Source organism: Prevotella sp. Rep29 (assembly GCF_019551475.1).
GTDB lineage: Bacteria > Bacteroidota > Bacteroidia > Bacteroidales > Bacteroidaceae > Prevotella.
In genome coordinates this window covers 1,383,623-1,614,308 of record NZ_CP047159.1, presented here as the reverse complement: position 1 = coordinate 1,614,308, position 230,686 = coordinate 1,383,623, and the positions used below count along the sequence as shown (strand labels likewise).

The window sequence follows — 230,686 nt, the reverse complement described above, 5'->3', positions numbered from 1 at the left end:
CCAAGGATTCTCTTCGAGCTGCTTGTGACCGAGTGAGAGGCGACGGTTCTCTTTGTCTATCTCAAGAACAACGACGTCGATGTCGGCACCAACCTGAGTGAACTCTGACGGGTGTTTCACCTTCTTTGTCCAAGAGAGGTCGCTGATGTGAATGAGTCCGTCCACGCCTTCTTCCAGTTCAACGAAGATACCGAAGTTGGTGAAGTTGCGCACCTTGGCAGTGTGCTTGGAGTCAACAGGATATTTCACCTCGATAGTCTCCCATGGGTCTTCCTTGAGCTGCTTGATGCCGAGAGACATCTTGCGCTCGTCGCGGTCGAGTGTCAGGATGACAGCTTCAACCTCGTCGCCCACCTTGAGGAAGTCTTGTGCTGAGCGCAGGTGCTGGCTCCAAGACATTTCAGAAACGTGGATGAGGCCTTCAACGCCCGGTGCAATCTCAACAAATGCTCCGTAGTCGGCAATGACAACAACCTTACCCTTCACGTGGTCGCCCACCTTGAGTTCAGCATCGAGTGCATCCCATGGGTGCGGAGTGAGTTGCTTGAGTCCAAGTGCAATGCGGCGCTTCTCATCGTCGAAGTCGAGAATAACGACATTGATTTTGTCATCGAGCTTAACCACCTCATGCGGATCGCTTACGCGGCCCCAAGACAGGTCTGTGATGTGGATGAGTCCGTCCACGCCTCCGAGATCGACGAATACGCCGTAAGAGGTAATATTCTTAACCGTACCTTCAAGGATTTGTCCTTTTTCGAGACGGCTGATAATTTCTTTCTTCTGTGCTTCCAGTTCAGCTTCGATAAGTGCTTTGTGGGAAACGACCACGTTGCGGAATTCCTGGTTGATTTTAACGATTTTGAATTCCATGGTCTTGTCAACGAATACGTCGTAGTCGCGAATAGGATGAACGTCGATCTGGCTGCCAGGCAAGAATGCCTCGATACCGAATACATCGACAATCATACCGCCCTTCGTGCGGCACTTGATGTAACCCTGAATGATTTCGTCGTTTTCAAGCGCAGCGTTGACACGGTCCCAGCTCTTGCTGAGGCGTGCTTTCTTGTGTGACAGGAGCAACTGACCTTTCTTGTCTTCGGGATTCTCTACATACACTTCCACAACGTCACCAACCTTCAGGTCGGGATTGTAGCGGAACTCGCTTGCAGAGATGACACCGTCGCTCTTGTAACCGATGTTGACAACAACTTCTTTCTTGTCAACAGAAATAACTTTACCTTCAACTACCTGGTGCTCATTCACCTTGTTGAGGGTCTCATCGTAGGCCTTGGTCAGCTCTTCTTTGCTGCTGCCTACGGCTGTGCCATTCTCAAATTCTTCCCAATTGAAGTCTTCCAATGGCTGGATGTTTTTTAAATTTGACATAAAAATTAATTAAAAAATTTGTACTAATAAAGTTAGACTTTATGTGAACTGAATGGCATGTCACGAAGACAAGTGCCGAAAACGGGTGCAAAGATACATTATTTATATGAGAAAACGTCTTTTTGTGATGAGTTTTTTTCTTCTTTTATTAAAAAAGTATGGAAAAATGCGGAAAAGTACACGGCAGAGTGCTTGCCAGACAGGGGAAGGAAGTGTGATGCAGACCGTGTTTTTTAGATGTGGATAGCGCATGGCGAAACGAGGCATGATGAAAAATATTTGTATGGTTGATATATTATTGCTAACTTTGTGGCGTTAATTAGGCATTATGAAATATATCAAGTGGGGAGTGTTAGGCTGTTCTGCAGACGTCATGCCGGTTGTCCGTTTGTTGAATGAGATGGAAGGTTCTCAAGTCGTGGCAGTGATGGACGATGATGCTGCGGTGGCGAAGTCGTGTGGCGCAGAGCTCGGAATCAGCAGCTATTCGGGAGTGCAAGACCTGATAGATGATTCGGAGGTGAATGCTGTCTATATAGCAACCGCCCCTTCCACCCATGCCACCTATGCCATTCTTTCCATGCGAAGCGGTAAGCCCGTGTTGGTGGAAACGCCTTTGGCAGACACCTATTGGGACTGTGTGCGCATGAATCGTGTGAGTGAGGAAACGGGAGTGCCTTGTTTCGTGAATTTCTATTATCGCTATTTACCTTATTTTGATGCGATAAAAAAATATTTAGCCAGTGGTGCTTTTGGGGAGATTGTCAGCGTGGAATTGCATTCCGTCGGCGTCGCTTCGGAAACCGCTTCAGTCGGTAGTGAGCTGTGGAAGGCGTGTGCCTATCAGTTGGATTTGTTACAACATCTGTTTGGCGTGATAGTCGAAGCATGGGGAGTGTTGGACGAAAAGCGGGAAAGAAGTGCCTTGAGTTCTTGTTTCAGATTTGAAACGGGAATACCGGGCAGCGCTTTGTGGGTTAATTGTCAGCATGACGGTGCCCCATCTCCGGAGAATGCTCAAAAAAACGAAGCGGGTGCGGAAGGATACGACGGCTGTTGGGTGCAGATTACCGGTCGGGAGAAGCAGATGCACTTTTCACTGTCGGGTGAGTATCCACCAGAAATTTCTCCCGCAGATGACGTGTTTTCAGCCTCAGAAATAGCACCGATGTCGGACGGCCATTCCTGTCAGCCGCTACTGCGAGAAGTGTTGAGCGACCTGCAAGGCTTTAATGTGTGTGGGTGTACGAGTGTTTCAGCCACGGCAGTCTATTGGACCCTTGAACGTTTGAAAGGAGAGTGATTGGCGTAAGATGGGGATAAGGAGAATTTTTAGTTTGGTTTGTCTGTCGGCGTTCGTGTTGAGTGCATGGGCATTGGAGGTGGACTCGTTTCAAACAAAGAGTTCGCAGCTGGTCCTGTCAGAAAAGAATGCGCAGCTGACTTTGCCGGAAAAAAAGCCCTCTTTCATGAAAAAGGTGGGAAAAACGTTGGGGGCATTGGTCGCTGAATTCAACAATATAGATACGAACTATATAGAACCCCAGCACTATAACTTCACGGTGATGGCGCAATCGACGCTGACGCTGGAAGTCTATCGCCTGAAAAGCAAGTCGAATCAGTCAATCGTTTTTGGTCCGGAGTCCTCCATCAAAGTCGGTCCCTATTTCGGGTATCGTTGGATGTTCCTGGGTTATACGTTTGACTTGTCGCACATGAATTCCAATTCGAAGAAAGAGTTCAATCTGAGTCTGTATAGTTCGATGTTGGGAATAGATTTGTTTTATCGCCGTACGGGCAATGATTACCGCATCCGCTCGGCAGACTTTGGGGATGGCGTGAATACGAAGCCGCTTGAGGGAGTGGCGTTTTCGGGATTGAATGTGGGCATCACGGGCTTTAACCTGTATTACATCTTCAATCATCGCAAGTTTTCTTACCCCGCAGCGTTCAGTCAAAGCACCTGTCAGAAGCGCAGTGCCGGCTCCGCGATTTTTGGTATCGGCTATACGCATCATTCGCTGGACTTGAATTATAACGAGCTTCAGGCTTCGGTCGAGAGATATTTGCCCGACTATAGTGAGAAATTAGACAGTGGCTTGATGTTCAATAAAGTCAAATACGACGACTTCTCGGTGTATGGCGGCTACGGCTATAATTATGTGGTGGCAAAGAATTGCCTGTTGGCAGCATCGCTGTCGTTAGGTATCGGCTATAAACGTTCGACGGGCGATTTGCAGAGGTCGTCATTCTCGTTCCGTGACTTCTCTTTCCGCAATTTCAATATTGATGGTGTGGGGCGCTTCGGATTTGTATGGAACAATACGAAATGGTATGTGGGTGCGAGTGCAATACTGCATGCGTACAACTACCATAAATCCCAATTCTCGACCAACAATTTCTTCGGCAGCGTGAATGTGTATGCCGGTTTTAATTTTGGAAAGCGGAAAGCATACAGACAAAAAAAGAAAACAGAATGAAGGTATATATAACAATGTTCGTCAGTCTCCTGTGGGCTGCAGGTGTTTTCGGAAATACTCCGCGTGAGGTGGAATACACGAAACGGGACAGCGTGTTGGTCATGCAGATGCTCAACCGGTGGGAGAGTGGAGGCGGTGGTACATACAACGCTTCGCGCACCTTCCTGTTCTTTGCCAGGCAGTTCATGGGTTATCCCTACGTGGCACACACATTAGATAAGAACGTTGAGGAACGCCTTGTGGTGAATATGCGGGAAGTTGACTGTACGACGTTTGTCGAATATGCCCTTGCCTTGACACAATGTGTGCGCAACGGGAAACGTTCGTTTGCCGACTTTTGCGACTATCTGCAGGCAATCCGCTACATTGGCGGAGACGTTTCCTATCTGAAACGCAAACATTATTTCACGCTGTGGATTACCGAAAACGAAAAGCAGGGCTTTGTTCGTGACATACAGGCTCCTCAACCACCGTTTTCCGCCGTTCAGACAATCAACGTGGACTATATGACCACCCATGTTCCTGCCTATTATATGCTGAATCAGCATCCTTCATGGGTGGAACCAATCCGTCGGTTGGAAGAGTCAATCAACGGTCAGCAATGGCGCTATATCCCTAAATCGCAGGTTGTCAACACGAAGCTATTGCGCGAGACGATAAAAGATGGCGATATCCTTGTTATCATCACGGGCAAGAAAGGACTTGACACCTCGCACATCGGCATTGCCAAATGGCATCAAGACGGTCTGCACATGATACATGCCTCACAGGTTTATAAGAAAGTGGTGGAAGACCCGGTGCCCCTCCGTCAGTACCTTCAGAGATATAAGACGCATCTGGGAATCAGGGCGGTGCACGTGCAGTGATATTTTTCTCAAATTTTGTTGCTTGGATGGAAATAAGATAGTAATTTTGCAGCGTAAAAGCGTATGGAAAAGCGAGACAGAAAAGGACTGATAAGACATGCAGGCGTTGTGGACTCTGTTACGGAAGATGTCGTTCGGGTGCGTATCGTTCAATCCTCATCCTGCGCTTCATGCGAAGTGTCGGGAAGTTGTCGCATTTCAGAGGCTCGTGAGAAGTTGGTGGAGGTAGTTTCTGCTTCAGCCAATTATCATGTGGGGCAGCCCGTTGTGGTGACGGTCTCTCGTCGGGCAGGAATACATTCAGTCATCTTGGCTTTCGGGATTCCGTTCATGTTGCTGTTGCTGACCGTTTTTTGCGTATGGGCTTTGACGAAAGAGGAGTCCGTTTCGGCATTAGCAAGTTTGGGTGTGTTGGCTCTGTATTATGGCGTGTTGTTTCTTTTCCGACAACGGATAGCAAAGAATGTAACGTTTAACATTGAAGAAATTAAATAAGAAATATGTGGGACGTATTGACAGCGGTTGTTTTTCTGGGACTTCTGGCGTTATTGGCGGCAGTTGTCTTGTATGTCTGTTCACGAAAGTTTGCCGTGTATGAAGATCCCCGTATCGCAGAAGTCTCAGCCTGTCTACCAGGTGCCAATTGTGGCGGGTGTGGATATGCTGGCTGCGCAGCTTTTGCTGATGCACTCGTGAAAGGTGCTGATGCGGGGTCGATTGAAGGTATGGCTTGTCCGGTAGGTGGCAATGCGACGATGAGCAGTATTGCGAACGTGCTGGGCATGGCAGTGGGCGATGCGGAGCCGAAGGTTGCCGTGGTGCGTTGTCAAGGAAGTTGTGAGGCGCGCCAACGGGTGGCAACGTATGACGGCTTGCAAACTTGCACGGCTATGCATGCGGCAGGTATGGGAGAAACGGCTTGCGGCTATGGATGTCTGGGCTGTGGCGACTGTGTGGAGGCGTGTACGTTTGGGGCGATAGCAATCAATCAGGAGACATGTCTGCCCGAGGTGAACGACGATTTGTGTGTGGCTTGCGGCGCATGTGTTAAGGCTTGTCCGCGCCATGTCATTGAACTTCGGAAGAAAGGTCCGAAGAACCGTCGCATCTATGTCGGCTGCGTGAACAAGGATAAAGGTCCCGATGCAAAGAAGGCATGTAAAGCCGCTTGTATCGGATGTGGACTTTGCTTGAAAGAATGCAAGTTTGAAGCAATTACGATAGCAGGAAATCTCAGTTATATTGACGACCAAAAGTGCCGCATGTGCAGGAAGTGTGAACAGGCTTGTCCGACGCAAGCCATTGTTGCCGTGAATTTTCCTGTTCGTAAAGTAGAAAAGGAGGTGAGCGAATGAGACTCAAAACATTCAGAAAGGGTGGTGTCCATCCTGAGGAGAATAAGTTGACGGCGAATGTTCCGACCATTGTGGCATCATTGCCGCAGCAAGCCGTCTTTCCGCTTTCTCAGCATATCGGCGCTCCGGCAAAACCAGTCGTGAAAAAAGGTGACGAAGTGAAGGTCGGAACCTTGTTGGCGGAAGCGGGTGGTTTCGTGTCAGCACCCATCTATTCTTCTGTGTCGGGAAAAGTGTTGAAGATAGCTGATTCCATTGATGCCACAGGCTATCGTAAGCCCTGCATCATTGTGCAGGTTGAAGGCGATGAGTGGGAGGAAAGCATAGATCGTTCAGACAACTTGGAGACACTGGAAAAGCATTCCGAACTGACACCGGAGGAAATCGTGGAGCGCATCAAGAATGCCGGTGTGACGGGAATGGGTGGAGCAGGCTTTCCGACATTTATCAAGCTCACTCCGCCGCCGACAGCGAAGGCGGAATGTGTGATTGTCAACGCGGTAGAGTGTGAACCGTATATTACTGCCGACTATCGGCTGATGTTGGAACATCCCGATGAGATACTCGTGGGACTGGAGTTGCTGATGAAAGCAGCCAAAGTGTCGAAAGGATATATTGGTATTGAAGAAAATAAACCGGAAGCCATTCAGTTGTTGACGGAGAAAACGGCAAACCGTGACGATATAGAAATCGTTCCATTGGAAACAAAATATCCGCAAGGCGGCGAAAAGCAGTTGGTTGATGCCGTGATTCGCCGCCAAGTTCCAGCACCTCCCGCTATCCCTGTAAACGTTGGAGCAATAGTTCAAAACGTGGGAACTACATTTGCTGTTTATCAGGCAGTTATGAAACATAAGCCTCTCTTTGAACGCTACACGACAGTTACGGGAAAAGCAATCAAGAATCCGGGAAACTTTTTGGTGCGTATGGGCACACCGATGAGCGACCTGATAACCTGCTGTGGGGGATTGCCGGAAGGTGAGCACAAGGTGCTTGCCGGAGGTCCGATGATGGGAAAGGCGGTCTATTCCACGGAAGTCCCGATATGTAAAGGCACCAACTGTGTGACGGTTTTAACCAACGAAGAGGCGCATCGGCAGGAAGCACAGCCTTGCATCCGTTGTGCAAAGTGCGTGTCAGCATGTCCGATGGGACTGGAGCCGTATCTGTTGGCGAGGGTTTCGGAAATGCAATTATGGGAAAAGGCTGAAGCGGAAGATATCGTCTCGTGTATAGAGTGTGGCTCGTGTCAGTTCACTTGTCCGGCACATCGCCCGCTTCTGGATTTCATTCGCAACGGAAAATCAACAGTGATGGGCATCATTAAAGCTCGCAACGCCCAATAAATATATAGGTATATGTCAAAACTAATCGTATCATTATCACCTCACGCACACGGCAAGGACAATGTGGAGCAAAACATGTACGGTGTGATTGTGGCGTTGTTGCCTGCGCTGTTGGTGTCGTTCGTGTATTTTGGAATAGGTTCTGCCATCGTCTGTGGAACGAGTGTGGCGGCATGCGTGTTCTTCGAGTGGGTCATTACCAGTTTCTTGCTGAAGAAAGAGCCGACCATCAGCGACGGATCGGCAATCATCACGGGTCTGCTGTTGGGATTCAACCTGCCTTCCAACATCCCGATTTGGATTATTATTCTCGGTGCGCTGGTTGCTATCGGTGTTGGTAAGATGACGTTCGGTGGCTTAGGAAACAATCCGTTCAACCCGGCACTGGTAGGACGTTGCTTCCTGTTGGTGAGTTTTCCCGTGCAGATGACCTCTTGGCCGGTGGTCGGTGAACTGACCGAATATGCTGATGCCGTGACGGGTGCAACGCCTCTGAGTCTCATGAAAGAGGCAATCAAGAGCGGAGATGCCACCGTGCTCGACAAGTTGCCGGACTCCTTGCATCTGTTGTTGGGCGACAATCCGACGGGAGGTGTCGGCACTATCGGCGAAGTATGTGCGCTGGCTTTGATTATCGGTTTGCTTTATATGCTCTGGAAACGAATCATCACTTGGCATATTCCTGTCAGCATTATTGCAACAGTGTTTGTATTTAGTGAACTGCTTCATGTTGCGAATCCTATCTATGCTTCTCCTGTTGCAGTGATTCTGAGTGGTGGCTTGATGCTGGGTGCCATCTTCATGGCAACCGATTACGTGACGTCGCCGATGACCGGCAAAGGACAACTCATCTATGGCGTAGGCATCGGCTTGCTGACAGTCATCATTCGTAACTGGGGAGCCTATCCGGAGGGCATGTCGTTTGCCATTCTCATCATGAATGCGTTCACTCCGCTAATCAACAACTATGTGAAACCAAAGCGATTCGGGGAGGTGGCAAAATGAAAAAAATCAAGTCTTCATTCACGAATATGGTGGTCGTGCTCGTCATGGTGGCACTGATTACCGGTGGTTTGCTCGCTTTCGTCAATCAGATGACAAAAGATGCGATTAAAGCGCAGGCAGAAAAAGCCCTTTCCGAAGGCATCCGAAAAGTGATGAACGGAAAGGAAGTGGTCGTGGAAAAAACCGAAACCGTTTCCTTGCCGATGGAGAAAGGAAAGACGACATCCTGCGTGATACACCATCTCACTGACAAAGAGCATCATTCTTTGGGAGCTGCCGTCGAGAGCACGGCACTCGGATTCAGCGACAACCTGAAAATATTAGTTGGCTTTGATACGGCTGGCAACATTCTCGGTTATACTGTGTTGGAGAGTTCCGAGACACCGGGGCTTGGTGCGAAGGCTGACACTTGGTTCCAGTCAGGAGAAAAAGGTTCTATCATCGGAAAGAATCCCTCAAAAGACCGGCTGGGCGTGAAAAAGGGCGGAGAAGGAGATATTGATGCCATTACTGCCTCGACCATCACGTCTCGGGCGTTCTTGAAGGCAGTGACTCAGGCATATTCCGCCTATATGAACAATGCGAAGACAACGGAAAAGAAAGGAGTAGCGCAATGAAATATATCGAAATCATCAAGAACGGTTTTCTGAAAGAGAATCCTATCTTTGTGCTCTTGTTGGGCATGTGTCCGACGTTGGCAACAACTACTTCGGCAATGAACGGCTTGTCGATGGGACTGGCCACCACGTTTGTGCTGATTTGCTCAAACGTCGTCATTTCCTGCATCAAGAACGTCACGCCAGACAAAGTGCGCATTCCTGTATTCATCGTGGTCATCGCTTCGTTCGTGACCGTGCTGCAGATGCTCATCAAGGCATATCTTCCAGAGATAGACAAGTCGCTGGGCATCTTCATTCCGCTAATTGTTGTGAATTGCATCATTCTCGGGCGTGCAGAAGCTTTCGCATGTAAGAACAATCCTTTGGCAAGCCTTTTTGACGGAATAGGCATCGGACTCGGTTTCACATTCGCCCTCACCCTGTTGGGAATGATTCGCGAGCTGTTGGGCGCAGGTTCTCTGTTTGGTTACAGCCTGTTGCCAGAGACGACCAATCTGTTGCTTTTCATCCTCCCTCCGGGCGCATTCATCACGCTCGGCTATCTGATAGCTGTCGTAAACAAAATAAGGAAATCATAAGACTATGGAATATATCTTGATATTTATCTCCGCCATCTTTGTGAACAACATCGTGTTGTCGCAGTTTCTCGGCATCTGTCCTTTCCTGGGCGTGTCGAAGAAAATCGATACAGCACTGGGCATGGGAGCCGCAGTCGCCTTTGTATTGACGCTGGCAACCATCGTGACCTATCTGTTGCAGGTCTATGTGCTGAATCCCTTCAACCTGCAATATCTGCAGACCTTGGCGTTCATCCTCGTCATCGCGTCGCTGGTGCAGATGGTTGAGATTGTGATGAAGAAAGTGTCACCGGCACTCTATCAGGCACTGGGCATCTTCCTGCCGCTCATCACCACCAACTGCGCAGTACTTGGAGTTGCCATCCTCGTGATACAGAAAGACTTCAACCTCTTGCAGAGCGTGGTCTATGCTTTCTCTACGGCAATCGGCTTTGCGCTCGCACTCGTCGTCTTCGCGGGACTTCGCGAACAACTCTCATTGGTGAAAATACCGAAGGGAATGCAGGGCATACCCATCGTGCTCGTCACGGCAGGACTGCTCTCGCTGGCGTTCATGGGCTTCTCGGGCGTTGATGGCGGACTCAGGAAATTGTTAGGATTAGAATAATAATGAATTAGAAATATGAAAAAGACCATTTTAGTCACAGGCGGAACAGGATATATCGGTTCGCATACGACGGTAGAATTGCAACAGGCGGGCTATGACGTCGTGATAGCCGACAACCTGTCAAACTCAAACATCAATGTCCTTGATGGAATAGAAAAGATAACAGGCGTCCGTCCGGCATTCGAAAAAATCGATTTGCAAGACAGGGAAGCGACTGAAAACCTCTTCAAAAAGTATCCGCACATCGACGGTATTATCCATTTCGCAGCCTCAAAAGCAGTGGGCGAGAGCGTGGAGAAACCGCTGATGTACTATCGTAACAACATCGTCAGCCTCATCAATCTGCTCGAACTGATGCCGCAATACAATGTCGGCGGCATCATCTTCTCGTCCAGCTGCACCGTCTATGGACAACCTACGGAGGAGAATCTGCCCGTCACCGAGCAGGCACCCATCCAGAAAGCCCTCTCGCCTTATGGAAACACGAAGCAAATCAACGAAGAAATCATTCAAGACTATGTGCATAGCGGCGCGCCAATCAAGTCCATCATTCTCCGTTACTTCAACCCGATAGGTGCCCATCCTACGGCGAACATCGGCGAACTGCCCAATGGAGTGCCAATGAACCTCATCCCCTTTGTCACACAGACCGCCATCGGAGTCAGAAAGCAACTCAAAATCTTCGGCAACGACTACGGCACACCCGACGGCACCTGCATCCGCGACTATATCTATGTCGTTGACCTTGCCAAGGCACACGTCAAGGCGATGGCACGCGTGCTCGGTGAAGACACCCCTGCCATCGAATACTTCAACGTCGGAACAGGCAAGGGAGTCAGTACCCTCGAAGTGGTGCAGGCGTTTGAAAAAGCGACGGGCGTGAAGGTCAACTGGGAGTACGCACCGCGTCGCGAAGGCGACATCGAGAAAGTTTGGGGCAATGTCGATCACGCCAACCAAGTGTTAGGTTGGAAAGCAGAAGCCAAACTCGAAGACGTTCTCGCCTCCGCATGGAAATGGCAGCTGAAACTGCGCGAAGACGGCGTGATGTAACAGCAAGCATCCCCTTCTTATTATAAAAAGGCATTCTCCTTCTTCGGGAGAATGCCTTTTTTCTTTTTGTTCGTCTCTTTCCATACTTATAGTCATCATTTCATTCATACAAATAATTCCTCTTCTTAACTCCTGACTTCGTCAATGCGCCACCCAAATTAAGATTTGTTGCCAGATATGTCGAAAAGTGGTTTCACTGCGAGGTGCTTCTCCGTCAAGAAGAGTGTCTTAGTGAAGTAAGTCCCGTTTTTAGGCATCCTTACCCTGATTGTCGTGATAGTTTTGGCTGCCTCAAGCACCTTATCGACACTCATCCCAATCTTGTTAATGGCAATGAGTCGCTCCAGTTCCTTATATACCTTATAGGCGATGAAGCAAATGCAGACATGTGCCTCTATCCTACGTTCTGTAAAATGAAACATCGGACGCATTTCCAGAGTTCCTTTTGAAATACGGAATGCACGTTCCACCACCCAGAGTCCATGATACTCGGCAATGACACGCTCGGCGTCAAGGTCTGTATTGGTGATGTAGCCCTTGAGTCCGTCCCACTGGCAGTCCTCTGCAATCTTCTCTTCGCTGATGACGACTTCTATGTCCTTGCTGATTTCAAGAAACTTGTTGTAGCCACGCTTGTTCACCTGACTCTTCGTGATGCGTCCGGTCTTATAGGCTTTTCTCAATCGGACAATTCCGCGGTCACGGTTGTAGGCATCCTTCTTTGCACGCTTGTCGGAATAACTGACGATAAGTCTTTCCCCATTCTCACGTTTGTAGTCGTAACAGGCTTTATCAACCTTCTCTAAAGAGAGAATCCATTGCTTCACGCTTGCGCTCTCGCTCTTGATGCGGGCTCCAAGTATGTAGTTGTAGCCAGCCTCCTGCAGCAAAGTGACATTGTTCTTGTTCATCAAGCCTGAGTCTGCCACCACAACAAAATCTTTCCCCAGATTGAAACGCTGCTTGAAGTCATCTATCATTGGTATCATGGTGAAGCCCTCATACTGGCTGCCGTTGAACAGAGAGTATGAAAGCGGGTAGCCTCCTTCTGATACAAGCAGACCGAGTATAACCTGTGACTCTGCCGTCTTTCCATCCTTTGAAAACCCCGGTTCACGCAATACGTCCGTCTGTGCTGTCTCAAAGTAGAGCGTCGTCACGTCGTAGAACATCAATCCAATCTTGCCTCCGAACAGTTTCCGGGTGTGCTCTACGCTAATCTGCTGCGCAAGCTCCATCTGGGTATTGTAGAGCTTGTCCATGTAGCGATAGATGTGGTTGAGGTCAACATCTTCATCATAATATGACTTCAGGTAATCTACTGTGGCAAGTTTGCTTCTGGGCTGCGACACCCTTGCGATTACCAAATGACGCAGAATCTCATCGGGAATCCGGTTGAAGCCGATGCTGTCATAGACTTGATCAAGCAGAAGCCGAGTACCGTTTATCAACACGTTGTCAATATTGCTAAGGAAACGCTCTGTCTCCTCGACTTCCTTTCCCTTGCGGTCATCAAAGTCAAGTTCTTGCTGACCGCCAAATGAACGTATCCATGCAGCAGCCTTATCGCATAATGAATGTATTTCCTCTTCGGATGTAGAGGAGCCAAACGATTTTATTTCTTTATACTTTCCACTCGCTTTACTGACCACTACCACACTTGTAGAGCCGGAACGATTGTGTTTCTTGCGTACATACATGGTGCAAAGGTACACGTTTTTCGCTTGCGCCACCCAAACCACCCAATAATTTTACGTAACTCGCTGATTATCATTGTGCGCTATATGATGGCGCAAAAAAGTGATGAAGTCAGGAAATAATTCCTCTTCTTAACTTTTTCATTTCATACATTCTTTGTGGTATTTCATACAAATATCTCGATGAATTCTTTTTTAGTTTCGGAAATATTTTTTATCTTTGCAATGTTCCACGCTGAAGGTGTGTCTTAAGTGATGACCAGAAAGGGTGGGATGACATACATAAGAAGGCGTTTGCTAAGCGCTTTGACTTTAACGATGTAAGAACTTCGCAACCTCGAACGGTAGTTAAAATCAAAGCAACTGCAAATGCCCCGTGGGATGGTTATATATTAACAGCATATATAAACTGTTCAGCGTGGGGCGTTGGCGTTGCTCGTTTCAAACTACCGGGCAATGCGAAGGCCTTTACATCGTGGAGCGAGTGACCAGCATCGGCTCCACGTTTTTTATGTGTGCCTATAGAAAACAAAAATATTAACAACTGCTTATAGGAGCTAGGGTGGAAATAGAAAAACTATGGCAAAGAATGACAAGCAATGGAGTTCTGCAACCCCTGGTCTGCTGATTATTTTGTTAGATCAGTCAGGCTCAATGATGAGTGATTATGAAGGCACAACGCGTACCAAGTTCGCAACACTTGCTGTCAATAAGGTTATTGACAACATCATCCAGAAGAATTTCGACGGTGATGCACCTAAGAATCGCTGCTTTATTTCTGTGATTGGGTATAATCACAATGTGAAGGAACTATGTTCTGGTTGGCTGAAGGATTTGGATGCAAGCCCATTAAGGTACGAAACCCTCAAAAAGAAAACTCCAGATGGCACAGGCGGACTTGTAGAAGTCGAGGTGAAACAACCTGTATGGGTAGAACCCATTGACAGAGACGGGGCCACAAATATGCTTGGTGCTTTCCAATTGGCAAAGGACTTAGTTGAAAAGTGGATGACTGATAATGCAGATGGACCAGCACCTGTAATCATCAACATTTCTGATGGTGTTCCATTTTATGATGGAAAAGACCTAAGAGAGTGCATGAAAGAAACAGTTTCTTTAGCAAACGAGATTATGGGACTTTCCAACAATGATGGTAATGTCTTAATTTTTAATGCACAAATAGATGAGTCTAATGGCAAGGTTGTTTTCCCGTCAAATAGGTCAGACATTTCTCAGGAGCAGGCTCAATTCTTGTACGACATTACCAGTGAAGTACCTGAATCATATAAGGCAGCTGCTGCCAAGAACGAACTGCCCACAAAAGATGGTTCACGTGGCTGTATCTTTGGTGCTGATGGTGTTCAACTGATTCAACTCATAGACTTTGGCTCTTCAAAAGGTCAAGGTGACAAAGGACTATAATCGGCTTTATGGTTATACGAGCTTTCATAACTCACAAGCAAGCTGAATTATTCTCAGATTGCCAAGATAGATTTGGTGTTAATCCTGACACCAAATCTATCGCGATGTCTGACGGAATGGGGTCAACATGGCAACAAAAGATTTGGGCACAGCTTCTTGTTGACACTTATACTGATAGTACGGATTGGAACCCTTCAAATGACGCTATAAAACCGTTATGCCAAACGTGGCGTGCTAAAGTTGCCGACTTCATTCAAAATCTGAAGGAAACGAATGCTCCTGAGAATATGATTTACCGCAACGAACGTAATTTCGCAGAAGGTCGTTCTGCAGGAGCAACGTTTGTTGGCATTCGTTTTAATGGTAATGAATGGAACGGTTCTGTTATAGGCGATTCTTGTCTGATAGAATGGGATGGAAATGAAATGAAATTCAACACTTCACAAGATTCTGAAACATTTGACAGCTATCCTGATTATTTCGACAGCGATGCATCAAAAGAAGGGAAAGGAGTCCCCAAACCAATAGAAGGAACTCTGACAGAAGGTAAGTATTTACTGTTAGTATCTGACCCGTTCTCAGAATTTCTGCTAGAACATAGCAAACAAGGCGATATTGCCAAGTTTGTTCAACAATTATTGTCGCTAGCTTCGCATGATAATTTTGAGACATTGGTATGTGAATGGAGAAAAGATGGGATGCATAACGATGACACTACTTTGGTAATCGTTGAATATGACAAATCCGAGGATTTCTCAATCACTCACCAAGACAACATTGTAGAAATGATTGATAAAGAGAAATTAACTCTAATTCCTGCCACCAATGAGGTAGAGGACGCAAAGATTCCCCAAGATAATCCATTTCAGGAAGAAGTTGAAGCCGTTGAGAATTTCGTTGTCGTCCAAAACAATGAGAAAGACTTTATAAATGAGTTCCTGACAGAATATCAACGATGTCTTCAAAAGAAATTTCCCAAACAGATGGGTAAGTTGAAATATAAGTGGACTCAAAAAGCAGTAGAAGAAGCATTAAATCTTCTTTTTGAAAGATATTCCGTGATAAAGAAATAGAATCTGCCATGCCATTACCTACCATCCCCGATTATAGCACGTGTATAAAAACACCTGCGTTGGTTCATCCATCAATACTGAAAGATGGGCATCCTATAGAAAAGGGAGTTCGTCTAATCAAGTATTCTGGTGGCTTTTGTGTGGTGTTCCCATACCGGACGCCCTCTAAGAAGTATGCTGTACGATGCTGGCATGCAGAGGTCTCTGACGCAAAGCGCAGGACCCAGGTTATAGCAGATGCCTTGAAGAGATCTAACCTGCCCTATTTCGTAGGATTTGATTTCTTCGAAGAAGGTATAATGACACCATTGGGAATGCAACCAATAGTTGTAATGGATTGGGTGGACGCACAATCTTTAAAGAAATTCTTAGCTGAACATATTACAGAATCAAATGTAATCAATGAAATTGCCGAGAATTTCAAGAGGATGGTGGCAGATTTACATACCAACCATTTTTCTCATGGCGACTTACAGCACGGAAACATCATGGTCAAACCAGATCTTTCTTTGGTTTTGGTTGACTATGATTCCATGTATGTCCCTGGACTTAACGGTATGCCTGATGAAATAAAAGGACTGGTTGGGTATCAGCATGAAGCAAGATGGAAAAACAAACTGGTTTCTGAAAAGGCAGACTATTTCTCCGAACTAGTCATTTATCTAAGTCTAAAAGCCCTTGCCAAAATGCCTTCCTTATGGAAAGACTTAAACATGGAGGACACAGAAACACTCCTGTTTTCTGGGGAAGACATACAGTCAAAAGGTTCTTCCAATATATTCAGGCTGCTGAAAACTGATTCTGAGTTAGCCCCACTTGTCGATAAACTATGCGAGTTTATGGATAAGTCAACAATTGAAGACCTTACGCCCTTAGAGGATGTCGTAGTATCGAAAAGTGAAAGCATCTCATCCAAATGGAAAGGAGGAAATGGCTATAAAGTCACGACTAAAAAAGGTAAAGTGGATAATGCTAATAAAATTGCAGGAAAATGGAAAAAAGGAAATGGATATGTTAAACCGAATAAGGGGAACGAGCGTAAAAGACTTTCATCTTTAATATCAGAGAAATTTAAGAAATCCGAATAAATGCCAACAATACCAAGTATAAGAACTTCCGTCGAGAACAAAGATATTCTTGTTCTTGATAATCATGCAAAGAATGGCATCTTTGAAAGGGATGCCAGAGGCCGACTTATTGCGTACGCTGGAGGCTTCTCTATTGTTTTTCCCTATACAACAGCGAATGGAGAGAAGTGGGCTTTCCGCTGTTGGCATTCTGATATCAAGAATTCAAAGAAACGCTATGAAACTATATCTGACGCTATCATAAAAGCGAAGTTAAGTTTTTTGTGTGAGTTTCAGTACATCGACAAAGGCATCAATGTGGAAGGTAATATCTATCCCACAACCAGAATGCGATGGATAGATGGCATTACAATCAAAGATTATATCTGTCAAAACCGAAATTCCAAAGACCAGTTAATTGCGCTTGCTGACAATTTTCTCAAAATGACACAAGCACTTCATTCTCAGTCTTTGGCACATGGAGATTTGCAACATGGGAACATTCTTGTAGATAAGAACCATCAACTTTACCTTGTTGACTATGACTCTTTTTATTGCTCACAGTTGAAAGGGGAGATAGATACTGTGACAGGTCTTGCAGATTATCAACATCCTGCTCGAATAAACAACAAGTCTGTCTCTGAGAAATTAGATTATTTCTCTGAACTGATAATATATCTTAGTATTCTTGCCATTGCGGAAAATCCCTCTCTGGTAGATAAATATAAGGTTGCAGATGCCGACCGTCTTCTTTTTTCTAAAGAAGATTTTATTGAAATAAAGGATGCAGCAATATATAAAGACATTTATTCTCTTGGAAATGAATTCCGAGAATTGTTGGCAGTGTTAGAAGACTATCTTGATCATAGGAGCATTGATGATTTGATACCTTTCGAGTCTTATTTGTTACATAAAAAGGTTTCTTTCACTGTGTCAACCACCAAAGCCGTACGCAATACCCAATCCATTGAATTGGCCTGGGATGTTCCTTTTGATGCCGAGATTATTCTCCGCAAAGGCTGTGACACCGTAGCTCAACAATGCGAGAAGCATGGAAAGTTTGCCACTACACTTTCAGAAAGTGTAGCCTTCGAATTGTCAATAAAGACATCCAATGGGCAAGTAATAAAGAAAAAAGTTTCAATTGAAGTATTCGACGAATGCGAAATAGAATTCTCTGCCGACAAATATTATGTATTTCCATCCATACCTGTAATGCTATCATGGAATGTTACGAATGCAAAGAAGGTTTGGCTAGACAACGAAGAAGTCAATGAAGTAGGCAAAACTGTTATTGAACCAAAGAAAGCTATTACTTTCATTTTGTCTGCTGAGGACGAATTTGGAGTAAAGGAAAAGAGACTTGACATTGAGATGTTGCCAATACCACAAGTAAAGTCCCTGTTAGTTCCTGTTCCGGATATAACGAACAATCTGTCTGTTACAATCCAGCAACCAAGGTACAATGTGGATGTAAAGTTCCCAATGATTGATATCGATTGGATAAAGCTCGAAGTTCCAAGAGTTCCATCTCTTACGGAATTAGGGCTTAATGTGGAGCTCTCACCACCATTGCCAAAATTTAATCTAATGAGATCTATAAAGAAAGTGTTTAATCATATTATTAAGAAATAGCTATGGAAGAAAATATTCAGAATAAGGAATCTTTGCTTGACAATGAGAAATTTAAGAGATGGCTCGATGAAATCTTTGACCATAATAAGATTGTCGGATTTAAGTGGAGCAATCTATTAAATGAATTCTTATGGATTTGTGCAGGTGCAGATCGTAAGGTTTTGCGCCAATGCCCAACAGAGCATGCAAAATATGCCGGTATTGGTGGAACTATCTTGTTTACTGCTATTATGGCGAGTATTTCAGGTGGGTACGCCATTTACAAAGTTTTTGCTGACGAAATTCTTGACAAATCCAGTGAAATATGGTTGACTGATTGGAATGCTGTATATATTGCGATTGTTTTTGGAATTGTATGGGGATTATTAATCTTTAATCTCGACCGATTTATGGTCAATACAATGTATTCTGATGGAACACATAAAATTACAAAAGAAGAAAGAATTGGTGCGGCACCACGCCTTATTTTGGCCGTATTTATAGGAATTGTAATATCCACACCTATTGAGTTGAGGATTTTTAAAGATAAAATTCAAGCACAATTAGAAATTGATAAGAGTGAAGCCAAAAGTAAAATGAGCGAAAAACAGCAATTTATAAGGGATCAAATATCAGCATTAGAAGCTCAAAAAAACGCAAATAACAAAAGAGTCGATGATAAAAGGACAGAGCGGGCTCAAATAGAAGATCAAGCTTATAAAGAAGCTACAGGAAAAGCTGGTAGTGGTAAGGTTGGAGTTGGAATATATACAAAACAGTTACAGCAGCGAGCGCAAAATCTCCAGAACGAGGTTGATAGATTACAAAAAGAAGCAGATAGGGCAAATGCCGGTATTGAACCACAATTAAATGATCTATACAAACAATTGGAAGAGCATTCGGCAAATAATAAGAAGGCAGTAAAGTCTATGAAAGGATTTGCTGCAGAACTTACGGCATTGAATGAAATAACATTTATGGATAGTTTTTCATTGTCAATGGCAAGAATCTTGATAATGCTTCTCTTTATAGCAATAGAGATTATACCAACGTTATTCAAGTTAATGATGATTGATGGAGCTTATGACGCTGTTCTTGCACTTGAAAAACATCGGGCAAAAGTAGTAGCAAAGGAGCAGGAGTCAAATATCAATGATAATATTAATACTAATATAAAAATTTTAACAAAGAAAAATGCAGACCGATTAAATGCAGAAGTTCTTGCCAATAAAGAACTAATGGAGAAAATTGCTAAGACTCAGGCAGAGCTATTGCAAACAGCTATTGACAAATGGCGAGAAGAAGAACTTGCTAAGATAAACGAGAACCCATCAGCATATATTAAAACGAATTCAGAACATTCATAAATTGTTATTGTTATGGCTATTAGTTCAAATACATTGTTTCATTTTACAAATGAATTTAAATACTTAAAGCAGTCGATTGAGGAAGGGTTGTGGCCTCGTTATTGCGTTGAGAAGAAATGGAATGGAAAGGATTTTGCTATTCCGATGTTATGTTTTTGCGATATTCCTCTTTCACAAGTAAAAGAGCATATTGGCGGATATGGTTGCTATGGAATTGGTGTGACAAAAGAATTTGCACGAAATAACAAGATAACTCCCGTAACGTATTTACATCAAGGCTCTTTATTATATAACAAACTTGATTATTATATTTCTAAGTTTCAGACTCCATCAACCAATCATAAGGAGATGGAATTTGAAGAGATGATGCTCTACTATATAAAGAAAGTAAGTGGGTACAACAAGAACTCAGAACTAAAACGCAAATTCTATGATGAAAGAGAATGGAGGTATATACCTTCAATAACAGATAATACCCATCTTGTAATTCTAACGGGAAAATATGATGAGGTTCTCATTAAGAACGAAATGAGTAAACTAACTGCGTCATGTAAATTGAAGCTTACGCCAGAAGATATCAAATACATTATTGTAAAAGAACAATCCGAAATAAGAGAAGTTATGGGATTATTGAATAGGACATATTCAAATCTTAAATATTATGAACAGCTATATTCGAAAATATTAACGGTTAGGCAGATTAAGGAAGACTTTTAATGAGCAAGAAATCATCACCCATCCCTGGGTTTAGTTTCTCATGGAAACGAGCATTGGGAATAACAAAAATAAAGCAAGACATAAGTCGTGCTACTGGCATCCCGACATCAAAAAATGGTGTGGAGCGGAAGATAGGAAGTTGTATATTCCGATTGCTAAAAGGGAAGTAGGCTGTTGCTTCTTGCTTCATGTTTCTTGTTTAGGAAAAACGATTTCATACAACCAAACAGCGATTTCATACAAAGCAATGGAATAAATGCGTTGAAAATAAAAATGAAGATGTAAATTTGCAAAAACGTTTAACTAAAAATAGTATGGAATTCATTATTGGTGGTATCGTTTATGTTGTTGTATGTGAAGGTATTTGCAAATTGCTTGAGCTTGATGATTTTGACAAGAAGGCATGGGTATATGCAATTGTAGGAGTTGTTGGAGGATTCTTAATAAAATCAGCACTTAATTAAAAATATCTGTGAGTAGTAACGTGTTAATTATTTCGAATACGACCGAGCTGGTGCGAGTGAAACCGGAACGGGTGGTGTACATCGAGTCGGATGGCAATTATTCGACAATGGTGCTGCACGACAAGACGGAGCATGTGTTTAGCATGAATCTTGCCCATTGCCAACAATTGATAGAGAAACAGCTTGGTAAACAGGCTGAGATGTTTATCCGAATAGGAAAGCAACTCATTATCAATCGGGAGTATATTTGTAAAGTTAATGTTAACAAACAGATTCTAATCATGTCGGATATAGTGCTCAACCATGCCTTTACATTATCTGCTTCAAAAGAGGCGTTGAAACAGTTAAAATTATATCTGGAATCAGCAATAGGAAAGGAGGTTAAATTATGAGAGACGACGAATTACAGGTACTGGGAAATCCCCAAGGACAGGATAGATGGAAAAAATGGCATATCATACTTGCAGCATTATTTGGAGTAATGCTGATAGTAATCTTAGGGATATTCTTACATACAAGATTTTCTCAGAATAAGGAAAAATTAGGGGACACAACAATTGCCCCTGAACTGCAAAACGCTGTTGATTCACTCTTGAATGTTAAGCTGGAAGAGATAGATGGTTTACAAGGGCAGGTGATTGTGATGGAGGTTAATACGGGTAGAATTTTGGCGATGGCAGGCAGGGAGCGGAGATACGATGGAAAGTTCCAGCCATGCAGAAACTTTGGTTATCAGCAGGAACCTGGACAGACAAAGATAACGGCTGTACTCTTGACTCTGTTGGAGACAGGAGAAGTGAGCTTGGATGATGAAGTTGATGTGGGAGAAGGAGTATGGGATGTTGATGAACTACAGATGTTAGACCATAACTGGAGTAGAGGTGGATATGGGAAGATTACATTGGAACGAGCCTTAGAAGTAAGCTCAAATATAGGAATTAGCAAGGCAGTTCAAAAAGTATTTAAGGGGAAAGAACTTAAGTACTACGAAATGCTCGATAGAATGAGCTTTGGAAAACCGGGAGCCATTGATGGTATTGATGAATTAAAGCCAATGGTTTTCACTTCGCCAAAAGATAGCATTTGGGCAAGTGCACAATTGCTGTTGAATTCGATTGGCTATGAGGGGCGATTGGCACCGATTCAGATGTTGACGTTCTATAATGCTATAGCGAACAATGGGGTTATGGTTAAACCTTCTCTACGAAAGGATTCTGTTGAAATAATCAATCCAAGGATAGCCAGTGAGGAAAACATCCGCAAGATGCAAATTGCATTAGACCATGTGGTTTCTCAAGGCTTGGGCAGGAAGGCCGGTACACCAATTCTCAGGGTCGCAGGAAAGTCGGGTACGGCACAAGTAGGAATCATCGAATCAGGTGAGACAGAAATCAGTGAATTTCACCTGTCATTCTGTGGTTTTTTTCCGGCTGATGCTCCTAAGTACAGCATCATTGTTAGTATGAACAAATTGGCGTATCCTGCAAGTGGTGGCGGAATGGCTGGTCCCTTGTTCCGGGATATTGTGGAGTGGATGAAGAAGAAGCATTTTCTGTAATGTAGAATATAAAAGTAAAAAAATGATGATGAAAGTTTTTTGTAGTATGGTATGTACCTCGTTACTGTTGATGTCGGGGTGTCAACATCGGCAGGACACAAAGGCTGTGGCTGGAAAAACCGACAGTCTTGTCGGAGATAGTGTGCGGACTGAGCTGACGCTGCCTGACAGTATAAGTGGTGGGGAATCGTTGAATGATATCCGTTTTAGTCGTTTCGAGGAGAAAGATTGGCTGGATAATGAGTATATTCACACATTGAGCAAGCGGATTGACTCGTACCGGAAGGGCAAGGTTGATGTGCCGGTATTTGGTGATTATAAAAAGGAGGTGGAAGGGCAGTGCGTTATATATAATGTGGAACCGTTCATGATGGGTGGCTTGTTCATTCAGTTTGTCTTTATAGATGTGCCAGATAAGCTCTTCTCGGCTTGGGTGTATAGTGATGTGGACACGAAGACGAGGCGTGTGTCGAATTACGAGGTGCGGAATATCACGGTGGAAGAGATGGAAAATCCGCTTCCCAAAGAGGAGATTCTACAGATAGTAAAAGAACATCCGGAGTTGATGATGAAATGAGGATGATTGCGCATCGGTGACGGTATATCCCGAAATGTTTTGTAAAAAAAGAAAAGAGCTCCGAAGTTTTTCGTCTTCGGAGCTCTTTTCTTGTGTCGTGTCGTCAGCCTCTTAGAATCCTCCCCACGTCTGTCGCCAGAAGTGGCGTGCCATTTCGTCCCAGCGGATGATGGTGGCTCCGAAGAAGTCGGCGGTGTAGCCGTTGAGCATCTGCTGTGCTTTCTTGGTGTCGGTGGCGTGCAGTTCCTGCCATGCTTTCTCGACGAAGGGCAGTTCGCGCATGCCTTTGTCGATGAAATAGTCGCGTGCGGGTTCCATCGTCTTGCGGTAGGTGCCCCAGCGCACGGTGGCGAGGCGGTTGGCTTTGCGGTAGCGCCACAGTGCGGCGTCGTCGCGGTCGGTGTGTTGTCCGCATATTTCGAGCATCTTCGGCAGTTTGGTGGTTCCGCAGAAGATGGGGAAGCGTGGGCTTTGTCCGGGATTGTCGAGTGCCACCCATGCCACGCCGCCCACCTCGTCGGGCAGCCATGAGCGCAGTTGGATGACGGTGCTGTAGGCGCACCAGGGTACGCTGACGGTGCGGATGTTTTTCATCGTGGAGTCGCCCATGGCGTAGTACATGTTGATTTCGTCGGGGCGCATCCATGGATTGGAGAAGGGCGACACGATGCTGTCGGGTTCGCTCTCCACGATTTTCCCGTCTTTGTCTTTGCGTTTGGGATTGGGAATCATGTGGCGTCCGCTGAGGTTCTTCGCGGTGCCTTCATAGTAGGAACCCAAGAGTTGCATGACGCGCTCCACGCTCACTTTCTCGTCGGGCTTGACGCTGAGTGGCAAGTCTTCCACCTGGTCGGAGAACTGCTGTGAAGGTGCCAGTGCGTTCATGATGAAGTGTTCGCGCACGCTGTAGTTTTTCTTCTCGTTGAAATAATTTCCGCCGCTGAACACGCGCCAGAATGAGAACTCTTCCTTGCCGTCCCACAGTTTCATGCGTTTGGCTACGTCGAAGAGGTTGTCCGAGTACATGTAGTTTTCTTTGTCGTTGGTGTCGATTTTGTTGATGCGGCAGATGTTTGCGGAGACGGCAATGTGGTCGTCGGGTATGCGTACGGCAGCCCACACGCCGCCGATTTTCTTCGGTCCTTCGCCGAACACTTCGAAAATCCACACTTCGTTTTTGTCGGCGATGGTGAGACATTCGCCGCTGTCGCCGTAGCCGTATTGCTTGATGAGTTCGCCCATCAGTCGGATGGCGTCGCGTGCGGTGGAGCAGCGCTCCAGTGCGATGCGTTCCAGCTCTTCAATCATGAACATGCCTTGCTTGTTGCGGAGCTCTTTGCGTCCGGTGATGGTGGTCTCTCCGATGCCCAGCTGTTTCTCGTTCAGACAGGGGTAGGCGGTGTCGAGGAAGCGGAAGGTGTGGCTCACCTGCGGTATTTCGCCTTTCTTATACATCTTTGTGCTGTCTTCTGCCGACTGGGTGTGCATGCGTCCTTCGTAGATGGCGGTTTTTGTCCCTGCCTTATGGTCTTTTGCGGGTACCATCTTCATCCATGTGCGATACCATGAGTCGCAGGTGTGTGAGGTGATGACCGAGCCGTCTGTCGAGGCTTTCTTTCCGACCATGATGCTGGTGCATGACAACGGTGTCTTGCCGTCGCTGTCGAACTCTTCGTTTTGTGCGTTGCCGGTAGTGGGCAAGGCGAGCAGTAACGCCGTTACTGCAATCGATAATGTCTTTTTCATATCCTGTTCTAATTACTATCTTCTGCAAAGTTACGGATTTTTTTTGAAATCTATCCGGTTATCTGACAGAAATCGCATGCTTTCCGAAAATCGTTTTTCAGGAGTAAAGAATATGAACAAAACGGCTAAAAATCAACGTGCATAAACATACAGTAAAAGCGTATAAATATAACAGTTGAACTTTCGTTTTCCAAAAGTTCAACTTTTGCGTTCTAAAAGTTGAACTTTCACCGCCTGAAAGTTGAACTTTTGCAGTCTAAAAGTTCAACTTTTGGAAAGGCGTTCTTAACTATTTATAAATCAATGCTTTAAGTTTTGGTTTCGAGACACGCTGCTTATGTATAAAAATACAAAAGCGACCACGACGGCATCAGTCCTGTTTTGGAAGCCAAGTGTGCCCGAATGTGTCAACTTTTTTCTTGTTATGTGAAGAAAATACCGGTGAATGTGCTCTTCGTCGTCGAGTTCCTTATTTTCGGGAGGTGCGGTTTCTCGTGGCGAGGAAGCGAGCCGTTCGGAGTGCAATGTTGTCGTGCAGTTGTTGGCGATAGAGCCATATCTCGCGCGTATGGAGGTTGCCGTCCTTCCCGATGAACGGCAACACGTAGTCCTGGTCGGTAAATCCTTCTACGAAGAGATAGTTTGTGTGGCGGTCGAGCTTGACGGTCATCGTGTCCTTTTTCTGTTCGTCGAGCGGTTTTGCGGGCGATGGCTCTGTGATGAGCGTGGCTTCCTGACCGTCGGTCCGCCAGTTGACGGGGTTGATGGCAATGGTGTTATTGTCGAAGATGGGGATGGTTCCGGCGATGTTTTTTGCAGAGTTGTAGCAGATGGTGACTCCCAGGTCGTCGGCTGTCTGTGCAGGTATGAGGTGCGGAATCGCATTCGCCACCTCTTTGGGGATGCTTACTCCGACAGCATAGGCGGCAATCATGCGGCTGTAGGTCTGTTTGTCCATCTCTTTGAGCAGTTCGAGGAGAATCATGGCACCCTGACTATATCCCGCAAGAATAAACGGGCGCTGGTTGTTGAGGTGTTTGAGGTAATGGCGGAACGCTTTCTTGATGTCGTTCGTGGCGACGGGCATGCGCACGGCGATTGTGCTGTCGCTGGTGAATGTCTGCATGGAGCATTGGCGGTAATAGGGCGAGTAGAAGTTGAGCGCACCGCTGAGCAGCCTGTCAACCCCCTCCATCTCACCGAGTATCGGGTTTCTCAGGCTGTCGATGTAGGTGTCGGCATAGTGGCAGGGCGTTCCGTCGGCATGCGGATAGTCGCCTGTTTCGGTGGATGTGATATAGAATATGTCGGCATCGGCATGGCGGTCGGTGATGTACCATTGCGTGGCATCGTCGTAGTGGGGAGTGGGAGGGAGGAAGTCCGCTGTGTGCAGTGCTTTTCTGCCCGTCGTGCAGCCGGGTAGCAGAGTGATGGCTACTGCTATTGCGCAGGCAGCCATCATCGTTCTTCTGCATGGTGTGTTCATGTCCTTGAGGGATGTTTTTTTGAACAGGTTTTTCTATTTTGCAAACTCGTTGTTGACCTCGTCGAGCAGCCATCCCGGGTTCTCCTGGAAGCGTTTCCAGTCGGCCTCGAGTGTTTCTTGCAGTTCGAGGATGACCTTGCTCTCCGGACTCAGGTTCTCGTTGTTTCGCCGGAGCCGGTAGATGAATTCGAGCAGGTTCCAGCAAACGTTGTATTGTCCTGTCGTTACGAGTGCTTCGGGTTTGCCGATGGCGCGGTCGTGGTCGCTCCACCAGAGTGTGGTTCCCATCTCCGCAGCGATGTCGCTGTTTTTGATGATGGCTTCGCTTGGCGTCATCATTTCTTTCTCTTCACCAACCAGATGTTTCAGCCAGTTTTTGCCCGTGCAGAGCTCGTAGAGTGCACTCATGATGCGCCGGTTCTGCCATTTCGGGTCTTCGTAGATGGTGGCGTAGTTGAGTGAGCGGATGTGTTTCATGAACACTTTGTCCGTGAGTGAATACATGGATGTGGCGCGCGAGGTGAGCAGGTTGATGTATTTGGAGAACGGGATGTGCAACAATCCTTTCCAACTGAAACTGAAAGGCACCTCTCGCGAATATTTCTTCAGCAGTTTGCGTGAGCTCAAAGCTGTGGCGAGGCGCAATGTCAGGAACAGCAAGGTCAAGCCAAGGAAAAATCCGAACCAGAATCCCTTGGGCACCCAGAGCAGGAACTGTGCCATTCCCAGAAGACCGATGTTCAGTGCGACGTTTACTTTATGGACGGTCAGATGGTCCATGGCGTTGGTCTCTTCGAAGGTGTAAGGATGTTCCTTTCCGCAGCCGGCATCGGAAATGATGAAGAGGTCGAGGTCGCGCCCTTGCCGTTTGCGGAGCAGGTTGATGGGTTCGATGCCTTGGTTGTCAACGACACCGCCGTCCATGAGCGGCAGCGGTTTTATGGTTGAGAGATATTCGGCGTTTTCGGGTTTGCTGTTGAGCTGGAAGTCGCGTGGGAAGAACAGTGCTTCGAAGCCTCCAGGGAAGCATGACGATGCGGCGAAGACTTCAGCCAGGCGTATTTGTGAGGCGATTTCCTTCGGTATGCGGTAGGAGTTGTTGCCGAAGACGGCTTCGGATGTCCTTCCGTTTGGCATGACGGTTTTCTTTCCTATGGCGAAACGGAACTCGAGCGCGTTAGTGAATTCGGTGGCATTGGCGGAGAAGTCGTCGATGCTGATGTCGTCAATCTTTTCCATGAGGTCGCCTACGGTAGCACCTTCAAAGATGTCTTCGTCATAAATCCTGACCATTTCGCGTATGAGCGAGTGGTTGTCGCTTTCTCCGCAGAGAAATTCCCGGCTCGCTCTTCCGATTACGTCGCCTGTCAGCAGCAGCTTGTATAGGCGTCCGAGTATCTCTTCGTTGCTCCATCCGCGTGTTTTTCCGAGTATGAGCCATAGTCCCGTGAGTGTTCCTCCCGATATGGTCGATACGGCTGAGACGTGGTCGAGCAGTGTCCGTCCGTCGCTTGTGCGCAAGTGGTTGAGGTAGGAGAGTGTTCCGAGGTGATAGGTGGCTGCGCGGTATCCGCCTCCTGATAAGCTGAGTGCAATTTTTGCCATAATGTGATTGTATTAAGTGATGTTCTTTAAGAAATGAGCAATCTCTCTCTTGGTGCATTTTCGCAAAGCCCTTTCAGCGAAAGGGTTGTGCGTGTTATTGTGCACAAAGATACAATATTTCCTGCATTTGCGCAAGTATTGTCCTGTTTTTGTGTCGTTTGCTTTGGCATCATCAACTCCAATTATTCTTGGGTTGTTTGCCAGTAATTCGGAAAAAAGTTGTAATTTTACGGGCGTAAAAAGGTGATGACAGGGCGAGGCAATGGCTCGTGTCGTTACTTTGATAAGTAAGTATTAATCATTAAAAGACGGAATTTATTCGATGAAAAAGATGATGATCATTGACGGCGGTCCCCGCAAGACGTTCAACACGGCAGCCATGTTGGGAAAGATTGCAGAAGGTGCCCGTTCGGTGAGTGACGAGATTGAAGTGAAGACAGTGCGCCTGTATGATATAGACTATAAAGGCTGTATGTCGTGTATGGCTTGTAAGTTGAAAGGGAAGGTGTCTAACGTGTGCAAGTTCAGGGATGCCCTGACGCCGATTCTTGAAGAGGTGGCTCAGGCGGATGGCTTGGTGCTGGGCTCTCCAATCTATTTCAGTGAGGTGACTGCTCAGTTGCGGGCTTTCCTTGAGCGGCTCATTTTCGCCTGGTTGTCTTACAACGACTATAGCCTGACAGCCCCGAAGCAGATGCCGGTGTTGCTGACCTACACGATGAATGCGAACGAAGAGCAGGCGAAAATGATATACCAGATGATGGGGATTGTGGAGGATAGCCTGAAACGTGCGATGGGCGACGTGGAACATGTGGATGCTTATAGCACCTATCAGGTGAAAAACTATGACCGTTATGAGTTGGCTGTCTTCCCCGAACCGATGAAACGGGAGCAAGACCTTCAGCGGGCTTATGACGCCGGCAAGCGGATGGCTGAGAAAATAAGCGCTCGCTAAATGCAGACCGATGAATAGGATTGAACGTGAAAAGCAGACTGTCTGCAAGATGATAAGACTATATTGTCGCCATCATCTGAAGCAGAAAGCAATGCCGGACCAATATCAACAACTGGCAAACTATGCCTGTCAGCGTCTTGACCACTGCCAGTTTGGCGAAAAGAAAAAGACATGCAAGCGCTGTCCGGTCCATTGCTATGCTCCCGAAGAACGCGAGCAGATTCGCAGCGTGATGCGATGGATGGGACCGAGGATGATGGTCTATGCTCCGAAAGATGCCTTGTATCATGCCGCAGACAATCTCAAAATGTGGTTGCAAGGGCTGTCGTACCGCACAGGAGTCATCCTTCTGCTGTCTTGCATCCCCCTTTATCTGCTGTCGTTCGCGCAGATGCTCCTGCCCATCAGTGCCGTTGCGAAAGGAGTCCTATGGACCATTCTCTTCGGACTTGCCAAAACCTGCCAGTATGGAGGGCTCACCATCATCGGCGTTGAAGGCTATCAGCGACTGAAGGGTTGGATAAAACGGAAGAGGGTAGGGAACGGAAGTTAGGGAGGGGCTCCTTCTTAGTTCCCGAAATGCTCATCAGGCCACGGACACGGCTTGCCGGTTTTCTTAAAAACAGGGCGCTGAGCATTCATTCGCCGCAATTCACGACCCAGCAGACGAGACAGCTTCCGAACAACCTCAGGACGAGTAGCAGCCAAATTATTCTCCTCACTGATGTCATTCTCAACATCATACAATTCCTTCACACCAGTCTTGTAGTTATAAATCAATTTCCATTGATCCAACCGAATGGCACAATTGAGACTGATGCCCGGTCCAGTGTTCCCCCAGACATTAGGATAGTTCCAAATCAACGGCCGTCCCTTCGACGGATTGCCAGACTGACACAGCAAAGGCATGAAACTGCGCCCGTCTATCCGTTGGGGAACACGATAACGCCTAATGCCAGCCATCTGAAGAATAGTAGGATAAAAATCCTCAATCATCAAATAACTGTTACAACGGCTACCTGCCTTCACAACACCGGGCCACCGCACAATCATCGGCTCACGGATGCCACCCTCCAAAAGAGAACCCTTGCCCGACCTGAGCGGCGCATTCTGGGTGAAAAGCGGCTCATCGCGATAATAGCTCCCAGTTGCATAACCGCCATTGTCACTCATGAAAATAATAACAGTGCGCTCCCGCTCACCATTCCTGTCAAGCCATCCAAGAATCTCACCAAGACTCTCATCCATACCCTCAATAAGAGAAGCATAGGCAGCCTCTTTTTCCGAGAGCCCCTTGTCACGATACTTCTGATAGTAGCGCACGTCACGGTCAATAGGAATATGAACCGCATAGTGCGACATGTAGAGGTAGAACGGCTGACCGTATTGCTTCGCCTTGTCGAGTGCTGCGAGGCATTCCTGCGTGAGTGCTTCGGTGAGGAATGTTCCCGACTGCCAATACTTCTGCAATCCAGGTATGTGCATGGGTGACGTGGGATTTCCTTTAGCGTCGTGACCGTAATTCTGTTCGCTCAGATAGGTGGCAGGTCCGCCTGCTGCATGTCCGCCGATGTTGACTTCGAAGCCGAAATGCTCAGGCTGTTCACCCGGCGTGTCGAGCGCTCCCCAGTGTGCCTTGCCTACGTGAATGGTGTGGTATCCGTTGGCACGGAGAATATCAACGAACGAACGTGCTTGGAATGTGTGGTCGGTGCCGGCGGTCTGACTGATGCCGTTCCAGTTCCATTCGGGTGTTGCAACTTCTGCATCATCAATATCAGTCGATTCACCACGCTTCAACGTCCAGTTAGTCACACGGTGACGGGCAGCGTTGGCACCGGTCATCAGTGAACAGCGACTGGGCGAACTGATAGGGGCAGCGTATGCCTGAGAGAAGAGCATCCCCTCGCTGGCAAGGCGCTCCATGTTGGGCGTCTCGTAAGTGTTGTTCAGTGGCGTGCGTTGGTTCCAGAAAGGAACAGACGTGTCTTGCCACCCCATGTCATCAACCATGAACAGGATAATGTTTGGGCGCTGTTGAGCCAGTGCCGTGGCAGGGACGGCAATCGCGACAGTGGTCACGAGGCGGGGAAGGAATTTTTGTCTCATAGTGGTTTCTCTTTGTTTCTTTCTGTTTGGTTGATGTCTGTTTGTGCCATCTGTTCCATGAAGGGAGCCACATGGGCGAAGTATTGGAGGTAGCCCTCGCAAAGATAGTTGAGTCCGGGTTGCCCGTAGCGGTCGCTGAGTAAACGGTTCTTGGGACATTCGCCATTGCAGGCAAACAGAAATCGACACTCATGGCATTGACGAGGCAGTCCCGTCATCTTTCTTTGACCAAAAGATTGCTGCTGCTCGGAATACATCATGGACGTCAACGTCTGACGGGTGAGATTTCCCAACCGATATGACGGAAACACGAAATGGTCACAACTGTACACATCGCCGTTCGCCTCCATCACACCAGCATGACCGCAATGGCGCGACAACATGCAAAGCCCCGGTGTCACTCCCATCCAGTTGGCAAGAGTAGCCTCAAACAACTGTATGGAGATTTGTCCCACGTCATGTTCCGCCCATTCATCGAACAGTTGGCAGAGGAAGTTGCCCCACTGCCCGGGTGTCACGCTCTCTTCCGTTACAATCTGTTGCCGACCATCATCTGGCGACGGTTCTACAACAGGCGTGAACTGGAGATATCGACATCCCAAATCGCGGAAAAACCGGTAAAACGTATGCGGATGGTCTGCATTGAAACGGTTCACCGTTGCCATCGCATTCCATTCAACACCATGCCGGCGCAAAAGATCAATGCCCTGCATCACGCTCTCAAACGAAGGACGGCGGTCAGCCGTGCGACGATAACGATCATGCAGGAACTGCGGACCGTCAATAGAGACGCCTACCAGAAAACCATTCTCTCGGAAAAAACGGCACCACTCCTCAGTAAGCAGCGTACCATTGGTTTGTATGCAGTTCTCTATATGCAACTCTCCACCATAACGGCGCTGCAATTCCACAGCCTTCTCGTAGAAAGCAACAGGGCGCAGGAGAGGTTCACCGCCATGCCAGACAAAAAAAACATCGCGCGAAGTCTGAGCAGCCAGATACTCCTTCACAAACTTCTCAAGCAGTTCCTCGCTTATCACAGGTGCATCATCAGACATCGCCCACTGCTGTTTCTCCAGATAATAGCAGTAACTGCAACCAAGATTGCAGCGCGGACCCACAGGCTTCAGCATAACGTAAAGCGGACGGGCAAATGCGTATATCGTATCGTTCATGATATTATTAGTGCTCTTACTCTTACTTTCCGACGCAGAATGTAAAATCTGCAAATATAAGTGACTGATAATCAGTATGAATGCCTTCGTTTTAGGGTGTCTAAAGTGACTCTGAGGGACGGTGGGGGACGTAAAATAGGCAAAAATCTGCAAATATGACTGCCGTCAAAAAAAGAAAATGCAAACATCTGCAAAATTGTTTTTCCAGTTCTTTGCACGTTTACACTTCTTAACGCAGATTTTTGCACATTCTTGCAATCGTTGTGAAGCGAGTGCATTTGTGCTTCAATCGCTGTCCCTCCAAATAGCCTTTTCATGCTCATTTCTTTTCAGTTTTTTGCAGATGTTTATATTATAACGTAAAAACGCCCCTTTTTATTGCCTGGAAGTGTCATTAAAAGTCTGTCTCTCGGGGACACTGTTGAGGTGTAATCTGTCTCTTCTATCTCGTGACGATATAATTTGCCGAAATAAAAGGTTTAGTTTGGATTATGGATATATAATATGGGGATAAACTAAACTGAGAATAGATAGTTCCTTTTTCTTTTGGACGGTAGTTGTTTTTCTACGCTTAGTCTTTAAATCTGTAGTTTTCTTTTTCATAGCGTAGATACTATTGCTTGGACAATCGGAAAAACTTTCATCGTTTAGTGAACGATGTGGAATGATGCTTTTTTTTACAGAATAGAATGAAGTGTTTCTGGGATTATTAATGGGCAAATATGCCTTTTTATGATTGAAAATTGTTAAATAACAATAATAATATAAAGGAATTTAATATTAAACGGAAGAAAAGTATTAATTTTGCAAATAAAAAAGAGTCATATAATAGAATGAAGATTCCATTTTCTGTTTCGGCACGTACAGCAATGCTTATTGGATCTGAGAATTTCTCAAATCCAGAGGGCGCTATAGTGGAACTGGTGAAAAATGCATACGATGCGGATTCTCATTATTGCTATATATTATTTGGAGAAGATGAACAGAATAATCGTATCCTTTATATCCTGGACTGGGGTACTGGAATGACTGATAAGATTATCGAGACTTGTTGGATGCGGATTGGAACAGATGATAAACTTTATAACGCTATGACAGAAAGCGGAAGGGTGAAGTCTGGTGCCAAGGGTATAGGCCGTTTTGCTCTAAACAGATTAGGAATGAAGGCTGAAATGCTGACTTTTACGAAAGATGGTCATGGATATGATTGGAAAGTAAACTGGTCTGATTTCGATAAGCCAGGGACAAGTGTTTCTGAAATTACAGCTGATATTGATATTATTTCATTAGCAGTTGGCCATCAATTCCTCTCAAATCTTGGGAGTAAGTTCGGAATTACTTTTCCGAAATTTGAGACAGGGACATTGTTGAGCGTAACGGAGTTGAATGACGAGTGGGATGACGAACAATTGGAACACCTTTATTCATCACTGCAAGATCTTGTCCCGCCTTTTAATATTCCAGTATTTGATATTTATCTATATGTGCAAGGAAATGACGGGCTCGGTCGCATTGAACTTGCTGAATATGATAATTATGACTATTCTGTTTCTGCGGTTTATGATGGGAAGGACAGTCTGAAAGTGAAGGTGCTGCGGAACGAGCTTGATGTAGAACGTTTGCGTAATGATTATGTAGGTTTGTTCCAAAGGGAAGACATGAGAGAATTCCCATATCGTTTATCAGAATTTGAGGCTGGCGGTTATGAATTGTCGCTTTCCATGTCAAAACTGAAGGTTGATAATCGAGTAAGATTAGCTAACCACATAAAAGAACTTGGCGCATTCCGTTTTAATTTCTTCTTTGTAAAGAGTGCAAAGTCTGATGGTAAAGGAGAAGGTGACGAAGCGAAGTATCCATACCGTCTGTTTTCGCCATCTTGCAGAAGGGAGTGGCTGAAACGTAATGTAGGAGTCAAAATTTATAGAGACAAGTTCCGTGTAAGACCGTATGGAGAGAACGGTGATGACTGGTTGCATTTGGGCGATCGCTATTCTGCTAACCCAATAGGTGCCGGACAACGCAAAGGTGGTTATCATATCAGACAGAACCAAATAGTTGGTGCTGTTGAAATTTCAAGATTAGACAATATCTACCTGCAAGACAAATCCGGTCGAGAGGGACTTCAAGAAAATGTAGTAGTAGAACTGTTCAAGGATATCCTTCTTGGTATAATAGGTTTGATGGAGAAAGACCGCAACACGGTGATGTTTAACCTGTCACAGTTGTACGATACTCTACATCCGAAAGGAACTGCAAAGGCAGAAGCCGAAGAGGCTATAAAAAAAGGAAAGATAGACGAGGAATCATACAACAAGATTCGTACTGGCTATCTTGTCCTAAAGCAGGAGGCAGAAGAAAGAGAAAATGAAATAAGATTACTCAGGAATCTTGCTAGTACAGGATTGGTAATAACATCGTTTGCTCATGAATTGAAGAATATAGCTATTCTTTCTGACTCCCGTTCTGAGGATTTGCGTTGCGCAGTGGAAAATATTATGAGCGAAGAAGATGTGGCGAAATTGGGTTTGAGTGAATACGATAATCCATATAGCCTGATAAGAGACTTGCGTAATCAAGACCAGAATATAAGAAGTTGGTTGAATTTCTCTATAAACTCAATTAATAGAGACAAGAGAACACGTAAGGCGTTTGGTATGGATGAGTATTTTGAGCACTTCCAGTCCACTTGGCATACTGTTCTAGATGAGTTGAACATAGATTTAGTAATATCAGGTTTTTCACCCGAGATGAGGGTAAGAGCATTCGTTATAGATTTAGACACCATCTTTAACAATCTTCTTTCGAATTCAATATACGCTATAAAAGAGAGCAAAAAAACCGAAAATCGCTTGATTACCATCAAGGGTGGAGTTGAGGATGAAAATATCGTTGTTCTATTTGAAGATACTGGAATAGGACTTGCTGAAGAATATAAAGGACACCCCAATGATATATTCAACGCTTTTGAATCGTCAAAATATGATCAAGATGGAAATAAAATAGGAACTGGCCTTGGATTGTATATTACAAAAGCTACATTGGCAGAATATAAAGGCAGTGCCATTTCTGTTATGACGCCCCGTACAGTAGGCTTCGGTTTATGCATAAGATTAAAAATGTATTAATATGATAAGATTAGGTTATTTAGACGAGAATAAGGGTAATAGGAATACTTTTAACCGCATTTTCAAGAAAGATTTTGAAGTTGTTATGCTTGACGACTTTACCAAGGTGTTTACCTTGGACCTCCTTTTAGAAGAAATTGACAGGCAAGAAATACAGGCATTGGCTGTTGATTATAAACTTGCAGAAAAAGGTGATGTCCAGTATGATGGAAATCAGGTGCTTGAAGTTATTAATGAACGCAAGCGATATTTTCCGGTTTTTATGATGACATCATATGTTGATGCTGCTATCCAAAGAGTTAACAATGCATTTCTCGTGAATGACAAGGACGGATTGAACGACCCAAAGACGGTGGAGCTGCTGAAAAATCAAATAAAAGGTTCTGTTGAGTCCTATCATAGGATAGTACATGATGTGGAGCAAAGAACAAAAGAATTGGAAGCCAAACAAGATACAGCAGATGGACTGTCAGAAGATGAGGAGAAAGAGTTGCTTAATTTGCACGTGGAGTTGAGTAAAATTGACCCGGCAGCAAATCCCTTGTCGCCTGACAAAATGCAGACTGAGGCAGTCAAAGACTTGCGTAGCATTGTTTCACTGTCAGAAGAGATTCTGAAATCTTTGAATAAATAGGAGTGGTATGAAGTTGAGAGAAAAAACGCCTACCCGAACTGTCGGGGTTGCGCATCAAAATGATTTCCATGCCTATCGCAATCAGCTAAAAACTGATTTCAATTGTCGGTGCGGTTATTGTGATGACAGGGACACTCCTCGTGCTTACAGTTTTGAGATAGACCACTTTGTGCCTCAGACTGTAGATGACACAAAGGTGACTGAGTATTCTAATTTAGTCTATGCATGCAAGTCGTGTAATAATGCGAAAAGCAACAAATGGCCCACTGGTGATAAAACAAAACCCAATGATGGGAAAGTGGGGTGGGTAGATCCTTGTTCTCAGGATTATGATTCTCAATTTGAAAGAGGAGAAGATGGTAAGATACATCAGGTAACTGAGTTAGGAGGCTGGATGTATGAAAATCTGAAACTATGGAAGAAGCAGCATGAGATTTTATGGAACTGCGAGCGATTGGAATCAAATATAGATAAACTGGAGGCTTTATTTGACAAGAGTTTTATTCCAGAAGAGAAAAAGGATGCGCTGATTGATTTGTACAGACAATATCGAGGCATTATTAATTCGTTTTATGGAGTTTGATATATGTCGTCGGTAACGTTGTCTTATATTACTCGCAATGTTCCTGCAGATGAGCGAACAGTCAATAGGCTGTTCGTATCTGCTTTTATAGAAAGTAACGGGATGGTACCCCCCAAATCTGTATTTCTTTCTCAGTACTGTATAGGTAAAGGTGATGCTGATTATGAGGCTTTTCAGAATGTGCGCGAACATATTAGAGATGAATATGGTTCAAAAATATCGTTGGAAATCCTGGTGAAGTTGTTCGAGTTTGTTATATCACCGGCAGATAGAATAGTGACGGGTGCAGTATATACACCTAAGGATGTACGAAGGACGATATTGCAGAAGGTATTAGGTGATAAAAGTGAAGAAAATATCTGGAATATCAGGATTGCGGATATATCATGCGGATGTGGAGGATTCTTGATGGATGCTGCACAATGGATACATCATAAGACAGGGAAAAAGTATTTAGAGATATTCGGAGAGAATGTCTACGGGATTGATATACAGGAGTATTCCATAGAGAGAACTAGGGTGCTTTTGAGCTTACTGGCGCTTACAGAAGGGGAGGATGAAGATTTTGAATTTAACCTTTTGTGCAGAGACACGCTAGATTTTAGATGCGGAGATTGGAATCCTCTTTTTATTGGGTTTGACATCATTGTTGGTAATCCGCCGTATGTCTGTTCCAGAAACTTATCAGAAGAGACTCATGCAAAGTTAAGTGCCTATGAGGTTTGCTCTTCTGGTCACCCTGACCTATATATACCTTTTTTCCAGATTGCCATCGAAATGTTGAATGATGCTGGTCGTCTGGGATATATCACAATGAATACCTTTTTGAGGTCTGTCAATGGCAGAGCGATAAGGAACTATTTCTCGCGGAATAGGTGTTCGATAAGTATCGTTGATTTTCGTGGTTACCAAGTTTTTGATTCGAAGAACACTTATACGTGTTTGTTCTATTTAGACAAACAAGAAACGGCGGAGAATATTCATTATGCGGTGAATGAGCAGGGTGACTTAACTGATAATGGGCACTACACAGCTGTGCCGTTTGAAGCATTGGATGATGAGAAAGGATGGACGTTGAACAACTTTGATGAAACAACGGCTATTGAAGCGGTAGGTATACAAATTAAGGATTATTGTTCCTCCAGACATGGTATTGCAACTTTGAGTAATGATATATATATCTTTAAGCCTGTTGCTGAAAATGAAGAATATTTCTATATTGATCAAGAAGGGACTAAATTCCCAATAGAAAGAGGAATTTGTCGCGATATTGTGAATCCTAATAGACTCAATGCTATTGGTGATTTGGATTTGTTGATAGAGAAGGTTATTTTTCCCTATCGAATTGAGAATGGTCGCGCTTTTGTTTATACTCCTGATGAAATGAGACGACTGTTTCCGAATGCTTTGGCTTATTTAGAGGCAAAAAAAAATGTTTTGACGAATAGAGATAAGGGCAAAACCTGCACCTACCCTCAATGGTATGCGTTTGGACGAACGCAGTCTCTGGTTATGCCTAGATATAAGTTGTTTTTTCCGAAGTTTGCAAATAAACCTTTACGATGTGTAATTTGTGATGATCCAGACATGATGTTGTATAATGGTTTGGCATTTGTAAGCCCGAACGAGAAAAAACTGAGAATATTAAAAGCAGTTATAGAAAGTAATCTATTTTGGGGGTATATTCAAGCTAATGCAAAGCCATACGCTTCTGGTTATTATTCGTTAAGCGGGGTAGATATTAAGCATTTTGGAATACCTGAGTTCACATCAGTAGAAGAGGATGAATTGTTGACTATGAATGATAGGATGGGAATTGAAAGGTGGTTGAGGGTGCGATATGGACTGACTGTGTAGTGACGAGAATTATTGAGGATATTTGGTAGAGTATTACCACACATTGGAGTTGTTATAATCAGGAATTAAGGAAGTAAGATATATGGGTGCCAACAAATTGTAGATATGACAGGCTTCAATTCATACATCAATGGTCTTGACCTCTCTGCGCTGAATGAGTATTGTGTTAATCACGGACGTTTGACACAATACGCTAAAGGCGATTATTTCATCAAAGCAGGTGAAGAATCTCGGTTTATTGGGCTTGTTGAATGTGGCTACTTCAACTACATGGTACATAATTCCTCTGAACAAAAGGATTATATTACAGGCTTTGCCTTTGAGAGGGAGTTTGTGGGCGATTATCCAAATTGTCTTTCAAACAAGACGTCAGAAGTGACAATTGTTGCAGGCACTTCCTGTAAGGTCTTTCAATTAGGTGGTGAAGAATTAGGTAAACTGTTAGATTCCAATGGTATGAGAGAGCTTAAGCGAGCCATATCCGACCATCTCTTTTCGCAGGTCTATACACAATATCTTGATACTTATCGCATGACAACCAGGGAGCGTTATAAACGTTTACTCCTTCGTTGTCCTGAAATAGTACAAAGTATCAACCTAAAAGATATAGCCTCTTATCTAAAAGTTACACCAACAACTATCAGCAACATACGTAGAGAGATAACTTTTGGTCTGTAAATTCTCAAAATGTTTTGAGAGTTTGCCATAATGACGCTTCTTTTACTTTCTATTGTGCTTAGGCTTACAATAAACTATTACTTTTGTACGCAAAAAGCACAATATGAATATCGTTATCATCGGAGCCACCTCTGGTATTGGTAAAGCTCTTTTCGAGAAATATGCAAATGAGAACAATAGAATCGGCATTATTGGCCGACGAGCACATTTGCTTGACAAATTGTATCAGAAATATCCATCCAAGACCATTCCTATTAAAGCAGACATTATCAACTTGGAAGAGATTGAGCAAGCCATCAATGCGCTTCACAAAGAGATGGAATACATTGATCTTGCTATCGTGTGTGCTGGTACTGGTGAGATTAATGACACTCTTGACTATGCCGTGGAGCGGCCAACAATTGATACCAATGTTGTCGGTTGGACGTTTGTCATTGACATGCTTTATCATATCTTTGAGCAACAAGGCTGCGGCCATCTTGTTGCCATCACTTCCGCTGGTGGACTGCGAGGCGAACCAATGGCTCCTGCTTACAGCGCAACTAAAGCCTATCAAATCAACTATATGGAAACTCTTCGTAAGAAGGCTTTCAAAAATGGAGAGCATATAATTGTTACAGATATTCGTCCTGGTCTCGTTGACACAGCAATGGCAAAAGGAGAAGGATTGTTTTGGGTAATGCCTGTTGAGAAAGTAGCCGGTCAAATCATTTCTGCTATTCGTAAGAAGAAATCCAAAGCCTATGTTACCAAACGATGGCATATATTAGCGATAATAAACAAATATCTTCCTTATTGCTTATATAAAAGAATGTGACTTCCCAACATCGCAATAAGAGTATTATTATGAAAGCAGTTTAGTTTACTCCGCTTCATATATAAAGGGGGATAAACTAAACCTATTTTCCCACGCAAGAAATCGAAATTATTGACTATCAGATATTTAGCCTTTAAACGGTAGAAAAGTGCTAAAACTGCTCAAAATTATTTTCAAAAACCTCATTTTTAACGTATTTGACATTTATTAAATGGCAATATGCTTCAAGAAGGCTAAAAATAGGCGAAAATATAGTGATTAAGCCAGTTTTGAAAAGGCTTGGCACCTTTCTCAAATTATATAACATGTGCTTTTGTTCTTTCATTAGGTTGATTGTTCGTTAAATATTGATATTTTATGCTCAATATATTGTGGCGAATAAAGTAAGCGTTTTACATCCCTTAGCCTTATCCGCATGAATGAATCGAGAAGATATTTCTGAGAACTGAGTGAACATATCATGGAGAATATCATGGGGTGTTATGCTTCGATATATTTGCCTGGGTCGAATGATTCATGCTCCCCATGAAATACATATCCCAATTGATTGGACACGCATTTAGTATTGCCTATCTCGACATCCACGTTGTAGTGGGAGTGACCGTATATCCAGTAATCGATGCCGCTTTCCTTGATGAAGTCTTCCAGTTCAACCGTGAAAGCTCCGTTAGCTTGGCTTTCGGCAAACTTGGGGCATTGCATCTGGAAGGATGGAACATGATGGGTTACGACAATTTTTCTTCTGGCCATGCTGCCTGATACAGCGTTCTTCAGGAAAGCCAGGCACCTTTCATGTTCCTGATTGAAATCCGCAAAGGTGAGAAGGTTGCCATTGAAGATGATGCGCCGGAAGTCACTTACCACTTGTTCCGTATAATATGCCTCCTTCAGGGGAATCATGGCCCAAAGCGTCGTGATTATGAAATCAATGTAGCCTATATGCACTACGGCGTTATAATAGCTGCGGACATTAGGACGTATTTCAAGACAATAGCCATCTTTAAGCTTTGCGATGTCGTAAAACTTGTAGAACTCATGGTTGCCCATACAGGCTATTACCTGTTGGTAGTTCTCTGATGCCCAGTCCCAGAATGGATGCTTGGTATAGTTGTCATCACCCAAGTAGCCGATGTCGCCAGCCAGAACGAGAATGTCCCCTTTAACTTGCAGGGGATTCTCCTTCAGGTATCGCCAGTTGTCGGCAAACTCCAGATGGAGGTCAGACGCATACTGTATCTTCATGGCTGTTCTATGGCAAATAATCCGTCTAATTGTTCAAGCAAAGCCTCGATGAACGAAGGATCCTGGTCAAGGGCCTTGGCAAGAGGCTCTGAGAGTGCATCCCAATCATTCCTGATTGAGGCGACAAATTCTTTTATGCAAGCGACGATTGGTTCTGAAGCCGTAATCTGGCTGTCTTCCATGATGACCACGTTCTTCAGCACGTCAGAACGATGCTTCTTGATGTCCTTGCTGTTGACATGCTTGCCATTAGCCTTGTCCTGCATGAGATTGAGGTAGGCACGTGACTTCAGGGCGATGAGGGCTGCTGAGTCAGCATGGCGAAGCCCGTTGGTCAGTTTGCTGTGGTCGATGGTGAAGTGATAGAAATTATCATCCATGATGATGGCACTTAGGCTTGACGTTTCCTCGTCCACAGGCAGCGGCTCAATAGTCAGTCCCTTCGGTTCACCAAGGATGTCTGGATGCCGCGACAGCAGTTCAATCATTTCGGGATAGTCTGGTTTGCCATTGACAAAGCGGTAGAGCTCATACTTAGGAGCTTCACCTTCTTGCTGCTTGCGCTTTTCAGGGCGATAACCGCCTTCACGCACGAACTGCCAGAAGTGTTCTGCAAAGTCAGCAGTCATCTTTTCGACAATGACAATCATATCAATGTCGTGGGTAGCACGAGGACGTACTGCCGTCCCGGTCATAGCGATGTCACAAGCCGTGCCACCGATGATAACGTAGTTCTCTGAGTAAGCTTCAAAAGCTTCGCGGAATTTCTCTAATCCTTCCATTCTATATCATTTATTAAACGTTCAACTTCACCTTCCACTCGTGGGTCAGAATCCTCACGAAGTGAAACGGCCAATGAAAGCTTGTCCACCCATTCAGTTTTTTCACCATTCTTGAATACAGGGGGGTATTTCCATGCCTCGATGAGAATATTGCCATCATACTGATTGGGGCGAATCAATGCCCCAGCTGCTGTATATTCTCTTAGTTGCTTTACACTCATCATAATTATTTTCTCTGGGTCAGGATTGAGCCATGTATAATGCGCAAGGGCATTGATGCCACAGATTGGGAAACTGTTTTCAGAATGGAAATCGTCACAAAAGACACGTTCTTCCACTGGATTTATAAGGTAAGGTTGAGCTTTCTCCCATAACGACCTTCCGCTTTCATTGAAGTGTATAACCTTACGTTTTGAACCATCGGCGATTTTTTGGCAAAAACCAAGGTCAGCAAGACATGTGATTCCAAGTGTGATACTCGGATAAGAATACGGAACCTTGTTCTCAATGTCACGTGCAGCCTTTCTTTCAAGACTCTCTACTTGCAGATGGAAGAGGAGAAGAAATTGAGCTACAGGGCTTAATCTTTTAGCTTGTTTTGTCTTGCGTATGCGTTCATTTGCGATTAGCATAGGCAAGTGTGCATATTTTTCTGAAACTATAAAATAAATATCTTTATATATAAGTCTCTGTCTTTCGTATGCAGGACACTCGTGCAGGAGAAAGACGACAGGCAGACCAAACTTTTCATTAAGTTCGCTTGCGGTAAATGCTAAAGAACGTGGAGTAGGAATGTTTCCTTTGGGTTCTGCAAAAAGCAAGGCGATGCCGTGAAAATTACCATCGTAGAATCGGAATGACAACGAATCGCCGATGCTAATGCCTTTCATCTGAGCCTTGCTCCTTTCTTGAAGCGAAATGGGCTTTCCTGATATAATAACAGTCTTCATATTATAAATATTGCTTTATTTTAAGTTTCATTAAAACGATGCAAAAGTATTAGAATAATCTGATATGACCAAAGGTTTTCCCATTTATTTTGCTTTGTGCATCAAAAATTGTATGTTTTATGTTTTGAGTGGCTATAAATCGCAAATAACTGATAATCTTGGTTGAAATCTCATTGGTTGTTATCTATGCCACTTTCTTGTGCAGAAGTGCGAAAAGATATTGCCGTGAATTTCTTGGGATGTGATGCTATATTGTGTCTAAGGAGTATGCTTTTTGTTCCAAAAGATGACATGAATTGTTAAAAATGCCTTGAAAAGAGATTATTTAATTGCTAACTTAACATATAATAGAGAAAAAACGCTAACTTTGCACTCGTAATACATAATTATATCACTATGAGTAAAACGACAATGGGTAATAAGTTGCCCCGAAAACTGGAGTTGAAGATGCAGACGGTAGGCGAGCAAATTAGGCTGGCAAGGTTGCGTCGTGACCTTAGTGTAGCGCAGGTGGCTGAACGCGCAACCTGTTCACCTATGACCGTTGCGCGAATAGAGAAAGGCGCTCCGACTGTTGCCATCGGCATCTATCTCCGTGTGCTCTATGCCCTCCAGCTGGATGATGACATCCTGTTGTTGGCGAAGAAAGATGAAATGGGTAGGGCCTTACAGGATCTTGCACTGAAACATCGTGAACGTGCCTCTAAAAAACAATAAGGTATGAAGACACTGTATGTATATGCTGATTTCGACTGGCTTGACGAACCGATGCTGGTTGGTGAACTTGGCTATGAATCCCTTCGTGGCTCAGACTCCTATTCGTTCAAGTATGACAATGACTGGCTCCGTCTGTATGGCAGCCTCTTTCTGAGTGCCGACATCAACAACTATCCTGGTCAGCAATATACTCAGCCGGATAGGGACATCTTCGGCTGCTTCAGCGATGCCTTGCCTGACCGTTGGGGACGATTGCTGCTCAACCGTCGCGAACAAATCCTTGCTACGGAAGAGAAACGCCCGGTACGTAAGCTTTCGTCATTTGATTACCTCATGGGTATCGATGACTACTCTCGTATGGGTGGTTTCCGCTTTAAGGAAAATCGAGACTGGGAGTACATCAACTGTGAGGAATCTCTTCGTATTCCTCCTTTGACCGACATTAGGGCTTTGGTGGCAGCCAGCATGGAGATTGAGAAGAGTGAAGAGCAGAACCAGTTGCCGGAGAAGAAATGGCTCCTGCAACTCATTCATCCTGGCACTTCGCTTGGAGGTGCTCGCCCAAAGGCTGGCGTGATGAATGATGAAGGCTGGCTTTGCGTGGCCAAGTTCCCTTCAAGGAACGATGACTATGATGTAGGTCTTTGGGAACACCACAGTCATCTGTTGGCGAAAGAGGCTGGAGTCGTAGCTGCAGAGACGAATGTCATAGAGACAGGTGAGAAATACCATGCTTTGCTCTCCAAGCGTTTCGACAGGACAGCTGAAGGACGAAGAAAGCATTTCGCATCAGCATTGACCCTGCTGGGCTTGACTGACGGCTGTGATGCCAAGACGGGCAACGGCTATCTGGACATCGTGGATTTCATCCTCCAGAACTGCTGTGACGTGGAGCAGAACCTTCGTCAGCTCTATCGTCGAGTGGCATTCAATATCGCCATCGGCAATAGCGATGACCATTTCCGCAACCACGGATTCCTGCTGACCCCACGTGGCTGGACGCTCTCACCAGCATACGATATGAATCCGACCCTGAATGAATACCAGGCTTTGCTCATCAATTCCACAACGAATCATGCTGACCTACAGGTGTTGCTTGATTCCTCGGAAGAGTATATGATAGGCAAAGAAGAAGCCGTGCGTATCATCGAAGAAGTGAAGGCAGGTGTGAAGCATTGGAAGTCAATCGCCACTCGTCTCGGTATAGCCAAGCGAGAAATGGATGTGTTTGAACAAGTGTTCCAACGCTCGCTTAAATGAACAAAAAATTGTAGCATGATGTAGCGGGACTGATACACAACGACTTACATATTATTTGGGAAACAATCCAATGTAGCGAAAATGTAGCGGTATGTATCTTAATGTAGCAAAGAAGACATATAATATATGAATAGTAATATATCATCTAAAATATGACAATACAGGAAGCCATAGAAGCCCGGCATAGTGTGAGGGCTTACAAAGACCAGCCATTGAGCGAGGAAACCGTCAAGGTGCTTGAAGATGAAATTGTGACGTTGAACAATGAAGGACAACTCCACATTCAGTTGATATGCAATGAACCGAAGGCATTCCAAGGGACGATGGCAAAATATGGGAAGTTCCGTAATGCCAACAACTATCTGGTCATGGCAGGAAAGAAAGCCGATGACCTTGATGAGCGCATAGGCTATTATGGTGAGCATCTGGTCTTACTTGCTCAGACACTTGGTTTGAACACCTGTTGGGTAGGACTAAGCTATTCCAAGGTTCCAGGAACGTATGAGCTTGGCAAAGACGAGAAGATTGCCTGTTATATTGCCATTGGCTATGGTGAGACACAAGGTGTAGGCCATAAGATCAAAACCGTTGAGCAAGTCAGCAATGCCAGCGACATCACTCCCTCGTGGTTCAAGAAGGGAGTTGAAGCAGCCTTGCTTGCTCCTACAGCCGTGAACCAACAGAAATTCTCGTTTGAGTATGTCGGCATGAGCAACAATCACCATCAGGTAAGAGCAAAGAAAGGATTCTCCATGATTGGCTATACCCAGATGGACTTGGGCATTGCCAAGTACCATTTTGAGATTGGTGCTGGAAAGGATAAGTTTGAATGGGTATGAAATGAAGCTATTTCTGAAAAAAAAGCTTTTTAAATAGGAATACAAGTAATTGGTCCCATCATAGAACATAATCACTATGAAAAGTGTTAGAAGAGGCTACGTGGATAAGGACGAAGAGTTGTTTGCTGGCGCTCAAAGAATCAAGATTCTGAGTGCCGCGAATGATGCACGATGGCTGATGAATCGTGGCTATAGTGCAGAGTCAGCCATTACATTCTCCTCCAATCACTATCTTCTTACTTCGAGACAGAGGATGGCCATTTTCAGAAGCATTCTTAATGATGATGACAAGGCGACAAGACAGAAGAAGGAAATCCTAAAACCAGGTTCAGAGGTTTTAGTCGATGGGCTGAATATCATCATTACGTTGGAAACGGCTCTTTCACATAGTCTCGTTCTCCGTGGTGACGATGGCGTTTTGCGTGATGTAGCCGGGCTTCATGGCACCTATCGTATTATTGATAAGACGGAAAAGGCTGTAGAACTGATTCTGCAGACGCTTTCCTGTCTTGGTGTGAGGAAAGCGACATTCATTCTTGACAAACCTGTGTCAAATTCCGGCTCGTTGAAACAGTTGATTCTGGAGTTGTCGAAAAATTATAATATTGATGTGGATGCCGAACTCAACATGAATCCCGATCTGTTATTTGTGGACAAGGAGAATGTTATCAGCTCCGACGGTCCTGTACTACAAAGAAGTTTCAGTTGGTACAATCTAAACTCCATGGTTATAAGGAGGATGATTCCTGACGCATGGATCTTTGACTTTAAATATGAGGAATAAAAATTTATGAGAATATTTATAGCAATCAGGTTCACTGAAGCATTCAAGGAACCGATATTCGAGGCACAGGATGCCTTGCGTGACAATGGAGTGAGAGGCAACTTCACATTGCCTGAGAATTTGCACCTGACGTTAGCCTTTATAGGTGAGACTGACAAAGTGGATGACATCAAGGCAGCCGTGAAAGAAGTTTTTTTTGTTCCTTTTGAGATAAAGACTGGTAGACTTGGATGCTTTAATGGACGCAGTAAGGTGATATGGCTTGGTATTGACGGTGAAAAGAAACTGAAGTCGATAGCTGCAGATTTGAGAAATAATCTTGACAAAAGAGGTATTGAGTATGCTCAGGGTAGGTTCCAGCCCCACATCACACTCGTTCGCCTGCCATCTTGCATGCCTTTGGACATTGACATTGAGAAGGCAAGTATGACCGTTAATGAAATCTCCGTTATGAAATCCGAACGAATCAATGGCAAACTTGTCTATACAGCACTGTAAGTGTATTGAGACTCATAGTAATTGAAGATAAATATAATTAACTGTTAAGTTCCAATTTAGCGGACAATAAAAACAAATATGAAAAAGCAACTATTCTCATTTCTCTGCGCTGGTCTCATGCTCACGGCATGCGGACAGCAGAACAAACAAGTAACGACTATGGATTTCGTAGACAACGTAAAGGTGGCACTCTCTGACAGCGGCCACATCAATCTGGACAGCCTCCAGTGGACGCGGGAGCCTGCCGCATGTGAAATCAAGAATGATACCATTCGCATTACCACCGCTCCGAAGACCGACCTCTGGCAGCGCACCTACTATCACTTCCAGAACGACAATGCCCCAGTGCTTCAGATGAAGACGCGCGAGAAGTTTTTCAGCTTCGTGGTGAAGACTGACTTCACGGAGAGTCATCACCGCTTCGACCAATGTGGTATCGTGATGTATCTCGATAGCGAGAACTGGCTGAAGGGCTCGGTGGAATACGAGAACGAGGAGTTTCAGCATCTGGGCAGCGTAGCCACCAACAATGGCTACTCCGACTGGGCCACGACGGCCATTCCTGCCGATGTGAAGACCATGTGGTACCGCTTCTCGCGCCGCGAAGATGACTACTGCATCGAGTGCTCCGCCGACGGCGAGAAGTTCAGCCAGATGCGCATCTGCCACATGTATGCCGGTGCCGACGAGATCAGTTTTGGCATCTATGCCTGTTCGCCCGAGGAATCATCCTTCACGGCTGTATTCTCCGACATGAAGATTACCGAGTGCGCCTGGAAGGCCCACGACGGCCAGCAGCCAGATAAGAAATAGTAACAGATAAATCGGGTTTTAGTTATGAGATTTTATAAACAGATAAAACATTTCCTACTCCTGCTAACAATGCTGTCAGCAGTGGGTTATGCAGATGCACAGATTAAAGTTGAAACATCAGAGACAGTAGAATTGATGTCGATTATTTCCCGCACGGCCGGTTTTCGTGAGTATTGCATGGATAATGGCGGGCAATACACAAGCGACACGGAGACATGGTTTTCCACCTATAGACAGCACCCGGCCGTCGCATATATCAAAGAACTGCGGAATAATTACGGCATATCCTACGATGCCGTAATGTCGATGGCCGTCCATCTCGACACTGACGGGCATAAGGTGTCATTCACAGGAGAAAAGAGTGACCTCGAAAAGCGTTGGCAGAAGGTAGAAATTGATACATTCCTCGTCCGGCTCAATCAGTTCTATTCCGATACCCGCTTCCACGAATTCTACAAGCAGCACCAGACTTTCTACGAGTCCGTACTTCAGGCATACGAGAAGAACGTGATGAAGTATTTTCACCAAGATTGGTACCCCCAGTTCTATGGAACGGAACCGACAGAGCAGTTCCGTGTCATCATTGGTTTTACCAATGGGGGTGGAAACTATGGCACGAACAGGCAAATGACAGGCCAACCCAAAGAAATATTTGCCATCTGCGGTTACTACACTGACGAGACTATGAGCAGTCCGTTTGAAAATGGAATGGACTATGCCTCGACACTTATTCATGAATTCAACCATTCATTTGTCAATGCCTTGTACGATGCAAATTCTGATCTTCTCGATGACATTGGAAAGACTCTGTTAGGGCGACACTATCGAGGTATGAGCAGCCAAGCCTACGGAAACGCCGCCACGGTCATCAACGAGAGCGTCGTCCGTGCAGCAGTCATCATCTATATGCAGGAGAACGGCTTCACTTATGACCAGGTAAAAAAAGAAATGTGCGCTCAAGTAGAGAGAGACTTCCTCTGGATGCCAGAACTAGTTACCACCCTACGTTATTACTCCAAGCATCGAAATCGTTACAAAACTTTGTGCGACTATTACCCCGAAATAGCCAAGTGTCTGGAGAAATATCTGGAAGAAGAAATGAAAAGAATAGAAAAATCATTATAACACTTATAAGACGAGGCGACTTTATGATGTTTTGACGACGAATTCATCGCCTATCTGCTGCAACTGAAATGGTGGGATTGGTACATAGAAAAAATAGAGCGCAATTTCAAAGCCTTGTCGAGTGGTGATTTGTCGTTAATCCGAAAGATTTCAAAATAGTTTTTATGGTTATTCTAATAACAGGTGCTTCACATACAGGCAAAACGATTTTGGCACAACGGTTGCTTGAGAAATACAAGTATCCATATTTGTCTATAGACCATTTGAAAATGGGCTTGATTCGTAGTGGCATGACTGCTCTCACTCCTGAAGACGATGATGCCCTCACGGATGAGCTTTGGCCTATTGTGCGTGAAATGGTGAAGACAGCCATTGAGAATCATCAGAATCTCATTGTTGAGGGCTGTTATATCCCTTCTTGTTGGCGCAATGATTTCAGTGAGCAATACTTGCATTCAATTAGGTTTATTTGCCTTGCAATGTCGGATGCTTACATTGAAGCCCATATTGATGAGATAAGGAATCACGCCTCTACCATAGAAAAGAGGTTGTACGACACAGACAATACCATAGAGTCTTTGAAGTTCGACAATCGATACTACATTGATGCTTTTACTCGAAGTGGTGAGCAGATTACAATGATTGATACAGATTATTGGCAGTCTTTAGAAGAACTCTTAGAACAGTAAATTCCAATTTATCTGAGTGTGATATGACTTTAAGAAATAAACTTATAGATATTGCCTTGCTATGGCAAGAAAACTTCGGGGTTGCTCCATCAATTACAAGTGCCATTTCCGAATATGACGCTGCTATGTTAATTGGGATGCCTGAGAACGAGTATTCTGAATACATGAAAGACAAAACAGCAGTAAGTAAAGGCGTTGATTTTGTTTTTAAGAATACAAGATACCAAGTAAAAGCCAATCGTCCAAGCGGCAAAAAAGGGAGTCCCGTAACAATGGTTCCAAAAGCATCAAATTATGAATGGGATAAATTGATTTGGATTCTATATGACAAGAACTATGTCATGCAAGAAGCATGGGAATGGTGTGTTAAGGACTACAGATTAGCATTTGAAAGTATTAAAAGGCTATCTCCTAATCATTACAGAAAAGGAAAGTGTCTTTATCAAAAAGAGAAAATATAATATGTCTAACATTCAAATCATACAAGGTGACTTTGAGAAGAAACTGAAGCTTCAGTTCGCTCCTGGCATCAAAGCTGGATTTCCATCTCCAGCTGATGATTACAGCCATGAGACGCTGGACTTCAATCGTGACCTTATTCGCAATCCTGAAGCTACATTCTATGGGAAAGTGGAAGGCGATTCGATGATTGAAGCTGGCATCAATGATGGTGACATAGCTGTCATTGACCGTTCCGTCGAACCACAAGACGGTGATGTGGTCGTGGGATATATCAATGATGAGTTCACCATCAAGTACCTCGACCTGCGTCACCGAAAGGACGGCTACATCGAGTTGCGTCCTGCAAACAAGGATTTCAAGCCTATACGCATCGATGCAGATGATGACTTTGAAGTGTGGGGTGTTGTGATTTGGACTATTAAAAAATGGCGATAATAATTAATATAAACATTATGAAAAGAATTATAACAAGTCTTTTGCTTTTCCTCGTTGTTATGTGTTCTTATGCACAAACAAAACGTTATTATTGTGAGGTAAAAGGCATTGAGAAAGAACTCTCTTCTGGCCTTAAAATCATATTTGATTTTGGGAACCAAGTGTCTTATAATATGTGGAGTGATTACAGCTCGTACAAGCATAAACACTGTTACCAGAAGGGGGATGTTATTGTGACGTGGGCCTACGGGCATATCATGATGACAGCCATGCCTGAAGCATATGGTAAGGAATATGCTGATTTTAGTACATATCCCGTCATCCCATCTACATGGAAGAAACGTCCTTCACCATCTACCAAAGAGCAGTTTGAGTATATTCGCAGTGTTTTAGGTAAAGCGGATGTTGTGGTCAATGGCGGTGACCCGGACAGGGAAGGCCAGCTTCTTATTGACGAGATTTTGGAGTATGTCGGATATAAGGGAGAGGTGCGTCGTATTCTTATCAATGCAAAGGACACCGACAGCTTGAAGCGGGCATTCGACCATATAGAACCTAATGAGAAATACAAGCCACTCTATCATGCAGGGCTGGCAAGAGAGCGTGCCGACTGGCTGGTTGGCATCAACTTGTCGAGAGCATATACCGTTAGTGCCAGGAAACATGGAGCTGCAGGAGTGTGGCGAGTAGGCAGGGTCAAGGTACCGACACTTGCCCTTGTTGTCGAAAGAGAAAAGGAAATTCAAAATTTCCATTCTGTGGAGTACTATGAACTGACGGGAAAGTATTCAAAGAACGGCATCCCATTCTCGGCAATCTTGAAACCTTCGGATGAAGCACCTCTCGATAGCGAGGGGCGCATTATCCAACGTGACTATGTAGAGAAGATTCAGAATGAAATCAAGAACCAACCGGCTCGTGTCACTTTCAGTGAACGGAAGAGCCAGACAGAGGGTGCTCCATTGCCTTATTCGCTTGATACGCTTCAGGTGGAAGCCAATAAACGCTATGGCATGTCGCCGTCGGATGTGCTTACCAAGGTGCAGTCTTTGTATGAGAAGAAATTCGTGAGCTATCCTCGTTCCGACTGCAACTATATCCCTACCAGTCAGCATGGCGACGCTGGGCGCATACTGAAAGCCCTTGCAGAATATGGGCTTGAAGCTGCTTCGAGAGCAGACACGAGTATTCAAAGCCGATGTTTCAATGATGGTAAGGTGAGCGCACACCATGCCATTATTCCTACAGGTGTTATCCCCAAGGGACTTGACGAACGGGAGCGAGAAGTCTATGAGATGATAGCTGTGAGGTACATGATTCAGTTCTATCCTCCATGCAAGTATGACGTGGTGAAATATGAACTGACAGCCAAAGGCTATGTCTTTGCAGGCAGCGGAAAGACGATAGTCTCTCCTGGATGGCGAAGCATTTCAAAGTCAGATGACAAAGACGATGAAGTAAAGGAGGTGCCGATGTTGGCTAAAGGTGATATAATTCCTATACCTATATATATTATAGATACGAAGAAAACGACCCCGCCAAAGCGTTTCACGGAGGGCTCTCTGTTGGCAGCCATGACCAACATCTGGCGTTTTGTCAGTCCAGACAATCCAAACAAAGAGAAGCTGAAGGAATGTAAGGGTATTGGTACACCAGCCACTCGTGACAGTATCATTGCTGATTTGCTTGCCACAAAGTCTGGTAAGTCTGATATTCTTCCCTGTATTCAGAAAAAGGGTAAGGAACTTGTTCCGACAGCGTTTGGTACTGCCATGATTGATGGCATTCATGAGTCATTGACCAAACCAGACCTGACGGCTGTCATGGAATATAACCTTTCTGCTATTGCTGAGGGAAAGATGGAGCTGGGCGATTTTCTTGAAGAAACCCAGAAGATGGTTCTGGAGAATATCGCCTTTGCTGAAGGCTCGTCTCGGTACGTGGCTTCAACAGGCGGTGTAAGTAAGAATGATCAGGAAGTTCCTCATGAGGAATGTCCTGTTTGCCGTCGTAAGACGTTGGCACGAAAGTATTCTTCCAAGACGAAGAATCATTTCTGGGTCTGTGAGGAGAAGTCTTGCGTGCATCCGACAACTGGAAAGACTGTCTTTTATGCTGATAGCAGAAAGAAGCCTGTGGTAAAGCTTTGTCCTCAGTGTGGTGTGCCACTATGCCAGGTCTATAGCAAGAAGACAAAGCAACAGTATTGGGTATGTCCGAAGTGCAACGAATTCAAGAATATGAAATAAGAATAACAATTATGGAAGATATAAAGAGAAATATTAGACGGATTGATCGTGAGTTCATTAAAACCGTAAAAACCGAAATGGTTAATTGCAATAGATTAGAAGTCGAAACTGGAACCAATGGATACCATGGCGGAGACACTGGGCATGGTGGAAGGGCCTTAGTTCGATTATCTGACGCATCAAGTACAGATATGCGGTGTAACATTTTGGGAGATATAGAAGGCTCTATTGAAACTTATGAAGTTCATTTTTCCCATGTGGACTTTGTTGAGATAGTTGTCGGTGGTGATGCTGAGATAGAAACTCTTATTGATTCCTTGGAATTTGTTGTCAAAAACCTTAAGGAACAAATAAAAAACAAAGGGGAATGGCCGAAGAATATACAGTAATGTAAGTAACACCAGTAATATGAGTAATATAAGGAATACAAACTGATTTTTTCATTTTTCATACGATTACAATTTAAGTTAAACAGGAGCAGGGGTCGCTTGGTAGCGATTCCTGTTTTTATTTGTCAATCCTGTAGCGAAAAATAGCGAGATACACATGTTGTAGCGAACCATAAGGTATTGATGCTCAGCGAAAATTTACCATTTGCAAGTGTTTCGCTACATCGCTACAAGAAAAAATGGCATGTCTTATATAAAAGATTCTTTTTGTTGTATGATTGGGTAGGAAATCATTCTTTCCGCAAAAGTTCGGTATAGCCGGTTATTGCCGTCAGTGGTGTACGCAACTCATGGGTAATAGTATGTACCGCTTTCTTTCGGGAGGTTATGAGTACCTCATTTTGTTGCACGGACTGTTCCAATTGCTCGATCAAATCCGTTGTCTTGCGTTTGTATCGTTTAATGTTCTTTGCATCACGGTGTATGATGATATAGGAAATGACCAACAGCAAAAGAACAAATCCCATCAAGCCGCCTATCTGCATAAATGATTTTTTACGCATCGCTGTTATCTCGCTTTCTCTATTTTGTAAATCAGATTGTACCTTCTTTTCGATTTGGCAAATCAATCCTTGCAGTTGTCTGTTAAGTTCTGCATTACGGGCAGCAAGACTATCGGCTTGTTCTGACAATCGACGGCTCTGCGCTTTCTGTTCGTTGACCATGTTTCTATTGGATGAACGGAGCGTAGTCGTTGTTGTCGTTGGCTTCGTTCCCTCTTTTTTGCCGAAGATGCCCAAGAAACCTTTTCGTTTTGGCTTTTTGGACTGTTCCTGCACACTTTTCTGCACAATAACCGGAATTTGATTGGCTATCTTCTTGTTAATAGATTGTTGTTCATCCATTAACCGGACTATCTGGAACATCTGTCGTTCCTTATCCTCTAAAAGACTGCGCACACTATCGATACGCTCTGCTGGATAGGTGACCTTGAAACGGCAGAGCATACTGTCCATTGCCATACGCCGTGCATGGTAATGCTCGATATCTTTATCGTTCCATTCCAGTATTGTTTCACCCAATAGAGAAAATTTTATCATTTGAATATTGATATTGTTTATTTCTTTTCGGAGCTCGTCTATTTTTTTATTGCCAAGTTCTAATGCTTCTATCTCCTGCCATTCATAGAGGCTATTATATGCCATACATCCGATAAGAATGGAGATAAGTATATATCCCAACCGTATTGCCTTATAGAAATTTCCTGACCGCTCCATTATTTTGATGACATTGATTTTTGGAACATGAATAAAAGTTTATCTTTTTCGTTCATGCGGATATTATCAGAATAATCGCCTTTTGTTATTTGATACCCGCATGGCTTAACCATAAAAACGCCTAAGCCCTTAGTGTATGAACTTACTTCTGAGACGTAGTCTTTACTTGTATTTAATGGAACTTTCCCTTTAATATGACACCAATCATTATTGCAACTGATGTCTTCAATCTCAGACATCATTTTTTGCAAATCTGTAATAGCTTTGGAACTCGCCACCTGGGGGATCTGCAACTCAAAATATAGCATCGGTTCGAGAATGTCTACACCTGACTGTTGCAAAGCCAGCCTGAAGACATAAGGGGTCAATTGTCTAAAATCAGCAGGTGTACTTACCGGGCTATAATACTCGGCTTGAGTAAAAGTTACTTTCAGATCTGTCACTTCCCATCCATGTAATCCCGATTGGCAAGACATACGAATCCCTTCAAAAACGGCATTTTGAAAAGAATGGTTCAGATAACCATAGGAGATGTCACTTTCGATCTGCAACCCTGTTCCTAACGGCAAGGGTTCAAGAGTCAGCCCTATTGTGGCCCAATAAGGGTTGGGTGGCACTTCGATCTGAATAATCTTATTGACCTTTTTTATAGGTCGTTCTTTGTAGATAGTCTTGATCTCATCAAAATGGACCTTTACGGAAAATCGTTCTTCCAGCAATGTCTGTATGATTTCCTTCTGGGTTAAACCATATAACGAGATTTCCAATTCATCACTATATGAGTTTATGGAAAAGGACAAAGACGGGTCTTCAATCCACAATGTATTCAGAGCGGATATCACCTTGCTTCTCTCTTCGGGCTTGTCTGGCCGGACGGAGGATTTGAGAGCGGGATGCTGATGGGATAATCCTTGAATCAAACAAGGTTTAGCACCTAAATAATCTCCTATTCGAAAATCTGCTATATCTTCTACAATTGCGATATCATTGGCACCCACTTCATCAACATTTATCTCTCTGCCCTGATAAATAGTCTTTAGATTTTTAATCTTGATGAACTTTTCCGAATCGTTGATTCTTACAACGTCTCGAAGTCTCAGACTTCCGTCAATTATTTTTAGAAAACTTCTTTTATGTCCTTTGGGGTCATGCTCTATCTTATAGAGATAAGCTGAAAGTCTGTTTGAGACTGATGCCGGAGGAAGTATAAAAGAAGAGATGGCGTCCAACAACTCATTGATACCGATATTGAACATTGCTGATCCATGTAGTACCGGATAGACCTTGGCTTTTGCCACAAGAGCTATTACCGTATTCCAATAATCAGCCGGTGATATTTCGCTATCCGCCAAATATCGTTCCAATATATTGTCGTCATGGTTGCATACAAATTCTTTGTATTCTTCCTTTATATATGTTTGGGAGCAAATCGGATAAACCGATCCATCGACAACAGTTTGCATAAACAGGACATCTTGCGACAGATTTGTTTTTATATCCAGATACAAACGCTCCAAATTCACACCGGCACGGTCAATTTTGTTGATAAATATAATTGTCGGGATTTGCAGCTTCTGTAAAGTATTGAACAGCAGCTTTGTCTGCGCTTGTATGCCTTCCTTTGCGGATAAGATGAGGACTGCTCCATCAAGCATTTTGAATGTCCGCTCCACTTCCGCAATAAAATCCATGTGTCCCGGAGTGTCAATGATATTGCATTTCACTCCATTCCAGATAATAGATGTCGTAGAAGCCCGGACAGTAATTCCTCTACGTTTCTCTATATCCATAGAGTCCATTATGGTGTCACCATTATCCACACAGCCGCACTTTTCCGTTGCTCCACTGGCAAACAGCAGATTCTCGGTTACGGAAGTTTTTCCTGCATCAATGTGAGCAAGAATTCCTAAATTTATAATATTCATTTGGATTAAGCAATAATATACTACAATAGATGCATTGTCGAAACGCACCTTTTAATACCTCCTCGTAGCATGTGAGAACTACAGGATTACTAACTCGTATTAATATGTATATTATTACTGCCGCATAACGATTACAAAATTACACAAAAAAATATATCTAACAAAAGTGGGAGGATTTTTTAACTTTCCTTAATTCCGCAGCACTTTAGTTTAACTATTTTTATAAGTTCCTGAGCAACAAAAAGTTGCCCAGGATTTTGCCATGTCAGATTTTTCACTTACCTTAGTGCTGCAAATCAAGACAAGCAAAAATCATCAATGACATGGCAAAGGTACAACAAAAATCTGAGAAAATCACCGCTTTTGGCGGAATATTTTTCGTTTTGGACAAATTCGACTCTATTCTGTCCTCTGTGATAGACTCACACTTAGGACTTCGCAGCACTCTGATTGGCTATCAGTACAGCGAGATCATACGTGCCATCTTCTCCGTGTTCTGCTGCGGTTTGCGCTTGATGGATGACAGCTTTTGAGCATTCATTTCTTCCGGCGTTAATGCGACGGGAGATTTACGGCCAGACTCCAGCCAGCCAACAAGCTCGTCTTTGAAAAGAATGTAGTTCTTTCCTCGTTTGGTGGCTGGAATATTGTTGCGCTCGATATGGTAATACATGGTGGATTTCTTCATCTTCAGGAAGTCACATGCCTCGTCAATGGTCATGGGCGTGTGGTCTGTTGATGGTGAAGACTTCTTGCACACTTCATCTTTGATGATGTCAAGTACTCTTTCCAGTCTCTCCACTTTGGAAAGAACCTGGGAAACGACCTCTGGGAGGTCATTGAATGTCAATGTTTCTTGCATGATCTCAAACAATTTGTAATTTGAGTGCAAAGGAACAGACTGATTCAACGCTGTATTTCGTCATTCCGAGTTAAGTTTGGAATAAGTCATAAAAAGCGAGATTATACCTCAAATAGGTGGAACTGATAATCGTGTTTATCTGGAACATCAATCTTAATGATACAATCTCCTTGCTGTCGGAGGTTTCTGCGAATGGAAGAGATGTCAGAGTCTCTAAACTCGTTTGGGAAAGATTGCTTGATGAAAAGTGCTCGTTTTTCACCTGCCCATTTCAGTCGCTCTCCAACATTCCATGCAAGATGCCTTAGGTCCAGAGTGGAAAGCTTTCCGTTTGTCAGGGTTGGTGATAGGGGAGTGTCTTGGGAATACTGCCATAAATCAACGTTCTCGTATAAGGTTTCAATATCCTTGTCCTTCATATAGGGTGGTAGAATACGGAAAAGATAATCGTGAATGCTATTCATAATTTGTTGACGTAAGGCTATCTGCTCTTGCAGATGTCTGTCGCGTATGTGCTGAATCCTTTCAGTGGTCGTTGGTGTCCTCAAAGAGGTAAAGTTATCTTCATGTGGCTCTGAGAAAGGCTGCTCATCTAGGGATAATGACGGAAGCAGCTTTACCTCCCGCCTTCCGCTGCATCGTGCAGATGGTATGGATAGTTGTCCTAATTGAAAGCTAACGATGATGATTTTAGCGATTCCAATCAGGACTAAAATGCTTAATAATATAGGAAAGGCCTTTCTTGTGACCTCTTCAAAGGTGTATTTATAATTTATGGCTTGTTGGAGCCACTGGTTTATATCAATCCATTCAAAGGAGTTTGCAATATATAGACAGATTGCCAATCCTCCCCAAAATATTATAATATTCTCCTTAATTTTGTTAGTCATACTTACTCTGATTTAATTGAGTTTTCGGACTGCAAAGTTAAGGAGAATTTTTGAATTACTGAAAGATAATCTCTTTATACTACGATATTTTGGGCATTTTTAATATTATTCCTTGTCTTTCCTCATTTATGGTGGCGAGATATATTGTGAAAAATGTTTGTTTGCTCAAAATATAGAGCATTATTTGGCTTTCTTCTCTTTGCCAAGTACCTTAGATGAGATTCTTGTTGCCGTTTCTCGCCTTTTCGGGTCTGCATGACAAGCATATATCTGTGTTGTTGTCACGCTCTTATGAGCCAACAGCTGCATGACCGTATAGAGATCTGTTCCAAGTTCTACTTGCAATGATGCGAATGTGTGTCGGAAAGAGTGGAATGTTATGCGTTTCTTGATACCTGCTTTTCTTAGCCAGGCTTTTAAGGGCTTTTGTGCCATGATAATCTCGAACCCCTCAAATACCTTGCCGTTGATACTTTTCCTGTTCTGAGAAATTAGTTTGTATGCTTCCTCGCTAATAGGAATGATATTTCGCGCCTTCGTCTTTTGAGCGTAAAATTCCACATATTTACCACCATCTGAATAAGATTTGATATTTCCCCAGCTTAGGTTTATAATATCACTTCGACGCATTCCTGTTAGACAAGCAAAAATAGAGGCTCTTTTAAGGACATCTATTTCGCAAGGAGTTTTGTAGAGCTTTTGTAGCTCTGCCAGTGTCAGGCTTTCCTTATTAACAGGGACTGTTGGAATCTTTTCGAGGAAGTCGTTCGGGTTGGTGCGAATCATCTTATCTCTGTATGCGATATTGATGAATCCACGGAAGGTTGACCAATATCCAGCAACAGAGTTGATGAACATAGGCTTGCCTGTTCTGAGGTTCTTGGCTGTAAGCAGATACTTACGGAAGTTGTTGCATAGGTCGATGTCAACTTCTTCACATCTGCATTTGCCACCGACAAAATACTTGAAATGTTCATAGACGAACTTCCACTTGGGGTCTTTCCCTTGTAAAACTCTGTTGAAGTAGTCAAGGAAATCACCCTGCATCCTTGCTTTGTCAAAGAAGTCGTATCTTTCGTTGACAACGCTTTCGTATCTCCGACATCGGATGGCTTCAGCTTTTTCTGTCATCCTGTCGTTGAAATCCTTTTCTCGTTTGTTCTGGGGGTCTGCATAAATGTAGATACCCAATGATTCATGGCGAGTTGTCTTCATCGTAACGATGTCCCTGTAGCCTGGATAGTAATCCAAGTAGTACGACAACATTCCATTTTTAATGGGGCGTGTCCGAAGTGTTACTGTCTTACAATACTGCATAGTCTTTATTATTTAATTTGGTTGCAAATGTCTTTACTTATTTGATACTGACAGCCTTCATTCTTCTATAATTTAGGATAAGGGCTGAATAAGTCTGAGTAATTGGTAATCTTATGTGAACTGTCGCTCATGGATCGTTTTTATGATATCCTCTTTGAGGAACAAAACGAATCTTCCTTCATGGACTTTTCTTACATTGCTATATCTCAGCATCCCGTAAACCTTATCCCTGTCCATGTTGAACTTCTCACAGATTTGCTCTACGGTATAGTAATGCTCGCCGTATTTTGCCAATGTGTTGTTTACGTCTTCAATAGCAGACCTGAGATAATAGGCAATACCGTGTTCTTTCTTGGATGGAATCTTATGACGTGAAACGAACGACCTTCTTGCACACGTCGTAATGCCAAGCATCTCTTCCACATCAGTACCAGATATCCATTCTGCATTTTCATCCTTTTGCAGCTCCTCACAGGCTTCGTTCTTTGCAAACAGGGCTTCGACGGCTTTCAGCTCGTAGAAGTTGACGTGCTTCACAGTTATCTTTGGAATGTTAGCCTCTCTGGTTCGTCCATGCACATGATGGACTGTGACCTTGAAACGTTTGGCAATCTCCTGTGCTGTGATATAGTCTTCGGGAACCTCAAACTTCTCCGGGTCTCTGTTGAACAGCTGTTCAATGGCAGCCTCGTTATAGTAGTTCAAATGCTTGATAATAAGTTTTGGTGTTTTTGCCTCACGAGTCTTAGCCTGGACATGTTTGGTTGTGACTCCATATTTCTCTGCTATCTGTGCAACGGAAATATAGCCATCAGGAATTTCATTGAGTTTCGGCAGTTTTGCTCTCCGCTCTTTCTCTTTTTCCAGGGCATTTGTTTCCATGCGCTCCTTGATGATACGATCAAACTCCTTTCTGTTGATGACCGTAAATCGTCCCTGCTTATGATTGTCTATCTCGTAGTTATGGATATAGTAGGCAACTTGGTCTTTTGTGAAGTGATACTTCTCCATAATCTCCGAGTAGGTATAGTAGTTCGGGTCGATGGATTCACGTTCACCTTTTATCGTATCGATATGCGCCCTGGAATAATAGACAGTTCTTCCTTGGGTGATACGTGGAATCTTGTTTCTGGTCACAAATGATAATACTGCTGCGTGGCTCATCTTGTACTTCTCCTCCAACTGCGGAATTGTATAATAGTCACGAAGGTCTATCTCCGCAATAAGTTGAGCAAAATGAACATCAACAAGAGCACGATCAAAGAAACAGTTGCGGCCTTGATATACTTTGGGTATATTGTATTTCTCAACTCTGGTCATGACCGCCTTCTTGGAGCATTTGAATTTCTCCATGATTTGCCTGAAGGTATAGTATTCACGCTTCTCCTGCTTCTTCTCGGAATGGGACTGGTAGGTAGGGGGATTGTCGAACAATCGCTCTATATCCTTTCGCCTGATGATAGTCTTACCACGAAGCTGGACAGCCTTGATGGTTCCATTGCTCATATAGCGATAGAAAGTAGCACGACTCAGTCCAAGCAGTGATGCACCTTCAGTAGGGGTGAGGAATTCCTTGCCCCCAAGAATATCTACCTTGGGTGTCTTCTTCTTTTCTTCCTCCATGAATTCGGCAATCTGCTTTTCTCGGATTGCTCTCTTGTAATCCTTATTATTGCACGAAGGTGAGCAATAGATAGTGGTCATCTTATGCGCAATAAAGGATCTTCCACAATACTTGCAGCGTTTCTGAATCTCCATAATTGTTGCACTCGTTAGTGAATTTTCTCCTGCTAAAGTGTCTCATAGTGTCTCACCACGTCTCATGGTGTCTCACGTTGTACCTTCGATTGCATTTTGGCATTTTCTCACAGCGTCTCACGCTTGTACCTATGATGTCATCTTGGTGTGAAATCGACTTTCTATTTTACACTCGCGGTAGAAATATGGTGCAAAAATAACTGGAAAAACTGTAACTAACAAATATGCAACTTGAAGTGTTAAAATACAAAAAGTCCCTCATTTAGAGGGACTTAGTTCAAATTGCTCCAAGTTGTTCAGAGTTGTTTATAAGGGGTCACTTGCCCACGCAAAAATGTTTGAAGATGTTGTTGAGGGTTTCTTGTGGTGTGATTTGTCCGCCGGTGATTTCGGCGAGGATGTCGAGGGTTTGGCGGAGGTCTTCGGCTATGAGGTCTCCGCTTAGTTGCATCTGCATGCCGGTGAGGATGCGCTGGATGCTTTCATGGGCACGGAGGAGAGCGTCGTAATGGCGGGCAGAGGTGACGATGACGTCCGTATCGGAAAGGGTGGGGAGGTCGGCTGCTTCGTAAATGGCTTTTTCCAGTTCGTCGATGTGGAGATTGTGCTTGGCGGAAATCCGCAGGAATGCATAATGGCGGACTTGGAAAAGGGTGGAGGAAAGAGGGTCAATAGAAGTTTGTTTATCTATCTTGTTATGGATGATAATCAAAGACTTATCATTGCAGAGTTCTTGTATTTCTTTAACATCTTCTTCCGTTGGTTCCTGGTCGATTATCCAGATGACGATACGGGCTTTGCTGATGGCTGCGTAGGTGCGGTTGATGCCAATCTGCTCGATGGTGTCGGCGGTCTGGCGAATGCCGGCGGTGTCGATGAATCGGAAGGTGATGCCTTGCAGGTCAATGGTGTCTTCGATGGTGTCGCGGGTGGTGCCGTGAATATCGGAAACGATGGCGCGGTCGTCTTTCAACAGTCGGTTCAGGAGTGTTGATTTGCCTACGTTTGTCTTGCCGACGATGGCTACGGGGATGCCTTGCTTGATGGCTTGTCCTTTTTCAAAGCTATGGGCAAGATGAGTGATGCGACGGTCAATTTTTTCAGCTATATTTTTCAGTTCGGTTCTGTCGGCAAACTCGAGGTCTTCGTGGTCGGAGAAGTCGAGTTCGAGTTCGAGCAGGGAGGTGAGTTTCAGGAGTTGGTCGCGCAGTTTTGCCAGTTCGCTGGAGAAGTTTCCTCGCAGTTGCGACATGGCTGTCTGGTGTGTTGCCCGGTTGGTGGAGGCGATGAGGTCGGCAACGGCTTCGGCTTGCGAGAGGTCCATCTTGCCGTTGAGGAAAGCCCGTTGTGTGAACTCGCCCGGGTTAGCCATCCGGCAGCCGTGCAGGATGAGCAGTTCCAACACATTATTTATTATATAGCTCGAGCCGTGACAGGAGATTTCGACGCAGTCTTCGCCCGTATAGCTACGGGGTGCGCGGAAGATGCTGACCATCACTTCGTCAATCGTGGTGCCATCATCAGCAATGATGTTCCCATAGTGCAGGGTGTAGCCCTTTTCTTGTGTGAGGTCTTTGCTGAATATGCGTGAGACAATGGCAAGACTTTGGCTGCCCGACACACGGATGATGTCGAGAGCTCCGCCAGGAGGTGTGGCTAATGCGCAGATGGTATCCTCAAGGTTTGAGGTTTGAGGTTTGAGGTTTGAGGTTTGAGGTTTGAGGTTTGAGGTTTGAGGTTTGAGGTCGTTCATTTTTTTGTAGCCTTTACTATTTTTGTTAGTACACCCATGATTTTATTCCAATCGTTGTAGAGAGATTTGTATTGTGTCTCATCCAAATATTCGGTTTTGTGTAGTAAATCTATCCAAAACCCTGATTCAGTTGCCTCTTTAAGCGCAATATTCATTTTGCTGTTGAAATCAGCCCTACTTTGTGCGTTTTTACCTTCAAAAGAATTTGCTCCAATACTTGTTCCTGAGCGAAATAACTGTTTTGACATGATATATTCATGTTTCTCTTCAGTTAAATATTTATATAGTTTGACAATACGAATTGCAAACTCACTCGTTATTTCATATACATTATTTTCAATAGTTTTCATCGCTCTAAACCTCAAATCTCAAACCTCAAATCTCAAACCTCAAACCTCAAACCTCAAACTTACTCCATAAACACAAAATAGACGGCGGCGATGATGCAGAGGAAAGCGGCTGCGTGGTTCCAGTGGAGGCTTTGGTTCTGGAACATCATGTTGGCGATGATGGCGAAGACGAGGAGCGAGACGCACTCCTGTATAACCTTCAGCTGTACGAGCGAGAAGGGTCCTCCGTTGCCTTCAAAGCCGATGCGGTTGGCAGGCACCTGACAGCAGTATTCGAAGAAGGCGATGAGCCATGAGAAGGCGATGACGCCAATCAGCGGCCAGTTACTGGATGTGCCGGTCTGTTGCAGTTTCAGGTGTCCGTACCATGCCAGCGTCATGAAGATGTTGCTCAGTACGAGCAGCAGTAGGGTGTATATGCCAGCCATGACCTCCTTAGATTCGTTCGAGCACTTTCTCGATGAGTGTCTCGATGGAGTTTTTGTATTCGGTGTTCATCTCCTTCGCATAGCGGTTGGCGATGACCATGCAGCAGGTCATGGCGCGGTGTCCGAGCAGGGAGGCGAGACCGGCAACTGCCGACGACTCCATCTCGAAGTTGCAGATGTGCATGTCGTCGTAAACAAAGCTCTCAAGCTTCTCGTTCTGCTGCGGGTCGGAAATCTCGGCGCGCAGCTGTCGTCCTTGTGGACCATAGAAGCCGCCACATGCGACGGTGTAGCCACGTACCATGTCGTCGCCGGCTATCTGATTGAGGAGATCTCGGTCGGCAACGGCTACGTAGGGCGCTCCTTTTTTGGCGTTCCAATCCATGTGTTTCATGAATGCTTTTTCCAATTCCAAATCGCAGACCTGGTCTCTTCCTGCGTAGAAGTTGAGAAGTCCGTCGGTGCCGATGCTCTTCACGCTTGCCACGAAACAGCCTGTCGGCGTGAACGGCTGGAGTCCGCCGCAGGTGCCGATGCGCACACAGGTGAGCGTGCGGTGTTCCGATTTCTCGGTGCGTGTCTCGTAATCGATGTTGGCGAGCGTGTCGAGCTCGTTCATCACGATGTCGATATTGTCGCAACCGATACCGTGCGACTGTGCGGTGATGCGCTTGCCCTTATACGTTCCGGTGACGGTGTGGAACTCGCGGTTTGATACTTCACACTCTTTCGTGTCGAAAAATTCTGCAATCGCATCTACACGGGCAGGGTCACCGACAAGAATGACGCGGTCTGCCAATTGTTCTGGACGCAGGTGAAGGTGGAAGCAACTTCCGTCTTCGTTGATAATCAGTTCGGATGATGCGAAATATTTCTTTTCCATAGTTCTGATAATGTTATGACTTGTTCAACAATATGTTTTCTGTATTCCTGATAGCTTTTTCCTGTTCGTGTATTTCCCGTTCCAGGTTTCTGCAACGCCTCTCCATGTCGGTGATTTCGCCGTGGAGCTGTCGCCGCTGACTCGCATTGGCGTAGTGGTATTTCAGGCGCAGTTCCTCGAGCCGTTTCTCTTCGTTTTCCAGCCGTTCTTTTTTCTGAAAGAGTTCGACAATCTCCTGACGGTTGGTGGGCGACTTGAAATCTTCGATTTTGCGATAGACGGTCTCGTCGTTGACGATAAACGTGAATGGCGTTTGGCGCTCTTTCCTGCCGATGCTTTTTCTGAGTCGTTCGAGCCGTTGCATGGCCCTCGTGCGCTCCCGTTCGTCGGTCCAGGTGTCGGCGATGCTCGCCACGACAGCCAGTCGCTCGAGCTGTTCGGCTGCCATCTCGCTGGCGTCGTAGTTTCGTCGCGACGGGGTGGGGACGAAGGTGTAGATGCACACTTTGTCTTCGGGTTGGTTGCGGTCGGTGACGAACCATCCGAGCGTGTCCGTTTCGCTGACGGCATAGAGGTAGTCGTTGGCTGTTGAGTTGAAGGGCAGTCCGATGTTCTGCGGCTTGTAGAAGCGGTTGCTCTCCGTGTCGAACAGCGTGTTGAAGATGTCGTAGCCACCGAGCCCGTTGGCATTTTTCGCACCGAAATAGAGCGTGATGCCGTCACTCATCATGAACGGATAGTCAGGCTCCTCGAATGCGTCGCCTATTCCGTTGAGCGGTTGCGGCTGGCTCCATCCCTTTCCCACGCGGAAGGCAGAACAAAGTTCCTTTCGCATGGTGTCGGGCGAGGCGAAATAGCACCGGTTTCCGAAACTGTTCACATGCACGTGCGGATTGGTCTCCGCCTTCCGTCCAAAGCATTCTTCGAAGGTGGTGAAGCGCCCCGCATCGCTGCTGAGCGGTATGGCTTTGAGAAAGTCGTGCTTGTCGGCAACCACGCTGTCTATAATCAGGATTTGTGCCGTTGCGGGCAGCATCTCCTCGAACAAACGTTCCTGAGGAGTCTTCTCCACCACGACAGGCTTTGCCTTCTGCTTCTTCGTCGTCTTTTTCTTGCGCGATTGCGCCGCGACATTCCCCGCAAGGGCTATCAGCAAAAGGGCGAGCACGATTCTCTTTCCAGCCTTCATTCCTTTTTTTGCTATGAAATAGTGAACAAAGATAATGATTTTATTCGATATTCATCACGAAAACGCCTTTTTTTTGCGAAACGCCCTCCCGTTTTGCTTCCGTTTTGTGCTCTCCGACAACTTATATTGTCGTTTTTCCAGATTGCCTTTTTTGTTTCCGATGACACCGTTTTTCAGGTCCTCAGTGTCCATATTTTTTATTTTCGGAGCTCGTTTTTTGCGTTTTCAGGACTCAAGATAGTTGCATATACGCAACTATCTCGCACTTTCGTTTTTTCACTTTTCCCCGTTATTTTGCCCGTTTTTTGGAGATGAGTCCTGTAGTGGGAAAAAATGCCGATTTTTGACGAATTTTTAAGTTGCTGAAAATGAGGATTTTGTGATTTTTTGCTATTTTCTCGTTTTGCGAAAGTGCCACTTTCACCTCCTGAAAGTCCTACTTTTAGAAGCCAAAAGTTGAACTTTTGTCTGCAAAAAGTGACACTTTTAGAAAGCAAAGTTGCATACTCTCTACGGAAATATGCAATTTTACTCCTCTTGCTGCATATCTTTTGTTTGTATATGCAGAACTTTCGCTCGTCGTTTCTCTGGAATCGGTTTTTCTTTTGTAAAACATTCTGCCTTAAAGCTCCAATTTTTTAACTTAAAAGTGTTAACGGATGTTGCCGCCGTTTTCCTGCCGAAACAAAACCATTTTCCCCACTTCCGTCACACTTGGCAAAGAGTGATGGGAGTGGGGAAGTATGGGTGGGAAGTTGAGGAGCTACCACGACCAGATGGACGTGTTCGAGTTGTTGCTCCGTTGCTGTGTCGTCTTGTTGCCCATGTAGTCTCTTGACGAGGTGGAAGACCCCTCTTTCTGACCATACTGATTGCGGTAGGTCGTGGTGGTGTTGCCCATATAGTCAGTAGAGGTTGATGACGAGCCGGTGGAACGGCCGTAAGCATCCGAGTACCGGGTGGTGGTGTTTCCCATGTAGTCGGTCGAAGACGTGGCAGATCCCGTCTTGTTCCCATATTGGTCTCGGTGGATGGTGGTCGTATTGCCCATATAGTCGGTGGATGTCGTTGACGTGCCGATTTTGTTTCCGTACAGGTCGCGGTGGACGGTGGTCGTATTGCCCATATAATCGGTGGACGATGTCGATGTGCCGGTCTTCTGTCCGTACTGATTGCGGTGCGTAGTCGTCTGATTACCCATGTAGTCGGTAGATGTCGTTGATGTTCCCACATTGTAGCTTTGCGCGTTTGCAGATATCGTCATGACGATTGCTGCAACTATTAAAAACAGCTTTTTCATATCATTCCATTCCTTTAGTTTCTTTTCTAATCCGTTTTAATGTTTTCTTTAGCTCCTTCAAGGCATTTGCCGCATTTGTGCTACCCTTCTTCTTTCCCGTTTTGTAGTCATCAATAGCATACGCATAGTACCCTAAATTCTCATAGGCCAATCCCCGGAAATAGTACAGTTCGGGATACCAAAATCCAGTTCTTAAAGCAGCGTTGACATTGCCTATTACATCCTTCCACTTCCTGTTTTCCAGGTTCTTTACAGCCAAGTCAACATTGTTCTTATATGTACTTTCCCTTCTTTCATATTCAATACGTTGCCGCTCCATCGCCTGGGCATACGCCTTTTCATATTCAAGACGCCTCTCCATCTCCCGGGCATACGCCTCATAGCTCGCCTCTCTATTTGCAGCCCTATGTCTGACAGCATCAAGATACATCATCATTGAGCCCGTGTCATACAAGTCCCGTGTGGGAAAAATCGTGTTTTGTGCTTGGCAACTTAATGCCGCAATACAGGCTACAGCCATCGTTTTCACTTTTTTCTTCATACGCATTTCTGTTTAATTAAATAATTTGTCATGTTTTGTTTTCCAGATGCAAAAATACCCTTTCTTTTTCAGGGTAGCAAAGAAAAACGAATCACAAGGCTTGTGGAAGGAAAAGATTGTCAAATACTGTCATCTTATTTTTTTAGGCAGAATTTCCATGTTTCTTTTTGTTTTGCACTCTTTATTTTGTATCTTTGCATACGAATATAATTGTTTAATAGACATAACGAATATAAAGGAAGTGTTTGCTTCTACGTGGTGTACCTCTGAAATCGCCAACTTCAAAAAAGTACACGTCAACAATAGAATGCAAATGCTTACACTCTCGGGTGTGGGCTTTGCTGTTGTATGTGTACAGGTGTTTGGCGATACCTTGAGGTAACAACAGGGTAGTTTCACACCTTTCTTTTTTCCGTTGTCGAAAAAAGAATAATAGCCTATGAAACAAGAAAAATGAGTTTTCACAAGCCTTGCGAACAATTTTTATTTGTTCGTATGAGAGAATCATTGTAATTTTGTAGAACTAAAAAATGTAAACATGGAAAAAATAAATGAAAAACGGAAGATGCAGTTTCTGGAACTTTATAGTATGGTGATGGCAGATGGAATTGTGCATCCAAAAGAGATGGAAACACTTTATCGGATAGGAGTTGAAAATTATGGGCTTACAGAAGAAGAAATAGATGAAAGCGTAAAAGACTCAGGTGTGTCTTCTTTTATTCCAGAATTGCCAGAAGAAAGAATAACATTTCTTTATCAAATGGCTCTAATAGCATGGGCTGATGGAGAATTGGAAGAGTCAGAACGCAAAATGTTACATCGCTATGCTTCCAAGTATGGAGTGGATGAAAATAGTGTTGAAAAACTTATTGATTTCTTACTTGAAAAGGCACATGATAATGTCGAGGAGGAAAAAGTAATAAAAGAACTTAATGAAACGGAAATATGATAACGGATTTATTTAAAAAAAATGTAGCAACAGCCCCACAACAAGCAACGACCTCTCAATCTCAAAATAATTATAGTTTAAAACCACAAGAAACGTATAATCATTGGGGGAAAAGAATTTGTGCAATGGTTGATGGAAGTAGTCTGACGTTGAAAGCATATTTACAAAAGAGATATATAGAAATGTATCAAAAGCAAGCCAATAATACAGCATTGCAAGCTGCAGAGCGTCAAAAGATTCAAATCCAAATAGATCAAAAAAGAAATGATATTGCTTATTTAGATAAACAGCTAAATGATAGTAAGCAACGAGAACAGGATGTGAAAGATGAAATATCAAAGTTAGATGATGATGAACGTGAATTAAAAAGCAAAGTATATGAAGTAAATAAGGAAGCAAAAATAAAGCTGATTTTAGGTTTAGTTATATTGCTTCCATTGACATTATACCTCTTTTTGTTTTATAGTTCAACGTTCTATTCAGCCTTTTTTAAAGATTTTGGAGCAAATGCTAACGTGCTAAATTCTATGTTTGATGCAGAAGCTTTAAAAAAGGCACTTGAAGCCAGTGTTACAGAATTAGCATTTGTGTTGTGTGCTCCAATTATTTTTATGGGACTTGGTTTTAGCCTTCATTTTTTTGCCATTCAGAAATCTTGGACAAAATATGTAAAAATGGGGGCAATATTGGTTATTACATTTGTTTTCGATGCGATTTTAGCTTATATGATTGGTAAACATCTGCATGAAATGGCTGTAATTATCGGAACTGCATCATTGGATAGTAAATATGGTTTTTCCGAAGCCGTTTCAGATATTAATACTTGGGCTGTTATCTTTTGCGGATTTATTGTCTATATTATTTGGGGAGTCGTTTTCGATATGGCTATGAGTGCTTATAGCCAACTTGATTTAAATCGGGAAAAGAGCAAGCAGATAGATGCGAAAAAAGAAAAGCTTAAGGCTGATATTAAGAGAGAACAACAGGAACAAAATAACCTCAATGTCCAGATAAAAGATAATATAAATGCTATTGCCGAACTAACAATGATTCTTAGGAAAACCGTCATAATACAGAAGCCTTCGATTAAGTTAGAAATGACTAATTTCTTTACAGGATGGACAACTCAGATGAATGTGCTTGGAATGTCTCAAGCAGATCAAGATGGAGCAAATGATATATTTGAAAAAACAGTAAAAACATTATTAAATTAAAAAAATATGAAAGCGAAATATTTTTTATTTGCTATATGTGCTTTGGCAGTTATTATAGCATGTGGTGGAAATAATAAAAAAGAGAATACATCTGATAGTGACGTTGAAAAGAATAGCACTTCAAAATCAACTCAACCTCTTAATATTTCTATTTATTTAGACCTGTCAGATCGTCTTATGAGGGAGATGAGTCCCTCACAAAAAGATCGCGATATAGCCATTGTTGATTATATTGCAGATTATTTCAAGGCACAAACATTAGGACCGGACATTCTTCAAAGTAAAAATAGCATTAAAATATTCTTCTATCCTGCCCCTAATAGATCTGATATCGCAACGTTGGCAGAAGAATTAAATGTGGATATGCAAAATTATAGTGGTAAAGATAAACGCGTTGCTTTAGAGGAAATGAAAGATAAATTTACAAGAAATCTTTCAGCGATTTATGATAAAACAATGGTAGAGAAAAATTGGCATGGATGTGATATCTGGGATTTCTTTAGTAATAAGGATGTTGATGTTCAGTGTATTCGTGAAGGATTCCGTAATATTCTTGTGATTTTGACTGATGGTTATTTGTTTGATGAAAACCACAAATTGAAAGAAGGTAGCGCATATTCATATGTGTTACCACAGACTTTACAAGATCCACAATCCTCGCTTATCATTCGTCGTACAGGACTGGAAAATCTAGAAGTGAGAATCTTAGAGGTTAATCCGTATGATATAAATCATCGTGATCGTTTAAAAAGTGTATTGGAGAACTGGTTGAAAGGAATGGGAGTAAAAGAAGAGAATATTACAGTTTCTCAAACGAGTTTACCAACTAACACCCAAACTGTTATAAAAAGTTTTCTTAATTAAGTTAGGGATTACAGGGATTAATATGAATTAGATTATGTTTTTTTGGATAAATGTAATATTATGGGCAGTTGTTATTGCTGTCTGGGTGTTAATGGCAAAGCCTCGCCCCCTTGCCGTCGCTTTTGTCGTGTCGCTTTATATTGGGTTAGAAACTTATATCTATTTTAAGGATTGGCTCCCATATCTACCAACGGGTTTGCATTTTCTTTTTTATATAATTCCTATTAGTATTTACCTAATAGTATTTCTCATATATTGCAAAAAGACCAAGACGAGGTGGGATAAAGCCATGGCACAATCAACGTGTTGGTATGTTTGTACCATTATTACCGTTTGGTTATCGCTCCCTTCTGTATTCATATTTTATAATTGGGATAAAGCTAAGGTCGCTTATGAATCGGAAATGGAAGAACTCTATGGAGAAGATTGGGAAGAAGAATTAAAAGATTTAGAACAGGAAAAATATATACGTTGATAATGAAACATTTAAATCTCATTTTAGCAGCTTTCATGCTGTTGTGTCTTGCTCCGATGCCTTATGGCTATTACCAGTTGGTTCGGTTTGTTGCGATGGTTGTGTTTGCCGTAATGGCGTATGGCTATTATGGGAAAGAGGAGAACGGCTTGGCGGTCACGTTTGGGGCGTTAGCGATTCTCTTCCAGCCCATCTTCAAGATAGCTCTTGGCAAGACAATGTGGAACGTGGTGGATGTTGCGGTCGCCGTTCTTCTTATCGTGTTGTGGTTGAGGGAAAGAAAGCGTGATGATTAATATTTCCAAGAGTTCCGATTGTCGTTTCTTGCAGATGTGAGAGAAAATGTGTATCTTTGTCAAAAGATGGAAAACCAATTATATGAAAAATGAAACTATGGCTAAATGTAAAATGAGAAGACTGCTTAAAGTGGTGGTGTTGATTGTTTCTGTTCTGGTTGTTGTCGGTTGTTCGAACAGGGGAGTGAGGGTGTCTCCCAAACCTGTTGATACTTATTGATTCTTTGCCTATGTCTGTGTGGTTGATTCTTTTGATTGTCATTTATGTACTTGTAGATTTGATGTATATCATCACATACATAAAAGAAGGCGGTTCTCTTTTATGGACGCTGTGTCTTCTTGTCATCTGGCCCGTTCTTGTCGTGTATGACCTGCTGGTGATGGGTTACGAAAACATAAAAGGTTTTTTCGATAATGTTAAAAAGCATGGCGGGTGGAAAGGGTATATGGAATGGAGAAAGGAAGAGGCGCGGAAAAGGGCACAGTGGAAGGAAGAGGAGAAAGAGACGGAACGTCTTAAGGAGGCGTTCAAGAAAGGTGAACTCACGAGACAGGAACTGCCAAGGGAGACGGATGGTATCAGGACGTTTGAATTTGATAATGAATTGGGGCTTTTCGTATATCCTTTAGAGTATCCCAAAGTTCTTTTCTATGTGGAAAATAAATATAATGATGTGTTGAATGCTTTCTTTAAAAAGCATCCAGACATTCAGTTCTCAAAGAGATGTAAGTTTGTCTATCTGCCAGGTTTTGGAAGGAATCTTGCGGATGATGTGGATTTCCTGTATTATCATTATCCCCATTATGATATCAACGATCATTTACATCTTGCTCTTGACTCTTCTTATCCATTGCGATTCCTCTCATATCCTGAAGATGCTGAGAATATCCGGCATGGCTTGATGTTGTTTGAATATGGTTATTCTAAGTATGGTTTTAAAGAAATCAAAGGCAGTTTCTATCCTCTTGAGGAAGGGACTGATGAGCAACTGATAGAACAGTTGAAAAATATTACAAGCAGATTTGACAAGATAGTCAACGGTGTCGTCTATAGTATTGCCGAAAAACCTAAATTAGAAGAAGGAGTTGATGAGAATTATGCGGACGAATGGAATCATTGGATTGTTGATGACAATAAAGTGGCTGTGATAGTAGATGAAATTCGGGAACGGATAGAGGCTTTGAAGAAACGGGGCTTGGATGAAAGGTTTTTGTTGAGTCTCCTGAAAGAGGAACCGAAGTTGAGCCGATTGGTTGTGACGAAAGACTTCCGCATCATTCTTCCCGACTATCATGATATGGAAATCAAGATGGAGCCGCTGAACAAGGCGGTCTATCTGCTCTTCCTGCGCCACCCAGAAGGTATCGTCTTCAAGTGCTTGCCGGACTATCGGGAAGAATTGACGGAAATATATCGGCAGATACGCCCCAACGGTTTGAATGAAAAGGCACTCAAAAGCATTGAGAACGTGACCAATCCGACGTTGAACTCTATCAATGAGAAATGTGCACGCATACGTGGCTATTTCATTTCCGAGTTTAGCGAGAGCATAGCAAGAGAATATTATATCTTCGGTTTTCGCGGACATCCTAAGATGATATCGCTCTCCCGAAAACTGGTGGAATGGGAATCGAATGATGATGAAAAAAGTAATAGACGATGAAAAAGGTGATAAAATTTGCAAGTGTGATGCTGATAAGCATCTTTGTGTGTGGATGTTCGAAGGGGAAATCTGTCAGTGTGGAGCCTGATGCGTTGACTGACAGCGTCTCCACAGCAGGGGAGACTGAAACGAATGAGGAGGAACTGTCTGGCAGTACGAAGAATATAGAAGCCATCATGCGGAGCATAGCAAACGGCGATGCAAAGAAGTTGGCATCGCTGACAGCCTATCCCATTATGCGTCCTTATCTGTTGGAAGATATTGAAGACTCGGCACAGATGGTGGCATATTTCAATACGATGTTCGATGCTCCGATTCGGGAGAAACTTCGAAAAGCAACTGTCGATGATTGGGAGGCTGTTGGTGCTAAAGGGTATCTGTTCGACAATGGTAGCCTGTGGATTCATGATTCTCTCATTGCCGTCAATTATGTTTCGAAGAAAGAGCAGCAGATGATAAATGAAGGAAGCAAGAAAGAAGAAGCAACACTTCACGCGTCCTTGCGCGGAGAAGGTTGGAAATTCATGTCGTGCTATCTGGGAGAGGATGGAACGCTCTTCCGTTTGGATCAAAAGTCGAAAGGAAAGAGTAATAATTATCGGTTAACCGTTTTTCCGAAAGGTGTGAAAGCAGGCGACAAACCCCAACTGCTCTTGATGGGAGAAGTTGGGGCTGGCTCAGCGTATGAGCAAAGCTATTCGTTCACTGATGGGAGAGGAAACTCTATTTCATTCTTTGAAAGCATAGATGAAGAGAGCGTTATAATGGAGATTGTAAAAGACGGAAAGGAATATTCTGTGCAGACTGTTCCGTGCCGCTGGCTGGACGTGGTGAAATAGTTGCAATGCAATGATATAAAAAATCGGCTCAGGCAACTATAAGCCTGAGCCGATTTCTTTATTATACAAGTTTGTTTGAATATCAACTTATTCTTCCCAATTCTCTTGCGCCTTTCTGAGATAGCTCTTGTAGCGGAGTTTTGCCATGCGTTCAGCTTCGGCAAAGAGTTCCTCTGCCTCGTTGGGGTAAGCTTTTTGTACGGATTGGTAGCGCACCTCGCCGAGCAGGAAATCATGGAATTTCTCCCATTGCGGCTCTTTGGAGTCGAGGATGAACGGGGTCTTTCCTTCTTCCGCCAGCTGTGGATTGTAGCGCCACAAGTGCCAGTATCCGCATTCGACAGCCTTTGCCTCTTCTGCCTGGCTCTTTCCCATGCCGCCTTTGGCTTTAAGTCCGTGGTTGATGCAGGCTGCGTATGCAATGACGAGTGATGGTCCGGGATATGCTTCTGCCTCTCGGATTGCCTTCAGGCATTGTGCATTGTCGGCACCCATCGCCACCTGCGCCACATATACATAACCATAAGTGGTGGCAATCATTCCGAGGTCTTTTTTGCGGATGCGCTTACCTTGTGCAGCGAATTGTGCGATGGCTCCGAGTGGCGTTGCCTTGGATGCCTGACCGCCGGTATTTGAGTACACCTCAGTGTCGAGCACAAGGATGTTGACATCTTCGCCGGAAGCGATGACGTGGTCGAGTCCGCCGTAACCGATGTCGTAGGAAGCGCCGTCGCCGCCGATAATCCATTGGCTGCGCTTGACGAGATAGTGGGAGAGTGTCTGCAGTTCTTTGCATTTTTCACAGCCAATCTCTGCTCCGCCGTCGATGAACGGTTTGAGTTGTTCTGCCAGTCGTTTGGTTTCTTCGGCATCTTCGCACTTCTCAATCCATTCTGCAGCAAGGGTCTTGAACTCGGCAGGACAGTCATCGTGACTTGTTGCTTCCTGCAGGAGCAGGGCAACACGCTCTTTCATCTTCTTGTTACCGAGCACCATACCCATGCCGAATTCACAGAAGTCTTCAAACAAGGAGTTGTTGAATGCCGGTCCTTGTCCCTTCTCGTTCTTGGTGTATGGCGTTGACGGGATTGAAGCGGAATAGATAGACGAGCAGCCGGTAGCGTTGGCAATCATCTCGCGGTCACCATATAGCTGGCTGATGAGTTTCACGTATGGTGTCTCACCGCATCCTGCACATGCTCCGGAGAACTCGAACAGCGGTTGTGCGAACTGCGAATTTTTCACGTTCGATGTGATATCAATGAGGTCTTGTTTGCTCTTGACGTTCTTCGTGACGTATTCCCAGCGTTTTGTTTCCTTGACCATCGCTTCTTCGTCGGGGTTGTATGCAACCATTGTGAGTGCCTTTCCGAGTTTCGGGTTTCCAGGGCATACATCGGCACAGTTGCCGCATCCGAGACAGTCGAGCACTGACGGCTGGATGACGAAGTGCATGCCTTTCATCGCTGCCGGTGCTTTCATCTCAATAGTCGTTCCGTCGAATCCTTTGAGTTCTTCGTCGGTCAATACAAACGGACGGATAGCAGCGTGCGGACATACAAAGGCACACTTGTTGCACTGGATGCAGTTGTCGGCGTTCCATTGCGGCGTGAATGCTTCGACTCCGCGTTTTTCGTAAGCTGACGTTCCGTTTTTCCATGACCCTTCCACTGTGTCGTGCTTCACGAAGTCGCTTACTTTCAACAGGTCGCCGGCTTGTGCGTTGATGGGACGGACAAGTTCTTTGACAAATGCAGGTGCATCGTCTTCTTGCTTCTTGTCGTCGGGGAGGTTTGCCCATGACGGGTCAACGGTCATTTGTTTGTATTCGCCACCACGCTCAACGGCAGCAAAGTTCTTGTCGATCACGTCCTGACCTTTTTTGCCGTATGACTTGACAATGGCTTCCTGCATCTTTTGTATAGCCAGTTCGATGGGAATGACATTGGTAATGCGGAAAAATGCACTTTGCAGAATGGTGTTGGTGCGGTTGCCCAGCCCGATTTCCTGTGCTATTTTCGTGGCGTTGATGGTATATACGGTGATGTTGTTTTCTGCGAAATAGCGCTTCACCTTGTTCGGCATGAACTTGATTAGCTCCTCATTGTCGAAGATGGTGTTCAGAAGGAATGTACCGTTTTTCTGCAATCCACGCGTCACGTCGTACATGTGGAGGTATGCCTGAACGTGGCACGCCACGAAATTCGGTGTGTTGACCAGATAGGTTGAGTGGATGGGTGTATCGCCGAATCGCAGGTGAGAGCAGGTAAATCCTCCCGACTTCTTCGAATCGTAGGAGAAATAAGCCTGACAATATTTGTCGGTGTTGTTGCCTATGATTTTCACGCTGTTCTTGTTGGCACCGACCGTTCCGTCGGCTCCCAATCCATAGAACTTCGCTTCGAACATGCCTTCGCCTCCGAGTGCCATCTCCGGAACGGCTGGGAGTGACGTGAAGGTCACGTCGTCAACGATTCCGACGGTGAAATGGTTCTTTGGTTCCGGCAATGCCAGGTTGTTGAACACAGAGATAATCTGTGCCGGAGTGGTGTCGTGAGAGCCCAGTCCGTAGCGTCCGCCCACGATGATGGGGCGATTTTCTACGTCATAGAAGGCAGATTTCACATCCAGATAGAGCGGTTCGCCTTCGGCACCGGGTTCTTTCGTGCGGTCGAGCACGGCGATGCGTTTCACTGTCTTCGGAACGCTTGCCAGCAGATGTTTTACGGAGAACGGGCGATAGAGGTGCACGGAAATCATTCCGACCTTCTCGCCGTTGGCATTCAGATGGTCGATTGCCTCGCGGGCAGCCTCTGTTGCAGAGCCCATGAGGATAATCATCCGGTCGGCATCTTCAGCTCCATAGTAAGAGAACAGATGGTATTCCCGTCCTGTAATCTTGCTGATTTCCTGGAGATACTCCTCAACCACTTCAGGCACGTGGTTGTAGTAGTCGTTGGATGCTTCGCGGTGTGTGAAGAAGGTCTCCGGATTCTCTGCCGTTCCTCTTGTAATAGGGCGCTCGGGACTCATGGCGCGGTCGCGGAAACGCTTCACGTCGTCATCGCTTACGAGCGGACGGATATCTTCCATGTCAATCCGTTCAATCTTGTGATATTCGTGTGACGTGCGGAAACCGTCGAAGAAGTTGATGAACGGGACGCAGGTTTTCAGCGATGCAAGGTGAGCCACGCCGGTGAGGTCCATCACTTCCTGCACACTTCCTTCGCACAGCATGGCGAATCCCGTCTGCCGACATGCCATGACATCCTGGTGGTCGCCGAAGATACAAAGGGCATGTGAGGCAAGTGTGCGTGCCGACACATTGAAGACGCAGGGCAGCAATTCGCCCGCAATCTTATACATGTTCGGAATCATAAGCAATAGCCCTTGTGAGGCGGTGAATGTCGTTGTCAGTGCGCCGGCTTGCAAGGCTCCGTGTACGGCTCCGGCGGCTCCGGCTTCAGATTGCATCTCCTGTACGCTGACGGTTTGTCCCCAGAAGTTCTGTTGTCCTTGTGCCGACCATTCGTCCACATGTTCTGCCATGGGTGAAGATGGGGTAATGGGATAGATGGCGGCTACCTCACTGAACATGTAACTGATGTGTGCAGCTGCCTCATTACCGTCGCAGGTGATGAATTTCTTTTCTTTTTTCATTTTTGTTTGTCCTTTATGTTATAATGTTTGTTTTGTCAAAATGGTGAACATTCCCCGAAAAGGTGCATCTGCACGGTCTTTGGGGATTTTTCTACTCAACAAGTCACCATGTCCGAATGGAAATAGACTGCATGCTGTTATCCTGAATCTATGCTTGGTGTCTTTTGTCCACCCAGTTGAAGTAGAACTGTAAATTTCGTGCAAAGGTAATAATTTTTTTCTGTCGTGCAAACAAAAGTCGGTAAAACACTCTACTTTAATGTTTATTTACGGTAATGGGATACGAAAAACCGCGAAAAAGGTGGGGAAATGCGGATGAATTGGTGTGCAAATTGGTTTTCTGGGTGGTCTTTTCTTTGGAGAAGACATGATTTCTTGATGCAGTGGACTTGTGTTTCGGATATTTTATCTATATTTGCATGAGATTATTTGGAAGATGACAACGCTACATATATTCAATCCGGAGCATGACCTGGCTTTGGCTTTTGGCGGGAAATATTTCACGCCGCCGCATGCAGCGCGGGAGTTGCGCACCAATATGGGCTTCCTCCCGGCATTGTGGGCGTGCGATGGAGATGTTGTGCTCGTCGATGATGTGGATTATGCGGTGAAGGCTGCACGGCGTTTCGCAGACCGGTGTGCTGATGTCCTGTTCCTCTCCTTGGCTGATTTGAGGCAGCAGCCGTCATTCGCTGAGCACGCTTCGATGAGGGTTTCGCCTTGGGGATGGGATGCGGCGTTGCGTCAGCAGTTGCTGTCAGCCGGGATTCCCGTCGGTTTGTTGCCGTCGGAGGAGCGTCTTTCGGAAATCAGGCGGCTTTCCAGTCGCGAGCAGTCGGTAGCCCTTCTTGCTGACATGCGTCAGCGAATAGCGTCGCCGTTGTTGGTGGGAGAGAGCTGTTGCTGTACGGACGAGGAGATGCTCGTCAGGCTGATGGCTGCGACGGGCGATTGCGTGTTGAAGTCGCCTTGGAGCAGCAGTGGGCGAGGGGTGCGCTATGTGATGGCAGACGAGCGGCAGAATGCGTCCGTTCGGGGTTGGGCAAACCGCGTGTTGGAGCAGCAGGGCATGATTGTCGTGGAGCCTTTTTATCGGAAGGTGAAGGATTTTGCCATGGAGTTCGAGCTCAATGAAGACGGTCGGGTGGCGTATCTCGGGCTGTCGCTCTTTCATACGCAGCATGCTGCCTATACCGGCAATCTCTTGGCAACGGAAAAGGAGAAGCGCAAGATGCTGTGTGAATACGTGCCGGACGGCTTGATAGATGAGGTGGCTTCGGCTGTTGCCCTATGGGTGGAGAAAAATGTGGCGGGCATTTATGTCGGACCTTTCGGTGTGGATATGATGATTGTCGGCAGTGACGAGGGCTATCGGCTGCACCCCTGTGTGGAAATGAATCTCCGGCGCACGATGGGGCACGTGGCTTTGGCGTTGTCGCCTGGTCCGGTGGAGCCTCAGAAGGTGATGAGAATTGTGCACGACGTGAATTATCTGCTCCGGATAGTGCCGGCAGCCAACAATTTTGTCAATGTCATTTAGTCCGAAACGGGTCGTTAAAATGCGATGAAAAATGTTCGTTTCTGCTAAATAGTCCGATGCTTGTTTTTGTATATTTATACGCATATTGCATAAATGAATACAGTCTCGTAAACTATTGATTATGAGCGGTTTAGAAAGTGCTTTTCAAAAGTGCCACTTTTAGCTTCCCAAAGTGGCACTTTTAGGACGCAAAAGTGGCACTTTTAGAGTGCAAAAGTCCAACTTTTGGAAAATGATAGTTCAACACCTGAGTTTTTGTATATTTATTCAGGTTGAAATTGTCCGTATTTTTTATGTTTTTCAGGTGCTGATTTTTTTAGAAACTATAGACATAGATGCACGCAATGACAACAAGGATGGCGACAATCGTCAGCAGCATGAAGAGTACCTTTGAGACTTTCTTCCGAAACTCGATGGACGACAGCGCGCGACGCTTGTAATAGCTGACGTTATCCTTTGAAGCACGATGGTGGTGCTTTTTATGATGCCTGTGATTCGTGTTTTCCATAATGATATTATTTCAGATTCGAGGTTGCAAAGTTATGATAATAAAATGACACGACCAAATAAAAATAGGGGAAAAGACCGATGGTGTGTAAAAATGGTCTTTTCCCCTGTTGTTTTGATTATTATTGTGATATCAGGCTCTTACATGAATGCGACGGTCAGTCCTGCCATGACGATAGATACCATTGACATCAGTTTGATGAGAATGTTGAGCGACGGACCGCTGGTGTCTTTGAATGGGTCGCCAACTGTGTCGCCAACAATCGTTGCCTTATGGGCAAACGAACCTTTGCCTCCGAAGTTGCCTTCTTCGATATTCTTCTTGGCATTATCCCACGCACCACCAGCATTTGCCATGAATACGGCGAGGGTGAATCCGCCAGCCAAGCCGCCGACCAGCAGACCGAGAACGCCAGCCACACCCAGTACGCAGCCAACGATGATAGGAATGATGATGGCGAGGATGGATGGGAATATCATTTCCTGCTGTGCAGCGCGTGTGGAGATTTCAACGCAACGTCCGTAGTCGGGAGTTGCCTTGCCTTCGAGGATTCCGGCAATCTCCTTGAACTGACGGCGCACTTCGACAACCATTTTCTGTGCGGCGCGTCCCACAGCCTCCATCGTCAGACCGCAGAAGAGGAAAGCAGCCATGGCACCGATGAAGGCACCGACGAGCACTTTCGGGTTCATGAGGTTCACTTGGAAGAAGTTCATGAAGTCGGGGATAGTCGCTTCAGCAGCACTGATGGTGTCGCCGGCAACGTTGGTCATCATGGTGCCTGCGCGCTCCATGGCAATCTTGATTTCCTCAATGTAGGAAGCAAGCAGTGCCAGTGCGGTGAGTGCAGCCGAACCAATGGCAAAACCCTTGCCCGTGGCAGCGGTCGTGTTACCCAAGGCATCGAGCGCATCGGTGCGGTGGCGCACTTCTTCACCCAACTCACTCATTTCGGCATTACCGCCGGCATTGTCGGCAATAGGACCGTATGCGTCGGTCGCCAAGGTGATGCCCAGTGTGGAGAGCATGCCCACGGCAGCGATACCCACACCATACAAGCCGTGAGAAAGGCTCGCGGAAGACATCGAGAGGTCGAAACCGTTGGCGCACAGATAACTGAGCATGATGGCAACACCGATAGTTATGACAGGGATGCAAGTGGAAATCATACCCGTTCCGATACCCTTGATGATAACCGTAGCAGCACCGGTCAGTCCGGCTTCGGAAATCTTCTGGGTCGGTTTATAGCTGTGGGATGTGTAATATTCCGTTGCCTGTCCGATAATCACGCCGGCAGCCAAACCGCTGATGACGGAGAATGACAAGCCAAGCCAGTTGTTCACGTCCAGCAGATAAAGAATGGCAAATGTTGCAATGGCAATCAGTACGGCGCTGATGTTCGTGCCGAGCGACAGCGAGCGAAGCAAATCGCGCATGGTAGCACCCTCTTTTGTGCGTACGAGGAAGATGCCCAACAGCGAGAGGAATACGCCAACAGAAGCAATCAGCATTGGGGCGATGACCGCCTTCAACTGCGTCTCGCCACCGGCAGCAGCATAGGCAGCAGCACCGAGTGCAGCCGTCGAAAGAATACTTCCGCAATAGCTCTCGTACAGGTCGGCGCCCATGCCAGCCACGTCGCCTACGTTGTCGCCTACGTTGTCAGCAATGGTTGCCGGATTGCGGGGATCATCCTCGGGAATGTCGGCTTCCACTTTGCCCACGATGTCGGCTCCCACATCGGCAGCCTTCGTGTAGATACCACCGCCCACGCGTGCAAACAGCGCTTGGGTTGATGCACCCATACCGAAGGTAAGCATCGTTGTGGTGATGGCAATCAGGCTCTCATCGGTAAGTGCACTCAGCACTACGAACCAGATGGCGATGTCGAGCAATCCGAGTCCAACGACGGTAAGTCCCATTACGGCACCCGAGCGGAAAGCAATTTTCAGACCGGCATCGAGGCTCTTGCGGGCTGCATTGGCTGTGCGGGCAGACGCATAAGTCGCTGTCTTCATGCCGAAGAAGCCGGCTAATCCGGAGAAAAGACCGCCAGTGAGGAATGCGAACGGAACCCATGGGTTCTGCACGTGCAGCACATACGCCATGAATGCGAACAAGGCGCAGAGCACCACGAAGACAATGCCGACCACCTTGTACTGTTGCTTCAAGTAAGCCATCGCACCGTCACGGACGTATTTTGCGATTTCACGCATGCGGGGTGTACCTTCATCCGCCTTAATCATGGATTTGAAGAAATACCATGCCATGCCCAAAGCCACGATAGATGCAATGGGTATGAGCCAAAAAACAAATGGAATGTTGTTCATAAGCGTAAGTTATTAATTAAATAATGTGTAAGATAGAAATTTCATTGTTATGTTCTTGCTTCTAAAAGTACGACGTTCTCAACGTGCGGCGTGTGTGGAAACATATCTACAGGCTGGACGGCTGCCACACGATAGTCCTCGTCGAGCAATGCCAAGTCGCGCGCTTGTGTGGCAGGGTTGCAGCTGACATATACTATCCGCTTCGGATGCGTGCGGAGAATAGTCTGGACAACATCTGCATGCATTCCGGCACGCGGAGGATCGGTGATGATGATATCGGGACGACCGTGTGTCGCAACAAACTCGTCTGTGAGAATATCTTTCATGTCTCCCGCAAAGAAGAGCGTATTGTCGATGCCGTTGATTTGAGAATTGATGCGCGCATCCTCAATCGCTTCGGGAACATATTCGATGCCGATGACCTTCCGGGCGTTGCGGGCAACGAAGTTGGCAATGGTTCCGGTGCCGGTGTATAGGTCATAGACGAGGGGCAATTCTTCGCCGTCGCCAGTTTGCGGTTGCGCACCGAACGCAAACTCCCTTGCCACGGAATAAAGATGGTATGCCTGTTCCGTATTCGTCTGATAGAAACTTTTGGGACCCACCTTGAACCGGAGTCCTTCCATTGTCTCGAAGATATGGTCCGTGCCTTTGTAGGTTTGCAGGTCAAGATCGCCGAAAGTGTCGTTGCATTTCTGATTGTCAACATACATTAATGACGTGATTTCCGGGAACTTACGGCTGATATGTTCCAGTAAGCCTTTTGCAAGCTGTTCGTCTTCCGGGCTGTCGTAATGGAACTGGATGAGTACCATCCATTCGCCTGTGTTAGAGTTCCGGAACACGATATCCCGCAAGAGTCCGTGCTGTTCTCTGATATCATAGAATGACATGCCGGTGCTGAGTGCATAATCGCGGATTTCGTTTCGCACTTGATTGTGGAAATCGTCCATCAGCCAGCATTTCTCAATGGGGAGAATCTTGTCGAAAGATCCTGTAATGTGGAATCCGATGGCGTTCTTGTCGGTGATAACCAAGTTCTCGTCTTGTATCTCTTCACGTGTCATCCACCGCTTGTTGCAGCATCCGAACTCAAGTTTGTTGCGATATTCCTTGGTCTTGGTAGAACCGAGAATGGGGCGGAACTCGGGCAGTTCAATCTTTCCGATGCGTGTCAGTTGGTCTCTGACCTGCCGTTCTTTCATTTTCAACTGCTCTTCGTAGGGAAGATTCTGCCATTTGCATCCTCCGCAGATGCCGAAATGTTGGCACATGGGAGTTTCCCTGATGTCACTATACTTGATGAAGCGGATGACCTCAGCCTCGCAGTAGCTGTGTTTTTTTCTTCTGACCTGGAGGTCAACGACATCGCCGGGTACGACAAATGGTACGAAAACAACGAGGTCGTTGATTCTTGCGAGAGCTTTCCCCTCGGCTGCGCAATCGGTGATGGTCACGTTTTCGAAAATCGGAAGCGGCTTTTTCTTTCTTGCCATATCAACAATGTTTTCAGATTGTAAAGCTCATGAATGTCGAGCGTGGGAATAGTCTCATGTCGGCATATAGCTAATCTTTTGCAAAGATAATTATAAAAAATGATTTAACGAACGGAAAATGATTTATTTTCGGTCGAAGGTTGCATTTTTTTGTCAAAAGATTTTTGAGAGGATGGCGTGTTATTAAAAAAGAGAAAGGGGAGATGTAAATGGCATTTTAAGAAGAATAAAAACAAAAAAGTAGTAAAATGTCATTATTTCGGGGATTTTTTTTGCAAATGTTTGTCCTTTTACCGAATTTGTATTATCTTTGCACCACAATAGCAAAAAAGGACATTCGTGCCTACGAAAGCCGATAGATGCTGTTTGTTTTTAAACAACATGAACTTGTAAGAACAACAAATTTTAATATTATTATTTAATCAAAATTATGAACGAAAAAAGAGTTTATACCTTTGGTAACGGAAAAGCCGAAGGTAATGCGAAAATGCGTGAGGTACTCGGTGGAAAAGGTGCTAACCTTGCCGAAATGAACCTTATCGGTGTACCGGTTCCTCCAGGTTTTACAATCACGACAGACTGTTGTAATGAGTATTACAAAGTAGGGCAGGAGCGTATCATGGAACTTCTTCAGGACGAAGTAAATGCTGCTGTAAAGCACATTGAAGAACTGATGAATTCGAAGTTCGGAGACGTTCAGAACCCGCTTCTCGTTTCTGTACGTTCAGGTGCTCGCGCTTCTATGCCGGGTATGATGGACACCATTCTTAACCTGGGTCTTAATGATGAGGTTGCTGAAGGAATGGTTGCAAAGACACAGAATCCTCATTTCGTTTATGACTCCTATCGCCGTTTCGTACAGATGTATGGTGATGTGGTGCTCGAAATGAAGCCAGTTAATAAAGAAGATATCGACCCGTTCGAGGAAATTATCGAGCAGGTGAAGAAAGAGAGTGGCGTCGTTCTCGACAAAGACCTCTCTGTAGATGACCTGAAGAAACTCGTCAAACTCTTTAAGACCGCAATCAAGGAACGTACTGGAAAAGACTTCCCCGACAACCCGATTGAACAGCTCTGGGGAGCAATCTGTGCCGTATTCCGCAGCTGGATGAACGAACGCGCTATTCTCTATCGTAAGATGGAAGGTATTCCTGATGAGTGGGGTACAGCAGTTTCAGTCATGGCGATGGTATTCGGTAACATGGGCGAAACCAGTGCTACGGGTGTTTGCTTCAGCCGCGACGCCGCTAATGGCGAAAACGTGTTCAATGGAGAGTATCTCGTAAATGCACAGGGTGAGGACGTTGTTGCAGGTATCCGCACACCGCAGCAGATTACAAAACTCGGCTCACAGCAATGGGCAGAGCGTGCAGGTATCTCAGAAGAAGAGCGCGTGGCAAAATTCCCGTCAATGGAAGAGGCTATGCCTGAGATTTATGCACAGCTGAACGAGCTGCAGGACAAACTGGAGCACCACTATCACGATATGCAGGATATGGAGTTCACCGTACAGGAAGGCAAACTCTGGTTCCTCCAGACACGTAATGGCAAGCGCACAGGTGCTGCTATGGTGAAAATCGCAATCGACCTGCTCCATGAAGGTATGATTGATGAGAAGACAGCTATCATGCGTTGTGAGCCTAACAAGCTCGATGAGTTGTTGCACCCTGTATTTGACAAGGTGGCACTCTCTCAGGCTAAAGTGATTGCACAAGGTCTACCCGCTTCTCCGGGTGCCGGATGTGGTCAGATTGTCTTCCATGCTGACGATGCAAAGGCTTGGCATGAAGATGGTCACAGAGTGGTTCTCGTTCGTATCGAGACTTCACCCGAAGACCTCGCAGGTATGGCAGCAGCAGAAGGAATCCTTACTGCACGTGGCGGTATGACCTCACACGCAGCCGTTGTTGCACGTGGTATGGGTAAGTGCTGCGTATCGGGTGTAGGTGCACTTAACGTAGATTATAAAGCAAAGACCGTTGAAATCGACGGTGTTGTATATAAAGAAGGTGACTATATTTCTATCAACGGTACGACAGGACAGGTATATGCAGGTGAAGTTCCTACCAAAGCTGCCGAACTTTCCGGCGACTTCAAAGAACTGATGGATCTCTGCGACAAATATACGAAACTGTCTGTACGTACCAATGCCGATACTCCGCATGATGCACGCGTCGCTCGTGAGTTCGGAGCAAAAGGTATCGGTCTGACACGTACAGAGCACATGTTCTTCGAGGACAAGAAGATTGTTGCTATGCGTGAGATGATTCTCTCCGATACAGTAGAAGGTCGTGAGAAGGCCCTTGCAAAACTGCTTCCTTATCAGAAAGCTGACTTCAAGGGAATCCTCGAGGCAATGGACGGACTGCCAGTTAACATCCGTCTGCTCGACCCGCCACTCCATGAGTTCGTTCCGCACGATGCAGCAGGTCAGGAAACAATGGCTAACGAAATGGGTGTAAGCGTGGAAACAATCCGTCGCCGCGTAGAGAGTCTCTCTGAAAACAACCCGATGCTCGGTCACCGCGGTTGCCGTCTGGGTATCACATTCCCGGAAATTACAGCTATGCAGACTCGCGCCATCCTCAGTGCAGCATGCGAACTGAAGAAAGAAGGTAAGAACCCGATGCCGGAAATCATGGTTCCGCTCATTGGTATCCTTCACGAGTTGAAACAGCAGAAGGAAATTATCAAGAAAGTTGCTGCTGAAGTGTTTGAAGAATATGGCGTTGAGGTGGAATTTGAAATCGGTACGATGATCGAAATCCCACGTGCAGCCCTGACAGCTGACCGTATCGCTACCGAAGCAGAATACTTCTCATTCGGAACCAACGACTTGACACAGATGACCTTCGGTTACAGCCGCGACGACATAGCATCGTTCCTGCCTGTATATCTTGACAAGAAGATTCTCAAGGTTGACCCATTCCAGGTTCTCGACCAGAAGGGTGTTGGTCAGCTCGTGAAGATGGCTGTTGAGAAGGGACGCGCCGTTCGCCCAACGCTCCGCACAGGTATCTGCGGTGAGCATGGTGGTGAGCCTTCTTCAGTGAAGTTCTGCGCTAAGATAGGACTTGACTATGCAAGCTGTTCACCGTTCCGCGTGCCTATCGCACGTTTGGCAGCCGCGCAGGCAGCCGTGGAGGAGTAAATTAGCTCTGAATTGTTATATTGAAAAGGGACTTGTCATAACAAAGGCAAGTCCCTTTATAATTGTACCGAGTTATTGTTCAATTTCATACCCTTTCACCTGAATTGCTGGCCCGATGGGCAGTTTTCGCTTCTTACCTTTGGTGATACTACGAGCATAACTGGTTTTGAATTGTGACTGCATATCAAGAATACCATAGCGATCGCTGTCAACTACCATTACGCTAATGTAGTATTTCCTTTTTCCTCTCAGCACGATGGTTTCTTCTGGTTGGATGTCGAGTCGCTGCTTGCCGTTTCTTTTCTCGATCCTGTGGTAGATTGGCTTATTGAGGATGTTCACAAACTTGTTGCCCTGTATCTCGTAGATATTGAAACTAAGCACGCACCATTGGTATGAGATGCCTTTAATGGTCAGCAGGATGTCGCTGATGACGTAATCCTTCTTGCTTTTGAACACAGGCCCCCATTCTGTGCCATCAACCTTGCCCTTTCCACGGAATGATGCCACCGGCCCACTGATAGCTTTACCTGCAATTTTCTGTGGCTTGTTTTTCTTGCCTACAACGACTTCGGCCAGCTCGACCATTTTGTCCTTCATCGTGACTGTCAGTTGCTGTCCGTTGGCATATGTTTCGTAGGGAACAATGGCCTTTTGGAATGACACGTGGGTAAACACCAAGTCGTTCTTGCGATTGGCAGGTATCTCTAACTCAAAGTTGCCTTTAGCATCCGATATAGTGCCAACGTTGGACGATTGGTCCTCACTATCACCTTCCTCGAAACCGATACTAACGTATTCAACCGTTTCACCTTGTTCATTAACCACATGTCCCTTGACAATGGTTTGTGCCGATACTGGCGATGCTATTGTCATAATTGCAATTAGCATCGCAAAAAAAATGGTCTTTTTCATCTTTTATTCTTCGCTGCTATAGTCCAATATATCTGCCGGTGTACAATCCAATGCCTTGCAAATGGCTTCAAGTGTTGTAAAACGTATAGCCTTAGCCTTACCCGTTTTAAGTTTCGAAAGGTTTGTGATAGTGATGCCAACCCGCTCAGATAATTCATTAAGCGAGATTTTTCTTTTGGCCATCATCACGTCTAAGTTTACGACTATCATCTGCTGCCCTCCCTATACAGTTAAATCGTGTTCTGCTGCAACTTGACAGCCCATCTTGTACAATATGCCAAAAACGAGTAGAATAAGAGACTGCACAAATGGATTTGAAGTAAGTGCTATTACTGCAGGGCCTTTAGAAATGAATGCTTGATTAAGATTGTCTGATGCTACTGTTTGAAGAAATAACAATAGAACAGCAATAAAGATAAGCCTAATGTTCTTTTTAGGGAACAATTCTTCATGCTGGATTCCTTTGATGAGATTGATAAAGAAAGCCACACATAGACCTATGACAGCTAACGTCAGTGCTATATATAATAGGAATACAGTGGAAACAAACAGGACTTGATTTTGTTTTGCTTCCCAATGGATATGGCTGCCTGTAGTATCAAAGACCTGATGATAACTCTGATAACACAGGAATACAAACCATGCGGCACAAAAGAACAATGCCACATAACTGAGCCATCTCAGCGTCATAGCCAATTTCTCATTCATAGCGTAAATCAATTTAATTGTTATTCTGGCTGCAAAGATAGTGATATTTGTCGAAAAACAATAAATAATATATGATAATTAACTATTATTTAACTGAAATCGTATATTTTTACAGAAATAATCTATCAAGAAAATCAGTCAGGTGATACAGAGTCGCGCCACAAAGTTGTCATTCAAAAATAGCAGATTTATGGGATTTGGATAGTAACGCATAATAAAATTCGTGGGGATTGGGTAAAATTACCGAAATAAATTTGTGGGGATTGGAATTATTTATTATCTTTGCAGCACTTAAAACCACCATTTATGGCAGAGAGATTATTTAAAAGAAAAATATATGCAGAGCTTCTGAACTGGAAACAGGAATCAGATGGCAAGAGTGCGCTGTTAGTAGAAGGGGCCAGACGTGTTGGTAAATCTACGATAGTAGAGACTTTCGCCAAAAACGAATATGAGTCATATCTGCTCATAGATTTCAATAAGGCTTCCAAGGCAATTAAGGACTTGTTCAATGACTTGATGGACTTGGACTACTTGTTCCTATATCTTCAGACAACCTACCATGTGACACTTGTGAAGAGGAAGTCTGTCATCATCTTTGACGAGGTACAAAAATGTCCCATGGCTCGTCAGGCTATCAAGTATCTTGTTGATGATGGTAGGTATGACTATATTGAAACTGGGTCACTGATTAGCATTAAAAAGAATACTGAGGGTATAACGATTCCCAGTGAGGAGGACAGAATACAGATGAACCCGATGGATTTTGAAGAATTCCGTTGGGCTTTGGGTGATGTAGCGACAATGCCGCTTTTACAGAAGTTTTGGGAACAGAAACATCCACTTGGCCCTGCTCATCGGGAAATGGCACGTAATTTGCGTCTGTATATGCTTGTCGGTGGGATGCCTCAGGCTGTCAATGCCTATCTTGATACAAATAATTTCAGCAAGGTTGACATTGCCAAACGTCGGATATTAAAACTGTATGAAGATGATTTCCTGAAGATTGACCCGTCAGGAAGAGCATCTGTCATGTTCCGTTCCATACCTGGTCAATTGAGCCGGAACGCAATCCGATATGTACCATATTCAGCTGTAGGAAAGGTGGATGATGATAAAATGACCGAATTACTGAAAGATCTCGAAGACAGTAAGACGGTAAACATGTGTTATCATGTTGACGATCCTCAAGTGGGTATGGGGCTGACTAAGAACATAGACCAGTTTAAGATGTTCGTATGCGATACAGGTCTGTTTATAACACTTGCTTTCTGGGATAAAAAATTCACAGAGAATATTATTTACGAGAAACTTTTATCAGATAAGTTGCCAGCAAACCTCGGATATGTATACGAAAATTTAGTGGCTCAAATGCTGGTTGCATCTGGAAATGAACTCTATTATCATACTTGGCCCCGAGATGAAAAGCATTACTATGAGATTGATTTCTTATTATCAAGAGGAGCCAAGATATGTCCAGTGGAAGTAAAATCTTCAAACTATAAGTCTCATGCCTCACTGGATGAGTTTTGCCGCATCCACTCCTCCCGAATACTGTGGCGTTACCTGATATACACCAAAGATTACGCTAAAGACAGCGAGACATTTTTAATTCCACCATACATGGTGCCGTTTATCTAAACTGGCAAAGTATCAATTAGCAAAATCAATACAGGACGTAATCAATTCGAGGGGCGGTAAAAGGGTAAAACGGTTGTATAAATTCGGCAATGAATCCTATTTGTTGCCGAATTTACAAGAAAGGAGGAATCATTGGTGATTTGTACTTCCTCAGTAAAAAGAGAAATACAGATCCAGGAAGCTCATGCCGGACAAGTTTAGGTTTACGTTTACGTTTACCCATGTATATATACATGAACCTATAAACTGAAAATACTAAACTCAATCACTATGGTTAGGGTTTATTATACCTTATTATATAAGAACATCTAAACTTAAACCTAAACTTACAACGCAAGAATCCATCCGTTTTTCTTTTAATTGAAACCAATAATGGCAAGATGATATGTCAGTTCGTCTATATATGTTAAAAATCAAACACATTCTGCAAGAAAAACGTGCAGAATGAACGTAAAGTCAGAATAAATCACTAACTTTGCAAACAAAGTTTGCAGAATGTGCCTTAGGGATTATTTCCCTTCCAGAGTATGTGATGCAACTACAGTGAAAATGGTCTGGCAAAATGTTGACCAGATTGTTGACCAAATAGAAAAGTAACTCTAAAGATTAAGATTGGATTAGATGAAGACAAAATTAATTACGTAAGTGATAATTTTTGCAGAAGAATACGGGTCAGAAACGTGCAGAACGTGTATGATTTGCATTCGGAATGTTGACCAGTCCTTTCGTAAGTCATTGATAATCAGTATTCGTTAGCAGCCGCGCAGGCAGCCGTCGAAGAGCAAATTGAAGTAAATTAACTCTGACATAGATAAAGGGACTTGTCCGTTTGGGCGAGTCCCTTTACTTATGCTCACATGCGATTATAGAGTAAACTTCACAAAGACACGCTCCTTCTGCTAGTTTTATTTGATTTGTAGGTCACATTCTCTGGAATATTTGTATATTTGTAAAGCAAATGTAAGAATGTTTATGATGGAAGAACTCAGAAAAAAGATTTTGACAGAGGGATGTGCAAAAGCTGAAGGTGGTATCTTAATGGTTAGTAGTTTTCTCAATCATCAGATTGATGCAGAGTTTATGATGCATTGTGCAGAGGAGTTTGCTCGTCTGTTCGAGGGACAGGGAATCAACAAAATTGTCACGATTGAGGCTTCGGGTATTGCACCTGCAATCATGACGGGCTATCTTATGCACTTGCCGGTAGTGTTTATAAAGAAAAAGCGCCCTAAGACCGTTGATGAATATTGGAACTCGTTGGTGTGGTCGTTCACAAGGGATGAAGATATTCCTGTGTGCATTGACCGAAAGTTTCTGACTGACAAGGATAGGATTCTTTTCCTCGATGACTTTCTGGCTGATGGGCATGCTTCCGGTTGCATGATAGATTTATGCCGCCAATCTGGTGCTCAGATTGTGGGTATGGGCTTCCTCATAGAGAAAGGTTTTGGTTGTGGAGGTCAGTTTCTCCGTGAACATAACATCGACTTCCATGCTCTTGTAACTGTTGACCATATCAACGATGATGACACCATCGTATTTGCTTAAGTAATACAAAAAAGTCTCCTGTGAGGGGAGACTCTCTTCGGCGGTGCGTACGGGAGTCGAACCCGTGACCTCCTGCGTGACAGGCAGGCTCTTCAATTGCGCATCAATTTGAACGGAAAGTGTTTCTTGGATATGCTTTCGTTCCAGTTACAGGATTAACCGTATCACTGAACTTAATGTCATCTGCTAGACATAGAGCGATATAAAGCTGTATTATTCTTATGCAAAAGTAGGGATTGACCACGTAAAAGAGCGAGGTCGATGTTTTTTTGAAAAAAGTGCTATATGGGTTAAATCTTTTTCGAACTTTTCGAGTCTTTATGATAGATGCATCCCAAACACATAAAGACAATGAGTCAAGAAAACAACATTATAATGAAAGAGCTTACGGAACAATTGCGACGGGATCAATCTCACTTGATGAGGTATGCCTGTTACCGACTTGGTGACGCAAATGATGCAAAAGACGCGCTGCAAGATGCCTACCTGAAAGTCTGCGAAAAACTTTCTCACGAGAAAAGTAGCAAAGTAAAAGATTTGCGAAACTACCTCTTTCGCACGCTATCAAACATTTGCACTTCCCGGCTTACCATGTCGGAAAAGTATAAGACAATTCCTTTGGATACTCGACTTGATATGGCAATCTCTTCTACGGAAAGCAGCGAAGCAGATTACCAACGAATTGCCCAATTACTTATGGAAATTCCTGAAGATCAGGCCGAAGTCATACGGCTTCGAATCTATGGCGACAACAGCTTTGCTGATGTGGCTGAGATTCTTTCTCTTCCTCTGCCCACGGTGAAATCCCGTTTTCTGTACGGCTTGGAGAAAATCCGTCGGGCAATGAAACAAACAAATTATTAACATTAAACAGAACATTAATTATGAATTGTAAGGAATTTAAAGATAAGGTGGTCGGTCTTTTTGACATCACCATTGATATGCAGTTGCAGACCGAATGCAAAGTACACATGACTGAATGTCACGAGTGCAAAGCCTACTATGAAGAATTGGCAGATGCCTTCAAAGCATTGCAGCCACAAGAAACTCCTTCCAAACAATCTGCCAACAAGCCCGTTGCGAGTCGTCGTCATCTCTGGCATTTCATCGCTGCCGCTGCAGTATTCTTGCTTGGATTCTTTGTCGGATGGAACCACCTCTTCTCCACGCCTGTTGTGGCTGGTACTTCACGTGGTCAGCTCTTTGAACACGGCATTCGAAGTGTACAAAACGTTGGTAGTTTCCAAATGACTGTTTACGCCCGTACCACACCTAATGAAAATTTTGCCTATTTCGACCCTAAAGCTAACTTCGTGAGAATAGACATCAGACTACTGCGGCAAAATGACAATGTGTGTTATCGAATAGAGAAGCAGAAAGGACGGACTATCGTATTTGACGGTGATACTCAATATATGTGGATTCCCAACGCCCTTTACCTGAAAGGACCTCGCACAATCAACTTCCTGGAATATTTTGTCTGTCTGTTATATCCGGAGCGTTTGTTGACTATGCAGAAGTCTGCCATCGATTTTTCTGATAAAAACGAAGTGATACGTACTGAGACCGATACAACCGTCATCCTCACTTTCAAAGGAACAGAGAAGAATCAAGACCTTCAGCAACTGCTTGAGATTGGAAAAATGGGTGATTGCGAAGTGATAGTAGAGAATGTGTTTACCAAAAATGACGGGCTGTTACGCTTTGTCAAGCTATGGGTTGTCAATAGAGGTCAAAAGACCCTTTTATTTTATATAGACAATATCCAATACAATGTTATGATAAGTCTCTCCAGTTTTACAAATATTCCAGAAGCTCAATGGACGGATGTGACAAAAGTAACATCGGATACGGCAGATGACCGATTTGCAGAACTGCAAAAGGAGACTGCCGCACAAGCTGCAGAGCGTATCCTTCAAGCCATCATTAGTGGCGACAATAATCAAGCCAGTGAAGCACTGGTCTATTATAAGAATATTCTTCCTGCGTTGTCTGAAAATATGAAAGGTTGTAAAGCCTCAGGCTTCCAAGAACGTCGCGACAGCGAATATGTTGGAACGTACGTATTCTATACCTTAACTTATTCCGATGGGAAACAAGAGCAGAAACATATTGCAATTAGGAATGATAACGAAAAGCGTATTTGGATTGTTGACGGCGGTCTCTGATACATAATTATTGCACACTTGCAACGTTATAGGGACAAAAATTTCGAAGGGGTGGTAAAAGCAACAGCAGATCACCCCTTCGGGTTTATTATGTGTGAACAACCGTTAGCCGGGGGACGATTTATTCCATCCCCGTCCTGTATCCGCGATAGCATAATTTTCTATTTGTCTGATGTCGAGGTAATTATAAAAGCAGCGAACTCACTTCGATTCTCTCAATTTCAGCAAAAGGTAAGAGAAAACTTAAAATAGTTGTAATGGCAGTTTCGGCTATTCTGCACACCTCTACAGCGTGATTAAGAAGCGTGAGTTCGATATAAGGATAATGGGAACCCTGAGATGTCTCTCATTCCGTTAATGTCATTCCACTCGTTTAACAACTTGCTGCTTTTGTATATTTATGCAAGGTCGGAGCTGTTGCGGGATATTCTGTAAGCTTTTGAATATCAAAACGTTAAGTAGTATTTTCCAAAAGCTCAACTGCATATTTATACTCCATTTTCTGTATGTTTATACAGGATTGGTTTTGTGTTGTCTTTTTCATAGAATTCGCTTAAGAACAATGAATCAAGAGTTCTAAAGATGTCATAAAAAACAGAGCCTCTTGAAAAGAAGCTCTGTTTGCGGTGCGTACGGGACTCGAACCCGTGACCTCCTGCGTGACAGGCAGGCATTCTAACCAGGCTGAACTAACGCACCTGAGAAAAACTTTTAATCTAAAAACTGGCGGTGCGTACGGGACTCGAACCCGTGACCTCCTGCGTGACAGGCAGGCATTCTAACCAGGCTGAACTAACGCACCTTTGTTATTTGCGGATGCAAAGATAGATATAATTTTTGGAATAACAAAATATCAACTTGTTTTTTTGCGGCAACACTTCAAATATTTTGTTTTTTAGGTATCTGACGGGAATATTTTATTTCGCCCCCTGTCGTATTATCCAAGAATTTCTTGTTCTGTGACAATCATCTGTTGGCTTGGGTGATAGGTTGCTATTCTGATTTTCTCGGATGGTTTCTGGGCGAAAAGCTGAAGGATGGTTTGATAGTCGTATGCCGATGTATCGTAAACAATATATGCCATATTGCTTTCTGGCAATTCAATGGATGGGCTGAGGTGTCCGTCCGGAAGCGTCTCCTTATTGCCGACAATCAGTTCAGCGCTGATTCCTTTTCTATTGAATAGGGCTTTGCATGCTTCGCAGGTCGTTTCAGTGCCAATGACCACATAAGCCGGATGTTGTCGGCTACGTGGCGTGAAGATACCCAATGACTTTCCCGCTTGCCGTATCTTCATTTTGACTAACTCTCCGAATGCCTTGAAGTAGATGGCGGTTTTAACGGGGACGGTGAACCATAGCCGTAGGTGGCTGTAATGCTTGTTGAAGAACGTCAACATCGCTTTATAAAACACGTGCACATAGCGGAATGACGATTTTGCGGTGCTTTCTCCTTTGTAGTGGAGGATTTGTTGGGGGATGTACCAGTTTTTCCATCCTCCGTTCAGTAGGCGGAATGAAAGGTCGATGTCTTCTCCGTACATGAAGAAGTTCTCATCCAAATGCCCGATTTTGTTCAGCGCTTCTCTGCGGAGCATGCAGAAAGCGCCACTCACGACTTCTATTTCTGCGGGTTTGTCCCATGGCAGATAGCTCATGTAGTAGTGTGCGAAGCGCTTGCTCTGCGGAAAACGTTTGCAGAGTCCGCACATCTTGTAGAAGGCAGTCATGGGTGTGGGGATGCCTCGCCGCGACTCCATTGCCTTTTCTCCGAAGCTGTTGAGCATCTTTACTCCCGCGGCACCGCTTTCCGGGTGCTCATCCATGAATGTCAGCACGTTTTTGATGGTCTCCTCACATACGATTGTGTCAGGGTTGAGCAACAAGACATATTCTCCTTTGCTTCTTTCGATGGCGATGTTATTGGCTCTGGCAAAGCCAAGGTTATGGCTCAGTTCGATATAGTTGACTTCGGGAAAGTGGACAGTCAGATATTCGATGCTTCCGTCGCGCGAATGGTTGTCAACGACAAATATTTCGGCATCGATTCCTTTCAATGCTCTCCCCAAGCTGTCAAGACATTGATAGAGATAGTGCTTGACGTTGTAGTTGACTATGATGACGGATAGTTTCAAGGTTCAGTCTCGGCTTCGCACCGGCTTTTTGTAGGATAAATGAAAAAGAGGCATAAAAAAAGGATGATTGCCATATACCCAAACGCTACGTTTCCAAACAGATAGAAGAGGATGACGTTCAGTAGCATGGGGACTACTATCAGCATGATGCGGATGGTGCCCCATTTCAGGAGGGCTTGTTGTCCGTTTTCTTTCAGTGAGCGTTCCACCGATTTGAATTTGAACAGCCGCAAAGCCAGTGGAACGGCGCAGAGCGTGAGAAGTTCCATGGCGGTGACAACGAGAAACTCATTTGTCTTGGAGTCAGCAAGGCTTCCTTCGAGAAGGGTGTTGCTTTCGAACAGAACGACGACGATAAGTGCTGCCACGACAAATGCCGCAATCTCTATTGTCAATATGCTTTGCGTCCGTTTCATGGTCATTGTTCCGGTTTTGTCCGGTTGAGGATGGCGCGTCCCAACGTCACTTCGTCGGTATATTCCAATTCGTCTCCGACGGAAATGCCTCTTGCGATGACACTTATTTTCACGGGGTATGCAGCCAGTTTGCGTGAGATGAAGAAATTGGTTGTGTCGCCTTCCATCGTACTGCTGAGTGCCATAATCACTTCTTTGATATCGTCTTGTTCCACGCGTTCTACCAGCGAGTTGATTTCAATATCGTTCGGTCCTATGCCGTCCATGGGAGAGATGATTCCTCCCAAGACGTGGTATAGCCCGTTGTATTGCTGTGTGTTTTCAATAGCCATGACATCCTGTATGTTTTCCACCACGCAGATGGTTTGCTTGTCGCGTCGCTTGTCTGAACAAATCTGGCAGACGTCTGTGTCGCTGATGTTGTGGCATACCTTGCAATACTTGATTTCGTTTCGGACTTCAGCAATGGCATGGGCGAATTTCTCAACTTCCTCTGCAGGTTGTCGCAACAAATGGAGAACAAGACGCAAGGCAGTCTTGCGTCCTATTCCCGGCAGTTTGGAGAACTCTCCCACAGCCCTTTCCAGCAGGAGGGAAGGATATTGTTGTTCCATCAGTCGTCAAACAGATAGATACCAATGCCGACTTTCAATCCGATGGTCGAATAGTCGCTGTGCTTACGGAACGACTGGTCGTAATAGACGGCAGGTTCAATCGTCACCGAACGGTTGATGAAGAAGGCATATCCTACCTCTACGCCCGGCATGATGTCGTTATAGTTGTGGTTGGCGTGAATCCATTTGGCGTTGACTCCGAGATAGAGTCCGTTCTGGATGATGTAATAGCGTCCGCCGACACCCAGCGTGAAGTGGTCGGCAACGGCATCGTTCCCATTATGATTATACGAGAACATACCCAGTGCCATCAGGTTGTCAGCAAGGAGATAACCTCCCTTGGCTTCAAGCCCGAAGTTGAAGCCGTCGTTGCCGTTGTAGTTTAAGTTCAGACCCGTGAGCGATGCACCGATGTAACCTTTTCCCTCATGGAATTGTGCACTTGCGGAAACAGTCAGCAGCAATGCGGCTGCCATCAATAACATTTTCTTTTTCATGATTTCTTTCTTTTTTTATAATAGTGTTTTGTTTTATTGTAACGGCGTTTTCTTTTTGGTATTCCACCAGAAGAACCAGCACAGTGCAACGACAATACTTGCTCCGGCGATGATGGCTGTCGGTCCATATCCCATGTTCAGCGTCTGTCTGCTTGTGAAGAGGAATGTGGCGCAGGTCGTTGTCATGAACAAGGCGGGAATCAGTGTGATGATGTAGGGCTTGTTCGTTCGTGCCAGATACACGGTCAGCATCCACAGGGTGAAGACGGAGAGTGTCTGGTTGGACCAACCGAACCAGTTCCATATCATACTGAATCCGTTAGGGTTGTTCATCTGCCATATAAGCAGTGCGATGGTGCAGGCAAACATGGGGATGCAGATATAGAGTCGGTTGCGTATGGAATGCTGTTTCAGCTTCAGGAAGTCAGCAATAATCAGTCGGGCGCTGCGCAGGGCGGTGTCGCCGCTTGTGATAGGGGCAGCCACAACACCCAGTAGGGCGAGAATGCCGCCCACCACGCCAAGCCAGTCGTTGCAGATGATGTTCACGACGGATGGGGCAGAGGTGTTGGCACCTGTCGCTACAGCCAGTGTTTCGTAGCCCGGCGTCGGATTGTTATAGAAGAAATACATGGAGACGGTTGCCCAGATGAGCGCAACCAAGCCTTCTGTAATCATCGCGCCGTAGAAAATCGGACGGGCGTGGCGTTCGTTCTTGATGCAGCGTGCCATCAGTGGGCTTTGAGTGGCATGGAAACCGCTGATGGCTCCACAGGCAATTGTGATAAACAAACAGGGGAATATCGGGTCTGCCAGTCCCAGTTTCTCTGCTCCCATATTATCGATACCGTCCCATATCTCGGGCAGATTCGGCATCTTGATATAGAGCATGACCATCAATGCCACCGCCATGAATATCAGTGAGAAGGCAAACAGCGGATATATCTTGCCGATAATCTTGTCGATAGGCAGCATCGTGGCGATGATGTAATAGATAAAGATGATGACAATCCAGAAGGTGTTCTTGCCCAGCCAGTTGCTGATGGCTTCCGGTTCCCAGATGCCTGTCAGAATCTCCGCAGGGCTATACACGAAGACGGCGCCCACCATCAGCAGCAGCAGGATGGAGAAGATGAGCATCACTTGCTTCGTGGCGTTTCCCAGATAGGTGCCAATCATGTTCGGCAGGTTGGCCCCGTCGTGCCGGAGGGAGAGCATGCCGCTCAGATAGTCGTGCACGGCACCGGCGAAAATACAGCCGAGCACAATCCATATATACGCCACAGGTCCGAACTTCGCACCCATGATAGCACCGAAGATGGGTCCCGTTCCAGCGATATTCAGAAACTGAATCATGAAGATGCGCCAGTTCGGCAGGATGATAAAATCAACTCCGTCTGCCTTTGTGATGGCAGGAGTGGGGCGGTCGTCAGGTCCGAAAACCTTTTCAACGAATTTCCCGTAAATGAAGTAGCCCAATACAAGTAGGACAAGGCTGATACTGAATGTAATCATATTTTCTTTTCTTGTGCTTAATTCGATGCAAAGTTAATCAAAATAATTGATAGGATAAGAAATAAATGAATTTATTTACTTACCTTTGCAGCAAAATCATTGTTATGAAGCGTTTCTACACATTATATATATTATTAGCGGTTGCGGTTAGTGTCTTTTCGCAGAATCTCAAGATGGTGAGTCCGAAGTATGAGGTGCGTGCCGTCTGGCTGACGACTATCGGCGGGTTGGACTGGCCCCGTTCCTTGAGTGCTGAGCAACAGAAGCGCCAGCTCTGTGAGATTCTCGACCAGTTGAAGCGCGCGAATGTCAACACGGTGTTGTTTCAGGCACGTATTCGTGCAACGACGATTTACCCTTCTGCTTACGAGCCTTTCGATGCCTGTTTGACAGGTCATGCGGGCAGGTCGCCGGGTTACGACCCGTTGCAGTTTGCCGTGGAGGAGTGCCATCGTCGGGGAATGGAGATTCATGCGTGGATGGTCTGCATTCCGATAGGCAAGTGGAACGGTGCCGGCTGCAGGAACCTGCGCAGTGGGTCGCTGCCGATTCGGAAGATAGGCGACGAGGGATTTATGGACCCGGAGAAGGAACAGACTGCCCGCTATATCGCTGATATGTGTGAGGAGGTGACGCGCAACTATGACATCGACGGTGTGCATCTCGACTATATCCGTTATCCGGAGACGTGGAAAATCACGGTGAACAGAAACACGGGGCGTGAACACATCACCCGCATCGTCCGCACCGTTCACGAGCGGGTGAAGGCGCTGAAGCCATGGGTGAAACTGAGCTGTTCGCCCATCGGCAAGTCCGACGACCTCTCCCGTTATTCCAGCCGTGGATGGAATGCTTATTCGCGCGTCTGCCAGGATGCTCAGGGATGGCTCCGCGACGGACTCATGGACCAGCTCTATCCGATGATGTATTTCAAGGACAACAACTTCTTTCCTTTTGCCATCGACTGGGCTGAGAATGCGCACGGCAGGACGGTCGTCTCGGGGCTGGGCATCTATTTTCTTTCGCCCTCGGAAGGGAAGTGGGTGCTTTCCGACATCAGCCGCCAGATGCACGTTGCACGGCAGGTGGGACTCGGTCATGCCTATTTCCGCAGCCGTTTCTTTACGGACAACACAAAGGGCGTTTATGATTTTGCTGCACAACAGTTTGACGCAACGCCGGCACTAATCCCGCCCATGACGTGGGAACGGCAGTCGGTGCCTGCTGCCCCTCGTCGCATAGAGGTGTCTGAAAGCGGCGGGACGACCGTGCTCACATGGGAGTCGCGCGGCAGGGATTTGCTCTACAATGTCTATGCCAGCATGACCTGTCCGGTAGATATCACCGACGCGCGCAACCTGATAGCCACCCGTTTGCAGAACAACCGCCTGTCGGTGGCGAAGGCAGGTTTGAAGGGCGGACGCTATTTTGCCGTGACAGCCATGAACCGCTTCGGAACGGAGAGTGCTCCGGCGTTCTATGGATGCTCTCCGGGTGCGGACGAGCAGTCTTCGCAATCGCTGAACGCGTTCCTTCCGACCGACGGCAATACGCTCCAACTGCCGCCAATCAAGAACATTCTGGACATCAAGTATCTGGTTGTTGAGGACCTTACGGGCAGAATCGTCAGCACACGCGCCACCCGTCTGGAGACCATCGATATCAGTACGCTGCCCGAAGGCATCTATGTGCTGCGCTCGGTCAACCGCAAAGGCGTCTCACACCGACTGGGTTATTTTGTTAGAAAGGGCGAGAAGTTGCGCCGTCTCCATGGAGAAAGATGAGAGAAAGCGGGGCTGGTGGAAAGTTCTTTTTAAGAGGAAATGTTTTAGGACATGCAAAAAAAGTTGACCAATTTGCATGGATATTTATGCATTCGTATGCAAACGCAATCACTTTTGTAACCATTTGTAAGTCAGTTGTTTAGAAAGTGCCTTCCAAAAGTGCCACTTTTAGGTCGCAAAAGGGGAACTTTTAGGACGCGAAAGTGCCACTTTTAGCGTGCGAAAGTCCAACTTTTGGAAAATGAAAGTTGAACTACCCCAAAATGTGTATATATATACAGTGACACATCTGCCGCTCAATGACGTTTGGCACGCTATTTGCTGAGTAAGAGGCAGACGACTAATTAAAACAAAACATATTGATATGAAAAAAGGTAATATCGGGGTTACGACAGAGAACATCTTCCCCGTCATCAAAAAGTTTTTGTATTCCGACCATGAGATTTTTCTCCGTGAGATGATTTCAAACGCCGTCGATGCCACGCAAAAGATGAAAACGCTGGCTGAGAAGGGCGACTTCAAAGGCGAACTGGGCGACCTGACCGTGCGCGTGACGCTGAACGAGAAGAAGAAAACGCTGACCTTCAGCGACCGCGGTATCGGCATGACGGAAGAGGAAATCGACAAGTATATCAACCAGATAGCCTTCTCGGGAGTGAGCGATTTCCTTGAAAAATACAAGGACAACGCCAACGCCATCATCGGACATTTCGGACTGGGATTCTACTCAGCCTTCATGGTGAGCAAGAAAGTGGAAATCATCACCCGCAGCTACCGCGAGGATGCCGTGCCAGTGAAATGGAGTTGCGACGGCAGTCCGGAGTTCAAAATCGAGGAAACGAAGAAGGACGACCGCGGAACGGACATCATTCTGCATATTGACGACGACTGCAAGGAGTTCACCGAGAAGCAGAAGATTCAGGAATTGCTGAACAAATACTGCAAGTTCATGGCTGTTCCCGTTGCGTTCGGCAAGAAGACCGAATGGAAAGACGGTAAACAAGTAGATACGGAAGAGGACAATATTATAAATAATGTGGAGCCGCTGTGGACGAAGAGTCCGAGCACGCTGAAGGATGAGGACTACAAGAGTTTCTATCGCACGCTCTATCCGATGCAGATGGACGAACCGCTGTTCTGGATTCACTTAAATGTGGATTATCCTTTTAATTTAACCGGTATTCTGTACTTCCCTCGTATTCAGTCGAATATTGACCTTCAGCGCAATAAGATTCAGCTCTATTGCAACCAGGTGTTTGTGACCGATCAGGTGGAAGGAATCGTGCCCGAATTCCTGACCCTGCTGCATGGTGTCATCGACTCGCCGGACATCCCGCTGAACGTGAGCCGTTCCTACCTGCAGAGCGATGCCAACGTGAAAAAAATCTCGACCTATATCACCAAGAAGGTGGCTGACCGGCTGAATGGTATCTTCAAGGAAAATCGCAAAGAGTATGAAGAGAAGTGGGACAACCTCAAGATTTTCATTAACTACGGCATGCTCTCACAGGAAGATTTCTACGACCGCGCGAAGGATTTTGCACTGATGAAAGACGTGGACGGCAAGTATTTCACCTTCGATGAATACAAAACACTCATCAAAGACAATCAGACCGACAAAGACGGACAACTCATCTACCTCTATGCCAACAACAAGGAAGAGCAGTATTCCTACATCGAGGCAGCCCGACAGAAAGGTTATAGTGTGCTGTTGCTCGACGGCGACCTCGACACGCCAGTCGTTTCCATGCTCGAGCAGAAGTTCGAAAAGAGCCGTTTCACGCGCGTTGACGGCGACATCATCGACCGCCTGATAGTCAAGGAAGAAGCAAAGAAATTGACCCTCGACGAGGCTGAGAGTGACAATCTGTCACAAGCATTCCGCTCACAAATGCCGAAACTGGACAAAGCAGAGTTCTATGTGGAAGTGCAAAGTCTCGGCAGCGAAGCCCAGCCGGTACTCATCACGCAGAGCGAATACATGCGCCGCATGAAGGACATGAGCCGTTTCCAGAGCGGAATGAGCTTCTACGCGCAGATGCCCGACTCCTACAACCTGGTGCTCAACAGCGACCACGAACTCATCAAGAAGGTTTTGGAAGACGAGACAGCCAAATGTGCCGACCTGCTGAAACCGATAACAAGTGAGGAGAAGGGACTCGAAGCCCGTCTGGCAGCCCTGCGCCAGGAGCAGGGAAAGAAGAAACCCGAAGAAATCACGCAGGAAGAGAAAGACGATTTGCAGAACACGGAGAAGGCTCTGAATGAGCAGAAAGACAAGAGGAAGCAGGTGATTGCCGACTATGCGAAGGACAACAAGGTTGTGCATCAGCTGATTGACCTCGCACTTCTGCAGAACGGTATGCTGAAAGGCGCTGCCCTCGATGCCTTCCTCAAACGCTCGGTAGATTTGATTCAATAACGACAGTCCTGATAATTACCGTCAGGATTGACGGAAAACGGCAGACTGTTGTCTTTCCTCTGGAATATCCAGGGGAGAGGCAACAGTCTTTTTGTGGAAAAAACTTCGTCGCAAGCCTTGTGAAGATTTTTATTTCTGAAAATTCTTTCGTAATTTTGCAAAGGAAAAATTAAATCCTGCCCGCATAGGGAAAATGCACCAACTGAAGAAATGAACATCCTTTTGGAGAAACAAGCAATAAAGAGCAAATGATGAAAGACAATACAACATCTCAACCCTTAGTGGATTTCGGTCCCGTAGAAGACAAGTCGAAAGGCATCATCAAGGTGATTGGAGTAGGCGGCGGCGGTTGCAATGCTGTCAGAAATATGTATAATGAAGGCATTGAAGGCGTCACGCTGGCGGTATGCAACACCGATAGCAAGTCGCTGGCACCATCGCCGGTGCCTGTGAAAATCATGTTGGGTGAAGGTTTGGGAGCCGGCGGCGTACCGGAAATTGGGCGTTCGGAAGCAGAAAAGAATGTGAGCGATATCGAAAAACTGCTGAACGACGGCACGCGCATGGTGTTCATCACGGCAAGCATGGGCGGCGGAACAGGCACGGGCTCAGCGCCGGTCGTTGCCAGCGTGGCAAAGAAAATGGGTTTGCTGACGATAGGCGTAGTGACCATACCGTTCTATTTTGAGAAGAAACAGAAGATTATCAAGGCATTAAAAGGAGTCGATGAACTCAAAAAAAATGTGGATGCCCTGCTGATTATCAACAACGAGCGCCTGTGCGACGTTTATGGCGACACACCGATAGCGGTGAAAGAGTCGTTCGCGCGGGCAGATAATATACTGAAAGATGCCGTCAAAGGGATTGCCGAATTGATTACTGTCAACAGTGAAGGTGGTATCGATCTCGACTTCCGCGATGTGGAAACGACCATGCGGAATGGGGGAGGAGCAATCATGGCGACAGGGAAAGCGAGTGGAGAGAAACGCGTGGAGCGCGCCATACTGAATGCCATCGACTCTCCGTTGCTCTATGGCAACGATATCGGAAAGGCAAAACGCATCCTATTCAATATCTATTCAAGTGATGAAGCGCCAATCATGGTACCCGAGATGCAGGAGATAGATGACTTCTTCGACCAACTCGATCCGAATATTGAGGTCATCTGGGGTATTTCCACCGACGCCTCGTTGGGAGGAGATGCGAAGGTGACGATTCTCGCTACAGGGATGGAGGATGAGAAAGACGAATCGGAGAAATTGCCGCACGATGACCGTTATTACGAGGAACTGATTCCCAAGTTGTATAAGCCGATTGTCAAACAAGTAAGCAATCCGAAGGAAGAGCCGGTCTTTGTCATCGAACCAATCGTGGAACCGGAACCGGCAAAGGAAGAGCCCGTAGCGGCTGAAGAACCGGAGCATGAGGAAGAGCCGATGGACAAGGAGGAAGAACAGGCAGGTGATAAGCCTGGCGGGAACGTTCCCATGATTGATAAATGGAAAAAGTGGCTCAACGGTTTTATTCAGGATACAGACAATGAAGATTGAATCATCCCATACACCGGAAGAACAGGCTCAGCAACTGGCAGAATTGGTGCAGACGTTGAGAGAAAAAGGGCGTATGGACCTTCTCTTGCGTGCTGTCGGAGTGTCGGTGCTGGAAGAACTTCGCATTGAAGCTGCCCGTGCGCGATTGAGTCGGTTGCAGATTGACAGCGACTATCGTTTCATACTGGTGGACTATGGCAATCGGGAAATAGAGCTTCAACCCATCCACAAGGCTGTCTATCTCCTTTTCCTGGCTCATCCCGAAGGAATCGAGTTCAAGCGACTTTCAGAATATAAGGGCGAGTTGCTGAAGTATTATATGGCGACGGCAAAAAGTCTGGATAAACAGAAAATAGAGGAGGGGGTGGAACATCTGATCAATCCGTTGGACAATGCCATCAACGAAAAATGTTCGCGCATCAAAAGAGCATTCCTCGAAATCATGGATGAATATACAGCCAATTACTATATCATCGGCAGTCATGCCCAGCGCCATGCAGCAGGAACTTCACACGTCTGGTACAAAAGGCTAAAAGTCATTACATTACCCCGCGAACTGATTATTTGGTAGTGTAATGTATTTTTTGTATCTTTGCACCGAACAAATAGTGTCTCGATAGTCTCGAGACATGAATGTTGCAAATTTCTCAAACCTTTTTATAATATGAAACGAACAAGAACATTACTGACCATCGGCTTAGCATCGTTTGTGATGCAGTCGGTTGCCATACCTACCGATGGTATGGGTGCGAACGACAATCCGCTGTTGCAGAAAAGCGGAATTCTGTTTAATGCTCCTGATTTTAGCAAAATCAAGGACACTGATTACCTGCCTGCCATAGAGCTTGCTATCAAGCAGAACCGCGAGGAAATCAATGAAATCGTAAACAACAAGAAGAAACCGACTTTCGAGAACACCATCTTGGCACTCGAGAAGAGCGGCGTGCAGCTCGACAAAGTCACCAGCGTATTTTACGGGTTGACCAGTGCACACAAGACACCGGTCATTGCCGAGACGGAGAAGAAGGTGACACCGATGCTCACGGAATTGGAGAACGAGATAAAGTTCAACAAAAAACTCTTCGAGCGCATTAAATATGTGTATGACAAGGAATTCAAGAAGCTGAAAGGCGAAGACAAGCGACTCACGGAAGTGGTCTATAAAAACTTCGTACGTTCAGGAGCTTTGCTGCCGGCAGACAAGATGGAGCGCATGAAGCAAATCAATATCCGTATTGCTGAGTTGCAACAGCAGTGGGGCGACATGCTGCCCGAGGCAACTAATACGGCAATTGTGTGGGTGACCAGCAAGCAGGAACTGTCGGGGCTCAGTGAGGCAGACATTGCTCAGTGCAAGAAAGATGCTGAAAGCCGTGGCGGGAAAGCACCCTATTGCATCGTGATTACCAATACCACGCAACAGGCAATCCTCACCACGCTCGACAACCGTAACCTGCGCAAGCGTGTGTTTGAAGCATCACGCCACCGCGCCGACGGAACCCGTCAGTTCAATACCTTCCCCTATGTAGTGGAAATAGCCAAGCTCCGTGCAGAGGCTGCCGCCTTGATGGGCTACAAGAACTATGCGTCTTATTCGCTCGAAAAGACCATGGCGAAAACGCCAGACAACGTGTATTCCTTCCTCAAGCAACTCATCAAAGACTATACTCCGAAGGCTGAAGCCGAAACAAAAGCCATTGAAGCATACGCCCAGAAGACGATGGGAGCCAACTTCAAACTGCAACCATACGACCGTTTCTATTATTCAGCGAAGATGAAGCAGGAGGCATACAATCTCTCTGAAGACCAAATCAAACCCTATTTCAATATTGACAGCGTACAGAAAAACGGTGTCTTCTATGCGGCTAATCGGGCATACGGACTGACATTCAAAGAGCGGAAAGACATCCCGACGTATCATCCCGACATGAAAGTGTTTGAAGTCATCGATAAAGACGGTAAGCCTTTGGCACTTTTCTATAGCGACTATTATCGTCGTGCAACCAAGCGCGGTGGAGCGTGGATGAGCTCTTTTGCAAAACAGAGCGGTCTGCGCGAGCAGCAGCCGGTAATCTACAACTGCTGTAACTATGCGAAGGCTCCGGAAGGACAGCCAACACTCATCACATGGGACGAGGTGTGCACACTCTTCCACGAGTTTGGACACGCACTGCATGGAATACTTTCAAATTGCAAATATAATACGCTCAGCGGCACAGCCACGGCACGCGACTTCGTTGAGATGCCGTCGCAGTTCAATGAGACCTTTGCTTCCATTCCTGAGATATTTGACAACTATGCAAAGCATACCGAGACAGGACAGCCTATGCCCACAGAACTGAAGGAGAAGATGCTCACTTCCATCAACTATCATGCTGCCTATGCCTTAGGCGAAAACTTGGCAGCAACATGTCTCGACCTCGCATGGCACATGCTCGGCGTGAACGAGATTCCTTCCGCAGATGAAGCGGCAGAATTTGAAACGAAGGTTCTCAGAGAAATAGGTTTGTATAATGAGCAGATACCTCCACGCTATTCCACTTCATACTTCAACCACGTTTGGGGAGGCGGATACGCAGCAGGATATTACAGCTACCTGTGGACGGAAGTGTTGGCAGTAAACGTAGCCGATTGCTTCGAGAAGCGTGGCGCACTCAATCCGGAAGTCGGACAGGACTTCCGCAACAAAGTGCTCAGTCGGGGTAATACAAAAGAACAACTCCAATTGTTCATCGACTTCACAGGAATGAACGCACCAGACCCGTCAGGACTGCTCAAAGCAAGAGGTCTTTAAGCTCCGTGACAGATATTTTTTTAGCGATGCACCTTCTAAATCATCGGAGGTGCATCGTTTTTTTTGTTTTTTTTGCTATCTTTGTGCCAAAAACAAGAAAACCACCACGTAGAAGCTATGGAATACATCACACTGAATAATGGCGTGCAGATGCCGATAGTAGGACTCGGCGTGTACGATATCCCGGACAAAGAAACGCAACGAGTGGTCGAAGAAGCGATATCAGTTGGTTACCGCAGTATAGACACGGCAGCCATGTATCATAACGAACGAGGTGTCGGCGATGCTGTGCGAGCATGTGGCGTGGCTCGGGAAGAACTGTTTGTGACTACAAAAATCTGTGAACCCTGTTATACCTGTGACGAGACGATGCGCACGGTGGAAGACTCCATGAACCGCCTGAAGCTTGATTATGTTGACCTGATGTTGCTCCACTGGCCCGTGGGCAATCCCGCCGTGATGTGGAAAACATTGGAAAAACTCTATCAGAAAAGAGTTTTCCGTGCCATCGGAGTGTCTAATTTCTATCCGAACACATTCCCGGAAATCGTCGAGGGCGCACAAGTGATGCCCGTTGTCAATCAATGCGAGGCACATGTGCTTTACCAGCAACGAAAGATGATAGACTATTTGCGTCCTTACAACGTGATGTTAGAGGCATGGAGCCCTTTGGCAGAAGGGAAACACGGTATCTTCAGTAATCATGTCTTGATGGAAATCGGTTTGAAATATGGAAAAACAGCAGCACAGGTGGCGCTGAAGTTTCTTGTTCAGAACGGCATCATCGTCATTCCCAAAACCATACATAGGAGTCGCATGGAGGAAAATATCAACCTGTTTGATTTTACTTTATCCGAAGACGACCTCGACGATATTCGCCGGCTTGACACCGGACACAATGTCACGGGGTGGCCTTCCGATGCTTTGACTTATTAAACGATGAACAGATAAAAACGAATCATATAATTATAAAGGTATATAGACAATGGCAACAGTTGATGACAAGAAAGTGATATTCTCGATGGTCGGAGTGAGCAAGACCATTCAGCAAAATCAGAAGCAAGTGCTCAAGAACATCTACCTCAGCTTTTTCTACGGAGCAAAAATTGGTATTATCGGTCTGAACGGTGCGGGAAAATCAACCCTCATGAAGATTATCGCCGGACTTGATCAGCAGTATCAGGGCAATGTCGTTTGGAGTCCCGGCTATTCTGTGGGCTATCTGCCTCAGGAACCGCCGTTGGACGAGACGAAAACTGTCAAGGAAAATGTGATGGAAGGTGTGCAACACATCTATGAAACACTGAAGGAATATGATGACATTAACGTGAAGTTCGGACTGCCGGAGTATTACGAAGATGCAGAAAAGATGGAGAAACTCATGGCGCGTCAGGCAGAACTGCAGGACGTGATTGACGCGACCGACGCATGGAATATCGACTCGAAGCTCGAACGGGCGATGGATGCTTTGCGTTGTCCGCCCGGTGACTGGAGTGTGAAAAACCTCTCTGGTGGAGAACGCCGTCGGGTGGCATTGTGTCGCCTTCTCCTCCAAAAGCCGGATGTGTTGCTGCTGGATGAGCCGACCAACCATCTTGACGCAGAATCTATCGATTGGCTTGAACAACATTTGCAACAATATGAGGGCACGGTCATTGCTGTCACGCACGACCGCTATTTCCTTGACGACGTGGCAGAGTGGATTCTGGAACTCGACAGGGGAGAAGGCATTCCTTGGAAAGGGAACTATTCCAGTTGGTTGGAGCAGAAAAGTCAGCGCTTGGCATTGGAAGAGAAGACCGCCTCAAAGCGCCGAAAGACACTGGAGCGGGAGCTCGAGTGGGTGCGTATGGCACCGAAAGCCCGCCATGCAAAGGGAAAAGCCCGTCTGAATTCCTACGACCGCATGCTCAACGAGGAGCAGAAACAGAAAGAAGAACGGCTTGAGATATTCATTCCGAACGGTCCGCGACTGGGCAACAAAGTCATCGAAGCCGAGCATGTGGCAAAGTCCTTCGGTGAGAAGACACTGTTTAGCGACCTTAATTTCAACCTTCCGCCCAATGGTATTGTGGGCGTAATAGGTCCGAATGGTGCTGGCAAGACCACGCTTTTCCGCCTCATCATGGGGCTCGATACACCCGATAGCGGTACGTTTAACGTAGGAGAAACGGTCAGCTTGAGTTATGTGGATCAACAACATCGTGACATCAATCCGGAAAAGAGTGTGTATGAAGTGGTCAGCGGTGGCAATGAAACCATCCGCATGGGTGGCAGAGACATCAATGTGCGTGCCTATCTTTCACGCTTCAATTTCAGTGGTGCCGACCAGGAAAAGAAGTGCGGAGTGCTGTCGGGCGGAGAACGTAACCGCCTGCATCTTGCTATGGCGCTCAAACAGGAGGGCAACGTGCTGTTGCTCGACGAGCCTACCAACGATATTGACGTAAACACACTGCGGGCACTCGAAGAAGGACTTGAGGCGTTCGCCGGCTGTGCCGTCATCATCAGCCACGACCGGTGGTTCCTCGACCGCATCTGCACGCATATCCTTGCATTCGAGGGAGAGGGTAGCGTGTTCTATTTTGAAGGCAACTATAGTGAGTATGAAGCCAATAAGGCAATGCGTCTCGGCATTGAAGAACCGAAACGTGCCCGCTATCGCAAATTGATGGAAGAGTAAAAAACGCGGAATAAATATTTGCAATCCGATATTTTTTCTTACTTTTGCGCAATTAAACAATAAACAGGCGATGGCAAACTTTGAACAGGATATCAGAAAAGCAGTGGAAGTGATGCGCTCGGGAGGCGTCATTCTCTATCCCACAGATACGATATGGGGAATAGGGTGTGATGCGACCAATGCTGAAGCCGTGGCAAAAATTTATCAAATCAAGCAGCGTGCCGATGCGAAGGCGATGATATGCCTGGTCGATTCTGATGCCCGCTTGCAGCGATATGTGCGTAATGTCCCTGATGTAGCATGGGACATCATGGATCTTGCAGTGCGTCCCACGACCATTATTCTTGACGGAGCGATGAATCTGGCACCGAATCTGATGGCAGAAGACGGCTCCATTGCCTTGCGAATCACGAGGGAGGAATTTTCCCGTGAACTCTGTTATCGTTTCCAGAAACCCATCGTTTCGACCAGTGCGAATATCAGTGGCGAGCCCCCGGCACAGAATTATGGTGACATTGACCCGTCATTACTCGACAGCGTGGATTATGTATGTACGTCACGCCGACAGGAAAAGAAACCACATGCGCCATCGAGCATCATCAAACTGTCTGCTGACGGCACCGTGAAAATTATCAGACCATGACAGGCAAGCGACAAATGACCATACAGAAATTGATTGACTGGCGAAAACGTCATGTCTCAGACCGGCAGTTTACCCTGGTCTTAAGTTTTCTGGTCGGCTTCTTTGCAGCTGTGGCAGCATTCGTACTTCACAAGATGATCAACTTGATTGAAGACCTGCTGACCGATGGTTTTACTGCTTCGTCTTTCAACTGGCTCTATTTGGTTTTTCCCGTTATCGGAATCTTCCTTACGTCATTGTTTGTGCGCTATGTGGTGAGAGACAACATCAGCCACGGCATAACGCGCATACTCTATGCCATCAGTTCGAAACAAAGTCGTCTGAAAAAGCATAATTGCTGGAGTTCGCTCTTTTCCTCCGCTCTGACTATCGGTTTCGGAGGCTCGGTGGGAGCAGAGGCACCTATCGTCTTGACAGGCTCCGCCATCGGTAGTAACTTGGGACAACTGTTCAATCTTGATAAACGCACATTGATGCTTCTCGTAGGATGCGGAGCATCTGCAGCAATAGCTGGAATCTTCAAGGCACCGATAGCCGGTCTCGTCTTCACCTTGGAGGTGTTGATGATTGATTTGACGATGGCGTCCTTGCTGCCTATTCTGATAGCGAGTGTCACGGCGACCTGCTTCACCTACATATTTGCAGGCAGTGAATCGTTGTTCAGTTTTCAGTTAGAAGGCGATTGGGCAGTAGAGCGGATACCGGCAAGCATTCTTTTGGGAGTAGCCTGCGGATTGGTCAGTCTCTATTTCATCCGTACGATGACCTTCTGTGAGAATATTTTCGGCAAACTGAAAAGTCGTCCATACGCTAAGTTGCTTTTGGGAGGATTGGTGCTGAGCGGACTCATATTTCTTTTCCCATCACTTTATGGAGAAGGCTATAGCAGCATCAACATCCTGCTGAATGGCGACACGGAAAACGAATGGAGTAAAATCTTGAACAATTCTTTCTTCTATGGGCAAGGCAATTTGCTTCTCGTGTATTTGGCTCTGGTCATCGCAACAAAAGTCTTTGCCACATCGGCGACCAATGGCGGTGGAGGAGTTGGTGGTACCTTTGCTCCCTCGCTCTTCGTGGGAGCCTTCAGCGGATTCCTTTTCGCACGGCTATGGAATATCAATGAGATTGGAGCATACGTTCCCGAAAGAAATTTCGCCCTGCTGGGCATGGCAGGAGTCATGGCAGGCGTAATGCATGCTCCTTTGACCGGTATTTTCCTCATCGCCGAAATAACTGGAGGCTACGGTTTGTTCATCCCCTTGATGATTGTCAGCATCAGTTCATATCTGACGATAATCATTTTCGAGCCCCATAGCATTTACGGTATGCGGTTGGCACGCGAAGGAAAGTTGATAACCCACCACACCGACAAATCCGTCCTGACACTGATGAGCCTGGATAGTGTCATCAATAAAGAAAACGTCTCAGTCTCTCCCGATATGGATTTAGGTATGTTGGTCAATGCCATCAGTCGCAGCCGGAACAGTTTCATACCCGTGCTCGACGATGCAGGTAATCTTTTAGGAGAGATAGACATTACCCGGAGCCGTCACGTGCTTTTCAGGACCGAGCTTTATCACCACTTTAAGGTCCGTCAGTTGATGGTTCCACCCAAAGCCATATTGGGAGTGAACGACCCGATGGAAGATGTGATGGAGACATTTGAATCGGCAGATGCATTGAACCTTCCTGTTGTGGCATCCGATGGACATTTAATAGGATATATCAATCGTACACGGATGTATGCCATGTATCGGAAATTAGTATCAGAATTCTCAACCGAATAAATATGAAGAAAGAAGAATTGCGAATCGTCTTTATGGGCACGCCCGAGTTTGCGGTAGGTACCTTTAAGGCACTGGTTGATGGTAGCTATCATGTCGTGGCAGCAGTAACCCAACCCGACAAACCTGTCGGAAGACATGGAAGCGTCTTGCAGCCATCAGCAGTCAAGCAATATGCTTTAGAGCACCAGATTCCCGTTCTTCAACCCGAGAAAATGAAAGACCCGGTGTTTTTGGAGCAACTGCGCTCCTACCGTGCTGATTTGCAAGTTGTCGTGGCATTCCGCATGTTGCCCGAAGTGGTATGGGGTATGCCTCGGTTCGGCACCTTCAATGTCCATGCGTCGTTATTACCCCAATATCGTGGTGCTGCGCCCATCAACTGGGCAATCATCAATGGAGAGACGGAAACGGGCGTAACCACCTTCTTCCTTGACCATCAGATAGATACTGGTCGTATCATCATGCAAAAACCTTTCCCTATTCCCGATGATGCAGATGTGGAATACGTGTATGATGGCTTAATGAGGCTTGGCGCACGACTTGCCGTAGAAACAGTTGACCGGATACTCGAAAACGACGGCGAGCTCGCAACCATTCCTCAGACAGAAAATGCCCACCTGCATGACGCCCCAAAGATATTCAAGGAAACCTGCCGCATCAACTGGAACCAATCAGCAAAAAGAGTGTATGATTTCATTCGCGGACTCTCACCATATCCGGGTGTGTGGACAGAATTGCGCGAGCAGGAAAGTGAAAAGAAAACCGTCTTGAAAATCTATAAGGCAACAAAGACCAACCGCCCGTCATCAGGAACACCTGGCGAGATACACATAGAAAGCAATCATCTTTACGTGTCAACTCAAGATACCCAGCTCGAACTCCTTGAACTGCAGTTGTCAGGCAAGAAGCGTTTAGCCGTGAAAGATTTCCTAAACGGTTTCCACGGATATGCTCATGTTTTTGAAGAATAAGCCTTCGCACAAACATTTTTACATTTTGTGGCTTTCCCTTCAATATTTTTCTTTATCTTTGCAGTGTTAAATAGATTATAATCATGATTCTGCGAGTTTCCCGTCATGTGGAGACTCCAAAGCGGTTTTTGAGAAATAGTCATTACACGGCAAAGGATGCACCATTCCCCAAACACTCCATGTTTAGGGAAGGTTTTGTCGTGTGTTGACGTTTCTTGGAAGCGAATTAAAAGAAATGGAAGAGAAAAGCAGTCAGACTTTATATGAGAAAAATGTTAAAAGTCGTTCTACTTGGCATTATTATAAAGGCTTAGTAGCTCGATGGAAGCAACATTTTAAATATGCCCGTGCGGTTCGTATTGCACGCAAAAGAGGTGCGACAATAGGCGAAGGGGTGATTATGCCTTTGTCTTTAGCGAAAAAAGCGAATAAGAATTTGGTGATAGGAAATCATGTGTCTATACAAACAGATCAAATAGATATGCGTTGTCCTATCAGTATTGGTAATCATGTGATAATTGGTGCCGGTGTGAAAATTATAACTTTGTCACATAATATCGACTCACCGGAATGGGAGCACAAAGCGTATGGCATAGAGATAGACGATTATGTTTGGATTGCAACAGATGCTTTAATACTTCCTTCTTGTAGGAAAATCGGATATGGAACAGTTGTTGGTGGAGGAAGTGTGTTAGTGAAAAATACAGAGGAAATGGATGTTGTTGGAGGTAATCCTGCCGAATTTTTTAGAAAGAGAAGGTGTGTTCATTCTAATTTGGTGATTGAATCTTTGCTTGGTGGTGATTATAAAATATATAAGGAAACACGAAAGAGTAAGAATTAGGAACAGATGCATGTAGCAGAAAACAATCGGATTATAAAAAACAGCATGGCTCTTTATGTGCGCATGTTGTTTACAATGGGATTGAATCTACTTATAACCCGATATGTTTTGCGTTATCTTGGAGCAGATGATTATGGTACATATAGTGCAGTTGGAGGTGTAGTCACTTTGTTCACTGTGCTTAATGGTGGGATTAGCAAAGCCAATCAGCGTTTTATTACTTATGAGTTGGGAAGTCAAGCGGGGCAACCAAGCAGAACATTTAATACAATTGTCAATCTTACTTTGATTATCGCACTTTTCACTGTATTATTAATAGAAATAATCGGGTTGTGGTTTCTTTACCATAAGATGAACATTCCAGAAGGAAGAATGAACGCTGCCTTTTGGATATTCCAGTTTTCTATAATTACAATGGTGGTAACGCTTGTAAGCAATCCCTATAATGCACTGATTCTTGCCCATGAAAGAATAGGCGCATTTGCTTATATATCCGTATTTCAGGTTGTATTGAATTTTATTGCTGCATGGTGTCTGCGGTATGTGTCAATGGATAGATTAGTTTATTATGGTTTAGTGGTAATGCTCGTTCAGATATTAATAAGAGTAATCTATCAACTATATTGTACTCATCATTTTAAAGAAGCGAAATATCACTTTTACATGAATCGCAATCAGGTCAAAGATATTGCAAAGTTTACAGGGTGGGCAACAGTGGATGGCGCTTTGGCTACAATTATATGGCAAGGAGTTACAATATTGTTTAATATCTTTTTTGGGGTGGCAATAAATGCGGTATATAATATTGCTTTGCAATTGAAAAATGCAGTTCTTTCTTTTGCTCAGAATGTGCAAAGGGCAATGGACCCCCAGATAACCAAAAGTTACGCTGCAGGTGATTTGGGGCGCCATCATACTTTAATTTTTTCAGGAAGTAAGTTGGAAGTATTTATGATTTATTTCATTCTCATTCCGTTGTTCGTGAGAATGGAGTTTGTTCTCAAATTATGGCTTGGAAATAATCTCCCCCCACATCTCGTGATATTCTGTAAGTTGATCGTTCTTATGAATATTATCTGTTCTGCTTTTGAGGTTATGCGAACATCTGTAATGGCAACTGGTAATTTGCGAGCTTTTGCTTTATATCCTAATCTCTTGCATCTGTTGGTGTTGCCAATTTGTTATGTTGCCAATTTGTATTTCCAGTCTCCAGTTCTCATGATGGTAATAGTAGCTGTAATTGATTCTTTTGTTTACGTTTACCGCTTTTATATAGCTTCACAAATATCAAAGTTTTCGTTGAAGGATTATATGGCAGTTATTGTTTCACGTTGTTTGATTGTTGGGTTGCTTTCATGGATGGCTGTTTTTGCATTAGATAAAATGATTCCGAATAATATCTGGGGGTTCTTTTTATTGCTGATGTGTTCAACAGTGATACTTCTGGTTGTAATATACATTTTAGGGTTGTCAAATTCAGAGCGCCTTATTGTTAATAATATGTATCTGAAGATTAAAAATAATATCCGAAGATGAAAAGTGGTTTAAGAGTATTGGTATATTTATATATATATTCTATCGTCTTCGATGGTATTTTTAGAAAATGGTTGCTCCCGCAATATAGTACTCCCATTATGGCAATAAAACAAGTGTTGGCAGTACTAATATTTATATATGGATGTAGGTATTGGAAATATTTTACCAAATGGGAGATTGGTTCATTGCTCATTGGTTTCATTACTTTCTTGACCACGTTGGCTTTTGGTCATGGAAATATTTATGTGGCGCTATATGGTTGCTTACCTTTTTTCTTCGGAATACCTCTTTGTCTGATTATTAGCAAGATTCTTTACAAAGATGATCTCATACGAATAGGAAAAGTCTTTGTTTTTGTTTTGTTTGTAAACAGTATATTGATAATTGCCCAATATAATCTTCCAATAACACACATCTTGAATTATACTGCAGGAGATGTTGAGCGAATTGAAGATTATGCGATATCTGAATTAGCTGGCGGTTTCAGACCCATGGGTATTTTTTATCATAATACTCATAATTCTTTGTTTTCATTGGTTGCATTGTCTTTTTTGCTCTATTTTTATTTTTTCCGTAAAGGGATTGTCACTAAGTTGTTTCTGATAGTGGTGTTGGTTTTAGATGTAGTGGCATGTGTTTGTTCTGTGTCACGAACGAATATTTTTCTCCATATCGGTCTTATTGCTTTTTTCTTTCTTGTTATTTCCAATTTTAAAACGAAGAGAAATTTTGTGCTATCAATTTTTATTTTCCTACCTATATTTTATTTCTTTGTTCAAAAAACAACATTTTTTACAGGTGCGATTGAAAATCTGGAAAACAGATTTGAAAATGCGAGTGAGGCACAATATGCTGATGAATCGACTTTGCAGGGTACCCTTAATGACATTTGGTATCGTGGAATCCAATATCATGTTAATGCGATGATTAATCCAAAAACATTTGATGGGAGTACTCCTCCTTTTTGGGGATTTGGTCAGGGTATGAGTACGCAAATTGGAGGTCGGATATTGGATGTCGGAGGAGAAAATTCTGGATTTTCATTGGCAGAGTTTGATGGACTGCGAATTATGTGTGAGTCTGGATTGTTATTAGGATGGTTTATCGTCATTCTGAGGTTAGGTTATGTGCTTAGATTTTTTTTAAAAGCATTGCATTATAAAAAGCGTAAACAATTCATGTCGTATTGTTTGTTGCCTGCGTTTTTTGTGTCGTTCTTTTTAACAACAACATGGGGTAATCTCTTTTCTGTAAATATGACATTTGTTATTGGTGGACTTTTTTTAGCATCACAGAAAGATTACAATTGATATTATATGAAAATTCTAGTATATCATCCCACAGGGAATGAGAATGTACGGGCCTTGTTAAGAGCTTTGAAAAAATCTGATATGTTGGAGGCTTTTTCATTCATTCTTTAAAGTTACTTTTGATAATAAGTCTATTTATTGGTATATTGAAAAATCAAAAGTTTAAAATATTAAGTATTTATGTTCTATATGCACATCTATTGTTTTCGACTAATTTAAGTGTACCAACGACAATTCTTATAGTTTCGTTATTCGGAGGTATTATTTATCATTTGTATTATAATTATAATTTGTATGATCATAAATATTGCATCTTTAGGCGGTAGAACGCATCTACTAGATACAGCTCGCGAATTGGCAAAATATGGGCATGTCGTGAGGTTTTATTCATATGTACCAACAAAGCGAGCAATGAAGTATGGACTTCCTAAAGAATCTTCATATACATTATTTTATCTAGTATTTCCATTCCTTGTATTATTTAAACTATTTGGATTTGGCGGATGGAGAGAATATCTATATAATAAGTATTGCGATATCTTGCTAGCCTATTACATGAAACCATGTGATGTCTTTATTGGCCAAAGCCCTTTACATTATTACAGCATTAAAAGAGCAAAAAAGAAGTTTGGCGCTTTAACAATTTTAGAAAGAGGAACAATTCATGTGTTAGATTATCAAAAAAGACTAGAATCTGCAGGATTAAAACCTCAAAATCGTAAACTCATAATAAGAGACTTGAAAGGATATAATAATCCAGACTATATATCTGTTGGCTCTATTCAAGTAAGAGATAGCCTTGTAAAATATGGCATACCATCCCCCAAAATCTTTGTTAATAATTATGGATTTAATCCTCAGTATTTCTCTCCAACAGTTCTTCAAAAAAATAATTTTGATTTATTAATGGTAGGAAGGTGGTCAAAGATGAAAGGAGCTGACATCATACTGGAGGCTTGCAAAAATAAAGGATATTCCTTTTTACATGTTGGGGGATTAGTTGACCCATTTCCCACTTTAAGTAATATGCAACATTTAGATAGTATAGACGAACAGATGTTGTATAAATACTATGCTAAAGCAAGGGTGTTTGTATTGCCATCAAGGTGTGAGGGACTTGCATTGGTTCAACTTCAAGCAATGGCATGTGGATTGCCGATAGTTTGTTCAGCATATAGTGGGGGGAGAGATCTAAAAAAATATATTAAAGAAGGGGAATGGATTTTTGAAATGAAGGAATTTTCTGTATCTGAATTTATACGAAATGTTGATATCGCTTTACATATATCTACAACTCAAATAGGAGAGCGTTCTTATTTAAATGACAAATTTGCGAAAGCGTCGTGGAAAGGATATGGTGAGAGATATCATCTGTTTTTACAAAATACTTTATAGAGAGCTATAGCATAAGATATTGAAATTATATTTGACGAGTATATTGCCCATATAAAAATAAGGCAGTTATTGATTCTATGCGGATAGCAGCTATTCTTACATGTCATAATCGAAAAGAGAAGACTAAATTGTGCTTGTCTTCTTTATTTCATGTTTTGTCGAGTTGTGAAGTGTTCCTTGTAGATGATGGTTCTATAGATGGAACTTCTGAAATGCTTCGAGAATGTTTTCCTCAAGTACATGTGACAACAGGGAATGGGAATTTGTTTTGGAACAGGGGGATGTATGTGGCATGGAAAGAAGCGTTAAAAGGAGACTTTGACTATTATTTATGGTTGAATGATGACATTTCTCTCTATCCGGATTTTTTTGATGAACTTTTAAACTGTTATAATTTGTCGAAAGATAATACAATAATTACTGGACTTGTTGAAGATGAAACTAAGACGAAAATAATTTATGGAGGATATGATGAAAGTAGGAAGATGATACAGCCTTCCTCAGCATTACAAAAAGTAAAGTACATGAATGGCAATGTCGTGTTAGTCTCAAAGGATGTTGTCGAAAGAATAGGAATCCTTGACCCTTACTACCACCATGATTTAGGTGATGTTGATTATGGGTTGAGGGCTATGGAAAACAATATTTCAGTTTATGCAACTCGTAAGGTGGTAGCTTGTGGGAGTGTTAATAATATTTGTAGGGAGAGGAAATGGGGTGTCTCGCTGATAACGCGATTTAGAATTCTTTATTCTCCGTTGGGTTCAAATCCTTCTATTTGTTTTTATTTTCGCAGAAAGCATTATGGCATATTAAATGCATCAGCTTATTATGTTTTTCTACATGTACTCAATCTAATGTCAGATGGTATGGTGCGGATAATCTTCGGGAGAAAGTATATTGGTGGATAATTATTCGTTTTTATGAAGGTCATTCATTACATACCAAGTATAGACCAAACATCTGGTGGTGTCGGCTCGTATATGCAACTTTTATCTAAAGAGTTAGGTAAACTTGTGGAATTGCATGTAGTAACCCACCATTCAAAAAATGAGTTGCAATTAGAAAATTGTCATATTCATTATATAAGTAGATGCTGGTGGCAACCTCGCAAAGTGAAAAAACAGTTTATCAAAATCATGAACCGGCTCAATCCCGATGTGTTTCATGTAAACACTTGCTGGTATCCAATAGCTGCTTACACGGCTATTTGGAATTATAAAGAGTTACATGTTCCTATGGTTTATAGTCCACATGGCATGTTGGAGCCATGGATTCTGAAACGAAACTATTGGTTAAAAAAGCTACCCGCCCTCATGCTCTATCAAAGAAAAGCATTACGGGTAGCTAATGTACTCCATGCGACGGCAGATAGTGAGAAAGATAATTTGCTTCGACTCGGATACAACAAGAACGTAGAAGTTGTTGCAAATGGAATAGATGTTGACGGTATTGACTTGAAAATATCTTGGAGAAGAAGTCGAAAGATATTATTCCTGTCGCGTGTCCATATAAAGAAAGGTATTAACTATTTGATAGATGCAGTTTCTATCTTAAAAAAAGAATTTGCGGATTATACCATCACAATTGCAGGCGAGGGTGATGACTCTTACATAGATGATTTAAAAAGATTTGCCCAAGAGAAAAATGTCTGTCATTTATTCGAGTTTGTAGGAGGAATTTACGGAAACAAAAAGTGGGACTTATATCAACGGTCTGATTTATTCGTTTTACCAACGCATAGTGAGAATTTCGGTATTGTCGTTGCAGAGGCACTCGCGTCGGGAACGCCGGTGATTACAACAAAGGGCACCCCATGGGAAGATTTGGAGACATATCATTGTGGCTGGTGGACGGAAATAGGAACGGAAGGAACTGTTAGGGCACTTAAAGATTTCCTGCAAAAAGATGAGAAAGAACTGGAGGAGATGGGACGTAATGGCAGAAGACTTATCGAAGAAAGATATTCTAATAAGAAAATTGCCAAAGATATGGTCAAGTTATATGAGTCACTCATAAATAAAAACAAAAAATCAAGACAGTCCTAAAGATTGATTCGCTCATTTTTTAGTGGTTTTGTCACAAAAGAAATCTCATGTTGAAAGAAGGGGATAGAATTGTCTCAGATAGAATGGATTTAGAAATAATGCGAAAAAGAATAATATCGAGTAGGGACTGAATTTCAATAACGAGGCAAAGAATATAGTACACAGGATTATTTGATAAGAGTTCTTTGTAAACTTTATAAAAGAATTTTAATGGGAAAGAAATGATTAATTCAATTAAAAAATTCTTAAAGTCAACATCATGGGGAAGAGTACTTTACCAACCATTGAATAATGTTTATAGATTGTATTCTGTTCCAAAAAGGAAACGAATATTAAAGAAGTATGGTTATGATGTTCTAAAAAAGGTTTTTGAAATATCGCGTGAAGAAAATCTTAGGGTGTTTCCGATGTTTGGTACGCTTTTAGGATTTATTCGTGAGGGTGGTTATATACCTTGGGATGATGATCTGGATTTGGGATGCATAAGTCATGATGCAGATACTCCATATAAAATAGCAGATATTTTAATTAACAAGTATGGATTTGAGTTTGTCCGAGGATTCGCATACCGAGGACAAGTGGTGGAATATTGCTTGTCATATATGGGTATGCCGATGGATTTCTTTTTCATGATACCTAAAGGAGACCATATGCTTACGATAAGTTCCTTTTGGAGAAAAGACATGAATTATTCTCATTATAGACAAAATAGTGTATTTACAACAAGACAACCATTGGTTGAAAGATTGGAAACTTATTTTGTCCACGATATTGAGATTGAAGTCCCAACAAACTATGAGGAACTCCTTGTTGCTGCTTATGGTAAGAATTGGAAAACACCAATCAAGGTTGTTACCAGTATTGATGACGGGCAATCAAGCAACAGAGAACTGCAAGACGATTTTTCATATATTTTGAGTTATACTGAGTTTTTGAATAAAGATTTTGGATGATGGCTTTTTCTTTCCAATATGTAAATGAATTTTCTTTCAAGCACAAAATTAAGCGGGCATTATGGAATGTTTGCTATGTGCTACTCTTTCGTTGCACAATTCCACGGCTTAAAATATTCAATAGGTGGAGGAATCTATTATTAAGGATGTGGGGTACAAAGACTTATTATAAAACAGTCTTTTTCCCCTCAACACATATTTGGGCTCCATGGAATTTGTCAACAGGCTGTTCGGTAGCGATAGACAAAGAGGTTGACATTTACAATATGGCACCTATAAATATAGGTCATTTAGTTTCAATTAGCCGTAGGGCTTTTTTGTGTACCTCAACACATGATATCATCGACATTAAGCGGCGACTTGTTTATAAGCCAATAACGATTGGTAATGGGGTGTGGATTGGAGCTGAGGCATATGTAGGTCCTGGGGTAACGATTGGTGATGGTGCAGTAGTTGCTGCAAGGGCTGTTGTTACGAAAGATGTTCCGGCTTGGACGGTTGTAGGTGGAAATCCGGCAAAAATTATCAAGGAACGGCAAGTCGAAAAAGAGAAGTGGTTAGAGGCTTTTGGTCAGTTAGAAAAAACATATCCGATTAACCATAATAAATAAAATAAAAATATCTTATAAAGATGAAAAATACTATTGCAGCAATCATCTTAACAAAAAATGAAGAGCAGCATATTGAAAGATGTATTTCTTCATTGGTAGGAGTGTGTGAGGAAATTATTGTGGTAGATTCTTATAGTACAGATAATACCGTACAAATAGCAAAAGACATGGGAGCAAAAGTCTTTCAAAATACATGGAAGAATTATGCAACACAATTTAATTTTGGTATTAAAAAATGTAACATTCAGTCGGAATGGATTTGGAGGATAGATGCGGATGAATATCTTGATAAAGGTCTTGCAAAAAACGTAAAGGAGGCTATATCAAAATGTCCAGAGCACGTAACGGGAGTTTATGTAAAGAAGCGTATAGATTTCATGGGTAAACCTCTATTACATGGAGGGTGGTATCCTGCATATCATTTAAAGATATTTAGGAAAGGATATGGAGAATGTGAAAATCGGTGGATGGATGAGCATATTAGGCTAACAGAAGGTAAAACTATTACTGTAGAAAAAGGTGATCAGGTGGATTCTAATTTGAATAATCTTACGTGGTGGACTGAAAAACATAATGGTTACGCAACACGTGAAATGGTTGATATGTTGATGACCGAATATGGATTAGATGAACGTAAAAGAGAAATTACTCCAAAGTTCTATGGTACAGAAGAACAGCGTAAGCGTTGGCTTAAAATAAAATATATAAAAACTCCATTGTTTATAAGGCCATTTATTAATTTTGTGTTTCGCTATATTATAAAAGGCGGTTTCCTTGATGGAAAGGAGGGATTCTTGTGGCATATATTACAAGGTTTTTGGTATAGGATGCTTGTAGATGCTAAAATTTTTGAACTAAAGAAGCAATTCAATTGGGATAAAGATAAGATAAAGGAATATCTTATTGACAATTACGTTGGATAAATTATTTCATGAAATTCTCCGTCATCACAACATGTTTTAATCGTGCAGGGACGATTCGGGAGACCATCGAGAGTGCGTTGGTGCAGGACTATCGGGATATGGAATATATCGTGGTGGACGGGGCTTCGACGGATGGAACTTTAGATGTTATTCGGGAATATGAGGACCGTATTGACAAAATTGTTTCCGAGAAGGACAGCGGGATGTATGAAGCTATCAATAAGGGGATTCGTCTGGCAGCTGGTGACGTGATTTGCTTGTTGCATTCTGATGATGTGTTTTATGACAATCGTACGCTCTCTGATGTGGCTACAGCTTTTGAGCAGCACGATGCTGATTTTGTCTATGCTGATGGACTTTATGCGGATGCGAAAAATCCGCAGAAGATTATCAGAAACTGGATTGGCGGACAATACAAACGTTGGAAAGTGCGTATGGGGTGGTTACCATTACATCCCACGTGTTATATCCGGCGGGAGGTGATGCTGCGCGAAGGTTTGTATGATGAGCGTTACAAGATTGCAGCAGACACAGACCTCCTAATCAGATATTTATATGAAAGGAAGTTGCGGGTGGAATATCTGCACCGTTATGTGGTTCGGATGCGCATGGGCGGATTGTCCACCGACCGCCAGAAACGGCAGATGATGTGGAATGAGGATGTGGAAATCTATCGTTCGCATGGTTTTGCTCCCGTTTCCGCGAAGTTGATGAAGATGGCATGGAAGGTGCCGCAATTCATATCGGCGAAGTTTGTCCGCATATAGGCGAAATATGAAAAATACTCAGTAAAGATTGATGGGGCAGAATTTTTTCTTTCAGTTGTTACGAAATGAGCTTTGGCGCAAGGGTGATGTTCCCGATGCGCTGACTTTCGAGGAGTTTGATGTCGTGAATGTCATGGCGCGCGAGCAGACGGTGGCGGGGCTGGTGTGCAACGCTATTGTCAGAAACAATGTGCGGACGGGCGACGACAACGCCATGCGTGCGATGGCGGTGAAGGTCAATCACGAGCGCAGGGCGATGAAGATGGCTGAGGTGCTCCGCGTGTTGACCGCGTGTTTGGATAAGCATCGTGTGAACTATGTGGTGTTCAAGGGGCAGACACTTGCGGAGTTGTATCCTGAACCTGTCATGCGAACGCTGGGCGATATCGATTTCTATTGTGCGCCGGCTGATGAGGAGCGGGCACGGCGGGCTGTTGAGCAGGAGATGGGTGTGACTGTCGATGTGGTTGAACTTGACAAACATCATAGTTTTTATTACGACGGCATCCGCATCGAACTGCACTACCGCATGGAAACGTTTGGCTCTTCCCGCCATCAGCGCTATTTTGATGCGCTTGTTGAGCGCACCATGAGCAAGCCTTCGAGCATGCAGATAGGCGCTTTGTCGGTGAAAACCATGCCGCCGATGATGACGATACTCGTCTGTTTCAAGCACTTGTTCAACCATTTCCTGGTCGAGGGCGTCGGTTTGCGACAGATTTGCGACATGGCGATGCTGTTCTCGCGGTATCATGACGAGATTGATGCGGACGAGTTATGGCACCATCTCAGTATGTTGGGCTATGCGAAGGCATTCAAGGCGGTGGGTGCTCTGACGGTGAAACACGTCGGATTTCCGGCAGAGGCATTTCCTTTCGCCCTCACGAAGCGTGACTACCGATGGGCAGACAGGATGATGAAAGAGGTGTTGAAACGAGGAAACTTCGGGAAGTATCACCGCCGTGAGACACAGGACGGTGCGGCAAAAAGCCTCGAGACGGCACGGATAGCTTTCGGTCATTGTGCGCGTTTCCTGCCTCTGGCTCCGTGGGACATCCTTTGCCTGATGCCCCGACGGGTGTCTGTCACGATGAAAAAATATCTCGCATGATGTGAGGGAATCGAATACTATGGACACATGAAAAATGCTTGCCGGTTTTGGCAAGCATTTTTTTCCTGACTTCGTCAATGCGCCACCCAAATTAAGATTTGTTGCCAGATATGTCGAAAAGTGGTTTCACTGCGAGGTGCTTCTCCGTCAAGAAGAGTGTCTTAGTGAAGTAAGTCCCGTTTTTAGGCATCCTTACCCTGATTGTCGTGATAGTTTTGGCTGCCTCAAGCACCTTATCGACACTCATCCCAATCTTGTTAATGGCAATGAGTCGCTCCAGTTCCTTATATACCTTATAGGCGATGAAGCAAATGCAGACATGTGCCTCTATCCTACGTTCTGTAAAATGAAACATCGGACGCATTTCCAGAGTTCCTTTTGAAATACGGAATGCACGTTCCACCACCCAGAGTCCATGATACTCGGCAATGACACGCTCGGCGTCAAGGTCTGTATTGGTGATGTAGCCCTTGAGTCCGTCCCACTGGCAGTCCTCTGCAATCTTCTCTTCGCTGATGACGACTTCTATGTCCTTGCTGATTTCAAGAAACTTGTTGTAGCCACGCTTGTTCACCTGACTCTTCGTGATGCGTCCGGTCTTATAGGCTTTTCTCAATCGGACAATTCCGCGGTCACGGTTGTAGGCATCCTTCTTTGCACGCTTGTCGGAATAACTGACGATAAGTCTTTCCCCATTCTCACGTTTGTAGTCGTAACAGGCTTTATCAACCTTCTCTAAAGAGAGAATCCATTGCTTCACGCTTGCGCTCTCGCTCTTGATGCGGGCTCCAAGTATGTAGTTGTAGCCAGCCTCCTGCAGCAAAGTGACATTGTTCTTGTTCATCAAGCCTGAGTCTGCCACCACAACAAAATCTTTCCCCAGATTGAAACGCTGCTTGAAGTCATCTATCATTGGTATCATGGTGAAGCCCTCATACTGGCTGCCGTTGAACAGAGAGTATGAAAGCGGGTAGCCTCCTTCTGATACAAGCAGACCGAGTATAACCTGTGACTCTGCCGTCTTTCCATCCTTTGAAAACCCCGGTTCACGCAATACGTCCGTCTGTGCTGTCTCAAAGTAGAGCGTCGTCACGTCGTAGAACATCAATCCAATCTTGCCTCCGAACAGTTTCCGGGTGTGCTCTACGCTAATCTGCTGCGCAAGCTCCATCTGGGTATTGTAGAGCTTGTCCATGTAGCGATAGATGTGGTTGAGGTCAACATCTTCATCATAATATGACTTCAGGTAATCTACTGTGGCAAGTTTGCTTCTGGGCTGCGACACCCTTGCGATTACCAAATGACGCAGAATCTCATCGGGAATCCGGTTGAAGCCGATGCTGTCATAGACTTGATCAAGCAGAAGCCGAGTACCGTTTATCAACACGTTGTCAATATTGCTAAGGAAACGCTCTGTCTCCTCGACTTCCTTTCCCTTGCGGTCATCAAAGTCAAGTTCTTGCTGACCGCCAAATGAACGTATCCATGCAGCAGCCTTATCGCATAATGAATGTATTTCCTCTTCGGATGTAGAGGAGCCAAACGATTTTATTTCTTTATACTTTCCACTCGCTTTACTGACCACTACCACACTTGTAGAGCCGGAACGATTGTGTTTCTTGCGTACATACATGGTGCAAAGGTACACGTTTTTCGCTTGCGCCACCCAAACCACCCAATAATTTTACGTAACTCGCTGATTATCATTGTGCGCTATATGATGGCGCAAAAAAGTGATGAAGTCAGGGGACACATGAAAAATGCTTGCCGGTTTTGGCAAGCATTTTTTTGTTTGTTTTTGAGTAGTTGTCCCAACAGTTCCCGTGGGTCTAAAACATCTGAATCTTATAGGCTAATGTCACTGTTATCAGGTTTTGCTTGGCATTTCCGAGTAGGGTTTTTGCCCTTTCAGAGCGTGCCAGTTTCCTGACAGGCAGGTGATAGGTGGCTTCAACGGCGAGATTCTTGAAAGAGAACTCGGCACCAAAGGGAATGAGCAGGTCGCCGGAACGAATATCTTTCTTGATTTTACTCTCGACATCATTGACAATCGACTTTGCCTTAACAACTCTTGAGAGGTGCAATCCGGTAAAGATGTTGAGGTTTTTCATGACGTAATACCGCAGTTTGTATTGTGTATTGAGAAAGTCGAACTTGTAATAATATGGACCTGCAGAAGGTAAAGAGCCGTCTTCGTTGGGTATGACGTTGTTATGATAGACATTATCGGAACCGACACGGGCGTACATCAAATCGAAACAAACGGCAAATCGCTCTGTGATATGCGACTCAACAAATACTCCGGCATTGACTCCAATCTTTGCATCGCCACCGAGTGACGACAGGTTTGAGTAGGCAATACCGGCTTTTGGTCCGACATATAAATCCCATGGGTCGAACCATGGTTTTCGCTCCTGTGCTACGCTGACGATGGAAGCGGTCAGCAAAGCGGAAATAATCAATAGTTTTCTCATTCTCTTTCGTATTTGGTTGCAAAGATAGTGAAAAGCCCCAACAATACAAAACGAATCTGTCACTTTTTTATTTTAGGTGTATTTTACTTCATGAAAATTTAATTCAAATTAACAAAATTAGTATTCTTTTGAGCAGAAAGTTTTACAACCAAAAAGTTGAAAAATAGGAATGAAAAGCGGAAAGTTTGTGGAATAAATATACAAATTGCGCATTTTGTCGATGCTATTTTCGGAGTTGGTTTGTGAAAGTGCCACTTTCAGGTTGCAAAAGTTCAACTTTGGGAATGTAAAAGTTGAACTAACAGACCTTAAAAGTTTAACTTTTTGGGCGTTATTCCGGCATTTTTCGAGGGTAAAATTTGCCTTTTTAGGGTGAATTGCTTGATAGTCAACGGGTTGCGAAAATGCTCATGTTTTGCGTGTAGGCGACCGACGTTCAACTTGCTTCCAAATATCGCAAGCATTTGGCGTTTCGTTGACTTTTCGGGTTGTTAACGAAGTTTAATTTCAGGTACCGTTATGGTTCTTTGATGAGCGATTGGTGGTAAAAGTGGAGTCCGTTGTTTTGTTGACGTGAATTCTATATAGTTGCGAATGTTCAATAAAAAATGCTAATGGTTTTTGTCGTTTGGGCTTTTTTTTCTACTTTTGGAGCTTGAAAAATGAGATAAGGATGAAAAAGAATAGTAAATACATTGCATTGATTATATTTGCACTGATGCCCTTTTCGGGTGTCGCACAGAAGATTACGTTGGGTTCTTGCGACGTGAAAGACGGAACGATTACCGGAACCTATCAAGGCGAGATGGCGGGTGGAAAGCCCCACGGAAAGGGGCGCACCGTCTATCAGAACGGAAACATCTACGAGGGAGACTACGTGAAAGGCAAACGGCAGGGCGACGGTGTCTATACCTTCAACGACGGCGAACGCTATGAGGGCAAGTGGTTTCAGGGGCATCAGCACGGTTTCGGCACCTTTTATTTTCAGAACGACAATAAGTATGTGGGCTATTGGTATAAGGACTACCAGCAGGACGAAGGCACCATGTTCTACTATAACGGCGACAAGTATGAAGGCAACTGGTATCAGGACAAGCGTTCGGGAAAAGGGCGCTACACCTTCGCCAGCGGTGCCTATTATGACGGCGAGTGGAAAGACGACATGAAAAACGGGAAAGGTTTTTATGATTGGGGCAACGGTACGACCTACGACGGCATGTGGCTCAACAACGAGCGGTCGGGGAAAGGTGTCTTCAAATATGCCGACGGCGATGTGTACGACGGTCATTGGAAGAACGATGTGCAGCACGGGAAGGGTGTCTATCGCTTCAGCAACGGCGATGTGTATGAAGGCGACTATGCACACGGAGAGCGCACGGGAGAAGGCATCTTCAAAATGGCGAACGGCGCACGATATACCGGGCATTTCGACAATGGTGAGCGCTCAGGAATCGGAGTGTTCATCTGGCAGAACGGCGATTCATACACCGGCGCATGGAGCAACGACCAGCAGAACGGGAAAGGAAAACTCGTGAAGCGAAACGGCGACGTGATTGAAGGAACGTTCAAGAACGGACAGATGGACGGCGAGATGACCATACACTATCAGAACGGCGACCGCTTCAGGGGAACCTACCGTAACGGCAAGCGCAACGGTCCGGCGAAAGAGCAAACGAAAGACGGAAAGTTCTTCGAAGGGACCTACGTCAACGGTGAGCGCGACGGGAAGTTTGTTGAGAAAGACCGCAACGGACATGTGACGGCACGCGGAGAATACCGCAACGGCAGACGCATAGCAGAGTAGGGAGATGCCCGTCGGAGTTGGCAAGAAAAAGAAACGAACATGATAATAGACACATTAGCGCATTTTGAGGATTACGTCAAAATGCATCCACTGTTTGATGAAGTGGCAAAATTCCTGCGCAATAACCGCCTTGCGGAAATGCCCGAAGGCATCTATCCCGTCAAGGGCGATGACGTGACGGTCAACGTGCAGATTCAAAACGGAAAGACCCGCGACGAGGCAAGCCTGGAGGCACATCGCCGGATGATTGACATCCAGGTGCCTATCAGCACGGATGAGACCTATGGCGTGTCACCTCTGGAAAGCCTTCCTGAAACGGATTTCGACGAAGAGCGTGACTGCAGCTTATGGCATGGGACGGCAGCCGAGAACTATGTGACGTGCACGCCGGACATGTTTGTCGTATTCTTTCCGCAAGACGCACACGCACCCCTCATCACTCCCGCTGCGAAACTGAAAAAAGCGGTCTTTAAAGTGAAAGTATAAGCATCGTGAAAAAACAGACAAAGAAACATATCGGACTCGTGAAGAACGACGCATGGCTGGAACCATTCGAGGAGGCTATCGTCGGACGGCATGAGCACGCCTCGTGGAAATTGAACCAGTTGACCGGTAACGGCAAAATGAGCCTGGCGGATTTCGCCAGCGGACACGACTACTACGGCTTGCACCGGACTGCCGACGGATGGGTGTTCCGCGAGTGGGCACCCAACGCTACGCAACTGTATCTGATAGGCGATTTCAACGATTGGAAGGAGGATGAAGCCTTCCGTGCCCAACCCGTCTCGGAAACGGGAAACTGGGAACTGACCATGCCCGCCGACGTGTTGCATCATGGCGACCATTACAAGATGAGCGTCCACTGGAACGGCGGACAGGGAGAGCGCATCCCTGCATGGACAAGGCGGGTGGTGCAAGACCCGCAGACACACCTTTTCTCCGCACAAGTGTGGGAGCCGGAGGAGCCTTATCGGTGGAAGAAAAAGCGTTTTAAGCCGCAGACCGAGCCACTACTTATCTATGAATGCCACGTCGGCATGGGACAAGATGCCGAGCGGGTAGGGACGTATGTGGAGTTCCGGGAGAAAATTTTGCCGAGAATCGTAGCCGACGGCTACAACTGCATCCAGATCATGGCTGTGCAGGAGCACCCTTACTATGGCTCGTTCGGCTATCATGTGAGCTCATTCTTTGCTCCCTCCAGTCGTTTCGGTACACCGGAGGAACTGAAAGCGCTCATCGATGCTGCCCACCAACAGGGAATAGCCGTGATTATGGACCTTGTTCATTCGCACGCCGTGAAGAACGAGCGTGAAGGATTGGGCAATCTCGCAGGTGATCCCTGTCAGTATTTCTGCACGGGCGACCGCCGTGAGCATCCGGCATGGGACTCGCTTTGCTTCGATTACGGGAAAGACCAGGTGTTGCACTTCCTGCTGAGCAACTGCAAGTATTGGCTGGAAGAGTATCATTTCGACGGCTTCCGCTTCGACGGCGTTACGTCGATGCTCTATTACAGTCACGGACTTGGAGAAGCGATTGGCAGTTATGCTGACTACTTCAACGGACGCCAAGACGACGATGCCATCTGCTATCTCACGTTAGCCAACCTGTTGATTCACGAGATTCGTCCCCATGCGCTCACCATTGCTGAGGAAGTCAGTGGGATGCCGGGGCTGACCGTGAAGTTCAATCAGGGCGGATATGGTTTCGACTACCGCATGGCGATGAACATTCCCGACTATTGGATAAAACTGATTAAGGAAGAAAAGGACGAGGATTGGAAGCCGAGCGCTCTCTTCTGGGAAATGAAAAACCGCCGCGCCGACGAGAAAACCATCAGTTATTGCGAGAGTCACGACCAGGCACTCGTCGGCGACAAGACGATTATTTTCCGGCTGGTCGATGCCGATATGTACTGGCATTTCAAGAAAGGAGACGAGAACGAAACGGTGCGTCGTGGTATAGCCCTTCACAAGATAATCCGTTTGGTGACCTTGGGCACGATGAACGGCGGCTATCTGAACTTCATGGGAAACGAGTTCGGACACCCGGAATGGATAGATTTCCCGCGCGAAGGAAACGGATGGAGCCATCAATATGCCCGCCGGCAGTGGAACTTGGTTGATAATCAAGAGCTTTGCTATCACTGGTTGGGCGATTTCGACCGTGAGATGCTGCAGATGGTCAAGAATGAGCCACACTTTGCAAAGACACCAGTCACGGAAATCTGGCATAACGACGGCGATCAGGTGCTTGCATTCATGCGTGGCAATCTGCTGTTTGTGTTCAATTTCTCACCACAGCATTCCTATACTGACTACGGTTTCCTGGTTCCTGCCGGTAGCTACGGGACCGTGCTGAACACCGACTCGGCGACTTTCGGCGGCAATGGCTTTGCTGACGACGCGATGACACACTTCACAAATCATGATGACCTCTACACCCCTACAGGTAAGGAGTGGCTGAAACTCTACCTTCCTGCACGTTCAGCGGTTGTGTTAAAGAAAAACGAGGAGAATTGATGAAAAAGCGAAAAGTTTCCAGGTTGATGCATCTGACGTGCGCAGTGCTTTTCTGCACCGTCACATTCCTGTATCTCTATTATTATCAGGCGCATGTATTGACCGTCATACAGCATGTGCTCTCAGGCGGAAACACCCATTATGACCGCACGATAGGTGCCATCCTGTTGACCTTGACGCTCTATCTGGTGCACTTGGCGGTGTATGGCATCACGCGTCTGAATAAGCGTATGCATGCCTTTACCTATTTCCCATCGATACTGTTCTTGACGGTGTTGACCAGTGGTCCGCAGCCACCGAATGCGCCGTTCCTCTTTGGCAACTGGACTTGGGTGGCACCGCTGCTGCTCATCATTTATGTCTTCGTTGTCTATCTGTCGAAAAAGATACAACCCTATGAGGTGGAAATCAATTCGAAGGGATTCTTCTCGCAGCTGATGTGGATCAATGTATTTACGCTGGTGCTGATGTTTATCTTCGTCGGGCTGTTCAGTAATCATAATGATGTGTTCCATTACAAGGCAAAAGTGGAAGTCTGCATTCAGGACGACAAGCTGGACGAGGCATTGGAAGTAGGGAAGAACGCTCCGGTAACCGACAGTACGCTGACCATGCTGCGTGCCTATGCATTGGCACGGAAAGGAGAACTGCCGGAGAGATTGTTCGAATATCCGCTGACGGGGGGCAGTAAGGCGTTGCTTCCTGACGGCAAGAATGTGAACCCGCTGCTGCTTTCGGCAAAGCGTATTTTGAGGTACTCCAAGAAAAGAATCGTGTCGTCCGATTACAAGTTGATGGCACTCTTGATGGATAGGAAGTTAAAGGAGTTTGTCGTAAAGTATGGAGAGTATAAGTTACGTCCAGACACCGTGACAAACCGACAGGCTGCCGACACTACGGCTATCCCCAAGCATTATCGTGAGGCACTGGCAATCTATTATCATCATCGAAATGGTGTGATGGGACAAGATACAGCTATGGCAGCAGACTATGCCGATTTCCTTGTGTTGAAGAAAAAATATGGAAATCAAAGTCCTGCGACGGTCAAAGATAAATATGGAAAGACCTATTGGTGGTATTACTTCTACCAATAGGTCTCTGACCACTTAATATTCAGCGTGCCAATTATTTTCCAGCCAGCTTCTCCCGGATATAGGCAAGCGCCTTTATCCAATCTGTGTCCAACGAGAATTGGGTAAGGAAATTGTTGTTACCGCAATACGCATTCACAAACGCCAAGTCCGTGTCGTTGAAGCGGGGATTCTGCAGTGTTGCCTCCTTGAAGGCATTGATGACATTGCTCCTGTCTTTCTTCTTGTTGGCTTTTGTGAGCTTACTGGTAAACAGGTTAACGAACTCATACATGGCAAACGCTTGGTAGTCGAGCATGTATGCAGAACTGTCAGGCATCACCTCGCGCGATTTCTGCGCCATGTAGTTGAGCGCATCCACCTTGAAGGTCGCCACCTTGCGCAATTCCAAGGCTTTGTTCTCATTGTTGGCTACTTCCGTGGACATGCGGAGGATTTCCTGATAAACATCCTGTGCGGATGTGTTGACAATTGCCATGCACAAAAGTGCGGCTCCTAATATTAGTCTTTTCATGGTTCAATAGTGTTATTTCATTAATTATCTGTGATTTTATTTGCTTACTCGCTTTTGGTTTCTTGCGACAAAATCTTTCCATCCCCTGTAAGATACCTGGGATTCCGGACGACCGTCTTGCATGAAATGGCAATAGGCTGCTCCGAGCGCATCCGTCGCATCCATGAAGCGCGGCATCTCTTGTGCGTCGAGGTTCAGCAGTCTTTGCAGCATGCCTGCCACCTGCTCCTTCGAGGCTTGTCCGCGTCCGGTAATTGCCATCTTGATTTTGAGTGGCGCATATTCGTGAATCGGTATGTCGTGATGGATGGCAGCCGCAATGGCAACCCCTTGTGCGCGTCCGAGTTTCAGCATCGATTGCACGTTTTTGCCAAAGAACGGAGCTTCGATAGCCATCTCGTCAGGCAGGTACTCGTCGATGATGCCGGTCACGCGCTCGAAGATTTTTCCCAGTCGCAGGTACGGGTCGCCCATCTTTCTGAGGTCGATAACCCCCATGGCAACCATCTCAGGCTTGTTGGCGATGACTTTTATCACGCCGTAGCCCATTACGTTCGTTCCCGGGTCGATTCCGAGAATAATCTTCTCCGTTGTTCTTTTGGCTTTCCTGTTGTTCATGCCGTTCAGACCGATTTGGTTTCTATCTATCCATATAAGGATTGTGTTTGAGTTCTTCTCCTATGGTTGTCTGCCCTCCATGTCCCGGCAGGACAATCGTTTCGTCGGGAAGTTGTGCCAGCGTGCGCAGGCTTTGTATGATTTGCATCATGCTGCCGCCTTGCAAATCGGTCCTTCCGATAGACATTTGGAAAAGCGTGTCGCCCGTGAAGAGTACGTTCTCCTTTTTGTTGTAGAAGCATACCGAGCCTCGTGAGTGTCCAGGAGTCGGGATAATTTGCAGTGTCTGGTTTCCGAACGTAATGTTCTTATCTTCTTCGAAAAACCTCTCAACGGCAGGGTATTCTTCTTCGAGCTGCATGTGGTAGAATGTTTCTGCCTGTGCATGCAGATTGTTCATCATCCGCTCGTCTTCCTTAGCAATTTCCGGACGCAGTCCGAACTGCTCGAAGATGGTGGTATTGCCGAAATTGTGGTCGAGGTGCCCGTGGGTAGCCAGCAGGCGTTTCGGGGTAAGTCCGTTCGTTCGGATATAGTCCACGATGGCAATCCGTTCTTCGTCATAGAATGCTCCGCAGTCGATGATTACACATTCCTTGGTCTCATCGCTTACGACGTAGCAATTCTCGTCGAGCATATTGCAGATAAACCGCTGTACGTTAATCATATAGGTAAATAGATTAAATATTTTTCTTTAAACCATTCTTCGTCAAACCAGTTGCTGATTTCCATTACTTCGATGCTTTTGCGGAAGGGATGGATTTCCCCGTCGATATTCCCGCCTTTCAGGCAAAAGATGCCGTTAGGCATTGCGTTCTGATGTTTGTTGGAAATGTTCTTGCGCACCAATTTGCACAAGTCGGGTAGTGGCATTACCGCCCTGCTGACAACGAAGTCGAATTTCTCTTTCTCTTCCTCTCCACGTATTTGCATGGCTTGCACGTTGCTCAGTCCGACGGCTGTGGCAATTTCCTTGGTGACGAGTATTTTCTTTCCCGTTCCGTCAATCAGTTTGAATTGGCATTCGGGGAACATGATGGCAAGTGGAATGCCCGGGAATCCGCCTCCGGTTCCTAAATCGAGGATGCGTGTTCCTTTTTTGAAGTTCAAGGCTTTTGCGATGCTCAGTGAATGGAGTACATGGTGCAGATAGAGATGCTCAATGTCTTTTCGTGAAATGACGTTGATTTTCTCATTCCATTCGCGGTAGAGCGTGCCAAGCTGTTCAAACTGTCTGCCTTGCTCCTCGCTGAGGTGGGGGAAGTATTTCAATATCTCGTTCATATCTTTAGCCATTTTTTCAGGTCACTGTATTCTACGTCCACATGGATTTCCCCCTTCAGCCTGTTGGCAATCTCACCACTTATATATATAAATGTAATGCTATTCTCGTTGAGCAAGAAATTGTGCGAAGGGTAGGCATCCCTGCTGGCGAAGAATCCTTCCTGCAGGAGGTCGTCAGTGCTCTTGTCTTCTTGTTTGCCCAGTTGCTTTAGGATGACTGCCCCGACAGCCGACTCAGAGCCGTCGTCAAGGATATCGCTCAGTGAAAGTATCTTTCCCGAGCGCTCATCGATATTCCTCGCGAGCGTGTATTCCGTATTTTGTTCTCCGGAAATGATGCTGATGTTTGCGATATAGTTTGTGATGCCCTCTTTGCCGCCTTGTGTTTTTGTCGTCACCTCGAAAAATTGCTGACCGTATGCCTTGTTGGCTTCTTTCTGAAAGATTGGGGTGTAAAATTCCCGATAGTCATTGATGTATCTTTTCACGAAAGAGTCAACAGCTTCTTTCGGCGATAAACTCATGGTCGTGAGCGACAGGTAGTCGGGTACCAATATACCGCTCCTGATGAGGCTGTCGTTAATCTGCCGTGCGTGCTCTCCCTTTGCAATCTTAATGTCCAACTTCAAGATGCATTGAGGAGCGTTCATGTCAGAAGTTAGAGTGGCGACAGTGTCGATGGCGATGCTGTCGAACTCAATGCCAGAAGGACGTTGTGTATGGTTGCTGTCCTTGCAACAAGTCAGAGCCGTTACAAGGATGAGGAATATGATTGCTGTGAACTGTCGTTTCATTTCAACTTTGTTGATTCGTCGCTGCAAAAGTAAAGAAAATAATTGAGAAAAGGAGTTTTATGCGCAAGTATTTGTTGAAAACGGCAAATATAAGAGCGTATTCAACCTAAATCAGTCATGAGAACGATTAGATATTCTGAATACAAAGTCTAATGTCCGATTTGGATTCAAGAGACTTGTTCGGCAATGATTTCTCAACGTGCCTCTTCCTTGATGCTCAAGAAATATCCCAGTTTGTGGAATTTGAAAAGCAGTAAAGAGGGGTGTGCTGAAATCAGATTCTTGCGTATCGGTTTTTGAGTAATGCGGTATAACGCTCGTATAATGCCGTCCAACCTGTTCTTTTTGAGGCGGTTGGCTGTGGTGAGCAGTTGGGAGAATCCCTCGAGTTGGTCCTTATATTTATATAATGTGTGTAAAGCCGTTTCCGTTTTTTGGAGATAAGCGAGGTTGTCTTCAAAATCCACGAAGAGCACGGGATTATCAATGTGACTGATGGTGATGCTGTTCTCTTTTAATGTCCGTCCCCATAACACATCCTCGTAGCCATATTCCTTAATCTGTTCATCGAACGGATGTTTGATGAGCACTTCCCGCTGCACTAAGAAGTTTGAAGTGTGAAACTGCTGGTAAGGGTGTCTCGTCCGTTGCTCGCAGGAGTGAGCTTCTTCTCCCTCCACCTCATACAAATATCTGAGATTGCCCTTCCATCTGCGGTCGTCCCTACGCAGAATATATCCGCCATCGATGACCTGAGCCGCATCAGTCGCCAGGTAGTTGCGGATGACGTCTTTTCCGACAGACATGTCGCTGTCGATGAAAAGCAACCATTCGTACTGGGCTTCTCTTGTCAGCAGATTCCGGATGGCAGCCCTTCCTGTGTTTTTTCCTTGAACGATATGCCTGCAATTCTCCAAGTCCAGTATTGCTTTGTTTGCCGCAATCGTCTCCTGATTGGTCGAACCGTCTTCCGCAACGATGATTTCATAGCGGAAATCGCTCCGCAGTGAGATATCTGCAGCCTGGCGCGACAATTCCTCCACCAACTGAGAGCAATTGGTATTGAAGGCGGGCAGCAATATGGACAGTTGGTTCGTCATATTCGTTTGCAAAAATAGAAAGAAAAAACGAAAAACCTTTTGTAATAGGAAAAAAATGTGTACCTTTGCACCCGCTATTACGAGATAATGGCATGAGATTCAAATTTTTAATTCAAATTTTAAGTAAAAATGGCAACAAAAATCAGATTACAGCGCGGCGGTCGTAAGGGCTATGCTTTCTATCGTATCGTTATCGCTGACGCAAGGGCACCACGTGATGGTAGATTTACTGAGAAGATTGGTACGTACAATCCGAATACCGATCCAGCCACAGTAGATTTGAATTTCGATCGCGCCCTGTATTGGGTGGAAGTCGGTGCGCAACCGACAGACACAGTTCGTAACATCCTTTCAAACGAAGGCGTCTATCTTATGAAACACCTGCGCGGTGGCGTAAGAAAAGGAGCGTTTGATGAGGCTACAGCCCAGAAAAAGTTCGACGCATGGAAGGAAGAGAAACTGAAAGGTTTTGAGGCTGTTCGCGAGAAGAATGCGAAAGCAAAGAAAGATGCAGCAGCAAAGAATCTTGAGGAAGAGAAAAAGAAGAACGAAGAAATTGCAAAGAAAGTAGCTGACAAGAAAGCTGCTGAAGTAGCAGAGGAAACTCCGGCAGAGGAAGCTGCAGCAGAAGAAACTGTTGAAGCTCCTGTTGAGGAACCCGTTGCAGAAGAGCCGAAAGTAGAAGAAGCTCCTGTTGAGGAACCGAAGGCTGAGGAAGCACCTGCAGCAGAAGAAGCTCCGGCTGAAGAGCCTGCTGAAGCATAATCTTGGCAATGAAGGAATGAAAGGGAGAGTGTGCAGCCTTTTGCACATTCTCCCTTTATTTTTGCTGACCAATTCAACTTGATTTGCTGACCAAATTCACTTGATTTGGTAATCAAATTCACTGAATTTGGTCACCAATTTCACTGAATTTGGTTGGAAAAACCTGTACTTTCAATTTCGCTTATGCAGACTTTCGCATGATGAGAAGTCCTTTTTTGCATCAAACTAACACTAATTTGGCATTATTATCATGCGCAAATTTGGTTGGCACAATTTTTTTTAATAACTTTGCGCATTAATTATAAATAATGTAATAAACTAACCAATATGTCAAAAAAGTTTGCAGAACATAGCGGTCTTCATCTGACCGCCACCAATCAAGATATGCTGGAAGCGTGGAAACGCCATGACGTGTTCCGGCGCTCAGTAGATGAGCGCGAGGGATGTCCTCAGTTTGTTTTCTATGAAGGTCCCCCTTCAGCCAACGGACATCCAGGCATCCACCATGTATTGGGACGTGCAATCAAAGACGCCTTCTGTCGTTATAAGACGATGAAGGGCTATCAAGTGAAACGTAAGGCAGGTTGGGATACCCACGGATTGCCTGTGGAGCTGAGTGTAGAGAAAGCCTTAGGTATTACAAAGGCGGATATCGATAATCCGGCTTCGCCTAAAAATGTGTCTATCGAGGAATACAACCGCCGGTGCCGTGAGAACGTGATGATGTACACAGCCGAGTGGCGCGACCTGACCGAGCGTATGGGATATTGGATAGACCTTGATGACCCGTATATCACTTACGACAATAAGTACATCGAAACATTGTGGTGGCTCCTGAAACGGTTGTATGACAACGGTCTGCTATATAAGGGATACACCATTCAGCCATACTCTCCGGCAGCCGGAACAGGACTCTCCAGCCATGAGTTGAACCAGCCGGGGTGTTATCGCGACGTGAAAGATACGACTTGCACGGCACAGTTCTCTATCAAGACTCCGAAACCCGAAATGGCAGAGTGGGGCAAACCCTATTTCTTGGCATGGACGACAACGCCATGGACACTGGCAGCAAACTCAGCTCTCTGTGTAGGACCTAAGATTGATTACGTGGCGGTTCAGAGCTATAATCCATACACGTCAGAGCCGATTACGGTGGTGCTGGCTGAAGCTCGTCTGAACGCCTACTTCAAGGAAGAAGGAAAGGATGGAGACCTGCAGGCTTATAAGGCAGAAGACAAGGTGATTCCCTGGAAAATCGTCGGACGCTATAAGGGAACGGACTTGGAAGGAATTGCGTATGAACAGCTCATCCCTGGCATCCGTCCTGTGCAGGATGGCGCTTTCCGCGTGATACCAGGCGATTACGTAACGACGGAAGACGGTACGGGTATCGTGCATATTGCTCCGAATTTCGGTGCCGATGACGCCTTTGTTGCCAAAAAGGCAGGTGTTCCGCCTATCGTGTTGATTGACCAGAAGGGAGCTGAACGCCCGGTGGTTGATTTGGAAGGAAAATATTTCAAGATAGAAGATCTGGACCAAGATTTCGTCAGCAAATATGTCAATAGAGAGGTGTGGGACAGATATGCAGGGCGTTATGTCAAGAATGCGTACGATGAAAATCTTACGGATAAAGACGAGACGCTGGATATCACCATTTGCATGGACCTGAAAGCCCAGAATAAGGTTTTCAAGATAGAGAAACATACCCATAATTATCCGCATTGCTGGCGTACGGACAAGCCCGTGCTCTATTATCCGCTCGACTCTTGGTTTATCCGTTCAACGGCATGTAAGGACAGAATGGTCGAGTTGAACAAGCAAATCAACTGGAAGCCGGCATCAACGGGAACCGGACGCTTCGGCAACTGGCTTGAGAACCTGAATGACTGGAACCTGTCCCGTTCGCGCTTCTGGGGAACACCACTTCCCATCTGGCGTGATGAAGACGGCAAGGAAATCTGCATCGGGTCGTTGGAAGAACTGTACAATGAAATAGAGAAAAGTGTGAAAGCCGGCATCATGGACGTGAATCCTTTCAAGGAAAAAGGTTTTGTTCCTGGTGATATGTCGCAAGAGAACTATGATAAGATAGACGTTCACCGTCCTTATGTGGACAATATCGTGCTTGTGAGCGAAACGGGAAAACCGATGAAGCGCGAGACAGACCTTATTGACGTTTGGTTCGATTCAGGCGCTATGCCGTATGCACAGGTTCATTATCCTTTCGAAAATAAGGATGAAATCGACAAGGGACTGGCGTTCCCGTGCGATTTTATCAATGAGGGAGTTGACCAGACACGCGGTTGGTTCTTTACCCTGCATGCCATTGCAGCGATGGTGTTTGACAATGTGGCGTATAAGAATGTGATTTCAACCGGATTGGTGCTCGACGCAAAAGGCAATAAGATGAGCAAGCGTTTGGGCAACGTGACCAGTCCTTTTGAAATGATAGAGAAACACGGTGCCGATGCTGTCAGATTCTATATGATGACCAATAGCGAGCCGTGGGACAACCTGAAGTTTGACCCGGAAGGAGTGGCAGAAGTGGGACGCAAATTCTTCGGAACACTCTACAATACCTACTCATTCTTTGCATTATATGCAAATGTGGATGGCTTTGACAGCAAGATGCCGGAAGTCAAATATGACGAACGTCCTGAAATCGACCGTTGGATTCTGTCTTCACTCCACTCTCTGGTGAAGAAGGTTGATGCCGAATTGCAAGACTATGACCCGACACGTGCCGGCAGACTGATTGCTGCCTTCGTGAATGACGACCTCAGTAACTGGTATGTGCGTCTGAACCGTAAGCGTTTCTGGGGAAAAGAGATGAGCACAGACAAGTTGTCGGCATATCAAACCCTCTACACATGCTTGCTGACCATCTCCAAACTGCTGGCACCTTTTGCGCCGTTCTATGCCGACGAGCTTTATTGCGACCTGGGTGGCTCATGTGACAGCGTTCATCTTGACACATTCCCACAGGCAGACGAGGCTCTTATCGACCGGGAACTTGAGGAACGGATGGGCATGGCACAGAAAATCACCTCTATGGTGCTCGCATTGCGACGGAAGGTCAACATCAAAGTCCGTCAGCCACTGTCAACTATCATGATTCCAGCAACGGACAATACTCAGAAACAGCACATCGAAGCCGTCAAAGAATTGGTTTTGAGCGAAGTGAATGTGAAAGAACTGAATTTCGTTGATGGCCTTGGCATCTTGGTGAAGAAGGTAAAATGCAACTTCCGTACGATGGGCAAGAAGTTTGGCAAGCTCATGAAGGGCGTTGCTGCACAGATGGCAGAATTGTCGCAAGAGGAGATTGCCGAATTTGAAAAGAACAAGACATATACGATGACGGTAGATGGCGAACAGGTTGTCGTAGATGTTGAAGATGTTGAGATTATCAGTGAAGACATCCCTGGTTGGCTGGTTTCGAACGAAGGCAATCTGACCGTCGCCCTGGAGGTTCAGTTGACCGATGAACTGTTGCGCGAAGGTATGGCTCGTGAACTGATCAACCGCATTCAGAACTTGCGGAAGGATAGCGGCTTGGAGATTACGGACAGAATCCATGTCGTGGTTTCACCGAATCCGCAAATAGAAGAGGCAGTTGCTTCATACACTGATTATATTCAGCAACAGGTGCTGGCAGACAGTGTGGAAATAGCTGATAACTCGGGCGTTGAATTTGAATTTGATCAATTTAAGTTAAATATCAATATCAAGAAAATAGACAAATAATTTTAAATTGCTATGGCAGAAAAAACACGTTACACGGATGAGGAACTGGAAGAGTTCCGTTCGATTATCAATGAAAAATTGGCATTGGCACGTCGTGATTATGATATCATGATGAAACAGTTGATGAATGCTGATGGTAATGATGTTGACGATACTTCTCCTACATATAAGATATTAGAGGAGGGTAGTGCTACACAGAGCAAAGAGGAACTGATGCAGCTTGCCAGTCGGCAGCAGAAATTCATCCAGGGATTGGAGGCGGCACTGATTCGCATAGAAAACAAGACCTATGGAATAGACCGCATGACGGGAGAACTGATTCCCAAAGAACGTCTTCGCGCTGTGCCTCATGCTACATTAAGTGTCGCTTCAAAAAATGCACGTAAGCGTTAAATGAAAGGAAGACGGAAATTCCTCTCGCAAGGTTGGTTGGCTTTCGGTCTGATTGTTATTATGATTGTCATAGATCAGATAATAAAGATTGAAGTAAAGACCGGCATGTATCTTCGTGAAAGTATCCATATTGCTGATTGGTTTCAGATCTTGTTCATTGAAAACAACGGGATGGCGTATGGAATGACATTCATCAACAAAGTCGTGCTCACACTTTTCCGCGTAGTCGTGGTTTCAGTCATTGGCTATTATATCTGGAAAGTATTGAAAGAAAAGGTGCGGACGGGATATCTCGTATGTTTGTCTATGATTTTTGCGGGAGCCATTGGGAATATCTTCGACTGTTTGTTTTATGGCTTGATTTTCTCAGAATCCACACCGTTTTCTGTTTCGACATTGGTGCCTTTTGGAGAGGGCTATGCTCCGTTCCTGCAGGGCAGGGTAGTTGATATGTTCTATTTCCCCATCATAGATACCAATCTCCCGGATTGGTTGCCGATATGGGGAGGAGAGCATTTCATCTTTTTCAGTCCTGTTTTCAACTTTGCCGATTCGTGTATCAGCGTCGGAGTTGTAGCGCTTTTGCTGTTCTACCGTAAGGAATTATCACAAATCTCCCTCTTTAATCATAAGGATGAGAAAGCGGATAAGTAGTCATATCGTGCCTGCGGTTCAGCTTTTGGCTGTTGTGGTGGTCTTGTTCGGAGCAGTTGCCTGCAAACCGTCAGTGCCACGGAAGTACATACAGCCGGGAAAGATGGAGAAAATCCTGTATGACTACCACCTTTTGGATGCATACACTCAAATGGGAGCACGGCAGGATGGGGTGATGTTTCTTGCATCGCATGATGCCATATTGAAAAAGCACGGAGTTACTCAGGCAGAGTTCGATTCGTCAATGGTATATTATTATAGATATACGGAGCGCTTGCACAAAATCTACGAGAATATAGCCAAGCGTTTTTCTGAAGAATCAAAGAGCTTGGGTGGAAATGTAAACGATTACGCAGCTTTGTCCGCAAAGGGAGATACGGCAAATATCTGGCAAGGCAATCGCTCAGAAATCCTTCTCCCCAAACCTCCTCATAATAAATTGTCGTTTGCAATAAAGGCAGATACATCGTTCCATCAAGGGGACCGTATCCTGTTGAATTTTAAGAGTCAATTCATTTTCCAAGATGGAACGAAGAATGCTGTCGCAACTCTGTCTGTGCGATTTAGGAATGACAGTATAGCCACGCAGATTCAGAATTTCTCATCTAACGGCTATACCTCAGTCAGGATAGACGACCCGGAAAAGGTTGGCATTAAAGAAATTCGCGGATATGTTTCATTGATTAATCATCTGAACGACAAATCCCAGACCTACAAGTTGCTCAGCATTTATGATATTCAGCTGATAAGAATGCGTGTAAGTTCCACTCATTTGGAGCCAGGTACTGAGCGTGCTGATGACGGAATGGCAGAGCAACCGATGGAGCCGGAGAGAAATGAAAACCTCCCAATTCCACACGAGAGACCTTCGGCAAATAGTTCGCCCGCAATTCCCCAAGGGCATCGTTCTCGTGTTGCCGCCCCGAATGTGGAACAAGAGCAAGAGGTGATAGAGCCAGATGTCCCAGTGCATAGAGAAAGGCTTCCTCTGCCACATAAAAGAAGGTGATGAAGAAGAGGAGGATTGCTGTTCATGAGCTACGATATGACGACGAGACTATCGTGCAAGCGTTTGTCGAACTTGTTGACGGCAAAGTTCTGAAATACGGACACTTGGAAGAAGAACTTCCTATGACGGAATGGTTGGGTGGAACAATTGTTTTATCTGCAGGAAAGGATGGTTGTTTGCGTGCCTTTTGGAATGGGAAACTCTTATAAACATAAAGCAGAAAAGAGATGAAAATGTTGATAGGGCTGTTGTTGTCGATATTCTCATATGGGTCACCCATCAATTATGAGATGATTCTGGCAGGTAATTTCGGAGAACCGCGTCCGAATCATTTTCATGGCGGGGTGGATATCAAGACAGAGCAAGTTGAGGGAAAACTGATTCATGCGATTGGTGATGGTTTTATCAGCAGGGTAACAGTAGATTTGGACGGTTTCGGGAATGCCATATATGTGGAGCATCCAGAAGGTTACACCAGCGTATATGCGCATCTTAAAAGTTTTACGCCACAGATTGATGCATTGGTCAAAAAGTGGCAGTACGAGCATCGTTCGAACGTGACTGATGTTCGTTTCCGTGCCTATGAGTTGCCTGTAGCGCAGGGACAGCTTATCGCTTTAAGTGGGAATACGGGAGCTTCCCAAGCTCCTCATTTACATCTTGAAATCCATGACACACGAACATGGAACATGCTCGACCCTCTGGAGTTTCTTGGTGATTATGTAAACGACAACACTCCGCCGGTGGCACATGCTTTTATGGCATATCCGCAACCGGGCGAGGGCGTTTTTAATGGAAATATTCAAAACAGGTCGTTCCAGTTTTCAGGTAATGCCCGGAAAGACACGCTGACGGCTTGGGGAAAGGTCGGTTTCAGTATCAGGGCTGATGATTACATGCCAGGGTCGAACGGAAATAAATATGGGATAAGAAGTACTCGATTGTTGATTGACGGCAATGAGATTTTTCATAGTGATGTCCACGATATTCCAGTGACTCATAACCGTTTGGTAAATATATGGGGAGATTACGAGCATTATCGTAAGACCAAAGTTTGGTTTATGAAAAGTTTCAAGGAGCCAGCCAATTTTCTTCCCGTGATAACGACAGGTGCGGATAGGGGGATATTTGATTTTAATGAAGAGCGTGACTATCGCGTACAATATATATTAAGTGACTATTTTGGCAATACTTCGGAATATACCTTTGTCGTGAGAGGGAAAAAGTCTGAACTTGTTTCTTCCAAGCCAGAGGTCCAGAAAAAGCGTTATCAGATATTACACAGGAATAGGAAAAGCATATTCAGAACCAACGGAGCCATTTTGTCAATTGACAAGGGGCTGCTGACCAATGATATAGAGCTTTCCACACGTATTACAAGGCAGGCTAAGTATTCCAGTCTGTATGTATTTTCAGAAACAGCATTACCTCTTTTTGGTGATGGAAAGCTCAGTCTTCGACTTCAACGGAATGTTCCTGATACAAAGAAGCTTTATATCGTGTGCCATTCGACAGCTGATTATTATATGGGAGGCGAATACAAAGACGGATGGGTGACAGGAAGGATACGTGACTTGACATGTGCACATGAAATTATGTATGATGATGCGCCTCCAGCAATCACCTGCAATTTCTCCTCCAATTCATCAGTCCTAACAGCGCGTGTCGAAGACGGGAAGAGTGGGGTGGCAGCCTTCGAAGGATATCTCGACGGTCAGTTCGTGCTATTTAAGAAGCTTCCGCGTTCCGCTACCTATGTGTGTGACCTGAAGAAGACGCCGGTGCGTCCGAATGGGAAACTGCGTAATCTGCGCCTGAAGGCACGAGATCATCGGGCAAATGAAAAGAATATGGTTATTCAAGTTAAATATTAAATCCTAATTGTATGAGAAAAATTTTTATTTCAACCTTTTTGTTGTGTGCCGTTGCAGCATCGGCATGCACCAATTTGATTGCTGGTAAGAAGGCAACCACTGATGGGTCTGTCTTGTGTACCTACAGTGCAGATGACTATGGTATGTTCATCGGTCTTTGCCATTTCCCGGCAGGTAAGCATCCCAAGGGAACGATGCGTTCTATTTATGACTGGGACGACAACTCGTATCACGGGCAGATACCCGAGGCTCCGGAAACCTATAACGTGATTGGTAACATCAATGAGTTCCAAGTGACAATAGGCGAGACCACTTATGGAGGTCGTGAGGAAATGATCGACACCACATCGATGCTTGATTATGGTTCGTTGATTTATCTGACTTTGCAACGTTCGAAGTCAGCAAGAGAAGCTATCAGCGTGATGACCAACCTTGCCGAGACTTACGGTTTCCGTTCGAGTGGCGAGACATTTACAATCTGTGACCCGAATGAGGCATGGATTATGGAGATGATGGGTAAGGGACCTGGTGGTAAAGGTGCTGTATGGGTAGCTCTTAGAATACCCGATGACGCTATTTGTGCACACGCCAACCAAAGCCGTATCAGGAAGTTTAACCAGAAGGACAAGAAAAACGTGTTGTTCTCAAAAGACTGCATCAAGTTTGCGCGTGAAAAAGGATGGTTCACTGGAAAGGATGCTGATTTTGACTGGTGTGAAACGTATGCCCCGGCAGATTTCGGAGGTCGTCGTTTCTGCGATGCCCGTGTATGGAGCTTCTTCCGTCGTTTTGACAAGGGATTTGATCGTTATCTGCCATGGGCAATGGGTAAAGACCCCAATGCAGAGCCGATGCCACTGTGGATAATTCCCGACCACAAGGTTAGTCTGCAAGAGATGAAGGATTGCATGCGCGACCATTATGAAGGAACAGCTCTTGCTTTGGATGGTGATATGGGTGGCGGTATTTGGGAGATGCCTTATCGTCCGACTCCGCTTAGCTATACCGTTGATGGCAAGAAATATTTCTGTGAGCGTCCTATTAGTACTCAGCAATCTGCTTTTTCTTATGTTTCGCAGATGCGTTCATGGTTACCTCGCCAAATAGGTGGTGTCTTGTGGTTTGGAAACGATGACGGAAACATGGTTGCCTATACTCCGATTTATTGTGGAAATACGGTTCAGCCGGAGTGTTACAACACCCCGGGAGCCAGTGATGTGCAATTCTCTGACAAGAATGCATATTGGGTGTGCAACTGGGTAAGTAACATGGTGTATCCCCGTTACTCGCAAATGTTCCCTTCGCTGAAGGAGGTGCGTGACTCATTGGAGAAATCTTACAATGAGCAGCAGAAGGTGGTTGAAGAGAAAGCTCTGGCACTTTATAAGACCAATGAAGCTGCTGCCGTTAAATATCTGAATGACTACAGCAATGAAAAGGCGCAACAGATGTTGGAGCGTTGGCGTGAGCTTGCAATCTACCTGATTGTGAAATACAACGATATGATCATCAAACCGGAAAAAGATGGTAAGTTTGAATTGACGAAGACGGGACTTGGTGCTCGTGTGAAGCGTCCAGGTTTCCCGGAGAATTTTGCTCGCCGACTTGCAAAAACAACTGGTGACAAGTTTGTTCATCCGGAGCAATAGAAATTATTTGCTGAAAAGAAACAGCGCCCGCATATTCACTACGCGGGCGCTGTTTTTATTATGGTTGGGATGTATCTTCTGTCTTTTTTGTGCGATGTACGGGAAATCTGCGTTTATTCTTTAGCCACAGTTCTTTTTTCTTTTCATACGTTTCCCGCCGTTTTTCAAGATAGTTATCAGCCATTTTCTTACTCAAAGCGGCTATATATGACGTATAGCTTGACGTTCGTGTTATTCAGTTTCGTGCTTGTCAGCGACATGTCGTGCGTTACCTTATACAGTTCGTTGCTGCTATTATATGTAGCAGTGACGGGAATTAATACGACTTTGTTCCAGTTAGGATGCTGGCTGAGCCAATTAGGGTCGTTCTTCATACCGTTTCTTTTATTGTCAGCCATGAAGGAAACGAGCGACGCAATATTGTTGAACGTATAAGTGTTGGCTTCAGCCGTGCTTGAGTTGCTGCCGGAGTAGGTAGCGAGGAATGATTGTTTGTAGTTGGCGATGTTGCCATTCTCAAAGAAACTGTATATGCTGTCGCTTGGAATCATCAACAATGTCTGAGGTAGGTCGAGCGTATATTCACTCTGCTCTGTATTGTTGATGCGTCTCAAGACAACTTTTGCACGGTTGATGGTGTCATTTTCGTGTCCCGACACCACTTCGTCAATGGGTAATGTCACTTGAGTGAAAACGCCTGCAGGCGTTTTTATATAAGTGCAGGAGTTGTCATTCACGAGTTTGGTGATGGTTTCCTTGTCATTGCTGATGGTTGTTTTCTGCAGCACCTCTTCGGTTCCACCAAAATAGAATGCTCCATTATAGGTGCTGTCATTATAGTCATATTTAAAGTTTATTCTCAGCTGTGAGGAGTTGATGTATGCCATAGAACCAAGTCCTCCCGTGTTCTTGATATAGAAACCGGGTATCACGTTGTGGACAAAATTGTATGAGTTCTTGAAATACTCAGGATGCTGATGATAGGTTCTTAGGATATATGTTCCAAAGTTGTTATAGGTATTGCCGTCCTTGTCCGTGTAGGGGTCGTTAAGCTTGATGGAGATATATTCTATGAAATCCTTGTCAGAGCGTTCGTCTTCACTCACCTTCATGTTCTTGATGGAATACACCTGCGATGTCTCTATGCCGCCGGCGCGTATCAGCCCTTCAATTTGCGGATTATAGTTGGAATAGTAGTTGACATCCTCTTTCATGGGACTTTGGAGTTCATAGGCGGTAAGCTTCATCGTGGCAAGTGAGTCGCCGAAGTAGTTTTGATAGAAGAGCCTCATCTCGCATGAGTCGGCAACCGTTTCTGCCGTGATTTGGTCAAGAATGTTGATGTTGGGGAAGGTTACGTCTTCTATCACGCTGAATTGTGTTGTGAAATCTCCAGTGATATAAGCACCAGTCTCGGGGTCTTTTACCTTTCCCAAGTATCCGACGTTGCTGCGTGACAGGACTGAATCTGCCGCTATGGAGTTCATGGTCACGTTGAAGGAGTCTGCTGTTACTTCAAGATGGTCAGCACCATCCGTAATGAATGTTCCGATTGATTCCGTGTTGTCATCGCAAGCTGCTATAACAAATACTGCGAAAAGCATGCTTGCCAGAAATTTCGTCTTCATCATTTTGTTTTCGAAATATTGAATATTTTTTATTCGTTGGTTATTTGTTCGAAGAATTCTTGATATGCTTTCGCATAATCTTCTGCTCCCGGATATGAAAGGATTGGACACTTCTTCTCTTTTGCGTAGTTAATCAGTTTGGCATTGACTTTCTTCGTGGCCTCTACGATGCCGTCAGAATAGTCGATAGCCAACTTCCCAAGTTCCAGGAAATCAAACACATCTTTATAATTTTTGAGTAAGTCGCTCTTTGCTTCGCGATATTCAACAGCACGCTTGAAGTTGTTGCTGAAGTCTCCCTTTATCTGTTTCTCGAAGAGTGAGGTGATGACTTTCGTGTTTGCAAATGAAGGTTCGTCTTTGTATGCTGTCTTGATATACAGCGGAACAACTGCGCCCATCCATCCTTGGCAGAGAATGATATCGGGAGTCCATCGTAGTTTTTTCACCGTTTCCAACACGCCTCTTGCGAAGAAAACGGCACGTTCGCCGTTGTCCGGATATTCTTGTCCTGCTTCGTTCTCACTCATCTGCCGTTTCATGAAATAGTCGTCGTTATCAATGAAATAGACTTGAATGCGTGAGGTGGGGATAGATGCCACTTTGATAATCAGCGGATGGTCCGTATCATCAATAATCAGATTCATTCCCGAAAGACGAATCACTTCATGGAGTTGTCCTCTCCGTTCGTTGATTGTTCCCCATTTCGGCATGAATGTGCGAATTTCATACCCGCTTTCCTGAATGAGTTGTGGCAGCATTTTTCCCAGGATAGACATTTCGCTATCGGGAACGTATGGAGCAATCTCCTGATTGATGAATAATATTTTCTTTGCCATTGTAATTCGAATTAGCAATGCAAAGATACAAAAAAAAATCGGATTAGGGATAACTTTTTGTTTAATTTAGGTAAAAGCGAGTGATTATTGGCATTATTTTAAAATAATTCTTTCTTATTTAAGAAATTTGTTACTATTTTTGCAGCGGATTACAAAAAGTGCACATAAACATGAAAGTATTTCATAAGATAGCAGATCTTCAGAATGAGTTGTTTACTGCTCGTAAGGAAGGGAAAAGCATTGGTTTGGTTCCGACGATGGGCGCTTTGCATGAAGGACATGCCTCGTTGGTGGAACAGAGTGTGAAGGAGAATGACGTGACGGTTGTCTCCGTATTCGTCAATCCTACTCAGTTTAATGACAAGAATGACTTAAAGAACTATCCGCGTGATTTGGATGCGGATTGCAAGCTGTTGGAGACCGTTGGTGCTGATTATGTTTTTGCACCGTCGGTGGAGGAGATGTATCCGACGCCCGACACCCGTCAGTTTGAGTTTCCGCCGATATCAACGGTCATGGAGGGTGCCCACCGCCCAGGCCATTTCAATGGCGTGTGCCAGGTGGTCAGTCGTTTGTTCTATATCGTTCGTCCCGTCCGTTCTTATTTTGGGGAGAAGGATTTTCAACAGATTGCTGTTGTGAAAGCAATGGTGCGTGCGCTCTCCATCAAAGTGGAAATTGTGGAATGTCCCATTGTCCGCGAGGATGACGGACTGGCAAAAAGTTCGCGCAACACCTTGCTGGCACCGGATGAGCGTGCAATAGCTCCAAATATCTATCAAGCGCTTAAAGGCAGCATCGACTATGCGAAGAAGCATTCCGTAGCTGAGACTCACGACTGGGTGGTGGAGCAAATCAATAGCGTGGAAGGTCTTGAGGTGGAATATTTTTCCATCGTGGACGGCAACACGTTGTTGGATGTCGAGTTTTGGGAAAGCAGCAATTACGTGGTGGGATGTATCACGGTCTATTGTGGAAAGACACCTATCCGACTGATAGACCATATTAAATATAAGGAGGTATAAAGCTATGCTGATAGAGGTTTTGAAATCAAAACTGCATTGTGTGCAAATCACGGAAGCCAACTTGAATTACATTGGCAGTGTGACGATTGACGAGGATTTGCTCGACGCAGCCAATATGATTGCCGGCGAGAAGGTTCAGATTGTCAACAACAATAATGGTGAGCGCTTCGAGACCTATATTATCAAAGGCGAGCGCGGTTCCGGCTGTATCTGTCTCAATGGGGCAGCGGCGCGCAAATGCCTGGTAGGTGATACGGTGATTATCATTTCCTATGCCTTGATGGATTTTGAAGAAGCCAAGACGTTCAAACCGACGGTGGTCTTCCCTAAGAACAACCGCGTTGTGAAATAAATGAGGTGCGGTGGCGTTTCGTGGAAGCCATCGTTACATAAAGCATATAAAGAAAGCGGTCTTGCCAATCACTGGCAAGACCGCTTTCTTATATAGATAGGTTGTCCTGTTATTCAATAACAACAAGCGGTGTGTCTTCCATGACGCTTTCACCGGCTTTCACGCAAATAGCAGTCACCTTTCCGCTCTTGTTTGCTTCGAGGTTGTTAGCCATTTTCATTGCCTCAAGAATAACAACCGTGTCACCTTGTTTCACTTCGTCGCCAACGGCAACTTTGATTTCGATGACAACGCCTGGCAGCGGAGCCTTCACAGCGTCAGCCGTGTTGACGTTAGCGTTAGCAGCAGGAGCAGCATCAGCAGCAGGAGCTGGTTGAGCAACGGGTTTTACAACTACCTTCTTCTCCGGCTCTGCTTCCGGTTCCATTTCTACTTTGTATTCTTCGCCATTGACCGTTACGTTGGCAATGTTCTCTACGATATCACCTATGGCAACTTCGTATTTTGTTCCGTTAATTGTATATTTATATTCTTTCATATCACAATACTTTTATGGATGTTGGGTCATCATCAGCGCACGTGCGTTCCATTCGGTGCAGCGTGGCTTGATAGTAATGATTCCAGACTCCTTGTCGTGTACATTATTTCCTTTAAACTCGTGCAGCGCCATGGCAATGGCAGCATACACTTCATTTTTTACATTTGCCATTTTCTTTGGTTTAATGTTAAGGGATTACATAGGAATATTTCCGTGCTTCTTAGCAGGGAGAGAGTCACGCTTGGTTGCAAGCTGTGCCAGTGCACGACAGATACGGAAACGTGTGTTACGCGGTTCGATGACATCGTCGATGTAACCATATTTTGCTGCCTGATAGGGGTTAGCAAATAGTTCTGAGTATTCAGCTTCCTTCTCTGCGATGTATGCTGCAGCGTCTTCACCAGCCTCTTTCTTGGCTTTTGCTTCTTTTGCATAGAGGACGGCAACTGCGCCCGATGCACCCATAACGGCGATTTCAGCGTTCGGCCATGCATAGTTCAAGTCGGTGTGGAGCTGCTTACATCCCATCACGATATGGCTACCGCCATACGATTTGCGCAGGGTGATGGTAACCTTTGGAACGGTTGCTTCTCCGTAAGCGTAGAGTAGCTGTGCGCCATGCAGGATGACTGCATTGTACTCCTGTCCGGTACCTGGGAGGAATCCGGGAACGTCAACGAGGCTGACGATAGGAATGTTGAACGCGTCGCAGAAACGAACGAAGCGCGCACCCTTGCGGCTGGCGTTAACGTCGAGCACACCTGCATAGCAAGAGGGCTGGTTGGCAACGATACCCACGCTCTGACCGTTGAAGCGGGCAAAGCCAACGATGATGTTCTTAGCGAACTTAGGTTGTACTTCGAGGAATTCGCCATTGTCAACAATAGCAGAAATCACCTTGTACATGTCGTATGCCTTGTTCGGGTCGTCGGGCAGAATCTCGTTGAGCGAGTCTTCCATGCGGTCGATGGGGTCGGTGCACTCACGGCGCGGAGCCTCTTCCATGTTGTTTGACGGGATATAGCTCAAAAGGGTCTTAATCATCTCGAGAGCCTCTTCCTCAGTAGAAGCAGTGAAGTGTGTCACACCGCTCTTTGAAGCGTGAACGCTTGCACCACCGAGGTGCTCCTGGTCAACGTCCTCGCCTGTAACGGTCTTCACAACCGCAGGACCTGTGAGGAACATATATGATGTGTTCTCCATCATCAGGGTGAAGTCGGTGAGGGCAGGAGAGTAAACCGCACCACCTGCGCAAGGACCGAAGATACCGGAAATTTGAGGAATGACACCCGATGCGAGGATGTTGCGCTCGAAAATCTCAGCATATCCGCCAAGCGCATTGATACCTTCCTGGATACGTGCACCGCCAGAGTCGTTGATGCCGATGACGGGAGCTCCCATCTTCATACCCATGTCCATCACTTTACAGATTTTCTCAGCCATTGTCTCCGAGAGCGAACCACCGTTCACGGTGAAGTCCTGTGCAAAGATGTACACAAGGCGTCCGTCGATTGTTCCTGATCCGGCAACAACACCATCACCCAAATACTGTTTCTTTTCCATGCCGAAGTTCGTGCAACGATGGAGTTTGAACATGTCGAACTCTTCGAAGCTGCCTTCGTCCAATAACATGTCGATACGCTCGCGGGCAGTATATTTTCCGCGTGCATGCTGTTTTTCAATGGCTTTCTCGCCACCACCAAGACGGGCTTCCTCGCGTTTCGCAATCAAAGCCTTGATCTTTTCTAATTGCTTACTCATTTTTATATTTTGATTATTAAAGAATCGGAAATGTTCTCTGTGTCTTTTCGCGAATTAGTGCTCGCAAAGTTCTGTCAAAATTCCGCACGTGTCTTTCGGATGCAGGAATGCGATGTTGAGGTTCTCAGCACCTTTGCGCGGAGCCTTGTCGATGAGACGAATACCCTTGCCGTCGCATTCAGCCAGCGCGTTAGCCACACCATCCTCAATGCAGAATGCTACGTGGTGAACGCCCTTGTTGCCTTTGTCCAGCCATTTCTGAATGGTACTCTCAGGAGATGTGGGCTCAAGGAGCTCAAGTTTAACTTCACCGCACTTGAGAAAAGCGGTATTCACCTTCTGGTCTTCCACTTCTTCTACGGCATAACACTTCAGTCCAAGAACGTTCTCGAAGTAGGGGAGTGCCTCTTCAATGCTTTGAACTGCGATTCCTAAATGTTCAATGTGTGAAATTTTCATTTGATATAAGTTTTTTGAAATTGATTTAAATACTCGTGCAAAGGTACTAATTATATTTGAATGGCGAAAATATTTAAGGGTTTTTTAGTTTCGAAAATGCGCATCTTACGTTTTTTTGAAAAACAACAAAGTCCAGCTTTCCGCTTTATGGTTTCAAACCTGTAAAAACACACGGTAACGATTCGAAAAAAGTCCGATATTCAAAGCAGCAGTGTTCCACAACAATTTTCTCAATCTTGACCGTTTAATCGTCAAACCTTGCACATTTGTTATTCTGATGTTGAAGTTTTATATACTAATCTCGTACGACTTTGATGTGTAAACTCGTACGAGATTGGACAATAAGGGTTCCATTATCGGCATACAATATAAAAAGAATAATCGAATCAATTTTCCTATTCTGCAATAAGAGTTTTATTTTATAAAGTCGCATTGCAAATGCTGATATTAAGCCCGTTCGGATAGCATATCCGGACGAGCGGAGAAGACCATGTATTCCCATGCACCTGTAAGGTGCATAGCAAGAGGGCGATATGGAAGAAAAAGCGGTTCATCGCATATTTTTTAATTTCTTGTATTCATTTGCGTTTAAGTTGATGTAAAGCGTATCATCAATAACTCTTTTCCCTTTGTATTGAATATAATCATTTGGAATGATTTTTAATGTTGTAGCATGAAAAAGAACTGGAGCTGTTTGGAAAATAACGTCATAACAATAAACATCTTTTTTATTATATCTTTTTTTATTATTATAGAATAAAATGTTTTCAAAAACGACATCTGCATCAAATTCATATTGAAACGAATTTGGTTGAGCGTTTAACGCACTATCTGACCTTATAATAAGAAAATAATCACGTCTAAATGTGCTAGCAGCTATACGTATGTTATTTTCATCCATGAGATATGAAATAAAATCAGGCTTTGCGTTAATCAACAACCTCTGTGAATAATCACATGACATGAAACACATTATCAATAATAGGGTAAAAACCATAAAAAGCCTACCACCACTTGTAATAATCGACAAAATCTTCATAATAATTTCTTTCTTTTACAAAATTACCCGTTCGGATGGTATATCCGAACGAACATCTTTTTTATGTGTTGCAAATATACAAAAAAATAGTGAGAAAACGAGACACAATATATTTTTATTAAACCGGATAATAATTTGTGGATTGATAACCATTTGTAAATTCATTCTCCCAAGTTGCCTGTTTGCAGAAAAAGAATAAACACTTATCGGGCAAACTAATTTAGATTGCCCGATAAGTGCTCAACTTTTGAAATGTGTGTTGATTTAGAACTCAAAGAGTATGCGTCCGTTGATTTGGCGTCCTGTCAGATAGTTGGGGACGGCATATTGCTGGTTGGTGATGTCTGTAATCCAATAGTATGAATTGACGTTGTTGATGCCGAACAGGTTCAGGCAGTCCACCCCTAACCAGATATTCTTAAAGATGCTTTTCTTTGTCTTGTTTTCATTTTCCAGCAGTCGGTAACTCATTCCGATGTCGGCACGCTTATAGGCTGTTGAGCGGAAAGAGCTCCGTTCGAGTTCTCTGTGTGGGGCGGAGAAGGGGAGTCCGTCGGCGAAGATAAGTTTGAGCGACATCTTCCATCTTTCCGTTCCCGGGAAATAGTCTGTAAAGAAGAGGTTGACGGCATAGCGCTGGTCGGTAGGCAGCGGGATGGTCCTGCCGTTGAGTTTCATCTGGGTCTTCATGAGCGACAGGCTGAGCCATGAGTCGGTGCCGGGAACAAATTCTCCATAGAGTTTCATGTCGAGTCCCATGGCATATCCGCTTGCGGAGTTGTTGCCCGAATAGGTGACTTTCAGGTTATTCACAGAGTAGGGAACGAGGTTGGACATCGCCTTGTAGTAAGCCTCTGCAGAGAACCGGTATTGGCGTTGCTTCATTTTGAAGCGATAGTCGAAAGCTGCAATGGCATGGATAGAGCGTTGGCTCTTGATTTTCTCGTTCAGTGTGGCGTATGTCATGCCGTCCACCGTTGCGGTGTCACGCAGTTCTTTGAAGAATGGTGCCTGATAGTAGAGTCCGGTAGCAAAGCGGAAGGTGATGTCGTGGTTGAATGCCGGAACGATGCTGAGCGACACTCTCGGGCTCACGATGGACTCCTTGTTGAAGTCCCAATAGCTGAAGCGGACGCCGTAGTTGAGCGTGAAGAACGTATGCTCTCCCGGACTTGTGAAGCGCCACGTGTCTTGCAGGTAAGCTTCTATGCGGTTGGCTTTCAGTTGGTTTCGTGCGCTAAGCGAATAAATCATCTTCAGGTCTTTTCCTGTGTGCGGAATGCTGTAGCCTGCAGAGTCGCGCATTTCATATTCACGGCTGTTCTCCTTGATGTTTTCCATCCGGTAGGACGCACCGGCGAGTATCTCATGTTTTTTTGTCTTGTGACTGAATCGGAGTTTGAACGTCTCCACGTTGGCTGTCAGATAGTTGCGGGCATGTTCCATGTAGGTCCCGACACCGAGGTTCTCGCTCGTTTCCGTCTGTGTCAACCAATACTGTCCTTGTATGTCGTAGCGCTCTTGCTCTTTGGTGTAGAATGCAGAGAAGAGGAGTGCGAGTGAGGTCTTTTCCGTGAAGTGGCGAGTGATGCTGAATGTTCCGAAATAGGTGCGGAAAAGGTCTTTTTCCTGTCCGTCGAAATACACTTTGAATGCCTTTACGTTCTCGAGCGTACCGAATTTTGTCTCTCTGTCTTCCGGTTCAAAGTTATAGCGGTTTTCGGAAATGTTTCCTATGAGGTCTATCGTCCACCGCTTGTTGGGAGAGTAACTCAGGTAGGTCTGATAGTCAAGGAAGCTGGGGTTGTATTCTCCTTTCGTCTCGAGCGTTCCAAGCAGGTAGCGGTTGGTTTTGTAGCGTATGCCGTTCGTCCATGTGAACTTTTTGCTGCCCAGTCCGATGTATGCGCTGGCACCGAGCAGGCTTGCACTTACTGATGCTTCAAATTTCTTGGGGCGTTTGTATGTGATGTCGAGTGCCGACGACATCTTGTCGCCGTATTTGGCTTCGAATCCTCCTGTCGAGAACTCCACTTTTTCCACCATGTCGGAGTTGATGATAGACAGTCCTTCCTGTTGTCCGCTGCGCACTAGGAACGGGCGATAGACTTCCACATTATTTATATATACGCTGTTCTCGTCGAACGAACCGCCTCTGACGTTGTATTGTGAAGACAGTTCGTCACGCGACGACACGCCGGCTTGCAGCTTGATGGCATCCTCAACGGCGTTGCCGCTTGCCGAGGGCATGGTCTTGATGTCCTTGGTGTCAATGGTTTGCGTCTGTCCTGTTTGTCTCCGTCTTTGAACGACGGTCACCTCTTCCAGTTCGTTGTCGCTGAAGAGCTGTATCTGCAGCGTCTGTTTGCCTTTCGGGCGGCGCAGCACACGGGTCTTGGTCTTATATCCGACCATGGAAAACCTGACCACGACGCTATCGTCAGAAGAAAGTGTCATGTTGAACTCTCCCTTCAGATTGGTCATTGCTACCTTTCCCTGCTTTACTACCGCCACCGTCGCTAACTCAATGGGGTTCATGTCTTCGTCAGACACTTTTCCTTGCAAAGTGAACGACTGTGCATGGAGTTGACTGATACTGCAAAGAAAAGTCAAGAAGAATATAGTCAGATATGTTATTTTCCGTCTCATTAGCAATATAACGAGAAAAAACGTCTAATATTGTATGCGTGGGCGTGATATGTCTGCAAAAGTCCGGAGCATATACCATTATTCTATTCCCTATGTGAATTTGATGAAAAGAACCGTCCCAAATACACCTGCATAAACATACGGAAAAGGACGTATAAATATACAGTTGAACTTTCGCTTTCCAAAAGTGCCACTTTTAGCTTGCAAAAGTTCCCCTTTCAGCTCCTGAAAGTGCCACTTTTGGAGTGCGAAAGTGGCACTTTTGGAAAGCCATTCCTAATACGTTGAAATTCAGGAGTTTACAAAGCGCCTTTAAATCGTCTTACTGTTGTATAAATATACAAAAACGGCAAGCCGCCGTTTACTCTTTTTGTTGTTTTTTTTCGTTATGTCGTTATTTCGTGATACCGTTATCACGTTATTCCCTGTAAATCCATTTGAGCAACTTGTTAATCCATCCGATGGAGGCGTGGAACCACCGATATGAACTGGCTGGCTTTCCACCGAATTTGAGGATGAAGTCGCGATAGATATTTTTACGGAAGGGGAGTCCTACGTTCATGAAATGGAGATGTTGGGCTTGTTTCTCGTAAGTGGCTTGGAGGGCGTTCCATACGGTCACGATGTTGGGATGGACCAACGCGTGCGACTTTCGCTGTGCGGCGATATACCATAGGAAGGCGTCGCCTTTGGTATAGACGATGGCGCAGCCACCGATGATTTTGTTTTTATATCGGGTGATATAGATTTCTCCGTCGGGTGAATTGCTGATTCCCTGAAAGAACTGTTTCTTGGGAATAAAACGCTGCGGCTTCAACCGATAGTAGTTGCGCAGCATTTTGTAAAAACCGTCAATCTCCGCTTCGGTCGATGCGAGCAATGTCTCTACGCCGTTCTTATATGCGTTTCTGATTCGCTGCATCATCTTTTCGCTGATTCTTTCTTCCGGTGCTTTGCTGTGATGAGAGTTGTGTATCTGCATCCATCTGACGGGGAAGTATTCCTGTTTCCGGAAGTATTTGTAGCCGAACATCTTTGAGCTCAGGTTGCTGAACTCGATATATAAACATAGTTTGCGCACGAACTTTTTAGTGACGGCGTTCAGCATGAGCTCAAACAGCTCTTCCTTGTTGGTGTCGGGAAGGTATTCGCCTTCTCCGTAGATTCTGCCCTGTGTGTAGAGAAACGGGAAGATGAAAGTTCCTCTGCGCCTGATAGTTGCAAGCAGGTGTGCCACCACGCGATTGTCCTCGTCGGTCACGACCACCATATAAGGTGTGTTGCCCGAAGTAGCAGCCAGAATCTGAAACAGTTCCGTGCTGTGGAAGAAGTCGTTGCAAGTCATTTCTGGCAACTCCTCCGCTCGGCTGATGATACTTACCCGCATGTTTTTCATACTGCAAAAATAATAAATGTTTTGAAAAAAAGCACTATAAATAAGTGGAATATTCCAAAAATAGCGTAACTTTAGATAAGTTACTCACGCTCGACAATAAAAATCCCCCCCTTTTATTTTGTATTGTTCTCGCTTATTGAAGAAAAATCTCCCGTTCTCAAAAAGAAACTTGTTCCTTTTTTGCTCACTTACCCGATTTTTTCGTAACTTTGTAGAAAAATAGAGCGATATGGATTATCAAGAGATATTGTCAAAGCGCCGGAGCTGTCGTGTGTTTACCGATGAAGACGTGAGTGGTGACGACGTGCGGCTGTTGCTTCGTGCGGCACTGATGTCGCCCACCTCGCGGAATATGCGCTCGTGGCAGTTTGTCGTCGTGGATGACAAGCAGACGCTTGAGAAGCTCTCGGATGCAAAGGAGAATGGCTCGGCATTCCTCCGTCAGGTTGCACTGGCAGTGGTCGTCTTAGGGAACAACCTGCATAACGATTGCTGGGTAGAAGATGGCGCCATTGCCGCCGTCTCTATGCAGTATCAAGCGGAGGAACTGGGACTCGGTTCGTGTTGGGTACAGATTCGGGGCAGGCGTCTGAGCGACGGGACGGAGAGTGAGCGCGTTGTACGCGGAATCCTAAACATACCAGAAGACATGCAGGTGTTGTGCATCGTCGGATTTGGACATAAAACAGAAAGTCTTCCGCCACACAGTGAGGAGGAACTGAAATGGGAAAACATTCATATAGCCGAATATTGATATGAGGATAGTTTTGATTGGAGCCGGAAATCTGGCAACGAATTTGGGAAAGGCACTCTCCAGAAACGGTCACGAGATTGTGCAAGTGTTCAGTACGTCAAAAACGGCAAAACAACTTACAAAACAGATTGGCGGGAAGCCTATACGCAACCTGAAATTGCTGTGCGATGATGCCGATATATATATCGTTGCGTTGAAAGACAGCGTGGTGGAAGGACTGCTCCCGCAGATTTGCCATGGGCGTGAGAGTCGCCTCTTCGTCCACACCTCAGGCAGTCTTCCCATGAGTATATTTAGGGGACATGCAAAGAACTACGGCGTATTCTATCCGCTGCAGACATTCTCAAAATCCCAGGAAGTCGATTTTCAACAGATACCTTGCCTGATTGAAGGTGCCAACGCACAAGTCGTAACCGTCCTGAAGGATTTGGCGTTGTCTATAAGTAACCGGGTGAAGAAGGTTTCTACCGAGAAGCGCAAACAGATACATCTCGCAGCAGTCTTTGCCTGCAATTTCACCAATTATTGCTATACTGTTGCGGGAAATATCCTGAAGCAACAAAAGCTGCCTTTTGATTTGCTGCTCCCACTGATAGACGAAACGGCGCGAAAGGTGCACAATATGTCACCAAGAAAGGCGCAGACAGGACCGGCAGTGCGGAATGACGAAAACATTATGGAGCAGCACATGGAGATGCTTTATGGCAATAATCGTGACTTGTACGAAAGGATGAGCCAAAGTATTCTTGATGAATTTTTTTATGAAGACAATGAACTTCCTTTTTAATACTTAAAGCAAAATAGAAAATATGATTAACTACGATTTGAACAAGATAAAAGCAGTCATCCTCGATGTGGATGGCGTGTTGAGTTCGGAAACAGTCGGCATGGATTCTGACGGCGAACCGCTGAGAACGGTGAATATAAAAGACGGTTACGTGATACAGCTGGCACAGAAGATGGGACTCCGCATCGTGATTTTGACAGGCGGATATGCTCCCAACATCAAGAAACGCTATGAATATCTCGGCGTGACCGACATTTATATGAAATGTGCCGTGAAGGTCAATGTGTACGACGAGTTCCTGAAGAAATACGGCTTGTCTGACGAGGAGATTATCTACATGGGTGACGACATACCGGATTATGAGGTCATGAAACGGTGTGGCTGTCCATGCTGCCCGGCTGATGCCTGTCCGGAAATCAAGGCGGTCAGTATCTATGTCAGTGCGAAGGAAGGCGGCAAGGGCTGTTGTCGTGACGTGATAGAACAGGTCCTGCGGGTGCAGGGCAAGTGGCTGAGCGACGAGAGAGCTTTCGGATGGTAATGGTATCGTCACTTAAAACGCAGTTTACACGATGAAATACAAACTGATTTTAGCCAGTAATTCTCCAAGAAGAAAACAACTTCTTGCAGGACTGGACCTCGACTTCGAAATAAGAGTCATTCCCGGGATTTGTGAAACCTATCCCGAAACGTTGCCTGTACCGGAAATTCCCGTATTTATTGCAAAAGAGAAGGCTTCCGTCTATGAAGGAAAGCTAGCGTCTGACGAGTTGGTCATAACGGCAGATACGGTAGTCGTGTTGAATGACGAAGTGCTGGGCAAGCCAGCGGACGCGTCGGATGCTTTCCGGATGTTAAGGCTCCTTAGTGGGAAAACCCATCAGGTGATTACGGGCGTTTGCCTTACAACTGTAGAGAAGCAGCATTCATTTTCCGTGACAACCGATGTGACGTTCAAGGAACTTTCCGACGAGGATATACATTATTATATAAATAAGTATAAGCCATTTGACAAAGCTGGTGCCTATGGAATTCAGGAATGGATAGGCTATATCGGGGTGACAGCCATATCCGGAAGTTATTTTAATGTCGTAGGTTTGCCAGTGCAACGCATCTATCAGGAGTTGCATAAAATGTAGCGTCATGGTATAAAAATACATAAAAAGATGTCAGTTTTGGCTATTTATACACAAGAATATCGAAAAAAATGCATATTTTTTTATAAAAATACACAGATAATTTTGATATTTATGAATATTATATTATATTTGTGGGCGAAATATAAACCTATTAGTGCTAAATTCTATAATTTTGCTCAAATGACAAAATATAATATTCGAGAAAAAAGGGAAAAAGATGCGGCATACCGCCATTTGCTCTCTCCAGCGTTAGCAAACGAATTGAAGGAGAGAATCATTGACATCATAGTCAAGCAGAAGAAGTATAAAGACAAAGACTATTCTGCAAGGCAGCTTGCAGCGGACTTGAGTACCAACACTCGCTATATCTCGGCAGTTGTGAATCTGAAATTCCAGATGAACTACTCCTCGTATGTGAATAAATATCGAATCAAAGAGGCAATGGCTATGTTGAAAAATCCTCGCTATAAAAGCTATAGCATGGAAGAAATAAGCAGCATGGTGGGCTTTTCCAACAGACAGTCTTTTTATGCCGCTTTCTATAAAATCAATCAAATGTCGCCAAGGGATTACAAAATCACTGAGTTGGAGTTGCTGAAAGAGTCCACTCCGCCTTTAGGAGATGAGCCTGTCCCTGGGGATGGAAGTGTGTCATAACCAAGAATGGAGGAAGATAGATTTGTATATACAGATGAGCGTTTCGCCGATATTCAAATGTTGCGTTATCGGCTGAATGGTTTCGATGAGTTAACCTTACGGCAGAAAATATACATTTACTATCTTTCGGAAGCCACCCTCTATGGGCGTGATATCGTTTTTGACCAATTTGGTAAATATAATCTCCGCATCAGAAAAATGCTGGAGGCGCTGTTTCGTGCGCAAACATTCTCCGGCAGCCGCGATGAGTCAAAGGCATTTGAGACATACCTGAAACAAGTATGGTTTTCCAGTGGCATCTACCATCATTATGGATATGAGAAAATACTGCCGGCATTCACACCTGAGTTTCTCGAAAAAGCACTGAATGCAACAGATGTCAATTCCTTGCCGCTGGCTGAGGGGCAAACACTGCAGGAATTTTGTGAGGAGATATTTCCCGTTATTTTCGATCACTCGCTTTTCCCGAAGCGTGTCAATCAGGCTGATGGCGAAGATTTGGTGCTGACGTCAGCATGCAACTATTATGAAAACGTCACTCAGAAAGAGGTTGAACAATATTATTCTGAGAAGAAAAAAGACGGTGCTGAAGGGATGCCTTCATGGGGATTGAACTCGAAACTGATAAAGCAGGACAATGTCCTCCGGGAAGTGGTTTGGAAGGCGGATGGTCTGTACGGCGCTGCCATTCGGAAAATCATTTCATGTCTTGAGAAAGCATCCGATTTTGCAGAGAACGACCAGCAGAAAAAATTGATACGGTTGCTTATTGACTATTACGAAACCGGTGATTTGCACCTGTTTGACGAGTTCTCTATCGAATGGGTGCATGAGAATCGTGGCGAAATAGATTTCATCAACGGATTCATTGAAGTCTATGGAGACCCGCTGGGGCTGAAAGCCTCATGGGAAGGCATCGTGGAGTATCGAGATGCCATCGCTTCTAAGCGGACACAGGCAATCAGTCAAAACGCACAATGGTTTGAAGACCATTCCCCAGTTGATGCACGCTTTAAGAAAAAAACAGTGCGGGGCGTTACTGCCAGCGCTGTATGTGCTGCCATGCTCGGAGGCGACGAATATCCTTTCACAGCCATCGGCATCAATCTCCCGAATGCGGAGTGGATTCGTGCACAACACGGTAGCAAGAGTGTGACCATTACCAACATTACCGATGCTTATGCGAAAGCTGCACACGGGAATGGGTTTTATGAAGAGTTCGTAATTGACCAGCAGATGAGGGACATGATTAACCTCTATGGTGATCAGTGCGACCAGCTCCATACTGATTTGCATGAGTGTCTTGGACACGGCAGCGGACAGCTTCTTCCTGATACAGACCCTGATGCACTGAAAGCCTATGGGAATACCATCGAGGAGGCGCGTGCCGACCTTTTTGGCTTGTATTATATTGCGGATTCCAAATTGGTAGAACTCGGATTGTTGCCAAATGGCGATGCCCATCACGCCCAGTATTACACCTACATGATGAATGGTTTGATGACGCAACTGACACGCATTCAGCCAGGTAAGCAAATCGAAGAGGCGCACATGCGCAACAGGGCGTTGATTGCGCGTTGGATTATGCACCATGCTGACGGTGCTGTCAGCATGGAAAAGGTCAATGACAAAACTTATGTTCGCATCTCCGACTACCGGCATCTGCGAAGCCTGGTTGCCAAACTGCTGGCTGAGGTGCAGCGCATCAAGAGCGAAGGCGATTATGATGCTGCGCGCGAACTGGTGGAAACCTATGGAGTGAAGGTTGACCACACATTGCATCAGGAAGTTCTTGCGCGTTATGAAAAGCTGCATTTGGCACCTTATAAAGGTTTTATCAATCCGGTTCTGACACCTATATATAATAATGTGGGGGAGATAACCGATGTCAAGGTGGACTATTCTGAAAGCTATACTGCACAGATGCTCAGGTATTCAAAACAATATGCAACGCTATGAAACAGGAAACTCATGACAAACTGCGGCAGATTAAGCAGTCGTTCCGTTCGTGCATGAATGGTGTGACGGCGCAATCCATGCGTGAGAAAGGGACGAATTACAAGATTAACTGGGGAGTTTCTCTGTTAGATCTCAATCGGATGGCATCAGAATATGGAAAAGATGCTGAGTTGGCGACGGAATTATGGAAGGAAAACATCCGCGAATGCAAAATCTTGGCTACACTCATCATGCCTGCAGAAGACATGTATCTCGACCTTGCTACCTTGTGGATGGAACAAATGCCAACGGTAGAGATGGCAGAGCTCGCAGCTTTTAATCTGTTTCAATACATCGAAGATGCACCCCTTCTTGCATACCGTTGGATAGCTTCTGAAAAGGAATTAGAGCAAGTGTGCGGCTATATGATACTTGCGCGGTTGTTTATGCGGATGGAAGAACCTGACGACCGGGGAATCAACGAATTTCTTGACCAGGCGCTGGCGGCGTTGCAGAGCAATGTGCCTTCTGTCAGTCGGGCTGCAACGACAGCCATAAGACGCTTCTCGGAGCTGGGCGAGGAGTACGAAAAGATTGTGACCGGTGCTTTGAAGGCGTCTGGATTCTCGCTGTTCTGACCATCTTTGTGGAATGTGAGCCTCTCCGTTTGCGAGTGTCTCGTAAATCATCTCAATCTGCTTTTTATCATTTTTGAAAAGCAAAAATCACCATTATCTTTATTTTTTCTAAACAAAACACGCTGTCTGTCTGAAAAAATTCGTAACTTTGTGCGACTATTGGCTTTGTCTGAAGTATGGAAGAGCGTGAAAAAAGGCGAGCGAAAGAGATTCTCTCCGGCTATCTGGCTGCGACCAAGCACCGGCGGACTCCCGAGCGTTTTGCCGTGTTGAATGCAATATACGACATGGATGGTGAGTTCTCAATCGATGAGTTGGGGAACTTGCTTGAGCGTAAGCGGTTTCGTGTGAGCCGTGCCACGCTCTACAATAGCATTCGGTTGTTTCTCGACCTGCATCTCGTGGTTCGCCACAGCATTCACAATAACACCCGTTATTCGGCGGCTTTGCAGCCCCATCCGCGTTTCCAGCAGATATGTTCGGAGTGTGGCAGGATAAAAGACGTGGATGCACCGAAAGTGTTCGAGGCACTTGAAGAGACCAAGTTGAAGCGCTTCCACAGGGATTATATCTCCATCTATGCCTATGGCATCTGCAGTAGTTGTCAAGGTCGCATAACCCGGCGTCGGGACAAAAAGAACAGGAAAATTAAGAAATAATACACAATGAATACAGGAAAGGTAGATGTCCTGCTGGGTTTGCAGTGGGGCGATGAAGGAAAGGGAAAGGTGGTCGATGTGTTGACGCCTCAGTATGACGTGGTTGCACGCTTCCAGGGCGGTCCGAACGCCGGTCATACGTTGGAGTTCGAAGGTCAGAAATACGTGTTGCGTAGCATACCTTCCGGTATCTTCCAAGGCGACAAGGTCAACATTGTCGGCAATGGGGTAGTGCTGGCTCCCGATTTGTTCATGGATGAGGCAAAAGACCTGGAGCGCAGCGGGCACAACTTGAAGTCGCGTCTGCATATCTCTCGGAAGGCACACCTCATCATGCCAACCCATCGCCTGCTGGATGCAGCCAACGAGGCGGCAAAAGGGGCAGGAAAAGTGGGCACGACAGGAAAGGGAATCGGTCCGACCTATACCGACAAAATATCGCGCTACGGGTTGCGCGTCGGTGATATCTTCGATGGATTTGAGGAAAAATACGCTGCGCTCAAGGCGCGTCACGAGCAGATGCTCAGAGCCCTGAACTACACCGATTATGAACTCGGCGAGACAGAGCGCAAGTGGATGGAGGGAATAGACTATCTTAAACAATATACCATTGTTGACAGCGAACATGAAATCAATCGCCTGCTGAAAGAAGGAAAGTCAGTGTTGTGTGAGGGTGCTCAAGGCACCATGCTCGACGTTGACTTCGGCAGTTATCCTTTTGTGACATCGTCCAATACCGTCTGTGCCGGTGCATGTACGGGCTTAGGCATTGCTCCCAATCGAATCGGCAGGGTGTTTGGCATCATGAAAGCCTATTGCACACGAGTGGGGGCGGGTCCCTTCCCGACAGAACTCTTTGATGAGACGGGTGCGCAGATTCGTCAGCTCGGTCATGAATTCGGCGCTGTCACCGGGCGCGAACGCCGCTGCGGATGGATAGACCTCGTTGCTCTCCGCTATGCCGTCATGGTGAATGGGGTAACCAATCTCATCATGATGAAGAGCGATGTGCTCGACACCTTCGAAACGGTCAAGGCGTGTGTGGCATATAAGTTGAAAGACGGAACAGTCATCAATGAATATCCGTTCGATGTTGAGGGCGTTGAACCCGTCTATCAGGAGCTGAAAGGTTGGAAGACCGATATGACGCAAATCACAGAGGAAGCCCAGTTGCCACAGGCATTCCGGGATTATGTTGCTTTCCTGGAAGAGCAGCTCGAGACTCCCATCACGATGATTTCAACAGGACCAGACAGAAAACAAAAGATTATACGTTAACAGACCATGGCAAAACCAAGTATTCCAAAGGGAACGAGAGATTTTTCGCCCGTAGAAATGGCGAAGAGAAATTATATTTTCGATACAATCCGTGAGGTGTATGCGCTCTACGGATACCAGCAGATTGAGACTCCGGCGATGGAGACGCTCCAGACGCTGATGGGAAAATACGGAGAGGAAGGCGACAAACTGCTCTTTAAGGTACTCAACTCCGGCGACTGCCTGTGCAATGTGACCGACGAGGAACTGCTCCAGCGCAATCCTGCACATCTCGCAGCAAAAATCTGCGAGAAAGGACTCCGCTACGACCTGACCGTGCCCTTCGCACGCTATGTCGTACAGCATCGCGAAGAAATACAACTGCCTTTCAAGCGCTATCAGATACAGCCCGTATGGCGTGCTGACCGCCCGCAGCGCGGACGCTATCGTGAGTTCTATCAGTGTGATGCCGATGTGGTTGGTTCCGACTCGCTCCTCAACGAAGTGGAACTCATGCAGATAATCGATACCGTGTTCACCCGTTTCGGAATACGCGTCCAGATTAAAATCAACAACCGCAAGATTCTCTCAGGTATAGCTGAGACAATCGGTGCGGGAGACAAAATCGTGGATATCACCGTAGCCATTGACAAACTCGACAAGATAGGAATCGAAGGAGTGAACAAGGAATTGGCTGCATGCGGCTTGGATGAAGACGCAATGAGCAAACTGCAGCCCATCATCTCGCTCTCAGGAACCAACGACGAGAAACTTGAAACCATCGCGCAGGTTCTGAGCGAGTCGGAAACCGGAATGAAAGGAGTGGAGGAAACTCGCTTCATTCTCGATGCACTGAAAAACTGCAATCTGACGAATGAGATGCAACTCGACCTGACACTTGCGCGAGGTCTGAACTATTACACCGGCGCCATCTTCGAAGTGAAGGCGCTTGACGTGCAGATTGGCAGCATCACGGGCGGCGGACGCTACGACAACCTCACGGGTATCTTCGGCATGCCGGGACTGAGCGGCGTGGGAATCTCGTTTGGTGCCGACCGCATATTCGATGTGCTCAACACGCTCGACCTTTATCCGAAGGAGGCGGTCAACACGACACAGTTGCTCTTTATCAATTTCGGAGATTGCGAAATGAACTATTGCATGCCAATCGCCAGACGATGCAGGGAAGCCGGAATTAAAACAGAAATCTTTCCGGACAGCGTGAAAATGAAAAAACAAATGGCTTATGCCAATGCCAAGAATATCCCGTTCGTTGCGTTAGCAGGAGAAACCGAGATGGCGCAAAACAAACTGACACTCAAAGATATGCAGAGTGGAGTTCAAGAATTACTGACGGTTAAAGAGTTGATTGAGAAATTAAAATATTAAATTTAATATTGAAATAATTACAAATTTGTTTGGAGGATAAAAATATTTTCCTTATCTTTGCAGCGGAATTAGTTATTTCGGGTGTGGCGCAAATGTTTTGACCCACCTTAACGCTGTTCAAAGATAAGGAAAATATGAAAAAGGCAGAAGTCATAGAGAGGCTGACGGCGCATGGCATCAAGCCGTCGGTGCAGCGGATGGCAATCATGGAATACCTGATGACCCATCGCGTTCATCCTACGGTAGAGGATGTCTATAACGGATTGTGCAGAGACATTCCTACTTTAAGTAAGACCACCGTTTATAATACGCTTCGAATGTTTGCAGAGCAAGGTGCTGCAACAATGATTACCATCGATGACCACCGCGTTTGCTACGACGGGGAGATGCAGCCGCACGTGCATTTCTTCTGCCGTCAGTGCGGGAAAATCTATGACCTGCACCAGGAACAGGCACCCCTTATGCCGCCGCACTTTGAGGCTGAGGGGCATCAGGTGAATGAAGTGCAGCTCTATTATAAAGGTGTCTGTGCGAAGTGCAGGGAGACAAATTAGCATGTTGGAAATTCAACCATATTTTATATTAACTTTTAAAACAAAAACATTATGAAGAAAAAATTTATTTGCACCGTATGTGGATACATCCACGAAGGAACAGAGGCACCCGAGCAGTGCCCGGTATGTAAGGCTCCGGCAGACAAATTCAAGGAGATGAATGAAGACGAAGCTCCTGAATATGCCACAGTACACAAAATTGGCGACGGCAAACCTGAGGGCGTCAGCGAAGAGATGATTCAGGACCTGCGCAACCATTTCAACGGCGAATGTGGCGAAGTGGGCATGTATATTGCCATGGCTCGCCAGGCAGACCGTGAGGGCTATCCCGAGATTGCAGAGGCATTCAAACGCTATGCTTACGAAGAGGCAGACCATGCCAGCCGCTTTGCAGAGTTGCTCGGTGAGTGCGTGTGGGACACGAAGACCAATCTCGAGAAGCGTGCTGCTGCTGAGGCTGGAGCATGCGAAGACAAGTTCCGCATTGCCAAGAACGCAAAGGCAGCAGGATTCGACGCCATTCACGACACCGTTCACGAGATGGCAAAGGACGAAGCTCGCCACGGAGCAGGCTTTGCCGGATTGCTGAAGCGCTACTTCGGAGAATAATCTCTTCCTGATTACTTTTCCGGATTGACAATAGACGGGGGCAGGGTGATTTGGTTCATCCTGCCCCCCCTTGTATATTTATACATAAGCAAAGCTCTCGCGAGGGTGTTTGTAAACCATTGGTTATCAATACATTAAGTAGTGCTTTCCAAAAGTTCAACTTTTAGCTTGCAAAAGTTGAACTTTTAGGCGGTGAAAGTTGAACTTTTAGGACGCAAAAGTTGAACTTTTGGAAAGCGAAAGTTCAACCGTATATTTATACGCCCTTTTCCGTATGTTTATACAAGCATAAAGGAGCCCCACCCAAACCCTCCCCGAAATGGGGAGGGAACGCCTGACGGTAAGCAAACGAGCTCTAATCATAATTATCCCCTCACGAAAAGATGATTCTTTCGCTAATTCAATCGCTGAAACTTGCTTCCCATTTTCCTGCGAAATCAAGAAAAAAACAAAATCAGAAAGTATCTTTCAGATAAAAAACATCGCTTTTTTTGCTTTCAAAAAGAAAATAATTATCTTTGCAACAGTAAATTACATGATATAGGTTTTAATCAGCTTGTCATAAAAGGTGTTATAAACAGAATAGGACAGCAAATTCTTAAAAAAAGTAGGCAGATATGATTCTAAAACAAAAAGATATAAACCATATATTAAGAAATAAATTCATGCTTTTCAGTATATTCATTATCGTTATCTCTTTATTCTATTTTTGTAGCAACATGCTATTCAAACAACATCGTTTGTATAAAAAATTGCAAGGGGAGTATAATATACTTTGGGAATATACTGAGGTTTATAGAAATTTTAATTTTAGGCCAATTGCAAGTATTCTTGAAATAAAAAATAACAAGATTGAATTACCTTGTATGCTATCCACCCATGATAAGATAGAAGGAGCTGCTTTTGAAGTTTGGAAGAACAACCAAAAAGGAACTTGGGAAATCATAAGCCAAGATTCAGATTCCATTTTGATAGAGACTCCTGCGAGCATTTTAAATGGAAGGTATTCTGTTATATTTAAGAAAGAGAAGCCGTTCTCTAAACCTCCGATATATATATTAGTATTACAAAATGATTCAACTCGCCTTTGTTTTTCTAAAGTAGTAGAACCCTACAAGGAAATAGATTGGGAATAGAATACATAAAACGGTTATAATAATTGTCATGAATAAATATTAACGTAAATTTATGCAAGCATAAAGGAGCCCCACCCAAACCCTCCCCGAAATGGGGAGGGAACGCCTGACGGTGGGCAAACAAACTCTAATCATAATTATCCCCTCACGAAAAGATGACGCTTTCGCCGATTCAATCGCTGAAACTTGCTTCACCATTTTCCTGCGAAATCAAGAAAAAAACAAAATCAGAAAGTATCTTTCAGATAAAAAACATCGCTTTTTTTGTTATTAAAAAGAAAATAATTATCTTTGCAACAGCAAATTACGTGATACAGGTTTTAACCTACTTATCATAAAGGCGTTGTAAACAGGAAGAAGATTTATATTGAAACCAACGGAAGCAATGGAAAGCACCAGCCAACAACAACCAAAAGCGCAGTTGCGGCCAATCAACTCACTGCCATCCCTTGCCTTTGACCATGACGAGATAATGACCGATGCCATCGCCCATTACAACAATTTTGTTGGTAACGCACTTGATTTATCAAAAGAGAACTTGGATCTGGAAAACCTGAAGCAGCAAAGCTTTGAAGGTTTTTTGACAGTAGGCGACTTAATGACAAATCCTCATCAAATACCGAAAGAGCAAGGTGTTTACGTTTTAATTTTACCGAAAAACGCACAACCTACTTTTCTTACGAATGGGACAGGAGGATTCTTTAAGGATAAGAACCCGAATGTGGACATATCAGAATTAGAGGCAAACTGGATTGATGATACAAACATACTGTATATTGGCAAAGCTGGTGGGACGACTAACGCTACGCTTCAGTCAAGACTGATGCAGTATTTGAAATTTGGTATGGGCAAAAAGATTGGCCACTGGGGGGGGGAGGTATGTCTGGCAATTGGCAAACTCTCGTGACTTGATCGTTTGCTGGAAAACGACTAACGAGAATCCGCGAGACATTGAAAAGAGAATGATTGCAGAGTTCAAAGCAAAACATAATGGGCGCCGACCATTTGCAAACTTAAAAGATTAGTGCTATGGCGAAATTGGGTAAGCAGTTCTGGCAGAAATTGTTGGTAACGATTATATTTTTATCAATACTGTATGGCATAACCATTTATTTCGCCCTGCAAGAACGAGAACGGAACCAAGAGCGACGTCGAGTCGAAGCAGAACAACAAAGAATCAGAGAAGAGAAATATTTGCAATGGCGTGACTCTTTTCGACATTATAATGAGTGCATTGCTAATACCATAAAAGAGCGAAAACGAGTGAATATTACCTCCAAGGATGATGAGCTGGATGATGATGACATTGACCCATATGAAGACCCAGATTTCGACGACTTGTTTCCTGGGGAAGAATATGACGAAGAGTTTATTGACCGTTCGACAGGCGACCCGGAATTATATCCGGAATTACATGAATAACGAATATGATAAGAACTATTACAATCTGGTAATTATTTTTCTCGATATAAAATTAGACTGAGGTTTTAACCTACTTATCATAAAAGGCGCTATAAACCCATATTCCTTTTGTTACACATATATATAATATGCAGCTAACTGCCACATGCAGGTGCATATTCTTTGCCTCATCTGACATGTATTTCAAGAAAATTGCTTAAATTTGCCAGAGTAATGAGTACGTTAGAGTTGATTTTGCTGGCAGTGGCTTTGGCAATGGACTGCTTTTCGGTGTCTCTTGCGAGCGGTGTTATCGTTCGCAGGACGCATTGGAACTTGATATGGAAGATGGCTTTTTTGTTTGGATTGTTTCAGGCGGGAATGCCTCTTTTGGGATGGTTGGGAGTCAATACGTTCAGTAGCCAGATCGAGTCGGTTGGTCATTGGATAGCTTTTGGGCTACTGCTGTTCGTGGGTGGTCGGATGGTGAAGGAGGCTTTCGAGGAAGAGACCCATTTCAATCCCTTTTCCACGCAAACCCTTTTCGTCTTGTCGCTCGCAACAAGCATCGATGCCCTGGCGATAGGTGCGTCTTTTGCCTGCATCGGCTACGGGACGTTGGACAAACTTCTTGTTCCGCTCATCGTGATTGGCGTGACCTCACTGCTGTTCAGTTTGCTTGGACATCTTTTGGGCATAAGGTTCGGAGATAGTATTGCCAAGCGGATACGCCCCGAACTTCTTGGCGGTTTGATACTGATTTTGATAGGCGTAAAGATATTGTTGGAACACTATATTTAGGAGAAGAATATGACGATAGAATTGATAACCCGCATCGTTGTTGCAGCCTTGTTAGGCGGAATCATCGGATTTGAACGGGAGTTTCGTGCGAAGGAAGCCGGTTTCCGAACCCATTCGCTCGTTGCGTTGGGAAGTGCCTTGTTCATGCTCATATCACAATTTGGCTTTGCCGATGTGCTCACGCATGATCATGTCTCGCTCGACCCGTCGCGTGTGGCGGCGCAAGTCGTGTCGGGCATCGGTTTTATCGGTGCCGGTACGATTATCTTTCAGAAGCAGGTGGTGCGCGGTCTGACCACAGCTGCAGGTCTTTGGACGGTCTCTGCCATCGGTCTGACATGTGGCTCGGGGATGTATGTGCTGGCGATAGCGGCAACGGTCTTGGTGCTGCTCAGTTTGGAGCTGATGCATTTCATCAACAAGCGATTCGGTTCCAAGCATCTCGCCGTCACCTTTTCCGCTCCGTCGCAAGAGGCAGCCAACAATGTGCTCGCCGTTCTGCGCAAACAGGAGGTGGATGTGGAGTCATACCAGATGAAAGAGCGGGAGACTGCTCAGGGGAAAGTGCTCACTATCACGATGGAGATGAAGGTCAGGCGTGAGAATTTCCATGCCAATCTGTTTGAGTTTATGGCAATGTTCGACGGCGTGACCATCGAGAATTTAGAGTAAGAGCGGGGTGGGGATGAGGTCATTTCAGTTCTTCCTTCAAGAACTTCGGCGTATATCCTTTCTTTGATTTAGCCACTTCTTCGGGTGTTCCGGTGGAAAGGACGGTTCCGCCCTTTCTGCCTCCTTCCGGTCCCATGTCGATGATGTGGTCAGCCAGTTTGATGACATCAAGGTTGTGCTCGATGATGATAACCGTGTTTCCCCGGTCAACCAGTTGCTGGAGAACGTTCATCAATATGCGGATATCCTCGAAGTGCAGACCGGTTGTCGGTTCGTCAAGAATATAGAGCGTCCGTCCAGTGTCGCGTTTCGAGAGTTCGGTTGCGAGTTTCACGCGCTGACTCTCTCCGCCGGAAAGGGTGGTTGACGGCTGCCCGAGTTTGATATATCCCAATCCGACATCTTGCAGGGTCTTGATTTTCTGCAGGATGTTCGGCACATTCTCAAAGAACTCCACAGCCTGATTGATGGTCATGTCAAGCACGTCGGCAATCGACTTGCCTTTGTAGCGCACCTCGAGCGTCTCGCGGTTGTAGCGTTTCCCGTGGCAGGATTCGCACGGCACCATCACGTCGGGCAGGAAATTCATCTCAATCGTCTTGTAACCGTTTCCTCCGCATGTATCACACCTTCCGCCCTTCACGTTGAAAGAGAACCGTCCGGGCTTGTATCCACGGATTTTTGCTTCGGGAAGGTTGACGAACAGCGAGCGGATATCGCTGAAAACGCCTGTATAGGTGGCGGGATTAGAGCGTGGTGTGCGTCCGATAGGCGCTTGATCCACATTCACCACCTTGTCGATATGTTCCACTCCCTCAATGCTTTCGTAAGGCATGGGGGCTTTCAGCGAACGATAGAAATGTTTTGAAAGGATGGGCTGCAGCGTCTCGTTGATGAGCGTTGACTTGCCGGAGCCGCTGACGCCAGTCACCAGAATCAGTTTTCCGAGCGGGAAATCCACATCAACATGCTTGAGATTATTGCCGCTCGCATTTTTGATGACGATGTGTTTACCATTGCCTGGACGCCGCTTTGTGGGAATCTCTATCTTGATTTTCCCACTCAGGTAATTGGCTGTGAGCGTGTCTTGCTTCAAGAGTTCCGAAGGAGTTCCCTGGAAAACCACCTTGCCGCCTTTTCTTCCAGCCAGCGGACCGATGTCAATCACATAGTCAGCCGACAGCATCATCTCCTTGTCGTGCTCAACCACAATCACCGTATTGCCCAAATCGCGCAATTCTTTCAGGGAATTGATCAGGCGGACGTTGTCGCGCTGGTGCAGTCCGATGCTGGGTTCGTCAAGGATATAGAGCACGTTGACCAGCTGTGAACCGATTTGTGTTGCCAGGCGTATGCGTTGACTTTCACCTCCGGAGAGGCTTGCAGACTGGCGGTCGAGCGAGAGATAGTCGAGTCCGACGTCCAACATGAAATCGAGTCGTGTGCAGATTTCCTTGACGATTTCAGATGCAATCTTGCGTTCTTTCTCTTCAAGATGAGGCAGACAGTCGTCAAACCAGCTGCGAAGTTCCGATATGTCCATGTTCGACAGCTCGGCAATGTTCTTCTCCCAAATGCGATAGGAGAGGGATTCGCGCTTGAGTCGCTGCCCGTTACATTCGGGACACACGCAGGTGGCAAGAAATTGTTCAGCCCATTTCTGTCCCGAGCTGCTGTCGTCATTCTCCATCACGCTGCGAAGATACTTGATGATGCCATCGAACGTGACGAAATAGTCGGTTGACGTGTGTACACGCTCTTTCGCAATCCTCACGTTCTGGAGCGAGCCGTAGAGAATTTCAGACAATGCTTCCTGCGGTATCTGTTCGAACGGGGTGTCTAAGTCACACTCAAAGCGCTGCAAGATACTCTCTATTTGCCAGAAAATCATCTGGTTCTTATATTTCCCTAACGGTGCAATGGCTCCTTCGCGAATGGAAGCCTTTTTGTTGGGTATGACCTTTTCCAGGTCAATCTCATTGATGCGTCCCAGTCCTTTGCATCGAGGGCACGCTCCTTCCGGTGAGTTGAACGAGAATAAGTTGGGTGCAGGGTCACCATACGAGATGCCTGTCGTGGGGCACATCAGGCGCTTGGAAAAGTTTTTCACGCTCCCATCATCCACATTATATATCATGATGGTGCCGTCGCCCTGTCGCATTGCCGTCTCAATGGTCTTTACGAGGCGCTCCTTGTCGCCCGATTTGATTTGCAGACGGTCAATCACTACCTCGATGTTGTGGTTTTTGTAGCGGTCAACCTTCATTCCACGTTCCAGTTCATGCAGCTCGCCGTCGATGCGCACATGGAGGTAGCCTTTCTTGCGCATGCTCTCGAAAAGCTCGCGATAATGTCCTTTTCGCTGTCGCACGATGGGCGACAGGATATACACACGTTTGTCGGCATACTCGGAAAGAATCATTTCAACCACTTTCTCCTCAGTATATTTCACCATCTTCTCGCCGGTCATATAGCTATAAGCCGTTCCGGCGCGGGCAAAAAGCAGTCGCATGTAGTCGTAGATTTCCGTTGTCGTGCCTACGGTCGAGCGTGGGTTTTTGTTCGTTGTCTTTTGTTCGATACTGATGACGGGGGAGAGTCCGGTAATCTTATCCACGTCGGGACGCTCCAGTCCGCCGAGAAAATTTCTTGCATAAGCCGAGAAGGTTTCGATGTAGCGGCGCTGTCCTTCGGCGAAAATCGTGTCGAATGCCAGTGACGATTTGCCACTTCCGCTCAGTCCCGTGATGACCGTCAGACTGCCACGTGGTATCTCCACATCCACATTTTTCAAGTTGTGCATGCGCGCCCCCCATACGTTGATTTTCTTGTCTTCCCGTTTCATTTTATCAGATAAGAACTGAGTGTTTTCCCACCGTCAAGTCATCCTATTCGTCATATTCCCTATATCCGCGCAAGAGATTGACGTCGCGCCTGATGTTATACACACGTCCGTCAGCACCTTTCGCTTTGACCAACACAAAATATACGCCTTCTTTCACCGGTTTCCCGTGAAAGGTGCCGTCCCAACCGCCAGCCGGGTCTGTCCATTCATATAGTTTTTGTCCCCAGCGGTTGAAAATGTATGCGTGAAATTCCACGATACTCTGATAAGTCTTGGCTTTATAAATTTGGTTATAGGGGTCGCCGTTCGGGGAAAAAGCATTCGGCATCTCGAGCTTGCTCTCGTGGATGCTTACCCGAAGCGGACCAAAGTCGCTCCAGTATTCTTCCGTATATTCAATGCGCTCGCTGCCTCTGGAGAACGTTGCATACAGCACAATGTGGAACGATCCTGCAGTCGTGAACGTATATTCCGTGTTCTCTTCGTAGCGGACGAGAAATGGCGAACTCTCTCCTTCGGGCGTGATGCGCCATTCGTAGTATGTGTTCCAGCCTTCGGTATGCTGCGGATTTGCCGTAAAACGCCCGACGAGCGGTGCCGAACCAGAAAAGTCAACGCTCTCTTCTCCCTCGTCCTCGTGTCCCGGAGTGAAGTAAAATGCCGTCGGATTGATGGTCGGAACATCATCCGCCAAGCCCAAAAGGGAAAAGGAAAACATACATATAATAGCTGCCAATAACCTGTTCTTCTTCATACGTCAACACATTTTTATATTTGTAACGTGGAAAACTTTGCAAAATTACAAAATAATGACGAAAACACAAAATTAAATTTGCTTTGTTGCAAAAGAACTAAAAAACTAAACAAATTATTTTGCTCTTCGCCCGATTTACACTATCTTTGCAAAGGAAATGAATAATTTTTGATTATGAGACGTTATTTGAGATATTTTTTTCTGACATTATTTATGGGGGCGATGGTGACACTTCATGCCCAAACGCCTTCCATACGTGAGCAGCATAAAGTGAAAAAGAGCGAAACGCTTTTCGGTATTTCAAAGCAATATAATGTGACGATTGAGCAGCTGAAGGCGGTCAATCCTGAAATGAACATTGAAGGATACGAACTCAAAAAAGGCGATTACATCAACATTCCATATACCAATACTCCAAACAATGCGGTGCAGAGCAGTAATACTCAGCAACCGGCGACTCAAACTCTGGCAATGAACAAAGTGCGAGTCGGTGTGATGTTGCCGCTTCACGACATCAACGGCGACGGAAAACGGATGGTGGAGTATTATCGGGGCTTGCTCTTGGCGTGCGACAGATTGAAGAAAGACGGTATCTCCGTGGATGTGCAGGCTTGGAACGTGCCTATAGAGGCAGATGTCCGCATGACACTTCTGGAGAAAGGTGCCGACAAATGCGACATCATTTTCGGACCGCTCTACACCAACATGGTCAAGCCGTTGGCAGAATTCTGTCAGAAACACAACATCAAGATGGTCATCCCATTCTCCATTTCTGGCGAGGATGTGAAAAATTATGCGAGCATCTATCAGGTGTATCAAAGCCCTTCAAGCCTAAACACTTCAGCCGTTAACAGTTTCATCGAGCGTTTCAAAGGCTGTCAGCCGGTGTTTATCAACTGTAACGACGCAACCGAGAGCAGCCGCGGAGCGTTCACCGCAAATCTCAGAAAGGCTTTGGAAGACAAGCGCATCAAGTATCGGCTGACCGACATCAACTCCTCAGACGAGGATTTCGCAAAGGCTTTCAGCAAGAAGAAGCCGAACATCGTAGTCTTGAATACCAGCCGTTCGCCGGAACTGAACACCGTTTTTGCCAAGCTCAACAAGATGGTGAGCGAGGGTTCGAAGGCAGAAATCTCGATGTTCGGATATATTGAGTGGCTCATGTACACACAAGTTTATGAGAAACTATTCTATCAGTATAACGCCTATATTCCCACCACATTCTACTACAACCCACTTTCGGCAGACACCAAGTGGGTGGAGACGAACTATCGCAATTGGTTCCGTACCGATATGATGCAGGCGCTTCCGCGTTTTGCGCTGACAGGATTCGACCATGGCTGCTTCTTCATCGGCGGAATCAGTAAGTATGGCAAAAACTTCGGCGGCACGAAAGGCGAAACAACCTACAAACCTGTTCAGACGCCACTCGCTTTTAAAGCCGAAGGGGCAGGGAAACAGAACAAGGCGTTCATGCTGATTCATTATCTCAAAAACCAGACAATCGAAGCAATAAGTTATTAGACACATGCGGAAACTGACGGTTATTTCCCTCTTGCTTATCGCACTATGCAGCCATGCACAGGTCGGTTCACATCGCAACGACCTCAGCATCGGCGTCAATGGCGGTTATATCCTGAGCAATGTGGGATTCAGTCCGAAAGTGCCACAGACCATGCACGGCGGAATCACCGGCGGTCTGACCGTCAAATACGTCTGCGAAAAATATTTCAGTACCATTTGCTCCATTCTCGCAGAAGTCAACTATGCCTCCATCGGATGGAAGGAAAATATCCTTGACCGCACGGATCAACCGGTCATCAATCCCGTGACAGGACTGGCTGAGGAGTATTCGCGCACCATCAATTATGTTCAGATACCCGTCTTTGCCCACTTGGCGTGGGGAAGAGAGGAGCGGGGAGCACAGTTCTTCATCCAAGCCGGTCCGCAGATAGGTGTCTATCTCAACGAGTCCACTTCGACGAACTTCAACTTCGCCGACCGAAATATGACCGACCGCGCAAATACCATCGTCGCACAAGATACGATGGCTGTCGAAAACAAGTTCGATTATGGCATTGCTGCAGGCATTGGCATGGAATATTCGTTGCCAAAGGCGGGGCATTTCATCCTCGAAGCACGCTATTATTTCGGCTTGGGAAACATTTATGGCGATTCAAAGAAAGACTATTTCGGAAAATCTAACTTCGGAAACATTGTCTTCAAATTTACCTATCTGTTCGACATTGTGCGCACGAAACATAAAAAACACTAACGAAAGAAAGTGTTCGAAACTGACAATCGTTGCAGATTAAAAATGAAAATGAAATTGAATATAAATAATTATTAACTTAAAAAACAAACAGATTATGTTACAAAATTTATGGAACAACAATCGCATGGTGGCTATGCTGTTAGCGATTTTGGTTGTAGTTGTGCCCTTTCTCATCTACTATGTGATTGAGGCAAAGAAGAAACACCCTAAGGGTCTTATTTCGGCAGCCCTGTCAAATATGGGCGAACGATTTGGTTATTACATCATGAATGCAGTGCTGTTACTTTTCTTGTGTTCAAAGTTTGGTATCAGCGACGACATTGCAGGATGGATTTATGCCGTGTTCTATTTTCTCATTTATGTACTTAGCCTTCCCGGTGGTATGGTTGCCGACAAGTTGCAGAACTTCAAAGGTACAATCATGGCAGGCCTCCTTGTTATGGCGACGGGCTATGTAATTCTGTCTATACCGGTATTCGGTGGCAACCCTGGCGCAGTTCCTATGTGGGTGCTCATACTGACTTGTCTTGCCCTTGTGCTTATTGCTGCCGGAAATGGTCTGTTCAAAGGCAACTTGCAGGCTATTGTGGGTCAGATGTATGACAACTATGAGGCCGAGGCAGCCAAAAAGGGAGCCGAGGAACTTGCTATCGCCAAGTCGCGTCGTGACAGCGGTTTCCAGATATTCTACGTCTTCATCAACATTGGCGGCGTGATTGCACCTTTCGTTGCACCATTGCTGCGCAGCGCTATGCTCAAGCTCGACGGATTTATCTATAACGCTGACCTGCCTCGTCTGTGCCATGGATTTTTGGATAACACGCTGAAAGGCGATGACGTTCAAAACCTCACTACGCTTGCTGAAAGTTCTATCCTGAATGGTGGTCAGGTGGGCGATATGGCAACATTCTGCACTAATTATCTTGAAAGTTTCAATACAGGTGTGCATTACTCGTTCATTGCATCAGCTTTGGCTATGATTGCATCTTTCCTCATTTTCGTGGCTACTCGCAAGGTATATCCCAATCCTGTCAAGAAAGTTAAGGAAGTCCAAACAGTCTCCAAAGAAGAGGTTGCAGCTGACGCTAAGGAAATTAGACAACGCATGTATGCCTTGTTTGCTGTGCTGGGTGTGGCAGTATTCTTCTGGTTCTCATTCCACCAGAACGGACAGTCGCTCTCAGTATTCGCTCGCGACTTCTGCGATACAAATGCAATTGCTCCTGAAATTTGGCAGTGTATCAACCCGTTCTTTGTGATTGTGCTCACACCTATCATCATGATATTGTTTGGTGCATTGGCAAAGAAAGGTAAGGAAATCTCAACGCCAAAGAAAATCGCACTTGGTATGTTTGTTGCAGCCTGTGCATACATATTCCTTATGGCTATCTCCATTACCAACGGATATCCTTCTGGCGAAGCATTCAAGAGTTTGCCCGAAGCTATTAAGGTTTCAATGAAAGCCGGTCCGTGGGTACTGATTGTCACCTACTTCTTCCTGACCGTGGCAGAGTTGTTCATCTCTCCACTCGGTCTGTCGTTTGTATCTAAGATTGCACCTCAACACTTACAGGGTATCTGTCAAGGTCTGTGGCTATGTGCTACGGCTATAGGCAACCTGTTCATCGCCCTTGGTGTGACCATGCTCAATAGTTTCCCACAGCAGTGGCAATGTTGGGCTGTATTTGCAGGGTTCTGCCTCATCTCAATGGGTGTAATGTTGGGTATGCTCAAATGGCTCGAGCGTGTGACTAAATAACATTATTAAATATAAAGCGGAGACTCGCCCTCGTGACGGGTCTCCGCTTTTTTAAATTTATTGAGACATTATGTTTGAAGGACAACCTAAAGGTTTATTTGCGTTGGCACTTGCCAACACCGGTGAGCGCTTCGGCTACTACACCATGATTGCCGTCTTCGCTCTGTTTTTAAGAGCCAATTTCGGATTAGAGCCCGGAACGGCAGGAGTGATTTACTCTACCTTCCTTGGACTTGTTTACTTTCTTCCGCTAATAGGCGGTATCATGGCTGATAAGTTCGGTTTCGGTAAGATGGTCACCACTGGCATCATTATCATGTTTGCCGGTTATTTACTTCTCTCCCTTCCTATGGGTGGCAACACAGTTGCTATGCTTGTCATGCTTGCAGCATTGTTGTTTATCTCCCTCGGTACAGGACTCTTCAAGGGCAACCTGCAAGTGATGGTTGGCAACCTCTATGACGACCCAAAGTATGCTGACAAACGCGACTCTGCTTTCTCGCTTTTCTACATGGCAATCAACATTGGCGCCATGTTTGCACCTACAGCAGCAGTAAAGATTAAAGAATGGGGCGAGAACAGTCTCGGTATGTCGGGCAATGACGCCTATCACCTTGCTTTCGCAGTAGCGTGTGTATCGCTCATTGTATCGATAGCGATTTACTATGCATTCCGTCCTCTCTATCGCCACGTGGAAGGAGGCAATAAGACTGCAGCCGTACAGGCAGTTGAACAACCCGTAGAAGAACTCTCCAAAGAAGATACCAAGGCACGCATCGTAGCACTCTGTCTCGTATTTGCCGTGGTCATCTTCTTCTGGATGGCTTTCCACCAGAACGGACTCTCGCTGACTTATTTTGCCGATGAATTCACACAAACAGAGTCAACGGGACTTCAGTCGATGGCGTTCAATGTCTTTAATCTTTTCCTCGTTGTGCTCATCGTTTACGGAGCATTCGGCTTCTTCCAAAGTAAGACACCGAAAGGCAAAGGCATTAGCTGTGCATTTGTGCTTATACCTATCGCCATCCTCATCTGGCAGTATACCCGCGTGGATGGAGTGACCAAGCTTAGCGCACCCATCTTCCAACAATTCAACCCCTTCTACGTCGTGGCCCTCACACCATTCTCCATGTTCATCTTCTCCTATCTGGCGAAGAAAGGCAAGGAACCCTCCGCACCGCGTAAAATCGCATACGGTATGTTGGTTGCCGCAGTAGCATTCATCGTTATGATTATCGCATCAGTCGGACTGCCGATGCCACAGACAGGGATGGTTGATGGCGAGATGAAAGGCTTGCATGTAGCCGACGTTTCAGCCAATTGGCTCATCGGAACCTACCTCATTCTCACTTTCGGCGAACTGCTTCTGTCACCTATGGGCATTTCGTTCGTGTCCAAGGTAGCGCCACCGAAATACAAAGGTATGATGATGGGCGGATGGTTTGTGGCTACAGCCATTGGAAACCTTCTTGTCAGTGTCGGTGGTTTGTTATGGGGTAAGCTGCCACTCACACTGGTATGGACCGTATTCCTCGTGCTCTGCATCCTCTCAGCCCTCTTCATGTTCGCCATGATGAAACGCTTGGAGAAAGTAAGCTGAGGAAGTTCACACAGATGACAACTCATTATTAAAAATAATTTTTTTATAGTTCTAAAACGTGAGCCGCTGCGCAGTGATTGCGCAGCGGCTTTTTTGTAAGCGCAAATTGGCACGATTATTGCTGCTAAGTTCAATGGTTGTTAGTCAAGTACGGCGATATTGTTGAGCAAACTCGTACGAAGTTGGTTACCAAAGTCGTACGAAATTGGTCACCAAACTCGTACGAGATTGGTATGGAAACTCGTATGAGATTGCTTAACGAAAGGGCAACACTCGGATAACGGGCGGTGATGTTTCTGATAATCAATGTTTAACTTTTAAATAATAAGGAGGTCAAAATGTCAGTATTTGTAAGATTGGAAAAGAAGAAGTTTGGTGATGACAAGGCGCGTGGAAAGTGGTATGCCAAAGTGGTGCGCACGGGCGAAGTGGGCATCGACGAGCTGGCTGAGCGCATTCAGGATGTCTCGACGTTCAAGCGGGGCGAGGTGCGCGGTATTCTCATCGAGCTGTTGGAGCAGATGAAATCTTGTCTGGCGGAAGGGCAGACGGTCAATCTCGATGGGTTCGGGCGGTTCCATCTCTCGGTGGAGAGCGAGCCGGCGGAGAGTCCGGAGAAGTTCCGCACCGACTTGAACGTGAAGCGTGTGAAGTGCAGGTTCCAGCCCGCCGGCTATCGTCGGAAGGACGGATGCATCGTCCAGCGGCTGGCTGAGGGCGTGAAGGTGGAGCGTTGGAGGGATGAATGAGGGAAGAAATTTGGGTGAAGTGAATTTCTATGAATAATATTTGTTTGTTGGAGTTTATTTCATTATCTTTGCATTAAGCAAGTAATTATGCTTTCTCATTAATTAATAATTAAAAATGTGCGTTATGGCAAAGTATTATGTTATGATTAACGGACAACAGGAAGGTCCGTATTCTCCTGAAGAGCTTCGTGGAAAGGGTGTGACATCTAATACGAAAGTATGGGCTGAAGGATTTCCCAACTGGCTTGATGCTTCGCAAGTAGATGAATTAAAAAATGTCGTTTTGCAGATACCTCCAATCAACTCTGTTGCTCAAGACGGCGGTGATATTGGTATCTTCGATGCTGGTCCATCTGGAAAAAGTCGAGGCGTTGCAGGCTTATTGGCTATCTTGATAGGAACGCTTGGTATTCATTATTTCTATATTGGCAAGGCGGGAGGAGGACTGATATGCATTCTGCTCTCTATCGTGACTTGCGGTTTGTGGGGTGTCGTGACTTTAATTCAAGGTATCATGATGCTCACGATGAAGAGTGAGGAGTTTGAGCGGAAATATGTCAACTCGACCTCAACACTGCCTTTGTTCTGACGGAATGCGATAAAAAGATGACTTGTTGATTGATGTCAAAAATTGTTTGGAGTATTATTGGCATTTCAATTGTGCTGGGGATATACTATATATTCAATCCGATTGTAGATAATGTATTTCCCCAATGTCCCTTTTTAGCATTGACAGGCTTGCAATGCCCGGGTTGCGGTTCGCAACGGGCATTGCATTTTTTGCTTCATGGAGAACTCCGACAAGCTTTTATGTCTAATTCTTTTTTGATCATTGTCATACCGTTCTTTCTTTTTCTGATAATACTGGAACGGAATCGGACGAAGCTGCCACGTCTGTATAAGCGTGTGCATAACAAAAGATTTATATTCTTTTTTCTTTTCCTTGTTGCCGCTTGGTGGATAGGACGTAATCTGTCGGAGCAACTCTGAGATTTAGATGGTCATGCCTGCTCCCGAAAAATCGGTTTCTGCAGTCCGTATTTCTTCCGTTAGACACTCAGATGTCAGTAAGTCAATCCGAATGCCCAGAGGGGAATGATTTTGCCCGATCCGTATTCTATGTCGTCTCTGACAACATATCCCTCAGCGGCATCGGTAAGTTGCTTCTTGCCTTTCTTTTTTCCACCAACCTCAAAGGTCTTACCGGCAATCTCGAAGTCACTGATGCGTGAGCTGATGACTTCTGTCGTCACTCGCATCTGATTATAGAAGAACGTCTCACGGATATTGCCGATGTCCGTAGCTTCTCCGCCTAATAAGTAGGCGAGGCTGGTGTTGTCAAGGTACACCTTTTCGACTTTGCCAATGCCACGGATGCCACCCGTATCGTTGCGCAACTGACCTATCATTCCGGCTTGCTCCATATACAGGAAATAATCGGGCAGAATATTCCTGCTGACTCCAATAACGGTGGAGAGGGAATCCATCACAGGCTTAAAGGGCACACTTTGGGCGATGACGGCCAGCAGTTTCTTCAACTTGCGCCCTGTAGCAGCCGTCATGTGGGCATACTGTGGAATGTCAACCTCCATGGTTTGATTGATAACTTGGCGCAAACGTATTTCGTAATTGCAGTCATCGGAGAAAGGGTAGTAGCCTTTTAGGAGGTAATCGTTAAATAGCGGCAATGGATGACGGGCGGCATCGAGACGGGCTTTGTTCTCAAGTATCTCGCTTAACGTATAGACAGGCACTTCTATTGCATGGCGCAGCCAGAGGTATTCCCTGAAGCTGAGTCCTTGCATCATGAAAATGGGTGCCCGTCGGCTCAGGTCGGAAAAACCCTTATAGATGTCAAGCACGGATGAGCCCGTGAAACCTACTATCAGGTCAGTGTGAGAATCGTATATCTGTTTCAATTCCCTTGACCAATTTTCGTACTTGTGAATTTCGTCGATAAAAATCTGTTCACCACCTTCTTTGACAAACTCATCTACAGTTTCTGCAAGTGTGTGTGACGAGAAATACAAGTGGTCGGCAGTAACGTACAGCATACGCCGCTTTTCTCGATGCTCCTTGATGTATTGGAGTATCATCGTAGACTTTCCCACACCTCTTGGACCAACCAAACCGAACATACGGGACTCCCAGCTAATCCGGTCGTACATATACCGATGGAACGTTGAAGTGGTCTGCTTCAAAAGTCCTTCCATAAACTCAACAAGTGCTATATCCATGAGCTTGCGTTTTTAACGTTTACGATGCAAAGATACAAAAAATGCACTAAAGTAGTGCAATATTTGAGAAAAAATGCACTAAAGTAGTGCAATTTTTGCAATTTAAGTTCCCATACAAGTATGTCGTACATCGTAAACGTCTGTGGTATGGCGCTCCAGTCTATTCCTGGATGTTCGGTTTCTGCAGTCCGTATTTCTTCCGTTTGTCGGTGGCGTAGAGCAGGAGGGCTGAGATGAATGCCGCTGCACCGAACAGGGCGAAGATGGTCATCGAACGGGTGTAGGACGGGTCGGTCTCGTTGACGCGTCCTATCAGCATGCGGACAGCCATCAGACCGATGTTTTGTATGAAGAAAATCATGCCATAGGCTGTTCCGAGACGCCGCAGTGGAATGATTTTGGGCACGGAGGGCCACAGTGCGCTGGGCACGAGTGAGAACGCCAGTCCGAGAATGACCATCATTGATACTGCCAACAGACTGGAATGGAGGGGCAGCGAGAAGACGAAATGCACGACTGCCATGAGTAGCGTGCCGATGATGATGAGCGTGGCTCCGAATCCGCGCCGGTCGTATATGGTTCCGAAGAGTGGCGTGAGCACGATGCTTCCGAAGGGGATGATGGCGGGAATGAGTCCGGCAAGGCTTTCGGAGATGCCGTATTTCACTATCATCAGCTTCGGGGCGAAGTTGAAGAATGGGTTCATCGCCGAGTAGAACAGCAGACAGAGCAGCGTGACGAGCCAGAAGCCCGGGCTCTTTATCGTCACGAGGATATCGGAAAAGCGGAAGCTCTCGTCGTCGTCAGTCCCCTGTTGTACGGTTGCGGGAGCGCTCTTTTCCAACCGGCGGTCCATGACGCAATAGACGATGTAGAAGAGCAATGCTGCAGAGATGAGCACAAAGCTCAGGAGTAGGGGAGCGGAGAGCGAATGGCGGAGTGCCAACGGCAGGCTGACGGACATGGCGGCGCCTGTTCCCAAGCGCGCAAGACCTACCTGTATGCCCATGGCGAGTGCCATCTCATGACCGGTGAACCATTTCACCATGACCTTCGAGACGGTGATGCCGCACATCTCATTGCCCACGCCGAAAACGGCGAAGCCCAGTGCCGAATAGATAACTTGCCGTTTGAGCATCATGTCGGGAAGCCCCAGCAGGGGAAGATTGACGTGCGTGGCAGCATCGGGCGTGATGAATGTGACGGCATAATACATCATCAGTACACCGGCAACCATCAGCGTGCAAGCCAATATGCCCGTGAAGCGGACGCCCATCTTGTCGAGAATCAGTCCGCCGAAGAACAGCATCAGGAGAAAGACGTTGATGAATCCGTAGGAGCCGGAGAAGAATCCGTACTCCGTGCTCGTCCAGTTCATGCCACCACTGGCTACCGGCGATTCGAGGAGTGACTCCAACGGCGACATCTGATAGGTGATGTAATAGCCCATCATCATGGTGAAAGCAACGATGAGGAGTGCTGTCCAGCGCACCACTGGCAAGTCGCTGAGTTTTCTGCGGAGTTGTTCGGTCATGCGTCAGTTATATATAATAATGTAAAGAAAGCCGCGGACGGTTCATTACAAACCCTCCGCGGCTGTTTTGTTTTCTGAATCTTATTCTTTGATGTTGGGCTCCTCGAGTCCGAGGTGCTTCTTCTTGTCAACAATCTTGAGGATGAATCCTAACAGCAGGGCAGCAATACCCAAGCATGCCAACATGATGAGCGGTGCTGTATAGTTGAGCTGGTCGGCAGGCGTTCCCTCGGGATTGGTCGCTGTCAGCACCTTTCCGATGAGCAGCGGGAAGAGCCAGAGTCCGATGTTCTGAATCCAGAAAATCAGCGCATAGGCAGAACCAATCACCTTGGCATCAACAAGTTTCGGTACGCTCGGCCACAATGATGCCGGAACCAACGAGAAAGATGCACCGAGAATGAGAATCGTCAGGTAGGCAATGACAACTCCACCGGCACCATTTCCCTTGAATGCGGGAAGCACGAAAGCGAATGTCAGGTGGCAAGCGATGAGCAGCAGCGAGCCGAGTACGAGCATCGAAGCAGCTTTTCCCTTGTGGTCAACGTAGCTTCCGAGTATCGGCGTGATGAGCACTGCCAGCAGTGGGAACACGGCGAAGATGGCTTCAGCAGACTGGCGCATGTAGCCCATGTAGCAGTAAACCACGAGAGAGACAACAGAGATTGTCAGCAGACAGTATTTCATGCCTTTGTTCTTCTGGAAGTTGCTTGCGAATCCGGCTGCTGCCACAACGAGCATAATGACGTACTGAACGATGGTCACGCTGTTGCTTGCCCAGAACGAGTCAGAAGCCGGAGCCGTCAGGTCGAGGTTGCACTGCAGCATGTTCACGGCATATTTCTGGAACGGGAAAATGGCTGAATAGTAGAGTACGCAGAGCAGTGCTACGAGCCAGAAGCCACTTGAGGTGAGAATCTGTCCGAGGTCGCTGATTTTGAATGGGTCGTCTTTCTCTTCTGCCTCGCCCGTCTGTGCATCGAGCTTCTTGTCCATGAAGAAGTAAACGACAAACATGATGAGTGCAATGCAGAGCAGCACTACGCCAAAGGCAACCGAGCGCGAAACGCTGACTTCACCGCCGAGCTTGGCAAAGAACGGTGAGAAAATCATGCACGTAGCAACACCGAGGCGTGCGAGTGCCATTTCAGAGCCCATAGCCAACGCCATCTCGCGCCCCTTGAACCATTTCACGATACCACGGCTCACCGTGATACCAGCCATCTCGACGCCACAGCCGAAAATCATGAAACCGATGGCGGCTACTTTGGCGGAGGCGGGCATGCCCTCGTAGAATGGACTGACGCCCAACTCGTCGAAGCCGGGAATGTAGTTCAGGTTGTTGGTAAACCATGTCTCCAATCCGCTACCGATAAACGAATCACTCACTGCATACCATTTAATCACTGCACCGATGAGCATCACCACGCCGGAAAGAATGGCTGTGAAGCGCACACCCATCTTGTCGAGGATGATTCCGGCAAAGATGAGGAAAAACACGAACACGTTGAGGAACGTCTCTGCGCCCTGCATCGTACCGAAAGCATCGGAGTCCCACCCGCGGGTCTCCTGCATCAGGTCCTTGATGGGCGAGAGAATGTCCATGAAAATGTAGCTGCAGAACATGGCGAGCGCCAGGAGCAGCAGCGCCGTCCACCGCATGCCGGCAGAGTCGCGCAAGGTTTTCTGAATTGTTTGTGTCATTTTAAGGTTATTTTTAAGTTAATGATATTGCGTTAAATGATTCTTTTACGATGCAAAGATACAAAATAGAAATAAAAAAGCGTTATTTTATTTGTTTTTTATAAATAAATCTTCGATGAAAATATACTTGCAAACAAAAAAATATGTAGCCACCGATTTCAGTATATCTTGTTTTTAACGGATTAAATCCGCAGTTATTTAATGCGGAAGTGAACCGAGAGTGGGTAGTGGTCGCCAAGAGGTGACACACCATCTTCACGGAAATAGGTTTTGTTATGGAATATCACGTTTTCCAGTATCAGTTTGCTATTAGAAGCGGTGGGGTTGATGAAGAATACTTTGTCGGGAGCTTCGCCGTTGACCGTCCAGCCGCTGGTGGGACTATCGTATTGTATGCGGGTATCGCCCATTGAGGGATATTTGCCGCCTTTTTCCTGCTGAATCCACGCATCGGTGATAGTGGCGCGACCAGAGCGGTTGATGACGTTAATAACCTGACTTTCCACGCTGTCACGTACATAATAGGTGTTCAAGTCGCCCATGATGATAATAGGACGATGATCCAGATGTGCCATGATATAGTCGCGTAGTTGGCGCCACTGGCTCATGCGTACTAAGCGGTCTTCCTCGTCGGTTCCTGCAAGTTCCTCCTCTGTATCACCTGCATCCATGTGCATGTTGTAAATGACAAGTTGATGTCCAAGGGGAGTTGTCACCTCATAGCGGCGGAATCCCTTTACTACGTTCTCGTCCCAAGCATGGGCAAAATAGCCACAGTTACGGTTCCAACGCACGCTGTCTGTACGTTCAACCTTTAGACCTTTTTTCCAGAATCCCTTGAGACCATCAGTATTGAAACGGATTTTTTCGGGATTCTCTTCGTTCGGTTCATAGATCAACTTAACCCCGTTCATCATACCTCCTCCCCAACAGTCAAAGTCGTAGCCTTCGGCAAAGGAACCAGATAGCTCTTGATCATAGTCAAAGTCTTCTTGCACGCCGATGAAATCGAAACCGCCTTGAGTCAACCACTGCCCGATGACTGGTGTGTACTCCGGACCAGGATTATCCAGACCCACCAGCCCGTCCACGTTCAGCGTACACACGCTAAATTGTTCTTCCTGCACTTTAGGCTCTGGATCGCTCTCGTCATCACAGGAAACCATGCACGCGCATACCAATGCTACCATGATGGTGGAAAGTATGCTTAAAGTATTTTTCTGGTTCATCATATTGGTTATAATTGTTATTTTACGATGCAAAGATACAAAACAGAAATAAAAAACGCTATCCTTATTCGTTTTTTTAGATAAGGACTTTGCTTGTTTATTATAAAATATGTGGAAAATACACCTTATCATTCTCAAGAAATATCACAACATGAAAAACATCAAAAAAATTGTCATATATTTGCATAAATTGAAGTTTTCCTTGTCATAAAAAGAACTTGCTTTTGTAGTTTCGTAAAAAAGTATTTCCTTTGCACCATGAATGAAACGAAACCCATATTGACTGTTACTGGAAGTGACTCAACGAGTGGCTCTGGAGTGCAAGCAGACATCAAGACGATTTCTGCTTTAGGTGGATATGCGGTTTCTGCAATTACTTCAGTTACGGTGCAAACCACTCTCGGTATTCAGGAGTTTCATGACCTGCCAGCAAAGATTGTAGAAGGACAAATAGAGGCTGTGATGAATGACGTGGAGCCTGAAGTTATCAAGATTGGAATGATTCGGCGAGTTGACGTGTTGGATGTTATTGTCAATGCCATTCGTAAGTATAAGCCTAAGCACGTGATTTATGATTCGGTGTTCCTTTCGAGTTGCGGAGACGCACTTGTTCCAGAAGAAGTGGCAAAGGCTATTTCTGAACGATTGTTACCTCTTTGCACACTTGTTATTCAATTTGATGCAGCTTCCAGACATGGGCTTGCCAATCATTATTCGAGTGCCGTGGCGGTGTATCTGAGCAAAGGAGAGACTGAAGAACGCGCTCAACAACTTGCCAAAGCATACGTGAATGCGCAGGTCGTGAGAATGGGAGGCTTGCAGGGACGGAGTAGCGAATTGTATAATGAATTTATAGATGCGCTCGAAACTCATATGTTAACCAATAGCGATGTACATTTCTATGCCGATTGCCTGAATGTAAGTTCGAGGTATCTGGCACAAGTAACCAAACGTATTTGCGGAAAAGCTCCCAAGACGATTATTGACGAGCGATTGATGCAGGAAATAGAGTTGCAACTACTTACTACGGATAAGACCGTACAAGAAATCGCCTATCATTGTGGCTTCTCTTCACAAGCACATTTTACCAAGTTCTTCAAGAAGATGAAGAATATTAGTCCTACAAAATTTAGGAAATTATGAAACAAGACAGACAAACATTGAATCGCAATTTAGCACAGATGCTAAAGGGCGGAGTGATTATGGACGTAACGACCCCTGAACAGGCTCGTATTGCCGAACAAGCAGGAGCGTGCGCAGTTATGGCTTTAGAACGAATACCTGCCGATATTCGTGCGGCTGGTGGCGTTTCTCGTATGAGTGATCCGAAAATGATTAAAGGAATACAAGCAGCCGTTTCCATTCCTGTTATGGCAAAATGTCGCATAGGACATATTACCGAAGCTCAGATATTGCAAGCCATAGAGATAGATTATATTGACGAAAGTGAGGTTTTAAGTCCTGCTGACAATATTTATCATATAGACAAAACGAAATTTGACGTGCCTTTTGTTTGTGGAGCGAAGAATTTAGGCGAGGCATTAAGACGAATTGCCGAAGGTGCTACGATGATACGAACGAAAGGTGAACCAGGTACGGGCGATGTTATACAAGCAGTTAGTCACATGCGACAGATGCAAAGCGAGATACGTCGATTGGTATCTATGTCGGAAGACGAGTTGTTTGAAGCCGCCAAACAATTGCAAGCTCCCTACGAATTGGTGAAGTTCGTACATGAGAATGGTAAATTGCCCGTGGTAAACTTTGCGGCTGGTGGTGTAGCTACACCTGCTGATGCTGCTTTAATGATGCAATTAGGCGCAGAAGGCGTATTCGTTGGAAGTGGTATCTTTAAGAGTGGCAATCCAGAAAAACGTGCTGCTGCCATTGTTAAAGCAGTTGCCAATTACAACGATGCGAAAGTATTGGCTGATTTGAGCGAGGATTTGGGCGAAGCAATGGTTGGAATCAACGAACAGGAGATAGAATTGTTGATGGCAGAGAGGGGTAAGTGACGGGAGCCCCCTCCAATCTCCCCCCCCAAAAATGGGGGAGGCTTTGTGCTTCCTCGAGCGAGGACTTGGGCGAGGCAATGGTTGGAATCAACGAACAGGAAATAGAATTATTGATGGCAGAGAGGTGTTCAACACAACATTATTGTATGGGAAAGACAATTGCAATATTGGCTTTACAAGGTGCTTTTGCGGAGCATGCACAAACACTGAATCGCTTGGGAGTAGAATCTTTCGAAGTGAGAAGCTTATCTGATTGGGATAGACATAAAGACGGTCTCATCATCCCTGGGGGAGAATCTACCGTACAAACCAAGTTGTTGCACGAATTACAATTGTTTACGCCTATCCAGCATGCCATTCAAGATGGATTACCCGTGTTTGGCACTTGTGCAGGATTGATTCTTTTGTCGGATAAATGCTTGAATACGATGGATGTTGATGTTCGTCGTAATGCTTATGGTAGACAATTGGGAAGCTTTTACGTGGAGCATGAGATGGAAGGTGTGGGGAAGAATGTTCCAATGACCTTCATTCGTGCTCCGTACATCAATCGGTTGCTGTCAAAAAAAGTAGAGGTGCTTGCCGAGGTTGACGGACATATTGTTGCCGCACGACAAGGAAAACAACTCGTTACGGCTTTTCATCCCGAGCTAAATCAGGACTTGCGTGTACATCAATATTTCTTAGGATTATGTTCTATGTAAAGATGATGTTTTGATTTTTTGTTTATGATATGTTGATTTATAATCAACTTCATCAATGTCTTGTTATCTCAAGAATTTGGTGTGCAATCACCGTACCTTAGAAAAAATGTTTTGTTTCATGTTTGTGTCATTTTAAGACTATTTTTAAGTTAATGATATTGCGTTAAATGATTCTTTTACGATATATTTTACGCAAGATAGAAATAAAAAAGCGTTATCCTTATTTGTTTTTATAAAGAATTTATTATCTTTGCAATGTGTATATTGTGAATAAACATAACAATGATATTGTTGACGTTTTAATCTTTTAATTCATAATAATAATGTTTTTAAAATTACAACAAATGAGCAAAGCAGTTAACGCAAAGAACTTCTATTTAATGTTAATGGTAGTAGTTATGCTAATAGCAGATATCATGCTATTTGTCTCTTGTAGTGAGGATAATGATGAAAAAATATTCCTTTTTAATCAGTGGGAAATGACCAACAAGGAAGATTATAACTATCCACTGCTAAAAGAGTGTGAAGGTGTTGTTTGGGAGTTTATAAAGACAGATAAGCAAATTTTCCTTTGTAAACAATATTGCAAAATGTCTGATGGGAAATGGTATGCGTATAAAGAAGGTAAAATAACAATATTTACCGCCAGCGAAAATTCTGGAACAATAGAGTTTGTATTTGAAGGTAGTGAATATCAATACACAATCAATGGAAATACATTAATGTTGTCTAATGAAGGAAAGATATATAAGTTTAAATTAACTAAAGGTGTCGTCGGTAGGGGATACGTAAACTATTATCCAAAATAATCAATCTAATTTGTTTTATAAGAACGAAATACAAAAACGGCTTTCAGCGAAATCTGCTGAAAGCCGTTTTTGTAGTCTGTGCTATACCTTATTTCTTCAGCCAGCGGTCGAGCCAGTTGAAGAATGTGCGCTGCCAGAGGACGCCGTTCTGCGGTTTGAGCACCCAGTGGTTCTCGTCGGGGAAGATGAGCAGTTCGGCAGGAATGCCGCGCAGACGAGCCGCATTGAATGCTCCCATTCCCTGGTTGGCGTTGATGCGATAGTCCATTTCGCCGTGGATGCAGAGTATCGGTGTGTCCCACTTATCGACAAAGCGGTGGGGCGAGTTCTCGTATGTGCGCTTGGCGTTCGGCGTAAGGTCCTTGTTCCAGTACGCATCGTCATATTCCCAGTTAGAGAACCATACCTCTTCGGTGTCGGTGTACATCGACTCGAGGTTGAAAGCACCGTCGTGAGAGATGAATGCTTTGAATCGTTTGTCGTGGTGACCGGCAAGATAATAAACCGAGAATCCTCCGAACGAAGCACCTACGGCACCCATGCGGTCTTTGTCAACGTAGGGCAGGTTGGCTGCCGCATCGTCGATGGCTGCAAGATAGTCGCGCATGCACTGACCCGTCCAGTCGCCGCTGATTTGCTCGCACCACTTGCTGCCGAAGCCGGGCAGACCGTGGCGGTTGGGTGCAATGACTACGTAGCCGTGAGCAGCCATAATCATGAAGTTCCAACGATAGCTCCAGAACTGGCTGACAGGGCTTTGCGGACCACCTTCACAGAAGAGCAGCGTAGGATATTTCTTCGTCTCGTCGAAGTTCGGCGGCAGGATAACCCAGTAGTGCAGGTCTTCGCCCGTGCTCGTCTTGGTCCATCGCGGCTGAACGGTGCCTCTCTCCAGCTGGTCGAAGATGTGCTTGTTCTCACATGTAATTTGCTGGCATGTGGTCTTTTGCGGTGACTTGAAGTTAGGCGTAACCACATACAGATCGGCAGGATTCATGTGGTCGTGGCGCTCGGCGAGTATCTGTTTGCCGTTGTTTAGCATCTGCAACGAACCGAAATCGGCTTGGAAATCGGTCAGTTTCTTCACTTCACCCTTCCAGTTGACGCCGTATATGTTCACACATCCGTGCCATACACCGATGAAATAGATGAGTGCATCCTTCGTGTCAGACCAGCAGAACTCATCGACATTCGAGTCGAAACTCTCGGTCAGATAGCGCTTTTCGCCTGTCTTGAGGTCGTACACGCAGAGGCGCTGGCGGTCAGCTTCATAGCCGTCGCGTGCCATTGAGAGCCAAGCAACGTACTTGCCGTCGGGAGAGAATTTCGGATTCTGGTCGTAGCCGGGATTGTTCTTCAAGTTCTCCGGCGCATTGACCGGCTGATTTTTCAGCGATTTCGTAGCGTCGAACTCAAAGTCTTTATAGTTGGCAGGTTTGCAGAGGTTCGTCGTTGTCTTGCTTGCCACATTATATAAAAATATGTCAGAGTCGGTCGAGATGGCATATTTCACGCCCTCTTTCTTACGACAAGTGTAGGCGATGTTTTCCGAATCGATGCTCCAGTCGAGCTGTTCGATGCCTCCGAATGGTGCCATCGGACACTCGTATGGTTCGCCCTCGATGATGTCAATGCCCTCGTCGATGCTTCCGTCGGCAGCCACATCAGCCACGAACGGGTGCAGAATAGACTCTACATAGTGGTCCCAGTGGCGGTAGTTCATGTCCGTAACCAAGCGTCCGGTAGCCTTTGGGAGGTCGTCCGGGTTCTTCTTGATGGTGCCATGGTAGGGGAGTTCCTTGATAAGAATCACCTTCTTGCCGTTTGGCGAGAACTTAAAACCTTCAATGCCCTTAGCATCTTTGGTGAGCTGCTTGCGACCAGTGCCGTCGGGATTCATGCTCCAGAGCTGTCCACCAGTGATGAATGCGATGCGCTTGCCGTTCTCAATCCAAGCCGCGTCGGTCTCATTTTTCGCACCTGTTGTCAGTTTGCGATTATTCTTTCCATCAGCATCCATGATGTAAAGAACGTGGTGGCTCTTGTTTTCTTTCACACTGTAATACCCAACCTGGTACACAATCTGCTTACCATCGGGCGATGCTGCATAGCCGCTGATACGTCCCATAGCCCAAAGCGCCTCGGGTGTCAGCATCTTGCTGCTCAGTTTGATGTTACTTTTTCCTATGTTCACTTCATTCTGTGCTTTAATCGGACTGCTGCAGAGCATAGTCAGCAAGACAGCCATCATCATTGTTTTTCTCATATTTTGATAAATTAGATTTAAGTTTATACGCCTTTTCGCTTTCGTTCCAGTTCCTCTCTCTTGCGCTGCATTTCCTGTTGCTGTTTCTGCATCGCCTCGAGTCGGGCGGCTAATCCTCCGACCTTCTTGGGGTTGTTCTTGTTCTCTTGATAACGTGCTTCGAGTGCCTTGAGCAGTTTCTCGTCGTTGGTCGTCTTGCGCAGTGCCCACATGATGGCAGCACTGAAGAAGAGGCTGACGAAGTAGTAGAAGTTCAGTCCGGCACTGTAGTCGTTGAAGATGAAGAAGAACATGAGCGGCATGAGGAACATCATCCATTGCATCATTTTCATTTGTTGAGCCTGTGCTCCCACCATCTGGTCGCGTTGCTGGCGCATTGTCATCCATGAGTAGAGCAGGTTGGCTCCGCAGAAGAGGATACACGTCAGGGAGAGGTGGTCGCCAATCATCCAGATGTTCGTTCCCCATTCAGCAATCGGGTCGTAGGTGGAGAGGTCTTCAATCCAAAGGAAGCTCTCACCGCGCAGCTGTATGGCGTTCGGCACGAAGTTGAACATCGCAATCCAGATAGGCATCTGGATGACCATCGGCAGACAGCCGCTCAGCGGGCTCACGCCATACTGTGCATACATCTGCATCATGGCTTGCTGTTTCTGCATCTGGTCTTCGGGCTTGTCGTATTGTTTGGTTGCCTCGTCGAGTTTCGGTTTGAGCACACGCATCTTGGCACTGCTCATGTAACTCTTCTTCACCAGCGGATAGGTGATGGCTTTCAGGAGCAGGGTGATGAGAATGAGTACGATACCCATGTTGAGACCAAGATTGGTCAGCCAGTCAAAGACATAGAGGGTGAACCATCTGTTGATGATGCGGAACAATGGCCATCCTAAGTAAACGAGGCGTTCCATCTTCAAGTCCTTTCCGAATTTGCTTTCTTTCTCCATGGCTTGAAGCAGGCGGAAGTCGTTGGGACCGAAGAAAAACTCCAGTTCAGTGGGTGTCTTTCCGGTCGGGTCGAAGAATGTCTCCACGCGTGCTTTGTACTCCTTCAGATAGCCTGACTCCTTTTGTTGGGGAATGCTGGTCAGTGAGGCGTTTGGTGCGAAGTCGTTCTTCGCAATCATCATGGCGCTGAAGAACTGGTTCTTAAAGGCTATCCAGTCAAGCGTTTCGCTGATTCGCTCGTCGATTTTCTCGGATGTTTCACTCAGATAATCGGTGCCTCCGTCTTTCTCCTTATAGGTCAGTGTGGCATATCGGTTTTCAAACGTAAAACCTTTTTCCTGCTGCCGGCAGCGCTCGTTCCACTCTACGTTCACCGCGTTGGTCTTTGAAGAGAACACGCCTTCCATTCCCTGTGCTTGCAGAGAGAAGTGAAGCATATAGTCTTTTCCCAGCAGATAGCGCATGGTGAGGGTCTTTCCTGCACCGGCTGTTGCTGTCAGTGTCACCGTGGAATCGGTCTTTTCCGATGCGGAGAAAAAGAGTTCTTCCGTGTTGATGTTCTGTTCTTTGCCGTCGATTTTGAACGACAGGCTCTGGTCCTTTTCGTCAAAGAGTGTCACGTCTTTCGCACCATCCAGGCTTTTATAGTCTTTGATGACGGCTTTTGTGACCGTTCCTCCTTTGCTGTTGATGGTCAGTTCCAGCTTGTCGTTCTTGAGAACAATGTTCTCTGCACTCCCTGTGAGTGCTTGGTGGAAGAGGGCAGTGGTGTCTTCCAATGTCTGCTTTTTGATTTCTTCCTGTTTTTTCTGAGCGGCTTTCTGCTGTTCTACAGCCTTTTTCTTGTCAGCTTCTTGCTTTGCCAACAGTTCTTGCTGGGCTTTGATTTGTTCTTCTGACGGCTGATTATATATGCTGAATCCGATGATAACAGCTCCTATGAGTAGAATTCCTATGATTGTGTTTTTGTCCATAACTTATTTTTTCTTGTTTTCGATTGCTGTTTTAATGAAATTGAGGAAGAGTGGGTGGGGGTTCAAGACGGTTGATTGATATTCCGGATGGAATTGTGTTCCGATGAACCATTTCAATGCGGGAATCTCAACGATTTCAACCAATCCGCTTTCGGGATTCTTGCCGACACACTTCATGCCGTTCTTTTCATATTCTTTTTCGTACATGTTGTTGAATTCATATCTGTGGCGATGGCGCTCCTTGATGGGCGTTTCGCCATATATTGAATATGAAAGGGAATCTTTTTCAAGGACGCAGTCGTATGCTCCCAACCGCATGGTTCCGCCCATGTTGGTAATATTCTTCTGCTCTTCCATGATGTCAATCACGTTGTGCTCCGTCTTTTCGTTCATCTCGCGCGAATTTGCGTCGCTGTATCCCAATACGTTGCGCGCAAATTCGATGACCATCATCTGCATTCCCAGACAGATTCCGAATGTGGGAATATCGTTTTCGCGGGCATATTGAATGGCTGTGATTTTCCCTTCGATGCCACGGTCTCCAAATCCCGGGCATATCACGATGCCGTCTTGTCCGGAAAGCTGTTCAGCGATGTTCTCTTTTGTGAGTTTCTCCGAGTTGATATAAGTCAGCACCGCTTTGTGGTCATTATAGGTTGCTGCTTGCGAGAGGCTCTCACGGATGCTCTTATAGGCATCTTGCAGGTCGTATTTCCCGACGAGTCCGATGTGTACTTCCGACTTGGCTTTCTTCAACTTGTCAAGGAATGTCCGCCACGGACCAAGTGGGGGAGTATCGCCAATCGGCTCACCCATCTTTCTCAGGATTGCGGTGTCCATGCCTTGTGTCTGCATGGCAACCGGCACGTCGTAGATAGACGGGAGGTCCTCGCTCTGCACGACGCAGTCAATGTCAACATTACAGAAGGCTGCTACTTTCCTGCGGATATTGTCGTTCAGGTGTTTTTCTGTTCGCAGCACCAATATGTCTGGCTGAATACCAATGCTTTGCAACTCTTTCACGCTGTGCTGCGTGGGCTTTGTCTTCAACTCCTGCGCGGCTTTCAGATAGGGAACGTAGGTCAGGTGCACGCACAGGGCTTTCTTGCCAAGTTCCCACTTCAGCTGTCGGATGGCTTCCAGGAACGGGGTTGACTCGATGTCGCCGACGGTTCCGCCAATCTCCGTGATGACGAAGTCGTAGTGGTTTTTGTTCCCGAGCAGCTGGACGCGCCTCTTAATCTCGTCCGTGATGTGCGGAATGACCTGGATGGTCTTTCCCAAATAGTCGCCGCGGCGCTCCTTGTCAATCACGGCTTTGTATATCCGACCTGTGGTCAACGAATTGGCACGAGTTGTCTGGATACCCGTGAAACGCTCATAGTGACCGAGGTCTAAGTCGGTCTCCATGCCATCTACTGTCACGTAGCACTCGCCGTGCTCGTATGGATTCAGTGTGCCCGGATCAATGTTGATATACGGATCGAATTTCTGGATGGTGATATTGTATCCCCTTGCTTGAAGTAACTTCCCGATGGAAGACGAAATAATTCCTTTTCCAAGCGAGGAAACGACACCGCCCGTAACGAAGATATACTTTGTTTCTGTCACAATGATAATGTTTTTAATTGTTTATGAGTAACTAAGTCAAGGTGCAAAATTACAATAAAAAAGTGAAAGGAGCAAATAAATAACAGTTCAATATATATAAGATGTGGTCAGAACGTCAAAAAATGCCCTGAAAGCTCTGCGTAAATTCAACAAAAATGCCCCCAAAACACGCCTTGCATAAACATACGCTAAACGCGTATAAATATACGGTTGAACTTTCGCTTTCCAAAAGTTTAACTTTTGGAAAGTATTTCTTAATGCTTTGAAAATCAATCGTTTATGAATTGCACATCATTCGCTTCACCCTTGCATAAATATACAAAAGCTGTCAGCGGCAAAACGAACGGAATGCCGGAGCGGCACAAAAGCTGCCGTCAGACTTTCATCCACCCCTATATGGAAACTCGCGTGAATATTGATATGACATGGAAGAAACCATAATTCTTTGTGCCGATAGTATCGTAATTCGAGAATTTTGTCTAAATTTGCACCAAAAACAGCATGAAATGTCCAATATATAAAATCTTCATTGTCGCTTGCTTCTGTTTGCTGAGCCATCTTGACGCAAGTGCGCAGGTCGTTCGAAGCGGAGCGGTGCACGTTGACAGCCATTCACAATTAGTGAAAAACTATACCGACTCATTGGCTATTTACCGACACAGGATTGACTCGCTGGCGGAGGAGAACAGAAGGCTGAAACTGTCTTCTGAAGCACCACTTCTTGATGGTAAATATTACAAACTTTTCGTGCCGTTGACTTTCTATCATTCGTTGGCAAAAAACAAGTTTTCACTCGGAAGTGACTCTGCGATGCAAAGTCTTGAAAACAAGTATATTGAAAACGCTTTAATGAATATTTACTTGAAGCGTCAGGACTTGGTGGCGAACAGCGAAAACAACCTGCAGAAAGCGGATGGGGCGACCCCGGAAATTGACGTGCCGGTTCATCATGATGCCGGACTTGTAGAGAAGATTTCACCGACCACGATAGAGCCGACGAAAACACCGGTCGAGGTGTTGGTGAAACGTCCGAATTTCTGGACGATAAAGGGTGACTATTATCTGCAGTTCCTGCAAAATTACGTCTCGAGCAATTGGTATAAGGGAGGCGAAAGCACCTATTCAATGCTCGGAAGTATCACCATGGAAGCCAATTATAATAATAAGCAGAAGGTGAAATGGGACAATAAGCTGGAGATGAAACTGGGCTTCCTGACCTCACGGAGCGACAGCCTCCATTCATTCAAAGCGTCGGAAGACCTTATCCGATACACGGGAAAACTGGGCTTGCAGGCATCTAAGAAATGGTATTACACGCTGCAAGTCTTGGCATCTACTCAGTTCTATCGCGGCTATAAGAGCAATGACGAGCGCATCTACTCCGACTTCCTCTCTCCGTTCGACCTCAACATCTCGCTGGGTATGGACTATACGGTCGAGGCATTCAATAAAAAACTGACAGGAAATGTCCATCTGGCACCGGCAGCATACAACTTCCGCTTTGTGAAACGGAAGGAACTGGCAACCCGATATAATCTGGAAGAAGGCAAGAAGACGCTGCATGACATCGGTTCTCAGTTTACGATCGACCTGATGTGGAAGTTCACCGACCAGATTAACTGGAAAATGCGAATCTACGGCTTCACGACCTATAAGCGTGCTGAGTTTGAATGGGAGAATACATTTGTCTTCAAGTTCAATAGGTATATTTCGACAAACGTGTTTATCTATCCGCGTTTCGATGATGGTGTTGCGCGCGACGGGCACCATGGTTACTGGCAGTTGAAAGAGTTTGCCTCCGTTGGCTTTGCTTATTCATTCTGATAGGCGAGGGGAGAGGTCCTTTCTGTACATTAATATATTTATAGGCAAAAAAAGGCAAAGGGTTCGTTTGGAAAATACAGACGAAAGCCGTATCTTTGCACAAAGAAACGAAAAATCTAAAATCAAAAACACTATGAAACCCACACCAATTAAACGAGAAATTATCGACCAAGCCATACAAGAGTTTGGCATACAAGACTTTGGACGCGCCACCATACGCGAAGTGAAACAGGTTGCAGCCATTGCAGAGCGCGCCTCAGGTGAAGAATTCATCAAGATGGAAATGGGCATACCCGGACTGCCGGCAGCACGCGTGGGTGTGGAAGCGCAAATCAAAGCCCTACAAGACGGCATCGCCAACATGTATCCCGACATACAGGGACTGCCCGAACTCAAAAAACAAGCATCACGGTTCGTCAAAGCATTCATCGGTATCGACATCGAAGCCGAAGGCTGCATACCCGTCGTAGGCAGCATGCAAGGCGGCTACGCATCTTTCCTCGCATGCTCGCAGGCAGACCGGAAAAAAGACACCGTGCTCTTCATCGACCCGGGATTCCCCGTACAGAAAATGCAGATTAACGTCATGGGTGCACGCTGCGAGACTTTCGACGTCTATGAGCACCGCGGAGACCGGCTGCGCGCCAAACTTGAAAGCTATCTCAAGGCAGGAAACATCTGTGCCATCGTCTATTCCAACCCCAACAATCCCTCGTGGATATGCCTCACTGAGGACGAACTGCGCACGATAGGGGAGCTCTCACAAGAGTACGACGTCACCATTATCGAAGACCTGGCATATTTCGCGATGGACTTCAGGAACGACCTGAGCCGTCCGTTCGAGCCGCCATACCAGCCGACAGTGGGACACTATACCGACAACTACATACTCCTCATCAGCGGCTCGAAAGCCTTCAGTTATGCTGGCGAGCGCATTGCCGTTACCTGCATCAGCAACCGGCTTTATCACCGCACATATCCGGATCTCGCAGCACGTTACGACGGACTGCCTTTCGGAGCCGTATTCTCAACACGCATGCTATACGCACTCAGCTCAGGAACGAGCCACAGCGCACAATACGCACTAGCAGCAATCATGCGCGAAGCCACCGACGGGCACTTCAATTTCCGCGACGATATCATTATCTACGGACAACGGGCACACCGACTCAAGGAAATATTCACACGCCACGGCTTCCAAATCGTTTACGACCGAGACGGAACAGAACCCATAGCCGACGGATTCTATTTCACAATCGGCTACCCGGGCATGACTTCCAGCCAACTTGCACGCGAACTGATGTACTACGGCGTATCAGCCATCAACCTCGGAACAACTGGCAGCGAGCAGCAAGGTCTGCGCATCTGTACATCATTCGTAACTGACAACCAGTACACGTTGCTTGATAAACGTATGCAAATTTTCGCCGAGAATAATCCCGTGTGATCATGAAAACAAACCCTGCGCATGCGTGCGCGTATATATAAATAATGTGTAGGAGGCGCAATGACATTGCACGTTGCGTGATGAAAAACTGCACGCAATATACTTAAGCAATGCATATGTACAATTTTTAGATAATATACATTATGATAAATAAGATAATCGGGTAACCCCTAACGGACAAATATATGGAGAATATGGAGAAAAAGATGCTATTAATAGTTGATCCGCAAATTGATTTCATCAGCGGATCACTCCCCGTGCCCCACGCCCAGGAAGCTATGGAGGCACTGGGCGCATACATTTCAGATAACAAAGACAAGTATTGCTGCAAAGTTGTAACGACCGACTGGCACCCGTACAGACACTGCTCGTTCCAGCCACAAGGCGGACAATGGCCCATTCATTGTGTGAGTAACACCGTCGGTGCAGCCATTTATCCCGCACTTGTTGCACCGCTGAATGAATCAGGCGGACTGCTGAAAGTACTCCGCAAAGGCGTTTACGAGGACCGCGAAGAATACTCCATATTCAAAAACCATGCTTCAGCAAATACTTTGAAGCAACTTATCACGGCGCTGGAAATCAGTCAGATAGACCTTTGCGGACTTGCCGGAGATGTCTGCGTGCTCGACACACTGAAAGACGGCATCGAACAATATGGCAAAAAGCTCTTCCGGGTACTCACGGAATTCTCACCATCGCTCGACGGAGGCAAAAGTCTCGAGACATTTATCAAAGACAACGGCATCTCCTACGAATAGCTTGCAGGCAACTTATCCGACGAAAAAGCATGGCAGAATACATCGAAATCAAAGGCGCACGGGTCAATAACCTGAAGCATATTGACGTGAAAATCCCACGAGACCAATTCGTTGCGGTTACTGGAGTCAGTGGTAGCGGCAAGTCGTCGTTGGCATTCGACACCCTCTATGCAGAAGGTCAGCGCCGATACGTCGAGAGTCTGTCGTCCTATGCACGCCAGTTTTTGGGTCGCTTGAGCAAACCTGAGTGCGACTTTATAAGAGGTCTGCCGCCCGCAATCGCCATCGAACAGAAGGTCAACAGCCGCAATCCACGTTCCACAGTCGGAACTTCAACCGAGATTTACGAGTATCTCAGGCTACTATACACCCGCATCGGACACACCTACTCCCCTATCAGCGGCGAAGAAGTGAAGAAACACACGACGGAAGACATACTGAAACGGGTGTTTTCTTTCTCTCCAGGCACCAAGTTTATCGTCATGGCGCCTCTCCAGATACCCGAAGGCAGGCCGCTCCAAAAGCATCTGGAAATGGAAATGCAGCAGGGATTCGTCCGTTTGAGCTGTAAAGGAGAGATTATGCGCATCAGCGATGTGCTTAGCGATGCTTCGCTGCTTGACAAAATCAATGCCAACGATTTGTACCTCGTCGTTGACCGCATGTCTGTTGACGACAGCGCCGACACGATGTCCCGTTTGACCGATTCGCTTGAAACAGCCCTGTACGAAGGCGACGGCGTTTGCCGCCTCGCATTCCTTCCTGCCAATATATCCTACGACTTCTCGACCCGTTTTGAGGCTGACGGCATCACTTTTGAAGAGCCGAACGACAACATGTTCTCGTTCAATTCGCCCGTCGGAGCATGTCCTACCTGCGAAGGATTCGGGCGCATCATCGGAATTGACGAAAAACTGGTGATTCCAAATACCACCCTGAGCGTTTACGACGGCTGCGTACAATGCTGGCATGGAGAGAAAATGAAGGTGTGGCAGGAGGAGTTCTGCAGGCGTGCAGCCAAAGATGACTTCCCTATTTTCACTCCTTACTATAAGCTGTCGCGTGAAGAGAAAGACATGCTCTGGCACGGATTGCCGTCAGAAAGCGGCAAGGATATTCACGAACAAGTCTCCATCGACTCGTTCTTCCAGATGCTCAAAGAGAACCAATACAAGATTCAATATCGAGTCATGATGAGCCGATACCGAGGCAAGACGTTCTGCCCGGATTGTCACGGAACACGACTGAAGAAAACGGCAAGTTACGTGAAGATTAACGGCAAGAGCATTACCGACTTGGTCGAGATGTCCGTATGGAACCTCAAGCAGTGGTTCGACAACCTGAAACTGGATGCGCACGAGGAAAAAATCGCAAACAGACTCTTGGTGGAAATCAAAAACCGCCTGCAGTTCCTGGTAAATGTGGGACTGGGATATCTCACGCTCAACAGACAGTCCAACTCGCTGAGCGGAGGCGAAAGCCAACGAATCAACCTGACCACCTCGCTTGGCAGTTCACTTGTCGGTTCGCTCTACATCCTCGATGAGCCCAGTATCGGACTGCATAGCCGCGATACAGACAGGCTGGTACAGGTGCTAAAAGACTTGCGCGATGTGGGCAACACCGTCATCGTCGTTGAACACGATGAAGAAATCATGCGGACAGCCGATTATCTCATCGATATCGGTCCAGACGCAGGAAGACTCGGTGGAGAAATTGTTTTTGAAGGAAAAGGAAGCGATATTGACAAGAAAGCGCTCAAGAAATATCCGCGCTCACACACCGTGCGTTATCTCACCCATACCGACACGATTGCAACTCCGACAACCCGTCGCCCGTGGAATATGGCGATTGAAATCAAAGGTGCACGGATGAACAACCTGAAAGGCATTGACGTGAAATTTCCGCTCAACGTGCTGAATGTGATTACAGGAGTCAGCGGCAGCGGCAAGTCGTCGCTCGTGAAAGGCATCCTCTACCCTGCCCTGAAGCGTCATTTGGATGAGGTGTGCGATGCCCCTGGCGAATACGGCGGTCTCGAGGGCGACTGGCAACAAGTGAAACACGTGGAGTTTGTTGATCAAAATCCAATAGGAAAGAGCACTCGTTCCAATCCCGCCACATACGTTAAAGCCTACGACGCCATCCGCCAGCTTTTTGCCGAACAGCCACTTTCCAAGCAGCTGAATTTCTCGCCGCAGCATTTTTCTTTCAATGCCGACGGAGGACGCTGCGAGGAATGCAAAGGTGCCGGCGTCATCACCGTTGAGATGCAGTTCATGGCAGACTTGGTTCTGGAATGCGAATCCTGCCATGGGAAACGTTTCAAGAAAGATATTCTCGACGTACGGTTTGCGGGAAAAAACATCAACGACATCTTAGACCTTACCGTTTCCGAAGCGATATCCTTTTTCGAAGAGCATAAGGAGAAAGGCATCGTCGGACGACTCAAGCCGCTTGAAGATGTCGGATTGGGATACATTAAGCTCGGACAGAGTTCCTCAACGCTCTCCGGCGGTGAGAATCAGCGGGTGAAACTGGCATATTTCATCGGTCAGGAGCGACAGGACCCCACCCTGTTTATCTTCGACGAGCCGACCACCGGTCTCCATTTTCATGACATCCAGCGCCTGCTCACCGCCTTTGACGCATTGATAGCGCGCGGCCATACCATCATCGTCATTGAGCATAATCTTGACATCATCAAATGTGCCGATTACGTGATAGACCTCGGTCCGGAAGGCGGCGACATGGGTGGAAACCTTGTTTGTGCCGGCACCCCGGAAGACATCGTGCGCAATGAGAATAGTCTTACGGGCAAATATCTCGCAGGAAAAATAAATTGAAAAATATTTTGCGCATACGAAAAATAACACTACCTTTGCACCGCATAAAATCAGGCGAACGATTATTCGCCCTGTACCGTTGCCGATATGGCTCAGTTGGTAGAGCAATTCATTCGTAATGAATAGGTCCCCGGTTCGAGTCCGGGTATCGGCTCCATAAAGATTAAAACAATGGATATGCCTTTTGGCATGACGTTCTTTTAATCTTTTATTGTTAAGGCGGAATTAGCACATCGGTAGTGCGTGGGCTTCCCAAGCCTGAGAGGCGGGTTCGATTCCCGTATTCCGCTCTCTTTTCGTGAATAGAGCAGTCTGTTTTTACTCTCCCCTCCATCTCTGTATAAATATACCACGAAAGCGTATAAATATGACGGGTGAACTTTCATTTTCCAAAAGTTGAACTTTTGCGTTCTAAAAGTTCAACTTTCAGGCGCTAAAAGTTCAACTTTTACACGCTGAAAGTGGCACTTTTAGAAGGCCATATATAACGAGTTGAAAATCAGAACTTTGCAAATTGTCCTGCAATGCGGATGCAACTGTATAAATATACAATTGTGAAGGTTTGTAAAGCTGCTTATTCTTCGATGCAGAAATTTGTCGGAAACACCTCGGATTTGTAAAGATAGTAGAACATTTTGCGGACTTTAATTTCAAAAAAGTGGATTGACGGAATAGTCCAGTTGCTCCTACCCCACTTCATTTTGTTTCAGCGCAATCTCGAACTCCTAAACCGCGATTTAAGTTTTATTAAGCAAATTAAACATATAAAAGTGTACAACCTATTGATTTTTTTTGTAATTTTGCAACGTTTTTAAAAACATTTTGCTTTATTAAATTGTAAATCAGCCACTTAACAACTTTTGCACGTTAAATGAGACAACTGAAAATCCAAAAGAGTATTACCAATCGCTCGAGTGAGGCACTGGACAAATATCTGGTGGAGATTGGACGTGCGCCATTGATTTCTATTGATGAAGAGATTGAATTGGCGCAGAAAATCAAAAAAGGCGGACCGGAAGGCGAACGGGCTAAGGACAAGTTGGTCACAGCCAACTTGCGTTTCGTCGTGTCCGTTGCCAAACAATATCAGCATCAGGGACTTACGCTGACCGACTTGATCGACGAGGGTAATATCGGATTGATAAAAGCTGCGCAGAAGTTTGACGAGACACGCGGTTTCAAGTTCATCTCTTATGCCGTTTGGTGGATACGCCAGAGCATTCTGCAGGCGATAGCCGAGCAGAGCCGCATCGTAAGGCTCCCGCTCAACCAGGTTGGTTCGCTTAACAAGATTAACCACGAAATCAACCGTTTTGAGCAAGAGAATCAGCGTCATCCTTCAGTGTCGGAGCTTTCTGAGGCAACCAAACTCGACGAGGAAAAGATTGGACAAAGTCTCATGGCTGACGGTCACCACGTGAGTATCGACGCCCCATTCCAGGACGGTGAGGACAACTGTATGCTTGATGTGATGCCGAGTGGCGATGACAGTCGCACCGACCGTCAGGTTGACCACGAGTCGATGGCACTTGAGTTGAATTCCGTGTTGAACAAGGTGCTCAAAGAGCGTGAGATTACCATTATTCGCGAGTGTTTCGGCATTGGCTGTCACGAGAAAGGTTTGGAGGAAATCGGCGATCAGCTCGGGCTGACTCGTGAGCGTGTACGCCAAATCAGGGAAAAGAGCATTGCCAAGCTGCGCGACAGTGGCAATGCGAAGATTCTCATGAAATATCTGGGATAGTCCTGCATGACGGATTAAACATTTTAGATAGTCATTCATCTAAACATTAAAGACAATATAAATGAAAGGATTGAATATGAAAAGAATACTATTTACAATGTCTTTGCTGGCAGTATGTTTGTTGGTTTCAGCACAAAAGCCGGCAGAAGCCAAATTCGAAAAAGTCACACACAGCTTCGGCAAATTCTCCAGTAAGAACGCCAAGCAGGAATGTGTATTCACTTTCACAAACGTTGGCGAGAAGCCATTGGTTATCAATCAGGCAGTGGCAAGTTGCGGCTGCACGGTTCCTAAGTACACTAAGACCCCGATTGCTCCGGGACAGAAAGGCGAAATCAAGGTTGCTTATAACGGAGCAGGTCGCGTGCCCGGCTATTTCAAGAAGACCATTACGATACAGACAAACGGCAAGCCCGAAATGACCCGTCTGTACATTGAGGGTGAAATGACGGACTGACCTGACGGCGAAAGACGATAAAAAGACAATCAATAAAAGCCGGCTGGAGAAATCCAGCCGGCTTTTATGGTATCTCTGCAACATGTTTTCTGTCATGGGAATGTGTGGGAACGGTCCGTCCAAGACGCTACACATTATTATATATCCTGACTTCATCACTTTTTTGCGCCATCATATAGCGCACAATGATAATCAGCGAGTTACGTAAAATTATTGGGTGGTTTGGGTGGCGCAAGCGAAAAACGTGTACCTTTGCACCATGTATGTACGCAAGAAACACAATCGTTCCGGCTCTACAAGTGTGGTAGTGGTCAGTAAAGCGAGTGGAAAGTATAAAGAAATAAAATCGTTTGGCTCCTCTACATCCGAAGAGGAAATACATTCATTATGCGATAAGGCTGCTGCATGGATACGTTCATTTGGCGGTCAGCAAGAACTTGACTTTGATGACCGCAAGGGAAAGGAAGTCGAGGAGACAGAGCGTTTCCTTAGCAATATTGACAACGTGTTGATAAACGGTACTCGGCTTCTGCTTGATCAAGTCTATGACAGCATCGGCTTCAACCGGATTCCCGATGAGATTCTGCGTCATTTGGTAATCGCAAGGGTGTCGCAGCCCAGAAGCAAACTTGCCACAGTAGATTACCTGAAGTCATATTATGATGAAGATGTTGACCTCAACCACATCTATCGCTACATGGACAAGCTCTACAATACCCAGATGGAGCTTGCGCAGCAGATTAGCGTAGAGCACACCCGGAAACTGTTCGGAGGCAAGATTGGATTGATGTTCTACGACGTGACGACGCTCTACTTTGAGACAGCACAGACGGACGTATTGCGTGAACCGGGGTTTTCAAAGGATGGAAAGACGGCAGAGTCACAGGTTATACTCGGTCTGCTTGTATCAGAAGGAGGCTACCCGCTTTCATACTCTCTGTTCAACGGCAGCCAGTATGAGGGCTTCACCATGATACCAATGATAGATGACTTCAAGCAGCGTTTCAATCTGGGGAAAGATTTTGTTGTGGTGGCAGACTCAGGCTTGATGAACAAGAACAATGTCACTTTGCTGCAGGAGGCTGGCTACAACTACATACTTGGAGCCCGCATCAAGAGCGAGAGCGCAAGCGTGAAGCAATGGATTCTCTCTTTAGAGAAGGTTGATAAAGCCTGTTACGACTACAAACGTGAGAATGGGGAAAGACTTATCGTCAGTTATTCCGACAAGCGTGCAAAGAAGGATGCCTACAACCGTGACCGCGGAATTGTCCGATTGAGAAAAGCCTATAAGACCGGACGCATCACGAAGAGTCAGGTGAACAAGCGTGGCTACAACAAGTTTCTTGAAATCAGCAAGGACATAGAAGTCGTCATCAGCGAAGAGAAGATTGCAGAGGACTGCCAGTGGGACGGACTCAAGGGCTACATCACCAATACAGACCTTGACGCCGAGCGTGTCATTGCCGAGTATCATGGACTCTGGGTGGTGGAACGTGCATTCCGTATTTCAAAAGGAACTCTGGAAATGCGTCCGATGTTTCATTTTACAGAACGTAGGATAGAGGCACATGTCTGCATTTGCTTCATCGCCTATAAGGTATATAAGGAACTGGAGCGACTCATTGCCATTAACAAGATTGGGATGAGTGTCGATAAGGTGCTTGAGGCAGCCAAAACTATCACGACAATCAGGGTAAGGATGCCTAAAAACGGGACTTACTTCACTAAGACACTCTTCTTGACGGAGAAGCACCTCGCAGTGAAACCACTTTTCGACATATCTGGCAACAAATCTTAATTTGGGTGGCGCATTGACGAAGTCAGGAAAAGACAATCAATAAAAGCCGGCTGGAGAAATCCAGCCGGCTTTTATGGTATCTCTGCAACATGTTTTCTGTCATGGGAATGTGTGGGAACGGTCCGTCCAAGACGCTACACATTATTATATATATTAGCTGACACAGACGGAAACCATGGCTTACAAAAAAGCGCCCAGCCCCTTCACAAAGTGAAAAAGCTGGACGCAAACAGTCGCCAGGCAGGATTCTGGCATTCCGCCGCCTGTCTTCCCCTGCCCTATTTCTGGTGGCTTCGTCCGATAGCGAGCGCCTTGATGTTTGCCTCAACGACGGCTTCGCCCTTGCGTCCGAACACCCGGCGGATGGCGTCTTCGAGCTTCTCGTAGTCCAGTCCCAGAGCCTGCTGAGCCGCTCCGAGCAGGATGACGTTCGCCGAACGGGGTACGCCGCCCTCCTTTGCCATCTCCTCGATGTCGATTGCGATGACGTTGGGCAGTTTCGCCAAGTCACCGTTGATTACCTCCATGTCGGGATAGTTCGGTATATTGACATACGGGGTTGTCGATGTGATGACCCATCCGTCACGCTTGAGGTAAGGCAGATAGCGCAGCGCCTCCATCGGTTCCATCGATATGATGACGTCTGCCTGTCCCTGCGCTATGAGGTCGCTGTGTATGGGCGCACTCGAGATGCGCAGATTAGACTGCACGTCGCCTCCGCGCTGTGACATTCCGTGCACTTCAGCCTGCTTGATGTAAAGACCTTCCTTCAGCGCAGCTTCGCCGATGATGGTCGCTATGGAGAGGATTCCCTGCCCCCCTACTCCGCATAAGATAATGTCTGTCTTCATTTCTGAGCCTCCTTTGCTTTCTTTTGTTTAAGGTGGCGCTGCAGCGTTTGCATGCATTCGCGACGCGGAATGATGACGCTGACGCCTTGATAGTTAATCTCTTCACGTATGATGCGAGTAATTTCCGGCATGTTTTTTGGCAGCGGAACAACCACGCGCAGATGCTCCTCGGGCACGCCAAGTCCGCGGCAGATAGCCTCAAACTTATTCGTGCCGGCACTGTCCTGACCACCCGTCATGCCCGTGGTGAGGTTGTCGCTGATGATTACGACGATGTTGGCATTTTCGTTTACAGCATCCAGCAATCCCGTCATGCCACTGTGAGTGAACGTAGAGTCGCCGATGACTGCCACTGCCGGCCACTGTCCGGCATCTGCCGCACCCTTCGCCATCGTGATGCTCGCACCCATGTCAACGCAAGAGTGAATCGCGCGGAACGGTGGCAAGAAGCCCAGCGTGTAACAGCCGATGTCGCCGAAGACACGCGGATTGTCGTACTCACGCAGCACCTCGTTCAGAGCAGCATACACATCGCGGTGTCCGCATCCCTGACAGAGTGCCGGCGGACGAGAAACTACGTCTCCGCACGCCTCGAAAGTTGCCTCCGTCTTGAGTCCGAGCGCCCGTTTCATCACGTCCGGATTAAGTTCGCCCGTCCGTGGGAGTTCGCCCGTGAGGCGACCACGTACCTCCGTGTTGCCCGGCATCACACCCCGCAACATGTCTTCGATAAATGGCTGTCCCTCTTCGGCTACCAGTACCGCGTCGCACTCGTCACACATCCGGCGCACCAACTTCTTCGGAAGCGGATACTGTCCTATCTTCAGCACAGGATAAGGACACCCTTCGGGGAAGCATTCACACAGGTAGTTGTACGCAATACCGCTCGCCACGATGCCCACCGAGTGGTCCGCTGCATCCTTGTAAACGTTCCAAGGCGAACGCTCCGCAGCATCCTCCTCCAACTCAAGCTGCTGCTTTGTGACGATGTCGTTGCGCTTGCGCGCATTCGCCGGCAGCAAAACCCAACTGCTCGAGTCAGCATTATAGTTCAATTCGTTCTCCTTACGCGGCTCGTCCTTGATTTCCACGACAGCCCGCGAGTGCGCCATGCGCGTCGTTACACGCATCAATACAGGCAGTTTCACACGCTCTGAATACTCGAAAGCCACTTCCATCATGTCGTAAGCCTCCTGCTGATTAGCCGGTTCAAATGTCGGAATCAACGCAAACTTGCCGTAGAAACGACTGTCCTGCTCATCCTGCGAAGAGTGCATCGACGGGTCGTCAGCCACAAGCACCACCAGTCCACCGTTCGTACCCGTCATACCCGAATTCACAAACGGGTCGGCACAAACGTTCAAACCTACGTGCTTCATGCAGACCAACGCCCTTTTACCCATGAACGACATGCCCAGAGCTGCCTCCATGGCAGTCTTTTCGTTCGTGCACCACTTACGGTGCAAATCACGTTCCTTTGCAATCGGCGACTCCTGAATGTACTCTGTAATCTCTGTTGAGGGAGTGCCCGGATAAGCATACACCCCGCTGAGACCAGCGTCTATTGCTCCCTGTGCAATAGCTTCGTCACCTAATAATAGTTTCTTCATAATGTTATAATTTGTTTTTCATTAGTTGTAATCAGTTTTTCATGCAGTATTTCAATTCAAATACCACCTGCAAAGATAACAAAAAATACCTAAATGACAAAAGAAACCGCAACTTAATTGCATATTTTTAACGCCAAAACCATCTAAAACCTTCCGATACATTAAGGGGCACAGCCACAAAAGCGGCTGTGCCCCTACGCCATTCAGATATTTATCTAATTTATTTCAGTTCGCGCTCGAAGAAGTCAGCCACCTGTCGGAGCAAGTGATTACGCGTGTTTCCGCCATATATGCTATGGTTACGATTAGTGTATATCAACTCCTTGAAGTCCTTATCCGCCTGCACCAATGCTTCCGAGTATTCAAACGCATTTTGCGGATGCACGTTGTCGTCGGTCAGACCATGGCATAACAGCAGTGCGCCATGCAGTTTGGCTGCGCGGTTAATGGGATTGATGTCATAGCCTGAAGGATTTTCCTGCGGTGTCCGCATAAAGCGCTCCGTATAAACCGTATCGTAATACTTCCAGTTGGTGGGCGCTGCGATGGCGACACCCGCCTTGAACACCTCACGTCCTTCGCTCATGCTCATCAGTGTGCAGAAGCCGCCGAAACTCCATCCCCAAATTCCGATGCGCTCTTTATCGACAAATGGCAGCGTGCCCAGATAGATGGCTGTCTCTACTTGGTCTTTGGCTTCGAGTTCTCCAAGCTTGAGATAGGTGCATTTCTCAAACTCTGCGCCACGACCACCAGTTCCTCTGCCGTCAACACCAACAGTGATAAATCCGTGTTGAATGAAATATTGGTCAAAAAGTCCGCCCTGTCCCATCGATCCAATCGACCATGAGTTGACCACTTGTTGGCTGCCAGGCCCGCTGTATTGGTGCATAATGACCGGATATTTCTTGTTGGGGTCGAAATCTGCAGGCTTGAAAATATACCCATTCAGTTCTACCCCTTCGCTGGTTTTAAACGTGAAGAATTCACATTTCGCAAATGCGAGTTCCTTCCGCTTCTCCTGCTGTGCACGATTGTCAACCAACACCTGCAGTTCTTTGCCGTTATTGTCATAAATGGAATAGCGATATGGAGTGTTGCTGTCGCTCCATGTGGAGAGGAAATATTTGAAATTCTTGCTGAAGATGGCAGACGTAACACCTTCTTTGCGACTTAGACAGGTGGTCTTACCTTTCTTATTGGTGACATAGATTTCTTTGTTGATGGGACTTCCGCCAACGGCTTGATAGTAAACGTCGCCACTCTTCTCGTCGTAGCCATAGACGTGGGTCACGATATACTTGTCATCAGTCAGTTTTTTCAACAGACTTCCGTTCATGTCATACAGATAGAGTTGCATCTTTCCGCTGCGGTCGCTGGGCAGCAGGATATGGTTATCGGTCACTTGTGAACCTTCGAGAACCTCCTCGGGTACATATTTGGGAACACTTTCCTTAATCAGCAGTCTGCATACCGTCGAGCGCGGATTGGCTGCATAGATGTTCAGCACGTCCTGATGGCGGTTCATCGTGTAAAGAAGAATCGTTTGCGCATCGCTTGTTGCCTTGATGCGTGGGATATATCCGTCGGCATCCAACGGCAATTGTATCTGTCGTGTCTGGTGGCTCTTGATGTCGTAACTCCATGCCGTCACTACCGAATTGTCGTGTCCGGCTTTGGGATATTTGTAGGCATATTCGCCCGGATAATCCGAAAAGGCTTTCATTTCGGGCTTGTCGCCTTTGAACAACTGGAGGGCATAGGTCTTGACGTTGGATTCATCGAACCGTACCCAACAGATCATCGTGCCGTCTGCATTGAATGTCATCGCAGAGTTATAACCGAACTCCTCTTCATAGACCCAATCGGGAATTCCGTTGATAATCTTGTTGAACTCGCCGTCCTTTGTCACTTGACTCTCCGAATTGTCGTAGAGCAATTTCACGAGGAAAATGTTGTTGTCACGCACGAATGCTATCTGCTGACCGTCGGGCGACCATATAGGAGTCTGCTGAGGACCGTTTGCAGACAGAGGTTCCAACCTCTTGTCGGCAATCGTGTAGATATAAAACTCCGCTTTGAATGAACGGCGATAGACGCTGACGGTGTTGGTCTGGATGAGCAGACGCTTCCCGTCGGGGCTCACGCTGTAGTTGTCGATGCGTTTGATTTTACTGCCTGTGCAGCCGTCCACGTCAAACAAAACACCGCTTTGCTTCCCCGTCTTAAACGAATAGACGACAATCTGCTTGCCTCCTTGTTTGATTTGTGCATACGTCTCACCATCTCCGAGAGGAGTCATGGCGCGAACGCTCTCTGTTCCGAATTTACCACTGGTGATGTCTTTGATAGACAATTGATTTTGTGCATTCAGTGAGAACGTTACACTCACCAAAGCAATTACCAAACTGATGATTCTGTTCATGTTGACAATCTGTTTTTCATTATAAATTTGCGCAAAGTTAGCGATTTTTCTGTACATTTGCAAACGAATTGGATAATTATCATGCGATATAACGATTTCGGAACATGGATAAGAACTGCATTCCCTTATCGAGTGCAGAAGATATCGATTGATGCAGGCTTCACCTGTCCCAACCGAGACGGCAGTCTATCCACAGGAGGGTGCATCTATTGTGATAACCGCACGTTCAATCCCGCCTATTGCGAGCGAAAGAAAACCATCCGTCAGCAGATTGAGGCAGGAAAGAATTTCTTTGCAGGTAAATACCCGGAAATGAAGTATCTTGCTTACTTTCAGGCGTACACCAATACCTACGATTCTGTGGAGAACCTGAAGCGCATGTATGAGGAGGCGCTGGATGTTGATGATGTTGTAGGCATTGTCATCGGAACACGCCCCGATTGTGTCAGCACAGAACTGCTCAATTATCTCGAAACGCAGAGCCGACAGACTTTCCTGATTCTGGAATTTGGCATTGAGAGTTGCAATGACGCAACTCTGCAGCGCATCAATCGCGGACATTCATTTGCATGTACCGTGGAGGCTGTGGAAGCGGCAGCGGAAAGGGGCATCACCATTGGCGGACACGTTATTTTAGGGCTGCCGGGTGAAGATGCGGAAGAGAGTGTGCGGCAAGCAGCAATCATATCTGCTCTCCCGCTCCACATCTTGAAAATCCACCAGATGCAGGTCATACGGGGAACCAAACTTGCTGACATCTACGAAAAAACGCCTTTCCACGTCTATTCCTGCGATGAATATATTCGGTTGATAGCCAACTATATTCAATATCTAAGGGAAGATTTGGTTTTAGAACGCTTTGTGTCACAGGCACCATCGCAGTTGCTCATAGCTCCTAACTGGGGACTGAAAAACTATGAGTTCACCCACCGCTTGCTAAAATATATGGACGAACACGATATCCGGCAAGGAAAATTGGCTGGACATCTATGACACAAATACGAGCATACCTGTTGATGTCCGTCAGCTTTTAATAAATATAATAATGTGGGAGGAGGACTATTTGGAGATAAATCTGCTGAAGTCATTGTCCTTTAATAGGTCGTGATAGCTTATGTTGCCGTGCTTCAGCATATATTTTTCGATATTGTCGATAATTTCGCTCTGATACTGGCGCCGTCCCAGCACCTTGTTGACCACCCAATGTATCTTACCGATGTGGTAGTCGCGCTCTATCTGTTCACACGTATCGAAGTTGGGCAGACGGTATTGACTGATTAGCAGAAAGCTCAGACAGTCAGGAAGGATGTATTCGCGTTTCATCGTAGCACGCTGTTCGGGCGTATAATAGCGTACATACAGCGGATAGTTTTCGCCTAGATACTTGTCGAGCGAAATTCCTATCGAAGATTCGCTGACAACGATACTCTGGTCAAGCGCTGTTATCTGTGTATAAACCATGGGGATGATGATATCCGGAATCCATAATTTCAGTTTTTCAAAGGCAACTGAAAATTCTTTGTTCAGGTCTTCAATTTCAGCATATTGTGTCTCGGCGTCTATGATGAGCGTCTGCAAAATACTGTCTTGAAAGAAGTTGAGAAAGCGGGTGTTGATTTCGGGGTCGTTCACCTGCCCCAGTTTCAGCACATCTTCTATTAGCATGCGCGTTTCCATCGGATATTCTGTACTCATTTGCTGAAGTGCCGAGAAGTCACCTGTTGTTAGATAGCGGCTTTCCAGACGGTCGTAGCGCTGTATCTTGATGAAGGCGCTCTCCTCCACTTCTTCCTCCGATGGTTTCAGTTTCAACTCACAGGCTGATAGTAAAAACAATACTGAGAATAATATGTAAAAATAGAATTTCACTAATAACCTTTTTTTGAAATTTGAGGCAAAATTACTAATAAATATTTAATTGCGCAACTTTTTTGCTAAAAAATATTACACAAGATGTTTTTTCTAATATAAAAGAGAGGATGTCCAAAGCAGGACATCCTCTCTTGTCACGTAATTACTTCATAGAAGTTTATCGCACTTTATTTCAGCACAACTTCTTCGTTGGAAACGATGCGTTCGCAATAGCGGCAGCGCAGGGTGTGCTGTTCTGCATCTATCACGTGGAAGTGGGTCTTCATCGGTTCGTTGTTGCTGATGCACTTCGGATTGTTGCAGCGCACGATGTCCACCAAGTCGTCGGGCAGAACCACCAGATGCTTGTCCACTACCTCATAGTCGCGGATGATATTGATGACTGCTTGCGGGGCTATCACTGCGATGCGGTTCAAAGTCTCCTCAGGCACTTCCACGTCGGCAATTTTGATAAAGCCTTTCTTTCCCATGCTTCCGCTGTCGAAGTTATTGCCTATGGTCACGTTGTTCGTCATGTTTTCGATGCCCAAGATGTTAACCACCTTGAATAGCGAGTTTGACGGGATATGGTCTATTACGATACCGTTGCGCAAAGCTGCTACGGCCATTTCCTTTTTTGTTTGATTGCTCATAGTTTGTCTTTTTGTTTACGGTTTCTTTTTAGATTCCTAATGCCCTGCAGATGATAGCCTCACGGGTGTAAAGTCCGTTCAGTGCCTGTTCGAAGTAGTATGCCTGCGGCGTGTCGTCCACGTCCTGTGCGATTTCGGTCACGCGTGGCAGCGGGTGGAGCACGCGGAGGTTGGGTTTGCATCCTTTCAGCATGCTTGCCGTCAGCGTATATACATTCTTCACGCGCTCATATTCCATCAGGTCGCTGAAGCGTTCGCGCTGTACGCGTGTCATGTAGAGAATGTCTGTCTGGTTGATGATTTCCTCATTGAAGTCTGTCGTTTCCTCATATTCGATGCCGAGTTTCTCGCAATATTTTTTGTACTGATCCGGCATGCGCAGTTCGTTGCAAGCCACAAATTTGAATCGTGGATTGAAGAAGTGCATGGCTTCGAGCAGCGAGTGCACGGTGCGTCCGTATTTCAGGTCGCCCACCATGGTAATGGTCAGGTTCTCGAGCGTGCCTTGTGTCTGATAGATGGTGTAGAGGTCGAGCATCGTCTGTGTGGGATGCTGGTTGCTGCCGTCTCCTGCGTTGACGATAGGCACCTTTGAAATTTCGCTTGCATAGCGTGCTGCACCTTCGAGAGGATGACGCATCACGATAAGGTCGGCATAGTTGGCCACCATCATGATAGTGTCTTTGAGAGTCTCACCCTTCGACTGGCTGCTGGTGCTGGCGTCGCTGAATCCGATGACTCGGCCACCCAGGCGGTTGACAGCGGTTTCGAAACTAAGACGGGTGCGCGTCGAGGGCTCAAAAAATAAAGAACCCACAACCTTACCTTCGAGGATATTTTGGTTGGGGTTCTTCTCAAATTCCTGTGCTCGTTTTAGTAATGCCAGGAGTTCTTCTTTCGACAAATCCGAAATGGAGATTAAATTACGTTTGTGCATATAATATAGGTTTTATCGACTGCAAAGATAATAAAAAAATCTCTTTTTTACGAGAAAAAGTAAAATTTTCTTCGACTTTTTTTATTTGTTCTCCAATCCCCTATAAATACACTGTTTTTCGCTTGTAAACCGTTCCTTTTTTGCTCGGTTTTGTTTCAGTTTGCCAAAAAAGTGGGAAAATATTTGGTCGGTTCAAAAATAAAATTTACCTTTGCAGACGCAAATCCGAGATATAGCTCGTTTGCTTGAATGAGGATGCGCTTGTAGCTCAGTTGGTAGAGCACCTGACTCTTAATCAGGGTGTCCAGGGTTCGAACCCCTGCAGGCGTACAAAAAGAGACCCCGAACAGAGGTCTCTTTTTTTATTGGCGATATTTCAATCTTACCTTACTCCCACTCTTATATATATAATAATGTGTAGTTTTCTAATCCATCGGGAACAGTCCGTAGAGTTTTGCGTCAATCATGTCTGTGACGATCTGGAAGTCTTGTGGGTTGTTCTCGAATTTGATGTTGTCACCATCGATGATGATGAGGTGTCCCTTGTAGGTGGCAATCCAGTCCTCGTAGCGTTTGCCGAGCCCTTGCAGATAGTCGATGCGGATAGACTTCTCGTATTCGCGTCCCCGTTTCTGAATCTGTGCGACCAAGGTCGGTATGGATGTACGGATATAAATCATCAGGTCGGGCAGTTTCACCAGTGACATCATCAGGTCGAACAGGTCGGAATAGTTGGCGAAGTCCCGGTCGCTCATCATGCCCATCTCGTGCAAGTTGGGAGCAAATATGCGTGCATCCTCGAAGATGGTTCGGTCTTGGATGATGGTGTCGCTGCTTTTTGAGATTTCCACCACTTCCTTGAATCGTTTGTTGAGGAAGTATATCTGTAGATTGAACGACCACCGTTCCATGTCGGCATAGAAGTCGTCGAGGTACGGATTGTTGTCAACTGGCTCGAAGCGTGGTGTCCAGCCGTAATGTTTGGTCAGCAATTTAGTGAGTGTGGTTTTCCCGCTGCCAATGTTTCCTGCGATTGCGATATGCATAGTCTTTTGTCTATTTATTTAATACTCCTAAGAATTCTCCTATGGAAATAGTCCGAATATCTGTGCGTCTATCTTGTCGATGATGCTGGCAAAGTCTTTCGGATTGTGCTGGAAGTCGAGTGGATCGACGTCCACCACGAGGATGCGTCCCTTGTATTTGTTGAAGATGAAATCTTCGTAGCGTTCGTTCAGGTTTTTCAGGTAGTCCAGTGGGATTGCCTGTTCATACTCCCTACCCCGTTTTTGAATGTTCTGCACCAGGTGCGGGACCGATGCCCTGAGATATATCATGAGGTCCGGATGCTTCACTGCCGCCATCATTGACTCGAACAGTCCCATATAGGTCTCAAAGTCGCGGTCGGAAAGGTTTCCCATCGCCTTGTTGTTGGCTGTAAAGACATATACTCCCTCGAAGATGGAGCGGTCTTGTATGATGGTCTCTGAGGAGTTGGCTATCTCAAGCAGGTCGCGGAAACGCTGCTTTAGGAAAAACACTTCCAGATTGAACGACCATCGTGCGATGTCCTTATAGTAGTCGTCTAGGTACGGATTGTTGTCCACAGCCTCGAAGCGTGGTGTCCATCCATAGTGTTCGGACAACATTGTCGTCAATGTTGTCTTTCCACTTCCCATATTTCCTGCGATTGCTATATGCATGTGTCTGCTGATTTTTGAAGGCAAGGAAGAAATCCTTTGCCTGCCACGTTGATAAAACGTGTGTACAAAGATAAGAAAAAATATTCATACAGACACAAGAAAACAAAACATTTTCTTGTCGATTCTTTGGCAAGTCCTGTCGTTTGCGGAATCCGTCTATTTGTTGTTGCGAATCTGCTGGTAGCCTACAAGTCGGTCTGTGCGTCCGCCTTGTTCTTTATAATAGACGAGTGCTTGATAGGAGTTTTCTGTCTGGTGGTAGGAACCTTCCGTCGGCATGGGCGTAATGCTTCCGTCGGGACGTACGAGCAGGTATTGGTAAGAATAATATCCCTGTTTGAGTTGCACGGTAGCATGGTAGCAGCGCTTCTCTTCGTCGTACTGCATCCGGTAGCGTGGCAGGAAGCGGTCGTTGGTCCATGCGCCATTGATATAGACTTCGCCATCCATTCGTGGCACGTTGGGGATGAGGAAATTCACGAGCACATAGTCCGTCATGCGGTCGTTTTCGATGTTGTCGCTGTTGCGGATGTAGAATGCGCCGTTGGCATCTTCGTCGTACAGGTAGTTTGGGCGGGGCGTGTCGGGAAAGAGATGCACCAGATAGTCGCGGCCGTCCCACTCTATTTGGTCAACACCCATCGTCGGGTGGTCCACGTCGAGCACTTCAAACTTGCGATATTCGTTGCCCGCCTCAAAGATAAGGTGCCGGTTATGTTCCCACCGCAATCCGTCGGGCATGGTGTATTGCGGCTGTGTATTGATGCGTGCATTGTCCCATCTGCCGTTCTGCATGACCACCGTTTTGATTTGCTGTTGCGGATTGTTCACGTTGATGCCTGAATAGTTCACGTCCATCGACACTTGTTGGTGGGCATGGTTGATGTCGATGTCGGTGTTTGTCGTCATGCCGAGTGCTACGCCCATCAGTGGTTCAACGACCATGAAGCATGCCGTCAGCACTGGTTCGTCGTCGTTGTTGTCGTCGTAAACCGTCAGCCGGTAGTTGCCGCTCATCTTCAACCGGCAGTATTCGTTGGGAATGCGGATGGAGTAATGCGTGTATAAGACGTTGGTGTTAATCGACTCCACGACGTCGTCTATCGGGTTTCCGGATGCAAAGCCTTCGAGATAATCGCTCTCGAAGAGTTCTTGCGACACGCTCCAGTCGGCTTCGCAGTGTTCTATCTTGTAAACGTAGCGCTGATAGGTGTGCGACAGTTCGTCGAAACTGATGTGGATGGGGATGTCTCCTCGCAGCGGGATGATGGGCGGTGAAAGCCAGTCGCTACCTGCCACCACTTGTAAAGTGGCAATTCGGTTACTGAAAATCTCATGCCGCTGGGCATATACCGGATGAGAGAATATGCTCAGGAAAAGGGCTGATATGAGCCAACGAACTCCCGTTTTCATGGTCATGCGAAATGTTTACTTATTATTATAACGTGAAAAGGCGGGATTTATTACACCCGCCTTTTCCACTGATATGTCCGATTTCTTATTTCAGTTTTGCATAGCCGTAGGCTGCTGCGTCGCCGAGTTCTTCTTCGATACGAATCAGCTGGTTGTATTTAGCCATTCTGTCCGTGCGTGAGAGTGAACCCGTCTTGATTTGTCCTGAATTCGTGGCAACGGCGATGTCGGCAATGGTCGTGTCTTCGGTCTCGCCGGAGCGGTGCGATGTGACGGTTGTATAGCCGTGGCGGTGTGCCATCTCGATTGCTTCGAGTGTTTCCGTGAGCGAACCGATTTGGTTGACTTTGATGAGAATGCTGTTGGCTGCGCCCATCTTGATACCTTTTTCCAGGAACTTCGTGTTGGTCACGAACAGGTCGTCGCCAACGAGCTGGCAGCGGTCACCGATGCGCTCTGTCAGTTTCACCCAGTTGTCCCAGTCGTTCTCGTCGAGTCCGTCCTCGATAGAGTCGATAGGATATTTGTTGATCAGTTCCTCGAGATAGTCAATCTGCTCCTTGGCAGAGAGTTTCTTGCCGTTAGGATCTTTCTTCTTGCCGTTCTTCAGCTGGCGATAGTCGTAGTACCATTCACCATTTTCCTGTACGGCAAACTCGCTGGCAGCGCAGTCCATAGCGATTTTCACGTCCTTTCCCGGTTCATAGTTGGCTTTCTTGATGGCTTCGACGATGGTGTCGAGTGCATCCTCGATGCCGTTGAATGCCGGAGCGAAACCGCCCTCGTCGCCGACGGCTGTTGACAGTCCTCTTGCTTTCAGCAGTTTTGCCAGATTGTGGAATATTTCGGCACCCATGCGGATAGCTTCTTTCTCATTGCAGGCTCCTACCGGACGAATCATGAATTCCTGGAAAGCAATCGGAGCGTCAGAGTGTGCACCACCGTTGACGATGTTCATCATCGGAACGGGAAGTGTATAGGCATTTGAACCGCCGATGTAGCGATAGAGCGGCATGTTCAGTGCTTTTGCTGCTGCCTGGGCTGCTGCCAGCGACACACCCAGCACGGCGTTTGCACCGAGTTTCGACTTCGTGGGAGTTCCGTCGAGTGCAATCATCTTATAGTCGAGTGCACGCTGATTGAGCACGCAGTCGCCTTTCAGTGCCGGCGCAATAATCGTATTGACATTTTCCACTGCCTTCATGACGCCTTTTCCCAGATAGCGGTTAGCGTCACCGTCGCGGAGTTCCAGTGCTTCGTTCTCACCTGTTGAGGCGCCCGACGGAACGGCAGCGCGTCCCATGACTCCGTTCTCGAGTGTTACTTCTACTTCCACGGTGGGGTTGCCACGTGAATCCAAAATCTCTCTTGCGTGAATTTTTTCTATTACCATAATATAAATAATGTGTTTATAAGTTAGATACAATCTTTTTCTCGTCTGCCGACAGATGCCTCCCCCATTCTCCTGTGGTGCATCGTGGCAAAATGAATACCCTTTTCTGAAATTTCCGCAAAGGTACTCTTTAATTTAGAGATACGCAAATATTTAGGGAAAAAAGTCGTTTTTGTGCCGATATGGCGTGCATCTCAAAATCTCTGATGCACATGGGCAGGTCGAGCGATGTCATCTTCGGGGTCGGACATGTCCGTTTCCCTCCTGCTCGTGTTGTATATTTATGCAGTGGGTGTGTCGCTGTGTTGTGATTTGTAACAAATTGATTCTTAACGGTTTAAGAATGTGTTTCCAAAAGTTCAACTTTTAGCTTGCAAAAGTTGAACTTTTAGGCGATGAAAGTTGAACTTTTAGCGTGCAAAACTTCAACTTTTGGAAAGCGAAAGTTCAACTACATATTTATACATCCCTTTCTGCATGTTTATGCAGAGGTTCCGTTGCCGCTTTGCATGTTGCCTTCATTCCCTCAAATTGTTATTTTTGCCTATTCATTTGCCAGTTTGTTGGAAAAAGGTTACTTTTGCACCACGATGAAAAAAATAGAACTTGAGGAAACGAAAATCATTGAGGCTGCCGAGTCGGGCATGGACGCTTTCGTGCAACTTTTCGTCGATGCTGTCATGCAGGCGATTGACGGAGAATTGACGGGGGAACACCTTGCCGAACTGAACGCTGACCAGGCAACGCTCCTCGCCTACCACATCCTTCATGAGGAAGTGATGGACGGAGGATTCGTGCAACTCATACACAATGGCTACGGACCATTCTTTTTCCACAATCCCTTTGCAAAGGTGATGCGTATGTGGGGCGTGGACGAACTGGCGAGGCTGATGAACAAGGTGCGGAAGAAATATGAGCAGCACCATGAGGAAATCGAGCGTGACTGCACAGACGAGGAGTTCATGGCAATGTTCGAGCGTTTCCCCGCCTTCGACGAGTTCGACGACGAATTCGTGGAGTGTGAAGAAGACTGGATGGCGCAAGTGGCACAATACATCGACGAGCACATCGAGCAGTTTGTCGTTGTCAAAAAGTAGAAAGAATCATGAACAAGGCGGAACAGGAACTAAGGAAGAAGAGCCCCATACAGATAAGGAACAAAAAGGCTGCGTTCGAATACCATTTTGTTGACACATTCACCGCAGGCATCGTGCTGACCGGCACGGAAATCAAATCCATCCGAATGGGAAAGGCATCGCTCGTGGATGCCTACTGCATTGTGCTCAATGGCGAAATGTGGGTGAAGGGGATGAACATCTCACCCTATTTCTATGGTTCCTATAACAACCACAACGCTAAACGCGATCGCAAGCTGCTGCTCACTAAACGGGAAATCCGGAAGCTGGAGGATGCAGGCAAGCAAGTGGGATTTACCATCGTTCCGACACTGATTTTCATCGATGCACGAGGACGCGCGAAAGTGGATATCGCACTGGCACGAGGAAAGAAAGAGTTCGACAAGCGGCAGACGCTGAAAGAAAAAGAAGACCGGCGGGAGATGGAACGTGCCGTCAAACATTTTTGACCACTAACGACGTATGGGCAGAATAAAGAACATCATTTTCGATTTTGGCGGCGTGGTAATCACCATTGATCAGCCACAGGCAGTCAGGCGCTTTCAGCAAATCGGTCTGAAAGATGCCGACAAAAAACTGGACGCTTACACGCAATTCGGACTTTTCGGAGAGTTGGAAAGCGGAAAAATCAATGCGGAAGACTTCAGGAGAGAACTGAGTGCGACGATAGGCAAGACGCTGACGATGGATGAGTGTGCCTTTGCCTGGCAGGGCTACTGCGGCGAACTGCCCCAACGCAATCTCGACACATTGATTGCGCTGAGAGAACAAGGCTATCGGCTGTTGCTTATGTCGAACAACAATCCCTTCGTCATGGGATGGGCGCAGAGCGACCAGTTTGATGGAAACGGACACGGCATCGGCGACTATTTCGATGCGCTCTATGTGAGCTATCAGCACGGCATCATGAAGCCCGACCTCGCTTTCTTCAAAAAAGTGTTGGACACGGAACGAATCCTACCCGAAGAGACACTTTTCGTGGACGACGGATGGCGCAACGTGGAAGCAGCCAGACAACTTTCCATCCAAACCTTCTGTCCGAAAAACGGCGAAGACTGGACCAAGGAAATATATGAATATCTCTGACGCACAGCAAACACATTATAATAAATATAGTAACAACAGATAATGGCTTTCAGGAAAAAGAAAAGATGGATACCGCTTTCCGACCAACTCACGGAAATGGATAAGCAGATAATGGCTTGGGAGAAAAAAGGAAAAACCGTGCCGACGCGCGAACTGATCAAGACTCCCGAGCAAATCGAAGGAATCCGTCGCAGCGGCGTGGTCAACACAGGCGTGCTTGACGAAGTGGCAAAGCATATACGGGCGGGAATGAGCACGCTCGAGATAGATGAAATCTGTTATGACTACTGTACCAGTCACGGGGCAACACCTGCATGCTTGAACTATGAAGGCTTTCCGAAAAGTGTGTGCACGAGCATCAACGAGGTGGTCTGCCACGGCATTCCGAAAGCTGAAGACATCTTGCAGGAAGGCGATATCGTCAACGTCGATTTTACTACCATTCTCGACGGATATTATGCGGACGCATCACGCATGTTTATCATTGGAAAGACAACACCGGAAAAAGAACAGTTGGTGCGGGTGGCAAAGGAATGTCTTGAGATTGGCGCCGAGGCTGCCCGTCCTTACGGTTTTGTCGGCGATATCGGTCACGCAATACAGCGCCATGCTAAAAAATATCATTATGGTGTCGTGCGAGATTTGTGCGGACATGGTGTGGGACTGCAATTCCATGAAGAGCCCGATGTGCCCCACTTCGGTTATTGTGGCGAGGGCATGTTGCTCGTTCCGGGAATGGTCTTTACCATCGAACCGATGATCAACATGGGAACGTGGAAGGTGTTTATCGATGCTGACGACGAGACCGGATGGGAAGTCATCTCCGGCGATGAACTGCCGAGCGCACAATGGGAGCACACCTTCCTCATGACAGAACATGGGGTCGAGATTTTAACTTATTGAAAAAATGAATGACAATATCTATATATTAGGACTGGAAAGCAGTTGTGACGACACTTCAGCCGCAATCGTCAGGAACGATGTGCTGTTGAGCAACGTCACCGCCTCACAAAAAGTTCACGAGGCATACGGAGGAGTCGTCCCCGAACTGGCTTCGCGGGCTCATCAGGAGAATGTCGTCCCTGTTGTCGATCAAGCCCTCAAACAGGCAGGCATCAGCAAAGAACAGCTCTCAGCCGTTGCTTTCACCCTTGGTCCCGGCTTGATGGGGTCACTGCTCGTGGGCGTGAGTTTTGCAAAAGGCTTTGCACGTTCATTGAACATTCCGATGATTGACGTGAATCATCTTCAAGGACACGTCATGGCACACTTCATCAAAGAACAGGAGAACGACACATCATCTCCGCCCTACCCCTTCCTGTGCCTGCTGGTCAGTGGCGGCAACTCGCAGATAGTCAAGGTGAATGCCTACAACGATATGGAAGTTATCGGACAGACCATTGATGATGCTGCGGGCGAAGCCATCGACAAATGTTCAAAAGTGATGGGGCTCGGCTATCCGGGAGGTCCGATTATCGACAAGCTTGCACGGCAGGGAAACCCGAACGCCTTTCAGTTCTCAGAACCGAATATTCCGGGATTTGACTATAGTTTCAGCGGATTGAAGACATCGTTCCTGTATCATTTGCGGGATTGGGTGAAGGACGACCCCGATTTTGTGGAACATCACAAGGAAGACCTGGCAGCAAGCATCGAAGCAACCATCGTCAAAATACTCATGAAAAAACTGCGCCTGGCTGCCAAAGAAACAGGAATCAAGCATATAGCCCTCGCTGGAGGCGTGTCGGCAAACAACGGTTTGCGAAACGCTTTCAAGGAACATGCCGAGAAATATGGATGGACTATCTATATCCCGAAGTTCAGTTATACGACAGACAATGCGGCAATGATTGCCGTCACAGGATACTATAAATATAAGGATGGTGATTTCTGTAAGATAGACAAACCACCATTTAGCAAAATAACCTTTAAATAAATGAAACCATGGATTTTGAAAATAAGATTTTAAGTCGCGAGGTTCATCAGATTCTCTATGAATCAGGGAAAACAGTAGGAACGGCTGAGAGTTGTACGGGTGGCAAGATTGCAGAATCGCTCATTGCCGTCCCGGGGGCTTCCACCTACTTCAAAGGGAGCGTCATCTCATATACGGACGAAATCAAGGAAAAACTTCTGAATGTTGACCACCAACTGCTCGAAGAGAAAACAGCAGTCTGCGAGGAGGTTGCCATTGCAATGGTCAAAGGCGCAATTAATACTCTCAACGTTGACTATGCCATCGCATCGACCGGTGTCGCAGGTCCCGGAGGTGGAACGAAAGACAATCCTGTCGGCACCATTTGGTTGGCATGTGGCTCGTCCGACGAAATCATTACTTGCAAACTGACGAATGATTTCGGTCGCGATATCAACATCGCCATAGCCTCTCGCCGTGCCATGCAGTTATTCCTGCAATATCTGACGGAACGTCAAGTGCATAAAAAATCAATGCCGTCAGAAGGGTAAATGGAGTGAAAAATAATAGGCAAACAGGGAAAAATGCCCCATAAATGACAACTTTCAAATAAAAAAAACATAAAATAGTGACATTTTTGAGAATTTTATTTTGTTTATTTGGAAAAAAAATGTAATTTTGCACCCTGTTTAGAATAGATGTCAAAAAAGAAAAAATAGATAGCAATGTCGAAGATTTGTCAAATTACAGGGAAAAAAGCCCTCGTCGGCAACAATGTTTCCCACTCGAAACATCGCACAAAGCGTACGTTCGACGTGAACTTGTTCACGAAAAAATTCTATTATGTTGAAGAACAGTGCTGGATTTCTCTCAAAGTGAGTGCTGCCGGCTTGCGTCTCATTAACAAGGTTGGTCTTGATGCCGCTCTTAAAAAAGCAGTGGAAAAAGGCTATGTAGATTGGAAAGATATTAAAGTGATAGGAGAATAACGCTATGGCAAACAAAAAAGCGAAAGGCAACAGAGTGCAGGTCATTCTTGAGTGCACAGAGATGAAAAACAGCGGTCTGCCAGGTACAAGTCGTTATATCACGACGAAAAACCGTAAAAACACGCCCGACCGTATGGAACTGAAAAAGTATAACCCCATCCTGAAGAAGATGACTCTTCACAAGGAAATTAAATAAACGCATTTAGGATATGGCAAAGAAAACCGTCGCTACCCTCCACGAAGGCTCAAAGGATGGTCGCGCTTACACAAAAGTAATCAAAATGGTGAAAAGCCCCAAGACTGGTGCTTACATTTTCGATGAGCAAATGGTTCCCAACGAAGACGTACAGAAATTCTTCAAGAATTAAAAGTCAATTAAGCATATAAAAAAGGGGTTGCATTACGATGCAACCCCTTTTTTGTGTATCATTGTCTCCGGAATGATTTATCCGTCATACTCATCCGCCACATCTTCGGCAATGCTGAGATCGTCGGGCGCCTCTTCGTCGAAAGTGGTGTGGTAGCTTTCTTCCGTCAGCTTGTCCTCATCATAAAGGTCGTCGTCATCGTCGTCATCATTGGTGTAATTGTGGTCTGGAAGGTTTTCATCTTCATCATCAGAGAGATTCTCTTCATCAGCATCATACTTGCTCTTCACTCTTTCAACTTTGGGTTTCTCCTTTGCAAAGATTGCTTCAATCCATGCTCCCTTTTCTATTTCAAGCACTTCGAATCCGTCGGCAACTTTCTTTTCATACATGCCGCCTTTCTTGCGGAGTCTGTCTTTCGGTAGTGTGGTTGTGCTGATGTCGAAACCTGCTTCGATAATATCTCTGATGCTTTGTGAGAGGCTTTCCCATCCGCCGCCGAAATTTCGGTCAATCACTTCCAGCAGTTTTCCTGCGGAGATATGGCGTATGTTCTCATACGTCAAGTCGGTGACCCGCAGGATGGCGCGCTTCTTGATGGCGATTTTCTTCTTCGAGCCGTCAGCCAGTTTCACCTGCGACACCTTGAAGTCTCTCTGCTTATATTTTTTTACGACTTCAGGCTTGTCCACAACCAAGTCTTCCATTTCAAAGGCACTTTTGATAATGTCCCGATAGTGTGGCAAATTATCTCTGAGGTCAGCATCACGTTCTGCTGCCTCCCACATACGGAAGATATCATTTTCCTGCAACTCCCATACGTTACTTTTTGTAATAGTTTTGAGGGTTAATACTTTTTTGTCCTTTTTCATGTTATGTCGTTTTAATTGATTAATCTCGGTCTTTTAATACTTGAAACTTATTCCTGAACAGTTCCAGCTTTTCTTTTGACAACTCTGCCGTCAACTCCTGCTCCGTTGGTGAGACGCTCTCAACGATTGTTGTTCCTTTCGCATCGATGATGCAGCTTCCTCCGACGTATGAACACTGATCGTCATTTCCCACACGATTGGCTGCAATGACATAGCATTGGTTCTCAATGGCTCGTGCACGCAGCAGGATTTCCCACACTCGTTGGCGTGTTTCCGGCCAGTTGGATACGTAGATGATAGCATCGTAATCACCACGGTATCGGCTCCATACAGGGAACCGCAGGTCGTAACAGGTCAGAAGCAAAAACCGCCAGCCACCATATTCCACAACAGTCCTTTCCTCTCCACGTGTGTAATTCTTGTCTTCTCCTCCGTATGAGAACAAATGGCGTTTGTCGTAGAACTGATACGAACCGTCGGGCTTCACAAAATAATGCCGGTTTCTATACGAACCGTCAGCGTCTTTGATGGCAAGGCTTCCGCAGATGGCTGCCTGTTTCTTCTCAGCCATTTTCTGCATCCACTTCAACGACTGGGAATCTGTTTCTGCGATTCCGTCGGGATTGGTTGCAAATCCAGTGCTCCACATTTCCGGAAGCACATAGAGGTCACTACCCTTGCACTCGTTGATTAAGCGTTCAGCATGCTGAGCATTGCATTCTGGCTGTGCCCATACGATGTCGGTTTGTAATATACTGACAATCATCTTATCCTGTTATGTTTGCAAATGTAAATACTTTCTCTTTCATGCACAAGTTTTTCTGAAAGATTTTTTCAAAAAACGGATTTAATTCGTGGCGAAAATCTCAACGGATGTCGTTGGTTGTTATTCATAGTCATCCACGACGGCATTGATGAAATCCATCATTGGCTTTGCCGTCTTGAAGATTTTCACCATCTCGTCCATCCATTTCGCTTTCGTGAAAAACGTTTCATCCACACCTTTCCAGCAACAGTAATCTTTCATCCGCAAGTAGTGTATGTGTTCGTAGTCGCGTGGGAATCCTGCCGGACAGGATTTCAGGTGTTCCATTCCGAATCCGTGGCTGTCGTCCCAGCTGCCTCCTGCCGGTTTTCCGAAGGTTTTCATGAAGTCCTTGTTCTCTACCCTTTTGCGCCATTCTTCGATGTTTCCCATGATTTCATTGCGACATGAGGTCAGGATATTCGTGGGCAGCCAGTATGTTCCGCAGGCAAGCAAGCAGTGGTTGGGCTCCAGATGGACATAATATCCGCCATGCAGCGCTTTCTTTCCGTGTGCGGCGATGTAAGCCCCGAAATGGTTTTTATAGGGCGATTTGTCAGGTGAGAAGCGTGTGTCACGATAAAAACGATAGGTGGCATCTTTCGGAGTGATATGCGAAATGCTCGGGTCGAACTCTGAAATCCGCGCAATGATGGTTGCCACATCTTTCTCGAAATCCTCCTTGCACGCCAGATACTCATCCCTATGTGATGCGAACCATGCACGGTTGTTGTTTTGTTGTACTTCTCTTAAAAAAGCTAATATTCGTTTTGAGTCCATATTTACAGTTTTGAACCTT

The 230,686-nt window shown here is 45.7% G+C and carries 207 protein-coding genes, 6 tRNA genes and 4 pseudogenes (2 of these 217 cut by a window edge); 138 read left to right on the top strand and 79 right to left on the bottom strand.

Translation table 11 applies throughout. From position 1 onward, the window contains the following. Positions 1-1,386, bottom strand: the 5' portion of a protein-coding gene (rpsA, locus tag GRF55_RS06915; RefSeq protein WP_220367720.1) for a 30S ribosomal protein S1. 387 nt of this gene lie to the left of the window's left edge; only the first 1,386 of its 1,773 coding nucleotides appear in the window; it begins with the start codon at positions 1,384-1,386; the stop codon falls past the left edge of the window. Between the two features lie 328 nt (positions 1,387-1,714). Between rpsA and GRF55_RS06910 the strand changes: the two genes are divergently transcribed. The 11 genes from GRF55_RS06910 (at position 1,715) to galE (ending at position 11,296) form a co-directional block, all read left to right on the top strand. Then, entirely contained in the window at positions 1,715-2,689 is a 975-nt protein-coding gene (locus tag GRF55_RS06910) for a Gfo/Idh/MocA family protein (RefSeq protein ID WP_220367719.1), read from the top strand. A 10-nt stretch (positions 2,690-2,699) separates the two neighbouring features. Next, complete coding sequence (locus GRF55_RS06905; protein ID WP_220367718.1) at positions 2,700-3,866, top strand: DUF4421 domain-containing protein; 1,167 nt, start codon at positions 2,700-2,702, stop codon at positions 3,864-3,866. Beyond that, positions 3,863-4,732 carry an N-acetylmuramoyl-L-alanine amidase-like domain-containing protein gene (locus GRF55_RS06900; RefSeq protein WP_220367717.1) on the top strand — a complete coding sequence of 290 codons (870 nt, stop codon included), beginning with the start codon at positions 3,863-3,865 and terminating at the stop codon, positions 4,730-4,732. Before GRF55_RS06905 ends, GRF55_RS06900 begins: the two co-directional genes overlap by 4 nt. A gap of 63 nt (positions 4,733-4,795) precedes the next feature. Beyond that, positions 4,796-5,227 carry a SoxR reducing system RseC family protein gene (locus GRF55_RS06895; RefSeq protein WP_220367716.1) on the top strand — a complete coding sequence of 144 codons (432 nt, stop codon included), beginning with the start codon at positions 4,796-4,798 and terminating at the stop codon, positions 5,225-5,227. A 5-nt stretch (positions 5,228-5,232) separates the two neighbouring features. Then, the gene (locus GRF55_RS06890; protein WP_220367715.1) at positions 5,233-6,087 is read left to right on the top strand and encodes an RnfABCDGE type electron transport complex subunit B; all 855 of its coding nucleotides are present in this window, start codon (positions 5,233-5,235) and stop codon (positions 6,085-6,087) included. Further along, on the top strand, positions 6,084-7,433 hold the full coding sequence (rsxC, locus tag GRF55_RS06885; RefSeq protein WP_220367714.1) for an electron transport complex subunit RsxC: 1,350 nt from the start codon (positions 6,084-6,086) through the stop codon (positions 7,431-7,433). Before GRF55_RS06890 ends, rsxC begins: the two co-directional genes overlap by 4 nt. 12 nt (positions 7,434-7,445) lie before the next feature. Then, positions 7,446-8,438, top strand: coding sequence for an RnfABCDGE type electron transport complex subunit D (locus tag GRF55_RS06880; protein ID WP_220367713.1), 993 nt, complete (start codon positions 7,446-7,448; stop codon positions 8,436-8,438). Continuing rightward, positions 8,435-9,055 (top strand): RnfABCDGE type electron transport complex subunit G, encoded by a 621-nt coding sequence (locus GRF55_RS06875; protein ID WP_220367712.1) that lies wholly within the window; start codon positions 8,435-8,437, stop codon positions 9,053-9,055. The genes GRF55_RS06880 and GRF55_RS06875 overlap by 4 nt, the downstream gene beginning before the upstream one ends. Then, the gene (gene rsxE, locus GRF55_RS06870) at positions 9,052-9,636 is read left to right on the top strand and encodes an electron transport complex subunit RsxE (RefSeq protein WP_220367711.1); all 585 of its coding nucleotides are present in this window, start codon (positions 9,052-9,054) and stop codon (positions 9,634-9,636) included. The genes GRF55_RS06875 and rsxE overlap by 4 nt, the downstream gene beginning before the upstream one ends. 4 nt (positions 9,637-9,640) lie before the next feature. Next, positions 9,641-10,243: an electron transport complex subunit RsxA gene (rsxA, locus tag GRF55_RS06865; protein ID WP_220367710.1), complete on the top strand. Its 603-nt coding sequence runs from the start codon at positions 9,641-9,643 to the stop codon at positions 10,241-10,243. Positions 10,244-10,258: 15 nt separating this feature from the next. Beyond that, complete coding sequence (gene galE, locus GRF55_RS06860) at positions 10,259-11,296, top strand: UDP-glucose 4-epimerase GalE (RefSeq protein WP_220367709.1); 1,038 nt, start codon at positions 10,259-10,261, stop codon at positions 11,294-11,296. Between the two features lie 158 nt (positions 11,297-11,454). Here galE and GRF55_RS06855 read toward each other — a convergent pair whose 3' ends face one another. Continuing rightward, positions 11,455-12,996, bottom strand: coding sequence for an IS1634 family transposase (locus GRF55_RS06855; RefSeq protein WP_172774742.1), 1,542 nt, complete (start codon positions 12,994-12,996; stop codon positions 11,455-11,457). Positions 12,997-13,572: 576 nt separating this feature from the next. On the opposite strand from GRF55_RS06855, the gene GRF55_RS06850 reads away from it, so the two are divergent. The 6 genes from GRF55_RS06850 to GRF55_RS06825 are packed head-to-tail and all read left to right on the top strand — an operon-like array spanning position 13,573 to position 20,253. Beyond that, positions 13,573-14,415: a vWA domain-containing protein gene (locus tag GRF55_RS06850; RefSeq protein ID WP_220367708.1), complete on the top strand. Its 843-nt coding sequence runs from the start codon at positions 13,573-13,575 to the stop codon at positions 14,413-14,415. Positions 14,416-14,423: 8 nt separating this feature from the next. Continuing rightward, positions 14,424-15,488 carry a protein phosphatase 2C domain-containing protein gene (locus GRF55_RS06845; RefSeq protein WP_220367707.1) on the top strand — a complete coding sequence of 355 codons (1,065 nt, stop codon included), beginning with the start codon at positions 14,424-14,426 and terminating at the stop codon, positions 15,486-15,488. An 8-nt stretch (positions 15,489-15,496) separates the two neighbouring features. Beyond that, on the top strand, positions 15,497-16,576 hold the full coding sequence (locus tag GRF55_RS06840; RefSeq protein ID WP_220367706.1) for an AarF/UbiB family protein: 1,080 nt from the start codon (positions 15,497-15,499) through the stop codon (positions 16,574-16,576). Continuing rightward, positions 16,577-18,190 carry a hypothetical protein gene (locus tag GRF55_RS06835; RefSeq protein WP_220367705.1) on the top strand — a complete coding sequence of 538 codons (1,614 nt, stop codon included), beginning with the start codon at positions 16,577-16,579 and terminating at the stop codon, positions 18,188-18,190. A gap of 2 nt (positions 18,191-18,192) precedes the next feature. Further along, positions 18,193-19,536, top strand: coding sequence for a DUF4407 domain-containing protein (locus tag GRF55_RS06830; RefSeq protein WP_220367704.1), 1,344 nt, complete (start codon positions 18,193-18,195; stop codon positions 19,534-19,536). Between the two features lie 12 nt (positions 19,537-19,548). Further along, entirely contained in the window at positions 19,549-20,253 is a 705-nt protein-coding gene (locus tag GRF55_RS06825) for an abortive infection system antitoxin AbiGi family protein (RefSeq protein ID WP_220367703.1), read from the top strand. Here GRF55_RS06825 and GRF55_RS06820 read toward each other — a convergent pair. After that, positions 20,237-20,443, bottom strand: a complete 207-nt coding sequence (locus GRF55_RS06820) for a hypothetical protein (protein WP_220367702.1) — start codon at positions 20,441-20,443, stop codon at positions 20,237-20,239. The two genes, GRF55_RS06825 and GRF55_RS06820, sit on opposite strands and share 17 nt — an antisense overlap. 124 nt (positions 20,444-20,567) lie before the next feature. On the opposite strand from GRF55_RS06820, the gene GRF55_RS06815 reads away from it, so the two are divergent. Genes GRF55_RS06815 through GRF55_RS06800 form a run of 4 tightly spaced genes read left to right on the top strand, consistent with a single transcriptional unit; the run spans position 20,568 to position 22,852 of the window. Continuing rightward, the gene (locus tag GRF55_RS06815) at positions 20,568-20,717 is read left to right on the top strand and encodes a hypothetical protein (RefSeq protein WP_220367701.1); all 150 of its coding nucleotides are present in this window, start codon (positions 20,568-20,570) and stop codon (positions 20,715-20,717) included. Positions 20,718-20,725: 8 nt separating this feature from the next. Next, complete coding sequence (locus GRF55_RS06810; protein WP_255563743.1) at positions 20,726-21,109, top strand: LytTR family DNA-binding domain-containing protein; 384 nt, start codon at positions 20,726-20,728, stop codon at positions 21,107-21,109. After that, on the top strand, positions 21,106-22,275 hold the full coding sequence (locus tag GRF55_RS06805; protein WP_220367700.1) for a penicillin-binding transpeptidase domain-containing protein: 1,170 nt from the start codon (positions 21,106-21,108) through the stop codon (positions 22,273-22,275). The genes GRF55_RS06810 and GRF55_RS06805 overlap by 4 nt, the downstream gene beginning before the upstream one ends. Before the next feature lie 22 nt (positions 22,276-22,297). After that, positions 22,298-22,852 carry a hypothetical protein gene (locus tag GRF55_RS06800; RefSeq protein WP_220367699.1) on the top strand — a complete coding sequence of 185 codons (555 nt, stop codon included), beginning with the start codon at positions 22,298-22,300 and terminating at the stop codon, positions 22,850-22,852. A gap of 111 nt (positions 22,853-22,963) precedes the next feature. Here GRF55_RS06800 and GRF55_RS06795 read toward each other — a convergent pair whose 3' ends face one another. The 3 genes from GRF55_RS06795 to GRF55_RS06785 form a co-directional block, all read right to left on the bottom strand. Further along, positions 22,964-24,598 carry a dipeptidase gene (locus tag GRF55_RS06795; protein WP_220367698.1) on the bottom strand — a complete coding sequence of 545 codons (1,635 nt, stop codon included), beginning with the start codon at positions 24,596-24,598 and terminating at the stop codon, positions 22,964-22,966. Between the two features lie 469 nt (positions 24,599-25,067). Further along, the gene (locus GRF55_RS06790; RefSeq protein ID WP_220367697.1) at positions 25,068-26,084 is read right to left on the bottom strand and encodes a DUF3089 domain-containing protein; all 1,017 of its coding nucleotides are present in this window, start codon (positions 26,082-26,084) and stop codon (positions 25,068-25,070) included. Positions 26,085-26,117: 33 nt separating this feature from the next. Further along, the gene (locus GRF55_RS06785; protein WP_220367696.1) at positions 26,118-27,689 is read right to left on the bottom strand and encodes a patatin-like phospholipase family protein; all 1,572 of its coding nucleotides are present in this window, start codon (positions 27,687-27,689) and stop codon (positions 26,118-26,120) included. A gap of 331 nt (positions 27,690-28,020) precedes the next feature. On the opposite strand from GRF55_RS06785, the gene GRF55_RS06780 reads away from it, so the two are divergent. Both GRF55_RS06780 and GRF55_RS11835 read left to right on the top strand, forming a co-directional pair. Next, a complete protein-coding gene (locus GRF55_RS06780) occupies positions 28,021-28,644 on the top strand; it encodes a flavodoxin family protein (protein WP_220367695.1) in 624 nt (207 codons plus the stop codon). A gap of 10 nt (positions 28,645-28,654) precedes the next feature. Further along, positions 28,655-28,942: pseudogene (locus GRF55_RS11835) on the top strand (nitrous oxide-stimulated promoter family protein); the annotation flags it as partial. A 269-nt stretch (positions 28,943-29,211) separates the two neighbouring features. Here the strand turns inward: GRF55_RS11835 and GRF55_RS06770 are convergent. Both GRF55_RS06770 and GRF55_RS06765 read right to left on the bottom strand, forming a co-directional pair. Continuing rightward, on the bottom strand, positions 29,212-30,753 hold the full coding sequence (locus GRF55_RS06770) for a sulfatase (RefSeq protein ID WP_220367693.1): 1,542 nt from the start codon (positions 30,751-30,753) through the stop codon (positions 29,212-29,214). Beyond that, positions 30,750-31,928 (bottom strand): anaerobic sulfatase-maturation protein, encoded by a 1,179-nt coding sequence (locus GRF55_RS06765; protein WP_220367692.1) that lies wholly within the window; start codon positions 31,926-31,928, stop codon positions 30,750-30,752. Before GRF55_RS06765 ends, GRF55_RS06770 begins: the two co-directional genes overlap by 4 nt. Positions 31,929-32,671: 743 nt before the next feature. On the opposite strand from GRF55_RS06765, the gene GRF55_RS06760 reads away from it, so the two are divergent. From GRF55_RS06760 to GRF55_RS06735, 6 genes are all read left to right on the top strand, one after another. After that, positions 32,672-35,056 carry a sensor histidine kinase gene (locus GRF55_RS06760; protein WP_220367691.1) on the top strand — a complete coding sequence of 795 codons (2,385 nt, stop codon included), beginning with the start codon at positions 32,672-32,674 and terminating at the stop codon, positions 35,054-35,056. A 1-nt stretch (position 35,057) separates the two neighbouring features. Further along, entirely contained in the window at positions 35,058-35,690 is a 633-nt protein-coding gene (locus tag GRF55_RS06755; protein ID WP_220367690.1) for a hypothetical protein, read from the top strand. A gap of 7 nt (positions 35,691-35,697) precedes the next feature. Next, complete coding sequence (locus tag GRF55_RS06750) at positions 35,698-36,273, top strand: HNH endonuclease signature motif containing protein (protein WP_220367689.1); 576 nt, start codon at positions 35,698-35,700, stop codon at positions 36,271-36,273. 3 nt (positions 36,274-36,276) lie between these two features. Then, on the top strand, positions 36,277-38,130 hold the full coding sequence (locus GRF55_RS06745; RefSeq protein WP_220367688.1) for a class I SAM-dependent DNA methyltransferase: 1,854 nt from the start codon (positions 36,277-36,279) through the stop codon (positions 38,128-38,130). A gap of 105 nt (positions 38,131-38,235) precedes the next feature. Continuing rightward, positions 38,236-38,808 carry a Crp/Fnr family transcriptional regulator gene (locus tag GRF55_RS06740; protein WP_220367687.1) on the top strand — a complete coding sequence of 191 codons (573 nt, stop codon included), beginning with the start codon at positions 38,236-38,238 and terminating at the stop codon, positions 38,806-38,808. A gap of 103 nt (positions 38,809-38,911) precedes the next feature. Beyond that, positions 38,912-39,625, top strand: a complete 714-nt coding sequence (locus GRF55_RS06735; protein WP_220367686.1) for an SDR family NAD(P)-dependent oxidoreductase — start codon at positions 38,912-38,914, stop codon at positions 39,623-39,625. 480 nt (positions 39,626-40,105) lie between these two features. Here the strand turns inward: GRF55_RS06735 and GRF55_RS06730 are convergent, their stop codons facing one another. Genes GRF55_RS06730 through GRF55_RS06720 form a run of 3 tightly spaced genes read right to left on the bottom strand, consistent with a single transcriptional unit; the run spans position 40,106 to position 42,599 of the window. Further along, the gene (locus GRF55_RS06730) at positions 40,106-40,867 is read right to left on the bottom strand and encodes a metallophosphoesterase (protein WP_220367685.1); all 762 of its coding nucleotides are present in this window, start codon (positions 40,865-40,867) and stop codon (positions 40,106-40,108) included. Next, positions 40,864-41,649: a hypothetical protein gene (locus tag GRF55_RS06725; protein ID WP_220367684.1), complete on the bottom strand. Its 786-nt coding sequence runs from the start codon at positions 41,647-41,649 to the stop codon at positions 40,864-40,866. The genes GRF55_RS06730 and GRF55_RS06725 overlap by 4 nt, the downstream gene beginning before the upstream one ends. Further along, the gene (locus GRF55_RS06720) at positions 41,637-42,599 is read right to left on the bottom strand and encodes a hypothetical protein (protein ID WP_220367683.1); all 963 of its coding nucleotides are present in this window, start codon (positions 42,597-42,599) and stop codon (positions 41,637-41,639) included. The genes GRF55_RS06725 and GRF55_RS06720 overlap by 13 nt, the downstream gene beginning before the upstream one ends. 396 nt (positions 42,600-42,995) lie before the next feature. Between GRF55_RS06720 and GRF55_RS06715 the strand changes: the two genes are divergently transcribed. The 12 genes from GRF55_RS06715 to GRF55_RS06660 all read left to right on the top strand — a co-directional run bounded on the left by GRF55_RS06715 (position 42,996) and on the right by GRF55_RS06660 (position 52,859). After that, on the top strand, positions 42,996-43,316 hold the full coding sequence (locus GRF55_RS06715) for a helix-turn-helix domain-containing protein (RefSeq protein ID WP_220367682.1): 321 nt from the start codon (positions 42,996-42,998) through the stop codon (positions 43,314-43,316). A gap of 3 nt (positions 43,317-43,319) precedes the next feature. Further along, positions 43,320-44,576 carry a type II toxin-antitoxin system HipA family toxin gene (locus tag GRF55_RS06710; protein WP_220367681.1) on the top strand — a complete coding sequence of 419 codons (1,257 nt, stop codon included), beginning with the start codon at positions 43,320-43,322 and terminating at the stop codon, positions 44,574-44,576. A 152-nt stretch (positions 44,577-44,728) separates the two neighbouring features. After that, a complete protein-coding gene (locus tag GRF55_RS06705; protein ID WP_220367680.1) occupies positions 44,729-45,415 on the top strand; it encodes a nitroreductase family protein in 687 nt (228 codons plus the stop codon). 76 nt (positions 45,416-45,491) lie between these two features. Further along, complete coding sequence (locus tag GRF55_RS06700) at positions 45,492-46,199, top strand: DUF434 domain-containing protein (protein ID WP_220367679.1); 708 nt, start codon at positions 45,492-45,494, stop codon at positions 46,197-46,199. 6 nt (positions 46,200-46,205) lie between these two features. After that, the gene (gene thpR / locus GRF55_RS06695; RefSeq protein ID WP_220367678.1) at positions 46,206-46,697 is read left to right on the top strand and encodes an RNA 2',3'-cyclic phosphodiesterase; all 492 of its coding nucleotides are present in this window, start codon (positions 46,206-46,208) and stop codon (positions 46,695-46,697) included. Positions 46,698-46,775: 78 nt separating this feature from the next. Then, positions 46,776-47,510 (top strand): DUF1349 domain-containing protein, encoded by a 735-nt coding sequence (locus GRF55_RS06690; RefSeq protein WP_255563740.1) that lies wholly within the window; start codon positions 46,776-46,778, stop codon positions 47,508-47,510. A gap of 24 nt (positions 47,511-47,534) precedes the next feature. Further along, the gene (locus GRF55_RS06685; protein WP_220367677.1) at positions 47,535-48,635 is read left to right on the top strand and encodes a DUF4932 domain-containing protein; all 1,101 of its coding nucleotides are present in this window, start codon (positions 47,535-47,537) and stop codon (positions 48,633-48,635) included. Between the two features lie 164 nt (positions 48,636-48,799). Then, entirely contained in the window at positions 48,800-49,324 is a 525-nt protein-coding gene (locus GRF55_RS06680; protein ID WP_220367676.1) for an AAA family ATPase, read from the top strand. A 23-nt stretch (positions 49,325-49,347) separates the two neighbouring features. After that, a complete protein-coding gene (locus GRF55_RS06675) occupies positions 49,348-49,785 on the top strand; it encodes a hypothetical protein (RefSeq protein WP_220367675.1) in 438 nt (145 codons plus the stop codon). A gap of 1 nt (position 49,786) precedes the next feature. Further along, positions 49,787-50,221, top strand: coding sequence for a LexA family transcriptional regulator (locus tag GRF55_RS06670; protein ID WP_220367674.1), 435 nt, complete (start codon positions 49,787-49,789; stop codon positions 50,219-50,221). A gap of 17 nt (positions 50,222-50,238) precedes the next feature. Beyond that, a complete protein-coding gene (locus GRF55_RS06665) occupies positions 50,239-52,470 on the top strand; it encodes a DNA topoisomerase 3 (RefSeq protein ID WP_220367673.1) in 2,232 nt (743 codons plus the stop codon). Between the two features lie 11 nt (positions 52,471-52,481). Beyond that, positions 52,482-52,859, top strand: coding sequence for a hypothetical protein (locus GRF55_RS06660; RefSeq protein WP_220367672.1), 378 nt, complete (start codon positions 52,482-52,484; stop codon positions 52,857-52,859). 293 nt (positions 52,860-53,152) lie between these two features. On the opposite strand, the pseudogene GRF55_RS06655 reads toward GRF55_RS06660, so the two are convergent. Both GRF55_RS06655 and tet(Q) read right to left on the bottom strand, forming a co-directional pair. Further along, positions 53,153-54,136, bottom strand: a pseudogene (locus GRF55_RS06655) (histidine kinase dimerization/phospho-acceptor domain-containing protein); the annotation flags it as partial. After that, a complete protein-coding gene (gene tet(Q) / locus GRF55_RS06650) occupies positions 54,136-56,061 on the bottom strand; it encodes a tetracycline resistance ribosomal protection protein Tet(Q) (protein ID WP_055236246.1) in 1,926 nt (641 codons plus the stop codon). The pseudogene GRF55_RS06655 and the gene tet(Q), both read right to left, overlap by 1 nt. A 323-nt stretch (positions 56,062-56,384) precedes the next feature. On the opposite strand from tet(Q), the pseudogene GRF55_RS11715 reads away from it, so the two are divergent. Next, a pseudogene (locus tag GRF55_RS11715) lies at positions 56,385-56,585 on the top strand (IS1380 family transposase); the annotation flags it as partial. Here the strand turns inward: GRF55_RS11715 and GRF55_RS06645 are convergent. From GRF55_RS06645 to GRF55_RS06595, 11 genes are all read right to left on the bottom strand, one after another. Further along, a complete protein-coding gene (locus GRF55_RS06645; protein ID WP_255563739.1) occupies positions 56,519-56,923 on the bottom strand; it encodes a helix-turn-helix domain-containing protein in 405 nt (134 codons plus the stop codon). The pseudogene GRF55_RS11715 and the gene GRF55_RS06645 sit on opposite strands and share 67 nt — an antisense overlap. 101 nt (positions 56,924-57,024) lie before the next feature. Next, on the bottom strand, positions 57,025-57,813 hold the full coding sequence (locus tag GRF55_RS06640) for a hypothetical protein (protein WP_220367671.1): 789 nt from the start codon (positions 57,811-57,813) through the stop codon (positions 57,025-57,027). 180 nt (positions 57,814-57,993) lie between these two features. Continuing rightward, positions 57,994-59,130: a site-specific integrase gene (locus GRF55_RS06635; RefSeq protein ID WP_220367670.1), complete on the bottom strand. Its 1,137-nt coding sequence runs from the start codon at positions 59,128-59,130 to the stop codon at positions 57,994-57,996. Positions 59,131-59,241: 111 nt separating this feature from the next. Then, positions 59,242-60,834, bottom strand: coding sequence for a helix-turn-helix domain-containing protein (locus tag GRF55_RS06630; RefSeq protein ID WP_220367669.1), 1,593 nt, complete (start codon positions 60,832-60,834; stop codon positions 59,242-59,244). A gap of 370 nt (positions 60,835-61,204) precedes the next feature. Continuing rightward, the gene (gene mnmE / locus GRF55_RS06625) at positions 61,205-62,641 is read right to left on the bottom strand and encodes a tRNA uridine-5-carboxymethylaminomethyl(34) synthesis GTPase MnmE (RefSeq protein ID WP_220367668.1); all 1,437 of its coding nucleotides are present in this window, start codon (positions 62,639-62,641) and stop codon (positions 61,205-61,207) included. Beyond that, on the bottom strand, positions 62,638-62,991 hold the full coding sequence (locus tag GRF55_RS06620; protein WP_220367667.1) for a four helix bundle protein: 354 nt from the start codon (positions 62,989-62,991) through the stop codon (positions 62,638-62,640). Before GRF55_RS06620 ends, mnmE begins: the two co-directional genes overlap by 4 nt. A 59-nt stretch (positions 62,992-63,050) precedes the next feature. Further along, positions 63,051-63,419 (bottom strand): DMT family protein, encoded by a 369-nt coding sequence (locus GRF55_RS06615; RefSeq protein ID WP_220367666.1) that lies wholly within the window; start codon positions 63,417-63,419, stop codon positions 63,051-63,053. A gap of 7 nt (positions 63,420-63,426) precedes the next feature. Further along, positions 63,427-64,302, bottom strand: coding sequence for a nucleoside phosphorylase (locus GRF55_RS06610; protein WP_220367665.1), 876 nt, complete (start codon positions 64,300-64,302; stop codon positions 63,427-63,429). 13 nt (positions 64,303-64,315) lie between these two features. Continuing rightward, entirely contained in the window at positions 64,316-65,491 is a 1,176-nt protein-coding gene (locus GRF55_RS06605; protein WP_220367664.1) for a hypothetical protein, read from the bottom strand. A 763-nt stretch (positions 65,492-66,254) separates the two neighbouring features. Then, complete coding sequence (locus GRF55_RS06600) at positions 66,255-66,791, bottom strand: hypothetical protein (protein ID WP_220367663.1); 537 nt, start codon at positions 66,789-66,791, stop codon at positions 66,255-66,257. A gap of 1 nt (position 66,792) precedes the next feature. Next, a complete protein-coding gene (locus GRF55_RS06595; RefSeq protein WP_220367662.1) occupies positions 66,793-67,332 on the bottom strand; it encodes a hypothetical protein in 540 nt (179 codons plus the stop codon). A gap of 538 nt (positions 67,333-67,870) precedes the next feature. Between GRF55_RS06595 and GRF55_RS06590 the strand changes: the two genes are divergently transcribed. The 7 genes from GRF55_RS06590 to GRF55_RS06560 all read left to right on the top strand — a co-directional run bounded on the left by GRF55_RS06590 (position 67,871) and on the right by GRF55_RS06560 (position 73,633). Next, the gene (locus tag GRF55_RS06590) at positions 67,871-68,281 is read left to right on the top strand and encodes a hypothetical protein (protein WP_220367661.1); all 411 of its coding nucleotides are present in this window, start codon (positions 67,871-67,873) and stop codon (positions 68,279-68,281) included. Next, the gene (locus tag GRF55_RS06585) at positions 68,278-69,495 is read left to right on the top strand and encodes a hypothetical protein (RefSeq protein ID WP_220367660.1); all 1,218 of its coding nucleotides are present in this window, start codon (positions 68,278-68,280) and stop codon (positions 69,493-69,495) included. The genes GRF55_RS06590 and GRF55_RS06585 overlap by 4 nt, the downstream gene beginning before the upstream one ends. 6 nt (positions 69,496-69,501) lie before the next feature. Continuing rightward, positions 69,502-70,359, top strand: a complete 858-nt coding sequence (locus GRF55_RS06580) for a hypothetical protein (protein ID WP_255563735.1) — start codon at positions 69,502-69,504, stop codon at positions 70,357-70,359. Between the two features lie 289 nt (positions 70,360-70,648). Then, a complete protein-coding gene (locus GRF55_RS06575) occupies positions 70,649-70,834 on the top strand; it encodes a hypothetical protein (protein WP_220367659.1) in 186 nt (61 codons plus the stop codon). A gap of 2 nt (positions 70,835-70,836) precedes the next feature. Then, positions 70,837-71,130 carry a DUF6804 family protein gene (locus tag GRF55_RS06570; protein WP_220367658.1) on the top strand — a complete coding sequence of 98 codons (294 nt, stop codon included), beginning with the start codon at positions 70,837-70,839 and terminating at the stop codon, positions 71,128-71,130. 230 nt (positions 71,131-71,360) lie between these two features. Further along, a complete protein-coding gene (locus GRF55_RS06565) occupies positions 71,361-72,794 on the top strand; it encodes a hypothetical protein (protein ID WP_220367657.1) in 1,434 nt (477 codons plus the stop codon). After that, positions 72,791-73,633, top strand: coding sequence for a hypothetical protein (locus tag GRF55_RS06560; protein WP_220367656.1), 843 nt, complete (start codon positions 72,791-72,793; stop codon positions 73,631-73,633). The genes GRF55_RS06565 and GRF55_RS06560 overlap by 4 nt, the downstream gene beginning before the upstream one ends. A gap of 87 nt (positions 73,634-73,720) precedes the next feature. On the opposite strand, the gene nifJ is transcribed toward GRF55_RS06560, so the two are convergent. Then, positions 73,721-77,293, bottom strand: coding sequence for a pyruvate:ferredoxin (flavodoxin) oxidoreductase (gene nifJ / locus GRF55_RS06555; RefSeq protein WP_220367655.1), 3,573 nt, complete (start codon positions 77,291-77,293; stop codon positions 73,721-73,723). Positions 77,294-77,729: 436 nt separating this feature from the next. Between nifJ and GRF55_RS06550 the strand changes: the two genes are divergently transcribed. Then, positions 77,730-78,833, top strand: coding sequence for a hypothetical protein (locus tag GRF55_RS06550; RefSeq protein ID WP_220367654.1), 1,104 nt, complete (start codon positions 77,730-77,732; stop codon positions 78,831-78,833). A 316-nt stretch (positions 78,834-79,149) separates the two neighbouring features. Here the strand turns inward: GRF55_RS06550 and GRF55_RS06545 are convergent, their stop codons facing one another. The 3 genes from GRF55_RS06545 to rlmD form a co-directional block, all read right to left on the bottom strand. Then, on the bottom strand, positions 79,150-79,341 hold the full coding sequence (locus tag GRF55_RS06545) for a hypothetical protein (protein ID WP_220367653.1): 192 nt from the start codon (positions 79,339-79,341) through the stop codon (positions 79,150-79,152). Between the two features lie 140 nt (positions 79,342-79,481). Then, positions 79,482-81,671, bottom strand: coding sequence for a sodium-translocating pyrophosphatase (locus GRF55_RS06540; protein WP_220367652.1), 2,190 nt, complete (start codon positions 81,669-81,671; stop codon positions 79,482-79,484). A 47-nt stretch (positions 81,672-81,718) separates the two neighbouring features. Further along, on the bottom strand, positions 81,719-83,167 hold the full coding sequence (gene rlmD, locus GRF55_RS06535; RefSeq protein WP_220367651.1) for a 23S rRNA (uracil(1939)-C(5))-methyltransferase RlmD: 1,449 nt from the start codon (positions 83,165-83,167) through the stop codon (positions 81,719-81,721). Between the two features lie 430 nt (positions 83,168-83,597). Here rlmD and ppdK point away from each other — a divergent pair, with 430 nt between their 5' ends. Then, a complete protein-coding gene (gene ppdK, locus GRF55_RS06530; protein WP_220367650.1) occupies positions 83,598-86,318 on the top strand; it encodes a pyruvate, phosphate dikinase in 2,721 nt (906 codons plus the stop codon). A gap of 72 nt (positions 86,319-86,390) precedes the next feature. Here ppdK and GRF55_RS06525 read toward each other — a convergent pair whose 3' ends face one another. The 3 genes from GRF55_RS06525 to GRF55_RS06515 are packed head-to-tail and all read right to left on the bottom strand — an operon-like array spanning position 86,391 to position 87,941. Further along, complete coding sequence (locus GRF55_RS06525; protein ID WP_220367649.1) at positions 86,391-87,233, bottom strand: carboxypeptidase-like regulatory domain-containing protein; 843 nt, start codon at positions 87,231-87,233, stop codon at positions 86,391-86,393. 3 nt (positions 87,234-87,236) lie between these two features. Beyond that, positions 87,237-87,443, bottom strand: a complete 207-nt coding sequence (locus tag GRF55_RS06520) for a helix-turn-helix transcriptional regulator (protein ID WP_220367648.1) — start codon at positions 87,441-87,443, stop codon at positions 87,237-87,239. Between the two features lie 12 nt (positions 87,444-87,455). Next, the gene (locus tag GRF55_RS06515) at positions 87,456-87,941 is read right to left on the bottom strand and encodes a hypothetical protein (RefSeq protein ID WP_220367647.1); all 486 of its coding nucleotides are present in this window, start codon (positions 87,939-87,941) and stop codon (positions 87,456-87,458) included. Between the two features lie 306 nt (positions 87,942-88,247). Here GRF55_RS06515 and GRF55_RS06510 point away from each other — a divergent pair, with 306 nt between their 5' ends. Further along, a complete protein-coding gene (locus tag GRF55_RS06510; RefSeq protein ID WP_220367646.1) occupies positions 88,248-89,582 on the top strand; it encodes an ATP-binding protein in 1,335 nt (444 codons plus the stop codon). A gap of 975 nt (positions 89,583-90,557) precedes the next feature. Continuing rightward, positions 90,558-91,130: a xanthine phosphoribosyltransferase gene (gene xpt / locus GRF55_RS06505; protein WP_220369646.1), complete on the top strand. Its 573-nt coding sequence runs from the start codon at positions 90,558-90,560 to the stop codon at positions 91,128-91,130. A 41-nt stretch (positions 91,131-91,171) separates the two neighbouring features. On the opposite strand, the gene GRF55_RS06500 is transcribed toward xpt, so the two are convergent. Continuing rightward, positions 91,172-91,235: transfer RNA gene (locus GRF55_RS06500), tRNA-Ser, on the bottom strand. A gap of 246 nt (positions 91,236-91,481) precedes the next feature. Here GRF55_RS06500 and GRF55_RS06495 point away from each other — a divergent pair. Continuing rightward, the gene (locus GRF55_RS06495) at positions 91,482-91,994 is read left to right on the top strand and encodes an RNA polymerase sigma factor (protein ID WP_220367645.1); all 513 of its coding nucleotides are present in this window, start codon (positions 91,482-91,484) and stop codon (positions 91,992-91,994) included. A gap of 20 nt (positions 91,995-92,014) precedes the next feature. After that, positions 92,015-93,298, top strand: a complete 1,284-nt coding sequence (locus GRF55_RS06490; RefSeq protein ID WP_220367644.1) for an anti-sigma factor — start codon at positions 92,015-92,017, stop codon at positions 93,296-93,298. A gap of 624 nt (positions 93,299-93,922) precedes the next feature. On the opposite strand, the gene GRF55_RS06485 is transcribed toward GRF55_RS06490, so the two are convergent. The 7 genes from GRF55_RS06485 to GRF55_RS06455 all read right to left on the bottom strand — a co-directional run bounded on the left by GRF55_RS06485 (position 93,923) and on the right by GRF55_RS06455 (position 98,474). Further along, positions 93,923-93,997: transfer RNA gene (locus tag GRF55_RS06485), tRNA-Asp, on the bottom strand. A 25-nt stretch (positions 93,998-94,022) separates the two neighbouring features. Further along, a tRNA-Asp gene (locus GRF55_RS06480) sits at positions 94,023-94,100 on the bottom strand. Between the two features lie 135 nt (positions 94,101-94,235). After that, complete coding sequence (locus GRF55_RS06475; protein ID WP_220367643.1) at positions 94,236-95,432, bottom strand: glycosyltransferase family 2 protein; 1,197 nt, start codon at positions 95,430-95,432, stop codon at positions 94,236-94,238. After that, entirely contained in the window at positions 95,429-95,848 is a 420-nt protein-coding gene (locus GRF55_RS06470; protein WP_220367642.1) for a hypothetical protein, read from the bottom strand. The genes GRF55_RS06475 and GRF55_RS06470 overlap by 4 nt, the downstream gene beginning before the upstream one ends. A gap of 2 nt (positions 95,849-95,850) precedes the next feature. Beyond that, positions 95,851-96,462, bottom strand: a complete 612-nt coding sequence (recR, locus tag GRF55_RS06465; RefSeq protein WP_220367641.1) for a recombination mediator RecR — start codon at positions 96,460-96,462, stop codon at positions 95,851-95,853. After that, on the bottom strand, positions 96,462-96,959 hold the full coding sequence (locus tag GRF55_RS06460) for a hypothetical protein (protein WP_220367640.1): 498 nt from the start codon (positions 96,957-96,959) through the stop codon (positions 96,462-96,464). The genes recR and GRF55_RS06460 overlap by 1 nt, the downstream gene beginning before the upstream one ends. A 33-nt stretch (positions 96,960-96,992) precedes the next feature. Then, positions 96,993-98,474 carry a carbon starvation protein A gene (locus GRF55_RS06455; RefSeq protein ID WP_220367639.1) on the bottom strand — a complete coding sequence of 494 codons (1,482 nt, stop codon included), beginning with the start codon at positions 98,472-98,474 and terminating at the stop codon, positions 96,993-96,995. A 65-nt stretch (positions 98,475-98,539) separates the two neighbouring features. Between GRF55_RS06455 and GRF55_RS06450 the strand changes: the two genes are divergently transcribed. The 21 genes and pseudogenes from GRF55_RS06450 to GRF55_RS06350 all read left to right on the top strand — a co-directional run bounded on the left by GRF55_RS06450 (position 98,540) and on the right by GRF55_RS06350 (position 124,609). Next, entirely contained in the window at positions 98,540-100,258 is a 1,719-nt protein-coding gene (locus GRF55_RS06450) for a family 10 glycosylhydrolase (RefSeq protein ID WP_255563731.1), read from the top strand. Between the two features lie 364 nt (positions 100,259-100,622). Next, complete coding sequence (gene htpG, locus GRF55_RS06445; RefSeq protein ID WP_220367638.1) at positions 100,623-102,680, top strand: molecular chaperone HtpG; 2,058 nt, start codon at positions 100,623-100,625, stop codon at positions 102,678-102,680. 248 nt (positions 102,681-102,928) lie between these two features. Next, positions 102,929-104,230: a cell division protein FtsZ gene (ftsZ, locus tag GRF55_RS06440; protein WP_220367637.1), complete on the top strand. Its 1,302-nt coding sequence runs from the start codon at positions 102,929-102,931 to the stop codon at positions 104,228-104,230. Beyond that, positions 104,220-104,801 carry a hypothetical protein gene (locus tag GRF55_RS06435; RefSeq protein ID WP_220367636.1) on the top strand — a complete coding sequence of 194 codons (582 nt, stop codon included), beginning with the start codon at positions 104,220-104,222 and terminating at the stop codon, positions 104,799-104,801. Before ftsZ ends, GRF55_RS06435 begins: the two co-directional genes overlap by 11 nt. A gap of 93 nt (positions 104,802-104,894) precedes the next feature. Further along, positions 104,895-107,024 carry a M3 family metallopeptidase gene (locus GRF55_RS06430; protein WP_220367635.1) on the top strand — a complete coding sequence of 710 codons (2,130 nt, stop codon included), beginning with the start codon at positions 104,895-104,897 and terminating at the stop codon, positions 107,022-107,024. A 117-nt stretch (positions 107,025-107,141) separates the two neighbouring features. Next, positions 107,142-107,960, top strand: a complete 819-nt coding sequence (locus GRF55_RS06425) for an aldo/keto reductase (protein ID WP_220367634.1) — start codon at positions 107,142-107,144, stop codon at positions 107,958-107,960. Between the two features lie 49 nt (positions 107,961-108,009). Next, positions 108,010-109,707, top strand: coding sequence for an energy-dependent translational throttle protein EttA (ettA, locus tag GRF55_RS06420; RefSeq protein ID WP_220367633.1), 1,698 nt, complete (start codon positions 108,010-108,012; stop codon positions 109,705-109,707). Positions 109,708-109,777: 70 nt separating this feature from the next. After that, positions 109,778-110,350, top strand: coding sequence for an L-threonylcarbamoyladenylate synthase (locus GRF55_RS06415; protein ID WP_220367632.1), 573 nt, complete (start codon positions 109,778-109,780; stop codon positions 110,348-110,350). 14 nt (positions 110,351-110,364) lie between these two features. Continuing rightward, entirely contained in the window at positions 110,365-112,140 is a 1,776-nt protein-coding gene (locus GRF55_RS06410; RefSeq protein WP_220369644.1) for a chloride channel protein, read from the top strand. A 2-nt stretch (positions 112,141-112,142) separates the two neighbouring features. After that, positions 112,143-113,111 carry a methionyl-tRNA formyltransferase gene (gene fmt, locus GRF55_RS06405; protein ID WP_220367631.1) on the top strand — a complete coding sequence of 323 codons (969 nt, stop codon included), beginning with the start codon at positions 112,143-112,145 and terminating at the stop codon, positions 113,109-113,111. Between the two features lie 235 nt (positions 113,112-113,346). After that, complete coding sequence (locus tag GRF55_RS06400) at positions 113,347-113,955, top strand: acyltransferase (protein ID WP_220367630.1); 609 nt, start codon at positions 113,347-113,349, stop codon at positions 113,953-113,955. A gap of 6 nt (positions 113,956-113,961) precedes the next feature. Further along, on the top strand, positions 113,962-115,491 hold the full coding sequence (locus GRF55_RS06395; RefSeq protein WP_220367629.1) for an oligosaccharide flippase family protein: 1,530 nt from the start codon (positions 113,962-113,964) through the stop codon (positions 115,489-115,491). Further along, positions 115,488-116,801, top strand: a complete 1,314-nt coding sequence (locus tag GRF55_RS06390; RefSeq protein WP_220367628.1) for a hypothetical protein — start codon at positions 115,488-115,490, stop codon at positions 116,799-116,801. The genes GRF55_RS06395 and GRF55_RS06390 overlap by 4 nt, the downstream gene beginning before the upstream one ends. Positions 116,802-117,095: 294 nt before the next feature. Beyond that, positions 117,096-118,196 carry a glycosyltransferase family 4 protein gene (locus GRF55_RS06385; RefSeq protein WP_220367627.1) on the top strand — a complete coding sequence of 367 codons (1,101 nt, stop codon included), beginning with the start codon at positions 117,096-117,098 and terminating at the stop codon, positions 118,194-118,196. A gap of 77 nt (positions 118,197-118,273) precedes the next feature. Continuing rightward, positions 118,274-119,107 carry a glycosyltransferase family 2 protein gene (locus tag GRF55_RS06380; protein ID WP_220367626.1) on the top strand — a complete coding sequence of 278 codons (834 nt, stop codon included), beginning with the start codon at positions 118,274-118,276 and terminating at the stop codon, positions 119,105-119,107. A gap of 12 nt (positions 119,108-119,119) precedes the next feature. Beyond that, entirely contained in the window at positions 119,120-120,244 is a 1,125-nt protein-coding gene (locus GRF55_RS06375) for a glycosyltransferase (protein ID WP_220367625.1), read from the top strand. Between the two features lie 221 nt (positions 120,245-120,465). Next, positions 120,466-121,197, top strand: a complete 732-nt coding sequence (locus tag GRF55_RS06370; RefSeq protein WP_220367624.1) for a LicD family protein — start codon at positions 120,466-120,468, stop codon at positions 121,195-121,197. Between the two features lie 380 nt (positions 121,198-121,577). Then, positions 121,578-121,733, top strand: a pseudogene (locus tag GRF55_RS11830) (DapH/DapD/GlmU-related protein); the annotation flags it as partial. Positions 121,734-121,828: 95 nt separating this feature from the next. Next, complete coding sequence (locus tag GRF55_RS06360; RefSeq protein WP_220367622.1) at positions 121,829-122,731, top strand: glycosyltransferase family 2 protein; 903 nt, start codon at positions 121,829-121,831, stop codon at positions 122,729-122,731. Positions 122,732-122,739: 8 nt separating this feature from the next. Beyond that, positions 122,740-123,498: a glycosyltransferase family 2 protein gene (locus GRF55_RS06355; protein WP_220367621.1), complete on the top strand. Its 759-nt coding sequence runs from the start codon at positions 122,740-122,742 to the stop codon at positions 123,496-123,498. A 31-nt stretch (positions 123,499-123,529) separates the two neighbouring features. Then, entirely contained in the window at positions 123,530-124,609 is a 1,080-nt protein-coding gene (locus tag GRF55_RS06350) for a nucleotidyltransferase family protein (protein WP_220367620.1), read from the top strand. Between the two features lie 91 nt (positions 124,610-124,700). Here GRF55_RS06350 and GRF55_RS06345 read toward each other — a convergent pair whose 3' ends face one another. Then, a complete protein-coding gene (locus tag GRF55_RS06345; RefSeq protein WP_172774742.1) occupies positions 124,701-126,242 on the bottom strand; it encodes an IS1634 family transposase in 1,542 nt (513 codons plus the stop codon). Positions 126,243-126,438: 196 nt separating this feature from the next. Further along, positions 126,439-127,083, bottom strand: coding sequence for an outer membrane beta-barrel protein (locus GRF55_RS06340; RefSeq protein WP_220367619.1), 645 nt, complete (start codon positions 127,081-127,083; stop codon positions 126,439-126,441). 673 nt (positions 127,084-127,756) lie between these two features. On the opposite strand from GRF55_RS06340, the gene GRF55_RS06335 reads away from it, so the two are divergent. From GRF55_RS06335 to GRF55_RS06320, 4 genes are read left to right on the top strand one after another with little or no spacing between them, the layout of a single operon-like run. Beyond that, the gene (locus tag GRF55_RS06335; protein ID WP_220367618.1) at positions 127,757-128,887 is read left to right on the top strand and encodes a phosphatidylinositol-4-phosphate 5-kinase; all 1,131 of its coding nucleotides are present in this window, start codon (positions 127,757-127,759) and stop codon (positions 128,885-128,887) included. Positions 128,888-128,926: 39 nt separating this feature from the next. Further along, entirely contained in the window at positions 128,927-129,373 is a 447-nt protein-coding gene (locus GRF55_RS06330) for a YhcH/YjgK/YiaL family protein (RefSeq protein WP_220367617.1), read from the top strand. After that, positions 129,370-131,412, top strand: a complete 2,043-nt coding sequence (locus GRF55_RS06325) for an alpha amylase C-terminal domain-containing protein (RefSeq protein ID WP_370626762.1) — start codon at positions 129,370-129,372, stop codon at positions 131,410-131,412. The genes GRF55_RS06330 and GRF55_RS06325 overlap by 4 nt, the downstream gene beginning before the upstream one ends. After that, the gene (locus tag GRF55_RS06320; RefSeq protein WP_220367616.1) at positions 131,412-132,506 is read left to right on the top strand and encodes a DUF6057 family protein; all 1,095 of its coding nucleotides are present in this window, start codon (positions 131,412-131,414) and stop codon (positions 132,504-132,506) included. Before GRF55_RS06325 ends, GRF55_RS06320 begins: the two co-directional genes overlap by 1 nt. A gap of 31 nt (positions 132,507-132,537) precedes the next feature. Here GRF55_RS06320 and GRF55_RS06315 read toward each other — a convergent pair whose 3' ends face one another. The 6 genes from GRF55_RS06315 to GRF55_RS06290 form a co-directional block, all read right to left on the bottom strand. Beyond that, positions 132,538-133,017 (bottom strand): hypothetical protein, encoded by a 480-nt coding sequence (locus tag GRF55_RS06315; protein ID WP_220367615.1) that lies wholly within the window; start codon positions 133,015-133,017, stop codon positions 132,538-132,540. A gap of 36 nt (positions 133,018-133,053) precedes the next feature. Further along, on the bottom strand, positions 133,054-133,635 hold the full coding sequence (gene ruvC, locus GRF55_RS06310; protein WP_220367614.1) for a crossover junction endodeoxyribonuclease RuvC: 582 nt from the start codon (positions 133,633-133,635) through the stop codon (positions 133,054-133,056). Positions 133,636-133,657: 22 nt separating this feature from the next. Beyond that, positions 133,658-134,302: an MBL fold metallo-hydrolase gene (locus GRF55_RS06305; protein ID WP_220367613.1), complete on the bottom strand. Its 645-nt coding sequence runs from the start codon at positions 134,300-134,302 to the stop codon at positions 133,658-133,660. Then, the gene (rsmG, locus tag GRF55_RS06300) at positions 134,299-134,919 is read right to left on the bottom strand and encodes a 16S rRNA (guanine(527)-N(7))-methyltransferase RsmG (RefSeq protein WP_220367612.1); all 621 of its coding nucleotides are present in this window, start codon (positions 134,917-134,919) and stop codon (positions 134,299-134,301) included. Before rsmG ends, GRF55_RS06305 begins: the two co-directional genes overlap by 4 nt. Further along, complete coding sequence (locus GRF55_RS06295) at positions 134,916-135,713, bottom strand: RsiV family protein (protein WP_220367611.1); 798 nt, start codon at positions 135,711-135,713, stop codon at positions 134,916-134,918. The genes rsmG and GRF55_RS06295 overlap by 4 nt, the downstream gene beginning before the upstream one ends. Positions 135,714-135,907: 194 nt before the next feature. Continuing rightward, positions 135,908-136,813 (bottom strand): glycosyltransferase family 2 protein, encoded by a 906-nt coding sequence (locus tag GRF55_RS06290; protein ID WP_220367610.1) that lies wholly within the window; start codon positions 136,811-136,813, stop codon positions 135,908-135,910. 129 nt (positions 136,814-136,942) lie between these two features. On the opposite strand from GRF55_RS06290, the gene GRF55_RS06285 reads away from it, so the two are divergent. From GRF55_RS06285 to GRF55_RS06250, 8 genes are all read left to right on the top strand, one after another. After that, on the top strand, positions 136,943-137,578 hold the full coding sequence (locus GRF55_RS06285; protein WP_220367609.1) for a 30S ribosomal protein S16: 636 nt from the start codon (positions 136,943-136,945) through the stop codon (positions 137,576-137,578). Positions 137,579-137,905: 327 nt separating this feature from the next. Beyond that, complete coding sequence (ileS, locus tag GRF55_RS06280) at positions 137,906-141,328, top strand: isoleucine--tRNA ligase (protein ID WP_220367608.1); 3,423 nt, start codon at positions 137,906-137,908, stop codon at positions 141,326-141,328. A gap of 12 nt (positions 141,329-141,340) precedes the next feature. Further along, positions 141,341-141,721, top strand: coding sequence for a TraR/DksA family transcriptional regulator (locus GRF55_RS06275; RefSeq protein ID WP_220367607.1), 381 nt, complete (start codon positions 141,341-141,343; stop codon positions 141,719-141,721). Further along, on the top strand, positions 141,722-142,375 hold the full coding sequence (locus tag GRF55_RS06270) for a lipoprotein signal peptidase (RefSeq protein WP_220367606.1): 654 nt from the start codon (positions 141,722-141,724) through the stop codon (positions 142,373-142,375). After that, entirely contained in the window at positions 142,356-143,384 is a 1,029-nt protein-coding gene (locus tag GRF55_RS06265) for a DUF4296 domain-containing protein (protein WP_220367605.1), read from the top strand. The genes GRF55_RS06270 and GRF55_RS06265 overlap by 20 nt, the downstream gene beginning before the upstream one ends. Continuing rightward, entirely contained in the window at positions 143,384-143,593 is a 210-nt protein-coding gene (locus GRF55_RS06260) for a hypothetical protein (protein ID WP_220367604.1), read from the top strand. Before GRF55_RS06265 ends, GRF55_RS06260 begins: the two co-directional genes overlap by 1 nt. 18 nt (positions 143,594-143,611) lie before the next feature. Beyond that, entirely contained in the window at positions 143,612-145,258 is a 1,647-nt protein-coding gene (locus GRF55_RS06255) for a M23 family metallopeptidase (RefSeq protein ID WP_220367603.1), read from the top strand. Positions 145,259-145,269: 11 nt separating this feature from the next. Next, positions 145,270-146,907 carry a dipeptidase gene (locus tag GRF55_RS06250; protein WP_220367602.1) on the top strand — a complete coding sequence of 546 codons (1,638 nt, stop codon included), beginning with the start codon at positions 145,270-145,272 and terminating at the stop codon, positions 146,905-146,907. 188 nt (positions 146,908-147,095) lie between these two features. On the opposite strand, the gene GRF55_RS06245 is transcribed toward GRF55_RS06250, so the two are convergent. Next, positions 147,096-148,538, bottom strand: coding sequence for a DUF4270 domain-containing protein (locus GRF55_RS06245; RefSeq protein ID WP_370626696.1), 1,443 nt, complete (start codon positions 148,536-148,538; stop codon positions 147,096-147,098). 26 nt (positions 148,539-148,564) lie between these two features. Continuing rightward, a complete protein-coding gene (locus tag GRF55_RS06240) occupies positions 148,565-149,374 on the bottom strand; it encodes a glycogen/starch synthase (RefSeq protein WP_220367601.1) in 810 nt (269 codons plus the stop codon). 170 nt (positions 149,375-149,544) lie between these two features. On the opposite strand from GRF55_RS06240, the gene panC reads away from it, so the two are divergent. Both panC and panD read left to right on the top strand, forming a co-directional pair. Next, positions 149,545-150,399 (top strand): pantoate--beta-alanine ligase, encoded by an 855-nt coding sequence (panC, locus tag GRF55_RS06235; RefSeq protein ID WP_220367600.1) that lies wholly within the window; start codon positions 149,545-149,547, stop codon positions 150,397-150,399. 4 nt (positions 150,400-150,403) lie between these two features. Then, complete coding sequence (gene panD, locus GRF55_RS06230; protein ID WP_220367599.1) at positions 150,404-150,751, top strand: aspartate 1-decarboxylase; 348 nt, start codon at positions 150,404-150,406, stop codon at positions 150,749-150,751. Between the two features lie 109 nt (positions 150,752-150,860). On the opposite strand, the gene GRF55_RS06225 is transcribed toward panD, so the two are convergent. The 7 genes from GRF55_RS06225 to GRF55_RS06195 form a co-directional block, all read right to left on the bottom strand. Continuing rightward, entirely contained in the window at positions 150,861-151,289 is a 429-nt protein-coding gene (locus GRF55_RS06225; RefSeq protein WP_220367598.1) for a biotin/lipoyl-containing protein, read from the bottom strand. A 12-nt stretch (positions 151,290-151,301) separates the two neighbouring features. Continuing rightward, the gene (locus GRF55_RS06220) at positions 151,302-151,460 is read right to left on the bottom strand and encodes a hypothetical protein (protein WP_220367597.1); all 159 of its coding nucleotides are present in this window, start codon (positions 151,458-151,460) and stop codon (positions 151,302-151,304) included. A gap of 24 nt (positions 151,461-151,484) precedes the next feature. After that, positions 151,485-153,050, bottom strand: coding sequence for an acyl-CoA carboxylase subunit beta (locus GRF55_RS06215; protein WP_220367596.1), 1,566 nt, complete (start codon positions 153,048-153,050; stop codon positions 151,485-151,487). 54 nt (positions 153,051-153,104) lie between these two features. Next, the gene (mce, locus tag GRF55_RS06210; RefSeq protein ID WP_220367595.1) at positions 153,105-153,509 is read right to left on the bottom strand and encodes a methylmalonyl-CoA epimerase; all 405 of its coding nucleotides are present in this window, start codon (positions 153,507-153,509) and stop codon (positions 153,105-153,107) included. A gap of 550 nt (positions 153,510-154,059) precedes the next feature. Beyond that, positions 154,060-154,548, bottom strand: a complete 489-nt coding sequence (locus GRF55_RS06205; RefSeq protein ID WP_220367594.1) for a hypothetical protein — start codon at positions 154,546-154,548, stop codon at positions 154,060-154,062. 264 nt (positions 154,549-154,812) lie between these two features. Continuing rightward, on the bottom strand, positions 154,813-157,197 hold the full coding sequence (locus GRF55_RS06200) for a carboxypeptidase-like regulatory domain-containing protein (protein WP_220367593.1): 2,385 nt from the start codon (positions 157,195-157,197) through the stop codon (positions 154,813-154,815). 418 nt (positions 157,198-157,615) lie between these two features. Next, positions 157,616-158,584 (bottom strand): GNAT family N-acetyltransferase, encoded by a 969-nt coding sequence (locus GRF55_RS06195; RefSeq protein WP_255563730.1) that lies wholly within the window; start codon positions 158,582-158,584, stop codon positions 157,616-157,618. A gap of 238 nt (positions 158,585-158,822) precedes the next feature. On the opposite strand from GRF55_RS06195, the gene GRF55_RS06190 reads away from it, so the two are divergent. The 17 genes from GRF55_RS06190 (at position 158,823) to GRF55_RS06110 (ending at position 172,984) form a co-directional block, all read left to right on the top strand. Then, entirely contained in the window at positions 158,823-159,347 is a 525-nt protein-coding gene (locus GRF55_RS06190) for a nitroreductase family protein (RefSeq protein ID WP_220367591.1), read from the top strand. A gap of 1 nt (position 159,348) precedes the next feature. Next, positions 159,349-160,134: a Rossmann-like and DUF2520 domain-containing protein gene (locus tag GRF55_RS06185; protein WP_220367590.1), complete on the top strand. Its 786-nt coding sequence runs from the start codon at positions 159,349-159,351 to the stop codon at positions 160,132-160,134. A gap of 22 nt (positions 160,135-160,156) precedes the next feature. Then, positions 160,157-160,675: an HAD family hydrolase gene (locus GRF55_RS06180; RefSeq protein WP_220367589.1), complete on the top strand. Its 519-nt coding sequence runs from the start codon at positions 160,157-160,159 to the stop codon at positions 160,673-160,675. Between the two features lie 31 nt (positions 160,676-160,706). Further along, complete coding sequence (locus GRF55_RS06175; protein WP_220367588.1) at positions 160,707-161,273, top strand: Maf-like protein; 567 nt, start codon at positions 160,707-160,709, stop codon at positions 161,271-161,273. A 180-nt stretch (positions 161,274-161,453) separates the two neighbouring features. Next, the gene (locus GRF55_RS06170) at positions 161,454-161,930 is read left to right on the top strand and encodes an AraC family transcriptional regulator (protein ID WP_220369641.1); all 477 of its coding nucleotides are present in this window, start codon (positions 161,454-161,456) and stop codon (positions 161,928-161,930) included. A 6-nt stretch (positions 161,931-161,936) separates the two neighbouring features. Next, positions 161,937-163,889 carry a dipeptidyl peptidase 3 gene (locus GRF55_RS06165; protein WP_220367587.1) on the top strand — a complete coding sequence of 651 codons (1,953 nt, stop codon included), beginning with the start codon at positions 161,937-161,939 and terminating at the stop codon, positions 163,887-163,889. Beyond that, positions 163,886-164,506: a DNA alkylation repair protein gene (locus tag GRF55_RS06160; RefSeq protein WP_220367586.1), complete on the top strand. Its 621-nt coding sequence runs from the start codon at positions 163,886-163,888 to the stop codon at positions 164,504-164,506. Before GRF55_RS06165 ends, GRF55_RS06160 begins: the two co-directional genes overlap by 4 nt. 176 nt (positions 164,507-164,682) lie before the next feature. Beyond that, positions 164,683-165,165, top strand: coding sequence for a Fur family transcriptional regulator (locus GRF55_RS06155; RefSeq protein ID WP_220367585.1), 483 nt, complete (start codon positions 164,683-164,685; stop codon positions 165,163-165,165). Positions 165,166-165,171: 6 nt separating this feature from the next. Beyond that, positions 165,172-166,443: an adenylosuccinate synthase gene (locus GRF55_RS06150; protein ID WP_220367584.1), complete on the top strand. Its 1,272-nt coding sequence runs from the start codon at positions 165,172-165,174 to the stop codon at positions 166,441-166,443. A gap of 6 nt (positions 166,444-166,449) precedes the next feature. Continuing rightward, positions 166,450-167,811 (top strand): histidine--tRNA ligase, encoded by a 1,362-nt coding sequence (gene hisS / locus GRF55_RS06145; RefSeq protein WP_220367583.1) that lies wholly within the window; start codon positions 166,450-166,452, stop codon positions 167,809-167,811. Between the two features lie 134 nt (positions 167,812-167,945). Further along, a complete protein-coding gene (locus tag GRF55_RS06140) occupies positions 167,946-168,365 on the top strand; it encodes a Fur family transcriptional regulator (RefSeq protein WP_220367582.1) in 420 nt (139 codons plus the stop codon). 51 nt (positions 168,366-168,416) lie between these two features. Beyond that, the gene (locus tag GRF55_RS06135; protein ID WP_220367581.1) at positions 168,417-168,974 is read left to right on the top strand and encodes an NADH peroxidase; all 558 of its coding nucleotides are present in this window, start codon (positions 168,417-168,419) and stop codon (positions 168,972-168,974) included. A 617-nt stretch (positions 168,975-169,591) separates the two neighbouring features. Beyond that, a complete protein-coding gene (locus tag GRF55_RS06130; RefSeq protein WP_220367580.1) occupies positions 169,592-170,110 on the top strand; it encodes a hypothetical protein in 519 nt (172 codons plus the stop codon). Positions 170,111-170,477: 367 nt separating this feature from the next. Next, positions 170,478-171,017 (top strand): hypothetical protein, encoded by a 540-nt coding sequence (locus tag GRF55_RS06125; protein ID WP_255563729.1) that lies wholly within the window; start codon positions 170,478-170,480, stop codon positions 171,015-171,017. Positions 171,018-171,139: 122 nt separating this feature from the next. After that, entirely contained in the window at positions 171,140-171,532 is a 393-nt protein-coding gene (locus tag GRF55_RS06120) for a hypothetical protein (protein ID WP_220367579.1), read from the top strand. Positions 171,533-171,745: 213 nt separating this feature from the next. Then, on the top strand, positions 171,746-172,312 hold the full coding sequence (locus tag GRF55_RS06115) for a manganese efflux pump (RefSeq protein WP_220367578.1): 567 nt from the start codon (positions 171,746-171,748) through the stop codon (positions 172,310-172,312). Between the two features lie 9 nt (positions 172,313-172,321). After that, positions 172,322-172,984 carry an MgtC/SapB family protein gene (locus tag GRF55_RS06110; RefSeq protein WP_220367577.1) on the top strand — a complete coding sequence of 221 codons (663 nt, stop codon included), beginning with the start codon at positions 172,322-172,324 and terminating at the stop codon, positions 172,982-172,984. A gap of 19 nt (positions 172,985-173,003) precedes the next feature. On the opposite strand, the gene uvrA (GRF55_RS06105) is transcribed toward GRF55_RS06110, so the two are convergent. Continuing rightward, positions 173,004-175,829 (bottom strand): excinuclease ABC subunit UvrA, encoded by a 2,826-nt coding sequence (uvrA, locus tag GRF55_RS06105; RefSeq protein WP_220367576.1) that lies wholly within the window; start codon positions 175,827-175,829, stop codon positions 173,004-173,006. Between the two features lie 43 nt (positions 175,830-175,872). Then, entirely contained in the window at positions 175,873-176,583 is a 711-nt protein-coding gene (locus GRF55_RS06100; protein ID WP_220367575.1) for a gliding motility-associated C-terminal domain-containing protein, read from the bottom strand. A 174-nt stretch (positions 176,584-176,757) separates the two neighbouring features. Between GRF55_RS06100 and GRF55_RS06095 the strand changes: the two genes are divergently transcribed. The 7 genes from GRF55_RS06095 (at position 176,758) to GRF55_RS11825 (ending at position 183,962) form a co-directional block, all read left to right on the top strand. Next, positions 176,758-178,110, top strand: coding sequence for a LysM peptidoglycan-binding domain-containing protein (locus GRF55_RS06095; protein ID WP_220367574.1), 1,353 nt, complete (start codon positions 176,758-176,760; stop codon positions 178,108-178,110). Between the two features lie 4 nt (positions 178,111-178,114). After that, positions 178,115-178,861, top strand: coding sequence for a porin family protein (locus tag GRF55_RS06090; protein WP_220367573.1), 747 nt, complete (start codon positions 178,115-178,117; stop codon positions 178,859-178,861). Between the two features lie 238 nt (positions 178,862-179,099). After that, positions 179,100-180,620, top strand: coding sequence for a peptide MFS transporter (locus GRF55_RS06085; RefSeq protein ID WP_220369640.1), 1,521 nt, complete (start codon positions 179,100-179,102; stop codon positions 180,618-180,620). Between the two features lie 70 nt (positions 180,621-180,690). Then, complete coding sequence (locus tag GRF55_RS06080) at positions 180,691-182,223, top strand: peptide MFS transporter (RefSeq protein ID WP_220367572.1); 1,533 nt, start codon at positions 180,691-180,693, stop codon at positions 182,221-182,223. Positions 182,224-182,561: 338 nt separating this feature from the next. Beyond that, the gene (locus GRF55_RS06075; RefSeq protein WP_220367571.1) at positions 182,562-182,972 is read left to right on the top strand and encodes an HU family DNA-binding protein; all 411 of its coding nucleotides are present in this window, start codon (positions 182,562-182,564) and stop codon (positions 182,970-182,972) included. A gap of 124 nt (positions 182,973-183,096) precedes the next feature. After that, the gene (locus GRF55_RS06070) at positions 183,097-183,561 is read left to right on the top strand and encodes a GYF domain-containing protein (protein WP_220367570.1); all 465 of its coding nucleotides are present in this window, start codon (positions 183,097-183,099) and stop codon (positions 183,559-183,561) included. Positions 183,562-183,593: 32 nt separating this feature from the next. Continuing rightward, on the top strand, positions 183,594-183,962 hold the full coding sequence (locus GRF55_RS11825; RefSeq protein WP_220367569.1) for a DUF2752 domain-containing protein: 369 nt from the start codon (positions 183,594-183,596) through the stop codon (positions 183,960-183,962). A 74-nt stretch (positions 183,963-184,036) separates the two neighbouring features. Here GRF55_RS11825 and GRF55_RS06060 read toward each other — a convergent pair whose 3' ends face one another. The 4 genes from GRF55_RS06060 to GRF55_RS06045 form a co-directional block, all read right to left on the bottom strand. Further along, positions 184,037-185,209, bottom strand: a complete 1,173-nt coding sequence (locus tag GRF55_RS06060; protein ID WP_220367568.1) for an ATP-binding protein — start codon at positions 185,207-185,209, stop codon at positions 184,037-184,039. A gap of 160 nt (positions 185,210-185,369) precedes the next feature. Further along, positions 185,370-186,743 carry a nitrate/nitrite transporter gene (locus GRF55_RS06055; RefSeq protein WP_220367567.1) on the bottom strand — a complete coding sequence of 458 codons (1,374 nt, stop codon included), beginning with the start codon at positions 186,741-186,743 and terminating at the stop codon, positions 185,370-185,372. Between the two features lie 81 nt (positions 186,744-186,824). After that, positions 186,825-188,447 carry an MFS transporter gene (locus tag GRF55_RS06050; protein ID WP_220367566.1) on the bottom strand — a complete coding sequence of 541 codons (1,623 nt, stop codon included), beginning with the start codon at positions 188,445-188,447 and terminating at the stop codon, positions 186,825-186,827. 194 nt (positions 188,448-188,641) lie between these two features. Next, positions 188,642-189,679, bottom strand: a complete 1,038-nt coding sequence (locus GRF55_RS06045) for a hypothetical protein (protein WP_220367565.1) — start codon at positions 189,677-189,679, stop codon at positions 188,642-188,644. A gap of 255 nt (positions 189,680-189,934) precedes the next feature. On the opposite strand from GRF55_RS06045, the gene GRF55_RS06040 reads away from it, so the two are divergent. The 4 genes from GRF55_RS06040 (at position 189,935) to GRF55_RS06025 (ending at position 193,204) form a co-directional block, all read left to right on the top strand. Then, entirely contained in the window at positions 189,935-190,819 is an 885-nt protein-coding gene (locus GRF55_RS06040; RefSeq protein WP_220367564.1) for a hydroxymethylpyrimidine/phosphomethylpyrimidine kinase, read from the top strand. Next, complete coding sequence (pdxS, locus tag GRF55_RS06035; RefSeq protein WP_220367563.1) at positions 190,816-191,691, top strand: pyridoxal 5'-phosphate synthase lyase subunit PdxS; 876 nt, start codon at positions 190,816-190,818, stop codon at positions 191,689-191,691. The genes GRF55_RS06040 and pdxS overlap by 4 nt, the downstream gene beginning before the upstream one ends. Positions 191,692-191,837: 146 nt before the next feature. Continuing rightward, entirely contained in the window at positions 191,838-192,395 is a 558-nt protein-coding gene (pdxT, locus tag GRF55_RS06030) for a pyridoxal 5'-phosphate synthase glutaminase subunit PdxT (RefSeq protein ID WP_220367562.1), read from the top strand. Positions 192,396-192,739: 344 nt separating this feature from the next. Beyond that, positions 192,740-193,204 (top strand): hypothetical protein, encoded by a 465-nt coding sequence (locus tag GRF55_RS06025; RefSeq protein ID WP_220367561.1) that lies wholly within the window; start codon positions 192,740-192,742, stop codon positions 193,202-193,204. An 88-nt stretch (positions 193,205-193,292) separates the two neighbouring features. Here GRF55_RS06025 and GRF55_RS06020 read toward each other — a convergent pair whose 3' ends face one another. Genes GRF55_RS06020 through GRF55_RS06010 form a run of 3 tightly spaced genes read right to left on the bottom strand, consistent with a single transcriptional unit; the run spans position 193,293 to position 199,000 of the window. Then, positions 193,293-195,470 (bottom strand): S9 family peptidase, encoded by a 2,178-nt coding sequence (locus tag GRF55_RS06020; RefSeq protein WP_220367560.1) that lies wholly within the window; start codon positions 195,468-195,470, stop codon positions 193,293-193,295. Between the two features lie 23 nt (positions 195,471-195,493). Next, complete coding sequence (gene yidC / locus GRF55_RS06015) at positions 195,494-197,389, bottom strand: membrane protein insertase YidC (protein WP_220367559.1); 1,896 nt, start codon at positions 197,387-197,389, stop codon at positions 195,494-195,496. A 3-nt stretch (positions 197,390-197,392) separates the two neighbouring features. After that, entirely contained in the window at positions 197,393-199,000 is a 1,608-nt protein-coding gene (locus GRF55_RS06010; RefSeq protein WP_220367558.1) for a CTP synthase, read from the bottom strand. Positions 199,001-199,501: 501 nt separating this feature from the next. Between GRF55_RS06010 and GRF55_RS06005 the strand changes: the two genes are divergently transcribed. The 9 genes from GRF55_RS06005 (at position 199,502) to GRF55_RS05965 (ending at position 209,880) form a co-directional block, all read left to right on the top strand. After that, a complete protein-coding gene (locus GRF55_RS06005; RefSeq protein ID WP_220367557.1) occupies positions 199,502-200,824 on the top strand; it encodes a DUF3078 domain-containing protein in 1,323 nt (440 codons plus the stop codon). A 133-nt stretch (positions 200,825-200,957) separates the two neighbouring features. Beyond that, positions 200,958-202,271 (top strand): pyridoxal phosphate-dependent aminotransferase, encoded by a 1,314-nt coding sequence (locus GRF55_RS06000; protein ID WP_220367556.1) that lies wholly within the window; start codon positions 200,958-200,960, stop codon positions 202,269-202,271. A 206-nt stretch (positions 202,272-202,477) separates the two neighbouring features. Next, positions 202,478-203,032, top strand: a complete 555-nt coding sequence (locus GRF55_RS05995; RefSeq protein ID WP_255563726.1) for an isochorismatase family protein — start codon at positions 202,478-202,480, stop codon at positions 203,030-203,032. A gap of 29 nt (positions 203,033-203,061) precedes the next feature. After that, the gene (gene uvrA, locus GRF55_RS05990; RefSeq protein ID WP_220367554.1) at positions 203,062-205,878 is read left to right on the top strand and encodes an excinuclease ABC subunit UvrA; all 2,817 of its coding nucleotides are present in this window, start codon (positions 203,062-203,064) and stop codon (positions 205,876-205,878) included. Positions 205,879-205,959: 81 nt separating this feature from the next. Next, positions 205,960-206,035, top strand: a tRNA-Thr gene (locus tag GRF55_RS05985). A gap of 62 nt (positions 206,036-206,097) precedes the next feature. Then, a tRNA-Gly gene (locus GRF55_RS05980) sits at positions 206,098-206,168 on the top strand. Positions 206,169-206,749: 581 nt separating this feature from the next. Then, a complete protein-coding gene (locus GRF55_RS05975; protein ID WP_220367553.1) occupies positions 206,750-207,622 on the top strand; it encodes an RNA polymerase sigma factor RpoD/SigA in 873 nt (290 codons plus the stop codon). A 76-nt stretch (positions 207,623-207,698) separates the two neighbouring features. Then, complete coding sequence (locus GRF55_RS05970; RefSeq protein WP_220367552.1) at positions 207,699-208,079, top strand: DUF1573 domain-containing protein; 381 nt, start codon at positions 207,699-207,701, stop codon at positions 208,077-208,079. 259 nt (positions 208,080-208,338) lie between these two features. Further along, positions 208,339-209,880 (top strand): IS1634 family transposase, encoded by a 1,542-nt coding sequence (locus tag GRF55_RS05965; protein WP_172774742.1) that lies wholly within the window; start codon positions 208,339-208,341, stop codon positions 209,878-209,880. 278 nt (positions 209,881-210,158) lie between these two features. Here GRF55_RS05965 and GRF55_RS05960 read toward each other — a convergent pair whose 3' ends face one another. From GRF55_RS05960 to GRF55_RS05950, 3 genes are all read right to left on the bottom strand, one after another. Further along, positions 210,159-210,731: an indolepyruvate oxidoreductase subunit beta gene (locus tag GRF55_RS05960; RefSeq protein ID WP_220367551.1), complete on the bottom strand. Its 573-nt coding sequence runs from the start codon at positions 210,729-210,731 to the stop codon at positions 210,159-210,161. Then, on the bottom strand, positions 210,728-212,341 hold the full coding sequence (locus GRF55_RS05955) for a thiamine pyrophosphate-dependent enzyme (RefSeq protein WP_220367550.1): 1,614 nt from the start codon (positions 212,339-212,341) through the stop codon (positions 210,728-210,730). The genes GRF55_RS05960 and GRF55_RS05955 overlap by 4 nt, the downstream gene beginning before the upstream one ends. A gap of 220 nt (positions 212,342-212,561) precedes the next feature. Continuing rightward, positions 212,562-214,766: a S9 family peptidase gene (locus GRF55_RS05950; RefSeq protein ID WP_220367549.1), complete on the bottom strand. Its 2,205-nt coding sequence runs from the start codon at positions 214,764-214,766 to the stop codon at positions 212,562-212,564. An 81-nt stretch (positions 214,767-214,847) separates the two neighbouring features. On the opposite strand from GRF55_RS05950, the gene GRF55_RS05945 reads away from it, so the two are divergent. After that, the gene (locus tag GRF55_RS05945; protein ID WP_370626693.1) at positions 214,848-215,759 is read left to right on the top strand and encodes a TIGR01212 family radical SAM protein; all 912 of its coding nucleotides are present in this window, start codon (positions 214,848-214,850) and stop codon (positions 215,757-215,759) included. Positions 215,760-215,825: 66 nt separating this feature from the next. Here GRF55_RS05945 and GRF55_RS05940 read toward each other — a convergent pair whose 3' ends face one another. The 3 genes from GRF55_RS05940 to pyrB all read right to left on the bottom strand — a co-directional run bounded on the left by GRF55_RS05940 (position 215,826) and on the right by pyrB (position 218,207). Then, positions 215,826-216,635, bottom strand: coding sequence for a gliding motility protein GldB (locus GRF55_RS05940; RefSeq protein ID WP_220367548.1), 810 nt, complete (start codon positions 216,633-216,635; stop codon positions 215,826-215,828). Positions 216,636-216,805: 170 nt separating this feature from the next. Next, the gene (gene pyrI, locus GRF55_RS05935; RefSeq protein ID WP_220367547.1) at positions 216,806-217,270 is read right to left on the bottom strand and encodes an aspartate carbamoyltransferase regulatory subunit; all 465 of its coding nucleotides are present in this window, start codon (positions 217,268-217,270) and stop codon (positions 216,806-216,808) included. A 28-nt stretch (positions 217,271-217,298) separates the two neighbouring features. Then, a complete protein-coding gene (pyrB, locus tag GRF55_RS05930) occupies positions 217,299-218,207 on the bottom strand; it encodes an aspartate carbamoyltransferase (protein ID WP_220367546.1) in 909 nt (302 codons plus the stop codon). 257 nt (positions 218,208-218,464) lie between these two features. Between pyrB and GRF55_RS05925 the strand changes: the two genes are divergently transcribed. Then, a tRNA-Lys gene (locus tag GRF55_RS05925) sits at positions 218,465-218,537 on the top strand. 95 nt (positions 218,538-218,632) lie between these two features. Here GRF55_RS05925 and GRF55_RS05920 read toward each other — a convergent pair. From GRF55_RS05920 to eno, 4 genes are all read right to left on the bottom strand, one after another. Then, a complete protein-coding gene (locus tag GRF55_RS05920; RefSeq protein ID WP_220367545.1) occupies positions 218,633-219,253 on the bottom strand; it encodes a deoxynucleoside kinase in 621 nt (206 codons plus the stop codon). A 39-nt stretch (positions 219,254-219,292) separates the two neighbouring features. Beyond that, positions 219,293-219,910 carry a deoxynucleoside kinase gene (locus tag GRF55_RS05915; RefSeq protein WP_220367544.1) on the bottom strand — a complete coding sequence of 206 codons (618 nt, stop codon included), beginning with the start codon at positions 219,908-219,910 and terminating at the stop codon, positions 219,293-219,295. 156 nt (positions 219,911-220,066) lie between these two features. Beyond that, a complete protein-coding gene (locus GRF55_RS05910) occupies positions 220,067-221,329 on the bottom strand; it encodes a DUF5103 domain-containing protein (protein WP_370626692.1) in 1,263 nt (420 codons plus the stop codon). Positions 221,330-221,408: 79 nt separating this feature from the next. Further along, positions 221,409-222,716, bottom strand: coding sequence for a phosphopyruvate hydratase (eno, locus tag GRF55_RS05905; protein WP_220367542.1), 1,308 nt, complete (start codon positions 222,714-222,716; stop codon positions 221,409-221,411). Between the two features lie 590 nt (positions 222,717-223,306). Here eno and GRF55_RS05900 point away from each other — a divergent pair. The 9 genes from GRF55_RS05900 to GRF55_RS05860 all read left to right on the top strand — a co-directional run bounded on the left by GRF55_RS05900 (position 223,307) and on the right by GRF55_RS05860 (position 228,210). Continuing rightward, positions 223,307-223,813 carry a DMP19 family protein gene (locus GRF55_RS05900; protein WP_220367541.1) on the top strand — a complete coding sequence of 169 codons (507 nt, stop codon included), beginning with the start codon at positions 223,307-223,309 and terminating at the stop codon, positions 223,811-223,813. An 8-nt stretch (positions 223,814-223,821) separates the two neighbouring features. Then, positions 223,822-224,301, top strand: a complete 480-nt coding sequence (smpB, locus tag GRF55_RS05895; protein ID WP_220367540.1) for an SsrA-binding protein SmpB — start codon at positions 223,822-223,824, stop codon at positions 224,299-224,301. Positions 224,302-224,314: 13 nt separating this feature from the next. After that, positions 224,315-224,938, top strand: a complete 624-nt coding sequence (locus GRF55_RS05890; RefSeq protein WP_220367539.1) for an HAD family phosphatase — start codon at positions 224,315-224,317, stop codon at positions 224,936-224,938. 42 nt (positions 224,939-224,980) lie between these two features. Further along, the gene (gene map / locus GRF55_RS05885) at positions 224,981-225,841 is read left to right on the top strand and encodes a type I methionyl aminopeptidase (RefSeq protein ID WP_220367538.1); all 861 of its coding nucleotides are present in this window, start codon (positions 224,981-224,983) and stop codon (positions 225,839-225,841) included. 4 nt (positions 225,842-225,845) lie between these two features. Continuing rightward, on the top strand, positions 225,846-226,874 hold the full coding sequence (tsaD, locus tag GRF55_RS05880; protein WP_220367537.1) for a tRNA (adenosine(37)-N6)-threonylcarbamoyltransferase complex transferase subunit TsaD: 1,029 nt from the start codon (positions 225,846-225,848) through the stop codon (positions 226,872-226,874). An 8-nt stretch (positions 226,875-226,882) separates the two neighbouring features. Continuing rightward, on the top strand, positions 226,883-227,404 hold the full coding sequence (locus tag GRF55_RS05875; protein WP_220367536.1) for a CinA family protein: 522 nt from the start codon (positions 226,883-226,885) through the stop codon (positions 227,402-227,404). A gap of 174 nt (positions 227,405-227,578) precedes the next feature. After that, the gene (rpmB, locus tag GRF55_RS05870) at positions 227,579-227,842 is read left to right on the top strand and encodes a 50S ribosomal protein L28 (RefSeq protein WP_220367535.1); all 264 of its coding nucleotides are present in this window, start codon (positions 227,579-227,581) and stop codon (positions 227,840-227,842) included. Between the two features lie 4 nt (positions 227,843-227,846). Continuing rightward, positions 227,847-228,038, top strand: a complete 192-nt coding sequence (gene rpmG / locus GRF55_RS05865) for a 50S ribosomal protein L33 (protein WP_220367534.1) — start codon at positions 227,847-227,849, stop codon at positions 228,036-228,038. A gap of 13 nt (positions 228,039-228,051) precedes the next feature. After that, the gene (locus GRF55_RS05860) at positions 228,052-228,210 is read left to right on the top strand and encodes a DUF4295 domain-containing protein (protein WP_220367533.1); all 159 of its coding nucleotides are present in this window, start codon (positions 228,052-228,054) and stop codon (positions 228,208-228,210) included. A gap of 77 nt (positions 228,211-228,287) precedes the next feature. On the opposite strand, the gene GRF55_RS05855 is transcribed toward GRF55_RS05860, so the two are convergent. The 4 genes from GRF55_RS05855 to nth form a co-directional block, all read right to left on the bottom strand. Further along, a complete protein-coding gene (locus GRF55_RS05855) occupies positions 228,288-229,082 on the bottom strand; it encodes a hypothetical protein (protein ID WP_220367532.1) in 795 nt (264 codons plus the stop codon). 19 nt (positions 229,083-229,101) lie between these two features. Next, positions 229,102-229,848, bottom strand: a complete 747-nt coding sequence (locus tag GRF55_RS05850; RefSeq protein ID WP_220367531.1) for an amidohydrolase — start codon at positions 229,846-229,848, stop codon at positions 229,102-229,104. A 120-nt stretch (positions 229,849-229,968) separates the two neighbouring features. Then, positions 229,969-230,667 carry a DUF2461 domain-containing protein gene (locus GRF55_RS05845; RefSeq protein WP_220367530.1) on the bottom strand — a complete coding sequence of 233 codons (699 nt, stop codon included), beginning with the start codon at positions 230,665-230,667 and terminating at the stop codon, positions 229,969-229,971. 2 nt (positions 230,668-230,669) lie between these two features. Then, a protein-coding gene (gene nth / locus GRF55_RS05840) for an endonuclease III (protein ID WP_220367529.1) crosses the window boundary here: on the bottom strand, positions 230,670-230,686 show its 3' portion. 631 nt of this gene lie beyond the right edge of the window; the window shows 17 of its 648 coding nt (coding positions 632-648); the start codon falls outside the window, past its right edge — the gene reads right to left on this strand; its stop codon occupies positions 230,670-230,672.

Bases quoted from the DNA above. Each gene is read 5' to 3' on its own strand.
- GRF55_RS05855 (WP_220367532.1), bottom strand. From the start codon at position 229,082: ATGAAAAAGGACAAAAAAGTATTAACCCTCAAAACTATTACAAAAAGT.
- GRF55_RS06630 (WP_220367669.1), bottom strand. From the start codon at position 60,834: ATGACCACTATCTATTGCTCACCTTCGTGCAATAATAAGGATTACAAG.
- hisS (WP_220367583.1), top strand. From the start codon at position 166,450: ATGGCAAAACCAAGTATTCCAAAGGGAACGAGAGATTTTTCGCCCGTA.
- GRF55_RS06250 (WP_220367602.1), top strand. From the start codon at position 145,270: ATGAGAAAAATTTTTATTTCAACCTTTTTGTTGTGTGCCGTTGCAGCA.
- GRF55_RS06170 (WP_220369641.1), top strand. From the start codon at position 161,454: ATGACAAAATATAATATTCGAGAAAAAAGGGAAAAAGATGCGGCATAC.
- pdxT (WP_220367562.1), top strand. From the start codon at position 191,838: ATGGGAAAGACAATTGCAATATTGGCTTTACAAGGTGCTTTTGCGGAG.
- GRF55_RS05860 (WP_220367533.1), top strand. From the start codon at position 228,052: ATGGCAAAGAAAACCGTCGCTACCCTCCACGAAGGCTCAAAGGATGGT.
- GRF55_RS06770 (WP_220367693.1), bottom strand. From the start codon at position 30,753: ATGAGACAAAAATTCCTTCCCCGCCTCGTGACCACTGTCGCGATTGCC.
- GRF55_RS06290 (WP_220367610.1), bottom strand. From the start codon at position 136,813: ATGACGAACCAACTGTCCATATTGCTGCCCGCCTTCAATACCAATTGC.
- GRF55_RS06705 (WP_220367680.1), top strand. From the start codon at position 44,729: ATGACAATACAGGAAGCCATAGAAGCCCGGCATAGTGTGAGGGCTTAC.
- GRF55_RS06585 (WP_220367660.1), top strand. From the start codon at position 68,278: ATGATAACGGATTTATTTAAAAAAAATGTAGCAACAGCCCCACAACAA.
- GRF55_RS06380 (WP_220367626.1), top strand. From the start codon at position 118,274: ATGCGGATAGCAGCTATTCTTACATGTCATAATCGAAAAGAGAAGACT.
- GRF55_RS06835 (WP_220367705.1), top strand. From the start codon at position 16,577: ATGCCAACAATACCAAGTATAAGAACTTCCGTCGAGAACAAAGATATT.
- GRF55_RS06350 (WP_220367620.1), top strand. From the start codon at position 123,530: ATGGGGCAGAATTTTTTCTTTCAGTTGTTACGAAATGAGCTTTGGCGC.
- GRF55_RS06580 (WP_255563735.1), top strand. From the start codon at position 69,502: ATGAAAGCGAAATATTTTTTATTTGCTATATGTGCTTTGGCAGTTATT.
- GRF55_RS06895 (WP_220367716.1), top strand. From the start codon at position 4,796: ATGGAAAAGCGAGACAGAAAAGGACTGATAAGACATGCAGGCGTTGTG.
- GRF55_RS06150 (WP_220367584.1), top strand. From the start codon at position 165,172: ATGAATACAGGAAAGGTAGATGTCCTGCTGGGTTTGCAGTGGGGCGAT.
- GRF55_RS06575 (WP_220367659.1), top strand. From the start codon at position 70,649: ATGGCACAATCAACGTGTTGGTATGTTTGTACCATTATTACCGTTTGG.
- GRF55_RS06130 (WP_220367580.1), top strand. From the start codon at position 169,592: ATGATTCTAAAACAAAAAGATATAAACCATATATTAAGAAATAAATTC.
- GRF55_RS06550 (WP_220367654.1), top strand. From the start codon at position 77,730: ATGACAACGCTACATATATTCAATCCGGAGCATGACCTGGCTTTGGCT.
- GRF55_RS06070 (WP_220367570.1), top strand. From the start codon at position 183,097: ATGGCAAAGTATTATGTTATGATTAACGGACAACAGGAAGGTCCGTAT.
- rlmD (WP_220367651.1), bottom strand. From the start codon at position 83,167: ATGGCAAGAAAGAAAAAGCCGCTTCCGATTTTCGAAAACGTGACCATC.
- GRF55_RS06200 (WP_220367593.1), bottom strand. From the start codon at position 157,197: ATGAGACGGAAAATAACATATCTGACTATATTCTTCTTGACTTTTCTT.
- GRF55_RS06605 (WP_220367664.1), bottom strand. From the start codon at position 65,491: ATGAAGGCTGGAAAGAGAATCGTGCTCGCCCTTTTGCTGATAGCCCTT.
- GRF55_RS06700 (WP_220367679.1), top strand. From the start codon at position 45,492: ATGAAAAGTGTTAGAAGAGGCTACGTGGATAAGGACGAAGAGTTGTTT.
- GRF55_RS06435 (WP_220367636.1), top strand. From the start codon at position 104,220: ATGAAGATTGAATCATCCCATACACCGGAAGAACAGGCTCAGCAACTG.
- GRF55_RS06050 (WP_220367566.1), bottom strand. From the start codon at position 188,447: ATGACACAAACAATTCAGAAAACCTTGCGCGACTCTGCCGGCATGCGG.
- GRF55_RS06600 (WP_220367663.1), bottom strand. From the start codon at position 66,791: ATGAAAAAGCTGTTTTTAATAGTTGCAGCAATCGTCATGACGATATCT.
- GRF55_RS06410 (WP_220369644.1), top strand. From the start codon at position 110,365: ATGACCATACAGAAATTGATTGACTGGCGAAAACGTCATGTCTCAGAC.
- GRF55_RS06000 (WP_220367556.1), top strand. From the start codon at position 200,958: ATGAAACCCACACCAATTAAACGAGAAATTATCGACCAAGCCATACAA.
- GRF55_RS06790 (WP_220367697.1), bottom strand. From the start codon at position 26,084: ATGAACACACCATGCAGAAGAACGATGATGGCTGCCTGCGCAATAGCA.
- GRF55_RS05915 (WP_220367544.1), bottom strand. From the start codon at position 219,910: ATGCATATAGCAATCGCAGGAAATATGGGAAGTGGAAAGACAACATTG.
- GRF55_RS06260 (WP_220367604.1), top strand. From the start codon at position 143,384: ATGAAGAAGAGGAGGATTGCTGTTCATGAGCTACGATATGACGACGAG.
- GRF55_RS06710 (WP_220367681.1), top strand. From the start codon at position 43,320: ATGAAGACACTGTATGTATATGCTGATTTCGACTGGCTTGACGAACCG.
- GRF55_RS06175 (WP_220367588.1), top strand. From the start codon at position 160,707: ATGAAATACAAACTGATTTTAGCCAGTAATTCTCCAAGAAGAAAACAA.
- GRF55_RS06360 (WP_220367622.1), top strand. From the start codon at position 121,829: ATGAAAAATACTATTGCAGCAATCATCTTAACAAAAAATGAAGAGCAG.
- GRF55_RS06660 (WP_220367672.1), top strand. From the start codon at position 52,482: ATGGAAGATATAAAGAGAAATATTAGACGGATTGATCGTGAGTTCATT.
- GRF55_RS06875 (WP_220367712.1), top strand. From the start codon at position 8,435: ATGAAAAAAATCAAGTCTTCATTCACGAATATGGTGGTCGTGCTCGTC.
- GRF55_RS06845 (WP_220367707.1), top strand. From the start codon at position 14,424: ATGGTTATACGAGCTTTCATAACTCACAAGCAAGCTGAATTATTCTCA.
- GRF55_RS05850 (WP_220367531.1), bottom strand. From the start codon at position 229,848: ATGATTGTCAGTATATTACAAACCGACATCGTATGGGCACAGCCAGAA.
- GRF55_RS06390 (WP_220367628.1), top strand. From the start codon at position 115,488: ATGAAAAGTGGTTTAAGAGTATTGGTATATTTATATATATATTCTATC.
- GRF55_RS06910 (WP_220367719.1), top strand. From the start codon at position 1,715: ATGAAATATATCAAGTGGGGAGTGTTAGGCTGTTCTGCAGACGTCATG.
- GRF55_RS06025 (WP_220367561.1), top strand. From the start codon at position 192,740: ATGAGCAAAGCAGTTAACGCAAAGAACTTCTATTTAATGTTAATGGTA.
- GRF55_RS06900 (WP_220367717.1), top strand. From the start codon at position 3,863: ATGAAGGTATATATAACAATGTTCGTCAGTCTCCTGTGGGCTGCAGGT.
- GRF55_RS06675 (WP_220367675.1), top strand. From the start codon at position 49,348: ATGACTTTAAGAAATAAACTTATAGATATTGCCTTGCTATGGCAAGAA.
- GRF55_RS06890 (WP_220367715.1), top strand. From the start codon at position 5,233: ATGTGGGACGTATTGACAGCGGTTGTTTTTCTGGGACTTCTGGCGTTA.
- GRF55_RS06155 (WP_220367585.1), top strand. From the start codon at position 164,683: ATGGAAGAGCGTGAAAAAAGGCGAGCGAAAGAGATTCTCTCCGGCTAT.
- thpR (WP_220367678.1), top strand. From the start codon at position 46,206: ATGAGAATATTTATAGCAATCAGGTTCACTGAAGCATTCAAGGAACCG.
- GRF55_RS06370 (WP_220367624.1), top strand. From the start codon at position 120,466: ATGATTAATTCAATTAAAAAATTCTTAAAGTCAACATCATGGGGAAGA.
- rsxE (WP_220367711.1), top strand. From the start codon at position 9,052: ATGAAATATATCGAAATCATCAAGAACGGTTTTCTGAAAGAGAATCCT.
- GRF55_RS06450 (WP_255563731.1), top strand. From the start codon at position 98,540: ATGAATTTATTTACTTACCTTTGCAGCAAAATCATTGTTATGAAGCGT.
- GRF55_RS06045 (WP_220367565.1), bottom strand. From the start codon at position 189,679: ATGATGAACCAGAAAAATACTTTAAGCATACTTTCCACCATCATGGTA.
- GRF55_RS06185 (WP_220367590.1), top strand. From the start codon at position 159,349: ATGAGGATAGTTTTGATTGGAGCCGGAAATCTGGCAACGAATTTGGGA.
- eno (WP_220367542.1), bottom strand. From the start codon at position 222,716: ATGGTAATAGAAAAAATTCACGCAAGAGAGATTTTGGATTCACGTGGC.
- GRF55_RS05910 (WP_370626692.1), bottom strand. From the start codon at position 221,329: ATGACCATGAAAACGGGAGTTCGTTGGCTCATATCAGCCCTTTTCCTG.
- GRF55_RS05845 (WP_220367530.1), bottom strand. From the start codon at position 230,667: ATGGACTCAAAACGAATATTAGCTTTTTTAAGAGAAGTACAACAAAAC.
- map (WP_220367538.1), top strand. From the start codon at position 224,981: ATGGCTTTCAGGAAAAAGAAAAGATGGATACCGCTTTCCGACCAACTC.
- uvrA (WP_220367576.1), bottom strand. From the start codon at position 175,829: ATGAAACGGGAAGACAAGAAAATCAACGTATGGGGGGCGCGCATGCAC.
- GRF55_RS06315 (WP_220367615.1), bottom strand. From the start codon at position 133,017: ATGAAAAGACTAATATTAGGAGCCGCACTTTTGTGCATGGCAATTGTC.
- GRF55_RS06820 (WP_220367702.1), bottom strand. From the start codon at position 20,443: ATGAAGCAAGAAGCAACAGCCTACTTCCCTTTTAGCAATCGGAATATA.
- GRF55_RS06340 (WP_220367619.1), bottom strand. From the start codon at position 127,083: ATGAGAAAACTATTGATTATTTCCGCTTTGCTGACCGCTTCCATCGTC.
- GRF55_RS06275 (WP_220367607.1), top strand. From the start codon at position 141,341: ATGGCAGAAAAAACACGTTACACGGATGAGGAACTGGAAGAGTTCCGT.
- GRF55_RS06040 (WP_220367564.1), top strand. From the start codon at position 189,935: ATGAATGAAACGAAACCCATATTGACTGTTACTGGAAGTGACTCAACG.
- galE (WP_220367709.1), top strand. From the start codon at position 10,259: ATGAAAAAGACCATTTTAGTCACAGGCGGAACAGGATATATCGGTTCG.
- GRF55_RS06295 (WP_220367611.1), bottom strand. From the start codon at position 135,713: ATGAAACGACAGTTCACAGCAATCATATTCCTCATCCTTGTAACGGCT.
- GRF55_RS06645 (WP_255563739.1), bottom strand. From the start codon at position 56,923: ATGCAAGAAACATTGACATTCAATGACCTCCCAGAGGTCGTTTCCCAG.
- rpmB (WP_220367535.1), top strand. From the start codon at position 227,579: ATGTCGAAGATTTGTCAAATTACAGGGAAAAAAGCCCTCGTCGGCAAC.
- GRF55_RS06540 (WP_220367652.1), bottom strand. From the start codon at position 81,671: ATGAACAACATTCCATTTGTTTTTTGGCTCATACCCATTGCATCTATC.
- GRF55_RS06510 (WP_220367646.1), top strand. From the start codon at position 88,248: ATGGCAGAGAGATTATTTAAAAGAAAAATATATGCAGAGCTTCTGAAC.
- GRF55_RS06635 (WP_220367670.1), bottom strand. From the start codon at position 59,130: ATGCAGTATTGTAAGACAGTAACACTTCGGACACGCCCCATTAAAAAT.
- GRF55_RS06320 (WP_220367616.1), top strand. From the start codon at position 131,412: ATGAAAAAGCGAAAAGTTTCCAGGTTGATGCATCTGACGTGCGCAGTG.
- GRF55_RS06520 (WP_220367648.1), bottom strand. From the start codon at position 87,443: ATGATAGTCGTAAACTTAGACGTGATGATGGCCAAAAGAAAAATCTCG.
- GRF55_RS05890 (WP_220367539.1), top strand. From the start codon at position 224,315: ATGGGCAGAATAAAGAACATCATTTTCGATTTTGGCGGCGTGGTAATC.
- GRF55_RS06265 (WP_220367605.1), top strand. From the start codon at position 142,356: ATGAGAAAGCGGATAAGTAGTCATATCGTGCCTGCGGTTCAGCTTTTG.
- GRF55_RS06075 (WP_220367571.1), top strand. From the start codon at position 182,562: ATGTCAGTATTTGTAAGATTGGAAAAGAAGAAGTTTGGTGATGACAAG.
- ileS (WP_220367608.1), top strand. From the start codon at position 137,906: ATGTCAAAAAAGTTTGCAGAACATAGCGGTCTTCATCTGACCGCCACC.
- GRF55_RS06400 (WP_220367630.1), top strand. From the start codon at position 113,347: ATGGAAGAGAAAAGCAGTCAGACTTTATATGAGAAAAATGTTAAAAGT.
- xpt (WP_220369646.1), top strand. From the start codon at position 90,558: ATGGAAGAACTCAGAAAAAAGATTTTGACAGAGGGATGTGCAAAAGCT.
- rpmG (WP_220367534.1), top strand. From the start codon at position 227,847: ATGGCAAACAAAAAAGCGAAAGGCAACAGAGTGCAGGTCATTCTTGAG.
- htpG (WP_220367638.1), top strand. From the start codon at position 100,623: ATGAAAAAAGGTAATATCGGGGTTACGACAGAGAACATCTTCCCCGTC.
- GRF55_RS06750 (WP_220367689.1), top strand. From the start codon at position 35,698: ATGAAGTTGAGAGAAAAAACGCCTACCCGAACTGTCGGGGTTGCGCAT.
- GRF55_RS05995 (WP_255563726.1), top strand. From the start codon at position 202,478: ATGCTATTAATAGTTGATCCGCAAATTGATTTCATCAGCGGATCACTC.
- GRF55_RS06190 (WP_220367591.1), top strand. From the start codon at position 158,823: ATGGATTATCAAGAGATATTGTCAAAGCGCCGGAGCTGTCGTGTGTTT.
- recR (WP_220367641.1), bottom strand. From the start codon at position 96,462: ATGGAACAACAATATCCTTCCCTCCTGCTGGAAAGGGCTGTGGGAGAG.
- GRF55_RS06755 (WP_220367690.1), top strand. From the start codon at position 35,058: ATGATAAGATTAGGTTATTTAGACGAGAATAAGGGTAATAGGAATACT.
- GRF55_RS06460 (WP_220367640.1), bottom strand. From the start codon at position 96,959: ATGAAAAAGAAAATGTTATTGATGGCAGCCGCATTGCTGCTGACTGTT.
- GRF55_RS06455 (WP_220367639.1), bottom strand. From the start codon at position 98,474: ATGATTACATTCAGTATCAGCCTTGTCCTACTTGTATTGGGCTACTTC.
- GRF55_RS05955 (WP_220367550.1), bottom strand. From the start codon at position 212,341: ATGAAGAAACTATTATTAGGTGACGAAGCTATTGCACAGGGAGCAATA.
- mnmE (WP_220367668.1), bottom strand. From the start codon at position 62,641: ATGAACGACCTCAAACCTCAAACCTCAAACCTCAAACCTCAAACCTCA.
- smpB (WP_220367540.1), top strand. From the start codon at position 223,822: ATGAACAAGGCGGAACAGGAACTAAGGAAGAAGAGCCCCATACAGATA.
- GRF55_RS06830 (WP_220367704.1), top strand. From the start codon at position 18,193: ATGGAAGAAAATATTCAGAATAAGGAATCTTTGCTTGACAATGAGAAA.
- GRF55_RS06595 (WP_220367662.1), bottom strand. From the start codon at position 67,332: ATGAAGAAAAAAGTGAAAACGATGGCTGTAGCCTGTATTGCGGCATTA.
- GRF55_RS06495 (WP_220367645.1), top strand. From the start codon at position 91,482: ATGAGTCAAGAAAACAACATTATAATGAAAGAGCTTACGGAACAATTG.
- GRF55_RS06385 (WP_220367627.1), top strand. From the start codon at position 117,096: ATGATCATAAATATTGCATCTTTAGGCGGTAGAACGCATCTACTAGAT.
- GRF55_RS05960 (WP_220367551.1), bottom strand. From the start codon at position 210,731: ATGAAGACAGACATTATCTTATGCGGAGTAGGGGGGCAGGGAATCCTC.
- GRF55_RS05875 (WP_220367536.1), top strand. From the start codon at position 226,883: ATGGATTTTGAAAATAAGATTTTAAGTCGCGAGGTTCATCAGATTCTC.
- panD (WP_220367599.1), top strand. From the start codon at position 150,404: ATGCTGATAGAGGTTTTGAAATCAAAACTGCATTGTGTGCAAATCACG.
- GRF55_RS06640 (WP_220367671.1), bottom strand. From the start codon at position 57,813: ATGACTAACAAAATTAAGGAGAATATTATAATATTTTGGGGAGGATTG.
- yidC (WP_220367559.1), bottom strand. From the start codon at position 197,389: ATGGACAAAAACACAATCATAGGAATTCTACTCATAGGAGCTGTTATC.
- GRF55_RS06490 (WP_220367644.1), top strand. From the start codon at position 92,015: ATGAATTGTAAGGAATTTAAAGATAAGGTGGTCGGTCTTTTTGACATC.
- GRF55_RS06800 (WP_220367699.1), top strand. From the start codon at position 22,298: ATGATGATGAAAGTTTTTTGTAGTATGGTATGTACCTCGTTACTGTTG.
- GRF55_RS06785 (WP_220367696.1), bottom strand. From the start codon at position 27,689: ATGGCAAAAATTGCACTCAGCTTATCAGGAGGCGGATACCGCGCAGCC.
- GRF55_RS06285 (WP_220367609.1), top strand. From the start codon at position 136,943: ATGGCAACAAAAATCAGATTACAGCGCGGCGGTCGTAAGGGCTATGCT.
- GRF55_RS06020 (WP_220367560.1), bottom strand. From the start codon at position 195,470: ATGAGAAAAACAATGATGATGGCTGTCTTGCTGACTATGCTCTGCAGC.
- GRF55_RS06570 (WP_220367658.1), top strand. From the start codon at position 70,837: ATGAAACATTTAAATCTCATTTTAGCAGCTTTCATGCTGTTGTGTCTT.
- GRF55_RS06730 (WP_220367685.1), bottom strand. From the start codon at position 40,867: ATGAAGATACAGTATGCGTCTGACCTCCATCTGGAGTTTGCCGACAAC.
- GRF55_RS06245 (WP_370626696.1), bottom strand. From the start codon at position 148,538: ATGATGAAGACGAAATTTCTGGCAAGCATGCTTTTCGCAGTATTTGTT.
- GRF55_RS06690 (WP_255563740.1), top strand. From the start codon at position 46,776: ATGAAAAAGCAACTATTCTCATTTCTCTGCGCTGGTCTCATGCTCACG.
- GRF55_RS06395 (WP_220367629.1), top strand. From the start codon at position 113,962: ATGCATGTAGCAGAAAACAATCGGATTATAAAAAACAGCATGGCTCTT.
- GRF55_RS06375 (WP_220367625.1), top strand. From the start codon at position 119,120: ATGAAGGTCATTCATTACATACCAAGTATAGACCAAACATCTGGTGGT.
- GRF55_RS06840 (WP_220367706.1), top strand. From the start codon at position 15,497: ATGCCATTACCTACCATCCCCGATTATAGCACGTGTATAAAAACACCT.
- GRF55_RS06560 (WP_220367656.1), top strand. From the start codon at position 72,791: ATGAAAAAGGTGATAAAATTTGCAAGTGTGATGCTGATAAGCATCTTT.
- GRF55_RS06880 (WP_220367713.1), top strand. From the start codon at position 7,446: ATGTCAAAACTAATCGTATCATTATCACCTCACGCACACGGCAAGGAC.
- GRF55_RS06140 (WP_220367582.1), top strand. From the start codon at position 167,946: ATGAAAAAGGCAGAAGTCATAGAGAGGCTGACGGCGCATGGCATCAAG.
- GRF55_RS06335 (WP_220367618.1), top strand. From the start codon at position 127,757: ATGAAAAAGAATAGTAAATACATTGCATTGATTATATTTGCACTGATG.
- GRF55_RS06545 (WP_220367653.1), bottom strand. From the start codon at position 79,341: ATGGAAAACACGAATCACAGGCATCATAAAAAGCACCACCATCGTGCT.
- GRF55_RS06615 (WP_220367666.1), bottom strand. From the start codon at position 63,419: ATGGCTGGCATATACACCCTACTGCTGCTCGTACTGAGCAACATCTTC.
- ettA (WP_220367633.1), top strand. From the start codon at position 108,010: ATGGCAACAGTTGATGACAAGAAAGTGATATTCTCGATGGTCGGAGTG.
- GRF55_RS06620 (WP_220367667.1), bottom strand. From the start codon at position 62,991: ATGAAAACTATTGAAAATAATGTATATGAAATAACGAGTGAGTTTGCA.
- GRF55_RS06765 (WP_220367692.1), bottom strand. From the start codon at position 31,928: ATGAACGATACGATATACGCATTTGCCCGTCCGCTTTACGTTATGCTG.
- GRF55_RS06415 (WP_220367632.1), top strand. From the start codon at position 109,778: ATGGCAAACTTTGAACAGGATATCAGAAAAGCAGTGGAAGTGATGCGC.
- GRF55_RS06850 (WP_220367708.1), top strand. From the start codon at position 13,573: ATGGCAAAGAATGACAAGCAATGGAGTTCTGCAACCCCTGGTCTGCTG.
- GRF55_RS06685 (WP_220367677.1), top strand. From the start codon at position 47,535: ATGAGATTTTATAAACAGATAAAACATTTCCTACTCCTGCTAACAATG.
- GRF55_RS06180 (WP_220367589.1), top strand. From the start codon at position 160,157: ATGATTAACTACGATTTGAACAAGATAAAAGCAGTCATCCTCGATGTG.
- rsxA (WP_220367710.1), top strand. From the start codon at position 9,641: ATGGAATATATCTTGATATTTATCTCCGCCATCTTTGTGAACAACATC.
- GRF55_RS06590 (WP_220367661.1), top strand. From the start codon at position 67,871: ATGGAAAAAATAAATGAAAAACGGAAGATGCAGTTTCTGGAACTTTAT.
- nifJ (WP_220367655.1), bottom strand. From the start codon at position 77,293: ATGAAAAAAGAAAAGAAATTCATCACCTGCGACGGTAATGAGGCAGCT.
- GRF55_RS06110 (WP_220367577.1), top strand. From the start codon at position 172,322: ATGACGATAGAATTGATAACCCGCATCGTTGTTGCAGCCTTGTTAGGC.
- GRF55_RS06720 (WP_220367683.1), bottom strand. From the start codon at position 42,599: ATGAAGACTGTTATTATATCAGGAAAGCCCATTTCGCTTCAAGAAAGG.
- GRF55_RS11825 (WP_220367569.1), top strand. From the start codon at position 183,594: ATGTCAAAAATTGTTTGGAGTATTATTGGCATTTCAATTGTGCTGGGG.
- uvrA (WP_220367554.1), top strand. From the start codon at position 203,062: ATGGCAGAATACATCGAAATCAAAGGCGCACGGGTCAATAACCTGAAG.
- GRF55_RS06780 (WP_220367695.1), top strand. From the start codon at position 28,021: ATGATGATCATTGACGGCGGTCCCCGCAAGACGTTCAACACGGCAGCC.
- GRF55_RS06330 (WP_220367617.1), top strand. From the start codon at position 128,927: ATGATAATAGACACATTAGCGCATTTTGAGGATTACGTCAAAATGCAT.
- panC (WP_220367600.1), top strand. From the start codon at position 149,545: ATGAAAGTATTTCATAAGATAGCAGATCTTCAGAATGAGTTGTTTACT.
- ftsZ (WP_220367637.1), top strand. From the start codon at position 102,929: ATGATGAAAGACAATACAACATCTCAACCCTTAGTGGATTTCGGTCCC.
- GRF55_RS06055 (WP_220367567.1), bottom strand. From the start codon at position 186,743: ATGACCGAACAACTCCGCAGAAAACTCAGCGACTTGCCAGTGGTGCGC.
- ruvC (WP_220367614.1), bottom strand. From the start codon at position 133,635: ATGAACAACAGGAAAGCCAAAAGAACAACGGAGAAGATTATTCTCGGA.
- GRF55_RS06240 (WP_220367601.1), bottom strand. From the start codon at position 149,374: ATGGCAAAGAAAATATTATTCATCAATCAGGAGATTGCTCCATACGTT.
- GRF55_RS06305 (WP_220367613.1), bottom strand. From the start codon at position 134,302: ATGATTAACGTACAGCGGTTTATCTGCAATATGCTCGACGAGAATTGC.
- GRF55_RS06825 (WP_220367703.1), top strand. From the start codon at position 19,549: ATGGCTATTAGTTCAAATACATTGTTTCATTTTACAAATGAATTTAAA.
- GRF55_RS06470 (WP_220367642.1), bottom strand. From the start codon at position 95,848: ATGAAACGGACGCAAAGCATATTGACAATAGAGATTGCGGCATTTGTC.
- GRF55_RS06745 (WP_220367688.1), top strand. From the start codon at position 36,277: ATGTCGTCGGTAACGTTGTCTTATATTACTCGCAATGTTCCTGCAGAT.
- GRF55_RS06120 (WP_220367579.1), top strand. From the start codon at position 171,140: ATGGCGAAATTGGGTAAGCAGTTCTGGCAGAAATTGTTGGTAACGATT.
- GRF55_RS05900 (WP_220367541.1), top strand. From the start codon at position 223,307: ATGAAAAAAATAGAACTTGAGGAAACGAAAATCATTGAGGCTGCCGAG.
- tsaD (WP_220367537.1), top strand. From the start codon at position 225,846: ATGAATGACAATATCTATATATTAGGACTGGAAAGCAGTTGTGACGAC.
- GRF55_RS06135 (WP_220367581.1), top strand. From the start codon at position 168,417: ATGAAGAAAAAATTTATTTGCACCGTATGTGGATACATCCACGAAGGA.
- GRF55_RS06905 (WP_220367718.1), top strand. From the start codon at position 2,700: ATGGGGATAAGGAGAATTTTTAGTTTGGTTTGTCTGTCGGCGTTCGTG.
- GRF55_RS06215 (WP_220367596.1), bottom strand. From the start codon at position 153,050: ATGAGTAAGCAATTAGAAAAGATCAAGGCTTTGATTGCGAAACGCGAG.
- GRF55_RS06205 (WP_220367594.1), bottom strand. From the start codon at position 154,548: ATGAAGATTTTGTCGATTATTACAAGTGGTGGTAGGCTTTTTATGGTT.
- GRF55_RS06565 (WP_220367657.1), top strand. From the start codon at position 71,361: ATGTCTGTGTGGTTGATTCTTTTGATTGTCATTTATGTACTTGTAGAT.
- GRF55_RS05970 (WP_220367552.1), top strand. From the start codon at position 207,699: ATGAAAAGAATACTATTTACAATGTCTTTGCTGGCAGTATGTTTGTTG.
- rsmG (WP_220367612.1), bottom strand. From the start codon at position 134,919: ATGAACGAGATATTGAAATACTTCCCCCACCTCAGCGAGGAGCAAGGC.
- GRF55_RS06085 (WP_220369640.1), top strand. From the start codon at position 179,100: ATGGGCGAACGATTTGGTTATTACATCATGAATGCAGTGCTGTTACTT.
- GRF55_RS06610 (WP_220367665.1), bottom strand. From the start codon at position 64,302: ATGGAAAAGAAATATTTCGCATCATCCGAACTGATTATCAACGAAGAC.
- GRF55_RS06715 (WP_220367682.1), top strand. From the start codon at position 42,996: ATGAGTAAAACGACAATGGGTAATAAGTTGCCCCGAAAACTGGAGTTG.
- GRF55_RS06100 (WP_220367575.1), bottom strand. From the start codon at position 176,583: ATGAAGAAGAACAGGTTATTGGCAGCTATTATATGTATGTTTTCCTTT.
- pyrI (WP_220367547.1), bottom strand. From the start codon at position 217,270: ATGAGCAATCAAACAAAAAAGGAAATGGCCGTAGCAGCTTTGCGCAAC.
- GRF55_RS06795 (WP_220367698.1), bottom strand. From the start codon at position 24,598: ATGAAAAAGACATTATCGATTGCAGTAACGGCGTTACTGCTCGCCTTG.
- GRF55_RS06525 (WP_220367649.1), bottom strand. From the start codon at position 87,233: ATGAAAAAGACCATTTTTTTTGCGATGCTAATTGCAATTATGACAATA.
- fmt (WP_220367631.1), top strand. From the start codon at position 112,143: ATGAAGAAAGAAGAATTGCGAATCGTCTTTATGGGCACGCCCGAGTTT.
- GRF55_RS06080 (WP_220367572.1), top strand. From the start codon at position 180,691: ATGTTTGAAGGACAACCTAAAGGTTTATTTGCGTTGGCACTTGCCAAC.
- GRF55_RS06425 (WP_220367634.1), top strand. From the start codon at position 107,142: ATGGAATACATCACACTGAATAATGGCGTGCAGATGCCGATAGTAGGA.
- GRF55_RS05920 (WP_220367545.1), bottom strand. From the start codon at position 219,253: ATGCATATCGCAATCGCAGGAAACATTGGCAGCGGGAAAACCACACTC.
- GRF55_RS06115 (WP_220367578.1), top strand. From the start codon at position 171,746: ATGAGTACGTTAGAGTTGATTTTGCTGGCAGTGGCTTTGGCAATGGAC.
- ppdK (WP_220367650.1), top strand. From the start codon at position 83,598: ATGAACGAAAAAAGAGTTTATACCTTTGGTAACGGAAAAGCCGAAGGT.
- GRF55_RS05950 (WP_220367549.1), bottom strand. From the start codon at position 214,766: ATGAACAGAATCATCAGTTTGGTAATTGCTTTGGTGAGTGTAACGTTC.
- GRF55_RS06725 (WP_220367684.1), bottom strand. From the start codon at position 41,649: ATGGAAGGATTAGAGAAATTCCGCGAAGCTTTTGAAGCTTACTCAGAG.
- GRF55_RS05965 (WP_172774742.1), top strand. From the start codon at position 208,339: ATGTATGTACGCAAGAAACACAATCGTTCCGGCTCTACAAGTGTGGTA.
- GRF55_RS06165 (WP_220367587.1), top strand. From the start codon at position 161,937: ATGGAGGAAGATAGATTTGTATATACAGATGAGCGTTTCGCCGATATT.
- GRF55_RS06255 (WP_220367603.1), top strand. From the start codon at position 143,612: ATGAAAATGTTGATAGGGCTGTTGTTGTCGATATTCTCATATGGGTCA.
- GRF55_RS06355 (WP_220367621.1), top strand. From the start codon at position 122,740: ATGAAATTCTCCGTCATCACAACATGTTTTAATCGTGCAGGGACGATT.
- GRF55_RS05945 (WP_370626693.1), top strand. From the start codon at position 214,848: ATGCGATATAACGATTTCGGAACATGGATAAGAACTGCATTCCCTTAT.
- GRF55_RS06160 (WP_220367586.1), top strand. From the start codon at position 163,886: ATGAAACAGGAAACTCATGACAAACTGCGGCAGATTAAGCAGTCGTTC.
- GRF55_RS06090 (WP_220367573.1), top strand. From the start codon at position 178,115: ATGCGGAAACTGACGGTTATTTCCCTCTTGCTTATCGCACTATGCAGC.
- GRF55_RS06220 (WP_220367597.1), bottom strand. From the start codon at position 151,460: ATGGCAAATGTAAAAAATGAAGTGTATGCTGCCATTGCCATGGCGCTG.
- GRF55_RS06670 (WP_220367674.1), top strand. From the start codon at position 49,787: ATGTCTAACATTCAAATCATACAAGGTGACTTTGAGAAGAAACTGAAG.
- GRF55_RS06805 (WP_220367700.1), top strand. From the start codon at position 21,106: ATGAGAGACGACGAATTACAGGTACTGGGAAATCCCCAAGGACAGGAT.
- GRF55_RS06855 (WP_172774742.1), bottom strand. From the start codon at position 12,996: ATGTATGTACGCAAGAAACACAATCGTTCCGGCTCTACAAGTGTGGTA.
- mce (WP_220367595.1), bottom strand. From the start codon at position 153,509: ATGAAAATTTCACACATTGAACATTTAGGAATCGCAGTTCAAAGCATT.
- rsxC (WP_220367714.1), top strand. From the start codon at position 6,084: ATGAGACTCAAAACATTCAGAAAGGGTGGTGTCCATCCTGAGGAGAAT.
- GRF55_RS06225 (WP_220367598.1), bottom strand. From the start codon at position 151,289: ATGAAAGAATATAAATATACAATTAACGGAACAAAATACGAAGTTGCC.
- GRF55_RS06095 (WP_220367574.1), top strand. From the start codon at position 176,758: ATGAGACGTTATTTGAGATATTTTTTTCTGACATTATTTATGGGGGCG.
- GRF55_RS06270 (WP_220367606.1), top strand. From the start codon at position 141,722: ATGAAAGGAAGACGGAAATTCCTCTCGCAAGGTTGGTTGGCTTTCGGT.
- GRF55_RS06345 (WP_172774742.1), bottom strand. From the start codon at position 126,242: ATGTATGTACGCAAGAAACACAATCGTTCCGGCTCTACAAGTGTGGTA.
- GRF55_RS05975 (WP_220367553.1), top strand. From the start codon at position 206,750: ATGAGACAACTGAAAATCCAAAAGAGTATTACCAATCGCTCGAGTGAG.
- pdxS (WP_220367563.1), top strand. From the start codon at position 190,816: ATGAAACAAGACAGACAAACATTGAATCGCAATTTAGCACAGATGCTA.
- GRF55_RS06430 (WP_220367635.1), top strand. From the start codon at position 104,895: ATGAAACGAACAAGAACATTACTGACCATCGGCTTAGCATCGTTTGTG.
- pyrB (WP_220367546.1), bottom strand. From the start codon at position 218,207: ATGCACAAACGTAATTTAATCTCCATTTCGGATTTGTCGAAAGAAGAA.
- GRF55_RS06740 (WP_220367687.1), top strand. From the start codon at position 38,236: ATGACAGGCTTCAATTCATACATCAATGGTCTTGACCTCTCTGCGCTG.
- GRF55_RS06815 (WP_220367701.1), top strand. From the start codon at position 20,568: ATGGAATTCATTATTGGTGGTATCGTTTATGTTGTTGTATGTGAAGGT.
- GRF55_RS06195 (WP_255563730.1), bottom strand. From the start codon at position 158,584: ATGCGGGTAAGTATCATCAGCCGAGCGGAGGAGTTGCCAGAAATGACT.
- GRF55_RS06005 (WP_220367557.1), top strand. From the start codon at position 199,502: ATGAAATGTCCAATATATAAAATCTTCATTGTCGCTTGCTTCTGTTTG.
- GRF55_RS06680 (WP_220367676.1), top strand. From the start codon at position 48,800: ATGGTTATTCTAATAACAGGTGCTTCACATACAGGCAAAACGATTTTG.
- GRF55_RS06515 (WP_220367647.1), bottom strand. From the start codon at position 87,941: ATGAATGAGAAATTGGCTATGACGCTGAGATGGCTCAGTTATGTGGCA.
- GRF55_RS06735 (WP_220367686.1), top strand. From the start codon at position 38,912: ATGAATATCGTTATCATCGGAGCCACCTCTGGTATTGGTAAAGCTCTT.
- GRF55_RS06060 (WP_220367568.1), bottom strand. From the start codon at position 185,209: ATGGATATAGCACTTGTTGAGTTTATGGAAGGACTTTTGAAGCAGACC.
- GRF55_RS06665 (WP_220367673.1), top strand. From the start codon at position 50,239: ATGAAAAGAATTATAACAAGTCTTTTGCTTTTCCTCGTTGTTATGTGT.